Source organism: Pseudactinotalea sp. Z1739 (genome assembly GCF_049725055.1).
In the GTDB taxonomy this organism is placed as follows: Bacteria; Actinomycetota; Actinomycetes; order Actinomycetales; family Beutenbergiaceae; genus CALKWS01.
Genome location: NZ_JBMPQA010000003.1, coordinates 1 through 228,326 on the forward strand (window position 1 = coordinate 1; position 228,326 = coordinate 228,326).

General features: G+C 70.1%; 209 protein-coding genes, 5 tRNA genes, 1 other RNA gene and 4 pseudogenes (1 of these 219 running past the window's edge). 88 read left to right on the plus strand and 131 right to left on the minus strand.

Annotated elements, in window-relative coordinates; translation table 11 throughout:
* The first annotated feature begins 189 nt into the window (after positions 1-189).
* The 4 genes from istA to ACO0LV_RS04405 all read left to right on the plus strand — a co-directional run bounded on the left by istA (position 190) and on the right by ACO0LV_RS04405 (position 4,468).
* A complete protein-coding gene (gene istA, locus ACO0LV_RS04390; RefSeq protein WP_424786661.1) occupies positions 190-1,758 on the plus strand; it encodes an IS21 family transposase in 1,569 nt (522 codons plus the stop codon).
* On the plus strand, positions 1,755-2,564 hold the full coding sequence (istB, locus tag ACO0LV_RS04395) for an IS21-like element helper ATPase IstB (protein ID WP_424786662.1): 810 nt from the start codon (positions 1,755-1,757) through the stop codon (positions 2,562-2,564). Before istA ends, istB begins: the two co-directional genes overlap by 4 nt.
* Before the next feature lie 355 nt (positions 2,565-2,919).
* A complete protein-coding gene (locus tag ACO0LV_RS04400) occupies positions 2,920-3,336 on the plus strand; it encodes a CueP family metal-binding protein (RefSeq protein WP_424786663.1) in 417 nt (138 codons plus the stop codon).
* Positions 3,337-3,352: 16 nt separating this feature from the next.
* Positions 3,353-4,468, plus strand: a complete 1,116-nt coding sequence (locus ACO0LV_RS04405; protein WP_424786664.1) for a heparan-alpha-glucosaminide N-acetyltransferase domain-containing protein — start codon at positions 3,353-3,355, stop codon at positions 4,466-4,468.
* Between the two features lie 277 nt (positions 4,469-4,745).
* On the opposite strand, the pseudogene ACO0LV_RS04410 reads toward ACO0LV_RS04405, so the two are convergent.
* From ACO0LV_RS04410 to ACO0LV_RS04425, 4 genes and pseudogenes are all read right to left on the minus strand, one after another.
* A pseudogene (locus ACO0LV_RS04410) lies at positions 4,746-7,049 on the minus strand (heavy metal translocating P-type ATPase).
* 340 nt (positions 7,050-7,389) lie between these two features.
* Positions 7,390-8,868, minus strand: coding sequence for a multicopper oxidase family protein (locus ACO0LV_RS04415; protein ID WP_424786665.1), 1,479 nt, complete (start codon positions 8,866-8,868; stop codon positions 7,390-7,392).
* A 3-nt stretch (positions 8,869-8,871) separates the two neighbouring features.
* Positions 8,872-9,129 carry an SHOCT domain-containing protein gene (locus tag ACO0LV_RS04420; RefSeq protein ID WP_424786666.1) on the minus strand — a complete coding sequence of 86 codons (258 nt, stop codon included), beginning with the start codon at positions 9,127-9,129 and terminating at the stop codon, positions 8,872-8,874.
* A 77-nt stretch (positions 9,130-9,206) separates the two neighbouring features.
* Entirely contained in the window at positions 9,207-9,842 is a 636-nt protein-coding gene (locus tag ACO0LV_RS04425) for a DUF305 domain-containing protein (RefSeq protein ID WP_424786667.1), read from the minus strand.
* A 774-nt stretch (positions 9,843-10,616) separates the two neighbouring features.
* Between ACO0LV_RS04425 and ACO0LV_RS04430 the strand changes: the two genes are divergently transcribed.
* Positions 10,617-11,096 carry a hypothetical protein gene (locus ACO0LV_RS04430; protein WP_424786668.1) on the plus strand — a complete coding sequence of 160 codons (480 nt, stop codon included), beginning with the start codon at positions 10,617-10,619 and terminating at the stop codon, positions 11,094-11,096.
* On the opposite strand, the gene ACO0LV_RS04435 is transcribed toward ACO0LV_RS04430, so the two are convergent.
* From ACO0LV_RS04435 to ACO0LV_RS04480, 10 genes are all read right to left on the minus strand, one after another.
* Complete coding sequence (locus ACO0LV_RS04435; RefSeq protein WP_424786669.1) at positions 11,071-11,766, minus strand: SDR family NAD(P)-dependent oxidoreductase; 696 nt, start codon at positions 11,764-11,766, stop codon at positions 11,071-11,073. The genes ACO0LV_RS04430 and ACO0LV_RS04435 overlap by 26 nt on opposite strands.
* Positions 11,763-12,908, minus strand: coding sequence for a pyridoxal phosphate-dependent aminotransferase (locus ACO0LV_RS04440; protein WP_424786670.1), 1,146 nt, complete (start codon positions 12,906-12,908; stop codon positions 11,763-11,765). The genes ACO0LV_RS04435 and ACO0LV_RS04440 overlap by 4 nt, the downstream gene beginning before the upstream one ends.
* A gap of 46 nt (positions 12,909-12,954) precedes the next feature.
* On the minus strand, positions 12,955-13,827 hold the full coding sequence (locus ACO0LV_RS04445; RefSeq protein ID WP_424786671.1) for an amidohydrolase family protein: 873 nt from the start codon (positions 13,825-13,827) through the stop codon (positions 12,955-12,957).
* A gap of 3 nt (positions 13,828-13,830) precedes the next feature.
* Positions 13,831-14,811 carry an ABC transporter permease gene (locus tag ACO0LV_RS04450; RefSeq protein WP_424786672.1) on the minus strand — a complete coding sequence of 327 codons (981 nt, stop codon included), beginning with the start codon at positions 14,809-14,811 and terminating at the stop codon, positions 13,831-13,833.
* A complete protein-coding gene (locus ACO0LV_RS04455; protein WP_424786673.1) occupies positions 14,808-16,313 on the minus strand; it encodes a sugar ABC transporter ATP-binding protein in 1,506 nt (501 codons plus the stop codon). The genes ACO0LV_RS04450 and ACO0LV_RS04455 overlap by 4 nt, the downstream gene beginning before the upstream one ends.
* A 13-nt stretch (positions 16,314-16,326) precedes the next feature.
* Positions 16,327-17,550, minus strand: coding sequence for a substrate-binding domain-containing protein (locus ACO0LV_RS04460; protein ID WP_424786674.1), 1,224 nt, complete (start codon positions 17,548-17,550; stop codon positions 16,327-16,329).
* A gap of 10 nt (positions 17,551-17,560) precedes the next feature.
* A complete protein-coding gene (locus ACO0LV_RS04465) occupies positions 17,561-18,520 on the minus strand; it encodes an ABC transporter permease (RefSeq protein ID WP_424786675.1) in 960 nt (319 codons plus the stop codon).
* Positions 18,521-18,570: 50 nt separating this feature from the next.
* Positions 18,571-19,782, minus strand: coding sequence for a M20 family metallopeptidase (locus tag ACO0LV_RS04470; protein WP_424786676.1), 1,212 nt, complete (start codon positions 19,780-19,782; stop codon positions 18,571-18,573).
* Positions 19,783-19,832: 50 nt separating this feature from the next.
* Positions 19,833-20,315: a pyridoxamine 5'-phosphate oxidase family protein gene (locus ACO0LV_RS04475; protein ID WP_424786677.1), complete on the minus strand. Its 483-nt coding sequence runs from the start codon at positions 20,313-20,315 to the stop codon at positions 19,833-19,835.
* Between the two features lie 97 nt (positions 20,316-20,412).
* Positions 20,413-21,216 (minus strand): IclR family transcriptional regulator, encoded by an 804-nt coding sequence (locus ACO0LV_RS04480; protein ID WP_424786678.1) that lies wholly within the window; start codon positions 21,214-21,216, stop codon positions 20,413-20,415.
* A gap of 263 nt (positions 21,217-21,479) precedes the next feature.
* Here ACO0LV_RS04480 and ACO0LV_RS04485 point away from each other — a divergent pair.
* Positions 21,480-22,429, plus strand: a pseudogene (locus tag ACO0LV_RS04485) (IS481 family transposase).
* A gap of 612 nt (positions 22,430-23,041) precedes the next feature.
* Here the strand turns inward: ACO0LV_RS04485 and ACO0LV_RS04490 are convergent.
* The 4 genes from ACO0LV_RS04490 to ACO0LV_RS04505 all read right to left on the minus strand — a co-directional run bounded on the left by ACO0LV_RS04490 (position 23,042) and on the right by ACO0LV_RS04505 (position 26,328).
* Positions 23,042-23,212, minus strand: a complete 171-nt coding sequence (locus ACO0LV_RS04490) for a hypothetical protein (protein ID WP_424786679.1) — start codon at positions 23,210-23,212, stop codon at positions 23,042-23,044.
* A 294-nt stretch (positions 23,213-23,506) separates the two neighbouring features.
* A tRNA-Thr gene (locus tag ACO0LV_RS04495) sits at positions 23,507-23,579 on the minus strand.
* A 49-nt stretch (positions 23,580-23,628) separates the two neighbouring features.
* Positions 23,629-24,396: a DsbA family protein gene (locus ACO0LV_RS04500; RefSeq protein WP_424786680.1), complete on the minus strand. Its 768-nt coding sequence runs from the start codon at positions 24,394-24,396 to the stop codon at positions 23,629-23,631.
* 183 nt (positions 24,397-24,579) lie between these two features.
* Positions 24,580-26,328, minus strand: coding sequence for a protein kinase domain-containing protein (locus ACO0LV_RS04505; RefSeq protein WP_424786681.1), 1,749 nt, complete (start codon positions 26,326-26,328; stop codon positions 24,580-24,582).
* 214 nt (positions 26,329-26,542) lie between these two features.
* On the opposite strand from ACO0LV_RS04505, the gene ACO0LV_RS04510 reads away from it, so the two are divergent.
* The 5 genes from ACO0LV_RS04510 to cysK all read left to right on the plus strand — a co-directional run bounded on the left by ACO0LV_RS04510 (position 26,543) and on the right by cysK (position 32,637).
* A complete protein-coding gene (locus tag ACO0LV_RS04510; protein ID WP_424786682.1) occupies positions 26,543-28,015 on the plus strand; it encodes an alpha,alpha-trehalose-phosphate synthase (UDP-forming) in 1,473 nt (490 codons plus the stop codon).
* Complete coding sequence (gene otsB / locus ACO0LV_RS04515) at positions 28,015-28,881, plus strand: trehalose-phosphatase (protein ID WP_424786683.1); 867 nt, start codon at positions 28,015-28,017, stop codon at positions 28,879-28,881. Before ACO0LV_RS04510 ends, otsB begins: the two co-directional genes overlap by 1 nt.
* Positions 28,882-29,021: 140 nt before the next feature.
* The gene (locus ACO0LV_RS04520) at positions 29,022-30,146 is read left to right on the plus strand and encodes an ABC transporter ATP-binding protein (RefSeq protein ID WP_424786684.1); all 1,125 of its coding nucleotides are present in this window, start codon (positions 29,022-29,024) and stop codon (positions 30,144-30,146) included.
* A gap of 162 nt (positions 30,147-30,308) precedes the next feature.
* Complete coding sequence (locus tag ACO0LV_RS04525) at positions 30,309-31,559, plus strand: DUF4032 domain-containing protein (protein ID WP_424786685.1); 1,251 nt, start codon at positions 30,309-30,311, stop codon at positions 31,557-31,559.
* A gap of 136 nt (positions 31,560-31,695) precedes the next feature.
* On the plus strand, positions 31,696-32,637 hold the full coding sequence (cysK, locus tag ACO0LV_RS04530) for a cysteine synthase A (RefSeq protein ID WP_424786686.1): 942 nt from the start codon (positions 31,696-31,698) through the stop codon (positions 32,635-32,637).
* 75 nt (positions 32,638-32,712) lie between these two features.
* Here cysK and ACO0LV_RS04535 read toward each other — a convergent pair whose 3' ends face one another.
* The 6 genes from ACO0LV_RS04535 to ACO0LV_RS04560 form a co-directional block, all read right to left on the minus strand.
* Complete coding sequence (locus ACO0LV_RS04535) at positions 32,713-34,014, minus strand: hypothetical protein (RefSeq protein WP_424786687.1); 1,302 nt, start codon at positions 34,012-34,014, stop codon at positions 32,713-32,715.
* Positions 34,015-34,092: 78 nt separating this feature from the next.
* The gene (rlmB, locus tag ACO0LV_RS04540) at positions 34,093-35,040 is read right to left on the minus strand and encodes a 23S rRNA (guanosine(2251)-2'-O)-methyltransferase RlmB (protein WP_424786688.1); all 948 of its coding nucleotides are present in this window, start codon (positions 35,038-35,040) and stop codon (positions 34,093-34,095) included.
* Positions 35,040-36,479, minus strand: coding sequence for a cysteine--tRNA ligase (gene cysS / locus ACO0LV_RS04545; protein ID WP_424786689.1), 1,440 nt, complete (start codon positions 36,477-36,479; stop codon positions 35,040-35,042). The genes rlmB and cysS overlap by 1 nt, the downstream gene beginning before the upstream one ends.
* A 136-nt stretch (positions 36,480-36,615) precedes the next feature.
* Positions 36,616-37,116, minus strand: coding sequence for a 2-C-methyl-D-erythritol 2,4-cyclodiphosphate synthase (ispF, locus tag ACO0LV_RS04550; RefSeq protein ID WP_424786690.1), 501 nt, complete (start codon positions 37,114-37,116; stop codon positions 36,616-36,618).
* 4 nt (positions 37,117-37,120) lie between these two features.
* Positions 37,121-37,876: an IspD/TarI family cytidylyltransferase gene (locus tag ACO0LV_RS04555; protein ID WP_424786691.1), complete on the minus strand. Its 756-nt coding sequence runs from the start codon at positions 37,874-37,876 to the stop codon at positions 37,121-37,123.
* Between the two features lie 26 nt (positions 37,877-37,902).
* On the minus strand, positions 37,903-38,385 hold the full coding sequence (locus ACO0LV_RS04560) for a CarD family transcriptional regulator (RefSeq protein ID WP_424786692.1): 483 nt from the start codon (positions 38,383-38,385) through the stop codon (positions 37,903-37,905).
* Positions 38,386-38,676: 291 nt separating this feature from the next.
* On the opposite strand from ACO0LV_RS04560, the gene ACO0LV_RS04565 reads away from it, so the two are divergent.
* Positions 38,677-39,156 carry a hypothetical protein gene (locus ACO0LV_RS04565; RefSeq protein WP_424786693.1) on the plus strand — a complete coding sequence of 160 codons (480 nt, stop codon included), beginning with the start codon at positions 38,677-38,679 and terminating at the stop codon, positions 39,154-39,156.
* Between the two features lie 59 nt (positions 39,157-39,215).
* On the opposite strand, the gene ACO0LV_RS04570 is transcribed toward ACO0LV_RS04565, so the two are convergent.
* Positions 39,216-39,905 (minus strand): response regulator, encoded by a 690-nt coding sequence (locus tag ACO0LV_RS04570; protein ID WP_424786694.1) that lies wholly within the window; start codon positions 39,903-39,905, stop codon positions 39,216-39,218.
* Entirely contained in the window at positions 39,902-41,158 is a 1,257-nt protein-coding gene (locus ACO0LV_RS04575) for a sensor histidine kinase (protein WP_424786695.1), read from the minus strand. The genes ACO0LV_RS04570 and ACO0LV_RS04575 overlap by 4 nt, the downstream gene beginning before the upstream one ends.
* A gap of 71 nt (positions 41,159-41,229) precedes the next feature.
* Between ACO0LV_RS04575 and phoU the strand changes: the two genes are divergently transcribed.
* Positions 41,230-41,892 (plus strand): phosphate signaling complex protein PhoU, encoded by a 663-nt coding sequence (gene phoU, locus ACO0LV_RS04580; protein ID WP_424786696.1) that lies wholly within the window; start codon positions 41,230-41,232, stop codon positions 41,890-41,892.
* A gap of 54 nt (positions 41,893-41,946) precedes the next feature.
* On the opposite strand, the gene ACO0LV_RS04585 is transcribed toward phoU, so the two are convergent.
* The 5 genes from ACO0LV_RS04585 to lysS all read right to left on the minus strand — a co-directional run bounded on the left by ACO0LV_RS04585 (position 41,947) and on the right by lysS (position 45,945).
* Positions 41,947-42,684, minus strand: a complete 738-nt coding sequence (locus ACO0LV_RS04585; RefSeq protein ID WP_424786697.1) for a phosphoglyceromutase — start codon at positions 42,682-42,684, stop codon at positions 41,947-41,949.
* A 68-nt stretch (positions 42,685-42,752) separates the two neighbouring features.
* Positions 42,753-43,814 (minus strand): lactonase family protein, encoded by a 1,062-nt coding sequence (locus ACO0LV_RS04590; RefSeq protein ID WP_424786698.1) that lies wholly within the window; start codon positions 43,812-43,814, stop codon positions 42,753-42,755.
* A gap of 64 nt (positions 43,815-43,878) precedes the next feature.
* The gene (locus tag ACO0LV_RS04595) at positions 43,879-44,199 is read right to left on the minus strand and encodes a histone-like nucleoid-structuring protein Lsr2 (RefSeq protein WP_424786699.1); all 321 of its coding nucleotides are present in this window, start codon (positions 44,197-44,199) and stop codon (positions 43,879-43,881) included.
* A gap of 100 nt (positions 44,200-44,299) precedes the next feature.
* Complete coding sequence (locus tag ACO0LV_RS04600; protein WP_424786700.1) at positions 44,300-44,491, minus strand: hypothetical protein; 192 nt, start codon at positions 44,489-44,491, stop codon at positions 44,300-44,302.
* A complete protein-coding gene (gene lysS, locus ACO0LV_RS04605; RefSeq protein WP_424786990.1) occupies positions 44,488-45,945 on the minus strand; it encodes a lysine--tRNA ligase in 1,458 nt (485 codons plus the stop codon). The genes ACO0LV_RS04600 and lysS overlap by 4 nt, the downstream gene beginning before the upstream one ends.
* Before the next feature lie 350 nt (positions 45,946-46,295).
* Between lysS and ACO0LV_RS04610 the strand changes: the two genes are divergently transcribed.
* On the plus strand, positions 46,296-48,278 hold the full coding sequence (locus ACO0LV_RS04610) for a beta-galactosidase (protein WP_424786701.1): 1,983 nt from the start codon (positions 46,296-46,298) through the stop codon (positions 48,276-48,278).
* A 63-nt stretch (positions 48,279-48,341) separates the two neighbouring features.
* Here the strand turns inward: ACO0LV_RS04610 and panC are convergent, their stop codons facing one another.
* The 8 genes and pseudogenes from panC to folE all read right to left on the minus strand — a co-directional run bounded on the left by panC (position 48,342) and on the right by folE (position 57,267).
* A complete protein-coding gene (gene panC / locus ACO0LV_RS04615) occupies positions 48,342-49,304 on the minus strand; it encodes a pantoate--beta-alanine ligase (protein WP_424786991.1) in 963 nt (320 codons plus the stop codon).
* Positions 49,284-50,174: pseudogene (locus ACO0LV_RS04620) on the minus strand (Rossmann-like and DUF2520 domain-containing protein); the annotation flags it as partial. The pseudogene ACO0LV_RS04620 and the gene panC, both read right to left, overlap by 21 nt.
* Positions 50,171-51,853: a PH domain-containing protein gene (locus ACO0LV_RS04625; protein WP_424786702.1), complete on the minus strand. Its 1,683-nt coding sequence runs from the start codon at positions 51,851-51,853 to the stop codon at positions 50,171-50,173. The gene ACO0LV_RS04625 and the pseudogene ACO0LV_RS04620, both read right to left, overlap by 4 nt.
* A 572-nt stretch (positions 51,854-52,425) precedes the next feature.
* A complete protein-coding gene (locus tag ACO0LV_RS04630) occupies positions 52,426-52,920 on the minus strand; it encodes a PH domain-containing protein (protein ID WP_424786703.1) in 495 nt (164 codons plus the stop codon).
* A 26-nt stretch (positions 52,921-52,946) separates the two neighbouring features.
* A complete protein-coding gene (locus ACO0LV_RS04635) occupies positions 52,947-53,432 on the minus strand; it encodes a DUF3180 domain-containing protein (protein ID WP_424786704.1) in 486 nt (161 codons plus the stop codon).
* Between the two features lie 8 nt (positions 53,433-53,440).
* A complete protein-coding gene (gene folK / locus ACO0LV_RS04640; RefSeq protein WP_424786705.1) occupies positions 53,441-55,534 on the minus strand; it encodes a 2-amino-4-hydroxy-6-hydroxymethyldihydropteridine diphosphokinase in 2,094 nt (697 codons plus the stop codon).
* 29 nt (positions 55,535-55,563) lie between these two features.
* Positions 55,564-56,430: a dihydropteroate synthase gene (folP, locus tag ACO0LV_RS04645; RefSeq protein WP_424786706.1), complete on the minus strand. Its 867-nt coding sequence runs from the start codon at positions 56,428-56,430 to the stop codon at positions 55,564-55,566.
* 135 nt (positions 56,431-56,565) lie between these two features.
* Positions 56,566-57,267: a GTP cyclohydrolase I FolE gene (gene folE, locus ACO0LV_RS04650; RefSeq protein ID WP_424786707.1), complete on the minus strand. Its 702-nt coding sequence runs from the start codon at positions 57,265-57,267 to the stop codon at positions 56,566-56,568.
* Between the two features lie 238 nt (positions 57,268-57,505).
* Between folE and ACO0LV_RS04655 the strand changes: the two genes are divergently transcribed.
* The 4 genes from ACO0LV_RS04655 to ACO0LV_RS04670 are packed head-to-tail and all read left to right on the plus strand — an operon-like array spanning position 57,506 to position 61,632.
* A complete protein-coding gene (locus ACO0LV_RS04655) occupies positions 57,506-58,237 on the plus strand; it encodes a sugar phosphate isomerase/epimerase family protein (protein WP_424786708.1) in 732 nt (243 codons plus the stop codon).
* Positions 58,234-59,391: a Gfo/Idh/MocA family protein gene (locus ACO0LV_RS04660; protein ID WP_424786709.1), complete on the plus strand. Its 1,158-nt coding sequence runs from the start codon at positions 58,234-58,236 to the stop codon at positions 59,389-59,391. The genes ACO0LV_RS04655 and ACO0LV_RS04660 overlap by 4 nt, the downstream gene beginning before the upstream one ends.
* On the plus strand, positions 59,388-60,587 hold the full coding sequence (locus tag ACO0LV_RS04665; RefSeq protein WP_424786710.1) for a Gfo/Idh/MocA family protein: 1,200 nt from the start codon (positions 59,388-59,390) through the stop codon (positions 60,585-60,587). Before ACO0LV_RS04660 ends, ACO0LV_RS04665 begins: the two co-directional genes overlap by 4 nt.
* A 43-nt stretch (positions 60,588-60,630) precedes the next feature.
* On the plus strand, positions 60,631-61,632 hold the full coding sequence (locus ACO0LV_RS04670) for a sugar phosphate isomerase/epimerase family protein (RefSeq protein WP_424786711.1): 1,002 nt from the start codon (positions 60,631-60,633) through the stop codon (positions 61,630-61,632).
* Between the two features lie 41 nt (positions 61,633-61,673).
* Here ACO0LV_RS04670 and ftsH read toward each other — a convergent pair whose 3' ends face one another.
* The 5 genes from ftsH to dacB form a co-directional block, all read right to left on the minus strand.
* Entirely contained in the window at positions 61,674-63,713 is a 2,040-nt protein-coding gene (gene ftsH, locus ACO0LV_RS04675) for an ATP-dependent zinc metalloprotease FtsH (RefSeq protein ID WP_424786712.1), read from the minus strand.
* A 190-nt stretch (positions 63,714-63,903) separates the two neighbouring features.
* Entirely contained in the window at positions 63,904-64,443 is a 540-nt protein-coding gene (gene hpt / locus ACO0LV_RS04680; RefSeq protein WP_424786992.1) for a hypoxanthine phosphoribosyltransferase, read from the minus strand.
* Positions 64,436-65,644, minus strand: a complete 1,209-nt coding sequence (gene tilS / locus ACO0LV_RS04685; RefSeq protein WP_424786713.1) for a tRNA lysidine(34) synthetase TilS — start codon at positions 65,642-65,644, stop codon at positions 64,436-64,438. Before tilS ends, hpt begins: the two co-directional genes overlap by 8 nt.
* An 11-nt stretch (positions 65,645-65,655) precedes the next feature.
* Entirely contained in the window at positions 65,656-66,753 is a 1,098-nt protein-coding gene (locus ACO0LV_RS04690; protein ID WP_424786714.1) for a zinc-dependent metalloprotease, read from the minus strand.
* Between the two features lie 98 nt (positions 66,754-66,851).
* A complete protein-coding gene (gene dacB, locus ACO0LV_RS04695) occupies positions 66,852-68,207 on the minus strand; it encodes a D-alanyl-D-alanine carboxypeptidase/D-alanyl-D-alanine endopeptidase (protein ID WP_424786715.1) in 1,356 nt (451 codons plus the stop codon).
* Positions 68,208-68,638: 431 nt separating this feature from the next.
* Between dacB and ACO0LV_RS04700 the strand changes: the two genes are divergently transcribed.
* Positions 68,639-69,151, plus strand: a complete 513-nt coding sequence (locus ACO0LV_RS04700; RefSeq protein ID WP_424786716.1) for an inorganic diphosphatase — start codon at positions 68,639-68,641, stop codon at positions 69,149-69,151.
* A gap of 125 nt (positions 69,152-69,276) precedes the next feature.
* Here ACO0LV_RS04700 and ACO0LV_RS04705 read toward each other — a convergent pair whose 3' ends face one another.
* A complete protein-coding gene (locus tag ACO0LV_RS04705; protein ID WP_424786717.1) occupies positions 69,277-70,806 on the minus strand; it encodes an NlpC/P60 family protein in 1,530 nt (509 codons plus the stop codon).
* 279 nt (positions 70,807-71,085) lie between these two features.
* Here ACO0LV_RS04705 and ACO0LV_RS04710 point away from each other — a divergent pair, with 279 nt between their 5' ends.
* The 5 genes from ACO0LV_RS04710 to ACO0LV_RS04730 all read left to right on the plus strand — a co-directional run bounded on the left by ACO0LV_RS04710 (position 71,086) and on the right by ACO0LV_RS04730 (position 76,456).
* Positions 71,086-72,171 (plus strand): S-(hydroxymethyl)mycothiol dehydrogenase, encoded by a 1,086-nt coding sequence (locus ACO0LV_RS04710; protein WP_424786718.1) that lies wholly within the window; start codon positions 71,086-71,088, stop codon positions 72,169-72,171.
* Entirely contained in the window at positions 72,168-72,797 is a 630-nt protein-coding gene (locus tag ACO0LV_RS04715; protein WP_424786719.1) for an MBL fold metallo-hydrolase, read from the plus strand. Before ACO0LV_RS04710 ends, ACO0LV_RS04715 begins: the two co-directional genes overlap by 4 nt.
* A gap of 282 nt (positions 72,798-73,079) precedes the next feature.
* On the plus strand, positions 73,080-74,438 hold the full coding sequence (locus ACO0LV_RS04720; RefSeq protein WP_424786720.1) for a bifunctional o-acetylhomoserine/o-acetylserine sulfhydrylase: 1,359 nt from the start codon (positions 73,080-73,082) through the stop codon (positions 74,436-74,438).
* A complete protein-coding gene (gene metX / locus ACO0LV_RS04725) occupies positions 74,435-75,664 on the plus strand; it encodes a homoserine O-acetyltransferase MetX (RefSeq protein ID WP_424786721.1) in 1,230 nt (409 codons plus the stop codon). The genes ACO0LV_RS04720 and metX overlap by 4 nt, the downstream gene beginning before the upstream one ends.
* A 51-nt stretch (positions 75,665-75,715) precedes the next feature.
* Entirely contained in the window at positions 75,716-76,456 is a 741-nt protein-coding gene (locus tag ACO0LV_RS04730) for a maleylpyruvate isomerase family mycothiol-dependent enzyme (protein WP_424786722.1), read from the plus strand.
* Positions 76,457-76,525: 69 nt separating this feature from the next.
* On the opposite strand, the gene ACO0LV_RS04735 is transcribed toward ACO0LV_RS04730, so the two are convergent.
* The 6 genes from ACO0LV_RS04735 to ACO0LV_RS04760 all read right to left on the minus strand — a co-directional run bounded on the left by ACO0LV_RS04735 (position 76,526) and on the right by ACO0LV_RS04760 (position 85,254).
* Positions 76,526-77,602 carry a Gfo/Idh/MocA family protein gene (locus ACO0LV_RS04735; RefSeq protein ID WP_424786723.1) on the minus strand — a complete coding sequence of 359 codons (1,077 nt, stop codon included), beginning with the start codon at positions 77,600-77,602 and terminating at the stop codon, positions 76,526-76,528.
* Positions 77,599-78,600 (minus strand): Gfo/Idh/MocA family protein, encoded by a 1,002-nt coding sequence (locus ACO0LV_RS04740; protein ID WP_424786724.1) that lies wholly within the window; start codon positions 78,598-78,600, stop codon positions 77,599-77,601. Before ACO0LV_RS04740 ends, ACO0LV_RS04735 begins: the two co-directional genes overlap by 4 nt.
* 75 nt (positions 78,601-78,675) lie before the next feature.
* Positions 78,676-79,983 carry a hypothetical protein gene (locus tag ACO0LV_RS04745; RefSeq protein WP_424786725.1) on the minus strand — a complete coding sequence of 436 codons (1,308 nt, stop codon included), beginning with the start codon at positions 79,981-79,983 and terminating at the stop codon, positions 78,676-78,678.
* Between the two features lie 201 nt (positions 79,984-80,184).
* On the minus strand, positions 80,185-83,061 hold the full coding sequence (locus ACO0LV_RS04750; RefSeq protein WP_424786726.1) for an FAD-binding and (Fe-S)-binding domain-containing protein: 2,877 nt from the start codon (positions 83,059-83,061) through the stop codon (positions 80,185-80,187).
* A 90-nt stretch (positions 83,062-83,151) separates the two neighbouring features.
* Complete coding sequence (locus ACO0LV_RS04755) at positions 83,152-84,684, minus strand: hypothetical protein (protein ID WP_424786727.1); 1,533 nt, start codon at positions 84,682-84,684, stop codon at positions 83,152-83,154.
* Positions 84,685-84,747: 63 nt separating this feature from the next.
* A complete protein-coding gene (locus ACO0LV_RS04760; protein ID WP_424786728.1) occupies positions 84,748-85,254 on the minus strand; it encodes an RNA polymerase sigma factor in 507 nt (168 codons plus the stop codon).
* A gap of 731 nt (positions 85,255-85,985) precedes the next feature.
* Here ACO0LV_RS04760 and ACO0LV_RS04765 point away from each other — a divergent pair.
* A complete protein-coding gene (locus ACO0LV_RS04765) occupies positions 85,986-89,591 on the plus strand; it encodes a TM0106 family RecB-like putative nuclease (protein ID WP_424786729.1) in 3,606 nt (1,201 codons plus the stop codon).
* Positions 89,592-89,637: 46 nt separating this feature from the next.
* Here ACO0LV_RS04765 and ACO0LV_RS04770 read toward each other — a convergent pair whose 3' ends face one another.
* Both ACO0LV_RS04770 and ACO0LV_RS04775 read right to left on the minus strand, forming a co-directional pair.
* Positions 89,638-89,820, minus strand: a complete 183-nt coding sequence (locus tag ACO0LV_RS04770; protein WP_424786730.1) for a CsbD family protein — start codon at positions 89,818-89,820, stop codon at positions 89,638-89,640.
* Between the two features lie 100 nt (positions 89,821-89,920).
* Positions 89,921-90,877, minus strand: coding sequence for an SDR family oxidoreductase (locus tag ACO0LV_RS04775; protein WP_424786731.1), 957 nt, complete (start codon positions 90,875-90,877; stop codon positions 89,921-89,923).
* An 86-nt stretch (positions 90,878-90,963) separates the two neighbouring features.
* Between ACO0LV_RS04775 and ACO0LV_RS04780 the strand changes: the two genes are divergently transcribed.
* A complete protein-coding gene (locus ACO0LV_RS04780) occupies positions 90,964-91,956 on the plus strand; it encodes a helix-turn-helix transcriptional regulator (RefSeq protein WP_424786732.1) in 993 nt (330 codons plus the stop codon).
* Between the two features lie 16 nt (positions 91,957-91,972).
* On the opposite strand, the gene ACO0LV_RS04785 is transcribed toward ACO0LV_RS04780, so the two are convergent.
* The 11 genes from ACO0LV_RS04785 to ACO0LV_RS04835 form a co-directional block, all read right to left on the minus strand.
* Positions 91,973-92,719, minus strand: coding sequence for a hypothetical protein (locus ACO0LV_RS04785; protein WP_424786733.1), 747 nt, complete (start codon positions 92,717-92,719; stop codon positions 91,973-91,975).
* 150 nt (positions 92,720-92,869) lie between these two features.
* Positions 92,870-92,942: transfer RNA gene (locus tag ACO0LV_RS04790), tRNA-Thr, on the minus strand.
* A 133-nt stretch (positions 92,943-93,075) separates the two neighbouring features.
* Entirely contained in the window at positions 93,076-94,605 is a 1,530-nt protein-coding gene (locus ACO0LV_RS04795; RefSeq protein ID WP_424786734.1) for an alpha/beta hydrolase, read from the minus strand.
* A gap of 81 nt (positions 94,606-94,686) precedes the next feature.
* Positions 94,687-95,838, minus strand: a complete 1,152-nt coding sequence (locus ACO0LV_RS04800) for a DNA polymerase III subunit delta' (RefSeq protein WP_424786735.1) — start codon at positions 95,836-95,838, stop codon at positions 94,687-94,689.
* Positions 95,835-96,506: a dTMP kinase gene (gene tmk, locus ACO0LV_RS04805; protein ID WP_424786993.1), complete on the minus strand. Its 672-nt coding sequence runs from the start codon at positions 96,504-96,506 to the stop codon at positions 95,835-95,837. Before tmk ends, ACO0LV_RS04800 begins: the two co-directional genes overlap by 4 nt.
* 93 nt (positions 96,507-96,599) lie before the next feature.
* Complete coding sequence (locus ACO0LV_RS04810; RefSeq protein WP_424786736.1) at positions 96,600-97,616, minus strand: Gfo/Idh/MocA family protein; 1,017 nt, start codon at positions 97,614-97,616, stop codon at positions 96,600-96,602.
* Between the two features lie 15 nt (positions 97,617-97,631).
* On the minus strand, positions 97,632-100,439 hold the full coding sequence (gene topA, locus ACO0LV_RS04815) for a type I DNA topoisomerase (RefSeq protein ID WP_424786737.1): 2,808 nt from the start codon (positions 100,437-100,439) through the stop codon (positions 97,632-97,634).
* A gap of 247 nt (positions 100,440-100,686) precedes the next feature.
* A complete protein-coding gene (locus ACO0LV_RS04820; RefSeq protein ID WP_424786738.1) occupies positions 100,687-101,442 on the minus strand; it encodes a glycerophosphodiester phosphodiesterase in 756 nt (251 codons plus the stop codon).
* A 23-nt stretch (positions 101,443-101,465) separates the two neighbouring features.
* Positions 101,466-102,356, minus strand: coding sequence for a phosphatase PAP2 family protein (locus ACO0LV_RS04825; protein WP_424786739.1), 891 nt, complete (start codon positions 102,354-102,356; stop codon positions 101,466-101,468).
* Between the two features lie 111 nt (positions 102,357-102,467).
* Positions 102,468-103,334: an ABC transporter permease gene (locus tag ACO0LV_RS04830; RefSeq protein WP_424786740.1), complete on the minus strand. Its 867-nt coding sequence runs from the start codon at positions 103,332-103,334 to the stop codon at positions 102,468-102,470.
* Positions 103,331-104,302, minus strand: a complete 972-nt coding sequence (locus ACO0LV_RS04835; RefSeq protein WP_424786741.1) for an ATP-binding cassette domain-containing protein — start codon at positions 104,300-104,302, stop codon at positions 103,331-103,333. Before ACO0LV_RS04835 ends, ACO0LV_RS04830 begins: the two co-directional genes overlap by 4 nt.
* A 149-nt stretch (positions 104,303-104,451) precedes the next feature.
* On the opposite strand from ACO0LV_RS04835, the gene ACO0LV_RS04840 reads away from it, so the two are divergent.
* Positions 104,452-105,183, plus strand: coding sequence for a TetR/AcrR family transcriptional regulator (locus tag ACO0LV_RS04840; RefSeq protein ID WP_424786742.1), 732 nt, complete (start codon positions 104,452-104,454; stop codon positions 105,181-105,183).
* 74 nt (positions 105,184-105,257) lie between these two features.
* On the opposite strand, the gene ACO0LV_RS04845 is transcribed toward ACO0LV_RS04840, so the two are convergent.
* On the minus strand, positions 105,258-106,895 hold the full coding sequence (locus ACO0LV_RS04845; protein WP_424786743.1) for a DUF7059 domain-containing protein: 1,638 nt from the start codon (positions 106,893-106,895) through the stop codon (positions 105,258-105,260).
* Positions 106,896-106,950: 55 nt separating this feature from the next.
* Here ACO0LV_RS04845 and ACO0LV_RS04850 point away from each other — a divergent pair, with 55 nt between their 5' ends.
* Positions 106,951-108,453, plus strand: a complete 1,503-nt coding sequence (locus ACO0LV_RS04850) for an MFS transporter (protein ID WP_424786744.1) — start codon at positions 106,951-106,953, stop codon at positions 108,451-108,453.
* Positions 108,454-108,730: 277 nt separating this feature from the next.
* Here ACO0LV_RS04850 and ACO0LV_RS04855 read toward each other — a convergent pair whose 3' ends face one another.
* Entirely contained in the window at positions 108,731-111,037 is a 2,307-nt protein-coding gene (locus ACO0LV_RS04855) for a sodium-translocating pyrophosphatase (protein ID WP_424786745.1), read from the minus strand.
* 196 nt (positions 111,038-111,233) lie between these two features.
* On the opposite strand from ACO0LV_RS04855, the gene ACO0LV_RS04860 reads away from it, so the two are divergent.
* Positions 111,234-111,821, plus strand: coding sequence for a hypothetical protein (locus ACO0LV_RS04860; protein WP_424786746.1), 588 nt, complete (start codon positions 111,234-111,236; stop codon positions 111,819-111,821).
* Between the two features lie 30 nt (positions 111,822-111,851).
* Here ACO0LV_RS04860 and ACO0LV_RS04865 read toward each other — a convergent pair whose 3' ends face one another.
* The 9 genes from ACO0LV_RS04865 to ssd all read right to left on the minus strand — a co-directional run bounded on the left by ACO0LV_RS04865 (position 111,852) and on the right by ssd (position 120,024).
* Positions 111,852-114,209, minus strand: a complete 2,358-nt coding sequence (locus tag ACO0LV_RS04865; RefSeq protein ID WP_424786747.1) for a DEAD/DEAH box helicase — start codon at positions 114,207-114,209, stop codon at positions 111,852-111,854.
* A gap of 84 nt (positions 114,210-114,293) precedes the next feature.
* The gene (locus ACO0LV_RS04870) at positions 114,294-115,052 is read right to left on the minus strand and encodes a phosphatase PAP2 family protein (RefSeq protein WP_424786748.1); all 759 of its coding nucleotides are present in this window, start codon (positions 115,050-115,052) and stop codon (positions 114,294-114,296) included.
* Positions 115,053-115,076: 24 nt separating this feature from the next.
* Positions 115,077-115,610: an Rv3654c family TadE-like protein gene (locus ACO0LV_RS04875; protein ID WP_424786749.1), complete on the minus strand. Its 534-nt coding sequence runs from the start codon at positions 115,608-115,610 to the stop codon at positions 115,077-115,079.
* Positions 115,607-115,930 carry a TadE family type IV pilus minor pilin gene (locus ACO0LV_RS04880; RefSeq protein WP_424786750.1) on the minus strand — a complete coding sequence of 108 codons (324 nt, stop codon included), beginning with the start codon at positions 115,928-115,930 and terminating at the stop codon, positions 115,607-115,609. The genes ACO0LV_RS04875 and ACO0LV_RS04880 overlap by 4 nt, the downstream gene beginning before the upstream one ends.
* 39 nt (positions 115,931-115,969) lie before the next feature.
* On the minus strand, positions 115,970-116,179 hold the full coding sequence (locus ACO0LV_RS04885; RefSeq protein ID WP_424786751.1) for a DUF4244 domain-containing protein: 210 nt from the start codon (positions 116,177-116,179) through the stop codon (positions 115,970-115,972).
* A 164-nt stretch (positions 116,180-116,343) separates the two neighbouring features.
* On the minus strand, positions 116,344-116,898 hold the full coding sequence (locus ACO0LV_RS04890; RefSeq protein WP_424786752.1) for a type II secretion system F family protein: 555 nt from the start codon (positions 116,896-116,898) through the stop codon (positions 116,344-116,346).
* On the minus strand, positions 116,898-117,761 hold the full coding sequence (locus ACO0LV_RS04895) for a hypothetical protein (protein WP_424786753.1): 864 nt from the start codon (positions 117,759-117,761) through the stop codon (positions 116,898-116,900). The genes ACO0LV_RS04890 and ACO0LV_RS04895 overlap by 1 nt, the downstream gene beginning before the upstream one ends.
* Positions 117,758-118,951, minus strand: a complete 1,194-nt coding sequence (locus ACO0LV_RS04900; protein WP_424786754.1) for a TadA family conjugal transfer-associated ATPase — start codon at positions 118,949-118,951, stop codon at positions 117,758-117,760. The genes ACO0LV_RS04895 and ACO0LV_RS04900 overlap by 4 nt, the downstream gene beginning before the upstream one ends.
* Entirely contained in the window at positions 118,948-120,024 is a 1,077-nt protein-coding gene (gene ssd / locus ACO0LV_RS04905) for a septum site-determining protein Ssd (RefSeq protein WP_424786755.1), read from the minus strand. The genes ACO0LV_RS04900 and ssd overlap by 4 nt, the downstream gene beginning before the upstream one ends.
* Positions 120,025-120,543: 519 nt before the next feature.
* On the opposite strand from ssd, the gene ACO0LV_RS04910 reads away from it, so the two are divergent.
* From ACO0LV_RS04910 to ACO0LV_RS04925, 4 genes are all read left to right on the plus strand, one after another.
* Positions 120,544-121,629 (plus strand): hypothetical protein, encoded by a 1,086-nt coding sequence (locus ACO0LV_RS04910; RefSeq protein WP_424786756.1) that lies wholly within the window; start codon positions 120,544-120,546, stop codon positions 121,627-121,629.
* Between the two features lie 111 nt (positions 121,630-121,740).
* On the plus strand, positions 121,741-123,738 hold the full coding sequence (acs, locus tag ACO0LV_RS04915; RefSeq protein ID WP_424786757.1) for an acetate--CoA ligase: 1,998 nt from the start codon (positions 121,741-121,743) through the stop codon (positions 123,736-123,738).
* A 70-nt stretch (positions 123,739-123,808) separates the two neighbouring features.
* A complete protein-coding gene (locus tag ACO0LV_RS04920; RefSeq protein WP_424786758.1) occupies positions 123,809-124,723 on the plus strand; it encodes an alpha/beta fold hydrolase in 915 nt (304 codons plus the stop codon).
* A 95-nt stretch (positions 124,724-124,818) separates the two neighbouring features.
* On the plus strand, positions 124,819-125,496 hold the full coding sequence (locus ACO0LV_RS04925) for a Crp/Fnr family transcriptional regulator (RefSeq protein WP_424786759.1): 678 nt from the start codon (positions 124,819-124,821) through the stop codon (positions 125,494-125,496).
* Positions 125,497-125,526: 30 nt separating this feature from the next.
* Here the strand turns inward: ACO0LV_RS04925 and ACO0LV_RS04930 are convergent, their stop codons facing one another.
* The 3 genes from ACO0LV_RS04930 to ACO0LV_RS04940 form a co-directional block, all read right to left on the minus strand.
* Positions 125,527-125,985, minus strand: a complete 459-nt coding sequence (locus ACO0LV_RS04930; RefSeq protein ID WP_424786760.1) for a RidA family protein — start codon at positions 125,983-125,985, stop codon at positions 125,527-125,529.
* Positions 125,982-126,143, minus strand: a complete 162-nt coding sequence (locus ACO0LV_RS04935) for a DUF4177 domain-containing protein (RefSeq protein ID WP_424786761.1) — start codon at positions 126,141-126,143, stop codon at positions 125,982-125,984. The genes ACO0LV_RS04930 and ACO0LV_RS04935 overlap by 4 nt, the downstream gene beginning before the upstream one ends.
* Positions 126,144-126,217: 74 nt before the next feature.
* Positions 126,218-126,568 (minus strand): WhiB family transcriptional regulator, encoded by a 351-nt coding sequence (locus ACO0LV_RS04940; protein ID WP_424786762.1) that lies wholly within the window; start codon positions 126,566-126,568, stop codon positions 126,218-126,220.
* Between the two features lie 329 nt (positions 126,569-126,897).
* On the opposite strand from ACO0LV_RS04940, the gene ACO0LV_RS04945 reads away from it, so the two are divergent.
* From ACO0LV_RS04945 to ACO0LV_RS04965, 5 genes are all read left to right on the plus strand, one after another.
* Positions 126,898-129,429, plus strand: a complete 2,532-nt coding sequence (locus ACO0LV_RS04945; protein ID WP_424786763.1) for a transglycosylase domain-containing protein — start codon at positions 126,898-126,900, stop codon at positions 129,427-129,429.
* A 77-nt stretch (positions 129,430-129,506) separates the two neighbouring features.
* Positions 129,507-130,532, plus strand: a complete 1,026-nt coding sequence (locus ACO0LV_RS04950) for a metallophosphoesterase (protein ID WP_424786764.1) — start codon at positions 129,507-129,509, stop codon at positions 130,530-130,532.
* A 60-nt stretch (positions 130,533-130,592) separates the two neighbouring features.
* Positions 130,593-130,666 (plus strand) — tRNA-Pro (locus ACO0LV_RS04955).
* Positions 130,667-130,733: 67 nt separating this feature from the next.
* Positions 130,734-131,915 carry an ROK family protein gene (locus ACO0LV_RS04960; RefSeq protein WP_424786765.1) on the plus strand — a complete coding sequence of 394 codons (1,182 nt, stop codon included), beginning with the start codon at positions 130,734-130,736 and terminating at the stop codon, positions 131,913-131,915.
* A gap of 212 nt (positions 131,916-132,127) precedes the next feature.
* Positions 132,128-132,613: an NUDIX hydrolase gene (locus tag ACO0LV_RS04965; RefSeq protein WP_424786766.1), complete on the plus strand. Its 486-nt coding sequence runs from the start codon at positions 132,128-132,130 to the stop codon at positions 132,611-132,613.
* A gap of 75 nt (positions 132,614-132,688) precedes the next feature.
* Here ACO0LV_RS04965 and ACO0LV_RS04970 read toward each other — a convergent pair whose 3' ends face one another.
* Complete coding sequence (locus tag ACO0LV_RS04970) at positions 132,689-133,789, minus strand: 3-deoxy-7-phosphoheptulonate synthase (protein WP_424786767.1); 1,101 nt, start codon at positions 133,787-133,789, stop codon at positions 132,689-132,691.
* A gap of 217 nt (positions 133,790-134,006) precedes the next feature.
* Positions 134,007-134,765, minus strand: coding sequence for a TetR/AcrR family transcriptional regulator (locus ACO0LV_RS04975; RefSeq protein WP_424786768.1), 759 nt, complete (start codon positions 134,763-134,765; stop codon positions 134,007-134,009).
* A 116-nt stretch (positions 134,766-134,881) separates the two neighbouring features.
* On the opposite strand from ACO0LV_RS04975, the gene ACO0LV_RS04980 reads away from it, so the two are divergent.
* The 4 genes from ACO0LV_RS04980 to ACO0LV_RS04995 all read left to right on the plus strand — a co-directional run bounded on the left by ACO0LV_RS04980 (position 134,882) and on the right by ACO0LV_RS04995 (position 139,413).
* Positions 134,882-135,907 (plus strand): ATP-binding cassette domain-containing protein, encoded by a 1,026-nt coding sequence (locus ACO0LV_RS04980; protein ID WP_424786769.1) that lies wholly within the window; start codon positions 134,882-134,884, stop codon positions 135,905-135,907.
* Positions 135,904-136,698, plus strand: a complete 795-nt coding sequence (locus ACO0LV_RS04985; RefSeq protein WP_424786770.1) for an ABC transporter permease — start codon at positions 135,904-135,906, stop codon at positions 136,696-136,698. Before ACO0LV_RS04980 ends, ACO0LV_RS04985 begins: the two co-directional genes overlap by 4 nt.
* 86 nt (positions 136,699-136,784) lie before the next feature.
* Positions 136,785-137,558 (plus strand): copper resistance CopC family protein, encoded by a 774-nt coding sequence (locus ACO0LV_RS04990; RefSeq protein ID WP_424786771.1) that lies wholly within the window; start codon positions 136,785-136,787, stop codon positions 137,556-137,558.
* A complete protein-coding gene (locus ACO0LV_RS04995; RefSeq protein ID WP_424786772.1) occupies positions 137,479-139,413 on the plus strand; it encodes an alpha/beta hydrolase family protein in 1,935 nt (644 codons plus the stop codon). The genes ACO0LV_RS04990 and ACO0LV_RS04995 overlap by 80 nt, the downstream gene beginning before the upstream one ends.
* A 169-nt stretch (positions 139,414-139,582) precedes the next feature.
* Here the strand turns inward: ACO0LV_RS04995 and ACO0LV_RS05000 are convergent, their stop codons facing one another.
* Genes ACO0LV_RS05000 through ACO0LV_RS05010 form a run of 3 tightly spaced genes read right to left on the minus strand, consistent with a single transcriptional unit; the run spans position 139,583 to position 142,902 of the window.
* Positions 139,583-140,545 (minus strand): diacylglycerol/lipid kinase family protein, encoded by a 963-nt coding sequence (locus ACO0LV_RS05000; protein ID WP_424786773.1) that lies wholly within the window; start codon positions 140,543-140,545, stop codon positions 139,583-139,585.
* A 54-nt stretch (positions 140,546-140,599) separates the two neighbouring features.
* Positions 140,600-141,628 (minus strand): aspartate-semialdehyde dehydrogenase, encoded by a 1,029-nt coding sequence (locus ACO0LV_RS05005; RefSeq protein WP_424786774.1) that lies wholly within the window; start codon positions 141,626-141,628, stop codon positions 140,600-140,602.
* Complete coding sequence (locus ACO0LV_RS05010) at positions 141,628-142,902, minus strand: aspartate kinase (RefSeq protein ID WP_424786775.1); 1,275 nt, start codon at positions 142,900-142,902, stop codon at positions 141,628-141,630. Before ACO0LV_RS05010 ends, ACO0LV_RS05005 begins: the two co-directional genes overlap by 1 nt.
* 617 nt (positions 142,903-143,519) lie before the next feature.
* Here ACO0LV_RS05010 and ectA point away from each other — a divergent pair.
* From ectA to ACO0LV_RS05035, 5 genes and pseudogenes are all read left to right on the plus strand, one after another.
* Positions 143,520-143,999: pseudogene (gene ectA, locus ACO0LV_RS05015) on the plus strand (diaminobutyrate acetyltransferase); the annotation flags it as partial.
* A 45-nt stretch (positions 144,000-144,044) separates the two neighbouring features.
* Positions 144,045-145,331, plus strand: a complete 1,287-nt coding sequence (gene ectB / locus ACO0LV_RS05020; RefSeq protein ID WP_424786994.1) for a diaminobutyrate--2-oxoglutarate transaminase — start codon at positions 144,045-144,047, stop codon at positions 145,329-145,331.
* On the plus strand, positions 145,328-145,732 hold the full coding sequence (locus ACO0LV_RS05025) for an ectoine synthase (RefSeq protein ID WP_424786776.1): 405 nt from the start codon (positions 145,328-145,330) through the stop codon (positions 145,730-145,732). Before ectB ends, ACO0LV_RS05025 begins: the two co-directional genes overlap by 4 nt.
* A 134-nt stretch (positions 145,733-145,866) precedes the next feature.
* Entirely contained in the window at positions 145,867-146,838 is a 972-nt protein-coding gene (locus ACO0LV_RS05030) for an ABC transporter ATP-binding protein (protein WP_424786777.1), read from the plus strand.
* Positions 146,835-147,977: an ABC transporter permease gene (locus ACO0LV_RS05035; RefSeq protein WP_424786778.1), complete on the plus strand. Its 1,143-nt coding sequence runs from the start codon at positions 146,835-146,837 to the stop codon at positions 147,975-147,977. The genes ACO0LV_RS05030 and ACO0LV_RS05035 overlap by 4 nt, the downstream gene beginning before the upstream one ends.
* A gap of 99 nt (positions 147,978-148,076) precedes the next feature.
* Here ACO0LV_RS05035 and ACO0LV_RS05040 read toward each other — a convergent pair whose 3' ends face one another.
* The 5 genes from ACO0LV_RS05040 to ffs form a co-directional block, all read right to left on the minus strand.
* Positions 148,077-148,703: a DUF5063 domain-containing protein gene (locus ACO0LV_RS05040; RefSeq protein WP_424786779.1), complete on the minus strand. Its 627-nt coding sequence runs from the start codon at positions 148,701-148,703 to the stop codon at positions 148,077-148,079.
* Positions 148,704-148,821: 118 nt separating this feature from the next.
* The gene (locus ACO0LV_RS05045) at positions 148,822-149,385 is read right to left on the minus strand and encodes a phosphotransferase-like protein (RefSeq protein ID WP_424786780.1); all 564 of its coding nucleotides are present in this window, start codon (positions 149,383-149,385) and stop codon (positions 148,822-148,824) included.
* Entirely contained in the window at positions 149,382-149,987 is a 606-nt protein-coding gene (gene recR / locus ACO0LV_RS05050; protein ID WP_424786781.1) for a recombination mediator RecR, read from the minus strand. Before recR ends, ACO0LV_RS05045 begins: the two co-directional genes overlap by 4 nt.
* Positions 149,987-152,734 carry a DNA polymerase III subunit gamma and tau gene (locus ACO0LV_RS05055; RefSeq protein WP_424786782.1) on the minus strand — a complete coding sequence of 916 codons (2,748 nt, stop codon included), beginning with the start codon at positions 152,732-152,734 and terminating at the stop codon, positions 149,987-149,989. Before ACO0LV_RS05055 ends, recR begins: the two co-directional genes overlap by 1 nt.
* Positions 152,735-152,795: 61 nt before the next feature.
* An RNA gene (gene ffs / locus ACO0LV_RS05060) (signal recognition particle sRNA small type) lies at positions 152,796-152,892 on the minus strand.
* Between the two features lie 159 nt (positions 152,893-153,051).
* Here ffs and ACO0LV_RS05065 point away from each other — a divergent pair.
* Positions 153,052-153,139: transfer RNA gene (locus ACO0LV_RS05065), tRNA-Ser, on the plus strand.
* 417 nt (positions 153,140-153,556) lie between these two features.
* On the opposite strand, the gene ACO0LV_RS05070 is transcribed toward ACO0LV_RS05065, so the two are convergent.
* Positions 153,557-154,807 carry a uracil-xanthine permease family protein gene (locus ACO0LV_RS05070; RefSeq protein ID WP_424786783.1) on the minus strand — a complete coding sequence of 417 codons (1,251 nt, stop codon included), beginning with the start codon at positions 154,805-154,807 and terminating at the stop codon, positions 153,557-153,559.
* Between the two features lie 265 nt (positions 154,808-155,072).
* On the opposite strand from ACO0LV_RS05070, the gene ACO0LV_RS05075 reads away from it, so the two are divergent.
* From ACO0LV_RS05075 to ACO0LV_RS05110, 8 genes are all read left to right on the plus strand, one after another.
* Entirely contained in the window at positions 155,073-155,588 is a 516-nt protein-coding gene (locus ACO0LV_RS05075; RefSeq protein ID WP_424786784.1) for a DUF6328 family protein, read from the plus strand.
* Positions 155,589-155,790: 202 nt separating this feature from the next.
* Positions 155,791-156,084 carry a type II toxin-antitoxin system VapB family antitoxin gene (locus tag ACO0LV_RS05080; RefSeq protein WP_424786785.1) on the plus strand — a complete coding sequence of 98 codons (294 nt, stop codon included), beginning with the start codon at positions 155,791-155,793 and terminating at the stop codon, positions 156,082-156,084.
* Between the two features lie 76 nt (positions 156,085-156,160).
* Positions 156,161-156,814 carry a LytR C-terminal domain-containing protein gene (locus ACO0LV_RS05085; RefSeq protein WP_424786786.1) on the plus strand — a complete coding sequence of 218 codons (654 nt, stop codon included), beginning with the start codon at positions 156,161-156,163 and terminating at the stop codon, positions 156,812-156,814.
* Positions 156,807-157,277 carry a DUF4190 domain-containing protein gene (locus tag ACO0LV_RS05090; RefSeq protein ID WP_424786787.1) on the plus strand — a complete coding sequence of 157 codons (471 nt, stop codon included), beginning with the start codon at positions 156,807-156,809 and terminating at the stop codon, positions 157,275-157,277. Before ACO0LV_RS05085 ends, ACO0LV_RS05090 begins: the two co-directional genes overlap by 8 nt.
* Positions 157,274-158,008, plus strand: coding sequence for a glutamine amidotransferase (locus ACO0LV_RS05095; protein ID WP_424786788.1), 735 nt, complete (start codon positions 157,274-157,276; stop codon positions 158,006-158,008). Before ACO0LV_RS05090 ends, ACO0LV_RS05095 begins: the two co-directional genes overlap by 4 nt.
* Before the next feature lie 89 nt (positions 158,009-158,097).
* On the plus strand, positions 158,098-158,568 hold the full coding sequence (locus ACO0LV_RS05100) for a helix-turn-helix domain-containing protein (RefSeq protein ID WP_424786789.1): 471 nt from the start codon (positions 158,098-158,100) through the stop codon (positions 158,566-158,568).
* Positions 158,569-158,577: 9 nt separating this feature from the next.
* Entirely contained in the window at positions 158,578-159,030 is a 453-nt protein-coding gene (locus ACO0LV_RS05105; protein ID WP_424786790.1) for a VOC family protein, read from the plus strand.
* Between the two features lie 41 nt (positions 159,031-159,071).
* Complete coding sequence (locus tag ACO0LV_RS05110) at positions 159,072-160,160, plus strand: phosphotransferase (protein WP_424786791.1); 1,089 nt, start codon at positions 159,072-159,074, stop codon at positions 160,158-160,160.
* 1 nt (position 160,161) lies between these two features.
* On the opposite strand, the gene ACO0LV_RS05115 is transcribed toward ACO0LV_RS05110, so the two are convergent.
* The 3 genes from ACO0LV_RS05115 to ACO0LV_RS05125 all read right to left on the minus strand — a co-directional run bounded on the left by ACO0LV_RS05115 (position 160,162) and on the right by ACO0LV_RS05125 (position 163,284).
* On the minus strand, positions 160,162-160,944 hold the full coding sequence (locus tag ACO0LV_RS05115; protein WP_424786792.1) for an ABC transporter permease: 783 nt from the start codon (positions 160,942-160,944) through the stop codon (positions 160,162-160,164).
* Positions 160,941-161,702, minus strand: coding sequence for an ABC transporter ATP-binding protein (locus ACO0LV_RS05120; RefSeq protein ID WP_424786793.1), 762 nt, complete (start codon positions 161,700-161,702; stop codon positions 160,941-160,943). Before ACO0LV_RS05120 ends, ACO0LV_RS05115 begins: the two co-directional genes overlap by 4 nt.
* Before the next feature lie 112 nt (positions 161,703-161,814).
* Positions 161,815-163,284 (minus strand): S10 family peptidase, encoded by a 1,470-nt coding sequence (locus ACO0LV_RS05125; protein ID WP_424786794.1) that lies wholly within the window; start codon positions 163,282-163,284, stop codon positions 161,815-161,817.
* A 196-nt stretch (positions 163,285-163,480) separates the two neighbouring features.
* Between ACO0LV_RS05125 and ACO0LV_RS05130 the strand changes: the two genes are divergently transcribed.
* From ACO0LV_RS05130 to ACO0LV_RS05180, 11 genes are all read left to right on the plus strand, one after another.
* A complete protein-coding gene (locus ACO0LV_RS05130) occupies positions 163,481-163,690 on the plus strand; it encodes a DUF3040 domain-containing protein (RefSeq protein ID WP_424786995.1) in 210 nt (69 codons plus the stop codon).
* 212 nt (positions 163,691-163,902) lie between these two features.
* Positions 163,903-165,096: a fatty acid desaturase family protein gene (locus tag ACO0LV_RS05135; protein ID WP_424786795.1), complete on the plus strand. Its 1,194-nt coding sequence runs from the start codon at positions 163,903-163,905 to the stop codon at positions 165,094-165,096.
* A gap of 319 nt (positions 165,097-165,415) precedes the next feature.
* On the plus strand, positions 165,416-167,131 hold the full coding sequence (locus ACO0LV_RS05140; protein WP_424786796.1) for a carbon starvation CstA family protein: 1,716 nt from the start codon (positions 165,416-165,418) through the stop codon (positions 167,129-167,131).
* Positions 167,128-167,403: a cory-CC-star protein gene (locus ACO0LV_RS05145; protein WP_424786797.1), complete on the plus strand. Its 276-nt coding sequence runs from the start codon at positions 167,128-167,130 to the stop codon at positions 167,401-167,403. The genes ACO0LV_RS05140 and ACO0LV_RS05145 overlap by 4 nt, the downstream gene beginning before the upstream one ends.
* Complete coding sequence (locus tag ACO0LV_RS05150) at positions 167,394-168,392, plus strand: ArsA family ATPase (RefSeq protein WP_424786798.1); 999 nt, start codon at positions 167,394-167,396, stop codon at positions 168,390-168,392. The genes ACO0LV_RS05145 and ACO0LV_RS05150 overlap by 10 nt, the downstream gene beginning before the upstream one ends.
* A 277-nt stretch (positions 168,393-168,669) precedes the next feature.
* Positions 168,670-169,689: an amidohydrolase family protein gene (locus ACO0LV_RS05155; RefSeq protein WP_424786799.1), complete on the plus strand. Its 1,020-nt coding sequence runs from the start codon at positions 168,670-168,672 to the stop codon at positions 169,687-169,689.
* Between the two features lie 138 nt (positions 169,690-169,827).
* Positions 169,828-171,651, plus strand: coding sequence for a glutaminase A (gene glsA, locus ACO0LV_RS05160; protein ID WP_424786800.1), 1,824 nt, complete (start codon positions 169,828-169,830; stop codon positions 171,649-171,651).
* A gap of 126 nt (positions 171,652-171,777) precedes the next feature.
* A complete protein-coding gene (locus ACO0LV_RS05165; protein ID WP_424786801.1) occupies positions 171,778-172,422 on the plus strand; it encodes an ABC transporter permease in 645 nt (214 codons plus the stop codon).
* Positions 172,419-173,615: an ABC transporter ATP-binding protein gene (locus ACO0LV_RS05170; protein WP_424786802.1), complete on the plus strand. Its 1,197-nt coding sequence runs from the start codon at positions 172,419-172,421 to the stop codon at positions 173,613-173,615. Before ACO0LV_RS05165 ends, ACO0LV_RS05170 begins: the two co-directional genes overlap by 4 nt.
* Complete coding sequence (locus ACO0LV_RS05175; protein WP_424786803.1) at positions 173,612-174,391, plus strand: ABC transporter permease; 780 nt, start codon at positions 173,612-173,614, stop codon at positions 174,389-174,391. Before ACO0LV_RS05170 ends, ACO0LV_RS05175 begins: the two co-directional genes overlap by 4 nt.
* A 60-nt stretch (positions 174,392-174,451) precedes the next feature.
* Complete coding sequence (locus ACO0LV_RS05180; protein ID WP_424786804.1) at positions 174,452-175,381, plus strand: glycine betaine ABC transporter substrate-binding protein; 930 nt, start codon at positions 174,452-174,454, stop codon at positions 175,379-175,381.
* A 92-nt stretch (positions 175,382-175,473) separates the two neighbouring features.
* Here the strand turns inward: ACO0LV_RS05180 and ACO0LV_RS05185 are convergent, their stop codons facing one another.
* Positions 175,474-176,994 carry an asparagine synthase-related protein gene (locus ACO0LV_RS05185; protein WP_424786805.1) on the minus strand — a complete coding sequence of 507 codons (1,521 nt, stop codon included), beginning with the start codon at positions 176,992-176,994 and terminating at the stop codon, positions 175,474-175,476.
* 163 nt (positions 176,995-177,157) lie between these two features.
* On the opposite strand from ACO0LV_RS05185, the gene ACO0LV_RS05190 reads away from it, so the two are divergent.
* On the plus strand, positions 177,158-177,736 hold the full coding sequence (locus ACO0LV_RS05190; protein ID WP_424786806.1) for a DUF488 family protein: 579 nt from the start codon (positions 177,158-177,160) through the stop codon (positions 177,734-177,736).
* Entirely contained in the window at positions 177,733-178,194 is a 462-nt protein-coding gene (locus ACO0LV_RS05195) for a VOC family protein (protein WP_424786807.1), read from the plus strand. Before ACO0LV_RS05190 ends, ACO0LV_RS05195 begins: the two co-directional genes overlap by 4 nt.
* 52 nt (positions 178,195-178,246) lie before the next feature.
* Here the strand turns inward: ACO0LV_RS05195 and thpD are convergent, their stop codons facing one another.
* A complete protein-coding gene (thpD, locus tag ACO0LV_RS05200) occupies positions 178,247-179,146 on the minus strand; it encodes an ectoine hydroxylase (protein ID WP_424786808.1) in 900 nt (299 codons plus the stop codon).
* 358 nt (positions 179,147-179,504) lie between these two features.
* On the opposite strand from thpD, the gene ACO0LV_RS05205 reads away from it, so the two are divergent.
* The 4 genes from ACO0LV_RS05205 to ACO0LV_RS05220 all read left to right on the plus strand — a co-directional run bounded on the left by ACO0LV_RS05205 (position 179,505) and on the right by ACO0LV_RS05220 (position 180,928).
* A complete protein-coding gene (locus ACO0LV_RS05205) occupies positions 179,505-179,672 on the plus strand; it encodes a hypothetical protein (protein WP_424786809.1) in 168 nt (55 codons plus the stop codon).
* A 227-nt stretch (positions 179,673-179,899) separates the two neighbouring features.
* Entirely contained in the window at positions 179,900-180,214 is a 315-nt protein-coding gene (locus tag ACO0LV_RS05210) for a WhiB family transcriptional regulator (protein ID WP_424786996.1), read from the plus strand.
* Positions 180,190-180,405, plus strand: a complete 216-nt coding sequence (locus ACO0LV_RS05215) for a hypothetical protein (protein WP_424786810.1) — start codon at positions 180,190-180,192, stop codon at positions 180,403-180,405. Before ACO0LV_RS05210 ends, ACO0LV_RS05215 begins: the two co-directional genes overlap by 25 nt.
* 214 nt (positions 180,406-180,619) lie before the next feature.
* Complete coding sequence (locus ACO0LV_RS05220; protein WP_424786811.1) at positions 180,620-180,928, plus strand: hypothetical protein; 309 nt, start codon at positions 180,620-180,622, stop codon at positions 180,926-180,928.
* 51 nt (positions 180,929-180,979) lie between these two features.
* Here ACO0LV_RS05220 and ACO0LV_RS05225 read toward each other — a convergent pair whose 3' ends face one another.
* The 9 genes from ACO0LV_RS05225 to ACO0LV_RS05265 form a co-directional block, all read right to left on the minus strand.
* A complete protein-coding gene (locus tag ACO0LV_RS05225) occupies positions 180,980-181,612 on the minus strand; it encodes a prepilin peptidase (RefSeq protein ID WP_424786812.1) in 633 nt (210 codons plus the stop codon).
* 3 nt (positions 181,613-181,615) lie between these two features.
* On the minus strand, positions 181,616-182,515 hold the full coding sequence (locus tag ACO0LV_RS05230; RefSeq protein WP_424786813.1) for a type II secretion system F family protein: 900 nt from the start codon (positions 182,513-182,515) through the stop codon (positions 181,616-181,618).
* A gap of 1 nt (position 182,516) precedes the next feature.
* Positions 182,517-183,473, minus strand: coding sequence for a type II secretion system F family protein (locus tag ACO0LV_RS05235; RefSeq protein ID WP_424786814.1), 957 nt, complete (start codon positions 183,471-183,473; stop codon positions 182,517-182,519).
* A complete protein-coding gene (locus ACO0LV_RS05240; protein ID WP_424786815.1) occupies positions 183,470-184,993 on the minus strand; it encodes an ATPase, T2SS/T4P/T4SS family in 1,524 nt (507 codons plus the stop codon). The genes ACO0LV_RS05235 and ACO0LV_RS05240 overlap by 4 nt, the downstream gene beginning before the upstream one ends.
* Positions 184,990-186,195, minus strand: a complete 1,206-nt coding sequence (locus tag ACO0LV_RS05245; protein ID WP_424786816.1) for an AAA family ATPase — start codon at positions 186,193-186,195, stop codon at positions 184,990-184,992. The genes ACO0LV_RS05240 and ACO0LV_RS05245 overlap by 4 nt, the downstream gene beginning before the upstream one ends.
* The gene (gene cpaB / locus ACO0LV_RS05250; RefSeq protein ID WP_424786817.1) at positions 186,192-186,896 is read right to left on the minus strand and encodes a Flp pilus assembly protein CpaB; all 705 of its coding nucleotides are present in this window, start codon (positions 186,894-186,896) and stop codon (positions 186,192-186,194) included. Before cpaB ends, ACO0LV_RS05245 begins: the two co-directional genes overlap by 4 nt.
* Before the next feature lie 9 nt (positions 186,897-186,905).
* Complete coding sequence (locus ACO0LV_RS05255) at positions 186,906-187,877, minus strand: TadE/TadG family type IV pilus assembly protein (RefSeq protein ID WP_424786818.1); 972 nt, start codon at positions 187,875-187,877, stop codon at positions 186,906-186,908.
* The gene (locus tag ACO0LV_RS05260; protein WP_424786819.1) at positions 187,865-188,263 is read right to left on the minus strand and encodes a TadE family protein; all 399 of its coding nucleotides are present in this window, start codon (positions 188,261-188,263) and stop codon (positions 187,865-187,867) included. The genes ACO0LV_RS05255 and ACO0LV_RS05260 overlap by 13 nt, the downstream gene beginning before the upstream one ends.
* A gap of 119 nt (positions 188,264-188,382) precedes the next feature.
* Positions 188,383-188,607 carry a Flp family type IVb pilin gene (locus ACO0LV_RS05265; RefSeq protein ID WP_424786820.1) on the minus strand — a complete coding sequence of 75 codons (225 nt, stop codon included), beginning with the start codon at positions 188,605-188,607 and terminating at the stop codon, positions 188,383-188,385.
* Between the two features lie 375 nt (positions 188,608-188,982).
* Here ACO0LV_RS05265 and ACO0LV_RS05270 point away from each other — a divergent pair, with 375 nt between their 5' ends.
* Positions 188,983-189,720, plus strand: a complete 738-nt coding sequence (locus ACO0LV_RS05270) for a TetR/AcrR family transcriptional regulator (protein ID WP_424786821.1) — start codon at positions 188,983-188,985, stop codon at positions 189,718-189,720.
* Positions 189,721-189,811: 91 nt separating this feature from the next.
* On the opposite strand, the gene ACO0LV_RS05275 is transcribed toward ACO0LV_RS05270, so the two are convergent.
* Positions 189,812-190,483 (minus strand): helix-turn-helix transcriptional regulator, encoded by a 672-nt coding sequence (locus tag ACO0LV_RS05275; RefSeq protein ID WP_424786822.1) that lies wholly within the window; start codon positions 190,481-190,483, stop codon positions 189,812-189,814.
* A 95-nt stretch (positions 190,484-190,578) separates the two neighbouring features.
* On the opposite strand from ACO0LV_RS05275, the gene ACO0LV_RS05280 reads away from it, so the two are divergent.
* Positions 190,579-191,019, plus strand: a complete 441-nt coding sequence (locus tag ACO0LV_RS05280; RefSeq protein ID WP_424786823.1) for a hypothetical protein — start codon at positions 190,579-190,581, stop codon at positions 191,017-191,019.
* Positions 191,020-191,846: 827 nt separating this feature from the next.
* Positions 191,847-192,836 (plus strand): hypothetical protein, encoded by a 990-nt coding sequence (locus ACO0LV_RS05285; protein WP_424786824.1) that lies wholly within the window; start codon positions 191,847-191,849, stop codon positions 192,834-192,836.
* A 6-nt stretch (positions 192,837-192,842) separates the two neighbouring features.
* On the opposite strand, the gene ACO0LV_RS05290 is transcribed toward ACO0LV_RS05285, so the two are convergent.
* The gene (locus tag ACO0LV_RS05290; protein ID WP_424786825.1) at positions 192,843-193,397 is read right to left on the minus strand and encodes a hypothetical protein; all 555 of its coding nucleotides are present in this window, start codon (positions 193,395-193,397) and stop codon (positions 192,843-192,845) included.
* A gap of 124 nt (positions 193,398-193,521) precedes the next feature.
* On the opposite strand from ACO0LV_RS05290, the gene ACO0LV_RS05295 reads away from it, so the two are divergent.
* Entirely contained in the window at positions 193,522-194,139 is a 618-nt protein-coding gene (locus ACO0LV_RS05295) for a tyrosine-type recombinase/integrase (protein ID WP_424786826.1), read from the plus strand.
* A gap of 82 nt (positions 194,140-194,221) precedes the next feature.
* Here the strand turns inward: ACO0LV_RS05295 and ACO0LV_RS05300 are convergent.
* The 8 genes from ACO0LV_RS05300 to ACO0LV_RS05335 form a co-directional block, all read right to left on the minus strand.
* A tRNA-Ser gene (locus ACO0LV_RS05300) sits at positions 194,222-194,307 on the minus strand.
* Positions 194,308-194,451: 144 nt separating this feature from the next.
* Positions 194,452-195,831 (minus strand): alkylhydroperoxidase domain protein, encoded by a 1,380-nt coding sequence (locus ACO0LV_RS05305; RefSeq protein ID WP_424786827.1) that lies wholly within the window; start codon positions 195,829-195,831, stop codon positions 194,452-194,454.
* On the minus strand, positions 195,828-197,459 hold the full coding sequence (locus ACO0LV_RS05310) for a dipeptide ABC transporter ATP-binding protein (RefSeq protein WP_424786828.1): 1,632 nt from the start codon (positions 197,457-197,459) through the stop codon (positions 195,828-195,830). Before ACO0LV_RS05310 ends, ACO0LV_RS05305 begins: the two co-directional genes overlap by 4 nt.
* Entirely contained in the window at positions 197,456-198,373 is a 918-nt protein-coding gene (locus ACO0LV_RS05315) for an ABC transporter permease (protein ID WP_424786829.1), read from the minus strand. Before ACO0LV_RS05315 ends, ACO0LV_RS05310 begins: the two co-directional genes overlap by 4 nt.
* Positions 198,370-199,329 (minus strand): ABC transporter permease, encoded by a 960-nt coding sequence (locus ACO0LV_RS05320; RefSeq protein ID WP_424786830.1) that lies wholly within the window; start codon positions 199,327-199,329, stop codon positions 198,370-198,372. The genes ACO0LV_RS05315 and ACO0LV_RS05320 overlap by 4 nt, the downstream gene beginning before the upstream one ends.
* Complete coding sequence (locus ACO0LV_RS05325) at positions 199,322-200,962, minus strand: TIGR04028 family ABC transporter substrate-binding protein (protein WP_424786831.1); 1,641 nt, start codon at positions 200,960-200,962, stop codon at positions 199,322-199,324. Before ACO0LV_RS05325 ends, ACO0LV_RS05320 begins: the two co-directional genes overlap by 8 nt.
* A gap of 173 nt (positions 200,963-201,135) precedes the next feature.
* On the minus strand, positions 201,136-202,194 hold the full coding sequence (locus ACO0LV_RS05330) for a hypothetical protein (protein WP_424786832.1): 1,059 nt from the start codon (positions 202,192-202,194) through the stop codon (positions 201,136-201,138).
* Between the two features lie 220 nt (positions 202,195-202,414).
* Complete coding sequence (locus ACO0LV_RS05335; RefSeq protein ID WP_424786833.1) at positions 202,415-202,543, minus strand: hypothetical protein; 129 nt, start codon at positions 202,541-202,543, stop codon at positions 202,415-202,417.
* A 499-nt stretch (positions 202,544-203,042) separates the two neighbouring features.
* On the opposite strand from ACO0LV_RS05335, the gene ACO0LV_RS05340 reads away from it, so the two are divergent.
* The gene (locus ACO0LV_RS05340) at positions 203,043-204,176 is read left to right on the plus strand and encodes a type II CAAX prenyl endopeptidase Rce1 family protein (protein ID WP_424786834.1); all 1,134 of its coding nucleotides are present in this window, start codon (positions 203,043-203,045) and stop codon (positions 204,174-204,176) included.
* 99 nt (positions 204,177-204,275) lie between these two features.
* Here the strand turns inward: ACO0LV_RS05340 and nagB are convergent, their stop codons facing one another.
* Positions 204,276-205,058: a glucosamine-6-phosphate deaminase gene (gene nagB, locus ACO0LV_RS05345; protein WP_424786835.1), complete on the minus strand. Its 783-nt coding sequence runs from the start codon at positions 205,056-205,058 to the stop codon at positions 204,276-204,278.
* A gap of 246 nt (positions 205,059-205,304) precedes the next feature.
* Between nagB and ACO0LV_RS05350 the strand changes: the two genes are divergently transcribed.
* Genes ACO0LV_RS05350 through ACO0LV_RS05360 form a run of 3 tightly spaced genes read left to right on the plus strand, consistent with a single transcriptional unit; the run spans position 205,305 to position 208,446 of the window.
* On the plus strand, positions 205,305-205,568 hold the full coding sequence (locus ACO0LV_RS05350) for a hypothetical protein (RefSeq protein WP_424786836.1): 264 nt from the start codon (positions 205,305-205,307) through the stop codon (positions 205,566-205,568).
* Entirely contained in the window at positions 205,565-207,151 is a 1,587-nt protein-coding gene (locus tag ACO0LV_RS05355) for a sodium:solute symporter family protein (RefSeq protein ID WP_424786837.1), read from the plus strand. Before ACO0LV_RS05350 ends, ACO0LV_RS05355 begins: the two co-directional genes overlap by 4 nt.
* A complete protein-coding gene (locus ACO0LV_RS05360; RefSeq protein WP_424786838.1) occupies positions 207,148-208,446 on the plus strand; it encodes a M20 family metallo-hydrolase in 1,299 nt (432 codons plus the stop codon). Before ACO0LV_RS05355 ends, ACO0LV_RS05360 begins: the two co-directional genes overlap by 4 nt.
* Positions 208,447-208,537: 91 nt before the next feature.
* On the opposite strand, the gene ACO0LV_RS05365 is transcribed toward ACO0LV_RS05360, so the two are convergent.
* The 12 genes from ACO0LV_RS05365 to ACO0LV_RS05420 form a co-directional block, all read right to left on the minus strand.
* The gene (locus tag ACO0LV_RS05365; RefSeq protein ID WP_424786839.1) at positions 208,538-209,083 is read right to left on the minus strand and encodes a Na+/H+ antiporter subunit E; all 546 of its coding nucleotides are present in this window, start codon (positions 209,081-209,083) and stop codon (positions 208,538-208,540) included.
* Entirely contained in the window at positions 209,080-210,843 is a 1,764-nt protein-coding gene (locus ACO0LV_RS05370) for a complex I subunit 5 family protein (protein ID WP_424786840.1), read from the minus strand. Before ACO0LV_RS05370 ends, ACO0LV_RS05365 begins: the two co-directional genes overlap by 4 nt.
* The gene (locus tag ACO0LV_RS05375) at positions 210,840-212,363 is read right to left on the minus strand and encodes a complex I subunit 5 family protein (RefSeq protein ID WP_424786841.1); all 1,524 of its coding nucleotides are present in this window, start codon (positions 212,361-212,363) and stop codon (positions 210,840-210,842) included. The genes ACO0LV_RS05370 and ACO0LV_RS05375 overlap by 4 nt, the downstream gene beginning before the upstream one ends.
* On the minus strand, positions 212,360-213,844 hold the full coding sequence (locus ACO0LV_RS05380) for a complex I subunit 5 family protein (protein ID WP_424786842.1): 1,485 nt from the start codon (positions 213,842-213,844) through the stop codon (positions 212,360-212,362). Before ACO0LV_RS05380 ends, ACO0LV_RS05375 begins: the two co-directional genes overlap by 4 nt.
* Positions 213,844-214,221 carry an NADH-quinone oxidoreductase subunit K gene (locus ACO0LV_RS05385; protein ID WP_424786997.1) on the minus strand — a complete coding sequence of 126 codons (378 nt, stop codon included), beginning with the start codon at positions 214,219-214,221 and terminating at the stop codon, positions 213,844-213,846. Before ACO0LV_RS05385 ends, ACO0LV_RS05380 begins: the two co-directional genes overlap by 1 nt.
* Entirely contained in the window at positions 214,221-215,165 is a 945-nt protein-coding gene (locus ACO0LV_RS05390) for a hydrogenase subunit MbhD domain-containing protein (protein ID WP_424786843.1), read from the minus strand. The genes ACO0LV_RS05385 and ACO0LV_RS05390 overlap by 1 nt, the downstream gene beginning before the upstream one ends.
* On the minus strand, positions 215,165-215,557 hold the full coding sequence (locus ACO0LV_RS05395) for a monovalent cation/H(+) antiporter subunit G (protein ID WP_424786844.1): 393 nt from the start codon (positions 215,555-215,557) through the stop codon (positions 215,165-215,167). Before ACO0LV_RS05395 ends, ACO0LV_RS05390 begins: the two co-directional genes overlap by 1 nt.
* A complete protein-coding gene (locus tag ACO0LV_RS05400) occupies positions 215,554-215,814 on the minus strand; it encodes a hypothetical protein (RefSeq protein ID WP_424786845.1) in 261 nt (86 codons plus the stop codon). The genes ACO0LV_RS05395 and ACO0LV_RS05400 overlap by 4 nt, the downstream gene beginning before the upstream one ends.
* 99 nt (positions 215,815-215,913) lie before the next feature.
* Positions 215,914-216,891, minus strand: a complete 978-nt coding sequence (locus tag ACO0LV_RS05405; RefSeq protein WP_424786846.1) for an EamA family transporter — start codon at positions 216,889-216,891, stop codon at positions 215,914-215,916.
* A complete protein-coding gene (locus ACO0LV_RS05410) occupies positions 216,888-217,652 on the minus strand; it encodes an endonuclease/exonuclease/phosphatase family protein (RefSeq protein ID WP_424786847.1) in 765 nt (254 codons plus the stop codon). The genes ACO0LV_RS05405 and ACO0LV_RS05410 overlap by 4 nt, the downstream gene beginning before the upstream one ends.
* Positions 217,653-217,665: 13 nt before the next feature.
* Positions 217,666-218,088, minus strand: a complete 423-nt coding sequence (gene msrB, locus ACO0LV_RS05415) for a peptide-methionine (R)-S-oxide reductase MsrB (RefSeq protein WP_424786848.1) — start codon at positions 218,086-218,088, stop codon at positions 217,666-217,668.
* 87 nt (positions 218,089-218,175) lie between these two features.
* Entirely contained in the window at positions 218,176-219,696 is a 1,521-nt protein-coding gene (locus tag ACO0LV_RS05420) for a LuxR C-terminal-related transcriptional regulator (protein WP_424786849.1), read from the minus strand.
* A 52-nt stretch (positions 219,697-219,748) separates the two neighbouring features.
* Here ACO0LV_RS05420 and ACO0LV_RS05425 point away from each other — a divergent pair, with 52 nt between their 5' ends.
* From ACO0LV_RS05425 to ACO0LV_RS05435, 3 genes are read left to right on the plus strand one after another with little or no spacing between them, the layout of a single operon-like run.
* A complete protein-coding gene (locus tag ACO0LV_RS05425; RefSeq protein WP_424786850.1) occupies positions 219,749-220,756 on the plus strand; it encodes an ABC transporter ATP-binding protein in 1,008 nt (335 codons plus the stop codon).
* Entirely contained in the window at positions 220,753-221,523 is a 771-nt protein-coding gene (locus ACO0LV_RS05430; protein WP_424786851.1) for an ABC transporter permease, read from the plus strand. Before ACO0LV_RS05425 ends, ACO0LV_RS05430 begins: the two co-directional genes overlap by 4 nt.
* Positions 221,516-222,343 (plus strand): ABC transporter permease, encoded by an 828-nt coding sequence (locus tag ACO0LV_RS05435; RefSeq protein WP_424786852.1) that lies wholly within the window; start codon positions 221,516-221,518, stop codon positions 222,341-222,343. Before ACO0LV_RS05430 ends, ACO0LV_RS05435 begins: the two co-directional genes overlap by 8 nt.
* A gap of 78 nt (positions 222,344-222,421) precedes the next feature.
* Here the strand turns inward: ACO0LV_RS05435 and ACO0LV_RS05440 are convergent, their stop codons facing one another.
* From ACO0LV_RS05440 to ACO0LV_RS05450, 3 genes are read right to left on the minus strand one after another with little or no spacing between them, the layout of a single operon-like run.
* The gene (locus ACO0LV_RS05440; RefSeq protein WP_424786853.1) at positions 222,422-222,580 is read right to left on the minus strand and encodes a hypothetical protein; all 159 of its coding nucleotides are present in this window, start codon (positions 222,578-222,580) and stop codon (positions 222,422-222,424) included.
* A gap of 30 nt (positions 222,581-222,610) precedes the next feature.
* Positions 222,611-223,006: an antibiotic biosynthesis monooxygenase family protein gene (locus ACO0LV_RS05445; RefSeq protein ID WP_424786854.1), complete on the minus strand. Its 396-nt coding sequence runs from the start codon at positions 223,004-223,006 to the stop codon at positions 222,611-222,613.
* Positions 223,003-223,335, minus strand: a complete 333-nt coding sequence (locus ACO0LV_RS05450; protein WP_424786855.1) for an NIPSNAP family protein — start codon at positions 223,333-223,335, stop codon at positions 223,003-223,005. The genes ACO0LV_RS05445 and ACO0LV_RS05450 overlap by 4 nt, the downstream gene beginning before the upstream one ends.
* A 98-nt stretch (positions 223,336-223,433) precedes the next feature.
* Here ACO0LV_RS05450 and ACO0LV_RS05455 point away from each other — a divergent pair, with 98 nt between their 5' ends.
* From ACO0LV_RS05455 to galE, 4 genes are all read left to right on the plus strand, one after another.
* Entirely contained in the window at positions 223,434-224,114 is a 681-nt protein-coding gene (locus tag ACO0LV_RS05455; RefSeq protein WP_424786856.1) for an ArsR/SmtB family transcription factor, read from the plus strand.
* 23 nt (positions 224,115-224,137) lie between these two features.
* The gene (locus ACO0LV_RS05460; protein WP_424786857.1) at positions 224,138-224,569 is read left to right on the plus strand and encodes a pyrimidine dimer DNA glycosylase/endonuclease V; all 432 of its coding nucleotides are present in this window, start codon (positions 224,138-224,140) and stop codon (positions 224,567-224,569) included.
* Positions 224,570-224,660: 91 nt separating this feature from the next.
* Positions 224,661-225,503 (plus strand): 5'/3'-nucleotidase SurE, encoded by an 843-nt coding sequence (surE, locus tag ACO0LV_RS05465; protein WP_424786858.1) that lies wholly within the window; start codon positions 224,661-224,663, stop codon positions 225,501-225,503.
* Positions 225,500-226,462: a UDP-glucose 4-epimerase GalE gene (gene galE / locus ACO0LV_RS05470; RefSeq protein WP_424786859.1), complete on the plus strand. Its 963-nt coding sequence runs from the start codon at positions 225,500-225,502 to the stop codon at positions 226,460-226,462. Before surE ends, galE begins: the two co-directional genes overlap by 4 nt.
* A 13-nt stretch (positions 226,463-226,475) precedes the next feature.
* Here galE and ACO0LV_RS05475 read toward each other — a convergent pair whose 3' ends face one another.
* Complete coding sequence (locus ACO0LV_RS05475; protein ID WP_424786998.1) at positions 226,476-226,826, minus strand: metallopeptidase family protein; 351 nt, start codon at positions 226,824-226,826, stop codon at positions 226,476-226,478.
* 85 nt (positions 226,827-226,911) lie between these two features.
* Positions 226,912-228,326: the 3' portion of an AAA family ATPase gene (locus ACO0LV_RS05480; protein ID WP_424786860.1), read on the minus strand. Its footprint extends 328 nt past the window's final position; 1,415 of the gene's 1,743 nt are visible here — the last part of the coding sequence; its start codon lies off the right edge, out of view; it ends in the stop codon at positions 226,912-226,914.

Consider the following 228,326-nt stretch of genomic DNA (forward strand, 5'->3'; position numbering starts at 1 on the left):
TGTCAGCGGCCACGGCAGACTGCCCGGAGACGGCCAGATAGTTGCCCGGTGGCGGACGTGAGAACTGCCCGCTGACGGTCATGGGATCTGCCCGACACGACATTGCGCCCCGCGCTGCTTGCGGCGGTTGGGGCCCCTCCTGGGGTGCGATAGCGGTGCTGAAGCGCCTATCGCCCCCAGGAGGGTTACATGAAGTCTGCCGAGGAGATCATGGAAATTCTAGAAGCGTTCGACCTGACACAGTCCTATCGAGACGCCGGAGTGCTGGCCGGGGTTTCTCACCACACGGTGGCCCGGTACGTGCGGGCCCGCGATGCCGGGGCGTTGAGTGACCGGCCGGTGGCCCGGGCGCAGTTGATCGATGCGTTCCTGCCCAAGGTCGAGGAGTGGATGGAGCATAGCCGCGGCAAGGTCCGCGCTGACGTCGCCCACGACAAGCTCATTGCGATGGGCTATGAGGGCTCGGAGCGCACTACCCGACGCGCCGTGGCGGCGGTGCGCCGGTCCTACAAGTTGGGTAACGCCCGGGTGCACCGGCCCTGGGTCACCGAGCCGGGGCTGTGGTTACAGTACGACTTCGGCGATGGGCCGGTGATCGACGGCGCGAAGACGGTGTTGTTGTGCGCGTGGTTGGCTTGGTCACGGTTCCGGGTGGTGGTCCCGCTGCTGGACAAGACCTTCCCCAGCGTGTTCGCCGCGCTGGACACGGTCTTCCGCCGACTGGGCGGCGCCCCCACCTACGTGCTGACCGACAACGAGAAGACCGTCACCGTGGAGCACGTGGCCGGTATGGCGGTACGGAATCCGCAGATGGTGGCCTGGTCTCGTCACTACGGCGTCACCGTGCTGACTTGCCAGCCGGCAGACCCCGCGAGCAAGGGCGGCACGGAGAACGCGGTGAAGATCGCCAAGGCCGACCTGGTGCCCACCGAGGCGAACCTCTTGGGCGAGTATGGCTCATTCGCCGAGCTGGAGGCGGCATGCGAGCGGTTTGGTGAGCAGGTCAACGCCCGCGTTCATCGCACCACCCGCCGCGCCCCGGACCAGATGCTGGCCGAGGAACGCACCCGGCTGCACGCGCTACCGCCAGTTCCTCACACGGTGGCGTTCGGCACTACGAGGAAGGTCCCGGCCACCACCCCGATGGTGACCTACGACGGCGGGCAGTACTCCGTCCCGCACCAGTTGCTGGGACAGATGGTATGGGTGCGCTCCTACGGCACCGGCGCCGACCAGCAGGTCGTCATCGTCCACCTGCAGGAGTCCGGACCGCGGGAAGTCGCCCGTCACCTGCGCGCCGCGCCAGGGTCGCCGAAGATCAACGACGAGCACTTCCCACCCGCACCGCAAGGCGCGCTGGAGCGCCAACCACGCCCCCGAAACGCTGCCGAGAGGGAGTTCTTGGCGCTGGGACCCGGGGCCAGGTTGTGGCTGACCGAGGCCGCCGCTGCGGGCACCACGAAGATGCGCGTCAAGATGGCCGAGGCGGTAGCACTGGCCAAACTCTTCGAGGCCGGTCAGGTCGACTGGGCACTGGGCCACGCCGCCGTCCACGGCCGGTTCGCCGAGGCCGACCTGCCCTCCATCCTGAACCACCGCGCCACCGGCACCAGCAGCCAGCATCATCGCGCCAGCGAGGAACGGTCCCTGACCCAGGGCACCGCTGCCTGGGCGGCACTGGGCGGGCAAGTTGCCGCCACCGACGACGCTGCCGCCGGCGACGAGGCCATCGGCGAGGAAGAGGTGGTGCTCCGATGAGCGCCACGACGAGCCGCACCGGCGTCCCGTCGCTGGGAGTGCCACCGGCCCCACAGTTGCCCGATGACCTGGAGGCGATGCTGCGGCGGCTGCGCCTGCCCCATATCCGCGGCCACGCCCCACAGTTACTGGCCACCGCCACGGCCCAACGCTGGGAACCCGCCGAGGTACTACGGGCACTGCTGCGCGAGGAGGCCGCCGGCCGCGACCGCGCCGCCCTTGCCACCCGGCGCACCGCGGCAGGGTTCCCCACCGGCAAGACCTTCGAAGCCTGGGACACCGCAGCCTCCTCCATCCCCGCACCCACCCAGCAGGCGCTGCGAACCTTGGAGTGGGTCGGGCGCAAGGAGAACCTCGTCATCTACGGGCCCTCGGGCACCGGCAAGTCGTTCTTCCTCGAAGCCCTCGGCCAGCAGGCCATCGAGCAGGGCCTGCGGGTCTCCTGGTTCACCCTGGAGGACCTGGGCGCCCTGCTACGACGTCACCGCGCCGATGACACCATCACCAAGGCCATCGCCCGGGTGCTGCGAGCGGATCTGGTCGTGGTCGACGACATCGGACTCCTGCCGGTTGCCGAGGAAGCCGCCGAGGGCCTCTACCGCCTGGTCGATGCTGCCTATGAGAAACGCTCGGTGGCGATCAGTTCGAACCTGCACCCGGCTGGGTTTGACGAGCTGATGCCCAAGACCATCGCGACCGCGACGGTCGACAGGCTCCTGCACCACGCTCACGTCTGCCAGACCAGTGGCGAGTCCATCCGTCTGGCCCAGGCACTATCAGGAGCGGGGGTGAGCCCGTTGACCTGACACCCGGGGCCGGTGATGGCCAACCCTGGGCAGATCCCATGGCCATCACCGGGCAGATCTCGTGACCGTCAACGGGCAGGCATCACGACCGCCCCTGGGCAGTTCCCACTGTCCCTTGACATACATACCGCGAACCCTCAGATCACGGTTAGATCACGGCATTACCGAATGCTTCATCAAACCTTCATCGTCATCCCCCGCCTCGGCGACTGCACGCCCGCCGCTCCTGTCGTAGCGTCGGGGCGGCCGAGACCTTGCCGCCTGCGCTGCAGAAGGCACCTGATTCGAGACGAAAAGCCGAGAATCTCGGGCGCAGTGGTTGCCTGGATGACCCCCACTAGGACGGTGGAAGAACATGAAAAGAATGGCGGCGCTGGTGCTGATCCGCGCCGGCTGCTCCTCGTTGGATCCGGCCTCCGAGCCCACCGCCGGAGGTGGTGAAGCCGCGTTCCTCGCCACCCATGACTTGGCCGGCATGGAGGTCGCAGAGATGATCGACCACCTGGACCGGCTCGGTGGAAAGGAACGCCCCACCGACTACATCGCCTCCATCCGGCCCGATGAACTGGTGCTCTCCGACGGGCAGCAGGAACTGGCCGAAGTGCTCATCGATGAAGAATTGGCGACCTATGCGAACGGTTTCGCCGGCTTCTGGTTGCCACGCGATCTGCAGGGCACCATCAAGGTCAACCATGACGGCCTGACGGGTACAGCCGAGTTCTCCACCACCGACGAGGTCGCCACCTGCCTCACCACCCTCCAACTGATATAGGTCGCGGTCACAACCTGTGCCAATCTCGGAGCAGCAGGACGGCGCACCGGTGAGCGCGGCGCACGCGGCTAGCGACGCCGGGCAAGCCGCCGCACCCCATAGCCGCGTCATCGGACTGGACGCGGCGCGGGCGCTGGCCATCCTGGGCATGCTCGCGGTCAACGTCGGTCCGCTCTATGACGATGGCATCGCCGGGCTGGTCATGCGGCTGCCGCACGGGCGGGCTTCATTGTTGTTCGTGCTGCTGGCCGGGATCGGGTACTCGTTCCTGACCCGCCGGGCCCGCGACGGTGCCGCGCCACCCTGGGGGCAGGTGTTGTGGCGGACGGTTCTGCTGAGCCTGATCGGGCTGAGCACTCAGTTGGCGGGTCATGGCGCCAAGGTGATCTTGACCACCTATGCGGTGCTGTTTCTCGTGGGACTGGTGGTGGTGCGGGCCCCCTCATGGCTGCTGCTGACCGCCTCGATCGCGGCAACTGCCGCTGGACCACTGGTGTGGCTGGGTGTCCAACTCAGAACCGGTGAGGTCTTCGACCGGGAGCCCGCCACGCTACTGGATGCGCCCGGGCAGATCGTGGCCTCGACATTCCTGACCGGGCCGTACCCGGTGATCACCTGGCTCGGGCCGTTCCTGTTCGGGATGTGGCTGGGCAGGTTGCGCCTGCAAGACCGGTGCGTCCAGATACGGCTGACTGTGGCCGGAGTGGTGCTGACCCTGCTTGCCGAACTCGGCTCCCGGGCGTTGGAAGCGTTCCTGGGGCGGCCGGATGGGGAGCCCGGTGTGGACTGGTTCCTTTCGGCGGCCGCACATTCGCAGATGCCGTTGTGGCTGATCCGGGGCAGTGCCTCGGCCGTGGCGGTGCTGGGCCTGACACTTCTGGTTTTGCCGTACCTGGGCCGCTTCGGTTGGCCGCTGGTGGCCACGGGTCAGTTGGCGCTGACCGTGTATGTGGTGCACCTGTTCGGCATCGCGGAGGTAGTGCGTCCCGGCCCGGGGACCGCGCCGGCGGGTCTGGTCACCACGGCGGTGATGGCCCTGGTGCTGATAGGCGCAGCGGTGGGCTGGCGGCACTTCTTCTCCCGCGGGCCGCTGGAGGCATTGTTGCGGGTGCGGCTGCGCCGGCGGCGATGAACTCGCCACCAGGCCGACGGCGTTGAGCCGATAGGACAACCGCTGCAGGGTCGCCCCGGCGGGGAAGTCGTCCAGCAGCACGGACCAGCAGGTGGGCCGGGACGTCGCCTGCGGCTCTTCGGCGCCCAGGCCAAGCGAGATCACCTCACCAACCAGTGGCCGGCGCTGACGCGGATACGTGGATCACCAGCCAGTAGGACTACAGCGCAGGTTTCCACCCCCGTCGGCAGGCCGTAGGGCAGCAGGATCGCCCGGTGCATGGCACACCCTGGCCGCGTCAGTGACGATGCGCCCCAACCACGTCCTCGCGATCCCCAGTAGCCCGTGAGCCGTCGGCGGAAGGAACCCGAGGTGCGCCGTGCGCCGCGGCGGTGCTGGTCTCGGGGCTGAGGTCCAGGCGGCGCAACAGTTGGGCGTTGAGCGCCACGACAATGGTCGACAGGGACATGAGGAGCGCGCCGACCGACATGGGTAGGACGAACCCGACCGGGGCCAGCACACCTGCGGCCAGGGGCACGGCCGCGATGTTGTAGCCGGCAGCCCACCACAGGTTCTGCTTCATCTTCCGGTACCCGGCACGGGAGAGCTGGATGACCGACAGCACCGACCGGGGGTCGTCAGACGCCAGGATGACGCCGGCGGAGGCGATCGCCACGTCGGTGCCCGCTCCGATCGCGATCCCGACGTCTGCCTGAGCCAGCGCCGGGGCGTCGTTGACGCCGTCCCCGACCATGGCGACGATACGGCCCTCCTGCTGCAGCTGGGCGACCTTCTCGCTCTTGTCCTCCGGGCGCACCTGGGCGAAGACCTGGTCGACGCCCAGTTCGGCGCCCACAGCCCGGGCCACCGGCTCGGCGTCACCGGTGATCATGACGACCCGGATGCCCAACTGGTGCAGGGCATCGATCGCCTGCCGTGACTCCTCGCGGACCTCATCGGCCAGGGCGAGGGCACCGGCCACCTGGCCGTCGACGAGAACGTGCAGGACGGTGGCACCGGACTGTGCCCAGGACGCTGTCGCGGCCAGCGGCTCGGCGCCGTACTGGGAGAGCAGCGCAGGCCCGCCGACCTGGACCTCGCGGCCCTCGACGGTGGCGCGTACCCCCACGGCCGTCGCCGCCCTGAAGTTGGCGGCCGACGGAACCTGCAGCCCGCGGTCTCGGACCGCGGCGAGAACTGCGCGGGCAAGCGGGTGCTCACTCTCGGCCTCGGCGGCCGCCGCCAGGCGCAGCAGTTCCTCCACCTCATACGCTCCGGTGCTCGTGACGTCGGTGAGGGCCGGCTCGCCCTTGGTCAGGGTGCCGGTCTTGTCGAAGAGCACGGTGTCGACCACGCGCATCCGCTCCAGGGCGCCGCGGTCCTTGACCAGGACGCCGCCGCGGGCAGCGCGTTCGGTGGAGATGGACACGACGAGTGGGATCGCCAGGCCCAGAGCGTGGGGGCAGGCGATGACCAGGACGGTGATCGCCCGGACCAGTGCGCTGTCCGGAACCCCGAGGGACATCCACACCACGGCGGTGATTGCGGCGGCGATGAGCGCGTACCAGAACAGCCACCCGGCGGCCTTGTCCGCGAGGAGCTGGGCGCGGCTGGTGGAGGCTTGCGCCTCGGCCACGAGCCGCTGGATGCCGGCAAGGGCGGTGTCCTCCCCCACGGCCGACACTCGAACCCGTAAGGCGTTGTCGGTCGCGACGGTGCCAGCCACGACGTGGTCTCCCACGGTGCGCAGCAGCGGCCGCGACTCACCGGTGATCATCGACTCATCGACGTCCGCGCCGCCGTCCACGACCTCACCATCGGCCGGCACTCGTCCGCCCGGGCGGACGACTACCACGTCACCGAGTCGCAACTCGGCGGGGGAGACCGTGATGACCTAGTCCCCTTCCACCCGTTCGGCCTCGTCGGGCAGCAGCGCGGCCAGGGAGTCGAGGGCGGAGGACGTCTGCGCCAGGGAGCGCATCTCCAGCCAGTGTCCGAGCAGCATGATGACGACGAGCAGCGCCAACTCCCACCAGAAGTCCAGTTCGTGGGTGAACAGCCCCAGGCTGGCCCCCAGGGACGCGACGAAGGCGACGGTGATCGCCATCCCGATGAGCAGCATCATCCCCGGTCTGCGGGTGCGCAGCTCACCGATCGCGCCAGTGAGGAAGGGGCGCCCGCCCCACAGGTAGATCACGGTACCCAGCACCGGGGAGACCGCCTCCACACCCGGCAGGTCGGGCAGCGCGTAGCCGAGCAGGTCGGCGAACATCCCGTTGAGCAGCACCGTGGGCACCGCCAGGGCCAGCATGACCCAGAACAGGCGACGGAACATGGCCACGTGGTCGCCATGACCGCCGTGCCCTCCGTGGCCGGCGTGCGCGTCGTGCCCGCTGTCGTGCCCGTGGTCCGCGGCCGAGTCGTGCCCCGCAGCGGTCAGCGGGTCGGTGACACCCCCGCCCTCAGTGGGCAACGCCTGCCCGTGCGTGGCCTCATACCCGGCCGCGACACCGTAAGCCGAGTCGTGGTCGGCGTGCGCGGTGTGCTCCTGGCCGTCGCGTGGCCGGGGGCCTGCGTGGTCGTGACTTGATGGCGTACCCATGGCAACCCCTCATTCCATTGCTCCATATACCCCTAGAGGGTATCTCGTCAGCAGTAAGGCAGGCGAGAAGTTTTCCATTCCCGATCTGACCGCAGCGGGCAGGGATCTTCATTGGTTCTTCATGGTGGCGTGGACCCTCGAGCGCTGCTCGGCCGAGGGACGCGGGCTGGTTCTGCGGCACCGCCCGCCATGGTGCCGCTGGCTGCCGGTGCTCTCCGGGTCCGCCGCGGGCGCTCCTGGCGTTCACCTTCGCCGTCATGCGGATGTGGGCGGTCACGATTTCTGGGTGATGCTCGTCGGCTCCTCGGAATGGGGCCATGCGCTCGTGTGGCCGTCGGGTTCAGCGGGTGTCGACCACTGCCATCATCCCGGCATCCTCGTGGTCGAGGATGTGGCAGTGGTACACGCTGCGGCCCGGGTGGTGGGTGAAGTCCACCAGCGTCCGGACCCGGCCGTTGGCGGGGACGTTGACGACATCCCGCCAGGTCGGTTCTGACACCGGTTCGCCGTCGGTCTCGAGGAGCTGCATGGGCCACACATGCAGATGGAAGGGATGATCCATCGGCGTGGGATTGGTGATGGTCCACTCCTCCACCGACCCGGCGGCGACCTGCTGGTCGACCCGGTCGGCGTCGAAGGGGCGTCCGTCGAAGCCCAGGTCCATCATCCCCCTGCGGCCGGGACCCATCATCCCCCCGCTCATGTTCATGGTGAAGGCGATCTCCCGTCGCTCATCGAGCGGGCGGTTGCGCAGGTCAGGGTCCGCAGGTCGTTCGGGCACCGGCCCCACCGCGGCGGCCTCGTCCCCGGAGACCGCCAGGGTGGCTAGGACGGCGGGGCCTGACAGGTCCCCACCGCCCATCATCATGCCCATCGCGCCGCGGTCGTACCCGAGCGAGCGCAGCTCGCTGGTACCCCCGCGGGTGGTCACCAGCAGATCCGCGCGGTTGCCCGGAGCCAGCAGCACCTGCTCGACCTCCCGGGCTGCGGGTTCGTGGCCGCTGTCGATGCCCAGCAACGCAAGAACCTGCCCGGGCAGGGCCAGGTGCAGGTAGCGGGATGTGCACGCGTTGATCACTCGCCAGCGTTCCCGTTCTCCCGGACGGGCGGTGAGTTCTGGCCGGACCTGGCCGTTGATCAGGACAAGGTCCCCCTCCCGGCCCATCATCACCTGCGCTGTCGACGCCGACGCGAGTGCGCCGTCGCGATCCAGCGTAATGTCCGAGACGACGAGGACCCGCTCCCGGCTGACCGGCACCTCATCGCCCTCGACGATCAGGGCACCGTACAGACCGCCGAAGACCTGGTCGGCCACCGTGCCGTGGCGGTGAGGGTGGTACCAGAACACCCCGGTCGGGTGGTCCTCGCGCAGGTCGAAACGGTACTCGAAGCTCTGCCCCGGATCGACACTGACGAAGGGGTTATCCCCGTTGTCCCGTGGGGACACCACGAGGCCGTGGGTGTGCAGGTTGGTCGGCGTCTCGAGTTCGTTGCGCAGGAGCACCTCGATGCGGTCCCCGGGACGCACCCGCCAGGTCTGCCCCGGAACAGTGCCGTTGTAGGTCAGCACCCGGGCAGGCCTGCCGGCAATGGTTGTCTCCCGTGGGGTCGCGACAAGCTCCACGCGCAGGAGCCCGTCCCGGCTGCGCACCACCTCGGGCTCGGTCAACGTCTCGGATCCGCGCGTCGCTGTGCGCAGCGGGGCCGGCAGGGCGGCCCAGGGGAGGCCGGTGCGGGACAGCCCCACCCCGCCTACGACCACCCCCAGGGCCCCTAGCGCCCCCAGCCGGAGCGCCACCCGGCGGGTGATCGGTTCCACCGCTCAGTCCTCGGGGCCCTCGAGGCGCCGGCGCCGCTCGTCGTACTCCGTGGAGTCGATCTCTCCCCTGGCGTACCGCTCATCGAGGACCTCCAGCGCGCGGCCGCCCCGCATCGGCGGCGGGTTGCGCTGCTCACCCTGCCCACCCCCGGACAGGAGCCGGACCAGCACCACCGCCAGCACCGCGACACCGAGCACAAGCAGGACGAGGAACAGCCAGCCCCAGCCCATGCCCCACGAACCCATGTCATGCCAACCCATACCATCTCCTTGTAGCCGGTTCTGCCACCGGAGGGCCTATGGTGCCGGGCTCGACTCCCGGCCCTCCTGCGCACTCCTCAGAGCGTCTCCAACAACTGCTCCATCTCCGCGATCTCACGCTCCTGGTCATCGACGATCTTCTGGCCCAGGTCCAGCGCCTGTGGGTTCTCCCCGCCGTGGAGCTCCTCCTGTGCCATGTCCACCGCGCCGCGGTGGTGAGCGATCATCAGTTCCAGGAACCGCCGGTCGAACTCGGCGCCGGACAGCGATTCCAGCTCGGCCATGGCCTCCTCCTGGCTCATGCCCTCCATCTCCATGCCGCCGTGGTCCATGCCCTCCATGCCGCCCGTCGGGGAGGTCTCCTCCCCCCATGCCTCCAGCCAGGACGTCATCTCGTCGATCTCCGGGCCCTGCGCGGAGGAGATCCGCTCCGCCAGGGAGCGCACCTCCTCGCTGTCAGCCTTCTCCAGGGCCAGGTCAGCCATCTCGATGGCGCCCTCGTGGTGCACGATCATCATCTGCGCGAACATCGTGTCCGCGTCGTTGTGCACGCCCTCGACCTCAGTCGGCGATGCGCTGTCAGTCGTCTCCTCCACAGCGGAGCCCGGGGCCGGCTCATCGGGTGTGGTTCGTGCTCCGTCACCGCACGCGGCAAGGGCGAGGGCCATGGCAACCCCGCCGGCGACGACGGCGAGTCGCGTCCTGGGTATCACGAACGGTCTCCCTCTGCTGGAGTTGGCTAGCGGGCAAGAAGGTCCCAGGCGCAACTGGCCGGCTCATCGCGTGGGGCTAAGGGAGGATAATCACGCCCGTCCCGGCGGCAGCAAGCCCAGCAGCGGCGGCGCGGGATTCTTCATCGACTCTTCATCACCCGGTGCGGGGAGGCGGGGGGGGGCGGGGGGCGCGTGGGACAGCGGGCCTGCAAGCCAGAGCAGGGTCAGGTGCGAACCAGAAGGGCCCGGGGTCCCCCGGTTGCGAGCCGCTCGCCGTGGAGGGACGTGAGATGAGCGTGACGAGAGCCAATCAGGGCCGCACACCCAGACTGCATGGAACCCAACGAGTACAGCCCAAACCCCTGATGACCACGTCAGACTTGGCTGAATGTCTCAACGTCACCGCGCGCCGAATCCATGATTGGAGGAGCGAGGGTACCGTTGACCTGCCACCCGCATACCGACTCGGTGGCGAGCTGCGAAGCCGACCGAGGTACGTGCCTGGATAGGCCGGCATCGGGACGCGGCGTGAGCAGACGTGGACGACCCCGTCTCGCTATCGGAGAGACAAGCGACAAATGGAACGTCCAGCGCCTGCCAGACGGTCGCTGGGAGGCGACCGTCTACGTGAGGGACACCGACGGGCAGACCCGCCGTGTGCGCCGGTACGCAGAGACCGAGACGGCGGTACGACGGGCGATGCGGCGTCATCTACGCGTGCGGGTCGTGAGCACGGGCGGGGCTATCACAGGGGACACAAGGCTCGAAGATGCCGTGGCCGCCTGGTTCACATACGCCGAGACCCGCGGTAGGTGGCGTCAGCAGATCCTTCGCGTCTACGGCAGCGCATCGGGACGGCTCTCACCGGCTATCGGACCCCTCTCGCTCCACGAGGTGACGCCACGGGCCATCCCCGACGCCATCGACGCCCTCCACGAGGTCAGACCGGGGCAGGTGAAGAACGCCAGTGCGGTGCTGCGGCAGGCACTCTCCTACGTGGTGCGCGAGGGCGCCATCCAGGTCAATCCGGCGCGTGAACTGGAACCGCCGGCGGGGCGCTCCCGTGGCGAGGTGCGCGCACTCACCCCGGATGAGGAGGTCCTCCTGCTGCGTCTGGTGCGCGAGCACCGCACCGACCGCGACCCGCGACGGCCAATGGTGCGCGGACCCCGGCCCACGTCTCTGCGCCCCAATGGGCGGCTATGTTGCCGCAGTCAAAGCGACCGGTTCAGTAGGTGGCTCGCCCGCCGCTGATGTCGTAGACCCCGCCGGTGGAGAAACTCACCCGTGGGGAGGCGAGGAACTCGATTAGTTCAGCAACCTCCTCTGGGGTCCCGCTGCGCTGCATCGGGATGAGGCTCGTCATGTACTCCAGCACGTTGGGAGCGGTGTCCTCGTTCATCGGCGTCGCGATCACCGCAGGCGCCACGGTGTTCACCAGCACACCGGTCGTCGCCAGTTCCTTCCCGACGGACTTCCCGAGCGCGATCACGGCCGCCTTCGAGGCCGAGTACGCGGCCAGGTTCGGGTTCCCGTCCTTACCCGCGATACTCGCGATATTGACTACCCGGCCCCACCCGGCCTCCACCATTGCCGGCACGAATGCCCGCATGCACGCCACGGTGCCGAGTACGTTGACATCATAGGTGCGTCGCCACTCCTCGGCCGTGGTCTGCAGCAGTGGCTTGTTCGGCCCCACCGTCCCGGCGGAGTTGACGAGGATATCTACCGGCCCAAGTTGCGCGGCAGTTTCCTGGACGGCTGCCTCATCGGTGACGTCCACCACCAGGTCGGCCCCCGACTCGCGGTCGATACTGAACACCCGGTGCCCCTCGGCCCGGAGCCGGGTCACCGCAGCCGCACCGATCCCGCTGCCTCCTCCGGTGACCACTGCGGTGCGCGCTGCTGATTCCGTACGGCTCATTTCATGGCTCCGATCCGCTCGATGCCCACGCGGACGTCATCATCGGAAGCGGCAAGGGACAACCGGACCCACCCTTCGCCCATCGGGCCGAACGTGGTGCCCGGCGCCACCGCGACGTGCTGTTCGCGCAACAGCCGCAACGCCCAGTCAGCGACCGGCTCGTTCGCGACCTGCCGCACATCGCACCAGATGTAGAACGCGCCGTGCGGCTCCAGATAAGGCACCCCCTGCTCCTGCAGCCAGCCCATCGCCAGCGACCGCCGCCGGTCGTAGGCTGCGCGCATTCGCTCGGTGTGCTCCTGGGGTCCCTTCAGGGCGGCCAGGGCCGCCGTCTGGGCCGGAGCGTTGACGCAGGAGATGATCGTTTCCTGCAGTTTGGCGGCGGTCGTGGCCACCTCTGGGGGGCAGGCCAGGTAACCCACCCGGACCCCGGTCATGGCATAGGTCTTGGAGAAGCTGAACGCGCTGAGCACCACACCGGCCGTGTCGTACACCGCGGGGCTCACATGCGGCACGACGTAGGTCAGGCCGTCGTAGCACTCATCCGATATAAGCCAAAGATCGTGTGCCTCGGCGAACCGGACCAGTTCCTCCACCAGCGCCGCGGGCATCACCGTGCCGAGCGGATTGGACGGGGTATTGACCAGCAGTACTTTCGTGCGCTCCGTGACCAACTCGGCCAGTGCTTGGACCCGGGGGAGGAAACCGTCCTCGGGACGCAACTCGTAAGGCACCGGTGTGGCGCGGGACAGTTCTACGACCATCCGGAAGTTCGGCCATCCTGGTTCGGGAATCAGGACCTCATCCCCGGGGTCGACCGTCATGGCCGTCGCCACTTGGAGGGCCTGCATCCCCCCGGCGGTGATGACCACTTGGTCCGACTCGACCCGGATCTGGTTGTGCTGGTCCAGTTTCCTTGTGAGGGCCTCCCGCAGCGGCGTGATGCCGGCGTTCGGCACGTAGTGCGTCTGGCCGTCGGTGTAGGCGTCGCTGCCGGCTTGCAGCACGTGGGGTGCGGCGGTGAACTCCGGCTCACCGACGTGCAACCCGATGACGGGTTCTTCGATCTGCCAGGCGGCGTCCATGATCCGGCGGATTCCGGACCGGGGCATTTTGGCCGCGTGCGGGGAGACCTTGGGCATGGGGACCTCGGTGCTTTCTGTCGTGCGGATGGTGAAATAGCCCGCCTCAGGCGGAAAAGTCGAAGAGCCGTTGGGCGGTGCCGCCGCGGATCATGGCCCGCTCTCCGTGCGATAGATCCGGCAGGGCGAGGTTCACGATCTCGTAGGTGGCCGGGTAACCGGGCTCCTGATCGATCCAGGGCCAGTCGGAGCCCCACAGGGTCCGCTCCGGTCCGAATGCCGCCACCAGGGCGGCACCGGCCTCGTGGACCTCGGGGTACGGATGGGGCTGGTGGGACAGGGCGTAGTGACCGGAGAACATCAGGTGGACGGAGTCGAACCGGGCCAGCGCCTCAACCTCCGCTCGCCGCTGCGGGGTCAGCCCGGTGGCGAACCATGGGCGGGAGTGCCGGTCGACCTGCATATCGTGCGGGGTGAAGCCCATGTGGTTCAGCACAACCCGCAGGTCCGGGTACAACTCGCCCACCTCGGTGAGCAGCGGGGCCTGGTCCGGGGGCAGGTAACTCCACAGGATGAGCCCCTCGGTCTCCATGTAGGCCAGCATCGGGCGGATCGGGGAGTCGGCCAGGGGTGTGCCGGGCTCGCCCAACCACATGGTGCGGATCCCGGCGAAGGGGAAGGTCTCGCGCCGGGTGCGCAGGTGGTCGACCGGATCGTCCCCGGTGCGCCCGAGGTCAGCCGCGGAGGCGACGGCGATGGCACGGAACCGGTCCGGGTGGAGGGCCAGTTGGGCCGCGACGTACGCGTCGTGCTCATCCAGGGGGACCAGCACTGCTTTGTCCACCCCGGCGGCGTTCAACCGGTCCCGGTAATCCTCGATCGTGGCGTACCGGTCGGCGGGCACCAGTTCGTTGGTTTGCCGCGGGTCCTGGTCGCTGGCGGCGAAGACGTGGGCGTGTGCATCGACGATGAGGGCCATGGGCTACTTCCTGGTCTTGGCAACGAAGATGGCGGCGGCGGCGATGATGATCACCCCGCGGATGAGGTCGGTGATGGTGGAGGGGAATTGCAGGATCGTGATCGAGTTGGTGATCAGCGACAGCAGCGCCACTCCGCCCATGGTGCCGAGCAGCGCACCGCGACCGCCGAGCAGGGAGGCGCCACCGAGGACCACAACGGTGATCGCGCTCAGTTCCAGTCCTTCACCGGCGGTGGGGCTTCCCAGCCCGGACCGGGCGGCGAGGATAATCCCGGCCAGTGCCGCCAGCACACCGGCGAGCAGGAACGCCTTGATCCGGACCCGGTCGACGTCGATACCCACGGAGCGCGCGGCTTCCAGGTCTCCGCCGACGGCGGTGACGTGCCGTCCCCAGGCGGTGCGGTTCAGCAGCGCCCACACGAGCAGGACGGCGAACAGCAGCAGGAAAAAGATGTAGGGCAGCGGGCCGATCCGTCCGATCGCCATCCGGGACAGCACGGAGGTGACCTGGCCGGCCGGGGTGCTGGAGATGAGCAGGGCGATCCCGTTGAATAGGTACAGGGTGCCCAGGGTGACGATGAATGGCGGCATCCCGAGTCTGGCGACCAGTACTCCGTTGACCGCGCCCAGCAGGCCGCCCAGGATCAGCACCCCGATGATCACCGGTGCGGTGCGGATCGGGTAGCCGTTGATGAAGACTGCGGTACAGAGGGTGATGAGGGTGACCAGCGACCCGATGGACAGGTCGATGCCTCCGGACAGGATCACCACGTGCTGACCCAGGGCCACCAGGCCCAGCACGACGGCGCTGGTCAGTAGGGCGGCGAGGTTCCCGGTGGTCCACAGCGCGCCTCCGCGCATCACCGTCAAGGTCGCCGCGAACAGGGCGACGATGATCCAGACCGCTGCCCCGCGGCGGACCAGGTCGTTGACGAACCCGGTGCGGGCCCGGGGAGTGTCGCGGGTGGCGGTGGTGGTGGTCACTGCTGTGCTCCCGTGGCCAATTCCATGATCTCCTCGGCACGTTCCAGGTCGTGTGATCCGCCGGGCACCTCTCCGACGATGCTGCCGCGTCGACACACCAGAACTCGATGGGACAGGCCCATCACCTCGGGCAGGTCGCTGGAGGCGATGAGGATGCTCAGCCCGGCGGCTGCTAAGGAGTTGATGATCTCGTAGATCTCCGCCTTGGCACCTACGTCCACACCTCGGGTGGGCTCATCGAGCAGCAGCACCGTGGGTTCGACTCCGAGCCACTTGGCCAGCACCACCTTCTGCTGGTTGCCGCCGGACAATTGCTTGGTGATCTGCCCGGGGCCGGAGGCGCGGATCCCGAGTGTCTGCTGGGACTCCTGGTACAGGCGGCGTTCGGTGGCCGGCTGGACGAGGGTGAGTTTGCTGATGGCCCGCAACCGGGTCAGGGTGATGTTCCCGGCAACAGATAGGTCCAGGATCAACCCGTCGCGCTTGCGTTCCTCGGGTACCAGCACCACACCGGCACGCACGGCCCGCCGTAGCGAGTCCGGCAGGTCCCGGCCGCGGACCTGCACCGTTCCCGCCTGCCGGGCGCGCACTCCGGCGATCGTGCGAAGCAGGCGGCTGCGTCCGGCGCCGACCAACCCGGCGATGCCGACGATCTCGCCGCGGCGCACCTGTAGGTCGACCGGGGGTGCATCGGTGTGTCGGGGCACCAGGCCTTGGACGCTCAGGGCGATCTCCTTCTGGGCGGCCGGGGGTGTGGGGTGGATGGCATCGACCTCGCGGCCCACCATCTCCCGGATGATCCGGTCGGTGCTGTACTGCTCGGCGATCCCGGTGGAGACGATCCGGCCGTCGCGCAGTACGGTCACGTCGTGCGCCAGGCGCTCCACCTCATCCAGCAGGTGGGTGATGTACAGGACGGCCACACCGTCTGCGACGACGTCGTGCACCACCGTGTGCAGCGCTTCGAGTTTGTCCCCGGAGAGCACCGCGGAGGGCTCATCGAGGATGAGCACCCGGCTGCGCCGCACCAGTGCGCGGGCGATCTCCAGGAGTTGTTTGTTCGCCAGGGACAATCCACCGGCGATGGTCGACAGGCGCACGTCGTGCAGGGCGACGCGTTCCATCGCCCGGTTTGCGGCCCGCCGCTGCTCGGCGGGCCGCAGTACCCCGCGTCGTTGCTCCTCATGGCCCAGCATCACGTTGTCGAGTACCGTCATATCCGGAAGCACCGTCAGTTCCTGGTGCACGGCGGTCACGCCGCGGGCCAGGGCGTCCTGTGGTGCTTCGAAGGTGACCGGCGTCCCCTCGAGATGAAGGCGGCCGGTGTCCGGGCGTTGGGCGCCGGTGAGGATCTTCACGAGCGTGGATTTTCCGGCGCCGTTCTCCCCGAGCAGGGCGTGCACCCTGCCGGGGCGCAGACTCAGGTCGACGTCAGCGAGCGCCTGGACGCCCGGGAAGCGGACAGAGATCTCCCGGGCGTCCAGAGCATACGGAGCGGTCATAAAGGTGAGGTCCTCAGCCTTCGCAGAGCCCGAGGGACACCAGCAGGTCCTCGGGTACCTCGGTGGGTACCAGCAGGCTGCCGTCACAGTCCTCGCGGATGTATTCCGACGCGGTCTCGTGGGTGAAGCTCTCGGAGTCGATGTAGACCTTGTTCAGGACGTTCTCACCCTCGAGCAAGCTGAGCGCGGTCTCCAGGCACGTGGTGCTCATCTCCGGGGGGAAGGTGCTCAGCGCGAACGTGGTGTCGGTACCCTCGGCGGCCATCAGGAAGTCGTTGATTGCATCCCCGGTGATCGGTGGCACCGGCAGGTCTGCCTCCTGGTAGGCCTGGATGACGCCGATCGCCCCGTACCCGGAGTCGGACCAGATGGCGTCCAGGTCCGGGTGCGCCGAGATGAGGTTCTGCGCCACCGTCTTGGCCACGGTGGGGGACCACTCGGTGAACTGTTCAGTGACGATCTCGATATCGGGGTAGTTTTCGAAGGTCTCCTTGGCCGCGGCCACTTGGTACTCAGCCGTGGGAACCCCCGGCAGACCGGACAGGATCGCGACCTGGCCGGATCCGCCGATCTCCTCAGCGATCCATTCGGCGTAGGCCGACCCGAGCAGGTCGTACTGGCGGGTGACGGTGGAGACGGCCTGGGAGGTGTCCGGCAGGATGCCCGAGCACAGCACCACTGGGATGCCCGCATCGACTGCGGCATCGACCTGACCGGAGATCCCTTCACCCATCGGCACCACGACCATGGCGTCGGGGTCCTGGCTGGCCAACTGCTGAATGTTGTCGACCTGGTCGGTGGCGTCTCCGTGCGCTGATGCGTACAGCACGTCCACACCCAGTTCCTCTGCCCGGTACTGGAAGGCCTCCTCGCTGATCACGCCCCAGGAGTTGGTGGGTCCCTGCGCGGCCAGCGCAATCCGGTAGGTGTCTCCCTGCTTGGGTTCGGCCGCCCACTCGGAGGCATCCACCTCGCAGACTTCCTCATCGACCGGTTCGAAGTCCTCGAGTCCGAAGGCCTGCGCCGTGGAGTCCCAGACCGCGCGGTACTCCTCCTGGGCGCCCTCGGAATTGATGCAATCCTCTTGCGCCCCGGCGCCGTTATCGCCGCCGCCACCACCACCCTCCTGCTCGGTGGAACAGGATGCCAGCACGAGTGCGAGGGCGGATCCGAGGGCCAGCGCGGCGAATGACTTCCTGCTGTTCGACAGACGGGTAACACTCCGGTGTGTTCTCATGATGTTCCTTTCAGGTGTGCCCGGGGGCGGGCTGGGGATTGTGGCGGCGGTGCCGCCGCAGGTTCAGGGTGGGCTTCTGCAGCCAGACGGCGAGCAGGATGACGCTGCCGGAGACAACGAGTTGGGCACCACCGCCGGCGCCGAGTTGGATCAACCAGGTCAGCAGTGCCGCCAGCAGTATGGTGCCGAGCACGGTTTGATGGATGCGCCCCTTGCCCCCGGCGAGGGCGATGCCGCCGATCACCGCAGCGGCGATGGAGTTCAGGTCCAGGCTGCCGACCAGGGCGGAGTCGACGAAGCCGATGAAACTGGCGTTGATGAGTCCGGCGAGCACCCCGGTGAGGGAGGCAACGACGTACCCGACGCAGGTGACCAGCCCGACCCGGATCCCGGACATGCGAGCGGCATCGGGATTGAGCCCGGTGGCGTACAGCCGTCGCCCGCCGGTGGTGCGGCCGAGGATGAAGCCGGCGACGACGGCGATCGCGATGAACAGCAGTGCCGGCACCGGGATGCCAAGCACCCGGCCGGACCCGAGCCAGCCCAGCCCCGGCGGTATGCGGCCGGAGGGTGCCCCGCGGGTCCAGGCGATGATCACGCCTTGCAACAGCACGAAGGTGGCGAAGGTGGCCACGAAGGGTGGTACGGAGCGCACGACCACCAGACCGGCGTTCAGCAGCCCCACCGCCAGGCCGACCACCGCGCACAGCAGCACGCCCACCATGAGCCGCTCATCGCTGCCGCCGGTGTAGATGGCCAGCACCACCGAGGTCATCGAGACCACCGCGCTGAGGGACAGATCGATGCCGCCGAGCAGCAGCACCATGGTCTGACCGATCGCCATGATGCCGATTACGCCGATCTGGAACAGGACCAGCCGCAGCACGGACGTGCTGAAGAACGACGGCGTGGTCAGGGCTGCCAGCACCAGCACCAGCACGATCCCGGTCAGGGGGGCGAGCGCGCTCATCCCCGCCCGCGGAAATCTCCGGCGTTCGGTGTCCGGAGCCGTCGCTGTGGTCATCGACCGTCGCCGTTCGCCGGGTTGAGGTACTCGCGCACCAGCGCTTCGTAGAGGTCGACCGTGCGCCGTACCTCGCGCACGGACACCCACTCATCCGCACCGTGGGCGCGGCGCAGTAACCCGGGGCCGAACGCGGGAAGGGCGGGCAGGTCGGGGTGGTGCACAGCGAACCAACTGGTGTCGGTGGTACCCGGGAACACGGCCAGCGGCACGTCGCTGCCGAGCACGGTCGACGACGCGCGCTGAGCGGCCCGCACCACCGGATCGGCGGCCCTGGCCTGTGTGCCGGGCAACCAGTGGCGCGGCTCGTCATCGAACGTGACCGAGTACTGGGCCCCGGTCTGTTGCGATAACGCCGCGAGGCAGGTCTGCAACTCCGCGAGGGTCTGCGCTGCGTCCATTCTGGGCAGCGTGCGGATCTCCACGGTGACGCTCATCACCTCCGGTAGGACCCCGTAGCCGTAGCCGGTGGTGAACTCCATTCCGGGGTTGATGGTCGCTTCCCAGTCGCGCACCTCATCGGGGTTCGCCGGTGTGCTGGGGTTGAAGGCGTTCGCTAGGTGCGCCACCGCGCGGGCGATATCCACTCCGGCGTTGCGGAAGGCCAACTGCGAGGTGAGCGAGGAATGTCCCTGCCTGGCCTGGGCGGTGACCCGGAACCGGCCCAGGCCGCGGCTGACAACGTGTAGCCGGTCGTAGTCGGTGTGGATCCCGCCGGGCTCACCGATGACGAGCGCATCCAAGCCCAGATCCACCGTCTCGGCGAGGTGACGGGCACCGTAGACGGCGCCGTCTTCCTCATCGGCTGTGAGGATCAGGGACAGCCGGCCCGAGGTGATGTCACCGGCTGTGGTCAGGGACCGGACGGCCACGAGCATCGCCGCCACGGCGGCTTTCATGTCGCCCGATCCCAGACCGTAGAGCCGGTCGCCATCGATCTCGGCAGCGAACGGGTCGACCGTCCAGCGCGCGCCACCCACCGGTTTGGTGTCGATGTGACCACACAACCCCAGGTGGCGACCTCCGGATCCGAAATCCAGCGTGAGCACCAGGTTCGGGCGCGCCGGATCGGCGTCGATCACCTGCGCTCGGGGCAGCCCCTCCTGCTCGAGGACCCGCTGGATGAGCGCGGCGACTTCGGTCTCGTCGCCGTCGCGCACCGGGCTCGGTGTTCGGATCAGTTGCTGTGCCAGGTCGATTACGTCCACTCGATGCCTTCCTTGTCAACCCTATTGCGCCTGCACCGCTGAGCAGGTGCTCAGTGGTAGCGGGCTGCCCATTCGACGCCTTGCCAGGTCTGCATCGTGAACGGGTCCAGCCGGATCAACCAGCGCGGCTTGTCGATGGTGGGCTGCAGGTACTTCGGGCCGTTCTCGCCCAGGTACCGCAGTGACATGCGCTCGGCGACCGAGACCCACTGTCCGCCCAGGTTGGGCTCCTCCACGATGGTCGCCCGGCACTGGGCAACGACCTTGCGCTGGGTGCCGTCCTCATCCACGGTGATCGCTGCGCGCTCGTTGTCCGCGAGAAACTTGGCCCACTTGGACTTCTCCCGGGCGACGACCCAGAACACCGAACCGTCCCACTCGTGCCAGCAGGGCACGATGTAGGGCCAGCCGTCGCCGTCCAGGCAGGCGAGCCGGGCGATGGTGCCGGTGTGCAGGAAGGCGTCCAACTCCTCCTGGTCGAGTTTGCCGATCTTTCCGCGCCAGGACTCATCCTGCTCGGTCCGCTGTGACATAGAGCAACTACCTTTCTGTTGGGCCGCCGTGGCGGCTTCCGGGGTTCTTGACGATGGGGGCTGGGCCCCGCCCGGAATCTTCCCGGGCGGGGATCACTCAATCTGGTGCAGTGCTGTTCGAGTGTCCGATGCGCGCCGACAGTTCAACTGCGCTGGCTTGCACCACAGGTGCCAGGGCGGTGATGTCGTCGGTGCTGAAGCGGTAGGCCGGTGCCGAGACCGAGAGGGCCGCCGCGAGGTTCCCGGTATGGTCGTAGACTGGGGCGGCCACACAGCGCACCCCGGGCTCGTTCTCCGCCTCGTCGGTGGAGTATCCACGCTCGCGCACCATCGCCAGATGGCGCTCCAACTCCTGACGATCCGTGATGGTGTTCTCGGTCCGTGGCTCCAACTGCGTCTGATCGAGGAGTTCGTCGCGGTTCTCCGGCGTGGAGAACGCCAGCAGTGCTTTGCCGATGCCGGTGCAGTACAGCGGGTTGCGGTAACCGACGTTGGCGCGTGGAAGCACGGCTTGCGGACTGAGCGCGGCCGCGACGTAGAGCACCTGGGCACCATCGAGAACGCCCATGAAGCAGGTTTCCTGGGTCTTGTCCCGAAGGTCGTTCAGCAGGTCCTGGCCTAGTTGCACCGCATCGAGGGTGTCGATGAACAGTTGCCCCCACGAGGCCAACCTCGGGCCTAACGCATAGGCACCATGCCGGTCCGTGCGCAGCACGTTCATCTCGCACAGCACGTTCACAAGCCGGATCGTGGTGCTGCGGGGCAGCCCGGCGCGGGCCGCGAGTTCCTCTTGCCGTAGGGGTTCACCGCTCCGAGCGATCTGATCGATCAGCGCAATGCCCTTGACCAAAGTCTTCGCTGACCCCGAAATGGACGTCACGTCCACAATTGGATTGGGCATGTCGTCCATAATGGTGGATGCGACTTCGGATGGCAAGGAGTCCGGGTTGACTCATCGGAGACCTCCGCGTGTGCGGGGTCGTTGCCTCAGGGAAGAACCTCCGGCCGTAGATGTCGTTGCCGCAGGCCACGACCTTCGCGCGAGCATCATCGTGGATGGAACTGGCGTCGAGTCGGCGCAAGGCAGCGACCAAGAGGAAGGCGCGGGCCTACCGCTGCGTTGACCGAGCCGGGAAGAGCCGGATCTTGGATCGGGTTGACCAACTGGCACCGGGACTAGATGCACCCGGCCAGGAAGTTGGTAGCGGCGAGCCTGCCCACATCGCTGCGGCGATGGGAGTGTTCCGTATGTGCGTCAAGACGTGGATCGATCGCTTTGCTGCAGAAGGAGACGCTGGGCTGCTCACGCGGTCCTCGCGTCCCCACTCGATGCCCACCCGCACCAGCGTCGAGGTCGAGCAGAAAGTGCTCGCCGCCCGCTGCGAACTCGGTGAGGGCGCTGATGTGCTTGGACCCAAGGTCGGCGTCCCGCCGCGGACGGTCTCGCGGATCCTGCGCCGCCACAACGTGCCTTACCTGCGCGAGTGCGACCCGATCACCGGAGAGGTGATCCGCTCCTCCAACAGACCGCGGTCCGCTACGAACGCGACCGGCCCGGGGAGTTGGTCCACATGGACGTCAAGAAACTGGGCAAGATCCCCCACGGTGGTGGCTGGTGGGCACACGGCCGGGCCAATCGGAGCCGTGACCCCAAGGCCAAGGTCGGCTACGACTACGTGCACTCCATGGTCGATGACCACTCTCGCCTGGCCTACAGCGAGATCCTGCCCGACGAGAAGGGACCGACCTGCGCGGCATTCCTCCAACGCGCCATCGAGTACTTCGTCGCGCACGGAATCAGCCGGATCGAGCGACTAATGACCGACAACGCCTGGTCCTACCGCTGGTCCCTACGCGAGGTCTGCGCCGCCCACGACATCATGCAGAAGTTCATCAAGCCCCACTGTCCTTGGCAGAACGGCAAAGTCGAGCGCCTCAACCGCACCCTCACCACCGAATGGGCATACCGGCAGGCCTTCGCCACCAACGACGAGCGCGCAGCAGCACTTGCGCCATGGCTCGAGCACTACAACACTGAACGCCGCCACAGCGCACTCGCAGGACAACCTCCGATCAGCCGCCTGCTACCAAACCTGAAGGCCGGGTACACCTAACCCGTCGGTCTGGCCGACCACACGCGCCGGCGCAGTCCTCATCGAGCCCAGCGTGCCTTGGCCGAACAGGAGTAGGAGCAGAACTGCGTTTCAACTTCTTTCTCTGCAGCGGGCAGAACTGCGCGCCACACCATTCACAGGTGATTACCACCACGAGACGACGCGACTTGTTGAGGTCCACCCTCGTCTTTCGCATCGCCTCCAGACCGGCGGGTGAATGGGTCGCTTCCATCGCCGACCGTGCTTTGGTTGCCCGAGCCGGGTCCCGGTTCGCAGTGAAGACCTCCTTCCTGGAGAACAACTTCTGAGCGTTCGCGGTGATCGTCGCCCGTGTCGCGTCTACCACGAACCGGCGCCCTCCCAGTCCGTGCGCCTGACGGTATTCAGCGGCCGTCATCTCGTGCCCCTTGAAGGCGTGCAGACCGAGGTGCATGAAGCGACGACCGCACTCGTGGCAGAGCAGCCCCGCAGCGGTCTCGTCGAGCATGCCGTAGCGCCCGAAACCGTCCACATCGCCGACCCGCATGAGAAACATCGTGACCGGTGCGAGGGACTCATGCACCCGATATGCGGGGCCCATCTCGCATCACGCGCCAGGAAGCCAACGGTGGTCTAGGAGTCCCCCGACCGCTCGATCGCACTGGCCCACACCCATACGGCGCCCGTCCGGCCGTGCTCATCGACGTACGCCACGCGGCCTGCTCGCGGCGTGTAGGCCACCGCCTCGCCGTCGATCCTCTGCCAGCCGTCCCGGCGGTGCAGCACCCACGCACGCACAGGCACGTGAGGCTCCAGGGCCCGTACCGGCTCCCCCACGGCACGCGGTGGCACCGATGGGTACTGGGTGCGAAGGGGTACGCGATCGGGATACCTGCCTTCACCTGTCACACCTACCAGTCGAACAGACGTGCTGGCTTGGCTGTGGGATCGACACCGCGTCGACCACGCCGGATGAGGGCGACACACCCGGGGATGCGATCTGCGGCGTTTTCGTTCACTAAGCGTTCACTGCCCGCGATTCACGTTCACTCACTTACGAAGCGAGTCAGTATCACTGCAGGTCAGAGGGCTAGAGAGAGCCACCTGTCGGACTCGAACCGACGACCGTCCGCTTACAAGGCGGGTGCTCTACCAACTGAGCTAAGGTGGCGGGTTCCTGCGGCTCCGGACCGCAGGCGCACCAGTGAGTCTGCCAGGTGCTACGCCTGGGAGCGGATGAACTCCGGGAGCTCCCCGGGGTTCAGCCAGTTCTGGCCCTCCTGCTCGGCGTCGACCTCGGTGCCGTCGACGAAGATCGTGGGTGTGCCCATCGCACCGTCCCGTCGGCCTTGGTCGCTGGCCACCTGCACCCACTCGGTGAAGGTGCCGTCGGTGATCGTGTTCGCCACGTCCTCGGGCACGCCCACGCTGACGGCGACCTCGATGATCTGCTCGTCCGAGGCACCCGGCTCCAGGCTTGCGAACATCTGCTCGTTGAAGTCGACCAGGTGCTCCGGTGACCGATCGGCCACCGCGGCCATCGCCGCACCGGCACGCACGGAGTACTCATTCAGATAGGCCACCGGGTGGTAGATCGCGGTCACTTCACCCGCGTCGGTCATCTCGGCGATGTCGGCGCCGTTGACCTCCTCGAACCGCTCACACCACACGCAGGAGTAATCCAGGTAGATCTGCACCTCGACGGCGTCCTCGTTCGGACTGCCGACTCCCTCGGCACCGACCACGAAGCCACCGCGGTCGTTCGCACCGGCGGGGACCTCGCCCTCGAAGTCGCTGAACAGGGTGCGCTGGGAGGACTGCCAGATGATCAGCCCGGCCACCGCAATCAGCACGACGATCACCGCAGCGATCACACCGATGATGATGCGTTGCTTGCGGTCCTGCGCCTGGGCCTGGTTCCGCAGTATCTCCGCCTGGGCGCGCGCCGCCTCGCGGCGTGCGGTCTTGTCCATGCTCTTCGAAGCCAACGCGGGAGTTCCTTTCCGACAGCAGGCACTACAACGGGTAGCCCCTTGCGTTCAGGATACGTGCTGGCCCGACGTCGCTACAGGCACCGGTGCTGTGGCACTGGCCACTCGGCACCGGCCGCGGCGCTCACCGTGCTGGTGACGGCGGGCAGGTCAGCGTGCGGGTATTCGGAACGTGGATACTCAGAAGGTGGGCACCGCGGGCGCCGGTGCCGGGTCCCAGACGACCTCGGCCCCGAAGCCCGCCACCGCCAGCAACATCACCAATCCCACCAGGACGCCGGCCCCGGCCCAGATCCGGGCCACGCGCGCCGAGGGCGCCAGCACCGCCAGCACGTGCCGGGCACCGGTGCGGGCACTCGTGCTCGAGGGGATCCACCACAGCAGCAGGGTGAGCGCAGCCATCGCCAGGGCCACCACACCGGTGTGCGGGAGCCGGGAGGCGCCCAATCCCCAGATCACCACCGCCGCCAGGGCACCGACCATCAGGCCCGGGACCGTCAGCAGAGTCCCGGAGAGCAGGTACCAGGGGCTACCGGCGATCACCCGGGCGGAATCGGAGCGACGCCGCCCGTAGTGCAGCCGCCGTTCCCGCAGCGCTTCGGCGCCGACCCCGATCGCCCCGGTCAGGGCCATCACCACCGCCAGGCCGATCAGGGTCCAGGCGGGCCGGAGCGCGCCCAGACCCACGACCGCCAGGAACCAGGCCCCCAGCACCGCCGGGCGGGTCCGCGGGCGTCGCGCCCAGGCCGGCATCGGCGCCGGTGCCTGCTCCTGCGGGTGCTGCCAGCCCTCCGGCCCGGCAGGGGCGGGGTGCACCGGTTGCACCGGCCGGCGGGCGGGTGCCGGTGTGACCGGTGCCTGCTGCCATTGCTGCTCCCCGGGCGCGTGCTGAGCCGGTGGCTGTGCCTGGCTCTGGGGGGGATACCCCGCGGCCGGCGCTGGGCCCTGCACCCCAGCGGCGCCCGCACCCGCGGCGCCCGCACCCGCGCCGCCGGCACCCGCAGCGCCGGCCGGCCAGGCACTCCGGCGATGCGGAGGAAAGGCCGGCGGCGCCGGGGGTCGTTGCGGCGCAGCCACCGTGGGGGTCTCGGCGATCACCACGGTGGGGGTGTGGCCGAGTGCGAACTCCCCCAGCGCCTTGCGTACCTGCCGGGGGTCGAGGCGGTGCTGCGGATCGGGGTGCAACGCGGCCCGTAGCACCGGCGCCAGCGGCTCGGGTACACCGTCCAGGTCCGGACGCCCGGTCTCCACTCTGCCCAGCACCGCGGCCAGCGGCCCCTTGCCGAACGGGGCACGGCCGGTGAAGGCGAACAGCAGGATCGCGGCCCAGCCCCACCAGTCCCCGGTGATGCCCGGGGCGGACCCGCGCATCACGGCGGGGTCCACATACCCCGGGGTGCCGGTCACCAGTCCGGTCTGGGTCAGGCGCGAATCATCGGCCAACTGGGAGATACCGAAGTCGATCACCACAGGTCCGGCGTCGGTGAGCATCACGTTGCCGGGTTTGAGGTCCCGGTGTACCACCCCGGCACCATGGATGGCGGCCAGGGCATCGGCCAATCCGTCAGCCAGATCGGCCACCTCGACCTCATCGAGCGGACCGTGCTCACGCACCGAGTCGTCCAGGGACTGCCCCTCGACCAACTCGGTGACGATGAAGGCCTCGGCGGAGTCGGACTCGGCGTCCAGCACCCGCGCCACGTGCGGGCCGCGGACCCGGTGCAGGGTGGCGATCTCACGGCGCAGCCGCGCCCTGGCGGCCGGGTCCGCGCTGATGCCCGGATGCAGCAGTTTCAGCGCCACCACCCGGTTGTCCCCGTCCAGCGCCTCATACACGGTGCCCATCCCGCCCGAGCCGAGGACGCTGCGCAGCCGGTAACCGCCCACCTCCTTGGGCACCGGCTGCGTGGTATCAGGGCTCGACGACATACGCCTCAAGGTACCCGCAGCAACCCGATCGGACGGTGTCCGGCGCCCCGTCCCGCACCGAATACCGCGGCCGTCGGGCGCCCGGCCCGGTACGCCGTGTTCGCGATGACCGGCAACCGGCACTGAGGGCCGCGTGCACCCCGATCGGCACCTGGATAGGCTGAGCGGGGGCCGGTACTGGGCATCTCGAACAAGTGAAACTCGATGGAGTGGCATGGCGAAGAACAGGTCAGCAGGTTCAACCGGTCGGGGCCACGACTTCGTGGTGGTGGCCAACCGGCTCCCGGTCGATGCCACCGTCGACCAGGACGGGACCGTGCAGTGGACCCGCTCCCCCGGCGGGCTGGTGACGGCCTTAGCGCCACTGATGCGCTCCGGTGACGGCGCCTGGGTGGGCTGGCCGGGCCGTACCGAGGAGGACCTGGACCCGTTCGAGGCCGATGGCATCCACCTGCGGCCGGTGCCGCTGACGCAGCAGGAGGTCACCGACTACTACGAAGGCTTCTCCAACGCCACCCTGTGGCCGCTGTACCACGACGTGATCGTGCCCCCGGAGTACCACCGGCACTGGTGGAACACCTATCGCAAAGTCAACGAACGCTTCGCCACCGAGGCTGCCGACGCCGCCGACGAGGGTGCCGAGGTGTGGGTACAGGATTACCAGCTGCAACTGGTCCCGGCGATGCTGCGCCGGATGCGACCGGACCTGCGCATCGGCTTCTTCAACCACATCCCCTTCCCACCGGTGGAACTGTTCGGCCAACTGCCGTGGCGGTCGGCGGTGATCGAGGGCCTGCTCGGGGCGGACTTGGTGGGCTTCCAGCGCAGTGGGGACGCCGCGAACTTCCTGCGCGCGGTGCGCCGCTTCACCACCCACAGCACCCGGGGCAACGAGATCGCCATCGACCCGGGCACCCAGGCCGATGACGCCGACGACGCCCATAACACCGGGCGCCGACAGGTCCGCGCCGCCGCGTTCCCGATCTCCATCGATGCCGCCCACTTCGACGAGGTGGCGCGCAGTGAGCCGGTACTGGAGCGCGCCGCCCAGATCCGCAGGGAACTGGGCGATCCGAGGACGGTGCTGCTCGGCGTGGACCGCCTGGACTACACCAAGGGGATCCGGCACCGGTTCAAGGCCTTCGGGGAGTTGTTGGACGAAGGCAAGATCACCGCCCCCGGCACGGCGCTGGTGCAGGTGGCCAGTCCCAGCCGGGAGCGGGTGGAGCAGTACCAGGCACTGCGCCACCAGATCGAGGAATCCGTGGGGCATATCAACGGCCAGCACGGCTCCCTCGCGGGCGCCGCGATCTACTACATGCACCACTCCTACCCGATGGAGGAGATGGCGGCGCTGTACCTGGCCGCCGACGTGATGCTGGTGACGTCCCTGCGGGACGGGATGAACCTGGTGGCCAAGGAGTACGCCGCCGCCCGCCACGACCTGGGTGGAGTGCTGGTGCTCAGCGAGTTCGCCGGTGCGGCCGCCGACCTGCCGCAGGCGCTGCTGATCAACCCGCACGACATCGAGGGCACCAAGGCCGCGATCATGCGCGCCATCGACATGCCCGAGCGGGACCGACGACGACGGATGCGCGCCCTGCGCAGGCGGGTGATGGACAACGACGTGCGCCAGTGGGCGCAGGCGTTCCTGTCCACACTCCAGGCCCTCACCCAGGAGCGCTGATGACGTCCCCACACACCCCGGGCGCGGGCAGCGATTCCCCTGCGCCGGCGGCGGCACCCACCCCACCCGCCGAACTGGCCGAGCACCTGGCCACCTTCGTCCGGGCCGAGCACCTCCTGGTGGCCCTGGACTTCGACGGCGTGCTGGCACCGCTGGTCCCCGACCCCAACCGGTCCCGGCCGATCCCGCGGGCCGCCGAAGCGCTGGTGCGCCTGTCCGGGGCCGACGCCGTCCAACTCGCCCTGGTCTCCGGCCGGCCGGCAGCAGACCTGGCCGAGTTGGCCACGCCACCGGCGGGCACCTGGCTGGTCGGCAGCCACGGCGCCCAGACCGGGCAGGTCGAACCCGACGGCACCGTGCAGATGATGCCGTTCGATCTGGAGCCCGGGGCGCGCGAATTGCTGACCAGGGTCACCGACGCCCTGGAGCGCATCGCCGCCGAACCGGAGTTCGACGGCGCCTGGGTGGAGCACAAACCCGCCTCCGCCGCGCTGCACACCCGTCCCGTGGCCGACGCCGAGGCGGCCCAGCGGGCGCTGGCGTTCGCACTGGCCGGGCCGGGCAGTTGGCCGGGCACCTACACCCAGCCGGGCAACCAGGTGGTGGAGATCCCGGTGGTGCAGGCCACCAAGGGAGAGGCGGTGGCCACTCTGCGCCACCGGTTGCGCACCGAACGCGACGGCGCGGGCGTTGCCGTCCTGTTCGCCGGCGACGACGTCACCGATGAGACGGCCCTGGCCGTACTGGGCGAGGGCGACCTGGGCGTGAAAGTGGGCACCGCCGAGTCCGTGGCCACCGTGCGGGTGGCCGATGAGGAGGCCATGGCCGAACTCCTGCACGCACTGGCGGACCTGCGCGAGCAGTGAGATGCCTCACGCGGCGAAGAACGTGACGTGTGGCACAATGACTCTCGGCCGGTGTTCCTCACCGGCTGTGTCAGCGGAGACACTCTGACACTCTTCACAACGGATCGTCCGGCACGTACCTGCCGGTGGAGGGAATCATCATGGCAACGGTCACTTTCGACCACGCGACCCGGACCTACCCGGGCACTGAGCGTCCCGCTGTGGACGCACTCAACCTGGAGATCGCCGACGGCGAGTTCCTGGTCCTCGTAGGCCCCTCGGGTTGCGGTAAGTCCACCTCGCTGCGGATGCTCGCCGGCCTGGAGGACGTCAACTCCGGCCGCATCCTGATCGGTGACCGCGACGTCACCGACGTGCAGCCCAAGGACCGGGACATCGCGATGGTGTTCCAGAACTACGCGCTGTACCCGCACATGTCGGTGGCCGACAACATGGGCTTCGCCCTGAAGATCGCCGGTAACCCCAAGTCCGAGATCCGTGAGCGGGTGGAGAACGCCGCCAAGATCCTGGACCTGAGCGAGTACCTGGACCGTAAGCCGAAGGCCCTCTCCGGTGGTCAGCGTCAGCGTGTGGCGATGGGCCGCGCGATCGTGCGTAACCCGCAGGTGTTCCTCATGGATGAACCGCTGTCCAACCTGGATGCCAAACTGCGTGTGTCCACCCGCACCCAGATCGCTTCGCTGCAGCGCCGCCTGGGGGTCACCACCGTGTACGTGACCCACGACCAGACCGAGGCGCTGACCATGGGTGACCGCATCGCGGTGCTCGACCACGGCGTGCTCCAGCAGGTGGGCACCCCCCGGGAGATGTACGACACCCCGGCGAACGTGTTCGTGGCCGGCTTCATCGGCTCCCCGGCGATGAACCTGGGCTCCTTCGGTGTCTCCGAGGGCAAGGCCCACCTGGGTAACACCCACATCCCGCTGGCCCGCACCACGCAGGATGCCCTCACCGAGGCCGACAAGAACGAGATCACCCTCGGCTTCCGTCCCGAGTCGCTGGACCTGACCACCGAGGGCGACGAGGGCGCCTTCCCGGTCGACGTGAACGTGGTGGAGGAACTCGGTTCCGACGCCTTCGTCTACGGCCAACTGGGCGACAAGGAGGTGGCCGAGCACGTCACCTCCGGTGCCGGTGAGGCGCAGGTCATCGTGCGCACCGACCCGCGCAAGGTCCCGATGAAGGGCGACCGGATCTACGTCCGGATCCGCGAGGGTGAGTCGCACGTGTTCTCCTCCGCGACCGGTGAGCGTCTGCCGAACTGATCAGACCGGTGAACGCGCACTGAGACATGCGCAGGAACGGGGCGGGATCCAACCGGGATCCCGCCCCGTTCCGCATGTGCCGCCAGTGCCCGCAGTGCCGCCAGCGCCGGCTCCACCCCTTGAGTTTCCCGGCCACCGCGTGGGGCTGTCAGAATCATCTGCATGCCCACCTCGTTGCAGATCACCGCGGCCGCACCGGACCCAGCCCTGCTGGACCTGCCCTGGCACGTGCCGCTGGAGGACTGGCCGGCCGAGACGATCGCGGCGCTGCCCCGCGGTATCTCCCGGCACATCGTGCGGTTCGTGCGCCTGTCCGGCCGCGTCATCGCGATCAAGGAGATCGGGGAATCGGTCGCCTACCGCGAGTACCAGTTGCTGCGGGACCTGAACCGGCTCGACGTGCCCTCGGTGCGCCCGGTCGGGGTGATCACCGGCCGGCGCAGTCCCGATGGCGAGGCACTGAACTCCGCCCTGGTCACCGAGCACCTGCGGTTCTCCCTGCCCTACCGCGCCCTGTTCAGCCGGCACCTGGCCCCCGAGACGGCCACCCGGCTCATCGACGCCCTGGCCGTGCTGCTGGTGCGGCTGCACCTGACCGGCTTCTACTGGGGTGACGTGTCCCTGTCCAACACCCTGTTCCGGCGCGACGCGGGAGAGTTCGCCGCCTACCTCGTCGACGCCGAGACGGGGGAGCTGCACGGCGAACTCACCCGCGGCCAGCGTGAGTACGACCTGGAGATCGCCCGGGTGAACATCATCGGGGAACTGATGGACCTGGACGCCGGGGACCTGCTGATGGAGGAGGTGGACACCGTCGCCATCGGCGAGATGCTCGTGGAGCGCTACCAGGACCTGTGGTCGACGCTGACCGACCTCGAAGAGTTCGGCACCGCCGATCGCTGGCGGGTCGCGGACCGGATCCGGCGGCTGAACGCCCTGGGTTACGACGTGGGCGAACTGCAGATCACCACCGACATCGACGGCACCTCGGTACAGATCCAGCCCAAGGTGGTCGACGCCGGCCACCACCACCGGCGTCTGATGCGCCTGACCGGTCTGGACGTGCAGGAGAACCAGGCCCGCCGGTTGCTCAACGACATGGACACCTACCGGGCGGCCACCGACCGGCTCGGCGACGACGAGGAGTACGTGGCCCACGACTGGCTCACCGAGGTGTTCGAGCCGACCGTGCGGGCGGTGCCCCGAGATCTCAGCCGGAAGCTGGAGCCGGCCGAGATCTTCCACGAGATGCTCGAACACCGCTGGTTCATGGCCCAGGAGCGCGGGCGGGACGTGCCGCTGCCGGAGGTGGTCACCTCCTACATCGAGAGCGTGCTGCGCCACCGTCCCGATGAGGACGCGGTGCTCGGCGGACCGCCCACCGACACCATCGCCCGCGTCAGCGACGAGTGACACCGCAGACCGGCCGCGGACCGACCCGGCACACCGGCGCCGCCCAGGATCCGGACGGGGCGCCGTCGTCGGCCCTTCCGGGCCCGCCGGTACCGTACGCTCCGCAGGCACCCTGACACCTCTTCTTGGAGCATCGATGGCACGCATCTACGCCGACCTGACCGAACTGGTCGGACACACCCCGCTGGTGCGGGTGGGCGCCCTGAGCGCCGAGCACCTGCACGCCCGGGTCCTGGTCAAGCTGGAGTCCCAGAACCCCGGCTTCAGCGTCAAGGATCGCACCGCGCTGGCGATCGTGCGCGCCGCGGAGGCCGATGGGCGGCTCCGCCCGGGCGGCACGATCCTGGAGGCCACCAGCGGCAACACCGGGATCGCCTTCGCCTGGATCGGCGCCGTGCTCGGCTACCGGGTGGTCATCGTGATGCCCGACGACGTGTCCTCCGAACGTGCGGCGGTGCTTCGGGCGCTGGGTGCTGAGGTGATCTTCACCCCCGGCACCGAGGGGATGGCCGGGGCCAACCAGCACGCGAACGCCATGGTGGAGGCCGATCCGGACCTGTTCCTGTCCGGGCAGGGCGGGAACCCGGCGAACCCGCACGTGCATGAGACCACCACCGGGCCGGAGATCTGGGCCGACACCGACGGGCAGGTGGACGTGCTGGTGGCCACCACCGGGACCGGTGGGACGATCAGCGGGGCCGGGCGGTACCTGCGCACGAAGAACCCGCGGGTGCAGTTGTTCGGGGTGGAACCGGCCGAGGCGGCGGTGCTGAACGGCCAGGAGTGGCATCCGCACAAGATCCAGGGCATCACCGGCGGCAACGGCGTCCCGCCCGTGACCGACCTGGACTTGCTCGACGGCGTGCTGCAGGTCCCCCAGGATGAGGCGATCGAGGTGGCCCGCTCCGCGTTTCGCACCGAGGGCCTGATCGTGGGCGTCTCCTCCGGCGCCGCCCTGCACGCCGCGCTGCAACTGGCCCGGCGCGAGGAGTACGCCGGGCGCACGATCGTGGCGATTCTGCCCGACACCGGCGAGCGCTACATCTCCTCGGAACTGTTCGACCACGTGCGCCAGTAGCGCCGGGCCGGTGGCCGTGGGCTTCTGCGGCTGCCGCTGGTGATCCGCAGGTGCGCCTCTAGGGCGGGCGGGTCCTCAGGCGCGGGTGCGCCACCGCCTCAGCCACGGCAGCGCAGCCAAGCCAAGGTTCGCCGCAGCGGCGGTGCCCAGCACACCGGCCAACAGACCCCACCACTTACCCCCAGGGGCTCCGGCGTCGTTGCGGCTCAGGGCCGTGCGCAACGCGAACAGCGCACCGGCCAGTTGCACCAACCCGGCTACCGGGGTGGTCCAGGCCAGGGTGGGGTGCTCGTCGGGGTCGGCGATCCGGTAGGCGGCCTCGGAGGCCTCGGTGGCGTGGCGACGCATCTGCTCCACGTTCGCCCGGGCCTGTTCCCGGGCCTGCTCGCGGGCGTCGTCGGCCACCTCGCGCATGTGCTCCACGTGCGCCCTGGCCTCGTCCGCTGCCTCGTCCATGGCGCGGCGCACCGCATCTGCCACCGTCATCGGATCCAGTTCCACCGCGCCGGGCACCTCGGCCGCCGGGATCTGGTCGTGCAGGAACCGCGTCACCACCTCCGGCAGCCCCAGGCTGGGGACGATGCCCAGCAGGCCCCGCGCACCGTCGGCCACGAGCGCCTCGGTGAGCGCGTCGGTATCGGCCTCCGGCACGGCAGCGCGCAGGCTCCGCACCAGCGCATCGGGGCCGAGTTTGTCGCGCACGAACGGCTGCACCACCTCGGCGGCCTCGGTGGGCACCACCGTGACGGTGGCGTCCCAGGAGTGCAGGTGCGCTTCGCCGGGTTCGGACAGCACGCTGATCGAGGGGAACGAGGACCCCTTCTCCAGCACCACCACCGGCAGGTGCTCATCGCGCCACTGTAGCGAGGTCAGCGCCGGGCCGTCCGGAACGAAGACCACCTGGTACTCGCCCGACTCCAGCACCCACAGCACCGTGTTGGCCTTGGTGGCCAGATCGTGCAGGTCTCGCGTGGAGGCTCGGGTGACCACCACCGCACGTTCGGGCAGCCGGGTGGAGGCCAGGTCGATCTCGGAGCCGAACGGGTCGAAGTCCTCATCGTCCTCTGTCTTGGCGCCGACGCCCTCGACCACGATCTCCTCGAAGACCACCAGTGCCTGGCACTCGGTGGCCAGCGCCTCGGCCAGGTCCGACAGGTGCGGTCCGGGCACGATCTCAGTACGGCCGGCCGAGAGCACCGCCACCCGGCGCTCCTCATCCACGGCCACCGCCACCGCGACCGAGAACGGGGCGTCCGGGTCGGACTCGATCAGCCCGATCACCTGGGCACCGTCCAGGAATCCCTCGGCCCGTGCGGCGTGCGGCGTCGCGGTGCTGACCAGCCCGGCGCACCGCCGCCACCCTGTTGAACTGCTCATGGCACGAGCCTACCTACCCGACCTGTACCGGTCCTGCGCTCAGGCGGGTGCGCCGTCGATCCGGGGCCCCGCCTGGGGTCAGCCCTCGGCCCGCTGGCGGGCCACCTCGTACAGCGCGATGCCGATCGCCGTGCCGGCGTTGAGGGATTCCATCGAGGCCGAGATCGGGATGGAGACCAGAGCGTCGCAGGTTTCCCGGACCAACCTGCCCAGGCCTTTGCCCTCCGAGCCCAGCACCAACACCAACGGCTCGTGCACCACCGGCAACTCGGCCACCGGCGTCTGTGCTTCACCGTCCAGGCCCACCACGAAGCAGCCGGCCTTCTTGTACTCACCCAGGGCACGCACCAGGTTGGTTGCCCGGGCCACCGGCACCCGGGCTGCGGCCCCGGCGGACACCTTCCACGCCGAGGCGGTCAGGCCGGCCGAGCGCCGCTGCGGGATGAGCACCCCGTGCGCGCCGAAGGCACCGGCGCTGCGCAGGGTGGCTCCGAGGTTGCGCGGGTCGGTGACCGAGTCCAGCGCGACGATCAACGGGGCGCCCGGGGCGTCGGTGCTGAGCAGGTCCGCCGGCTCGGCATAGGTGTAGGTGGGCACCTGCAGCCCGACCCCCTGGTGCACCCCGCCATCGGTGAGACGGTCGAGTTCGGTCCGGGTCACCTCCAGCAGCGGGATGCCCCGATCGGCGATGATTCGGCGGATCTCGGCGGTGCGCTCATCCCCACCGACGCCGGTGGCCACGTACCCGGTGGAGGCCGGGATGTCCGCCCGCAGGGCTTCCAGCACCGAGTTGCGCCCCCCGATCACCTCATAGGGCCGGTCTCCCGCGGCTCGGGACCTGCGTGGCGCGGAGCGTTCGGCACTGGCCTTGCGCTTGGCTGCCGGGTGGTAAGGGCGGTCCTCGGCCTTGGGGGTGGGACCTTTACCGCGCAGCGACTTGCGACCCTGCCCGCCGGATCCGACCTGGGCGCCCTTCTTGGTCCCGGTCTTGCGGACGGCGCCGCGGCGCTTGGAGTTACCGGCCATCAGTGATCCCCTCGCAGGCTCCAGCGGGCACCGCCGGAGGAGTCCTCCACCACCACACCGGCGGCTTGGAGCTGGTCGCGCAGTTCGTCGGCTCGCGGCCAGTCCTTGTCCGCGCGGGCCCGCGCGCGAGCGGTGAGCACCTGGGAGATGAGCGCGTCGAGCACCGCGGAAGTCCCGTCGTCACCGGTTTCGGCCGCCCCGCGCCAGGGCTCGGCATACGGGTCCAGACCGAGTACGGCGAGCATGGCGCGCACCTGCAGGGCGATCTCGCCGGCCTCCCGGCCCGCGGCGAGGGCGCTGTTGCCGTGGCGCACGTGCTCGTGCACCGCGGCCAGGGCCGCCGAGACGTTCAGATCCTCGTCCATGGCTGCGCTGAAGGCCTCGGGCAACTCCACCCGGTCCAGTTCCTGGGCGGTGGCGGTGCTGATCCGCTCGGCCTGGGCCGAAGCAGCGGCGCCGGCCCGGTCCAGCAGTCCGGTGATGCGCTGCCAGGCGGCGGCGGCATCGGAGAGGGTGGAGTCGGAGAATTCCAGTGCGGACCGGTAGTGCACCGCTCCGAGGGCGTAGCGCAGCACCATCGGGGAGGTGCGCTGGAGCACGACCTCGGTGAGCAGGGAGTTGCCCAGCGACTTGCTCATCTTCTCCCCGCCGGTGGTGACCCAGGCGTTGTGCATCCACAGCCTGGCGAAGCCCCAGCCGGCGGCCCAGGACTGGGCCTGCTCGTTCTCGTGGTGCGGAAAACGCAGGTCGATCCCGCCGCCGTGGATGTCGAAGGAGGTGCCCAGGTACTTGCGCGCCATCGCCGAGCACTCCAGGTGCCACCCGGGCCGTCCGCGGCCGTAGGGCGTGGGCCAGGCCGCGGTAGCGGGCTCGCCCTCCTTGTGCGCCTTCCACAGCGCGAAGTCGTGCGGGTTGCGCTTGTCCGAGGCGGCCTCCTCCACGGTGGTCATGTTCTCCACCAGTTGGCGGGTCAACGCCCCGTAGCTGCCGAAGCTGTGCACATCGAAGTACACGTTCCCGGGATCCCCGGTGTAGGCATGGCCACGTTCGATGAGCAACTCGATGAGTTCGACCATCTCGGTGATGTGACCGGTGGCCCGGGGTTCATAGGTGGGCGGAGCGACCCCGAGCGCGTCGTAGGCGCGGGTGAACTCGCGCTCGTACCGGTAGGCCCAGGCCCACCAGGGCGCACCGGCCTCGGCGGACTTGGACAGGATCTTGTCGTCGATGTCGGTGACGTTGCGCACCAGCGTCACCTGGTAGCCGCTGCGGCGCAACCAGCGGGTGAGGATGTCGAAGGCGACGGCGGAGCGCATGTGCCCGATGTGCGGGGAGCCCTGCACGGTGGCACCGCACAGGTAGATGCCCACCTTGCCCGGGACCTCGGGCTCGAAGCGGCGCACCTCGCGGGTGGCGGAGTCATACAGATGCAGCGACATTCAGTCGAGTTTATCGGTGCCGGCCGCTCCCGGGCGCCGCACCCTGCCAGGGGCGGCGGGCTCCCGCCGACCGGCACACCCTGACCGACCTGCCAGCTGCTGCTCGCCGCGTAACCAGGGACCCTCCCGGGCACCCTCAACCGGGGCCGGCCACCACCAGCGCGGTGGCGATCGCGGCCAGCCCTTCGCCGCGGCCGGTCAGGCCCAGCCCGTCGGTGGTGGTGGCGCTCAGGGTCACGGGTGCACCGGCGGCCGCGGACAACAACTCCTGGGCACGGCCGCGGTGCGGGGCGAGCCTGGGCCGGTTCCCGATCACCTGCACCGCCACGTTCCCGACCACGAAGCCCGCGGCGCGGACCCGGCTCGCCGCCTCACCCAGGATCTCAGTGCCGGCGGCCCCGGCCCAGCGTGGGTCGCTGGTGCCGAACACCGAACCCAGGTCCCCCACCCCGGCGGCCACCAGCAAGGCGTCGGCGGCGGCGTGGGCGGCCACATCGCCGTCGGAGTGCCCGGTCAGGGCGATCTCATCGGGGAAGTAGATGCCGGCCAGGTACAGCCCGGACGTGCCATCGGTGGCGAAGGCGTGCACGTCCACACCGATACCGGTGCGCGGCACGGGCACTCGCGGGCTGCTCACCGGCTCACCAGCCCTCGTTCAGGTACATCTGGGCCACGGCCAGATCGTGCGGGTCGGTGATCTTCATCGCCGCGCGCTCCCCGGCCACCACGTGCACCTCGAGCGCGAGCGCCTCGACCAGGGCGGCGTCATCGGTGGCTGCGCTGTACTCGTGACGCCCGCGTGCGGCCCCGGAAGCGTGCGCCCGCCGCAGCACCTCGGCTCGGAAGCCCTGCGGGGTCTGCATGGCCCGGAGCCGGCCCCGCTCCACCACACCGCGGGCGCGGGCGGTGTCCTGCTCATCGACCATCCTGATCGTGTCGGTCACCGCCAGTCCGGGCACCACCGCGTCATGGCCGCCCTGGACGGCCCGGACCACCCGGGTGATCATCGACGACGGCGCGAGCGGGCGGGCGGCGTCGTGCACCAGGATCACCTCGTGGCCGGCACCGAGGCGCTCCAGTCCCGCGGCGACCGAGGCCTGCCGAGAGGGGTAGGTGCCCTCCACCACGTCAACCTCGACCCGGTCGGCGCCCGCTTGGCCCCCCGGCGACGCGTCGTGATCGGCAAAGGCCGCCAACGCGGCCCGGCGGACCTGCTCCCCGTAGCCGCGGGGCGCGGTCACCACGATGGTGCGCACCAGGCCGGTCGCCCGCAGACGGCTGACCGCGTGGGTGACCAGGGACCGGCCGCCCAGCATCACCAGGGCCTTGGGTTCCGGACTGCCGAGCCGGGTTCCGGCACCGGCCGCGACCAGTACCACCCCGGCGTTCGGTGCCAACGGCGGCTCCGGCGTCGGCCGCCGGTTCAGGAGGCCAGGACCTCGTCGAGCCGGGCCTCGGCCTGCTCTTCCTCGGTCTTCTCCGCAAGCGCGAGCTCGGAGACCAGGATCTGGCGGGCCCGGGCGAGCATCCGCTTCTCCCCGGCCGACAGTCCGCGGTCCGCGTCCCGTCGGGACAGGTCCCGGACCACCTCGGCCACCTTGATCACGTCTCCGGAGGCGATTTTCTCCACGTTCGCCTTGTACCGCCGCGACCAGTTGGTCGGCTCCTCGGTGTACGGGGCGCGCAGGACGTCGAACACCTCCTCCAGGCCTTCGGCGTCCACCACGTCGCGGACGCCGACCAGATCGACGTTGTCCGCCGGGACCTCGATCGTCAGATCACCCTGAGCGACCTTGAGCCGGAGATAGAGCTTCTCCTCACCGCGGATGATTCGTTTGGAGATTTCTTCGATCAGAGCCGCACCGTGGTGCGGGTAGACGACGGTTTCGCCGACTGTGAAGGACATGTGCAGGCACTCCCCTTTCGCGGAAGTCAAGTTTACCACGCCGTGACCTGGGCATTGGTCCCTGGGTCGGCTCCCCGAACCGGGCCGCGGACACTGCACAGACACCGGTCCGTCCCCACCCGCCGGACCCGCCCGTACCTCCGCCTGAGCACCGGTGTCCCGCTCGGAGGGTCCGGTGACTGCCCCTGGGCCGCACACAGTAGGCTGGTACCCGCGGCACGACAGGGCCGCGACCGATCTGTTGCACACGTTCGGTCCCACCACGCCGTCCCAGCCAGAAGGAGTGAGCCCGTGGCCCGCAGCGAGCACCACGCCCGCCTCCGCCGCCCTCTCATCGCCGTGGCCCTTGCGGTCATGATCGTCCTCGGTGCGTGCACGCCACCGATGACCATGAACCAGTACGCCGCCGGCGATGGTGCCCGGGCCAACCTGGGCAGCCAGGTCAAGGTGGAGAACCTGCTGGTGATCACGGAAGCAGAGGGTTCAGCCGGCACCCTGGTGGGCGGAGTGGTCAACCTGTGGGAGCAGGAGGCTGAGGTGAGCCTGTCCGTGCAGGACATGGGCGAAGCGGTCACGGTCACGGTGGACCCGGCGGCCACACTGCTGCTGCACCCCGAGCACGAGTCCGTGGTGCTGCCCGCGGTCCCGGTCGCGCCGGGGGCGACGCTGGAGGTACAGATCTCCACGGACAATTCAGGCTCGATCACCGTCCCGGTGCCGGTGCTGGACGGGACGCTCGATCCCTACCAGGACTACCTGCCCGAGGGGTAACGAGGGCGGTCCCTGAGTTCCTGGGCTCGTCGACCGGGCCCCTGGTCTCGTCGGGGGCCTCAGGTCTCGTCGACGAGTTTGTACCCCAGGCCACGCACCGTCAGCAGCACGGTGGGGCGGACCGGATCGGGCTCGATCTTGGCCCGGATCCGCTTCACGTGCACATCCAGGGTCTTGGTGTCGCCGACGTAGTCCGCGCCCCAGACCCGGTCGATCAGCTGACCGCGGGTCAGCACCCGGTCGGGGTTGCGCAGGAACAGCTCCAGTAGCTCGAACTCCCGCAGCGGCATCGAGATCTCGGCGCCGTCCACGGTGACCACGTGCCGGTCGGTGTCCATCACCACCCGGCCCACGCTCAGGACGTCGGGGGCCTCGGCATCCTGGGCCTCCCCGCCCCGGCGCAGGACGGCGCGGATGCGGGCCAGCAGCTCCCGGAAGGAGTAGGGCTTGGTGACGTAGTCGTCCGCCCCCAGTTCCAGGCCCACGACCTTGTCGATCTCGGAGTCCTTGGCGGTGAGCATGATCACCGGCACGGTGCTGCGGGTGCGAAGTTCCCGGCACACCTCGGTGCCGGACAGGCCCGGCAGCATCAGGTCCAGCAGCACCAGGTCGGCTGCCTGCCGGTCGAAGGCGTTCAGCCCCTCATCGCCGGAGGCGACCGCCTCCACTGCGAACCCTTCCCGGGTGAGCTGGTAGACCAGCGAGTCACGGTAGGACTCCTCGTCCTCCACAACCAGGATGCGCGTCACGATTCCTCTTCTCCTTCATCACCGGATCCGGCGACCGCCGGGTCCACCTCAGGGATGCGAAGCGTGAAGGTCGACCCGCGCCCCTTGGTGGACCACACGGTGACCTCGCCGCCGTGATTGGCCGCGACATGCTTCACGATACTCAGTCCCAGACCGGTGCCGCCGGTCTCGCGGGAGCGGGCCGGGTCGATCCGGTAGAACCGCTCGAAGACCCGCTGGGCGTCCTCGGACTTGATACCCGCGCCCTGGTCCACCACCGCGATCTCCACCACCCCGTCCACCGTGCGCACCCCCACGCGAACAGGTGAGCCGTACGGGGAGTACCGCACCGCGTTGTCCAGCAGATTGCGCACCGCGGTCACCAGCAGCCCGTGATCGCCAAGCACCTGGACACCGGCCTCACCGCCCACGGTCAGGCTCATCTCCCGGGCGTCGGCTTCCATCCGGGCCCGGTCGATCGCCTCCTCGATCACGTCGTCGATCGATACCGGGAGGAAGTCGACCACCTCCTCCGGTGCCTGCAGCCGGGAGAGTTCGATGATCTCCTGCACCAGCGCGGACAGCCGCACCGCTTCCCGCTGCATCCGGGACGCGAAGTGCCGCACCGCCTCGGGGTCGTCGGCGGCGTCGGCTGCGGTCTCGGCCAGCAGCGCGATCGCCCCGACCGGGGTCTTGAGTTCATGGGAGACGTTCGCCACGAAGTCGCGGCGGACCTCCTCCACCCGCCGCTCCGCGGTGCGATCGTCGGCGAGCAGGAGGACCCTGTCCCCGGGCAACGGGGCGACCCGCACGTCCACGGCCAGGGTGTCCGAGCCGGGAACCTTCGAACGGGGCAGCGTCAACTGGGCGTCGTGGACGTGCCCGTCCCGGCGCGCCCGGGCCACCAGATCGTCGAGGGAGGCCTGGGTCAGCGAGCCACCGCGCACCAGGCCCAGGGAGTAGGCCGGCGGGGTGGCGCGCAAGACCTCGTCGTCGGGCCCGAGCACCACCGAGACCGACCGCAGCACCGACAGGACGCTGGCGACGTCGTCGTCGACCTTACGCAGGGCGCCACCGGCGCCCTGCTCCTCGCCGGAGCTACTACGAGAGTTCCACAGTCCGAAGGCGCCAACGCCGAGGGCCACACCCACCAGGGCGGCCAGAAGGAGCCAGACACCGTCCACATCGGCCACCTTATGACCTGTGGGGCGCTCCGGGCGCATCCGGATGGCCCGCACGGTCAGGAGTTCATCACCCGCACACGTCGCGTTCACCTCCGGCGTGAGAGGGTAGTGAGGTGCAGTGGACACGAGCGGTGTTCACCCGTGAACCGAGGAGTTGTCCCGTGCGTGCGATCTTCGATCAGGAACTGAGCCAGATCGGCGAGGATCTGCTCCACATGGCCACCCTCGTGGCCACGGCGATCCGGGATGCGAGCCGGGCGCTGGCCACCGCAGATCTTCAACTCGCCGAGCAGGTCATCGAGGCCGACCTCGCGCTGGATGAACTGGAGCGCGAACTGGACGAACGCTGCGTCATCCTGCTGGCCCGCCAGCAACCGGTGGCCACCGACCTGCGCGTGGTGGTCTCCGGTCTCCGGATCAGTGCCTCGATCGAGCGCATGGGTGACCTGGCCCGGCACGTGGCCCAGGTGGCCCGGCTGCGTTACCCCGAGAAGGTGCTACCGGAGTCGATCCAGCCGTTGTTCGACGAGTTCGCCGTGGCCGCGGAGAAGGTGGCGGTGGACCTGGTCGAACTCCTGCAGAGCCACGATCTGGACAAGGCCGCCCAGGTGGAGAAGGACGACGACATCCTCGATGAGCTCCACCGGCAGTCGTTCACGTCCACGCTGGGGCCGGACTGGGACGGCAACGTCAGCCAGACCGTGGACGTGACGCTGCTGGGCCGCTTCTACGAGCGTTTCGGTGACCACGCGGTCTCGGTGGCGAGCCGGATCACCTACCTGGTGACCGGGGACCTGGGCGACGGCGAGCCGAACAACCTCTGAGGCGCCCGGCCATGAGGCCGCAGGTCCTCGCCCCGCCGGGCAGCGCGGAGTGGTTCAGCGCCCCTGGGCAGCGACCGCCGCGATGGCTTCCTTCGCCGCATCCGGGTCCAGGTAGGTGCCGCCGGCCTTGACCGGCGTGAGGGACTCGTCCAGTTCGTAGACCAGCGGGATTCCTGTGGGCACGTTCAGACCTGCGATGGTCTGGTCGTCCACCCCGTCCAGGTGCTTGATGATCGCCCGCAGGGAGTTGCCGTGCGCGGCCACCAGGACCACCTTGCCGGCCCTCAGGTCCGGCACCACGGCGTCGTTCCAGTACGGCAGCGCGCGCTCGAGGACGTCCTTGAGGCACTCCGTGGTCGGAATCGGCTCGCCGGCGTAGCGCGGGTCTCCGTCCTGGGAGTAGGTCGAGCCGAGTTCGATCTCCGGCGGCGGCACGTCGTAGGAACGGCGCCAGGTCATGAACTGGTCCTCGCCGAACTCCTCGCGGATCTGCTTCTTGTCCTTGCCCTGCAGCGCGCCGTAGTGACGCTCGTTCAGGCGCCAGTGGCGGTGCACCGGGATCCAGTGCCGGTCCGCAGCGTCCAGGGTCAGGTTCGCGGTGGTGATGGCCCGGCGCAGCAGCGAGGTGTGCAGCACCTCGGGCAGCACACCGGCCTCCACGAGCAGTTCCCCGCCCCGGACGGCTTCGGCCTCGCCCCGCTCCGACAGCGGCACGTCCACCCAACCGGTGAACAGGTTCTTCGCGTTCCACTCGCTCTCGCCGTGGCGGAGCAGCACCAGGGTGTAGGTCATGGCATCAGTCTGCCGCATCCGACCCGGACCGGTCACATCGGCGGCCTGGTGACAGCGGCCGACCGGCGTCACATGGGCAGGATGAACATCGGGCGCGGGATCTCGATCTCGTGCTGCACCGGCCCGACCGCACCCTGGTACCGGCCCTCGGGGTCGCCCCGAGGGGTGAACGGGTGGATCAGCACCCGATCCTCGCGTTCGCCGGCCACCAGCAGGTTCGGCCCGCTCAGCGCCATGTGCCGGGGCCACGCCCCGGTGTGCACTTCACCCGCGAGTTCCAGCCGGGCCCCGTCGTCATGCACGGTGAAGGTGGAGACCGAGTCGGAACCGCGCGAAGCCACCAGCACCACGCCGCTGGAGAACAGGATGTGGGAGAGATAATAGGCGTCCTCGGAGCGGCCCGGAAGCGTCGCGGCCCGGACTTGTTGGACAACCTCACCCCGGCCGGTGTTCTCGTCCCACTCCAGGACCAGGACCTCACCGGACAGTTCGCCGCTGATGTAGAGGTATCTCCCCGATCCGGCGACGTGTCGCGGTCCGCTGCCCGCCGGGAGCGAGGTGATCACCGGATCAGGATCGGGCCGACCGCTCTCGAGGGGGTAGGCGCGGATCTCATCGGTACCCAGGTCCGCTACCAGGAGGTAGCCCCCGCCCGGGGAGATCCGGGTCGAGTGCGCATGCGGGCCCTCCTGACGGTCCGGGTTCGGCCCGGTCCCGGCGTGGCCGAAGGTGAGCACGTGGTCGGAGACGTCTCCTGCCTCGGTCAACTCCACCGCGGAGAGCACCCCGTCGCCGTAGTTGGCCACGTACAACCAGCGTCCTTGTGGATGGACGCGCAGGTGGCACGGGCCCGACCCGCCGGTGGCCACCGACCGGACCTGGCCCAACGTGCAGTCCGCCCCGAACGCGTAGGAGATGACCCGGCCGCCGTCCTGCTCCGAGACGGCGTAGAGGCGGTCCGCGGACGGGTGCAGGGTGAGGTAGGTGGCACGGGACGCAGCGATCGTGCGCACCACATCGACGCCATCCCAATCCCCCGCCGGGCCGGGTCGCTGGATCCGCCAGATGCCCTCAGGGTCGGGACCCTCGTTGGCGTCCGTGCCTACCCAGATTTGCCGGTAAACAGTCATGGCACCCACGTTAACGTGAATGCCATGGCTGGTGGGCGCTACCCGCCCGGTGTCGGTGCGGGGTTCAGTGGGCCCGCTCGTACGCTTCCTTCACCTCGGCCGGAACGCGGCCACGGTCGGAGACCTCGAATCCGTTCTCCCGGGCCCAGTCCCGGATCTTGGAGGCATCACTGCTGCGGGACGACCCGGAACGACCGGTCTTCCGGCGCCCACCCGATCGACGGGCGTGACCGACCCAGGCGGCCAGATCATCCCGCAACCTGGCGGCGTTGGTTTCATTGAGGTCGATCTCGTACTGAACACCGTCCAGTCCGAAACTGATGGTTTCTGCTGCGTCGGTGCCGTCGATATCGTCGATCAGGAGGACTTTGACCTTCTGGGCCATGGGCTTTCCAATCTATTCTGGTACTGCACCGATACGAATTGAATGTGCCGGGCTCAAGCGTGACACTCCTGTGGTGCTGATGTCACAAGATACCAGTTCTCTAGGACTTGTCCTCACGCTCGATATCGATGGGGATTCGACTCACATGATCATGACCGGCCTCATCGCCACGCTCGATTGCTTCACGCTCTCTTCGGTCGCTGCTGACGATGGCACGCAACACGACGATGAACAACACCGCCAATACGATCGAGGGAACGATCGCCGCCGAGACGAGCCACCAGTCGGTCATCGCGGCTTCACCAACGGAAATGTAATAGTTTCGCGCATACCGCGGCCGGTCAGGGCCATCAGGAGACGGTCGATTCCCATGCCCATTCCACCTGCGGGTGGCATTCCGTGTTCCATCGCCTCCAGGAACTCCTCATCCAGGGGCATCGCCTCGGCATCGCCGCGCGCTGCCAGTTCTGCCTGCGCTTCCAGCCGCTCCCGCTGGATCACCGGGTCGACCAGTTCCGAGTAGGCGGTGGCCAGTTCCACCCCGCGCACGTACAGGTCCCACTTCTCCACCACACCTGGGATCTCCCGGTGCGCACGGGTCAGCGGCGAGGTGTCCACTGGGAAATCCCGCACGAACGTGGGCGCGTAAAGGTCATCGCCGACGAAATGCTCCCAGAGTTCCTCTGCAGCCTTACCGGGAGTGATGTGGCTCTCGTCCAGTTCCAGCCCGGCAGCACCGGCGATCCTCAATAACTCCGCCAATGGGGTTTGCGGGGTGATTTCCACTCCGGCTGCGGCAGCCAACGATGGATACAACTCAATGCTGTCCCATTCCCCACCGAGTTCGTACTCGGTACCGTCGGCCAGAGTGACCAGCGTGCTATCGAAGGTTTCCTTCGCGGCCCGTTGCACCAGCCGCCGGGTAAGGTCCGCCATCGTGTTGTAGTCGCCGTAGGACTCATAGGCCTCCAGCATCGAGAATTCCGGGGAGTGGGAAGAATCGGCCCCTTCATTGCGGAAGTTGCGATTGATCTCGAAGACTTTCTCGATTCCACCCACCACGGCGCGCTTGAGGAACAGTTCCGGGGCGATTCGCAGGTACAGATCGATATCGAACGCATTCATATGCGTCATGAAGGGTCGTGCGGTTGCTCCACCGTGCTGGGTCTGCAGCATCGGGGTCTCGATCTCCAGGTAGCCACGCTGGTGGAACTCATCGCGCAGCGAGCGCACCACCCGGGCGCGCTGTCGCACCATGTCCCGGGCTGCCGGGCGGGTGATCAGATCCACGTACCGCCGGCGTACCCGGGCCTCCTCGGAGGAGTCCTTGTGCAGGGTGGGCAGCGGGCGCAACGCCTTGCTGGCGATCTGGTAGGAGTCGGCGAAAACGGAGAGCTCGCCTCGCCGGGAGGCGATCACCCGGCCGCTGGCGAACAGGTGGTCCCCCAGATCCACCCGTGCCTTGAACTCCTCCAGGGCCGCCTTGCCGACCGCTCCCTCGGAGAGCATCACCTGCAGTCGCCGGCCCTGCCCGTCCTGCAGTTGGGCGAAGCACAGCCGGCCGGTGTTGCGCAGGTACATCACGCGACCGGCAACGCCCACCTCGTCGTCGGTCTCCTCCCCGGCCTCCAGGTGCTCGTAGGCGGCGCGGATCCGGGCGATGGTGGTGGTGACCGGCAAGGTCACCGGGTAGGGCTCGACGCCGTCGGCCAGCAGTTGCTCCCGCTTGGCCCGACGCACCTGCATCTGTTCGGGCAGGTCGGCCTCGCCGGCAGCCGCACCGGTGGTCTGGTCGGGGGTGGCCGAATCGCGGGCCCGGACAGGACTGACGCTCTCATTCACACCGTCGATCCTAGTCGCTGCGGGGCCGGATCACCCCCGGCCGCCGGGCGGCAGAGGCAGGGCTGGTACGGGGGCACAGTCGGCACGCCCCCGGGCACAGGCGCGCGGCCAGCGGCACGAGGCGCGCACGCCCCGGGCATAGGCAGGGCCACTCCCGGGGGCCGGGCAGCGGCATGGCCGCCCTGGCGGGAAGGACGCCGGGCACCGGCCGGTAGGCTCGCCGGATATCGTCTCAGTCGCGTCCAGGGAGGACCATGCTCAGCGAGATCCGTGCCGACGGCGGAGGTCATCTGACCCGGGACGGCGCACCGCACCAGATCATCTCCGGCGCCCTGCACTACGCACGAGTGCCGGCTGCCCTGTGGGCGGATCGATTGGCCCGGATCGCGGCGATGGGCTGCAACACGGTGGAGACCTACGTGCCGTGGAACTTCCACCAGCCCCGCGCCGGTGCTGAGGCGGACTTCTCCGGCAACCGGGACCTGGGCCGCTTCCTGGATCTCGCCGCGGACGCCGATCTCGACATCCTGGTACGCCCCGGGCCCTACATCTGCGCCGAGTGGGACATGGGCGGGCTGCCGTCCTGGCTGCTCACCGACGCGGCCACCCGGGCCAATCTGCGCACCGCGCACCCGGGGTTCCTGGCCGCGGTGGATGCCTGGTTCGACGCGCTGATACCGGTGGTGGCCACCCGGCAGGTCTCCCGTGGCGGCCGGGTGGTCGGGGTGCAGGTGGAGAACGAGTACGGCAGTTACGGCAACGACGGGACCTACCTGCAGCACCTGCGCGACGGACTCGCCCGTCGCGGCATCGACGTGCTGCTGTTCACCTCCGATGGCCCCAGCGCCCTGCACCTGGCCGGCGGCACGCTGGCGGACTGTTGGCCGACGGTCAACTTCGGGTCGCGGCAGGCACAGGCCTTCGCCGCCCTACAGCAGTTCCGGCCCGGTAGCGCGAACATGTGCATGGAGTTCTGGAACGGCTGGTTCGACCACTGGGGCGCGCCCCACCACGTGCGCGACGCCGCTCACGCTGCGGCCGAGTTGCGCGCGATGCTCACCGCCGGGGCCTCGGTGAACTTCTACATGGCCCACGGCGGCACCTCCTTCGGGGTGTGGGCCGGAGCGAACTCCTACCCCGATGAGAGCGGGCCGGACTACTCCCCCACGATCACCAGCTACGACTACGACGCCCCGATCGCTGAGGACGGCTCCCTCACCGAGAAGTTCGCCGCCTTCCGGGACGTCATCACCGCGCACACCGGTATCGCACCGCCACCGGCGCCACCGACGATTCCGGTCATGGTGCCCCCACCGGCGGCCGTCTCCCAGCGCCTTCCGCTGGAGGGGGTACTGGATGCCCAACCCCTGACGCACCGCGCCACGCCGGCATCGATGGAGGAACTGGGACTGCACCACGGGGTGGTGCGGTACCGCACCACCGCGGCATGGCCGAACTCGGCCGAGTACCTGCACGTGCCCGAGCTCGCGGACCTGGCCGCGGTGTCGATCGACGGCGAGCACGTGGCCCGGCTGCGCCGGGCGGGCCTGGCCGCCCCCGACCCGGCCTACCAGGCCGCACCCTTCGCCCTGGCTGCCGCCCCGGCGGAGGGCGACTCGCCCGGGATCGAGAGCGGGGCCGGCTCTGCGACCGGAACCGGTGCTGTGGCCGGAGCCGGTTCCCAGAGCGGTACCGGGTCCGCGGCGGAATCCGAGCCGGCCGCCCACACAGCGCCCCGGCAGCGGAGCCTGGAGGTGCTCGTGCACTCCCTGGGCCGGGTGAACTTCGGACGATTCCTACCCGACGCCAAGGGTCTGGGGCCGGTCCTGGTGGACTTCCAGCACCTGTTCGGCTGGGACCACAGTGCCCTGGACCTGACCGAACTGCCCGACCTGGACTGGACCGATGCGTCCGCCGACGGTTCATCCGCCACCGCCTCAAGCCCCGCGACAGAAGCGCAGCCGGCGTTCCACCGCGTGCCGGTCGAGGTGGACACCCCGGGCTGCGACGCCCATCTGGACATGTCCGGCTGGGGCCATGGCTACGTGTTCCTCAACGGGTTCAACCTGGGTCGGTACTGGAGCGCGGCCGGGCCGCAGCAGTCCTTGTACGCCCCGGCACCGTTGTGGCGCGAAGGCACCAATGAGGTGGTGGTCCTGGAGTTCACCAGGCCCGGGACTCATCTGCCCTTCGCCGACTCGATGATCCTGGGCGAGATCCTCGAGACGGCGAGCTGACCTCCGCCCCGGTCCCATCAGCCTCGGATGGGCCCGCGGGCGCTCCGGCCCGAGCCGTGTGGTTCAGGACCGCGGCCGCAGGACGATCTCGGTGTTGTCGATCAACCGGGTACGGCCCACCCTGGCCGCGACCACCAGCAGTGCGGCCCCGGCTCCCCTCCGGTGCGGACGCATCGTGACCGGGTCCACCAGTTCCAGGTAGTCCAGGTCCACCACGTCCGGGGCCGCCTCCGCCAGCACCTGCTCAGCGGCGCTGAGCACCTCCCCGGCCGGAGCGCCCTGCTCGGCGGCACGGTGCGCGGCCCGCAGGGCGCCGGACAGGCGGAGCGCCTCGGCCCGCTCGGCCGGGCTGAGGTTGACGTTGCGGCTGGACAACGCCAGCCCGTCGTTCTCGCGCACGGTGTCGCCGGCCACCACCTGCACGTCCAGGTCCAGGTCGCGGACCATCTGGCGCACCAGGGCCAGTTGCTGGGCGTCCTTGCGCCCGAACACCGTGACGTCGGCGCGGGTCAGCGACATCAGTTTGTGCACCACGGTGAGCATGCCGTCGAAGTGCCCGGGCCGGGAGGCGCCCTCGAGGCGCTCGCCCATCTCTCCGGCCTGCACCCGCACCTGCGGCACGCCGCCGGGATACATCTCCTCCACGGCCGGAGCGAACACCAGGTCCACCCCGCCCAGCTCGCGCAGTCGCTCCAGGTCCGCGTCCAGGGTGCTCGGGTACGTCGCCAGATCCTCGGCTCGGTCGAACTGCAGCGGGTTGATGAAGATGGTGACGGTGACGTGATCGGCCAGATCACGTGCGGTGCGGATCAGGGACAGGTGTCCGGCGTGCAGGGCACCCATGGTGAACACCGCCGCCCGGCGCGCATCCGGTCCCAGGGCGTCCAGGTGGGTGCGCAGGTCCGTCACCGAGTGCACCAGCAGCGGACCGGACGACGACGCAGCCGCCCGGGCCGTCGTCGTCGGCCCCGGGGCGGGCTCACCCGGGCCTGCCGCATTCGGGCTGGTGCCGGCCAGGACGTCCATGAGGGCCTGGGCCTGGTCGGTGCGGATCCGGCCGGCCGCAAGAGCGCGTTGGGTGGTCGCGCGGGCCAGGGTGCGGTAGGTGGGCAGCACGTCGGCCGAGGTGCCCTCGGCATCCAGGCGGGCCAGGGTCTCCAGGTGCTCAGCGACGGTGCCGCCATCACCACGCGCCACCGGGCCGGTCAGGGCGCCGTCCCCGGCCCGCAGCGCGCCATCCAGGGCCGCGGAGAGCAGGGGACGCAGCATCGCTCCGCCGTCCTCGATCCCGGCTGCTCCGAGCACCCGGATGGCTTGCGCGGTCAGGGTGACCAGATGGTTCGCCCCGTGCGCCAGCGCCGCGTGGTACAAGGCACGGGAGGTCTCGGGCAGCGCCACCGGTTCACCGCCCATCTCCACCACCAGAGCCTGCGCGATCGGCAGTACCGGCCCGGGGGCGGTCACCGCGAACGGGGCGCCCACCAGGCGGCTCAGGTCCATGGAGGTGCCGGTGAAGGTCATCGCCGGGTGGATTGCCAGCGGGATCGCGCCGCGCTGCATCGCCGGGGCCAGCACGTCTGTGCCGTAGCGCCCGGCGGTGTGCACGAGGAGTTGACCGGGCACGAACCGCTCCAGGGTGGCCAGGCCGGAGACCAGGTCGGCGAGCACATCATCGGGCACCGTCAGCAGCACCAGTTCGCTGCGCTCGACCACCTCCTCCACGCCCAGCACGGGCACGCCCGGCAGCATCGCCTCGGCCCGGTCGCGGCTGGCGGTGGAGGAGGCGCTCAGCCCCACCACGGCGTGCCCGGCCGCCCGGAGCGCGCTGCCCAGGACTGCCCCCACTCGACCGGCGCCGACGACTCCGACGCCGAGCCGGCCCGGCCGATCGTTCACGCCGGGTGGTCCCCACGTGCGTCGGGTCGGGTGGGAGCCAGCCCGGGTGGAGTCTGCTGCGAGGGTGGCTGTCCCATTGCCGGGGGGATCGGCCCCGGTGGCCCCGGCGGCGCCGAGGGTGGCGGGGCTGCCGCCCTCGGTTGGGCTGCCGTCCACGGCTGGGCCGGCGCCGGCGGCGGGGGCTGGGCTCCGGCCGGCTCATCGTGCGGCACCGAGGGTGGGCGGGGCCTGCTGGGCAGCACGCCGGCGTACGCCCCCCGGTTCACCTCCGCCGGAGCCGGTGCCGGTGCCTGTGCCGCAGCAGTTCCCGGCGTACTCATCCACCGCTCGGGCCCGGCCTCGCGGCGCGCGCGGCGGGACCGCTCGGCCTGGTTGACCAGAAGTTCCCGGGCCACCTGCAGGTCCAGATGGTGGACCTGGGGGGTGACCGGCCCCGGGGTGGAGTGCACCACGAAGGTGGCCAGGCCCATCTTCCGCTCGATCGGCCCCTGGGTCAGGCCGATGGACTGCGTGCGTTCATGTGGCACCACGCTGAGGTAGCGCCACCAACGGCCGGTCCGCATCAGGATCGCGGTCCCGGTGACGCGGAAGCCGGTTCGGCGCCAGGTCAGTGGATCCACCCACCGGGCACGCCGCGGACTGGTGGTGAACCCCTCGACGTCACCGATCCCGTCCATTCCGGCGTGCAGAACGGGCAGGGGACGCTCATCGCCCAGGTCGGGCAGCACCAGGGAGAGCATGTAGGCGACCTCGGCACGGGTGGCCGCCGGGTACAGCACGGTGCCGGTCACTTCCTCCGCGCCGTAGCCGGCGATGTTGACCTGCATCCGCCACCAGTCCTTGATCCGCCACAGCGGGGGCTGGGAGATCCGCACCGCCTGCACCCGGCCCGGCGGCACCGTGCGGGACTTGGTCTCCAGCAGCCCGTGCCGCAGCCGGATCCCGTCGGGTGACACCGCTGCCCGGAAGTTGAACTCCCCGGCGAAGCGGCCCCAGAAGTAGGTCGCCGCACCCAGCATCGGGGCCAGTGCACCGAGGACGATGCTGGCGTTGCCCACGGCGATGGAGGCGGCCACCAGGCCGAGGATCGCGAGCACGATCAGAGCGATCGAGAAACTGAGGGCCAACGAGCCGATCAGGCGCCCCGGGGTGATCTCGGCGATCTCCCGCTCCGGTGCCGCAGGGGCGACCGGTGACCCGTGCGCGCCCGCGGAACCGGTGGCATCGGCACTGCCGGAGCTGCCCAGTTTCACGCCGGCGGAGCGTGCCAGGAGTTCGTTGCGCAGATTCTGCGCATCGGGTTCGCTCAGGAACGCGATCATCAGGTTGGAACCGGCACCACCGGCTGATTCGACCTTGACCGAGGCGAACCCGAAGAGGCGGGCCAGCAGCGGCTGGGTGACCTCCACGGCCTGGACCCGGTCCAGGCGCACGTGCCGCTGCTGACGGAAGAGTACGCCCTTGTGCAGGAAGAGACTCTCCCTGCTCACCCCGTACTGGGTGCGGCGCCAGGCCAGGTACCCCAGACCCAAGCCGAGCACGAAACCGACCACCAGCAGGGCCACCAGGGCGCCGAGGATCGCCGCCGCCGCGAAGCGTTCACGAAGGTCGGACATGAACTCCTGGGAGTTGTACACGGCGATCGCGAAGATCACCACACCGACCTTCCACGCGTTCAACAGTGGGGTGATGCGGTGCAACCGGCGCCATTCGGCATCGGTGCCGTCAGCCTGGGCCCGCCCGGCGTCGGGGGGCGGGGCGACCGGCTGACCGGGTAGGCGCGATCCGGTGCCGGGTCCCTCCCCGGCACGCTGTTCCGTTGCCGCCGGTCCCGGGTCGGCGGGCCCGGGCTGAGCGGGTTGGCCGGGGTAGGAAGCCTGGGGTCCGGTCGGTCCCGGGTCGGCAGGTCCGGGCTGAGCAGGTTCGCCGGGGAAGGAAGCCTGCGGTCCGGCCAGGCCCGGTGGAGGGCCGTACCGGCCAGGCGCCGGCGGTACTGCCGGTGGCGCGGGGGGCGGTGACTTCGGACCGGCCTGCGAGGGGGGCGCACCCGGGGGCGCCGGCGAAGGTGGACCATAGGGTGCCTGCGGCGACGCACCCTGGGGGCCCCGGGGCGGCGGCTGACCCTGCGGCACCTGGGGCCCATACGGGCCGTCCGCAGCCTGGCCGGCCGGCTGATCGTCCTCGGAACTGCGTCGCCGGCGCGGCGGTGGCGCGAACGGGTTGTGCCCGCCCGGAGGGGGAGGCGAGGTGCTCACAGGCCGGCCAACCTCGCCTCACCGCGAGCGCTGAGCTGGTCACGCAAGCGCCCGGCCTCATCCTGCGGCAGCCCGGGGATCGAGGCGTCGGTGCCCGCGGAGGCGGTGTGCAACTGGACCTGGGCGATCTTCATCCGCCGTGCGATCGGGCCGGCGCTGACGTCCACGTACTGCATCCGGCCGTAGGGCACCATCGTCAGGGTCTTGAACATCACGCCCTTGCGGATCAACAGGTCCTCCTCCTGCTCGGCGTACCCGATCGCCTTGACCTGGCGGGGAATGAGCCAGAGCACCCACACGGTGAGCAGAGCCAGGACTGCCGGGACCAGCCACATCCAGCCGCCGACGTACCAGGCGGGCCCGACCGAAGCCACGGTCGGCAGGCCCAGGAACACCGCGGCGCTGATCATGCGCACCGGGATCAGGCGGGGTGAGACCCGGTGCCACTCCACGCCGGCGACGTCGAACGCCGGGGTCGACTCAATGCTCATGGTGGCCATTGTGTCGGATCATCGCCTCAGGACAAATGTGGCTCCACCGGGCCCGGTGGTCTCGGCTCGTCGGGGTCATCGTCGGGCGGCACGCGGCAACACCACTCGGCGATCAGCCCGGCCGCGATCATGACGCCCGAGGCGATCATCGCGCTTCCCGCCAGCAAGGCCTGCGCGCGCGGCTCCGGGGCCTGCAGCCGCGGTAGCGCCAGAACCAGTTGGCCGGTGAAGTAGCCCAGGTGGGCGGCTCCGGTGATCGCCGCGGCCTGGCCCAACACCAATGTACGGACCGCGTCGGTCGGGTCCAGCGGCTCGCCCGCACGGACGTGCCGGCGGATCCGCAGGCCGAGCAGGAGCACCACGGCCGCCAGCACCAGCACCAGGAGCACCTGCAGCAGCACGACCGGGACGGGATTGTTCCCGCGCGAGGTCCACCACCGCAGAACCATCATGCTCAGGGCCGCCGCCACCACGAAGACGGTGACCAGGGTCTGCCATCGAAGGCGCTGCATCGATGTGGTCAGGACTCCTCGTCACGGCGCTGGACGGGCTGCCAGCGCGGCGCGAACGGCTTGGGGGTCTGCTCGGGGGAGGGCGTCTCGGTGCCGCGCGGGGGCCACGGTGCAGGTGTGTCCGCAGCCGCCGGTGCGGGCTCGGCGGGATCTGGCTCAGCAGGTTGCGTCTCGGCCTGCGCGGGCTCGGGCTCAGCCGGCTCGGGCTCTGGCTCGGCCGGCTCGGGCTCTGGCTCGGCCGGCTCGGGCTCGGGCTCAGCCGGCTCGGGCTCCGGCTCCGGTGCGGTCGCCGCAGGCTCTTGCGCGGGATCGGTCGCCTCGGGCTCGGACTCGGGCTCAGCCGGCTCGGGCTCTGGCTCGGGTTCGGCCGGCCCCGGCTCGGCTGATTCGGACGGGACGCGATCCGGCGTCGGGACCGAGGCCGGCTCGACCTCCTCCTGGCCGACATTGGGCGACGAGGACTGCTCGCCGGAAGCCTGCGCCCAAACCTGGGGCTCGGGGTCCGGCACTCCTGCGGGCTCCCCCTCGACGCCGGACTCACGTGCCGGCGAAACCTCACCCCCGGGCCGGGCGCCGCCGGACTCCGCGACCGACGCGACACCGGCTGGCTGGCCGGCATCGGGCTGCGCGGGATCAGCCGGGGCCGGATCGGCCGTCGGCGCCGGGTCGAGGTCGTCGGCCCCGTCGGGCGCCTCGTCCGGTTGCCCGGCCACGGAGACCTCGGAGCCATCGGGAGCCACCGGGAGCGCACCGGACTCGGCGGCAGCGGGAGCCTGCCACACCCCGGGCGCCTCCGGGGGCACCACCGAGGGCGCTGCCTGCTCGGCCTGCTGCCCGGGTTCGGACTCCTGCGGCGCCGGCGCGTCGTCGTCCTGTTGTGGAGGCACACTCGGCGGTGCCTCCTCACCCCGCGCGGGGACACCCTGCTCCGAGCCACCCTGCTCCGAGCCACCCACCTCGCGGCCCACCGGTGCGGGGGCGGCACTCTCCGAGATCACGAAGCTGGCCGAATCGGTGCCGCTCCCGGTACGTTCGAGCCAGTCCAGCGCGAGCCATCGCACCCCACCGCGGTCCGGAGCGGTTTCGGCCAGCATCGCCACCGGCCCGCCACCGAGGCCGGGAAGGAACGCATCGGCATCGGCCTGCGCCCAGGGCACCAGCACGAAGGCCCGCTCGTTCGCACGCGGGTGCGGCAATTGCAGGTGTTCGGCGGTGGAGGACACACCCTGATAATCGATAATGTCGATATCCACGGTGCGCTGACCCCAACGGTGGGTGCGGACGCGACCGTAACTGTCCTCCAGCGACTGAGCCAGTTCCAGCAGCCCGTTCGGTGACATGGTGGTCGTGGCCAGCACGACGGCGTTGAGGTAGTCCGGCTGGGCGACCGCATCGGCGGCGGTCACCGCGGCAGTACGTGCCAGCGGAGAGACCTCCTGCACCGTCAGGCCGGGTGCGCCGCGCAGATCGTCGACCACCGCCCGCAGCGTCGACCGTACATCGCCGACGTTGCCGCCCAGGCCCAGGACCACCGCGACCTCATCATCGGGTTCGCGGTCCAGCGCGTCGCTGCCGTCCTCCTCCGCCTCGGCCGGGGAGGGAGCCGGCACTCCCTCGTTGGGCGTGTACGGAGACGCCTCGAGCACCGGGCCCGGCACCGCCGCGGCCCCGCTCGCGGCCGCGGATTCGGCACGGCTCGGTGCCGAACCGCCGGCACGGTCCGCCGCGCGGCTGATCCGCACCTGCACATCGGAGAACAACAGGCCCAGGGGCGCATCGGGCTTGTGCACGGTGACGTCCACCGCCAGCACCCGCGCGTGCGCCAGCACCGCATCGGCGATCCGGGCGGCCAGGGTCTCCAGCAGGTTCAACGGTTCGCCCTCGATGAGAGCGACCACCTCGGTTGCCACCGCGGCGTAGTCCACGGTCGCACCGAGGTCGTCACCTGCCGCAGCGTCTGAGGTATCGACGTGGATGTCCAGGTCCACCAGGAAGGTCTGGCCGTCCCGGCGCTCCTCCGGCAGGACCCCGTGCCGGCCCACTCCACCTAGTCCGACCAGCCGGATCACATCCGCCTCGGGTCGGTGCGCGTTCGCTGTCATAGCCGCCATTGTGGCCCGTCCTGTTCCGATTATCCCTGCGCGACATCCGGTGTCAGCGCCAGGGCCTGCTGGTCCAGACCCCGGGTCGCGGTCCGGAACTCCTGTGCCACGCGGACCGCATCGACCGAGATCGGCACGTCGTGCACCCGGACCGCCCAGGCGCCGGACCGGGCCACCAGGGCAGATATCGCCGCGCTGGCACGGTCCCGGAAGGTGGGCAGGGACTCGGCGCCGTGCCGGGCCAGCAACTCCCCGATGAAGCGTTTGCGCGAAGCCCCCACCAGCACCGGGAATCCGAGGTCCTGCAAGCGGTGCAGGTTCGCCAGCAGGATCCAGTTCGCCTCGGCGTCCTTGGCAAAACCCAAGCCGGGGTCGATGATGATCCGCTCCTCGGACACCCCGGCATCGACCACCGCCTGGACCTGGGCGGACAGTTCCGCCCGCACGTCCTCGACCACGTCGTCGTACTTCGTCAAGGAGGCCATCACGTCGGAGTGTCCGCGCCAGTGGGACAGGATGAACCGGGCGTCGCTCTCAGCGGCGACCGCGGCCATGTCCGGATCGGCGCGGCCCCCGGAGACGTCATTGATGATGCCGGCGCCCGCCTGCACGGCGACGCTGGCAACCTGTGCGCGCATCGTGTCCACACTGAGCACCGGAGCGTGCCCGAGCAGTCCCTCGATCACCGGGAGCACCCGGTCCAGTTCCTCTTGCACACCCACCCGGGAGGCTCCCGGGCGGGTGGACTCCCCACCGATGTCCAGGATGTCGGCGCCCTGGGCCAGCAGGTGGCGACCATGGGCGATCGCCACGTCACGTTCGAACCACTGGCCTCCGTCACTGAAGGAGTCAGGGGTGACGTTGACGATGCCCATCACCTGCGTGCGTGTGCTCACGACTCCAGGGTATGACGCCGGGCGCACTGTCGGCGCAGGATGGTGCGGCGGGATCTTCGACGGGAACAGTCGCCGGCTCGGCCTGTGGACCAGACCCGGTCCCGGTTCGTCAGGCGCAGTGCGGGTTGATCAGGCTCAGTGCCGGTTGATCAGGCTCATCGCCTCGGCCCGGGTGGGACCCTGGCGCATCATGCCCCGCACCGCGGAGGTGACGGTCCGCGAACCGGGCTTGCGCACTCCACGCATCGACATGCACAGGTGTTCGGCCTCGACCACCACGATCACCCCGCGGGCACCCAGCAGGTGCACCAACGCGTCGGCGACCTCGGTGGTCAGTCGCTCCTGCACCTGGGGGCGTTTGGCATAGACATCGACCAGACGGGCCAGTTTGCTCAACCCCGTGACCCGGCCGTGGGCGTCCGGGATGTAGCCCACGTGCGCCACCCCGTGGAAGGGCAGCAGGTGGTGCTCGCACATGGAGTACACCTCGATGTCGCGCACCAGCACCATCTCCTGGTGCTCGATGTCGAAGAAGGTCTGCACCACCTCGGCAGGGTCCTGGTGCAGACCCGAGAAGGACTCGGCCAGGGAACGGGCCACCCGCTCGGGCGTCTCCCGCAGGCCCTCGCGGTCGGGGTCCTCCCCGACGGCGAGGAGCAGGTCCCGCACGGCCCGAGCCACCCCGGCGGCGTCGTAGGGCCGCACTCTCCGGCGGTCCCCGACCACCCGCCCGGCATCCGCGCCCCGCGGGCGGTCGCCGTCGCCGTCGGCCCTGCCCGGGTGGGGGCTCCGCCCGGGCGCAGGGTCCTGCGCGGGCGCGGCGTCGTGGTCTGCCATGGCAGGCACCTCCTGTGCGGGAACCGGCGGTGAGGGAGTCCTCGCGCCAGCCTATTGCGGCGGCACCGCTACCTTAGTGCGCGCCGGCCGCCACCTTACGGCGCGCTTGCCGCCACCGGGCGCAGTGCGCGATCCGAACCGGCCGGATGCACCATCGCGTGCCTACTTTTGCTTGTTGGTAGACATAAGTGCCCATAGGGTGGTTGCGACCCTCCGCATCGACCTAGGAGCACTCCCCGTGTCCCACTCCCTCCAGCTCTACACCCTGCGCAACCACCTCGACGAAGACCTGGACGGCACCCTGAAGCGGGTGGCCGAGTTCGGGTACACCCAGGTGGAGCCGTACCGGATCGTGCCCGAGACCGAGGCACTGGGAGCAGCGCTGCGTACGCACGGGCTCAGCGCCCCCACCACGCACGCGCCGCTGCTCGGGGAGAACCAGGCCGGGATCTTCGCCGCCGCCACACAACTGGGCATCGGCACCGTGATCCTGCCGGCCACTCCGGAGTCGGAGTGGACCAGCGCCGCAGGCGTGGAGGCGATCGCCGCCGCCCTGAACCAGGCCGCGAGTGCCGCCGCCGAGCACGGTCTGAAGATCGGCTACCACAACCACTGGTGGGAGTTCGCGCAGATCGATGGCCGCACCGCGATCGAGTACTTCGCCGACCGACTCGACCCGGAGGTGGTCCTGGAGATCGACACCTACTGGGCCGCAGTTGCCGGGGTGGACCCGGTAGCCCTGATCGGCACCCTGGGATCGCGGGTGCAGTACCTGCACCTGAAGGACGGCCCGATCACCAGTGACGCCGCCGATCAGATGGCGCTGGGCGAGGGCTCGATGCCGGTACCGGACATTCTGGCGGCGGCCGAGCACCTGAAACTGGGCGTGGTGGAACTCGATGACCACCGCGGCGACATGTTCACCGCCGTGGAGCAGTCCCTGCGCTACCTGGAAGGGATCGCCAAGTGAGCGCTGCGACAGCCGGAGCAGCCGGGGCGGCACTGTCCGCGCAGGGTTCGGGACCGGTGGGGGTCGGGGTGATCGGGGCCGGGGTGATCTCCGGCGCCTACCTGCGGACCATGACCTCCTTCCCCGACCTGCAGGTGCACGCGATCGCCGACCAGAACGCCCGAGCCGCTGCGGACAGGGCCGAGGAGCACGCGATCCCCACCCACGGCGACGTCGAGGCGGTCCTGAACCACCCCGAGGTGGAGATCGTGGTGAACCTGACCACCCCGGCTGCGCACGTGGCGGTGGGCCAGGCCGCAATCGCCGCCGGCAAGCACGTGTGGAACGAGAAGCCGCTCGCCCTGGACGTGGACGCCGGGAAGTCACTGCTGGACCAGGCCGCCGCGGCCGGACTCCGGGTGGGCTGCGCACCCGACACCGTCCTGGGCACCGGCCTGCAGACCGCGCGCCGGATCATCGAGCGTGGCGACATCGGCACCCCGCTCACGGCGCTGGCGTTGATGCAGAACCCCGGCCCGGACCTGTGGCACCCCAACCCGGCGTTCCTGTTCGGGGAGGGCGCCGGCCCCTTGTTCGACATCGGGCCCTACTATCTGACCACCCTGATCCAGATCTTCGGCTCGGTGGCCACCGTGGCGGCACTGGCCTCCACCGCGCGCACCGAGCGCGTCATCGGGTCCGGCCCCAATGCCGGGCAGACCTTCGAGGTCACCGCCGACACCCATACCGGCGCGCTCATCGGATTCGCCTCCGGCGCCAGCGCCCAGGCGGTGTTCAGTTTCGACTCCCCGGCCCCGCGCACCGGGTTCGTCGAGATCGCCGGCAGCGAGGCCACCATCGCGCTACCGGACCCGAACCAGTTCGACGGGCAGATCCGGCTGTGGCGCACCGGCTCCGATGAGTGGGAGGCCATCGACTCCACCGGCCCCGCGCACGGACGGGGCCTGGGCGTGCTGGAGATGGCCCGGGCGATCCGCAGCGGCACCGGCCATCGGGCCAGCGGCGATCTGGCCCTGCACGTGCTGGAGGTGATGGCGTCGATCACCTCCTCGGCCCGCACCACCTCGTTCGTCTCGATAGGCTCCCGGGCACCGGACGTGCCGGTCCTGGACGACGGCTTCGATCCGGCCCGACCGACCCTGGGGGCAGCATGAGCGACGCAGCCACGGGCACCGGCAGCCCAGGCAGCACCGGCAGCCCAGGCACCGGGCCCCTGGGCGTGGCCTGCATCGGCTACGCGTTCATGGGCAAGGCCCACTCGGCCGCCTGGCGAGAGGTGAGCGCCCACTTCGACGTCCCGGCGACCTCGCGCCAGGTGCTGGTGGGACGCGATGCCGGCCAGGTGGCCGAGGCCGCCGCCACCTACGGGTGGGCCGAGTCCGCCACCGACTGGCGTGACGTGATCGCCCGGGATGACATCGACATCGTCGACATCTGCACACCGGGGGAGACGCACGCCGAGATCGCCCTGGCCGCCCTGGCCGCGGGCAAGCACGTCATGGTGGAAAAGCCCCTGGCCAACACCCTCACCGAGGCCGAGGCGATGGCCGCGGCCGCGACCGAGGCCACCGGGCGCGGGGCGTTCTCCATGGTCGGGTTCAACTACCGCCGGGTGCCGGCGCTGGCGCATGCCCGGAACCTGATCGCGCAGGGCGTCATCGGACAGGTCCGCCAGATCCGCGGGGCCTACCTGCAGGACTGGCTGGCCGACGCTCAGGCACCGATGACCTGGCGGCTGCGGGCCGAGACCGCCGGATCGGGCGCCCTCGGCGACATCGCCAGCCACACCGTGGACCTGGTCGGCTTCCTGACCGGTTCCACCGCCACCGACGTGTCGGCCCGGCTGCAGACGTTCGTACCGCAGCGCCCGGGGCCCGCCGGGCCCGAGGACGTGACGGTCGACGACGGCGCCTGGCTGACCCTGGGCCTGTCCGGTGGGGCCGTGGCCGAGCGGGCGGTAGCCGGCGTGGAGGTCTCCCGGGTGGCGCTGGGCCGCAAGAACGCCCTCACCCTGGAGATCTACGGCACCGAGGGTGCGATCTGTTTCGACCTGGAGCGGTTGAACGAATTGCAGGTGCTGCGCGGCACCGACGCCGCCTCGCACGGGTTCGCCCGCGTCCTGATCACCGAGGAGGACCACCCCTACCTGTCCGCGTGGTGGCCACCGGGGCACGTGATCGGGTGGCAGCACACCTTCGTGCACCAGGTGCGCGACTTCCTCTCCGCACTGGACTCGGGGACCCCGCCCACGCCGTCGTTCGCCGACGGCCTGGCCACCCAACGGGTGTTGGCCGCCGCCCAGGAGTCCGCCCGGAACGCCTCGGCCACCATCACACTGGGGTCGGCCTGACCCGTCGATCCTGACCTGTCCCACCACCCACGAAGGAGTCACCATGGCACGCCCGTTCACCCTGTTCACCGGCCAGTGGGCCGACCTGACCCTGGAGGAGGTGGCCGAACTCGCCGCCGGGTGGGGCTATGACGGCCTGGAGATCGCGGTGTCCGGGGAGCACCTGGATGCCTGGCGCTGGGACGACGACGACTACATCGCCGATCGGTTGGGCATCCTGGAGCGGCACGGGCTGAGACTGTGGACGATCTCGAACCACCTCAAGGGTCAGGCGGTGTGTGATGACCCGATCGACTTCCGGCACCAGGCCATCGTGGGTGCCAGGGTGTGGGGCGATGGCGACCCCGAGGGGGTGCGCCAGCGCGCGGCCGAGGAGATGAAGCACACCGCCCGCCTGGCTCGGCGGCTGGGAGTGGACACCGTGGTGGGCTTCACCGGATCCTCGATCTGGCAGTACGTGGCGATGTTCCCCCCGGTACCGGCCGAGAAGATCGAGGCGGGCTACGCCGACTTCGCCGAGCGATGGAACCCGATCCTGGACGTCTTCGACTCCGAGGGCGTGCGGTTCGCCCACGAGGTGCACCCCAGCGAGATCGCCTATGACTACCACTCCACGGTGAAGACCCTGGAGGCGATCGGGCACCGGGAGGCGTTCGGGCTGAACTGGGACCCCTCGCACATGATGTGGCAGGGCATCGACGTCGTCGACTTCATCTACGACTTCGCTGATCGCATCTACCACGTGGACTGCAAGGACACCAAGATGCGGATGGGCAACGGCCGGGCCGGGATCCTGTCCTCGCACCTGCCCTGGGGCGATGGGCGGCGCGGCTGGGACTTCGTCTCCGCCGGGCGGGGAGACGTGCCGTGGGAGCAGGCGTTCCGGGCGCTGACCGCGATCGGATACGACGGGCCGATCTCGGTGGAGTGGGAGGACGCGGGGATGGACCGGCTGGTGGGTGCCCCGGAGTCACTGGCAGCGCTGAAGAAGTTCGACTTCGAACCGTCCACCCAGTCCTTCGACGCCGCCTTCAGCCAGGACTGACCGGGCCGCGCCACCCGCCACGCGCCACCCCGACAGCGGGGCTACTGCCCGGGGGCCGGTGGCTCCGGGTCCGGTGCGGGCGCGGTGCCGGTGGGCGGGTTCGCCGTCTCGCCCCCGGCGGCGGCGGCCTGGTCCTGGGGCAGTTCCTGGCCCTCGCCTCCGGCGATCTCCCGGGAGGAGCGCACCGGCGGTTTGTCGCTGATGGTGCGCTGCTGACTGGACAGCCACACCGGGCGCGGGTCGCGCTTGGTCACGGCGGCGAAGATCTCCGCGAGTTCCTGCTGGTTCAGGGTCTCCCGCTCCAGCAGTTCCAGCGCGAGTTCGTCGAGCACGTGGCGGTACCCGGTCAGGATCTCCCAGGCCTCGTCATGGGCAGACTCGATCAGCCGGCGCACCTCGGCGTCGACCCGGCCGGCCACGTCCTCGGAGTACTCCCGCTCGTGGCCCATGTCCCGGCCGAGGAACACCTCGCCGGAGGCCGAGCCCAGTTTGATCGCCCCGACCCGTTCGCTCATCCCGAACTCCTTGACCATCCGCCGTGCGGTGGCGGTGGCCTTCTCGATGTCGTTGGAGGCGCCGGTGGTGGGGTCGTGGAAGACGATCTCCTCGGCCACCCTCCCACCCATGGCGTAGGCGAGTTGGTCGAGCAGTTCGTTGCGGGTGGTGGAGTACTTGTCCTCGGCGGGCATCACCATCGTGTACCCCAGGGCCCGCCCGCGCGGCAGGATGGTCACCTTGGTGACCGGGTCGGTGTAACGCAGCGCCGCTGCCACCAGCGCGTGTCCGCCCTCGTGGTAGGCGGTGAGTTTGCGCTCCTGCTCGTTCATCACCCGGCTGTGCTTCTGCGGGCCGGCGATCACCCGGTCGATGGCCTCGTCCAGGGCCTTGTTGGTGATCGTGGTGCCGTGGGTGCGGGCGGTCAGCAACGCGGCCTCGTTCAACACGTTCGCCAGGTCGGCGCCGGTGAATCCGGGGGTGCGCTTGGCCACCATGTGCAGGTCCACGTCCGGGGCCATCGGCTTGCCCTGGGAATGCACCGCCAGGATCGCCTCGCGACCCTTGAGGTCCGGTGCTTCCACGGTGATCTGCCGGTCGAACCGGCCCGGGCGCAGCAGGGCCGGGTCCAGGATGTCGGGCCGGTTGGTCGCGGCGATCATGATGACGTTGGCGTTGGCGTCGAAGCCGTCCATCTCCACCAGCATCTGGTTCAGGGTCTGCTCGCGCTCGTCGTGCCCGCCACCAAGGCCGGCGCCGCGCTGGCGACCCACGGCGTCGATCTCGTCCACGAAGATGATCGCCGGAGCGTTCGCCTTGGCCTGCTCGAACAGGTCCCGCACCCGCGAGGCTCCCACGCCCACGAACATCTCCACGAAGTCCGAGCCGGAGATGGTGTAGAAGGGCACTTCGGCCTCACCGGCCACCGCCCGGGCCAACAGTGTCTTACCCGTCCCGGGCGGCCCGTACAGCAGCACGCCCTTGGGGATCTTGGCGCCCACCGCCTGGAACTTGGCCGGGTCGGCGAGGAAGTCCTTGATCTCCTCCATCTCCTCCACGGCCTCATCGGCTCCGGCCACGTCGGAGAACCGCACCTTCGGGGTCTCCTTGGTGACCTGCTTGGCCTTGGACTTGCCGAAGTTCATCATCCGCGACCCGCCGCCCTGCATGCGGGAGAGGATGAACCAGAACACCCCGATCAGCAGCGCGATGGTCAGGAACGTCATGAGGAACGTGGTCCACCACGGGGTCTGCGGCACCACCGAGTTGTACCCGCCCTCGGGCTCGGCGGCCACGATCGCCTCGATCACGGCCTCGCCCTGGGGCTCGGTGTAGTAGAACTCCAGGTCGGTGCCCTTGCTCTCCCCGTCCACCTCGTAGTCCTCGGACAGGACCAGGTTCACCCGCTGTTGCCCGTCGGTGATCTGCACCTGTTCCACGGTGTCGCCGGCGAGCAGCTCCAGGCCGGTGGAGGTGTCGATCTCCTCCACGCCCGGAGCGGAGAAGATGCGGATACTGAGCCAGAGCATGGACAGGGCGATGAGGATCCAGATGAATGGACCTCGGAAGAGTTTCTTGACGTTCATCTCCGGGGGGTGCGCCCCGTCCCTCCTGCTCGCAGTGTTCGCAGCATGACGCTATCCGACGCACCGGGGCGAAGCGGCGCGTGTTCGCCCATGGCGTCGCAGCGGGGCCCCGATTGTGTCCGAGACCACACCGCGGTCGGAACCGGGTGCTCCGCTCGGTGGTCCGGACGCCAGCGACCGGTGGCGCGGCTCACGTGTCGTAGACGTGCGGGGCCAGGGTTCCCACGAAGGGCAGGTGCCGGTACCTCTCGGCGTAATCCAGGCCGTACCCGACCACGAACTCATCGGGCACGTCGAAGCCCACGTACCGCACGTCCACATCGACCTTGGACGCGGCCGGCTTGCGCAGCATCGCCGCCACCTCCACCGAGGCCGGCCCACGGGAGCGCAGGTTCGCCAGCATCCAGGACAGCGTGAGCCCGGAGTCGACGATGTCCTCGACCACCAGCACGTGCTTACCGTGCAGATCGGTGTCCAGGTCCTTCAGGATCCGCACCACTCCGGAGGACTTGGTGCCCGAGCCGTAGGAGGAGATGGCCATCCAGTCCATCCGGGCGTCGGCGTTCAGGCGCCGGGACAGGTCGGCCATCACCATCACGGCGCCCTTGAGCACCCCGACCAGCAACACCTCGCGGCCGGCGTAGTCGCGATCGATCTCGGCCGCCATCTCATCCAGACGGGTGTGCAACTGCTCCTCGGTGAGCAGGATCTTCTCCAGATCCTCACTCATCGTGCTGGCGTCCACGCGGTCCTCCTGATTCGTCGGCTCGGTCCGGCCGGGACCGCTCATGCCCATCGGCCCGCAGCGGTCCTGCTGGGCCCAACTCTAGGTTCCCACACCGGCGAACCGCACGGACGCCACCGGGTAGGTGGATCGGGCCCTGGCCGCGCCAGTGCGTCAGCAACGCATCCACGGCTTGCACATGCGCGGCGTTCAGCGATCCGGCGGGGCTGCCGGCTCGCACCGCGGCCGCGCGCAGCACCCGGGTGCGCAACGCCGTCGGGCCCTGCGCCAGCACGGCGACGGCGAGGACGACGACGCCCGCCCGGTCCGGACAGTGCTCGGCCTGCGTGGGGCTCACCCCGCCCGACCGGGCCGCCGAGCGGGGCGCGGACGTCGTGCTCACCTCGCCCGGTGCCTGCTCGGCCCGGGCACCGAGTTCCCGCGCGAGTTCATCGAGCAGGTCGGCATCGGCCCGGGCCAGGTCGGCGGTGCGGCCCAGGGCACCGATGACCTCCGGCCCGAGCACCCGGCTCAGGGCCGGCAGCACCTGCTCCCGCAGCGCCGCGCGTGGCAGCGGGGCGTCGTCGGCGGTGCGCCAGGGTCCCTCGGCGGTGTTGGCCGGATCGTGCCACGGCGTCAGGCCCGCCTCGGCACAGGCGGCCTCGGTCTGGGCCCGGCGCACCCCGAGCAGGGCTCGCAGGTACGGCCCGCGCACCGGGTCCATCCCGGCCAGGGAGCGGGTGCCCGAGCCGCGGGCCAGGGCCAGCAGCACCGTCTCGGCCTGGTCATCCAGGGTGTGGCCCAGCAAGATCGCCGCGGCGCCGGTGTCCCGGGCGGCGCGTTCCAGTGCCTCATAGCGCAGCGCGCGGGCGGTGGCCTCCGGACCCAGCCCGCCCGGGACGTCGGGCCGGGCGCGGTAGACCAGCGCCGGTTCCAGGCCCAGGCCGGCGCACGCCTCGATCGCGGTGGCACTGACCTGTGCCGAGCCGGGCTGCATGCCGTGGTCCACGCTCACCGCCCCCGCGCGCAGACCGAGGCGCGGGGCCACGAAGGCGGTCGCTGCGGCCAGCGCGAGGGAGTCCGCGCCACCGGAGCAGGCCACCATGACCAGGTCCCTGGGCACCAGCGCCGATTCCTCCAGCCGCCGGCGCAGCAGTGTGCGCACCGCACCGCGGACCGCGGCGGTGCCCGGCGGCATGGTGGGCATCGCCGGTGGTCTCAGCCGTGCACCCGGGCCAGCCAGGCGTCCGGGTCGGAGATCTCCTCGGAGGCCGGCAGGTTCGCCGCGTCGGTCCACACCGCGTTCAACCCCTCGTGGCCAACCGTGTCCACCACGGCCCGCACGAACGCGGCACCGTTGCGGTACTGGGCGAGTTTGGCGTCCATCCCCATCAACCGGCGCAGGATCGCCTCGGCCCACCCCGGGGAGTTGCGGCGCTTGTCGAAGGCGGCCCGGATCCGGCTGACCGTGGGCACCACCTGGGGGCCCACGGCGTCCATCACCACGTCGGCATGGCCCTCCAGCAGCGACATCACCGCCACCGTGCGGCCCATCATCTCGTGCTCGGACTCGGTCATCACCGAACCCAGCAGCGCCCCGGCCGGTTCGGTGCTGTCGGAACCGATCGCCCGCGGCAATGCCGAGATGAAGTCGCGCAGCCGGTCGGCGGCACTCTCCTGAGCCAGCATCGAGCCCATCAACTCACGCATCAGGCCGGCCAGGTGCTCGGGCAGCCAGGGGGCGGCGGCGAACTGCAGGGCGTGGGTCTGCTCGTGCAGGGCCACCCACAGGTGGAAGTCGCCCGGATCCAGTCGCAGCTCCCGCTGCACGTGCAGCACGTTCGGAGCCACCAGCATCAGCCGCCCGCCGGACCCCGATCCGCGTCCGCCATGAGCGCCACCGGCGGCGCCGGCGAACGGGTCGTACTGGCCCAGCACCCGGCTCGCCAGCAGCGGGAGCACCACACCCAGTTCCTCTCCGGCCAGGCGCGCCGAGGCACGGTTGGGCGCCTCGGGCAACAGCCCGTCGGTGAGGTGGGCGAACGTGGCGATATTCGCCCCGATCCAACGCCCCCGGTCCACCACGTACACCGGTTCCGCGGCGATCCGGGACGCCGGCTCGGTCAGGCCGGTGACCTCACCGACGAGTTCGGGTGCGCGCGCGCCGGCCGAGCGGAGCGACTCCACCAGCAGTGAGGCCTCGCCGCGCTCGGTGCGGGGGCCGGGGCGCACCAGGGCCCGGGCCCGGCGGGTGGCGGCCGACCAGTCCACGGACGAGACGGTCTCGGGCTGGGCGGTCGATGCAGGCGCGGTCATAACCCCAGCCTACGCTCGCCGGATGCCCCGGTACGCTCGGGACCACCGGCAACGAGAACTGTGCCCTGCCCCGGTGGGCGACGGGGACGAACGCGCACTCAACACCCGCAGTCGGCGATGCGGGAGGCCCAGTCGTCCACGGTCAGGCGCGCCAGGTAGGCCGCGCCGCGTTCGAAGTCACCGGTCAGCACGGTGAAGGCGAGCACCCGTCCGTCGGCGGTGTGCACCATCCCGGTCAGGGACACCACCTGCGGCAGCGTGCCGGTCTTGGCCGCGAGCGCCCCGGCCGCAGCCGTTCCGCCCAGGCGGTCCCGTAGCGTGCCCTCCAGCGCCCCCACCGGCATCCCGCGGATCGCGTCGGCCAGGTGCGGGTGCTCCGGGGACGCGGCCAGTTGCACCGCCTCGGTGAGGACCCGGGCGTTCACCCGGCTATCGGAGCTCAGGCCCGAGGTGTCCGCCAGGCTGACGCCCTCGACGTCCACCCCTAGCCCCTCCAGGACCTCCAGCACCGCCGCCCCGGAGCCGCTGAAACTGGTCTCCCCCTCGATCGCGTGTGCCGTCATCCGCCCGAGCACCTCGGCGAGCGGGTTGTCCGAGGCCTGCAGGGTGTAGGCCACCAGGTCCGCCAGGGGCGCCGAGGTGACCTCCCCCAGCACCGTCTCACCCAGGGAGGAGCCGCGTTCGATCTCGGTGACCTCCACGCCGCGCTCGTCCAGCCGCTCGGCGAACATCTCCGCAGCGGCCATCGCCGGGTCCTGCTGGCGGGCGTTGGTGCCCTGCTGGCGGCCCAGGTCCACCGCGATCGGTCGGATCGGCATCGCCCAGCCGCCGGTGCGGTCCCCGTCGGTCCAGTTCGGCCCCATCAGCGGTCCGGTGAACAGGGTGTCGTCCAGGCTCAGGGTCACCTGCGTGGTGCCGTCGGCCAGCAGGCTCTCGGCCACCTGCCCGGCCAGGTCGCCCAGCCCGCCGCGGCGCAGCGGCCCGCTCGCCGCCCCCTCGTCGGCGGCCAACGTGATGTCCCCACCACCCACCAGCACGATCTGGCCCACTCCGCCATCGACCACCCGGGTGGGGAAGGTGTGCTCGGGGCCCATGGTCTCCAGGGCCGCCACGGCGGCGAGCAACTTCAGCGCCGAGGCCGGCGCGCGCAGTTGCCCGGCGTTCTCATCGAGCAGCACCTCCCCGGTGAGCAGGTCGGTCACCATCACCGAGGGGTCGGGGCCGGCGCGCTCGTCATCGAGCAGGGCCGCAGTCAGCGACGTCAACGACTCCGTGCTCGGAACAGGAGCGGCATCGTCCGGGCCCGGGGCCACCGCGCCCAGGTCCGCCGCGGCCGGCACCTGGGCGGTCGGGAAGGGTTCGGCATCCGGCCAGGGTTCGTCGGTGGTGAGCAGTCCCGGGACGATGTCGCGGATGTCCAGGTAGACGTAGCCGCCCAGCAGCACCAGCACCACCAGCAGCGGGAAGAGCCGACGACGACGGCGTTGGCGCGCGCGGGCACGTGCGGCCGGGGAGGGCTTGCGTCCCCGCCCCGAACCACCCCGCGACGCACCTGAGCCGCTCGGGCGGGCACCGGCGCGACCGTCGTGGCCGGCTGGCGGGCGGGACCCGGGCCGGTGCTGCCCGGAGGAGCCCGCGCCCGCAGCAGCCGGGCTACGGCGCCCGGGCTGCGCCGTCGGCCTTCCCGTGGATGTGCCGGGGCGTTTACGGGCCGGTCCGCCACCACCGCGCCCCGGGGTGCACGCGGACCGGTTGGCCCCAGACTGGCGATCTACCACCCGCTTCTCCGCTCCTGACCGTGTTCGGCGGTGCCGACGTTAGGCACCCACCAGAAGGCTAGGCCACACTAGGCTCAGATCACGTCAACGATTCAGGAGAGCCGGCAGTGGAATTCGACGTCACGATTGAGATCCCCAAGGGGCACCGCAACAAGTACGAGGTGGACCACGAGACCGGCCGCATCCGCCTGGACCGGATGCTGTTCACCTCCACCCGGTACCCCGACGACTACGGCTACATCGACGGCACGCTCGGGGAGGACGGCGATCCGCTGGACGCCCTGGTACTGCTGGAGGAGCCGACGTTCCCGGGCTGCCTGATCCGCTGCCGGGCGCTGGGGATGTTCCGGATGCGCGATGAGGCCGGTGGGGACGACAAGGTGCTGTGCGTGCCCAAGGCGGACCAGCGGGCCAGTTGGCGCAGCGACATCGACGACGTCTCGGAGTTCCACCGCCTGGAGATCCAGCACTTCTTCGAGGTGTACAAGGACCTCGAGCCGGGCAAGTCGGTCGAGGGCGCGCACTGGGTGGGCCGCGAGGAGGCCGAGGCCGAGATCACCCGCTCCTTCCAGCGCGCCAAGGACGAGGGCTACACCCACCCCACGCCCTGGCAGACCTGAGCAGGCGCTAGCGGGCGCACGATCGTGGCCTGCGCGCGCCCCGTGACCGGCCCGCCCGGGTTCGCGCTCAGGGGCTCAGCGCAGTGCGCGCACGCCCCCGCCGGGAACCAGTGGCTCGTGCAGGGTCAGGGACGCCCGACCATCGGCAGCACGTTGGTCCACCAGACCGGTACCCGCTCCACGGTCTTGCCGGGCGCGGGGGCGTGTACCCGCATGCCGTTCCCGGCGTAGATGGCCACGTGGTAGATGCCGGAGGCCTGACCATTGCTGGAGTAGAAGATCAGGTCGCCCGGGCGCATGCTGTTGACCGGAACCTTCGCCACCGCGGCGTACTGGTCCCTGGTGGTGCGAGGCAGGGACCTGCCGGCGTTCTGGAAGGCCCGCTGCGTCAGACCGGAGCAGTCATAGGAGTTCGGTCCGGCCGCGCCGAAGACGTAGGGCTTACCGATCTGGGTCGATGCCCAGTTCAGGGCGGCCTGGCCCACCGAGGCTGAGGAGCCGCCACCGTTGCTGGGCGGTGGGGTGGGCGTCGGGGTGGGAGTTGGGGTCGGCGTCGGGGTCGGCGTCGGCGTCGGGGTCGGCGTCGGGGTTGGGGTCGGCGTCGGGGTTGGGGTCGGCGTCGGGGTTGGGGTCGGCGTCGGGGTTGGGGTTGGGGTTGGGGTCGGCGTCGGGTTCGACGGCGACGGGGCCGGATCCGGGTTCGACGGCGAGGGGGCCGGATCCGGGTTCGACGGCGACGGGGCCGGATTCGACGGCGACGGGGCCGGGGTCGACGGTTCCGGCGAGGAGTTCCCCGAGGATCCCGAGCCGGAGCCAGGCTCGGACTGGGACGCGGAGCCGGTGTCGGACTCCGGCTGAGCCGGCTCCACGTTCAGTGCCGCCGCCGCTGCACGGTTCTCGCGCTCGCGGCGCTGCTCCTCGAGGCCGTTCTGGCGCTGCTCCTCCAGTTCGTAACTGGTCTGACGCAGCGTGGCCAGCTGGCCGATCAGATCGGTGCGCTGGGCCGCGGTGCTCTGCTGGATCTGCAAGGCCTCCTGGTAGGCGGCCTCGGCCTCCTGGTGGCGCAGCTCCAACTCAGCGGCGGCGTCAGCCTTCTCCGCCACCGCCCGCTCGGCCCGGTCGTGCATGAGGGCGGCCACGATCTCGGCCGCATCCAGGCGCTGGAATGCCTCGTCGGCACCGCCCCCGAGCCGGTCGAACGTGGTGGCCCGGTGCATCGCGTCCTGGACCCCGCTGGCGCTGAGGAACACCTCAAGGTGCCCCAGCCCGCCGTTGTTGCGGTAGGCGGCGGTGGCCAGGCGTGCGACGTCCTCGCTGGCCTCGAGCAGTTCGGCGTCGGCTCGGGCGGCATCATCGGCGGCCGAGAGTTCCTCGGCCTCGGCCGTCTCGAGATCGATCGCGGCCTGGTTGTACAGGTCGGTGGCGATCGCGGCTTCCTGCTCGGCGACCTCGAGGCTGGCCGCGTTGGTGACCAGTTGCACTTCGAGCCGGGCGACCTGCCCGGCGGTGTCGTCAACCTGGGCCCAGGACTCCTCGATGTCGTCCTGACTGGGGATCTGCGGTGAGGCTGACGCCGCCGCGATCCCGGCCGAACCGGCCAAGAGGAAAGCGGAGAGGAAAGCGACGCCACGACGTGAATGTCGTGCAGAACCCATGACCTACTCCATCCCCGACGGCTTACTCACCTACTGCTACCGGCGTGTCGCGTTGACCAGCCGCCTCCCACACCGTAGTGCACAAGCGCCCACTTGTGAACACCAGCACCGATGTTCACAACTGTCACACTGTTCCCATTGAACGCGATCAACACATTTCCCGTGCCGGGATCGCCCACCTTGCTCCTTGGGTGTGAGGAAGATCATGACGCCGGAGCTGATTGCGCCTAGATTGGCCGGAGGCCACCAGTCGCGGTCGTCGAGGAGCAGGGGGAGCCCATGACCGGCACAGCCAGAGGTGTCATCGCCCGGAGCAGGAACGCACCGGTCGAACTCGTCGAGATCGTGGTGCCCGAACCCGGGCCCGGGGATGCGGTGGTGACCGTCGAGGCGTGCGGGGTGTGTCACACCGATCTGCACTACCGCGAGGGCGGCATCGACGACGACTTCCCCTTCCTGCTCGGCCACGAAGCCGCCGGAACGGTCGAAGCGGTCGGCGAAGGCGTCGCCGACGTGGCGCCGGGAGACTTCGTGATCCTGAACTGGCGTGCGGTCTGCGGGCAGTGCCGTGCCTGCTCCCGGGGCCGGCCCTGGTACTGCTTCGACACCCACAACGCCAGCCGTCCGATGACCCTGACCGATGGCACGCCGCTGAGCCCAGCCCTCGGCATCGGGGCATTCGCCACCAGAACCCTGGTCGCCGCCGGCCAGTGCACCAAGGTGGACCGCCACGCCTCCGCCGCGGCAGCCGGCCTGCTCGGTTGTGGCGTGATGGCCGGCTTCGGCGCCGCGGTCAACACCGGCGGCGTCACCCGGGGGGACTCGGTGGCCGTGATCGGCTGCGGCGGCGTGGGCAATGCCGCGATCGCCGGGGCACACCTGGCCGGGGCCACCACGATCGTTGCCGTGGATATCAGCGATCGGAAGCTGGAACTGGCCCGCACCTTCGGGGCCACGCACACCGTCAACTCCTCGGCCACGGACCCGGTCGAGGCTGTCCGGGAACTGACCGGTGGATTCGGCGCCGATGTGGTGATCGAGGCGGTCGGCCGGCCCGAGACCTACGAGCAGGCCTGCTACGCCCGTGACCTGGCCGGCACCGTCGTGCTGGTGGGTGTGCCCACGCCGGAGATGACCGTCGAGTTGCCACTCCTGGAGATCTTCGGCCGCGGCGGTGCGCTGAAGTCCAGTTGGTACGGCGACTGCCTACCAAGCCGGGACTTTCCTATGCTGATCGACCTGTACCGGCAGGGCCGCTTCGATCTCGATGCGTTCGTCACCGAGACGATCGGCCTGGACGAAGTGGAAGGAGCGTTCGAGAAGATGGCCCGCGGCGAGGTATTGCGTTCGGTGGTGATCCTGTGAGCACCGCACGGATCTCCCACACCACCACATCCGGCACCTTCTCCCTGGACGGGGGCACCTGGGAGGTGGACAACAACGTCTGGGTGCTCGGCAACGACGCCGAGTGCGTGGTGATCGACGCCCCGCACGAGGCCGGACCGATCCTGGAACTGATCGGCTCCCGCCGCCTGGTGGCGGTGCTGTGCACGCATGCCCACGATGACCACATCACCGCCGTCGGCGACCTCTACGACGCCACCGGTGCGCCGTCCTACCTGCACCCCCGGGACCGGATGCTGTGGGACCGCGTGTACGAGGTGGGCCCGGACCGCGAGCTGGCCGATGGCCAGGTGATCACGGTGGCCGGGGTCGAGATCCACGTGCTGCACACCCCGGGCCACTCCCCCGGCGCGTGCTGCTTCCACGTGCCCGAGTTGGACGTGGTGTTCACCGGGGACACCATGTTCGCCGGAGGGCCGGGCGCCACCGGACGCTCGTTCAGCAGCTTCGACACCATCATCGACTCGATCACCGACCAACTCCTCACGCTGCCAGGGCAGACGACCGTACACACCGGGCACGGGCCGTCCACCACCATTGCGGCCGAGGCCCCCCATCGGCAGGAGTGGATCGACCGCGGCCACTGAGCCGGGTTCGGCGCGGCCACTGAGCCGGGTTCGGCGCGGCCACCGCGTCCGCCATATGAGACAGGGTGTCCGCGGGCGAAGGTGACGCTTAGGGTGAGGATCATGTTCGGTCGAATGTGCAGCCCACTCGCGCATCCGGCCTGCCCGAAAATCGGCTGATGCGGAGTCGCGCAGATCCGCGCGCCCGCTGCCTGCCCGATGCGCCCCCGATCCAGGGATGATTGGTTCGGTAGCGCCGCCGCCGGGCCGCTCATCCCTCCACCTTCAGCGAGAGAGAACCCGATGAGCGACAACTGGAACTTCGAGACCCGTCAGATTCACGCCGGCCAGACGGCGGACTCCGCCACGGGCGCCCGCGCACTGCCGATCTACCAGACCACGTCCTTCGTCTTCAAGGACACCGATGAGGCCGCCAACCGGTTCGCCCTGTCCGACCTGGGCCCGATCTACACCCGGATCACCAACCCGACCCAGGCCGCGGTCGAAGACCGGATCGCCTCCCTCGAAGGCGGCGTGGGCGGGTTGCTGGTCGCATCCGGCCAGGCCGCGGAGACGCTGGCGATCCTGAACATCGCCGAGGCCGGTGACCACCTGGTGGCCAGTTCCAGCCTGTACGGGGGCACCTACAACCTGCTGCACCACACCCTGCCCAAGTTCGGCATCACCGTCACCTTCGTGGCGGACCCGGCCGACCCGCAGGCCTGGCGCGAGGCCGCACAGGAGAACACCAAACTGTTCTTCGGCGAGTCCATCCCCAACCCCAAGGGCGATGTGCTCGATGTCGAGGCGATCGCCGGCGTCGCCCATGACCTCGGCGTGCCGCTGGTGGTGGACAACACCGTGGCGACCCCGTACCTGCTGCGCCCGCTGGAGTGGGGCGCGGACGTGGTGGTGCACTCGGCCACCAAGTATCTGGGCGGGCACGGCACCACCATCGCCGGGGCGATCGTGGACGGCGGCACCTTCGACTACGCGAAGTACCCGGAGAAGTACCCCAACTTCAACACCCCCGACCCCAGCTACCACGGCCTGGTCTACGCCCGTGACCTCGGCGTGGGCTCCCCGTTCGGGGCGAACCTGTCCTTCATCCTCAAGGCCCGCGTGCAGCTGCTGCGCGACCTGGGACCGGCGGCCTCCCCGTTCAACGCCTTCCTGATCTCCCAGGGCGTGGAGACGCTGTCGCTGCGGATGGAGCGGCACGTGGCCAACACGCACAAGGTAGCGACGTACCTGCAGGGCCAGGACCAGGTCGAGAAGATCTACTGGGCCTCGCTGCCGGACAGCCCCTATTACGAGCTGGCAACCAAGTACACCCCCCAGGGTGCCGGTGCCGTGATCTCCTTCGACATCGCCGGCGGGCTGCAGGCAGGCAAGGCGTTCGTGGACGCACTGGAGTTGCACTCCCTGGTCGCCAACATCGGCGACGTGCGCTCGCTGGTGATCCACCCGGCCTCCACCACCCACTCCCAGCTCACCCCGGAGGAGCAGGCCGCCAGTGCGGTCAGCCCGGGCCTGGTGCGCCTGGCGGTGGGCCTGGAGCACATCGATGACATCCTGGCCGACCTGGACAAGGGGTTCGCGGCCGCCGCGGCCGTGAGCGGCACCGCCGGGACCCGGTCCACCACCCCCGAGACAGCATGAGGCCGACACCACCGGATGAGACCACACCGGGGTCCTACCGGCGGCCGGCCCCGGCCGGCGGTGAGCCCCCCACGGTGGCCCGCCCCCGCCGTCGGCCGTTGACCGGGCCGGTACCGGCGTCGGCGGCCTGGCGCCAGGGTGACCCGGTCGGCCGGCGGCACTTCGCCGACCTGGGGCCGTTGCACCTGGAGGCCGGTGGCCGGCTACCCCAGGTGACGTTGGCCTACCAGACCTGGGGCACGCTGAATGCGCGCGGGGACAACGCGATCCTGATCCTGCACGCCCTGACCGGGGACTCCCACGTGACCGGCGATGCCGAACCCGGCCACCCCACAGCCGGCTGGTGGTCGGGGCTGGTGGGTCCGGGCAAGGCGATCGACACCACTCGCTACTTCGTGGTGGCCCCGAACGTGCTCGGTGGGTGTCAGGGCAGCACCGGACCTTCCAGCAGCGCCCCGGACGGTACCCCGTGGGGTAGCCGGTTCCCGTACCTGACCGCCCGGGACCAGGTAGCGGCGGAGATCGAGTTGGCCGACCGGCTCGGGATCGGCACCTGGGCCGCGGTAGTGGGCGGGTCGATGGGTGGTCACCGCGTCCTGGAGTGGGCGGTGAGCACGCCGGGCCGGGTGGGCAAGGTGGTGGCGATCGCCACCTGCGCCCAGACATCCGGGGACCAGATCGCCTGGGCGCACGCCCAGTTGGGTGCGATCCGCTCCGACCCGCGCTACCGCGGCGGGGACTACTACCAGGCCGCCGACGACGACGGGCCGCACCACGGCCTGGGCGTGGCCCGCCAGATCGCGCACACCACCTATCGCAGCGCCAAGGAACTGGACCAGCGGTTCGGTCGCATCCCCCAGGGCGCCGAGGAGCCCCTGGGCGGGGGCGGACGGTTCGCCGTGCAGTCCTACCTGGACCACCACGCCGGCAAGCTCGCGCGACGCTTCGACGCCAACTCCTACGTGGTACTGACCGACGCGATGCTCACCCATGATCTGGGTCGGGACCGGGGCGGAGTCGACTCGGCGCTGGCGGAGATCACCGCCCCGACGCTGTCGGTCTCGGTGGACTCCGACCGGTTGTTCCTGCCCGAGCAGGGGCTCCGGATCGCCGACGGGGTGCGCGATGGCACCTTCCGGTTGCTGCGCTCGGACTACGGCCACGACGGTTTCCTGGTGGAGACCGACCAGCTCGGCGCGGTCGTGGGTGAGTTCCTGGCGCACTGAGGGGAACGTCCCCGCCCGGTCCGGCGCCTGTGCGGCAGCGAGGGTGCGTGGTTGACTACCACCACCGCGGACCACGGCCGGAGGAGCACGATGGATCTGACCCTGCAGCGCCTGAGCACCGAACTGCGCGACCAGTGGGACCTGTTGCGGACCCGGCTGGAGGAGTTGCCCCCGGACCGTTATGCCGACCCCTCCGGGCTACCCGGCTGGAGCGTAGCCGACCTGGTCGCCCACCTGGGGCTGGCGATGGGTGCCCTGGCCGCAGCCGAGACGGTTCCCGAAGCCGAGCCGCTATCGCTGAGTGAGTACGTGCAGGGCTACGCGCCCGCGGCCCCGACCATCCGGGACCGGTCGATCGAACTGGCCGAGCGGAACGCCGAGGACCCCTTGGGCGGCCTGGACCGCGCGGCGCAGGAGGCCTTCACCGGCTTGGAGCGGCTCAGCACCGGCGGTGGTGCCGCCGTGGTGCAGGGCCGGCGCGGGCCGCTGCGGCTGCGTGACCTGGTGCTGACCCGGCTGGTGGAACTGGTGGTGCACGGCTATGACCTGGCGCGGTTCCTGGGGCCACCGGTGCCGGTGACCGGGGCCGCCCGGAGGATCGTGGCGCAGGCGCTGCTGGAGATCCTGGAGCACCGCACCGGGTACGACCTGGCCGTGGCCGATGAGGCCGCCTGGATCCGCGCCGCTGCGGGCCGGATCACCTGGGCGCAGGCGATCAACGCCGGCGCGCTGCGCCCGGAGCACCTGGCCGATGGCACCCCGGACCTGACGCAGGCGCTGCCGCTGTTCTGAGGGAGGCGGCCGTCGTGCCGCGGCAGGGGGCCGAGGGACGTGCCGCACGAGCACCGAGGACGGCGGGGCCTACCCGGTGTGTACCGGCTGCGGCAGGCCCGACGCGGCCGAACGCTGTGCGGCGGTGACCACCGCGAGGGTGCGCAGACCCACGTCGCCGTCGGGGCGGGGCGGCCGGCTCGAGCGCACCGCGTCGAGGAACTCGGCGATCATCCGGGCGTCCAGGTCCGCACCGAAGGCGGTGTGCGCCGGGCCGTGCTCGGTGTAGCCAGTGAGGTGGCCGGCGAAGGGGTCGATCCGCATCGACCCGGCGGTGCCGTGGACCTCCAGGGTCAGCCCGCCCCAGTTGGGAGCGTGGTCGGGCACCGACCAGGAGCAGTCGATGGTGGCGATCACCCCGGAGGGGTATCGCACCGAGACCACTCCCCCGGTCTCCACATCGCGGCCGGCCTCACTGCGTAGGATCCGGTTGGTGACCGCGTAGACCTCCTCGGCGGCTTCCCCGAGCAGTTCGTCGATCAGGTCCGACACGTGCACCACGTGGTCCATCAGCGCACCACCACCGGAGCGTTCCGGATCGGTGAACCAGGTGCGCTGGGCCAGTGGCATCTTGCCGTTGTTGGTGCCGTGGATGGAGATGATCTGCCCGAGTTCACCGGCGCGGACCCGGGCCAACAGTGCGGCGAAGGCGCTGTGGAACCGCACCGGGTAGGCCGTCATCAGCCACACGCCGGCGTCCCGAGCGGCCTGCACCATCTCACGGGCTTGCGCGTCGTTGAGGGCCAGCGGCTTCTCGCAGAGCACGTGCGCCCCGGCCTGGATCGCGGCCAGGGTGAGTTCGTGGTGCTCGGCGTTCTCCGAAGCGATCACCACCGCGTCGGGACCCCAGTCCAGCACCTCGGCGACGCTGTCCAGGTACCGCACGCCCTGATCGCGGGCGAAGTCCGCGCCGCGGCGTGTGCCCTGGTCGTAGGTACCGGTGTCGGTGGTCACCAGGTCCACACTGGCGTCATCGCGCAACGCCCGGACATAGGCCAGTGCATGGGTATGGGCGAAGGACAGCAGCCCGACCCGCAGTGGTGCCGGTGCCGGCGCCGTAGGGGTCGGCGCGGGGTTCGCGGAGGCGTCGTTCGGGGCGGCGCTCATGAATGGCTCCGTTCGGCGATCGGTTCGGGTTGTCCACTGGCGATGGAGGCGATCGCCGCTTCGGCCAGCGCGACCGCCTCCACACCGTCGGCGCCGGTCACCGTGGGGGTGCCATCGCCCCGGATCGCGGCGAGGAAGTCGGCCAGCTGGGTGGTGTAGGGGCTCTCGGCCGGGTCAGCCGCCGGGACGTACCCGCCGGGTCCGGCGGGACCGGAGATGCTGACCCGGGTGGTGTCGTCACGGGCGTAGTCGTAACTGAGGTTGCCCGCGTCGCCGGCGATGTCGAAGGAGTAGGTGAACGGTAGGCCGGGGTGTCCCCAGACGCCGTAGCAGTAACTGATCGCCCCGCTGGTGTGGGTCAGGGTCACGGTCGCGCTGGCGGTGGTGCCCTGCTCGCCGGTGCGACTGGCGGACCGGGCGAACACCGAGGCCACCGGGCCGCCGATCAGCCTGGCCTGGTCCAGGTCATGGATCATCTGGTCCAGCACGAGCCCGCCCGAGGCCGCCTCGTCGAAGAACCATGGGGCGAGCGGGGCGGCGCTCATCCGGCGGAACCGGCTCACCGCCACCTCACCGACCGCACCGGCGGACACCGCCGCATACGCGGTGGCGTACTGCGGGAAGTAGCGCACCACATGCGCCGGGAACAGGTGCACCCCGGCGTCGTCGGCGGCGCGCACGATCTCCGCGGCGGTGCCGGAGTCCAGGGCGAGCGGCTTCTCACAGACCACGTGCTTACCCGCGGCGATCGCGGCCAGGGCGATCTCGGCATGGGTGTAGGTGGGGGTGACGATGTCGACCATGTCCACCTGGGGCCACAGATCCTCGAGGTCGGCCACGACCCTGCCGCCGTACCGCGCCGTCAACTCCTCGGCCCCGGAGTTGGAGAAGACGAGGACGTCGGCACCCAGTGCCAGCCATCCCTGGATGTGTACGCCGGCGATCGCTCCGGCCCCGATCAGTCCCACTCTGGGCGGGTGCGTAACTGGTGCGTTCACATGGCTCCTTCGTTTGATCGTTTGATGTACCCGGACGAGTGCGTCCGCCGTGATCCGATCCGGTGCGGCTCCGGCTCAGAGACGGGCCCGGCGGCCCGGTACGGGCGCATCCGGGGATTGCGCGGCGGGGCGCGCGGTGTGGTGTCGCTGCGCTTCGGCCCGGGCCTCGGCGAGCGGGAGGTTGGCGTCGGCGAACCGCCAGGCCTGCCAGGGGTCGGCAGGCGCGGCGCCGGCCAGGTGCATGCTGGCGCGCGCCAGGTCGGTGTGTACCGTGCCGTCGGCCAGCACCACCCGCCCGTCCGGGCGCAACGTAGCCTGGCGGCGGGTCTTGCCGTACTCCAACTCGATCTGGACCGGAGCCCGGACCAGGACGGCCAGCCGTTGCAGATCCGAGCACCCCTGCTGCACCGTTTCGGCGGACGTTCGTGCATCGGGTCCGGAGGGTGCATCCGGTCTGGGTGCTGCATCCGAGTTCGATGGTGACTCCGGACCGGGTGGCGCCTCGAGCCCGGAGGGCAGATCGGCCGTGGTACGCACATCCTCAGCGATGACGGGTCCGGGCGGGGCGCCGGCATCGTCCGGCGTGGGGGCGGTGATCGCGGTGATCGCGGTGGGTGCCTCTGGCTCGTTCCGGCGTGCCTGGCCGTTCGTCGGAGGCGCCGCGGCGCCGTTGGTCGAGTGCACCGCTGAGCCGGCGACCGAGGCCGTCACGGCGCCGTCGGTGCGGCTCGTCGCAGTGGTGTTGGCCGGGGTCACCGCGGCGCCGTTGCTGGTGGCCGTGGCCCCGTTCACGCTCAGGGCGACGTCGCCCTCCGCGGCCACCTCGACGGCTCCGGGCCCACTCCGATCTGCTCCGGTGCGGGAGAGGACGTCCAGATCCAGCAGGTCCCGGCCGCGATCATCCTGACGCACCTGGGCCCGGACCAGATGCACCCCGGTCAGCAGCGGGAGCGCCTGGCGAACCTGGGCCGAGATCGCCCCGGTCACCACGACCAGAGCGGGCGAGCGGGCCGGCGGGAATGAGCGTGCCTCCCGGAACGCGTTCCAGTCCCGTCGGAACGCCGCCAACCCGGCCCCGTAACGCCCTGCGGTCACGTGCCACGGTTGCGTGTGGACGTGGCCGGCGCGGGCGAGCAGTTCGGACAGCGTGACCAGGTCGAGCCGCGGCAGCACCGCTGCCGCCGCCGCCGCTCCGGTGGCGTCCATCGCCGTCAGCAGCGGTGGTGTGCCCCCGTCCCACGCCACCGCGAACGCATCCAGGCCGACCAGGTCGAGCACGTCCTGTCGCACCAGGTCGCACCATCCGGCGTTGAATCCATCGGGAACGATGCCCGCACGCGTCGCCGGAGCCAACCGACCGGAGTCGAGCACGAAGGTGGACATGAACCAGCCAGAGAGAGGAACGTGAACGCCCTCATCGTCTCACGTTCCAGGGCGGCTGTGGAGGGTTCACCCCCGGGCGTCTTGGGATGCGACTGCGCTGAGGTGGTGGTGCACATCGACCCGTCCGGATCGCTCGACGAATGCGGTGGTGGGGGCCTGCGGATCGCCCCGGACCGCGCCTGCCGCCAACGGCGGGTGCGTTCAGGGGCGCGCGAGTAACTGCGCCAGGTGCACCCCACCGATCCCGGCCAGGTCCTGCGCCTGGGTGCGGCAAGAGAAGCCATCGGCAAGGAACACCGCGTCCGGCCCGGCTTCCCCGAGCGCGGGCAGCAACTCGTGCTCGGCCACCTTCACCGAGACCTCGTAATGGCCCTCCTCCATCCCGAAGTTGCCGGCGAGCCCGCAGCAGGTGTTCATGGTGCGCACGCGCGCTCCCGCCCTGGTCAACAGCGCCCGGTCCGCCTCGTACCCCATCACGGCGTGCTGGTGACAGTGCGGCTGGGCGATGATCTCCCGGCCCGTCAACGACGGCGGCTCCCAGTCGGCCGGGCCCAGCGGCGCCTCGGCGGTGAGCAGTTCCGAGAGCGTGTACACGCCTTTGGCGATCGCGTGAGCACGCGGATCGTCGGCAAACAGGTCCGGCAGATCGGAGCGCAGTGCCGCGGTGCAGGAGGGCTCCACGCCCACCACCGGTACCCCGGAGGCCACGATCGGGCCGAGGACGTCCATGGTGCGGCGCAGCCGGGCTCGTGCGGCGTCGAGCTGTCCGGTGGAGATGTAGGTCAGTCCGCAGCACGCTCCCGGACCCACCGTCTCCACCCGGTACCCGGCCTGTTCCAGCACGGTCAGAGTGGCTCGGGCGCCGGCGCCGTCCATGTGCTCGGAGAAGGAGTCGACCCAGACCTTCACGGCGGGCCGGGCACCGGACCCCCCGGATCCACCGGCGCCGTTGGACCGACGGCGCCACCAGCGGGAGGTGCGCTGTGTGGTGAAGGAGGGCATCGACCGACGCGTGTCCATCCCCCCGCCGCGCTGCACCAACCACGCCAGCGGCCGCACCCTCAGCGCGGTGTTGACCAGGAACGTCAGCGGCGGGACGGCGGTGATGATGCGTGCCCACCGGGGGAGCCAACCCAGCGCGTAGTGGCTGATCGGGCGCCGCTTGCCTCGATATGTACGGTGCAATACCTCCGATTTGTACTGCGCCATGTCCACACCCACCGGGCAGTCCCGTGAGCACGCCTTGCAGGACAGACACAGGTCCAGGGCTTCGTGGACCTGCGGCGCGGAGAAGTCGCTGTACAACTCGCCCGTGGCCATCTCCTGCAGCACCCGGGCGCGCCCCCGGGTGGAGTCCTTCTCGTTGCGGGTAGCCAGATAGGAGGGGCACATGAACGACCCGGGCAGGTCCGCCCGGCACTTGGCCACTCCGACGCACCGGTGCACCGCGTTGGTGAAGTCCCCGCCGTCGTGGGCGAAGGAGAAGCCGGACCCGGGCAGCAGCGGCAGCGGACGCGCGGTCGGGCGGCGCAGATCGGCCTCCACCGCGGCGGGCTTGACGATGATGCCGGGGTTCAGGTGCTCCTCGGGATCGAACAGCGCCTTGATCCCTGCGAACATCCCGATCGCCTCGGCCGAGTACATCAGTGGCAACAACTCCCCGCGGGCCCGGCCGTCGCCGTGCTCGCCCGAGAAGGACCCGCCGTGGGAGGCCACCAGCGCGGCGGCGTCGAGCATGAAGGAACGGAAGATCGCCGGGCCCTGCGCGTCGGTCAGGGGCAGGTCGATGCGGGCGTGGATGCACCCGTCGCCGAAGTGCCCGTACGGCAGCGCGGAGGCGCCGTAGTCCTTCAGCAGCGCGTCGAACTCGCGCAAGTAGGTGCCCAGGCGCTCCGGGGGCACCGCGGCATCCTCCCACCCGGGCCAGGCCGGTTCGCCGACGGCGGTCCGGGTGGCCAGGCCCGCCCCGTCGGCCCGGATCCGCCACAGAGCCTGGGCCTCAGCACCGGCGGGAACCACCTGGGTGTGCTCGGTGCCGGCGTCGGCGGCGACGGCCCGCGCATTGGCCATCGCGGAGTCGGCGTCCTCCCCGCCCACCAGCACCATCAGCCAGCCACCACCCGGGGGGAGGTCGGGCACCGCGGCCGGGCCGTGGTGGTTGCGGACCACGTCCACCAGCGCCGCATCCAGCCCTTCCACCGCGAGGGGCTTGTGCGCCAGCATCGCCGGGACGGCATCGGCCGCCGAGGGCATGTCCGGATAGCCGAGTGCCAGCAGGACCGGGTCCCGGGGCACCTCGACCAGATCGACGGTGGCCTCCAGCACCGTGGCCAGGGTGCCTTCGGAGCCGACCAGGAACTTGGCCAGGTCCCGCCCGTTCTCCGGCAGCAGGTGCTCGGCGGAGTAACCCGAGACCTGGCGGGAGAATCGTCCGAACTCGGTGCGGATCAGCGCCATATACTGCGTCATCAGAGCCGCGAGCCCGGGTACCTGGTCCAGCGCCTCGGGACCGGCGCCGGCCTCGAAGACGCGACCGGTGCCGTCAGCCACGAGCAGCGAGCGGGTGTTGTCCGCGGTGCGCCCGAAGGACAGCGCGTGCGGGCCGCAGGCGTTGTTGCCGATCATCCCCCCGAACGTGGCCCGGGCCTGGCTGGAGGGGTCCGGGCCGAACCGCAGGCCGTGGGCGGCACCGGCCTGCTGCAACGAGGTCATGATCACCCCGGGCTGCACCCGGGCGGTGCGGGCGTGGGGGTCGAGGTCGAGGATCTTGTTCAGGTGCCGGGAGAAGTCGATCACCATTCCCGGACCCACCGAGTTCCCGGCGATCGAGGTCCCGCCCCCGCGCGCGGTGATCGGCACCCGGTGGGTGCGCGCCACCTGCAGCGCCGCCAGCACCTCGTCGGTGTGCCGGGGGAAGACCACCACCTGCGGCACCACCCGGTAGTTCGAGGCGTCGGTGGAGTACTCCGCGCGGGCTCGTGCCGAATCGTCCACGGGGGGCACGGCGCCGTGGGGCACGTCCTCCGCGCGGAGCGCGTTGCGCAGTTCTGCCGTGAAGTCCTGGACCTGTGTCACCACAGGAGGCAGTCTGGCATGCGCGCCCCGAACGTGGGCGTATACGCCCGCACCGCGGCTACCTGCCGGCGCGATGCGGAAGTGGAAGACCGCTCAGCGAGCGCCCATGTCGAGGAACTCCTCCTGCACCGCCGGCACCGGCCAGATGTTCCCGGTCTCATCGATCAGGTTCCACGTCGGCAGGATCAGCGTGCCCGCCTCCGGGTGGGTGTAGGCCCGCAACCCCTGATCGGCATCGACGATTCGGGTCTGGCTGATCGGCCACTGCAGCGGCGCCCCCGGTTCGGGCGTGAGGGGCGGTTCGGGGGTTCCGGACTGGTCCCAATGCCCGCGGGCATGCTCGTCGAAACGGGGCCACAGATGGGAGGTGAACCGTAGATCACTCAGTCGCTCCACTGCGTTGGCGGCCGAGATGGTGGTGTAGGTGCCCAACGAGACCGGTTCGGCCAGGCCGCCCTGGGCACTGACCACCCCGTGCTGGGAGACCACCACCGACCATGCGGCGCCCGGTGCCCCGGACATGCTCGCGGGCACCGCCCGCACGGTGACCATGGCCAGGCGCGGGTCCTCGGCCAGCAGGTCCAGGCGACCGGTGTCCACGCCGATGGTGTCGAGGAACTCCGCAGCGGTCCCCTCGGGGTCCTGCGGCGGGTCCGCCTCGGTCCCGGGACACTCGTGGTCCGCGGTGATGTCCTCGCTGATGCGCCCCTCACCCTGGGTGATCGCGCACGCCACCCGGGCCGACTCGTTCCAGTAGCGCAACGTGGCGGCACCATCGCTGCGCAGCGCGAGGCCGACGTCGGCATCGCGCAGGTGCCACTCGCCGTCGACCTGCTCGGGCGTGCCTGACAGAGCCAGCGCTTGCGCGGTGGCGGCAAGAGTCTCTTCGGGTTGCACCGCGGCGGCATCGAGCATCCACGCCTCTGCTTCGCCCGGCTCGGTGGGCAGGCCGCCCTCGATGAAGTCCAGCGGCACGGGAACCCGGGCGGGCCCGACTCCGGACTCGGGCTCGACGTCCTCGGTCGGCATCAGCCCGTCCTCCTCGGCCATCACGCCGGCGTCCTCCTCGGCATCGGCGGCCTCATCGCGCTGGACGGCAAACGGCTCCTCGGCGGCGGACTCGGCGTGATCGGCGCCCTCGGTCAGCACGATCGGGGTCTCGCTGCGCTGGCTACCGATGACGTAGCCGCCCACGCCCACCGCGAGCAGCGTGGCCACGGAGGCGGCCACCACCCACCCGCTACGACGGGCCGACGACGGCACGGCCGCTGTGTCGTCGTCGTCGGCCTCTGCCCGGGACGCGGCTGCGGCACGGTACGGGTCGGCACGGCCCGCCGGGGTGGACGCGGCCGATGCTGCGAGGGCAGGGCCGACGGCGGCGGTACGGTTCGCGTCCGGGGTCGCCTCGGCGGTCGCCCCACCGGGAGTCGCCTCGACAGGGCGCTGGTCGTCACCGGAGCGCTCGGAGGGAATCGCCTCCTGCGGGTTACCTGAGGCGATGCGGCGGTCCACGGCGGCACGCAGGGCGGTCAGATCCGGTGTGACCGAGCGCGCCGGGTCGGCGCGGCGGAGGCGGTCGAGGACAGCGTCGTCGTCCTCCTCCGGTGCACCCGGGCCGCTGCTCATCGCACTCTTCCTCTCACCTTTTCCCTACCAGGCTTCTATGTGCCCGAGACTGCCGATGTTGCATCAGGCCTGACGTTCCTGCCAGATCTGGTGCAGCCGGGCGCGCGCACGGCTCAATGCCGCAGCCGCCCCACCCCGACTCATCCCGAGCGCCTCGGCCAGTTCCTGCCCGTTCAACCCGTCCCACGCGTTGAGCATCAGCACCTCGCGCTCGCGCGGACGCAACTGGGCCAGCACCTCGCGCACCGTCACCGAGTCGGTGGCCTCCTGGGCCGGGTCCGCACCGGGGTGCTCCATCCGGTCCGCCGCTATCTCGACCGGTTCGGCGCGGTGTTTGCGGCGGTGGTTGGCCAGCACGTAGCCGGCGGTGCGGTACAGCCACGGCAGTTCATGACCCCTGGGCACGTCGTCCCGGCGGCGCCAGGCGGTGGCCAGCACGTCGGCGGCCAGATCCTCGGCCTCATCGGGGGCCGCCCGGCGCAGAAAGTAGCGCTGCACCGCACCCGCGTGCGCGGCGAAGAGCTCATCGAACCACTGCCGGTCGGCAGCATCGGTGGGTTCAGTGCTCATCGGGCGCTCTCGTCGAGGGGATCTGGTGGTGGGTGCGGGTGGTCCGCCGAGTCCTTCGGTGCGTCGGTGCGGGCGTCGGTGCAGTGGGTTTGGGCCGGACAGTGTGGCCGTCAGTATTCCGCTCCCGGCGCCGGCAGGCGCGCCCCCACGCCTGAACTCCCCCGATCCGCCGCCCCAACCCGCTCGCCCGCCCCAGGCCCCCAGGCCCCCAGGCCGCCAGGCCGCCAGGCCCCCAGGCCGCCAGGCCCCCAGGCCGCCAGGCCCCCAGGCCCCCACCCCGCTGCAACCATCCAATCGGTCGCTTCGAGCGCACCCGGGCACCACCCACCCCGCTGCAACCATCCAATCGGTCGCTTCGAGCGCACCCGGCACCACCCACCCCGCTGCAACCATCCAATCGGTCGCTTCGAGCGCACCCGGGCACCACCCACCCCGCTGCAACCATCCAATCGGTCGCTTCGAGCGCACCCGGGCACCACCCACCCCGCTGCAACCATCCAATCGGTCGCTTCGAGCGCACCCGGCGGGGCTGGTGCGTGGTCCACGTGCGGGCCGGCGCCGTTGGGGATCCGGCACCCGATGTGGGCAGGCACTGGTAGACAGAAGACCTCGAGCGGCACGGATGAGGGAGAGCGGACTTGTTCCTACTGGATGCACGGTCGCTGCACGGGCTCGCACACGGTGCGGCATCGCGGGCTGCGCCCGGTGCGGCTAGGCCGGGTACACAGGATGTGGCACCGGGTGCTGCGCACGCCACACCGCCACCGCACGCCGACCGGCAGGACAAGCATCTGATCATCACCGCCAGCGACGTCGTGATGGCGGCCCGCTGTGAGTACCAGTTGCTGCGCGTCCTGGACGAACGGTTGGGCCGGACCCCCAAGGCCCAGTTCGACGACGATGAGATGCTCACCCGCGCCGCCCGGCTCGGTGAGGAACACGAACGCCAAGTGTTGGCAGGACTCAAGGACACCTATCCCACCGTCGTCGAGATCCCGGACGTCGCGCGCCCCTACACCGCCCAGGCGCTCGCCGACGCTCAGGCCAGAACCCTGGAGGTCCTGGCCGACGGCGCCGACGTGGTGTTCCAGGCGTCCTTCTTCGACGGCTCCTTCCACGGCCGCGCCGACTTCCTGGTCCGCGCCGACGACGGCCGGTACGCGGTGTGGGACTCCAAGCTCGCCCGCCGGGCCAAGACCGAGGCGCTGCTGCAACTAGCGGCCTACGCCGATCAGTTGATCGCTGCCGGGGTGCCGGTGGCTCCGATGGCCACGCTCGTGCTCGGTGACCGCAGCCACGCGGAGTTCGACCTGGCCGAGATGCTGCCCGTCTACGCCGAACGCCGCCACCGGGTACTGGCCGTGACCGCCGCCCACCGGGCCCAGCCCGACCCGGTGGCCTGGGGTGATGACACGCTCCTGATCTGCGGAAAGTGCGACTACTGCGTCGAGCAGGTTCGCCTGCACGAGGACGTGCTCGGGGTGCACCGGGTCAACCTCCCCCGGCGGCGCAGGTTGCGCGCGGAGGGCATCCGCACCATCACCGACCTGGCCCACTCCGACGCCGAGCCGGGCACGGCAGCCCACCGGTTGCGGGACCAGGCCCGCATGCAAGCCGGCCTGATGCCCACCGACGGGCAGGTGCAGGTCACCGACGACGCCGGGGAACGCACCCTGGCCTACCGGGTCCTGGCCCAGCACACCCTCGCCACACTGCCCGAACCCAGCGAGGGCGACGTCTTCTTCGACTTCGAGGGGGACCCGTTGTGGCAGGACGAGCAGGGAATGTGGGGGCTGGAGTACCTGTTCGGGGTGCTGGAGGCCCCGGTCGGTACCGCCCGCCCGGCCTTCCGCCCGTTCTGGGCTCACACCCGGGCCCAGGAGGGTCAGGCGCTGGTGCAGTTCCTCGAGTACGTCGCCGAGCGCCGGGCGCGGTATCCGGACATGCACGTGTACCACTACGCCGATTACGAGAAGGCTGCGCTGCGCCGGTTGTCCCTGCAGCACGCCCTGGGTGAGGACGGAGTCGACGAACTCCTGCGCGCCGGTGTGCTGGTGGACCTGTACGACGTGGTGCAGACGTCCGTGCAGTTGTCCTCGAAGTCCTACGGCCTCAAGGCACTGGAACCGCTGTACATGGGCAGCGACCTGCGCACCGGGGACATCACCGCCGGTGGCGCCTCGGTGGTGGCCTACGCCAACTACTGCATGGCCCGGGACACCGGTCAATCCGATGAGGCCACCCGGATCCTCGCCTCGATCGAGGACTACAACCACTACGACTGCCGCTCCACCTGGAGACTCCGCGACTGGTTGCTGGCCCGGGCGGACGAACGCGGGGTACGCGTGGGGCAGCAGCCCGAGGCCGAACCGGAGGAACTGCGAGAGATCGAGCCGCTGCCGCAGGAGAAGGAGATCGACGACTTCGTCCGTGCCCGCATCGCCGAGTCGCTACGCACCGGCACCGAGCTCAGCCAGGAGCACCAGGCCCTGGCTATGGTCTCCGCCGCGGTGGGGTACCACCGCCGCGAGGACAAGCAGTACTGGTGGGCACACTACGACCGGTTGAACACCCCACCGGCGGACTGGGCCCAGACCCGGGATGTGCTGGTGGCAGAGTCCGGGCGGGTGGTGCAGCCGTGGGCGGCCGAGGGCCGCCAGGAGCCCCGACGGGTGGTGGAACTGACCGGCTCTCTCGCCGACGGCTCACTGGTGCGGCCCGGGGACAAGATGTTCCGGATGTACGACCGGCCATTGCCCGAGGGGATGTCCGACGACGGGCGGAACCGCCGCGGCGGCGTCTTCGGTGCCGAGGTACAGCAGGTGCACGTGGGAACCGAGAGCGCGCGGATCACCTTCGCCGAACCTCTACCACGAGGCATGAACGAGTTCACCGCGCTGCCGGTCGCCCTGACGCCGGGGGCTCCGGTCCCCACCGCCGCCATCCAGGAGGCACTGGCCGCCCTGGCCACGCAGGTCTCGACCGCGCTGCCCCGCCTTCCGGCGCACCCGGGGCTGGATCTGCTGGCACGCCGCCCGCCGCGGCTGGCCACCCTGGGGACGTTGCCGGCGGTGGCGCAGGGGGACTACGTCGGGGCGATCACCCGAGCAACGGCGGACCTGGACCACTCCTATCTCGCGGTGCAGGGGCCTCCCGGATCGGGCAAGACCCACGTGGGCGCCCGCGTGATCGCGCACCTGATCGCCCAAGGGTGGAAGGTCGGTGTGGTGGCCCAGTCCCACGCGGTGGTGGAGAACCTGCTCAACGCCGCCATCGACGCCGGGGTTCCCGCGGAGCGGGTCGCCAAACCCGTCGGCGGGCCGCGGCGGTCGGTGCGCTGGCGCGGTGGCACCTCCAACACGCACGTCACCGCCGCGCTGGCCGAGACCGGGGGGATGCTGGTGGGTGGGACGGCCTGGACGATGACGGGCCGTGCCGTGCCTCCCGGGGCGCTCGATCTGATCGTGATCGATGAGGCCGGGCAGTTCTCGCTGGCGAACACGCTCGCGGTGACCCGCGCCACCAACCGGTTGTTGCTGCTGGGCGACCCCCAGCAGTTGCCCCAGGTGAGCCAGGGCAGTCACCCCGAGCCGGTGGACACCTCCGCGCTCGGCTGGCTGTCCCAGCACGCCTCGGTGCTGCCGTCCCACCTGGGTTACTTCTTGGCCCGTACCTGGCGGATGCACCCGGACCTGTGCCGGGCGGTCTCGGGCCTGTCCTACGCCGGACAGTTGCGACCGGCACCGGTCACCGCCCAGCGTCACCTGGACGGGGCGGCCCCGGGCGTGGAGTGCCGGTACGTCCCGCATTCGGGCAACACCACCTCTTCGGTGGAGGAGGCACAGGAGGTTCTCGCCCAGGTTCGGGTGCACCTCGGCCTGGCCTGGCGGTACGGCCAGGATGCCGCCCCGCGCCTGCTCGGCGAGCAGGACATCCTGGTGGTGGCCCCGTACAACGCCCAGGTGCAACTGATCCGGGACACCTTGGACGGCGCGGGCCTGAGGCACGTGCGGGTGGGCACGGTGGATAAGTTCCAGGGCCAGCAGGCCCCGGTGGTGATCCTGTCCACCACGGTGTCGGCGGTACAGGAAGCACCCCGCGGGATGGAGTTCGTCCTGAACCGCAACCGGGTGAACGTGGCGGTCTCACGAGGGCTGTGGCGGGCGGTGATCGTGCGCTCCCCGGATCTGACCGACGTGCTGCCCCACCGGCCCGAGCAGTTGGCTGACCTGGGGGCGTTCATCCGGCTGTGCGGACCGGCCCCGGCACCGCAGGCGGCCAGGTGGCACGCCGACCTGCACCCCGCCAACCCGGGGACGGTCGGGGTCACCGCATGAGAAAGGCCGGCGATGAGTACGTACTCATCGCCGGCCCCACGCCAGGTCAGTCGGTGACGTCCCGAGTGGCGTCCTTGACGTTCTCACCGGCTTGCCTGACGTTCGCGCCGGCCTGATCCCTCTTGCCCTCGGACTCCAGGCGCTCGTTGTCGGTGGCATCGCCAGTGCCTTCCTTCACCTTGCCCTTGGCTTCCTGGGCCTTGTTCTTGAACTTGTCTCCGATACCCATTCGTCTTCCCTTCTCGCGGGGTTACTCCGTTCCTCACGGTAAGGGAATGCTTGTGATTCCGCTCGTTGAAAGCCGAACGGCGGGAGCAGGTCGACTGCGGTCAGCGGTACTCGTCGACGTTGAGATCGGTGACCGGCGTGGTCTCGATCGCGGTGATGAACGACCACGCATCAGGTCGTGATCCGTCCACATCCGTCAGGTCGTAGTGGGTGGCGAGGTCGAAGGAACTCACCGACTTGGTGTTCCACACCTGTCGTCGCGGATCGGCGGCCAGGGCGGTGACGCCGCGGGCCAGCATGGCCGGGGTCTCGGAGATGACGAACTCCTGCGGGGGGACGGCGCCGGCGACCCCGGCATTGTCCTCGGCGGCCCGGCGCCAGTTCTCCTCGGTGACGCCGAAGGCGTCCAGCATCATCTCCGAGCGCAGCCATCCCGGTGTGACCGACACGGCCGCGCCACCGTGCCGGGCGAGTTCGTGTCCCTGGGCGAAGGCCAGCCGGTCCACGGCGGTCTTCGTCAGGTCCAGGAACACGGTGTCCCGGTAGTGGGAGTTGTTGTAGGTGCGCGTGCCATCGGTGATCTCGATGACGAGACCGCCGGGCCGGCGGATCAACAGCCCGAGAGCGCTGTGGCTGGTGTTGAGGTGGGTGATGAAACCGGTGTCGAAGAGTTTCCTCCCGGCGTCCAGGTCGTATTCCCACACGGGCGTTCCGAATTCGACGTAGGCTTCGCCGCCGATGTCGTTGATGAGGATGTCGAGGCGGCCCTGTTCGCGGTCGATCCGGTCGACCAATGCGCGGACGGCCTCGACGTCCAGATGGTCGACGACGACGGGGTGAGCCGTGCCGCCGGCCTTGTTGATGAGGTCGGCCGTCTCCTCGATGGTCTCCGGGCGCCCGTAATCCGAGGCCCTGCCGGAGGTGGAGCGGCCGGTGCAGTAGACCACCGCTCCGGCCCGGCCGAGTTCGACGGCGATGGCGCGGCCCGCGCCCCGGGTACCGCCGGCGACCAGGGCGATCCTGCCGTTCAGATCGTGTTGTGGTGGTGATGAAGTCACGAGGACCCTCTCAGTAGAACTCTTGGGGGCATCAATCTGCCGCGGGTTCCCGACAACTCGTGTCGCAAATTGCGTACCGTTTCCCTGTGCGAACGACGCGGCTGCTGGCGGTCATGATGGACCTGGCCCGGCTGTCCACCACCACGGTGCACCACCTGGCCAGGCGCCACGAGGTGTCCGAGCGCACGATCCAGCGTGACGTGGCCGCCCTGATCAGCATGGGCGTACCGATCTGGACCCGCACCGGACCGGGCGGAGGCATCGGCCTGGTCGATGGCTGGAGGTCCCCGATCACCGGGATGACGGCCGGCGAACTCCAAGCCCTCATCATCGGCGTGGCCGGATCCCGTGATCTCGGACTGAGCGACGACTTCGAGACAGCGCGGTTGAAGATGCTCAGTTCATCCTCTGCCCAGGCCGCCGTGCTCGCACCGGCGCAGGAACGATTCCTCCTCGATCACGAACGCTGGTTCACCGAACCGGACCGACCTGCCGCGCTCACGGCTGTGGCCCGGGCGGTCTGGAACGGAACGCGGATCAGGATCGACTACGCACGATCGGGGCGTCCCGCGGTGCAGCGCCTCCTCGATCCGCTCGGGCTGGTGCTCAAGACCGACGTCTGGTACCTCATCGCCGCACACCGACGGCAGGTGCGGACCTACCGGCTCTCCCGGGTCACGTCCACCCACGTGCTCGACGACGTGGCGTGGCGCCCGCCGGATTTCTCCCTCGCCGAGTACTGGGGCCGGGCCCGGACTGCCTTCGAGTCCTCACTCAACACCCTGCCGGTCCGCCTCTCGATCCCGGTCGGTGCAGTCGACAGTCTGCGGGCGGCCGTGCCCGGGCCGGATACCGAGGGGAGCCTGCGGTCGGCGCGCACATCCGGGGATCGCCTCGTCGTCGATCTGGTGATGGAGAGTCTGGAGATAGCGGCCGCGCAACTCCTGGCAGTTCCAGGAGTGGAGGCGCACGAGCCGGTGGAGCTACGCAGCAGGCTGCACCGACTCGGCCAGGACCTCGCGGCCCGTCATCGGGTGCGGCCCGGACACCAGCAGGACTCCAGCGACATCAATCACTGAGCGACCGGACGCCCACCTACCCTGCCTCGTGGCCCTCATCCTCTTCCTTCGACCGTGGGCTGCGTACCAGGAAGTACATCGCCGTCATGGTGAGCACGCCGGCCGCCGCGGCGGCCACGGGAACACCGTCCTCACCCACGAAATCCTCAAGTGTGCTCCGGGCCTCGGACTCGGGAACCGCGAGGGCCAGGACGACGAACGCCCCCACGACGACGGTAGCCAGGACCTTGCCCAGCAGTTGGCGCCGCCGGGACTGTCCCTTCTTGGCCAGGGACTCACCGGCTTTGGCCACCTGCTTGCCTCGCATCACGCGCAAGGCGCCCACGCTGCGCCCTACCCGGAACAACTGCATGGGGCCGATGCTGAAGACCACCGCCAGGATCGCGGCAAATGTCAGGCCTATCAGCCACCAGTTCCGGCGCACCCAGGCGATCTTCTTCGGCGAGAGGAGGAAGAACACCACCGTTTCGACGACCAGGACCACTGTGGCCAGCCACAGCCCGACGTGGCCGATCATCTCGAAGGGCTCGTCCAACAGGGTAAGAAAGACCGCCGGCACCGAGGCAATGGCGGCGATCAGCACCGGCCAGCCCAGCCACTTCTCCCACCGTCCTTGAACTTCGTCGATCTCGGCTTCGGTGGCCTTGCCCAAGGTCACCGCCGCGATTTCCCTCGCTTCCTCAGGTGCGCGGTCGACAACGTCCTCGGCCCGGCGAGGCTTCGGGTCGTCGGCCGCCCGCTGCGGAGGCTCAGTGGAGGACACACTTCACGATATCCCGGTATCGGCCCCAACGGGTCACCCTCCACGGGCGCTCGGTACCGCAGCGAAACGTGCGGGTTCCGGACCTCTGGCGCGCCGGCTCGCGATGTTCGCGAGGATCGATCGCGCTTGCGCTGGCCGGGTGAATGTGGGAGCCGCCTGTGGGAATCGAACCCACGACCTATTCATTACGAGTGAATCGCTCTGCCGACTGAGCTAAGGCGGCCAGCACACCGGTGCCGCGTGGGCGCCGGGGCAGCGCGCCTACTGTACCTGGCGTGACTGGCACCGTTCAAAACGGCAGCCGGGTCCGCCGTCGTCGGCTCTCGTGCTTGCTCGGCGCGGACGCGCCGAGCAACTCAGCACTGCGTCCCGTCCTCGGGCACCTGCCCCTCGAGCAGGTAGGCATCCACGGCCTCGTGCACACAGGAGTTGTGCCCGCCGTAGGCGCCGTGACCATCGCCGTCATAACTCAGCAGTACCCCCGATTCCAGCTGCTCGGCGAGCGCCTCGGACCACTCATGCGGTGTCGCCGGATCGCGGGTGGTGCCGATCACCAGGATGGGTGGGGCGCCGGTTGCCGCAATCGGAGCGCGGGTGCCGGTAGCCTCGAACGGCATCGTGGAACACCCGACCTCGCCGTAGCCGAAGTAGGGGCCGAACACCTCGGAGATGTCCTCCAACGCCTCGGCCTCGGCGATGATCTCATCCCGGTCCAGTTCCACCGGGAAGTCCAGGCAGTTGATCGCCCGGAACGCCCCCTGGTCCTCGGGGTAGGTCCCGTCGTCCTCCCGCTCCAGGGCGAGGTCGGAGATGAACCGCACCTGGCTGGCGTCGGCCTGGTAGATCAGCATCGTCAATGCCTCACTGAGCACCGGCCAGGAGTCCACGTTGTACAGCGCCAGCACGATGGTGTTGATCAGGTCGGCGTCGGTGACCGGGCGGTCCGGGTCTGTGGCGGGCATCGGATCATCACGCAACGTGGTGAGCAGATCCACTGTCTCGGCGATCGCCTCGTCCACGCCGCCTTCGAAGGGGCAGTCCGGGCCGGCCTGACAGTCGGTGACGAAGGATCGGTAGGCGCGGTCGAATCCCAGCACCTGCCCGCCCGCGATCTCGGCGTAGTCCAACGCCGGGTTCATCGCCCCGTCGAGCACCAACCGGTGCACCCGGTCGGGGAAGTGCTCGGCATAGGTCGCGCCCAGGAAGGTGCCGTAGGAATACCCCAGGTAGGTCATGGAGTCCTCCCCCATCACGGCGCGAAGCACGTCCAGATCCTGCGCGGCGCTGACGGTGTCGACGAACCCGAGCAGGTCCCCGGTGTTCTCCAGGCACTCGTGCCCGTAGTCGGTCTCGGTGGCGACGAAGTCCTCCCAACCGGCGTCGGTGGTCACCTCGAAGAACGTGCCGTAGTACTCCTCGAGCCCCCCGGAGTCCAGGCAACGGACCGCATCGGACTCCCCCACCCCCCGGGGATCGAACCCGACGACGTCGAACCGCTGCAGGATGGGCCCGGAGAACATCGCGTCGACGCTGTCCAGGAACTCCAGGCCCGAACTGCCCGGCCCGCCCGGGTTGACGAAGAGTGCGCCCTCACTGGTGCCCAGCGCCTCAGCGACCTTCACGGCCAACTCGATGGTGTCCCCGTCCGGGTCGTCGTAGTCCATCGGTACCTGCACGCGGGTGCACCGGTGCCGGTCCCCGCAGTCGGTCCAGTCCAGGTCCTGGTCGTAGTACTCCTGCAGGCCATTCGCACCGCCTTCCGGGGGAGCCTCGGGCGTGGCGGCGTCCGGTGGTTGCAGCATCGGTGCCGGAGCGCACGCGGCCAGGAGCAGCGCCCCCGCCAGCAGCGAGATCAGGCCGATGCGACGGGAAGGGGGCGACAGCACCAACCGAGCCTACAAAGCTCCTGCGGTCCCGGCGCACCACCACGCCCACTCCGGCGCCGCGCACCTGGACACGCACAGGGTTCAGTGCGCGTGCGCCTCGGCTTGTGGACGCAGCGCCACGGCCATCGCCTCGATGGCCAGCAGGGGCGCGGCGTTGGCGCTGATGCGGGTGCGGGCCAGTCCGATCGCATCCATCCGGCGCAGCGTCACCTCCGGGGTGCTGGCCCGGGCGACCTGCTGCACCGCGTCACCCGAGGAGGCATTGACCAGGGCGACATCGGAGCCCACCTGCGCCACCAGCACATCGCGGTAGAAGGACAACAGGTCCACCAACGCCCGGTCGAGCACGTCCAGCAACGCTCTGCGTGCGCGCCGCTTCTGCTCCTCCTCCAGCTGCCGCAGTTGCGGCCGGAGCGCCGGCGGGACGGGGCCGCCGCCCTCGGCGCCCAGGCTGCGTAGCAGTTCGGCCTTCTCGCGTTCATCTCGCTCGGTGGTCGCCTCCTTGGACTGCTCGGTGGCCGAGTCCACAAGCCGGCCGGCGGCCAGCACGGCGTCACCCACCCCGCGGATCCCGGAGGCGATCTGCAACACGGTGCCTCGGAACTCCCGTGCCGGGGCGTGGGTGGCGAGGCGGCGCGCCACTCCGACGTGGCTCTGTGCCTCGTGGGCGCAGGCCAGCGCAAGGTCCGGGTCCACCCCGTCCCGGCGCACCAGCAGATCGGCCACCGCCTGGGGCGGTGGTACCCGCAGGTTCACCAGACGGCACCGCGATCGGATCGTCACCAGCACATCCTGCGGACTCGGCGCACACAGCACCCAGACGGTGCGGGGCGGCGGTTCCTCGATCGCCTTGAGCAGCACGTTGCCGGTCTGCTCGCCCATCCGGTCGGCGTCCTCGACGACAATCACCCGCCAGCGTCCCTGGGAGGGAGCCCGCTGAGCGAGTGAGACCAGTCCACGTGCCTCGGCCACGGTGATGACCACCTTCTCGGTGGCCAGCACGGTCACGTCCGGGTGCGTCCCGGCCAGAGCGGTGCGCGCCGAGTCCTCCTGCGCCGAGGCGTCGGCCCCGGCCTGCAGCGCGGCGGCGAAGGCACGCGCGGCCACCGACCGTCCTGAGCCAGGTGGTCCGGTGATCAGCCACGCATGCGTCATCGCCGCCGGCCGCTCGGCGGCCTCGCGCAGTACCTGGACGGCCTGCTCCTGGCCGACCAGGGACTCCCAGACGCTCACCGTCGGCCTCCCTGCGCACTCGGATGGGTGCCCCCTGCGGCGTCGTCGGACAGCAGTGGCTCCACCGCTGCACGCACCTGCTGGGCGATCTCCTCCCTGCTCCCGGCGGCATCGAGCACCAACCATCGCTGCGGCTCGGCTGCGGCCCGGTCCAGGAACGCCTGGCGGGTGCGGCGGTGGAACTCCATCCCCGCCCGTTCCATCCGGTCGGCGGCCTGTTCTCCCAGCCGCTGCACCAGTTGCTCGGTGGGGAGGTCCAGCAACACCGTCAGGGCCGGCATCAAGCCGTTGGTGCCCCACCGGGAGAGCCGTTCGACGTCCTCGGCGGCGAGTTCGCGCCCGGCCGCCTGGTAGGCGACGGAGGAGTCCAGGTACCGGTCGGTCAGCACCACCGCACCACGGGCCAGCGCCGGCCGGATCAGGGTGAGGGCGTGATGGGCCCGGTCGGCCGCGAAGAGCAGCGCCTCGGTCCGGGCATCGATGTCCTGGCCGTGCAACAGTTCGTTGCGCAGCGTCCGGCCCAGTTCGGTGCCGCCCGGTTCACGGGTGGTCACCACCTCGCGCCCGAACTCCTCGCGCAGCCATTGCGCCAGCAGGCGAACCTGGGTGCTCTTGCCGGCACCGTCGCCGCCTTCGAAGGAGATGAACAGTCCACTCACAGTGCTCAGGGTATCCGGCCCCGCCCACACGCCCGCCCGGCCTCGGTAACCCTCGACCAGCGTCCGCGGCCGGCCCACCACCGGGCGCCCTAGTGCGGTGGCTCAAGGGGCGGCACCCTCCCCGGGCAGCACCACGCCGAGTTGGCGGCGTACCTCGTCCATCGTGCGCATCACCGCCAGCGTCTCCTCCCACGGCAGTACCGGGGACTGGGTCAGTCCGGCCTCGAGGCACCGGGCCGTCTCGGCGGCCTGGTAAGCGAAACCGGCGCTCGCCGGCGGCTCGATCGTGCGGACCGCGCCGTCGGTGGAGTGGATGGTCAGCGTGCTGGATCCGAAGAACGTCGGGGCGATCTCGATGCGGCCGGCGGTGCCGGAGATCACCGCGTCGTTGCGGGTCCCGGCCAGCATCGTGGTAGTCAGCGACGCCACCACACCGGGGTAGGTGAGCACTACGGCCTCGGTGGCGTCCACCCCGGTCTCGGCCAGGTGACCGACTGCGGTCACGGTCTCGGGGCTGCCGAGTACCTGATGGGCGAAGGAGATCGGGTAGACGCCAAGGTCGAGCACGGCACCGCCGGCAAGGTCGGGGTTCTTCAGCCGGTGCGACGGTGCCACATCCAGCCACTGCCCGTGGTGCGCGGTGAGGGTGACCACCTGCCCGATCTCACCGGAGCGCAGTACCCGGTCCAGGGCGGCCATGTGCGGCAGGAACCGGGACCACATCGCCTCCATCGCGAACAACCCGGCCGCATCCGCCGCGGCGAACACCTCGCGGGCCTCCGCCGCGCTGCGGGTGAACGCCTTCTCCACCAGCACCGGTTTGCCCGCCGCCAGCGCCAGCAGTGCGTGGTCCCGGTGCTCCGAGTGCGGCGAGGCGATGTAGACCGCCTGCACACGCTCATCGGCCACCAGCGACTCGTAATCACCGTGGGCCACCGGGATGTCGAAGGTCGCGGCGAAGTCATCGGCCCGCTCCTGACTGCGCGAGCCCACCGCCACCACCGTTCCGGCGGTATGGGCGGGGATCTCGGTGGCGAACCGCCGCGCGATATTGCCGGCGCCGAGGATCCCCCACGCCAATGGCGGCGCCTGCGCCGGGTCGGGCACGTCATGGTCCACGTTGACCTCCTGGGATTACTTCGTGGTGCCGGCGCTCGACTTCTTCGCGGCCGGCTTCTTGGCAGTGGGCTTCTTCGCGGCCGGTTTCTTGGCAGTGGGCTTCTTCGCGGCCGGTTTCTTGGCAGCGGGCTTCTTCGCCGCCGGCTTGCGAGCCGGGCCCTTCGCCCGCTTCTCGGCGAGGAGTTCATAGCCGCGCTCGGCGGTGATCGACTCCACCTGATCGTCCTTGCGCAGCGTGGCATTGGTGCTGCCATCGGTCACGTACGGACCGAACCGGCCGTCCTTGACCACCACCGGCTTACCCGAGACCGGGTCCTCCCCCAGTTCCCGCAGCGGTGCCGCCGCGGCCCTGCCCCGCCGCTTCGGCTGGGCGTAGATCTCCAGCGCCTGGTCCAACGTCAGATCGAAGAGCTGGTACTCGTTCTCCAGGGAGCGGGAGTCGGTGCCCTTCTTCAGGTACGGCCCGTACCGGCCGTTCTGCGCCCAGATCTCCTCCTCCGACTCCGGGTCGGTGCCCACCAGCCGCGGTAGGGACAGCAGCCGCACCGCAGTGTCCAGGTCGATCGTGGACAGGTCCATGTCCTTGAACAACGACGCAGTCCGGGGCTTGACCTTCTTACCGCCCTTGGTCTTACCCGCTTCCTCCTCGGGCAGCACCTCGGTGACGTAGGGACCGAAGCGCCCGGATTTGGCCACGATCGACCGGCCCGTCTCGGGGTGGGTACCCAGTTCCCGGTCGCCGTCGGAGGCGGTTTCCAGCAGTTCCCGGGCCTTGGCCACGGTCAGTTCATCCGGAGCCACGTCGTCGGGCACGCTGGCCCGGGTCGGCTTGGCCTCATCGGCACCGACCGAGGTATCGCCGGCGCCGGCCGCACCGTTCGCGCCGGTGCCGCTGTACTCCAGGTAGGGCCCGTACCGGCCCACCCGCAGCGTGATCCCGTCACCGATGTCGATGGAGTTGATCTCCCGGGCGTCGATGTCGCCGAGGTCGGCCACCAGGGCCTGCAGTCCCTCGACGTCACCCCGGCCGAAGTAGAACCCGGTGAGCCAGTCCACCCGGTCCTCCTGCCCGGCGGCGATCCGGTCCAGGTCCGATTCCATCCCGGCGGTGAAGTCGTAGTCGATCAGGCGCCCGAAGTGGGTCTCCAACAGTCGCACCACCGAGAACGCCAGCCAACTGGGCACCAGCGCCTGCCCGCGCCGCAGCACGTAGCCGCGGTCGGTGATGACCGAGATGGTGGCGGCGTAGGTGGAGGGACGGCCGATGCCGCGCTCCTCCATCGCCTTCACCAGGCTCGCCTCGGTATACCGCGGTGGCGGGCTGGTGTCGTGCCCGTCGGCGAGCAGGTCGTGCACCTGCACCCCGTCCCCGCTCGCGACCTGGGGGAGGCGATCGGTGCCGGAGTCCCGGGACTCGTCGTAGCGCGCGGCGTCGCGCCCCTCCTCGTAAGCGGCCAGGAAGCCGCGGAAGGTGATCACGGTGCCGGATGCGGAGAACTCGGCGTCCTGACCGGTCGACGACGACGCGCCGAGCCGGATCGTCGCGGTGGAACCGGTGGCATCGGCCATCTGGGAGGCCACGGTGCGCTTCCAGATCAACTCGTAGAGCCGGAACTGCTCCCCGGAGAGTTCCCGGGCCACCTGGGCGGGGGTCCGGAAGGAGTCCCCGGCGGGGCGGATCGCCTCGTGCGCTTCCTGGGCCCCCTTGGACCCGGCGTAGACCCGTGGGGAATCCGGCACGTACTCGGCGCCGTAGAGTTCGGCGGCCTGGCGCCGGGCGGCGTTGATCGCCTGACCGGACAGCGCCGAGGAGTCGGTCCGCATGTAGGTGATGTAGCCGTTCTCGTACAGCGCCTGCGCGGTGCGCATGGCTGCCCGGGAGTTCATCCGCAACTTGCGCGAGGCCTCCTGCTGCAGCGTGGAGGTGGTGAACGGCGCGGCCGGCCGGCGCTTGTAGGGCTTCTCCTCGACGCGGCGGACGGCGAAACTCGCCGGGGCCAGGCCCTCCACCAGGGCGTGGGCGGCCTCGGCATCCAGGTGCACCGCCGAGGCGGTACGCAGTACCCCGTCGTCACCGAAGTCCTTGCCGGTAGCCACGCGCGAGCCGTCCAGGGCCACCAGGCGAGCCTTGAACACGGCGCCGGAGTCGCCGTCGACGTTCTTGGCCTGCACGCTCGGGGCGGCGGAGAACTCCCCGACCACGTCCCAGTAGTTGGCCGAGCGGAACGCCATCCGCTCCCGCTCGCGTTCGACCACCATCCGGGTGGCGACGGACTGCACGCGCCCGGCGCTCAGCCCCTGCCTCACCTTGCGCCACAGCACCGGCGAGATCTCGTAGCCGTACAGCCGGTCCAGGATCCGGCGCGTCTCCTGGGCGTCGACCAGGCGGGTGTCCAGTTCCCTGGTGGACTCCAGGGCGCGCTGGATGGCCTCGCGGGTGATCTCGTGGAACACCATCCGCTTGACCGGAACCTTGGGCTTGAGGACCTCCAGCAGGTGCCAGGCGATCGCCTCGCCCTCCCGGTCCTCATCGGTGGCCAGGTAGAGCTCGTCGGCCGCCTTGAGTGCCTTCTTGAGTTCGGTGACCTTCTTCTTCTTGTCCCCGTCCACCACGTAGTAGGGGTCAAAGCCGTCCTCGACGTTGATCGCGAACTTCTTGTACGGGCCCTTCTTCATCTCCGCGGGCAGCTCGGAGGGCTGGGGCAGGTCGCGGATGTGCCCCACGCTCGCTTCCACCTCGAAGTCCGAGCCCAGGTAGCCCGCGATGGTGCGAGCCTTGGCGGGGGACTCGACGATGACGAGTTTGCGTGCGGGGGTTGTCACGCGGTTGCTCCTGAAGGGTTCGAGTGCGGGCGTTTCGCCCTGGGCGGTGTCGGACGGACGGGGCTCAAAGGCCCGACCGGTTCGGCCTATTCGTTCGGCTGGTTCGGCCGGTGCGCTAAGCTGGTGATCGTGGCGGCTCCGGCCGGGACGACGACGACACAGCATCGTAGATCAGTCCCGCAGGGTACATCCACGTCTGGGCGCATACTAACCACACCTTGCGCTGCAACCGCACACGGCCGTCGTGTCACCGACGGGAATCGAGGGGCTGCCGTCCCTCCGCGAGCACCTGCTCGCGCCACGCGATCGCTCGAGCGGGATCGTCCGACGTCACCCCGTCCGCCCCGACGCCGATCGCTTCGCGGATGTCGTCCAAGGTCCGCACCGGCCACAGATGCACCTCGATGCCCGCCGCGCCGAGCTGTTCGACCAGTCGCGGTGTCACGCCCCCGAACCCGCATGCCAGACGTGTGGCCCTCGCGTGCTCGAGCACGCCCCACAGACCACCATCATGATGCTCGACACCGGCGATCGCCTCCGTGATGAGCTGCCGGCCGACACCCGGGATGAGGTCGGCGACCGCGCGGGTCACATCGGCGCAGAAGGACGCCACGATCGTTCTGCGCGCGTGCTGCGGACGCGAGGCGTAATACTCCGCCAGGTGCGGCGTGACGGCGGGGTCTTTGATCTCGAGCTGAATGCGCACCTGAGTCGCCTCGTACATCTCGTCCAGCGTGACCACGCCCCGCCCCGAATCGAGTGTGACGCTCTGCAACTGGGCGAGCGTCAGTGCCGACACCGGTCCGAGTCCGCGGCCGGCGCCATCGGCGGCAATGCGATCCAACGTCTCATCGTGGACCAGGACGAGTTCTCTGTCGCTGCTGAGCCGTACGTCCAGCTCGATCTCATCGGCCCCGACCGCTTCGGCGAGCGCGAACGACGCGAGACTGTTCTCCGGCTCATGGGCCATGGCACCGCGGTGACCAACGATCGCAAGACTCAACGGTCCAACACTTCCTCCAGTGCTCAGGGGCTGTCCAGGCGGTGATAGGGGCGCATCCCCAACATCGCCGCCATGCTGAGGGCAGCCACGCCCATCATGCCGGCCCCCGCAGTCAGGTAGGCCAGCACCTGGGCGGAGAAGTCGACCCCGGGGACCTGGGTGAACGTCAGGATACCGCCGGTGATCCCGACCAGTACCCCCGCTCCGGCAATGAACCACAACCACGCCGAGGCGTTGCCTGCAGGCGCTTCGCCGTATCCGCGGGGCAGGGGCCGCAACCGCAACCCCCGGGCTGCTTCGACGAGGAAGTACCAGACGGCGGCCACCGCGTAGGCGGCCACGATGTCCGAGGGACGGTGCCAGCCGAGCACCAGGGTGCCGACCCCGGTGGCCCCGGCGTAGGCGGCACCGGCCAGTGCGACGGGGCCACGCCATCGCGCCGGAGCGATCAGCAGTGCCGTGGCCGCCACCGTTGCTGCGGCGGTGGTATGCCCCGAGGGCAGAGTGTTCACCGGTCGTTCGGTGAGGCCGAAGTCCGGGCGCGTGAGCAGGTACTCCTTGAGCAGTCGGGTGGTGACGTTCGCTCCGCCGAGCATCACGGTGGCGGCGATCGCGATCGACCAGCGCCGCTGCATGGCGGCAACCCCGAATACCACCAGGGCCGCCAGCACCAGGAACGGTTCGGAGATGACTCGGACCACCGGCTCGACCAGGGCATCGAGGCGGTCCCGTCCGTACTGGCTGCCCTGCCAGGCGGCGTCGTCGACGAGTTGGCCCGTGGGCCACAGCACGAAGACGCGCCAGGTGGCCCACAGCCCCACCACCGTGACGGCGGCCAGGAGCAACGGCGGCAACAGGCCTCGGGCGATGCTCGCTGCGGACCGGCCCTGCCCGGGTGTGGTGGCGGTGGACACGGGCCCACGGTAGCTCGCGGGGACCGGGGATGGGGACATGGCGTGGAGCGATCATCTCGCGGCGGGCCGCGCCCCGAGGAGCATCCCTTCTCCGGGCGGTGGGCGCGGTGGCTATTTGCTCAGGTTCTTGAACTGCCGGATCGCCAACGGGATGAAGATCACCATCAGCAGGGCTGGCCAGCCGACCGCTCCGGCCAGGGCGTGGCCGTCGATCCAGTACTGGGCCTCCCCCTCCCCCGCCCCGGGGGTGGCGAAGAGTTCCCGGATCGCGTTGGCGGTGGAGGAGACCGGGTTCCATGCCGCGATCGCTCCGAGCCAACCGGGCATCATCTCCGGCGGGGCGAATACCGAGGAGATGAAACCGATCGGGAAGGCCACCGCGAACAGGCTCCCGGCCGCTTCGGAGTTCTTCAACCGCAGGCCCAGGAACACGCCCACGAAGATCAGGGCGAGCCGCAGCCACAGCAGCAGCCCGAAGGCCGCGAGGGTCGCGACGAGGCTGCCGCCGGAGCGCCACCCGATGATCAACGCCAGCGCGGCGATGATGGTCAGGTCGATCGCGGCATGGATGATGTCGGCGATCCCGCGCCCGGTGACCACCGCCGAGGAGGACATCGGCATCGAGCGGAACCGGTCCATGAACCCCTTCTCCTTCTTCAGGGTGACCTCGAAGGCGGTGTTCATGAACCCGAACGCCATCGTCATCGCGAACAGCCCGGGCATGGCGTAGTCGATGTACCCCTCCCCCGCGCCCTGGCCGGTGACGTCCATGGCCGAGCCGAACACGTACACGAACATCAGAACCATCATCACCGGCATGCCCAGCTGCCAGGCGAAGGTCGAGGGCTGGCGCACCAGGTGCATGAACTCCTGCAGCACGATGGTCCAGCAGTCCTTGAGCGCCCAGCGCAGGCGTCCGGCCGGCGAATCGTCGATCGCTACCGCCGCGTGGGCGGTTACGGGCGTGTGGGTGGTCATCGAACGGCCTCCTTCTGAGGTACGGGGCGGTCGCCGGTCAGGTGCAGGAACGCCTCGTCCAGCGTGGGTCGGCGCAGGGCGATGTCGGCGATCTCGATGTGGTGCGCGCGGACCTCGGCGGCAACCGCGGTCAGGGTCTGGACGCCGTCGGAGACCGCCACACTCACCGTCCCAGTGCTCTCGATCACGGCGGGTGACGCGCCGATCAGCGTGGAGACAACCTCGCTCAGGACGGGTAGGTCGGCCGGGTCGGCAACGGTGACCTCCAGGTGCTCGTCTCCGATCCGGCGTTTCAGCCCGGCGGGGGTGTCCTCGATGATGTTCCGGCCATGGTCGATCACGCTGATCCGGTCACAGAGTTGGTCTGCCTCGTCCAGGTAGTGGGTGGTCAACAGCACGGTGGTGCCCCGTACCGCCAGGTCGCGTACCACCTGCCACACCTCCCGGCGTCCGGCCGGGTCCAGTCCGGTGGTGGGTTCGTCCAGGAACAGCACCTGCGGCGCCAGGATCATGCTGGCCGCCAGGTCCAGCCGCCGGCGCATCCCTCCGGAGAAGGTCTTGGGCACCCGGGCGGCTGCCTCGGTGAGACTGAACATCTCCAACAGTTCATCGGCGCGACGGCGGGCGGCCCTCTTGTCCAGCCGGAACAGCCTGCCGAACATGGTGAGGTTCTGGCGGGCGGTGAGCAGGTCGTCGACGGCGGTCTGCTGACCGGTCAGGCCGATGCGCTGGCGCACCTGCCGGGCCTGGGTGCGGACATCCAGGCCTGCCACCTCCGCCTGCCCCTCATCCAGCCGTGTCAGGGTGGTGAGGATGCGTACCGCGGTGGTCTTCCCGGCACCGTTGGGCCCCAGCAGCCCGTGCACGGTGCCGGCGGGGACGGCCAGGTCCACCCCGTCGAGGGCGAGCGTGTTCTTGTACCGCTTGATCAGGCCGGTGGCCCGCACCGCGGTCTCGGGATGAGTCATAGGGGCGCCTCACATTCTGCGTACGGTGTCCGCAGGAGACTATAGCGTACGGTGTCCTCAGAAAGTCAAGGGAGTTGCCGCACGTACGGCAACGCGCGCGAACGGGGTGCATGATGAGCGAGGAGCAGGCGGCACGGAATCCTCTCGCGGTGAGCCAGCGGCTGCTGTGGGAAGGGCTCCCCGAGACCCGCAAAGGACCCAGGCCCAGCCTCACCCTGGACCAGATCGTCACCGCAGCGATCGACATCGCCGACGCCGGTGGGATCGACGCGCTCTCGATGCGCAAACTCGCCGCCGAACTGAATACGAGCCCGATGGCGCTGTACCGCTACGTTCCGGGCAAGACGGAACTGCTCCACCTGATGCTCGACGCCGTCGAGGTCCTCCCGGAGGACGCCGCCACCACGCCCGACGACGGGTGGCGCGAAGTCCTGGAGGCCTGGGCCTGGCGGGGACGCGCCTTGCACCTGCACCACCGGTGGCTGCTGCAGGTCAACTCCACGCGTACTCCGATCGGCCCGCACAGCCTGGCCGGCATGGAGCGGTTGATGTCCGGGCTGGCCGACATGCCGTTCAGTGACCAGGAGAAGGTCATGGTGATGTCCCTGCTGGATGGGTACGTTACCGGCACCGCGCGGCAGGAGATCCTCTACGAGCAGGCGGCTGAGGAGTCCGGGGTCAGCGATGGCGAGTTCTGGGAGTTCCAGTTGCCACTGCTGGTGCAGGCGGTGGAGTCGGGCCACTACCCCACGATGGCCGGGATGGCCGAGGACACCTTCGACGGCGGGTGGGAAGAGACCTTCGCCCTGGGCCTCCACGCCCTGCTGGACGGCCTCGAGCTGGAAGTGCAGCGGCGCCGCGCGGGCCGGACCCCCCACTGAGAACGGTCTGAGGCGAGATAGGGGGTGCCGGAGGGGGTGGCAGAGCGCGGCGGGAACAGGCGGCGGGACCGGGCTCAGGGTGAGACCGCGCGTAGGAAGCCGTCCAGGACCAACTCGCGCACCATCGGTGCCACCTCGGCGCGTACCGCCTCGACCGGCTCCTCGCTGAGCACCGCGAGGGCACCGATGATCTGCCCGACGGCCAGCTCCCCGTCACAGGCACCCACCAGTGCCGCGGTATGGCTCGAGACCCGCAGGCTGCGTCCCAGACCACCGCCCTGGTGCAGCACGATCACCTCCGGGTCCGGCTCGCCGGGCCGGTAGTGCCGCTCCTCGGTGACATCGGAGGCCACGAGATAGCGCCGGTCCAGGACGTCCCCGGCCAGGGCGGGCACGGCGTCCAGGGTGGCGCCGATGGCTACCCCGGCACCTGCTGGCAGCGGGGTGGTGAGTTCCTCGAAACGGCGCCACGGCCCGCCCGTTGGAGCGAACTCGCCACCGCGACCGCCGCCATCCGCGGTGCTCTCCACGGCACGCATGCCCCCGCCGGTCTCGCGGCGGCGCAGCAGCACGTACCCGAACCCGATGGCACCGACATCACGCGCGGCGAAGTCCCGCAGGTAGGTCCGGTATGCGTGCTCCCAGCCCTCCCGGTCCCGCTCGGGGGTGAGACCGCCGTCGCGCAACCAGGTCTCGGCGTACCGGGCCGGATCCACCTGCTCCCGCTGGATCACCCAGACGTCCACGTCCACGTCCAGGTCCCGCGTCCAGGCCTCGAGGCGCTCACTCCAACGACCGCCGGCCGGGATCTCCCAGTTGGCCAGGAACTGCGCGGTGCCCCCGGGCCCCAGGTGCTCGGGCAGGGCGCGCACCAGGTGGGCGATGAGGTCATCGCCGCCCCGACCCCCGTCGCGGTAGGTGATGGGGGCCGCTTCGGTGCGGGGGGTGATGACGAACGGCGGGTTGGACACGATCAGGTCGAACGTCTCCCCCGCCACCGGCGCGAGCATGTCCCCGGCGCGCAGGTCGAGGCCCACTCCATTGAGACCGGCATTGAAGGAGGCGAAGGCCAGCGCGCGCGCCGACAGGTCGCTGCCCACCACGTCCGGGCAGAATCCGGCCACGTGCAGGGCCTGGATGCCGCATCCGGTGCCCAGGTCCAACGCCCTGCGCACGGGAGTGGGGACCGTGATCTCGGCCAGGGTCCGCCCTGCCGCACCCACACCGAGCACGTGCTCGGTGTCCAGCACCGCTCCGGTGACGGCCTCCCCCTGGTCCGAGGCCAGCCACCACGAGTGCTCCCCGGTGCTGACCGGTCGCAGGTCGACCTGCGCGCGCACCGGATCGCCGGCGCCCTGCCCGGCCGCGCGGACCAGACCGAGGCGGGCTGCGCCGTCGGCCCCCACCGCGGGCAGGGCACGGTCGAGTTCGGTCCTGGTCAGTTCCTGCCCGAGCGTGAACAGGCGCATCAGCGCCGCGGCGGGTTCGGTGCTCGCCGCAGCGGCGTCCCGGGCCGGCAGTGGCTCCTCCCGGTCCAGCGCGGCGATGGCCACCTCACCCACGATCTCGCCGAGATGACCCACCTCATACCTGGTGGTGGCCAGGTCGCGGCGCAGCTCGGCGATGAGAACGGGATCTGCCGTGGGCGCCGGTGGATGCGGCTGATCGGCCACCAGCGCTCCCTTCTCCCCGTGGTTCATTCGTGAATTCACGGCCGGACCTCATTCTTCCACCGCAACGACCGCCGCGGACGATACCGTGCTTGATATGACAACCCACTCCGGGCCGGGCGGACAGGATGAGCGCCCGCACCACCGGGCCGGCACCGACGCCAGCAGTTCCGCCATCGCCGCCTCACCACGGCGCCGGTCGTTCACGCCCGGGGACCGGCGGCCGCTGCGCACCCTGTCCTGGCCGGTGCTTGCCTGGTCGCTGTGGGACTGGGGCTCGGCGGCGTTCAACGCGGTGATCACCACGTTCGTCTTCACCGTGTACATCACCTCCGATGCCTTCGGGGAGAACGCCGAGACGAACCTGGGTTTCGCGCTGGCCACCTCCGGGGTGCTCATCGCGGTGTTCGCCCCGATCAGCGGCCAGCGCGCCGACCGCACCGGCCGGCGCACGCTCTGGCTCGGGCTGAACACCACGTTGGTGGTGATCGCCTCCGCCGGGCTGTTCTTCGTGGCCCCGGCACCGGAGTACCTGTGGTTGGGCCTGTTGTTGCTGGCCGCGGGCAATGTGGCCTTCGAGTTCGCCTCGGTGAACTACTACGCGATGCTCAACGACCTGTCCACGCCGAAGAACATCGGCAGGGTCTCCGGGTTGGGCTGGGGACTGGGCTACATCGGCGGCATCGTGTTGCTGCTGATCATCTTCTTCGGGTTCATCGACCCCGAGGTGGGTCTGTTCGGCGTGACCAGCGAGAACGGGATGGACGTGCGCATCTCGATGCTGCTGGCCGCTGCGTGGTTCGGGGTCTTCATGCTCCCGGTGCTCTGGGTGATGCGTCGCACCGCTGGTGAGCCGCGCCCACCGAAGGAACGATTCGCCGTCATCGACTCCTACCGCCGGCTGTTCGGCACGATCGCCCACCTGTGGAAGACCGACCGCAACACGGTGTTCTTCCTCATCGCCTCGGCGGTGTTCCGGGACGGCATGGCCGGGGTGTTCACCTTCGGTGGCGTGGTCGCTGCCACGGTGTTCGGCTTCTCGCCGGGGGACGTGATCATCTTCGGGATCGTGGCCAATGTGGTGGCCGGAGTATTCACCATCGCCTTCGGGCCGCTCGATGACCGGTTCGGCCCGAAGAAGCTGATCGTGGTCTCCCTGGTCATGATGATCACCTCCGGGATCATCATCTTCATCTTCCACGACCACGGCCAGATCATCTACTGGGTGTTCGGGTTGTTGCTGGCGATCTGGGTGGGCCCGGTGCAGTCGGCCTCGCGCACATTCCTGTCCCGGCTCATCCCCAAGGGCAAGGAGGGGGAGTTCTTCGGCCTGTACGCCACCACCGGGCGGGCCGTCAGCTTCCTGGCCCCGACCGCCTACTCCAGCGCGATCCTGCTGGGGGTGTGGTTCACCGGCGCGGCCTCGCGCACCGAGACCTCGCACTGGGGGATCCTCGGCATCGCCACCGTTCTGCTGGCCGGGCTGGTGCTGGTGCTGCGGGTGCGCACCGGGGTGCGCATCGACAGTGCCCTGACGCAGGAACCGACGACGACGCAGGAGCCGGTGACCACCGAGTTGCCGCCGACCGGGCGTGCCTGAAGCCCCGGCTCACCCAAGTAGCCCCGGCTCACCCAAGTAGCCCCGACTCACCCAAGTAGCCCCGACTCACCCAAGTAGCCCCGACTCACCCAAGTAGCCCCGACTCACCCAAGTAGCCCCGACTCACCCAAGTAGCCCCGACTCACCCAAGTAGCCCCGGCTCACCCAAGTAGCCCCGGCTCACCCAATCAGGCTGTCCCGACGTAGTGGTCGACGTGCAGCCCCGGAGCCGGCCGCGCGCCTCGGGCGAGCCGCCGACGCGCGCGGCCGGGCCTGCTCAGCGCGGGCTGTGGACCGGTTCCCCGGACTGGGCTGCCATGTCCTTATCGGACTTGGCAGCCCGCAACCGGTTGATGATGATCGAGGCGAAGATGATCGCGGCCGCCACAACCGCGATCCCGATGCGCAACGTGTGGTTGGCATCCGCGGGCATGCTCATCGCCACCACGGCAGGGGCGATCAGCAGCGCCACCAGGTTCATCACCTTGATCAGCGGGTTGATCGCCGGACCGGCGGTGTCCTTGAACGGGTCACCGACGGTGTCACCGATCACCACCGCCTCGTGTGCGGGCGAACCCTTACCGCCGTGCGCGCCGTCCTCGACGATCTTCTTGGCGTTGTCCCACGCGCCACCGGAGTTGGCCAGGAAGACCGCCATCAGCACACCGGCCGCGATCGCACCTCCGAGGAACCCGGCCAGCGGCCCCACGCCCAGACCGAAGCCGACGGCGATCGGGGAGAAGGCGGCGAGCAGACCGGGGGTGATGAGTTCACGCAGGGAGTCGCGGGTGCAGATGTCCACGACCTTGCCGTACTCCGGGCGGGTCTGGCCGGTCATGATGCCGGGCATCTCACGGAACTGGCGGCGCACTTCGTAGACGATCGCCCCGGCGGCGCGGGTGACGGCGTCGATGGCCAGGCCGGAGAACAGGAACACGGTGCTCGCGCCGAGGATCACCCCGACCAGGGTGATCGGGGAGATGATGTCGTAGGAGATCATCGAGGCGACGATGTCGTGCATCGCACCGACGTCCACGCCCAGATCACGCATCGCGGCGCTGACCGAGTCGGCGTAGGACCCGAACAGTGCGGTGGCCGCCAGCACCGCAGTGGTGATCGCGATGCCCTTGGTGATGGCCTTGGTGGTGTTGCCCGCGGCGTCCAGGTCGGTGAGGATCTGGGCGCCGGCTTCATCGACGTCCCCGGACATCTCCGCAATGCCCTGGGCGTTGTCGGAGACGGGCCCGAAGGTATCCATCGCCACGATCACTCCCACGGTGGTGAGCAGTCCACAACCGGCCAGCGCGATCAGGAACAGCGACAGCCACACCGAACCGCCGGCGAGCAGGAACAACCCGCACAGTGCCGCGGCGATGATGCCGGCGGTGTACACGGCCGATTCGAACCCGACCCCGATACCGGCCAGCACCACGGTGGCCGGGCCGGTGCGGGAGGTCTCGGCCACGTGCACCGTGGGCTTGGACGTGGTGTTGGTGAAGTAACCGGTGACCCACAGGATCACACCGGCCAGCACCACGCCGATCAGCACAGCCAGAGCGGCGATCAGGCGGGGGTCTCCGGGGTGGGTGCTGAGGTCCACGCTGCCGGGGGTCAGGTCCGCGAAGGTCGAGGGCAGGTAGATGAACGCGGCCACCCCGCCCAGCACCGCACCGGCCAACGCGGATTGGTAGAAACCACGGTTGATGGCAGCGAGGGCCGATTCGGTGCCCCGCACCCGGGTGATGAACACACCCATGACGGCGACCAGCGCGCCGATGGCGGTGATGATCAGCGGGAAGATCAGGCCCTGTTCACCCATCGTGGCCCGGCCCAGAATCAGGGCGGCCACCAGCATCACCGCATAGGACTCGAACAGGTCCGCGGCCATTCCGGCGCAGTCCCCGACGTTGTCGCCGACGTTGTCGGCGATGGTGGCGGCATTGCGGGGGTCGTCCTCGGGAATGTTCTGCTCCACCTTGCCGACCAGGTCCGCTCCCACGTCGGCGGCCTTGGTGAAGATCCCGCCGCCCACGCGCATGAACATCGCCAGTAGCGCGGCGCCGAAGCCGAAGCCCTCGAGCACCAACGGTGCGTCGGAGCCGAAGATCAGCACCACCGCCCCGGCACCCAGCAGGCCCAGTCCGACCACGCTCATGCCCACCACGCCACCTGTGCGGATTCCGATCCGGGCGCCCTCGACGTTGCCACCGGGCCGGGTGGCAGCCGCGGCCACCCGCAGATTGGCGCGGGTGGCCAACCACATTCCCAGGTAGCCGATCGCGGCCGAGAAACCGGCTCCGAACAGGAAGGCGACGGCCCGGCCCACCTTGACCCCCAGGTCCCCGGGCAACAGGAACAGCAGGGCGAAAACGATCACGGCGAACAGGCCAAGCGTCTTGAACTGCCGATACAGGTAGGCCCGAGCACCCTCCTGGATCGCTTGGGCGATGGACTGCATGGCTGGGGTGCCGTCATGAGCAGCCAGAACCTGGCCGCGCAGCACCGCAGCGATCGCCAGCGCGGCGAGTGCGATCAGCACGATCACCGACACGATGACAATGCTCGTGGTGTCGAGCGTGGGCATGCATTCTCCTCTATGAGAGTGGCAACGAACTGTGTCCGGCTGCACGTCCAACCGGACATGGATCCGGCCGAGTCTATCTGCCCGGAGATGGTGCGTACGCCACTCCCGGCAGGGGCGCGCCCTGGCGGTTCACCATCCCATTGTCGAGGGCCCGAATCTTGTTGGCGTACACCGCGGCAGCGGCCACGATGGCGCCATGAGATTCCTGCTCCTGACCGGTCCCCCGGCCGTGGGGAAGATGACGATCGGCCGGCGGATCGCTGCCACCAGCGACTTCCGGTTGTTCCACAACCACCACACGATCGAACCGTTACTCGAGGTGTTCGGCTACGGCACCCCGCCGTTCACCACCCTGGACCTCGAGTTCCGCCGCCGGGTGATCGAAGAGGCCGCCGAGGCCGGGCTGGACCTGATCTTCACCGTGGTCTGGGACTTCGCCGATCCTGGCGATACGCGGTACGTGGAACACATCACCGAGCCGTACCGCGACGTGGGCGCGCCGGTGCGGGTGGCCGAGTTGCTGGCGCCGTTGTCGGTGCGGCTGGCACGCAACCACGGGCAGGACCGGCTGGACGCCAAGCCATCCAAGCGGGACCTGGAGTGGTCGGACCAGAATGTGCGCGATCTGGAGCACCACGTCCTGGACTCAGCCGACGACGGCGTCGCCCCCGGGGCGACCGCCCTGCTACAGCGACTGGGCCACCGGCGGTTCGAGACCACGGATCGGTCCGCTGCCGAGACGGCCGCCGAGGTACGTGCCTGGGTGGAGACCGAGACCGGATAGAACTCACCGGCCACCGGCCCGGCGCCGGGCTCACGACGAGGGGGCGACGTCACACAGCAGGCCGAGCACCCGCAGCGCCCCGGCCTTGTCGAGGGGGGAGTTGTTGTTTCCGCACTTGGGTGACTGCACGCACGATGGACAACCGGTGGCGCAGGGGCAGTGCGCGATCACGTCCCGGGTGGCGCTGATCCAGGTGCGGGCGGCCTCGAAACCGCGTTGGGCGAACCCGGCGCCACCAGGGAGGCCGTCGTAGACGAACACCGTGGGCGCGAACGTGTCGGCATGCAGAGCCGCGGACAGCCCCCCGATGTCCCAACGGTCACAGGTGGCGATCAACCCGAGCAGCCCGATCGCGGCGTGCTCGGCGGCGTGCAGCGCGCCGGGCACCTCGCCGGGACCAACACCCGCCTCGGTGAGCACGTCCTCGGGCACGGTCCACCAGCATCCGGTGGTGGCCAGGGTGCGTTCGGGCATCTCCAGCGGGTAGGAGCCGACGATCTCCATACCGGGCAGACGCCGCCGGTCATACCCCGTGACTCGGGAGGCCACCTCCAGGTCGCCGAACCCCCAGGTGACCGGCCCCCAGGTGCGTGAGGTCCGGGTGCTCACCACCCGCACCTCCTTGTCGGTGCGCGCGCGGGTGCGGTAGGGCACGTCCGCCTCGACCACCAGGGCCACGTCGTCGGCGAGAACCTCCACCCGGAAGGTGCGGCCCTGATGGATGTAGATCGCCCCGGTGTGCACGCTGGCATCGGCCCGGGTCTCATCCACCGTCCCCAGCACCCTGCCGGTGTCGGCCTCGACCACCTGCACCTGGGCCGAGCCCCCGCCGCGCAGGTCGGTCAGGTCCGCCGGTCGTTCGGGACGGTCGTAGTTCCAGTACCACCCGCCGGCCCGGCGGCGCAGCAGGCCCCGCGCGGTGAACGCATCGAGCACGGCCGTGTCGGTCAGGGAGAAACGGGGCAGGTCCTCGGCGGTCAGGGGCGCCTCGGCGGCGGCCGCGCACAGGTGCGGGCCGAGCACGTAGGGGTTGGTCGGGTCGAAGGTGGTGACCTCCACATCGGCCTCGAAGATCGCCTCGGGGTGGTGCACCAGGTAGTTGTCCAGCGGGTTGTTGCTGGCGACCAGCACCGCCAGCCCCTCGGCGCCGGCTCGTCCGGCCCGGCCCACCTGCTGCCACATCGAGACCCGGGTCCCGGGCCAGCTGGCGATCAGCACCGCGTCCAGCCCGGCGATGTCGACCCCCAGTTCCAGGGCGTTGGTGGTGGCCAGGGCCAGCAAGTCACCGGTGCGCAGGCGCTGTTCGAGGTCGCGCCGTTCCTCGGGCAGGTAGCCGCCGCGGTAGGCGGCCACGGCCCCCGGTCCTATGTCGGCGCCGACCAGGTGCAGGTGCTCCCGGGTGTGCTGGGCCACGACCTCGGTGGCGAGCCGGGAGCGCACGAATGCCAGGGTGCGGTGGCCCGCGCCGACCAGATCGGCCAGCAGTTCGGACACCTCGGCCAGGGCCGAGCGGCGGGGGCCCTCGTCGTCGTCCTTCTCCTGCTCCTCACTCCACGGCAACTGCGCCGGGGCCGGCTGCCACAGGGCGATCGTGCGCCGCCCGCTCGGCGCGCCGTCGTCGACCACGGCGTGGATCCGCCCGGCATCCACGCCCAGCATCCGCACCGCGGTGGCCGCTGGGTCCCCGGTGGTGGCCGAGGTCATGATCACCTGCGGCTCCGCGCCGTAGCGGGAGGCGATCCGCAACAACCGGCGCAGCACCAGCGACACGTGCGCCCCGAACACCCCGCGGTAGGCGTGGCACTCATCCACCACGATGAAGCGCAGGCCGCGCAACAACCGGTCCCAGCGGCGGTGCGCCCCGAGCATCGCGAAGTGCAGGAAGTCGGGGTTGGTCAGCACGATGTCGGCGTAGTCCCGGGCCCAGTCCCGCTCCGGCAGCGGGGTGTCCCCGTCGCAGGTGGACGCCCGGACATCGGTGATACCCCCGTCGGTGAGCAGCCCGCTCAGGGCGTGCAACTGGTCGGCCGCCAGGGCCTTGGTGGGGCTCAGGTACAGCGCCGTGGGCCGGCGGCGCAGCTGCGAGATCCGCCCGGTGCCGACGGGTGCGCGGATCGCCGAGACCGCCGGGAGCCAGGCGGCCAGGGACTTGCCCGAACCGGTCGTGGTGGCCAGCACCACGTGCTTGCCCTCCCAGGCAGCCTGGGCCGCCTCCACCTGGTGGGTCCAGGGGTCGTGCACGCCACGAGCCGCATAGGCGGCGACCATCTGGGGGTCGGACCAGGTGGGCCAGGTGCCGTGCCGGGCCGGCCGGGCCGGGATCTGGTGCAGGTGGACCAACCGGTCGGCCCGGCCGGCCAACACCACCTCGGCTGCTGCGGACGTCACCTGAGTGATTGTCTCAGGGACCCGACGGCGGTGGGTGGCGAGCGCCTCGCAATCCACTGGTCCGCAGCGCCGGAGCAGGCAGCCTCAGCCGGCTGCGGCTGGGTGCCGGCCGGCCCGGGGCGGGCCCGTGCAGGCCGGTCGTAGCACGAGGAGCACCACCGCGAACCAGGCCGCCCCGAGCATCCAGCCTCCGACCACATCGGTGGGCCAGTGCATCGCCAGGACCACTCGAGTGAGTCCGACCCCCACCGCCAGGGCCAGGACTCCCGCGGCGAGGAGGAACCGCCGCCAACTACGCCGCCACCGCACCAGCAACCAGGCCAGCAGCAACCCGAGCACCATCGCCCGGGTTGCGTGACCGGAAGGGAAAGCGGAGAACGTGGCGGTCTCTGCCGCCTCCCCCGGGCGGGGCCGGTCGACGAGGAGTTTGGTCACCGCCATCAGCACCGCCCCGCCCGCGAGCGCCAGCAGCGCGACCGCAGGCAGGTCGGGTCGCCGGGTCCGCCACCACAACACGCCCACCACGACCACGGTCAGCGCCACCGAGACCGACCGGTCCGCCAGGCCTGAGAGCACGCCGGCGGCGGTGATCGTGCCGGGACCGGACGAGGACCACCGCGACAGCAAGGTGAGGTCGAGACCGACGCCCGGGCCGGGAACGAACACGAGCCCGACCGTTGTTGTCGCGAGGACCAGCAGAACCGCGCCCACGGTCAGGCCGGCAGCAGCGCTCAGGCGCGAACGTGCGCCGGTCAGACGGACCTCACCCAGATCGCCATGCCGGATCTTCCTGTTGCCTTCCTGGTCGATGGCTGGCCTCCCGCCGTGGTCGAAACCATCCATTCTGCAGGAGCCGGCGAGGGCCTGTCACAAAGGGCGGACCTGTCGCAGAAGGCTCGCGGGCGCCGGGAGGTGGGGTGAACCGCGCGGGAGGCGGGAGGTAGCGCGTGCGCCGCCCGGGTCGATGCCGACCGGTCCCGCCCGCGCCCCGGCGTGAGCACTGGTTCGCCATCCCGGCAGCGGCTGGAGGGACACCACCACATGGACCTGTACGAGGGGTCCCACGGCCCGGCACTCGGTCAGTTGCACCTGGTGCCGAGCCGCCACACGGGCAGCCACCGGGCACCCGGGCACGCCACTGCGGGCGTACTCGTGCGCGGCGGCCAGCGCGGCCAGATCGGCAGCGCCCTGCGCCCGGGCCTGGGCGTTGGTGGACCGGGCCAGGGCGCCGAGGCCGAGGGCCAGGACCAGGGCCACGGAGATCACCCCGAGCATCAGCACGGTCACCGAGCCCCGGTCGCCTCGGCCCGGCCCTGCCCGAGCACGTTCCGCCCGGACCAGGCGGGCCCCCTCCGGTCCGGGGTGCGCCGCTGATCCCTGCCGGCCCTGCGCGGCGGTCACGGTTCGGCGCTGGGTTCGGGGACGGCGGAGAACTCCGCACTGATGCGCCAGGTTCCCCACCACTGGCTCACCAGGGGCCGGCTGACCTGCACCCGAACCCACTCCGGGCCGGCATCGATCCGCACCGCGGCGCCGTCACCTGCCCGGTCTGCCACGATCCGGTGCACCTCGGCCTGGCTGTGCCCGAGGGCTGCCGCCCGGGCCCCGGCGCGAGCGGCGTCCGTGCAACGCAACTGCGCCACGGACGCCGCCCCCAGGGTCACCACCAACAACAGCACCAGGAGCACTGCCGGCAGGCACAACGCGAGCTCGGCGGTCACCGAACCCCGCTGCGCTGCTCGTCGGTGGTGGGCCATGGGTCAGCCCGCCACCGAGAGCGCTTGCCGGATGATGCCCATCAGGAATCCGCGCACCTCATCGGAACGCAGGATCAGTAGCAGCACCCCGGCGAACGCAGCCGCCGCCAGGGTGGCGATGGCGTACTCAGCGGTGGCCATCCCGGCATCGGTGGTGCGTCGCACCGCCGACCACCGGCGCCGGAGCTCGGCCCCGACGTGGGTTTCGGCCATGGTTCTCTCCCTCCTGCACCCACACGGTCGGCGGGTGCGGTGCACCCACTGTGGGATGCCGTGCCCACCCCGTGCCGGGGCCGCCCGAGTGGTTGTGGACACCGGTCGCGGCGGCTGCGCTCTGTGGACCGGCGGCCATCCAGGGTCCGGGCGAACCACCGGGCTCAGGGCCAGAGCGAACCACCGGTGGACAACAGCACCGGGGCCAACCCCAGGAGCACGAACGCAGGCAGCCAGCACAGGCCCATCGGCAGGACCAGACGCACACCCAGGCGGGCCGCGGCCTCCCGCGCCTCCTCCGCCCGGCGCCTTCGGATCTGCGCCGCGGCGTGCCGCAACAGGCCGCCGGGCGCCACGCCGTCGGTCCAGGACGGCTGCAGTGCCCGGTTCAATGTCTGCAGGTCCTGGCCTGCCCGCGCCCACGCCGCCGGCCAGTCCCCACCCAGGCGAAGGGTCGCGGCCACCTGCTGCAGTTCCTGCCCCTGCTCGCCCGGCACCGCCCGGCCCAGCGCCGCCAGGGAAGCCGGGATCGAGGCACCGGCCTGGATCGCCGCGCCCAGGATGTCCGCCAGAACAGCGGCGTCCACCCGGGCGTCCTCCGCCGTCGGGCGTCCGTCCGCACCTCCCGCACTGCCGGTGGAGGGCGCCGGTGCTGGCCGTCGCAGCGCCCACGGCGCTGCCGCCAGCACCAGCAGCACCGGAACCCACCACGGGCTCATCACGACCCGACCCGTTCCGCAGCACGCACCAGTCGGGCCGACCAGAGGTGACCCGCCGCCATCAGCAGGACTCCCAGTACCAGGCAGGCGCTGCCCCAACCGCCGTCGAAGAGGACCTGGGCCGGAGAGGCACCCCACGCGCTGCCCAGCACCAGCCCGGCCAGGGGCAACCAACCCAGCAGCCGGGCGGTAGCACGCGGGGCCGCGAGCGCCGTGCGTCGTGCTGCCCGGGCACGGCCCGCCTCGACCACACCGTCCGCGCTGGCCTGGAGCACCCGGGCCAGCGGAGCCCCCACCGTGTGCGCCATCCGGCACGCCACCTCCGCCCCGGCGATCTGATGGATCAGTGCCACGTGGTCCTTGCCGGCCCGGCGCCGCCCGAACACGATGGGCCGGCCCGGGTGCGCCGGAACCGGCCGCAACGCCCCCAGCGCCGCCGGCACGCCGTCGTCGGCCATGCCCGCTCGCCCCATCGTCACGCGGCCCGGTAGCGCCAGTTGCCAGGCCCGCCCGGGCGCGGCCCCGGCACTGATGCGGGCAGCGACCTCGGTCAGCACTGCACCCAGATCCACCGGTGGTGGCCGCCGGCGCCGGTGCGCCAGTCGCTGCCGCCACCCCTGCGCTCGGCCGGCACCGCCAGATCGGGCAATCCCGCGCGTTCGGCCGGTGCCGCGGGTGTGATCGCCATCGCGATCGGGGTCCAGACCCTCACCCTCCAGGGCGCTCCGGCCACCCCGCGCGCACATGCCTGCGGCGCGGACGGTGCGGCCCACCGGCCGCCCCGGCAGGGTCCAGGCCGCCGCCGCCACCACCAGCAGCAGGGGTAGTGCGCCGGCGGTCAGCGTCGCCCAGACCGGGCTCATCGCGGTCCGGCATCCAAGCGCGCGGCGAGCGCGGGCCAGGCGGGGCCCGGGCTGAACGCCCCGTCGGAGCCGGCCGACATCGCCACCGGACAGGTCATGGCGCCCGCGGAGTCCAGGGTCATCACCGCGATCTGGTCGAGGTAACGGCGCCTGCCGTCACGGCGCAGGTGCACGATCGCATCCAGGGCGCTGGCCGCCTGCACCGCTACCGCTGCCGGATCCAGACCGGCCAGGGAACCCAGCGCCACCAGCCGGGCCGGCACGTCACCGGCGGCGTTGGCGTGCACGGTCGCCCAGCCGCCGTCGTGGCCGGTATTCAACGCGCCGAGCACCTCCCGGACCTCCGCACCCCGGCACTCCCCCAGCACCAGCCGGTCCGGCCGCATCCGCATCGCGGTACGGACCAACTGGTCCAGTCCCACCCCGCCGGCGCCCTGCACGTTCGAGCGTCGCACCTGCAGGTGCACCACGTGCGGATGATCGGGCATCAGTTCGGCAGCCTCCTCGATGCACAGGATCCGCTCGGTGCCCGGCACCAGGGACAGCATCGCCGCCAGCAGGGTGGTCTTGCCGGCGCCGGTGGCCCCGGAGACCATGACGTTGGCCCGCACCTGCACCAACTGGTCCAGGATCTGCGCGCCGATGCCATCGACGAACCCCTGCTCGCGTAGTTCGGCCAGGGACAGGGCCCGGCGCCGCATGCTGCGCAGCGAGATCACCGCATCGACGGTGGCCAGCGGCGCCAGCACCGCGTGGAGCCGGGTGCCGTCCGGCAACCTGCCCTCGGCCACCGGTGCGGCGTCATCGAGGCGCTGCCCCGCCGCACCCGCCAGCCGGGTGGCCAGCGCGCGCACCGGTCCCAGCCCCGGCACGTCCACCGGCCGCAGTCCGGCACCCCGGTCCAGCCAGACCTGACCGGGACCGTTGACCAGGACGTCGGTTACCTCCGGATCATCCAGGAGCGGCTGCAACACCCCTGCGCCGGCCACGTCCTGGTGAGCCGATCTGGCCAGGTGCCAGCGCTGGTGGTCCGAGCGCAACCCCGGCACCGACCGCACGGCCGTGGTCACCGACTGTGCGCCGGTTCCGGCGGCAGCCAGGTGCGTGCGGATTCGCGCCAGCGAGGACCGGGCTTCCGAGTCGTCCGCGTGCCCCACGGGCACCGGCTCGGGCAGCGCCCCCGCAGTCATGCGGCGCGTCTCCGGCCGGTCAGGTCGAGGGCGACGGCCAGCGCACGTCCGGTCCGCATCAGCGGCCCGTTGCCGTGATCACCCGGCGCGACTCCTCGTTCCAGGCCGGCGGCAAGTGCCCGTTCCGGGCGCATCTGTGCCGCCAGGGGCACATCGCAGGCTTGCGCGATCTCGGCAGCGGTCAGGCCGCCCGGGGAGGGCCCGCGCACCACCAGGTGCACCGCACCGGCCCCCAGCGCCCTCCGGGTGCTTTGCACCCCGGCCGCCGAGATCACGTCGCAACCGGCCAGCAGCACCACGGCATCGCACATCCGGGACCAGCGGTGCCAGCCGTCGTGGCGGGCGATGTCCAGCACCATCACATCCAGGTCCCCCCACAGGGCCTGCAGCACCGCATCGCCGGTGGGGGCCGGCACTCCCCCGCGCCAGTCCGCCGACAACACCCGGACCGAATGCCAGGTCGGCAGGGCGGCGGTCAACTGCTGGCTGTCATAGTCCCCCTCCGGGGCTGTCAGGTCGGCCCAACGCACGCCTGGCTCATCCTCGATACCGAGCAGCAGGTCCACTCCGGCGCCCACGGCATCCAGGTCGACCAGGGCGGTGCGGGCCCGGTCGGCGGCTGCGGCCCGAGCCAGTACCGCGGCCAGGCTGGAGGCACCCACACCACCCCGCGCACCCACCACCCCCACCACCACGGCCTGCCGAATCCGGGCAGCGGCACGGATCCGCCGCAGCAGCTCCTCCCCCTGCCGGGGCAGCCGCAGGATCCCGTGCCGACTACCGCCGTCGGGCCCTCCCCCGGACCGGCCACCACGATCGGGGGCCTCCCCATCCCCGGCCATCACCGGGAGCACGGAGGCACCCCAGGACGGGTGGGACGGAACCGCTTGTGTGGCGTCCTCCAACAGCAGCCGGGCACGGGGCGCGGGCGCACCGGGCGGACAGATGAGGATCGCCACCTGCAGCAACTCCCCGATCGCCCGGACCTGTTCGATCAGCGCCGGATCAGCCGACCGCAGCGCCACCGGCGGTGCGTCGGGGTCGCTCTCCTGCCGGTCGTGGTCCCGATCCATCCCGCTCCGCCTCCCTGCTCGGCCAACGCCCTTCGGGCCCTCTCAGCGTGCCGACCACGCCCTCCCGCAGCACGGCCGCCGGGGCACGCTGTGGACGCCGCCCCCGAAGCACAGTCGCTGTGGACAAGCGCCGCATCGGAGCACCCCTCTCGCGCACCCGCAGTTCGCCGGCGGTGTCCAGCGCAGTGCCCACAAGATGAGACCAGGACGCGGATAGATCCGCCGAACCACTCGCGCTCGGGCCGATAACGGGGTACAAAGGAAGGACAACTCCATCGGGCAGTGAGAACCCACGCGCGATCAGTCCACGCATAGGACCGGGCGAACGGGCAAGTCCCGTAGCGACCCATACGAGATGAGCACGCTTGATACCTCACCGGCACGATGAAGGCGACGACGGCGCCCCGCCCGGGCGTCGTCGTTGTGCGTAGGGCGGATTGGACACCTCCGGCGCGCCCGGGGGGCGCGGCCGGCATCGGATCGCTACGGTGAACGCATCCGGATCAACCTGGAGGCATTGTGAGCACTGACCCGCGCCATGACGAGGCACGCGACCAAGGTGATGACGCCGAGCCCGTCACCTCCGATGAGGCACCCGGCGCCGCGGCGGGCGAGGAAGTCTCCCCCGGGCCGCTGCCCGGCCCCGCCCCTGCCGAGGGCACCGGCAGCACCGGGAACTCCTGGAGCGAACCGGGCGACGCCGAACCCACGACGGCCATGAGTTCCTCGTCCGAGCGTCCTGACGTCGATCGGTCCGCCACCGACGCCGAGGCCGACCCGGGTGCCCACTCGACCGGTGACGCAGGAAGCGGGAACGGCGACTACACCGGCCGCTCAACCGAGGACGAGGCCACGATGGCCGTACCGGCCGCGTCCGCGACCCGCGACGACGACGCCGCCCTGCGCGAAGAGCGCGAGCGCCGGTTCGGTCGCTTCGGGCGCTCCCGTGACGCCGACAAGGAACCGGCCGAGGGCGAGGTGCGCACCACCGCCCTTCCCGCCCCGGGCGCCACCGCGCCCGCGCGGACCGGCCGGGCCCCCGCGGCCACCGACGACGCGCGCCACTCCCGGACCGAGATCAACGAGGAGGACCCGTTCCAGGACTGGGACGATCCGCCGCGCTCGCGCGCCCAGGCGCACTGGTGGGTCGTGCTGATCACGCTGGTGTTCACACCGCCGGCCTGGTACCTGATCGCCGACGGTGGGGAGCGCTGGACCAACGCACGCGAGGTGGCGCCCGATGCCATCCACTTCGGCGCCCTGGTGGAGATCGCCGGTGGGCTCCTCCTGCTGGCGGTCGTGCTGATCGGTGCCCGGTGGTCCTCGGTGGGCCCGATCATCATGGGCAGCATCGCGACCCTGATCGGCGGTGCGTTCCTGGCGATCCCCCAGATGGTCGAGGACTTCCTGGCCGAGTACTCCGACATCTTCACCCGGCTGGGCCAGTTCGGGCAGAACGTCTACGACCACCTGCTCACCGACGGCAACACCGGGCGGATCCTGGCCTACGGCGTCGTGCTGATCCTCGCCGGGGTGATCTCCCACGGCGCGCGCCGACAGGGCAGGCGCGAGGAACGTCGCCGCGCGGCTGTCGAGGCACTCTGAGCCACCGGATCGCTTCCGTCGCCGCCGATCCAGGGTCCCAGGTACCGCGGAGCCGTCCGATCGTCTTAGGGTATGGATGGATCTGCACCATTGAGGCTGCCTGGAGGATTGATGAACGACTCAACCAACTCGTCACCCGCACTGGAGAACCTGCTGCAGGAGAAGCGCGCGTTCCCACCCGATGAGGCACTGGCCGCCAGTTCCAACTCCTCACCGGAGCTCTACGAGCAGGCGAACGCCGACATGCCCGGGTTCTGGGCGGAGCAGGCGCGCTCGCTGCTGACCTGGGACACCCCGTTCACCCAGGATCTGGACTTCTCCGATGCACCGACGGCACGCTGGTTCGCCGACGGGCGCCTGAACGCCACGTACAACGCGGTGGACCGGCACGTGGAGAACGGCCTGGGTGACCGGGTGGCGATCTACTTCGAGGGTGAACCCGGGGACTCCGCCACGCTGACCTACGCCCAGCTCAAGGATGAGGTCTCCCGCGTGGCGAACGTGCTGGGAGACCTGGGGGTGCGAACCGGGGACCGGGTGGTGATCTACCTGCCGATGATCCCCGAGGCCGTCATCGCGATGCTGGCCTGTGCGCGGATCGGGGCGCCCCACTCGGTGGTCTTCGGGGGGTTCAGCGCCGATGCCCTGCGCACCCGGATCGAGGACGCCGAGGCCAAGGTGGTCATCACCGCCGACGGCGGCTTCCGCCGGGGCAAGCCCTCCGCCCTCAAACCCGCTGTGGACGAAGCGCTGGTCTCTGGGGGATCCTCCGTCACCAACGTGCTGGTGGTGCGCCGCACCGAGCAGGACGTGGACTGGACCGACGGCCGGGACCTCTGGTGGCACGAGCAGGTCGCCCGGGCCTCCACCGAGCACGCACCGGTGCCGGTGGACGCCGAGCACCCGCTGTTCATCCTGTACACCTCCGGAACCACCGGTAAGCCCAAGGGGATCCTGCACACCACCGGTGGGTACCTGACCCAGACCGCCTTCACCCACCACCACGTGTTCGACCTCAAGCCGCAGACGGACGTGTACTGGTGCACCGCCGACGTCGGCTGGGTCACCGGTCACTCCTACGTTACCTACGGCCCGCTGGTCAACGGCGCCACGCAGGTGCTGTACGAAGGCACCCCGGACACCCCGCACCGGGGCCGCTGGTGGGAGATCGTGGCCAAGTACAAGGTGTCGATCCTCTACACCGCACCCACCGCGATCCGCACCTTCATGAAGTGGGGCGAGTCCATCCCGGCCGAGTACGACCTGTCCTCCCTGCGCATCCTGGGCAGCGTGGGTGAGCCGATCAACCCCGAGGCGTGGATGTGGTACCGGCGCGTGATCGGTGGCGACCGCACCCCGGTGGTGGACACCTGGTGGCAGACCGAGACCGGGGCGATCATGATCTCCCCGCTGCCCGGTGTCACCACCCTCACCCCCGGCTCGGCCCAGGTCGCCATCCCCGGCGTGCAGGCCCAGGTCTGGGACGACGCCGGCACACACGTGGCCCCAGGCGGTGGTGGCTACCTGGTCATCACCGAGCCGTGGCCGGCGATGCTGCGCGGCATCTGGGGTGACGAGCAGCGCTTCCGCGACACCTACTGGTCCCGCTTCGAGGGCACCTACTTCGCCGGGGACGGCGCCAAGTACGACGACGACGGCGACATCTGGGTGCTCGGACGCGTGGACGACGTGATGAACGTATCCGGGCACCGCCTGTCCACCACCGAGATCGAGTCCGCCCTGGTCTCCCACGAGTGGGTCGCCGAGGCGGCCGTGGTGGGGGCCTCGGACGACACCACCGGGCAAGCGGTGGTGGCGTTCGTGATCCTGCGCGGTGAGGCCGTCGAACGAGCCGATGAGGTGGGTGAGGGCGACGATGTCGTCTCGGTCCTGCGCAACCACGTCGCCCGGGAGATCGGTGCGATCGCCAAGCCCCGTTCGATCCTGGTGGTGGCCGAGCTCCCCAAGACCCGATCGGGCAAGATCATGCGCCGGCTGCTGCGCGACGTGGCCGAGAAGCGCCCGGTCGGGGACGTCACCACCCTGGCTGACTCCTCGGTGATGGACCTGATCACCCAGGGGATGAACGCACCGACAGCCTCGAGTTGACCGCGGCGCGTTCTGCGCGCGCCGGCGGGCGGTGCCACCGGTCCCGCCCGCCGGCACTAGCCTGATCAGCGTGAACGACCCCAATCTGGTTCTGCGCGAAGGGCCGTGGCAGCACCGGATGATCCCGGCCAACGGCACCCGCATCCACGCCGCCCTGACCGGGCCGGATGATGGCACCACCCCGCTGGTGGTGCTGCTGCACGGCTTTCCGCAGAACTGGTTCGCCTGGCGCCACCAGCTCGTCGCCCTGGGTGAGCGGGGTTACCGGGTGTCCGCCCTGGACCTGCGCGGGTACGGCGCCTCGGACAAGCCACCGGGGCGGTACGACCTGCCGGTCCTGGCCGCCGACGTGGCCGCGGTGATCCGCTCCCTCGGCGCGGCGCGCGCCGTCGTCGTCGGTCATGGCCTGGGCGGGCAGGTCGCCTGGTCCATGCCCTCGCTGACACCCGGGGTGGTGCGCGCGGTCGCGCCGCTGGCGGCGCCGCACCCGGCGCGACTGGCTGCGGTCACCGCCCGGACGGCTCCGTTGCGCACGATCCGGTGGCTGGCGCGCGTGCAGGCGCCGTGGTTCCCCGAACGCGCCCTGACCCACGGAACCATGGCCTATCGGGTTCTCGAGGACTGGTCGGCCCCGGGGTGGCGCTGCGGGCAGGCGCGGATCTACGCCGACTCGATGCGGCTGTCCTTCTCCGCCCATTCCGCGATGGAGCAGGTGCGGTGGCTGGTGCGCTCCACTCCCCGCAGCGACGGACGCGCCTTCCGGCGCGCGGTCTCCGCCGCGGTCCGGGTGCCGGTGCTGGCCATCCACGGCGGAGCGGACCGATTCCTGCCGGTGGAGGCCGCGGACCGGGACCGGGACCTGGCCGCTTCCGGTTACCGGCGAGTGGTGATCGCCGACGCCGGACACTTCCTGCCCGAGGAAGCACCGGAGCGGACCACGGCGGCGCTCACCGCTTGGCTGGATCGTGTTCACCGGGACGACTGAGGACGCGGCGCGCCGTCCTGACCTGCGCGAGCGCCATCTCATGACACACTGTGGAATACCTCACAGACGGTGCACACGATGAAAGGGATCCTTCGATGAACGAGGCCGTGGTGCGCGCAGCGCCGCTCTTCGCCGAGCTGAACGACGAAAGCTTCGCCGCGGTGCGGGCCAAGATGACCGACCTGACCTTCCGGCGCGGGGAGGAGATCTTCCACGAGGGCTCCCCGGGCGACCGGCTGTTCATCGTGGCCTCGGGCAAGGTCAAACTCGGGCACACCGCGCCGGATGGCCGTGAGCACCTGCTGGCCATCCTTGGTCCCGGGGAGATCCTGGGTGAGGTCTCGCTCTACGATCCGGGCGCGCGCACCGCGACCGCCACGGCGCTGGCCACCACCGAGCTGGCCGAACTGAGCCACACCGAGTTGCTGCGTGTGCTCGATGAACGCCCCGAGATCTCCCAGCACCTGCTGCGTTCCCTGGCCCAGCGGTTGCGGCGCACGAACAACACGGTCTCCTCGCTGATCTTCTCCGACGTTCCCGGCCGGGTGGCCCGGGCGTTGCTGGACCTGGGCCGCCGGTTCGGCCAGCAGACCGATCACGGGGTGCGCGTGACCCACGACCTGACCCAGGAGGAACTGGCCCAACTGGTCGGCGCCACCCGGGAGACGGTGAACAAGGCGCTGGCGGAGTTCTCCTCCCGCGGCTGGTTGCAACTACACGGACGCAGCGTCACCCTCATCGACATCGAGCGGCTCCGCCGCCGCGCCCGCTAACCAGCACCCGGACGCTCTGGCGAGGGACGCTCAGGAGAGGGAGAAGACGAACTCCACCTCGACCGGGGCTCCCAGCGGCAACGCCGCCACACCGACGGCGGAGCGGGCGTGCACACCGGCGTCGCCGAAGATCTCCTGCAACGCCTCCGAGGCACCGTTGATGACGCCGGGCTGGCCGCTGAAGTCCGGGGCTGAGTTGACGAATCCGACCACCTTGACCACGCCACTGAGCTGATCCACGTCACCGGCGATGTGGGCGGCCGCCGCGACCCCGTTCAGGGCGCACAGCCGGGCGAGGTCATAGCCGTACTCGGGGCTGATCTCCCCCCCTACCTTGCCGGCGGCCTGCAGTTCGCCACCGACAACGGGGAGCTGCCCGGAGGTGAACACCAGGTCGCCATGGCGGATCGCCGGAGTGTAGGCGGCCAGCGGCGCGACCACCTCCGGCAGTTCGATGCCCAGTTCAGCCAGGCGCGCCGACACGCTCATTCGCTCTTCTCCCGCTTCAGGTAGGCAACCAGGTTGTTGGTCCCTTCCGGACCGGGCACGACCTGTACGAGTTCCCAGCCGTCGGCACCCCACTGGTCCAGGATCGCCTTGGTGTTGTGGATGATCAACGGAATCGTTGCGTACTCCCAAGTAGCCATGGGCCGATCCTACGGCAGCGCGCGCACCGGGCTCGCTCGGACCCGCCCCGCCCACCGACGAACGGTCAGGCGCACTAACTGCCGGCGGCCCGCGCTACGTTGCGCCGGTTCCGGCCAAGTCCCCAGCGCTGTCCGAGCAGCACGTCGAGGTCGTTGCCATCGAGCCCCTCCAGCAACTCCGACCAAGACCCCACCTCGGGACTGCGGCGCAGCAGTGCGCGGCGTTCCCGCTCGGTCATCCCGCCCCAGACCCCGAACTGGATTCGATTGTCCAGCGCATCCGCCAGACACTCGGTGCGGACCGTGCATGAGAAACAGATCTCTCGTGCCGAGCGCTGCGCGGCGCCCTGGACGAACAAATCATCCGGCGCTTCCTTGGCGCAGGCCGCACGGGCCGTCCAACTCTGATCGATATCCACACTCATCGCAAAAGCCTCCACGTTGAGGGATGAAAGCGGCCCCTATACCGCTTCGCACTTTACCTGTTCTTGAGAACATAAGGTACGGCGGCATGGTTTGCCAAACCGGACCTCTGGCCGCCCTCGCCCGGGCAGGCCATCGGGGGCCTGCGCTAAGGCTCTCCGGTGCGCTCGTGGGCCCCACGGGGAGGCGCCCGGGCGGGCGCATCGAACCACCTCCCGCCATGGCGGAGCGCCGTGAAGGAATCGTGAACCTTATCCGGATGTGTGGCACGCAATGGGCGATCCGGCCCCGCCGACGGCTCACATGGGCGTGCGCATCGTAGGCTAGTGGGATGGCCACGCCTCCTTCCCGTAGTTCGCGGGCGGTGAATCCCGCTCAGTTGCTGTCGCTTTTCCTGGCATTCGTGCTGGTGGCGGCAACCGGAGGTGTGCTCACCGCAGGGCTGGTGATGCCGATGGTCGCCGCTGTCGGGGCCACCGCCAACGCCTCCACCGAGCTCTTCGACGAACTCCCCGAGGACCTGGGCAGCGAACGGGTCTCCGAGCAGTCCCGGATGTATTCCGCGGACGGCACGCTCCTGACCACCTACTACGCCCAGAACCGCATTGTGGTGCCGCTGGAGGAGATCTCTCCGCACATGGCGGACGCGGTGATCGCCATCGAGGACCACCGCTTCTACGAACACGGCGGTGTGGACCCCGAGGGTCTGATGCGGGCGGCGGTGACGAACCTGACCAGCAACACCGTCCAGGGCGGTTCCACCCTGACCCAGCAGTACGTCAAGAACGTGCTGATCGAGGCCGGGCAGATCGCCAACGACCCCGAGGCCGTCGAGGCCGCCCGCGCGGCCACCCTGGGGCGCAAGTTGCGGGAGGCCAAGCTGGCCATCGCGCTGGAGCGGGTGCGCACGAAGGACGAGATCCTCGAGGGCTACCTCAATATCGCTCAGTTCGGACCCTCCCAGTACGGGGTGGAGGTCGCTGCCCGGTACTTCTTCAACAAGAGCGCCGCGGACCTGAACATCGTCGAGTCCGCGCTGCTGGCCGGCGTCACCCAGTCCCCCGCCCGGTGGAACCCACAGGCCCACCCGGAGAACTCCCAGGTGCGGCGGGACCGTGTGCTCAGCCGCATGTTCGAGGAAGACTTCATCACCCAGGAGGAGTACGACGAGGCCCTCGCCACCAACGTGGAGGACATGCTCGACATCACCCCCACCCCCACCGGGTGCGGCGCCGCGGGCCATGCGGCCTACTTCTGTGACTTCGTCACCAGCATCATCACCAATGACCCCGCGTTCGGGGAGACCGAGGCCGAACGGCGCCAGTTGCTCCTGCGCGGGGGCCTGGAGATCCACACCACGATCGACCTGGACATGCAGGAGCAGGCGCACCAGACCGCGATGGAGGCCATCCCTGCCGACGATCCCTCCGGGGTCTCCACGGCGATCTCCACCGTGGAGCCCGGGACCGGTGAGATCAAGGCGATGGCCCAGAACACCGACTACGGCAGGCCGGAGGAGGATGCCACCCGTAACACCGAGGTGAACTTCAACGTCGACCGCGCCTTCGGCGGCGGCGGCGGGTTCCAGACCGGCTCGACCTTCAAGGTGTACGTGCTGGCCGAGTGGCTGCGCCAGGGCAACACCCTGGCCGACCGCGTGGACGGCTCCCAGGGCCAGGAGTTCCCGCGCGAGTCGTGGAACTTCAGTTGCGCCCCGGACGTGGCCGACGACTACGAACCCCGCAACATCGAGGGCATCGGCACCGGGATGATGACCGTGCAGGAGGCCACCACCCGCTCGGTGAACACCGCGTTCGTGGACATGGCCAACCAGATGGACGTGTGCGGCGTCGACGAGATCGCCCGGGCCACCGGTGTGCACGTGGGCACCGGCACCGACCCGGTATCCGGCCGGCCGCTGCGGTTGTCCCCCTCGATGGTGCTCGGCGCGAATGAGATCGCCCCGCTGACCATGGCGGCCTCCTTCGCGACCTTCGCCTCCGGCGGCACCTACTGCCAGCCGGTGGCGATCACCTCCGTCACCGACGCCGATGGCGAGGAGTTCACCGTTCCCGAGGCGGGGTGTGAGGAGCGCCTGGACGCCGACGTGGTGAACGGTTTGAACCACTCCCTGCAGCAGGTGGTCAGCCAGTCCCAGGGCACCGGCTCGGCCGCCGCGCTGCCGGGACGGTCCGTCGCCGGCAAGACCGGGACCGCCAACGACAACACCGCCGCCTGGTTCGTCGGCTACGTGCCCCAACTCGCCACCGCGGTGTGGGTGGGTCACTCCGAGGAGCCGACGCCGATGATCGGCACCACGATCAACGGCCAGTACTATCCGCGGGTGTATTCCAGCGTGCTGCCGGTACCGATCTGGCAGCGTTACATGGCCCAGGCTGTGGACGGCATGTCCGTCGAGGACTTCCCCGAGGCCGAGGAACGTTACATCCACGGTGACCGGGTCCCGGTGCCGAACGTGGTCGGCTGGGGTATCGACGGCGCGACGCGTTACCTGGAGTCCGAGGGCTTCCGGGTGAACGTGGGCGATCCGGTGAGCAACAGTTGGGCCGCCGACGGCGACGTCGGTGCCACCGAACCGATCTCGGGAACCCAGGTGCAGCCCGGTTCGACCATCACCCTGCGCCCGAGCCAGAGGGCCTCGAACAATAGCGACGACGACTCCGGCGATGAGGACTCCGGCGGTGGTGACTCCGGCGGCGGTGACAACGACGCTCGCTCCCAAGGGGGCGGGAACGCCGACGCCTCCGGCCCGGGCAACAGCGGTTCCGACAGGGGCAACAACCGGGACGAATCCGACCCTGGTGAGCGCGGCAACCGCGGTGGCGGCAGGGGCGGAGACTGAGCACCACGGCGGCCGGGACGGCGCTCGGGCGAACTGCCCGCCCGGGCCGGCGCCTGGGTACCGCGGCCGCGGCGCTGGTGAGCGCCGGTTCCGGTGTGCTGGCGTGGTCGCTGATCGAGGCGCACTGGTATGCGCTGCGCCGGGTGCAGGTGCCGGTACTGCCTGTCGGCTCGGACCCGGTGCGGCTGTTGCACATCTCCGACCTGCATCTGCTGCCCGGGGATCGGCGCCGGATCGCGTGGGTGCGCGCGCTCGCGGGTCTGCGTCCTGACCTGGTCATCAACACCGGGGACAACATGGCCCACGCCCGCGCGCTGCCGGCGGTGCTGGAGGCCCTCGGGCCCCTCCTGGGTGCCCCCGGCGCCTTCGTGATGGGCTCCAACGACTACTACGCCCCGGTGCCGAAGAACCCGCTGCGGTACCTGCGGCCCCGCCGTGCGGGCACGCCTCCCTCCGCTCCGCGCCTGCCCGGGGAGGAACTCGGCGCCGCGCTGCGGGCGCACGGCTGGTCGGATCTGACCAACAGGCGCGACCGGCTCAGGCTCGGGGACCTGGATGTGGCCCTGGTAGGTGTGGACGACCCACACCTGCACCGAGACGAACTGCCGCCCCCGGACCCCACGCCGTCGACCGCCTTCACCCCGGCCGACCCCACGCCGTCGACCGCCTTCACCCCGGCCGACCCCACGCCGTCGACCGCCTTCACCCCGGCCGACCCCACGCCGTCGACCGCAGCCGGTGAGCCCGAGCACGCCCGCGCGGTGCTGCGGCTGGGCGTCACCCACGCCCCCTACGCCCGGGTACTCCGAGCCATGCGCGCCGACGGGACGGACATGGTCCTGGCCGGGCATACCCACGGCGGGCAGGTGTGCGTTCCCGGGTACGGGGCGCTGGTGACCAACTGCGACCTGCCGCCGGCCATGGCCAAGGGTCTGCACGCCTGGCCGGGTGACCAGCAGGACCAAGGTGCCGGCTCGATCTGGCTGCACGTCAGCGCCGGTCTGGGCACCTCGCCGTTCACCCCGGTGCGGCTGGCGTGCCGTCCCGAGGCCACCCTGCTGACTCTCGTCCCGCGAGCCGGATCGCCGTCCCCGGCGGGGTGATAAGTCCCACCCGGAGCCGATTTCACCTCGGGTGCCCACCTCGGCTATCCTGACCGGGCTCGGGGTGTGGCGCAGCTTGGTAGCGCGCCTCGTTCGGGACGAGGAGGTCGTGGGTTCAAATCCCGCCACCCCGACGATGGAGGGCCCTGATCTGCACCATGTGCAGGTCAGGGCCCTCGTGCTTCGTGATTCACTGAGACCATGAGCCAACCGGTGCGACTGGCCACCCGGACCACGGGTGCGGGTGAGTTGTTCCAGTTGTTCCGCGACGGGGCTGCCCGCACGCGCGGGGAGTTGGTCCGCATCACCGGACAGTCCCGCTCCACCATCGCCGCCCGGGTCGACTCCCTGCTGGCCGCCGGTCTGATCGCCCCGGCCGGTGAAGCAAGTTCGACCGGCGGACGTCCGCCCACGACCTTCGCCTTCCAGCCGGACGTCCGCGTGCTGCTCGCGGTGGACCTCGGCGCCACGCACGCCCGCCTCGCCCTGACCGACCTCGCCGCCAACGTGCTCGCCCAGACCTACGCCACCCAGCCGATCGCCGACGGACCCGAATCGGTCCTGGCCCATGTGGTGGCGGCCGGGCGGGACCTGGTGGCCGGCGCCGGCCGCACCCTGACCGACCTGGTGGCGGTCGGTGTGGGGCTGCCCGGCCCGGTGGAGCACTCCACCGGGCGCCCGATCAACCCACCGATCATGCCGGGCTGGGACGACACCGACGTCCCGGCGATCCTGGCTGCCGGACTGGGCACCACGGTGCTGGTGGACAACGACGTGAACATCATGGCCCTGGGTGAGCACCGCACCTGGTGGCCGGGCGTGGCCGACATGCTCTTCGTCAAACTCGGTACCGGGATCGGGGCGGGCATCATCTCCGAGGGAGTGCTGCACCGCGGGGCCCAGGGCTCGGCCGGGGACATCGGGCACGTGGCGGTGCCCAGTGGCGCACGGGTGCCGTGCCGGTGCGGCAACCTCGGCTGCCTGGAGGCGATCGCCGGGGGTGCTGCCATCGCCGAGACACTGGCGCGGGAGGGGCGGGCCGCCCGCACCAGTTCCGACGTGGTCGCCCTGGTGCGCTCCGGCGACCGCGCCGCCGCCCGGGCGGTGCACCAGGCGGGACGGGAGATCGGCTCCGTACTGGCCGCCGCGGTGAGCCTGCTGAACCCCTCGATCGTGGTGATCGGGGGGATCCTCGCCGAGGCCGGGGAGCAGCTGGTCGCGGGGATCCGCGAGGTGGTCTACCGGCGCTCACTGCCGCTGGCCACCCAGGACCTGCAGATCGTGCTCTCCAAGGGGCGGGAGAACGCCGGCGTGCTCGGAGCCAGCGCGATGGCGATCGACCACGTCCTCTCCCCCGCCGAGATCGACGCCCTCATCGCCTGAGCCGCCCACGGCTATGGGCTGGTTCATCACCCTGCAATGCCTTTGCGCCGGCCCGGTCACCGGGAGCCGAGGGCGAGCGTGACAGTCGAGGGCGAGTGCCAGCAGGCTCGCCCTCGACGGCCAGGCTCGCCCTCGACGGCCAAGCTCGCCATCGAGGCCCTTGGCGGCGATCCTGCGCCGCGGCCGCCGGCCATCATGGCAGGCTCACCAGCATGCCCATCCCGGAGTTCATCCGCACCCTGCGCACCCGGATCGGTCACGACCTGCTGTGGCTGCCCGGACTCAGCGCGGTCGTCCTGCGCGAGGACGGGTCGATCCTGCTCGGCAAACGCTCCGACAACGGGTTGTGGGCGGTCATCTCCGGCATCCCCGAGCCCGGGGAGGAACCGGTGCCGGCCCTCGAACGGGAGATCACCGAGGAGACCGGCGTGGTCGCCCGGGTGCGTGCCCTGGCCTCGATCCGCGCTACCCCGGTGATCACCCACGGCAACGGCGACATCGCCCAGTACCTGAACCTGAACTTCGTGGCCGACTACATCTCCGGCACCGCCCGCGTGGGCGACGACGAGTCCGAGGCCGTGGGCTGGTTCCGACCCCAGGACCTGCCCGAGCCGCTGGCCGAGTCCACCATCGAGCGGCTCGCCGACGCCCGCGCGTTCCTCGACCACCCCGACGACGGACCGCTGCTGGCCCGCTGAGGCCCGCGGAGGCCCGCTGAGGCCCGCGGAGGCCCGCGCGGACCCGGGCGGTGAGGCGGCCGGCCGGCGAGGCCGTCAGCCGGCGACCAGTGCCTCACCCGGCGCCGTCGCGGGCGCACCCACCCGGCGGGCCCGGACGGCCGCGGCCAACTGCTCCAGCACCTGCTCGGTGGTCTCCCAGGACATGCACGCATCGGTGACGGACTGTCCGTACACCAACCCGGTCGGCGCCGGCTGCTGGCGCCCCGCCACCAGGAAGCTCTCCAGCATCACCCCGGCGATGCCGTCCTGGCCCGTGGCCACCTGTGCGGCGATCTCCCCGGCCACCTGGGCCTGGCGCACGTGGTCCTTGCCCGAGTTGCCGTGCGAGGCGTCCACCACCAGCCGCCGACGGCGCCCACCCCGCTCCAGCAGGTCCAGGGCATCGGTCAGGGCCGGCGGGGCGTAGTTGGGGCCGCGGCGCCCACCCCGCAGGATCACGTGCGCGTCGGCGTTGCCGGTGGTGCGCACCACGGCGCTGCGCCCGCCGGCGTCCACGCCCAGGAAGGTCTGCTCGGCACCCGCGGCCACGGCGCCGTCGATGGCCACCTGCACGTCGCCGTCGGAGGAGTTCTTGAAGCCGATCGGCATCGACAGCCCCGAGGCGAGTTGGCGGTGCAACTGGGACTCCACGGTGCGGGCCCCGATCGCGCCGTAACTGACCGTATCGGCGATGTACTGCGGTGAGGTGGTCTCCAGGAACTCACACGCCACACCCACACCGGTGGCCAGCACGTCCAGCAGCACCTGTCGGGCCAGCCGCAACCCGCGCGGGATGTCGTAACTGCCGTCCATCCCGGGATCGTTGATCAGGCCCTTCCACCCCGTGGTGGTACGGGGCTTTTCGAAGTACACCCGCATCACCACGTGCAGGTCCTCATCGAACTCCTCGGTCAGCACCGTCAACCGGCGCGCGTAGTCCAGTGCGGCGGCGGGGTCGTGCACCGAGCAGGGACCGACGACGACGAGCAAGCGGTCATCGGAACCGTCCAGGATGCGCTGGGCTGCTCTGCGCGAGCGGGCGACCAGGTCGGCGCCCGCGGCGGGCAGCGGCAACTCGGTGAGCACCTGCGCCGGTGTGGGCAGTGCCTGCATACTGCGCACCCGCAGGTCGTTGGTGCGTTCAGCAGTGAGCATGGGGGTCCTCTCGGTTCGGGCGGACTGCCCTGACCGGAGCGACCGCCTCATGAATGGCGAAAGGCGCGGACCCTGGGGGTCCACGCCTTGTGTCGGCTCCGGTTGCGCGTCAGTTCGTCAACGCGCCGGCCGGGGCCGACACGCTAAACCAATACTGGGTCGCACAACGCATGTGCCCAGCCTACACCCGTACCGATGGGGCGGTGCGGGCCGGGGCCTACTCGGTGGCGGCGGCGTCCAAGCGCTCGATGCCGGCGATCATCCAGTCCAGGCCCATGGAGTACTCCACGTCGACGTCCTGCGACTCCCCCGAGTCGGGTCTGGCGACGTACTCCCCTGCCCGGGTCATCGGGCCCAGGGTGGGCAGGCGCTCATCGGTGATGACTTCGCTGAGCAGGGCCAGGCCCTCGGCATCCAGGGTGAGATCTTCTGCCGAGGTCAGTTCCTGCTCCAGCCGGACGAACCCAGCCACCATCAGGCTGAGGTTCAGCACCACGGCGATCTTCTGCTCCATCGTGATCCGCACCGTCGACAGCACCGCGAGCGCCCGGTCGGCGACCTCCATCGAGTTGGGCATCAGCAACGCGATCGCGTTACGCGGGATCTCCAGCAGCCAGGGCCGGGCCCGGTAGATGTCGCGCAGGTGTGCGGCCCACTGCCGCAGGCCCTCCTGCCAGCCCTCCGCGGGCGGCCACGTGCCGGACTTGGGCAGTTGCACGGCGGCATCCTGCATGAGCGTCAGCAGTTCGTCCTTGCTGGAGACGTACCGGTACAGCGACATCGTGGTGAACCCCAGCGACTGCGCCACCCGCTGCATCGTCACCGCAGCCAGTCCGTCGGTATCGGCGATCTCGATCGCCGCGCTCACAATCCGCTCATGGCTCAGCGCGCGACTCGGCCCGCGCTGGGGCGCCTCGAGCATCCCCCAGGCGATGGCCACCACTCGCGGGATGCCGTGCTCGGTCGTGTCCTTCATGCCACCTCACTGCGCTGGGTCCGATCGCCCAATGGTGGCACGTGCCGGCGGTGCCCGTGAGCCCGGCTCCGAAACTGACTGTGTACGTCATCCACTGCATGTGTCATACTCTGTGTATGTCACACGCAATGCAGACGCAAGTAACGTCATCCGCACCGGCCATCGATGTCACCGGACTGCGCAAGGCCTACGGCACCCACACCGTCCTGGACGGTCTGGACCTGCGGGTCGACGAGCGCATCCACGCCCTGCTCGGCCCCAACGGTGCCGGCAAGACCACGTTGATCAACATCCTGTCCACCCTCGTCCCGCCCGACGCCGGCGACGTCCGCATCCTGGGCCGGGTCCTGCCCCGGGACCGGCGGACGGTGCAGCGCATGATCAGCCTGACCGGTCAGTTCGCCGCCGTGGACGAACTCCTCTCCGGCACCGAGAACATGGTGATGATGGGCAGGCTCATGGGTCTGCCCCGCGCAGCCGCACGCGCCCGCGGAGCCGATCTGCTGCGCCAGTTCGACCTGACCGAGGCGGCGAGTAAGCCGGTGAGCACCTACTCCGGAGGGATGCGGCGTCGTCTCGACCTGGCCATCAGCATGATCTGCGCCCCGGCGGTGCTGTTCCTGGACGAACCCACAACCGGCCTGGACACGCGCAGCCGGCAGGGTCTGTGGGATCAGATCCGCGCCCTCGCCGAGGCGGGGACCACCGTGTTCCTCACCACGCAATACCTGGAGGAGGCCGACGTGCTCGCCGAGCGGATCTCGGTGCTGGACCGGGGCACGATCGTGGCCCAGGGAACCCCGGAGGAACTGAAGTCCGGAGTGGGTGGCACGGTTCTGCAACTGCGCGACGACGAGGGGCACCTGACCAGCGAGTTCCCCACCGACGGCTCGGCCGGCCACGTCGCCCACGTCCTGGCCGATCTGGCCAGGAGCCAGCCCGAGGCCAGGGTGTCCCTACGCCGCCCCACGATGGACGAGGCGTTCCTGCACCTGACCGGCACCCGGCCGGCACCCGCACCGGGTGTCGAGACGGACCCGGCCGACCCCGACGCCTCCGACCCGACGCCAGCCGATCCGGTCCCGGCAGGCCCCCACACGGCGGGCGATACCCCCACCCGACTCCAAGGAGCACAGCGATGACCACGTTTCCCCTGACCACCGGCTCCGGCGTCCTGCGCGCCTCCAGCATCTTCGTGGGGCGCAGCATGCGCCACAGCATGCGGGACGTGGAGTCCCTGCTGATGGCGGTGATCCTGCCGGTGATGATGCTGCTGCTGTTCACCTTCGTCTTCGGCGGTGCGATGGACGTCGGCGCAGGAGCACGCACCGATTACCTCACCTACGTGGTGCCCGGCATCATCCTGACCTGTGCGGGGTTCGGCGCCGCCGGAACCGGGGTCTCGGTGAGCCAGGACATGACCACCGGCACCATGAACCGGCTGCGTACCATGCCGATCCCCAGCGCCACCGTGCTGGCCGGCCACACCCTGGCCTCACTGGCACGGAACCTCGTCAGCACCGCGCTCGTGGTCGTGGTCGCGGTGGCGGTGGGCTTCCGCCCCGGAGCGGGCATCCTCGGCTGGGTCGTCGCCACCGGCAGCGTGGCGCTCTGGATCCTGGCTATCACCGCGCTGTTCGCCATGCTCGGGCTGATTGCCGAGTCCCCCCAGGCGGCGAGCGGGTACGGGTTCATCCTGCTGTTCCTGCCCTATGCCTCCAGCGCCTTCGCGCCGATCGAGACGATGCCGGCTTGGATGCAGCCCTTCGCCACCCACCAACCGGTGACCCCGGTCATCGAGACCATCCGCACGGCGCTGGCCGGCGGCTCGGTGGGCTCTGAGGCGCTCGTGGCCCTGGCCTGGAGCGTGGGCGTCATCGCGGTGGCGGTCGCACTGACCGCCTGGTTCTTCCCGCGCCGAGTCGCGCGCTGAGGCGCCCCCGCAGCGCCCCGGCGGCGGGGCCTGCCCACCGCGCGGGACCGGGGCAGGGCCGCCCGGGCCGAACTAGGCTGGGCGGCATGAGTAGTGCCTTCGTCCTCGCGCCCGCCCATCCACCGCACCCTGTCTCTGCACACGGGTGGGTGCGCCTGGTCCGCGGCCTCGGCATCGCGGTCGTCGGAGCCCTCGTCCTGGCCGCCGCCCTGGTCTGGTCGAGCCCGGCCCACGCCCATGCCGAACTGATCGGGTCAGACCCTGCCGACGGCGCCGAACTGAACGAGGCGCCCGATGAGATCGTGCTGACCTTCAACGAGCCCCTCGAGCAGATCGGAGCCGAGGTACTCATCACCGACGCCGACGGAAGCGAGGTCCAGGACGGTGACCCGCGCATCAACGGCCCGACGCTGACCCACGACCTCACCGAGGACCGGCCGGCCGGGGAGTACACCGCGCAGTGGCGGGTGGTCTCCGCCGATGGGCACCCGGTCTCCGGGGCGTTCACCTTCACCGCTGCCGAGGCCACCGGCCCCGAAGCCGGGAGCGAGCCCGATGCCGGCGACGCGGCGCAGGATGCCACCGAGGACGACGAGGCCCGAACCAGCGAGGGCGCGGGTGACACCGACACCGGGGATGAGGCTGCCGGCGCCGATGCTGCCGGCGCGGATGCCCAGAACCCCGCAGATGAGGTCGCCGAGACCGAAGCCCAGCCGCTGCTCCCCTGGGGGTTGATCTTCGCCCTGGCTGGTATCGGCATGGTGCTGGCCCTGGTGGTGCGTGCGCGCCGCCAGCTCCGGGACCGCGAGGAAGCCGGACCCCGGGCGATCGATCCGGCGGATTCCGATCCGCACACCTGATCCCGCCGGCCTGTACCCGCCCCCGCGCTGGGAGCAGCGCTTCCGGGCCGGGCGCGTCTTCCTGCCCGAGTGGGCCTCCCTGGCCCCGGAGCGGGCGGTACTGATCGCCAGTTCCGGGGGCGCATTGCAGGTGCACTCCTTCGAGTCCGACACCGGGCGGCTGGTCCGGGCCACCGACCGTCCCGGCGGCACCACCCGCGCCACGATCGACCCCACCGGGCAGTGGATCTGGTGGTTCGACGACACCGACGGCAACGAGTTCGGCACATGGCGGCGCCAACCCTTCGGCTCGACCCCGCCCCGCTACTCCTTCGGCTCCACCCTGCATCGCCACGAGAGCGCCATCGACCTCGCCCCCGCCTACGACGCCGGGCTCGTGCTGGGCGCCGACGGCACCGCGATCGTGGGACGCTCCGATCCGCGATACGGCACCCAGGTCCACCAGGTGCTGGTGGGCGCAGCCGGTTACGGGGCCACGGCGCCGGTGCCGCTGTACGCCCACGCCCAGGACGCCCGGGTGGCCGCACTGAGCCGGGACGGGAACCTGGTGGCGATCAGCCACTCCGAACGGGGGGACGCCCTGCACCCGGCGATCAGGGTGGTGCGCGGGGACACCGGCACCGTGGTGGCCGACCTCGACGACGGTGCGGGCCTGGGCCTGTGGGCGCAATCGTTCGCGCCGGTTGCCGGGGACCACCGGCTCCTGGTCCGCCACGAGCGCACCGGCAGCCCGGCGCTGCTCATCTGGGATGTGGTCAATTCGCTGCAGCGACCGGTGGACCTGGGCCTGCCGGGCGACGTGGCGGGCGCCTCGTGGGCCCCCGACGCCCGCTCGCTCCTGGTGAGTGTGGACCACCGTGCCCGCACCCTGCTGTACCGTTACCGGCTCTCCGACGGCCGCACCCACGCCGTCGGGCCCGGGTCGGGCACGGTCACCGCCGCCACGCCACGCCCGGACGAGGACGCCTGGGCACACTGGTCCTCAGCGGCCGAGCCCCCGGCGGTCACGGCGACCAGCACCGGTGCCGAACTTCTGCACGTGGGCACCCGGGCGCCGTCGTCGGTCCCGGTGACCGACGTCTGGGCGGAGGGACCGGGCGGGGCCGTGCACGCGCTGCTGCGCCGCCCGCCCGGGGTCAGCGAACCCCACCCGGTGGTCGTGCGCCTGCACGGGGGCCCGCACGCTCACGACACCGACGCCTTCGACGCGGAGGCCGCGGCGTGGGTCGATCACGGCCTGGCCGTGCTCAACGTGAACTTCCGCGGCTCCACCGGATACGGCAACACCTGGCGCGAGGGGCTGGGCGCCGACGCCGGGTTCGCCGAACTCGCCGACGTGGCTGCCGTGCACCAGACACTGATCGATGACGGCGTGCTGGACCCGGGAAGGTCGGTGCTGTCCGGCAAGGGCTGGGGCGGGTACCTGACCCTGCTGGGTCTGGGCACCCAGCCCGAACGATGGGCGGCCGCCATCGCCGTGGCGCCGGTGGCCGACACCGTCGAGGCTTACCGCAGCGAGTCCGCGGCGCGCCAGGCGTGGGACCGGTCCATGTTCGGCGGGACGCCGGAGCAAGTGCCGCAGGCCTACCGCAAGGCCTCCCCGATCACGTACGTGGACCAGGTGCGCGCGCCGGTGCTGATCGTGGCCTCCCGCAACGACACCCGCGGGCCGATCGGCCAGATCGAGGGATACGTCCAGGCGCTGCGCACCGCGGGCGGTCACGTCTCGACCAGCGTGGACAATCTCGGGCACGGCACCCATGTGGACACCGACCGGATCGCGCAGATGCGCATCCAACTGGCCTTCGTCCATGAGCATCTGAGCACGCCCGCCACCGCAGATTCCCAGCAATAATCACGCCTTCATCGGAATTGTGCTCTTCGTCGGCACATTGATCTTCGGCTTCATCCGGAACCACGCTCGGCGGACCAAAACCTGATCTCGCGGTGCCGCGCAGTCGCGGCGACACTATCAAGCATTGGCGCCTCGCCTAGGCGTGCTGCCCTCGCACCAGTGGTGGACGTCAACGACCGGTACAGATGCGCAGTGCCCCGGGTCGCACGCTGATCCGCACCCTCGTGACCAGCCCGAAACTGTCCCCGTCTAACTCGATGACGTGCGGGACCTCGAAGGACCCGGTGAACCCCTGACCCTGGGCATAGGCCAGCGCCCGCAGATCCGGGGCACGCAGCAGCATGCTGCGGCCGAACCGGGAGCGGTGCGCGACCCCCTGGATGGTCAGGCGAGCACCGATCCTGGCCCAGCCGAACCGACCCTTCGGTCGCAACATCACCACATCGAGGAGCCCGTCGTCGACCTTGGCGGCCGGAATCAGGAGCATATTGCCCGTCAGCGTGCCGCAATTGCCCACGATCACAGTATGCGCGCGGGCCGAGCGGGAGGGGCCATCATCAATGCGATACTCCAACCGGAACAGCCGGTGGGCGATCACCGACCGCGCAATCGGTCGCACATAGGCGAGCCACCCGAGCCGCTGCTTGGCCAGGACGGTGGTCTGCTGCGCCATCTGCGCGTCGAGTCCGATGCCCGCCATCACCAGGAACCTGTGCGTGCGACGAGCCTCCGACTGGTCCTGGAGTTCGGCGACGGCGACATCGACTTCCCGCGTCCGGCACGCGAACGCGATGGCCACGGACCTCTTGACGTCGTTCAGGGGCAGGCCGAGGTTGCGGGCGAGCAGATTCGCGGTCCCAAACGGCAGCAACGCTACTGGTGTCCCGCCGTCACCGACAACCTCGGCCACCGTGCGCACGGTGCCGTCGCCACCTGCCACGATCAGCACATCCGGGTTGTCCGCAAGCGCCTGCTCGGCTGCATGCCGTCCGGTGTCGGTCCCGCTCGTCTCGAACCAGTGGGAGGGATCCCATCCATGTTCGTGCTCCTGCGCGCTCACGGCGTGCCGGACCCGGTCGAGCGGGACCTTGACCGGGTGATACACCACCGCTGCGCGCCTGATCTGTACCACCCCGTGAGCCTAGCGACCCACAAGTGCGCGGCAGCAGCTCAGCGCCGCTCGTCGCTACGCGAGCAACTCCGCGATCTGGATGGTGTTCAGGGCCGCACCCTTGCGCAGGTTGTCACCGGACACGAAGAGCGCGAGCCCGCGCCCGTCCGGAACGCCCGGGTCGGTGCGGATCCGCCCGACGAGGCTGTCATCGCCCCCAGCCGCATCCAGCGGGGTGGGCACCTCCTGCAACCGGACGCCCGGGGCTCCGGAGAGCACCTGACGGGCACGCTCGGGGCTGATCGGGCGCTCGAACTCGGCGTTGATGGACAACGAGTGCCCGGTGAATACCGGCACCCGCACGCAGGTTCCGGACACCAGCAGATCCGGAAGGCCCAGGATCTTGCGGGACTCGTTGCGCAGTTTCTGGTCCTCATCGGTCTCACCGGAGCCGTCATCGACCAGGGAACCGGCCAGGGGCAGCACGTTGAACGCGATCGGCGCGGTGTAGGTGGCCGGCTCCGGCAGGTTCAACGCGTGCCCGTCATGGGTGAGGGCGGCCAGATCCTGCTCCGCCGCGGCCCGCGCCTGGGTCTGCAGTTCGTCCACGCCCGCGAGCCCGGATCCGGAGACCGCCTGGTAGGTCGAGACGATCAGGCGTTGCAGCCCCGCCTCGGAGTGCAGCACCTTGAGCACCGGCATCGCGGCCATGGTGGTGCAGTTGGGGTTGGCCACGATGCCCTTGGGGATGTGGCGCAGGGCCTCGGGGTTGACCTCGGAGACCACCAGGGGGACGTCGGGGTCGGACCGGAAGGCCGAGGAGTTGTCCACCACGACCGCGCCGGCCTCGGCGAACCGGGGAGCCAGGGTCCTGGAGGTACCCGAACCGGCCGAGAACAGCGCGATGTCCACGCCCTCGACGTCGGCTGTGGTGCTGTCCTCCACCACGATCTGCTCATCGCCCCACGGCAGGGTGGTGCCGGCCGAACGCGGAGAGGCCAGGAAGCGGACCCGATCAGCCGGGAAGTTGCGCTCCGCCAGCAGGGTGCGCATGACTTCACCGACCTGCCCGGTGGCTCCCACGATCGCCAGGTTGACACCCATCAGCGTCCCGTCCCTCCGTAGACCACGGCCTCGACCTCATCGGCGTCCAGGTCGAACGCCTCGTGCACAGCGCGGACCGCCTTGTCCAGGTCCCGCCGCCGGGTCACCACCGAGATCCGGATCTCCGAGGTGGAGATCATCTCGATGTTGATGCCGGCATCGCGGATGGCACCGAACAACTTCGCGGCCACCCCGGGGTGGGATCGCATCCCGGCGCCGACGAGTGAGAGTTTGCCCACGCCGTTGTCGAAGACCACGTCGTGGTAGCCGATCTCGTCCCGGCAGGCGCGCAACGCGTTCGCGGCGGATTCGGCGTGCTCGGTGGTGAGGGTGAAGGAGATGTCGGTGACGCCGCTGCCCTTGGTGGTGGGGACGTTCTGCACGATCATGTCCAGGTTGATGCCGGCCGCGGCGACCACCTCGAACACTCGGGCGGCCGAACCGGGGATGTCGGGTACGTCGATGACGGTCACCTTCGCCTGGGACCTGTCGTGTGCGACGCCGGAGATCAGGGGGTCTTCCATGCTTCCTTCTTCGGGTTCTTCATCGGTGACCAGGGTGCCGGAGTTCTCCGAGAACGAACTGCGGACGTGCAGGGTGACGCCGTAGCGGCGAGCGTACTCGACGGCTCGCAGGTGCAGGATCTTGGCGCCGTGGGCTGCCATCTCCAGTGTTTCCTCGGTGGAGATGCGTTCGATCCGCCGGGCCGTGGGCACGATCCGGGGATCGGCAGTGAACATGCCGTCGACGTCGGTGTAGATCTCGCACACCTCGGCCTGCAGCGCGGCTGCCAGTGCCACCGCGGTGGTGTCCGAACCGCCCCGGCCCAGCGTGGTGACGTCGTTGGTGGTCTGGGTGACGCCCTGGAACCCGGCCACGATCGCGACCGAGCCGCCGTCGACGCTGGCCTGGATCCGTTTCGGGGTGACCTCGGCGATCCGGGCGTTGCCGTGCGCGGTGTCGGTGATGACCCCGGCCTGTTGTCCGGTGAAGGCCTGGGCATTGACGCCCAGTTCGGAGATCGCCATCGCCAGCAGCGCCATCGAGATGCGTTCCCCGGCGGTCAGCAGGATGTCCATCTCCCGGGCCGGGGGGTTGGGACTGATCTGCCTGGCCAGGTCCAGCAGTTCATCGGTCGTGTCACCCATCGCGGAGACGACGACGACGACCTCGTGACCAGCACGTTTGGTGTCGACGACCCGTTTGGCGACACGGGCGATACTGGCGGCGTCGGACACCGACGATCCGCCGAACTTCTGGACGATGAGGGTCACAGGAACTCCGCTGGGGATCAATGTTTGGTGAACAGCGCTACGGGTGATGCGTACCGGGTGCGTATCAACTGAAGGGCATCGCGAGCGTGTGCTGCTCGGAACCGGCCGGCGGGGATGGACGCACGCGCCACGTACCCGTCCGGGCCCCCGGCCGGGACAACCCGCCCTCGACCGACGTGCCCGACCATGCTCGCATCACAAGCGCACCAGATACCCAATCACACTTTCAGTCCGGAGCTACCACTTGATAATACTCCCGCCGCACACTCGCCGGTTCCGCCGGCACACACCGGCATCCGGGCGGGAAGCGCGACGAAGCCGCGGATTCTCAACCCTTCCGGCGCAGGTTCAGCTGCGCCGCACCACCGAGGTCCCGGGTCGGAGACCTTGTGACGTGTCTAACGATCTCACCGCCGGGCCCCGGGGCCGACGTGATTCGTCTCACCATCCGGACGAGATTTCGATTGATTGACCCGCCATTGATCCACCCCGAGCTTCGGTTGCGCTATCAACGATTACCCCGAATCCGCTCGGCGGCGATCCGCCCCACCTGGGCCCGGATCAGCCCCGGGCACCGGTTTAGATCCGGGCGCAACCTCGCTACGGTGAATGGCGGTATGACTACTTCCACAACGACCTCGCCCACTACTGCCCAGATTACTTTTCGAAACCCAGCCGTTGAGGACGGCGCCACCATGTGGCGCCTGGCGCGCGATTCCGGATCCCTCGATCTGAACACCTCCTACGCCTACCTGTTGTTCGCCAGGGACTTCGCGCAGACCTGTCGCATCGTCGAGGTTGACGGTGAACCTGCCGGCTTCGTACTCGGCTACCGCCGTCAGTCCGAGCCCGGGACCCTGTTCGTATGGCAGATCGCCGTCGCCGCCGAGCACCGCGGTCGCCAACTGGGTCTGCGTCTGCTTGACGACGTGGCGACCGAGGCCACCTACGTCGAGGCGACCATCACGGCGGACAACACCGCCTCACAGCGGTTGTTCACCAGGTTCGCCCGCTCCCGCGGCACCGAACTGAACCGCCGCGAGATGTTCACCACCGAAGACTTCCCCGACGGCCACGAGGCCGAGGGGTTGGTGCGCATCGGCCCGATGCGCACGAACGCCAATGAAACGGAGACCCGTCCTATGAGCACTGTCGAACTGGAATCCCAGGTTCGCAGTTACTCCCGGTCCTGGCCCACCTCGTTCGATCGCGCCTCCGGCGCGACGATCCACGACGTCGACGGCCGGGCCTATCTTGACTTCTTCGCCGGCGCCGGGGCCCTGAACTACGGCCACAACCACCCGCACCTGAAGGAAACGCTGCTGGACTACTTCACCAGCGACCGGGTGGTGCACTCCCTGGACATGTTCACCCCGGCACGGGACGACTTCCTGGCCACCTTCCACAACGAGATCCTCAAGCCCCGCGATCTCGACTACAAGATGGTGTTCCCCGGACCGGGCGGTGCCAACGCCGTCGAGGCCGCACTGAAGTTGGCGCGCAAGGTCACCGGCCGGGAGTCGGTGGTGAACTTCACCAACGCCTTCCACGGCATGACGCTCGGGGCACTGTCGGTGACCGGAAACGCGATGAAGCGTGGCGGAGCGGGCCTGCCCCTGGTACATGCCACCCCGATGCCCTACGACGACTACTTCAACGGGGACGTCCCGGACTTCATCTACCTCGAGAAGTTGCTCGGCGATGGTGGCGGGGGCCTGAACGAGCCCGCCGCGGTGATCGTGGAGACCGTCCAGGGTGAGGGTGGGCTCAACACGGCCCGCGCCGAGTGGCTGCGCAACTTGTCCGAGTTGTGCAAGAAGCACGGCGTGCTGCTCATCGTCGATGACATCCAGATGGGGGTGGGACGCACCGGCTCGTTCTTCAGCTTCGAAGAGGCCGGCATCGTCCCGGACATCGTCACACTGTCCAAGTCCCTCTCCGGGTACGGCCTGCCGATGGCCGTCACCCTGATCCGTCCGGACCTGGACATCTGGTCACCGGGTGAGCACAACGGCACCTTCCGTGGCATCGGCCCGGCCTTCGCTACCGCTGCTGAGTCCATTCGTCACTTCTGGCGGGATGAGTCGTTGAAGCAGCAGACCGTCGCCCGCGGCCTGCAGGTCGAGTCCCGGTTCAACCGCATCGTGGCTCAGTACGAGGAGCACCAGTTGGTGGCCAAGGGCCGCGGCATGGCCCGGGGACTGCAGTTCGCCAACGGTGAGCTCGCCGACCAGGTCACCACGACAGCATTCGAGCGTGGCCTGCTCGCCGAGACCTCCGGCCCGGAGGGTGAGGTGCTGAAGTTGCTGCCGCCGCTGACCATGACCAAGGATGAGTTCGAGCGCGGCATGACCATCCTCGAGGAGTCCATCGACGACGTCCTCGCCGCCAACCCGGCCGACAAGATTGAGGAGCTCGCCACATCATGATCGTCCGCCACCTGGATGACATCTCCGACACCGACGCCGACATCACGACCGAGAACTGGCGCTCGCGCCGGATCGTGCTGGCCAAGGACCACGTCGGGTTCTCCCTCCACGAGACCGTCCTGAAGCCCGGAACGGTGAACGAGTTCTGGTACGCCAACCACATCGAGGCGGTCTTCATCACCGAGGGCGAGGGCGCCATCACCGACGTCGCCACCGGCGAGGTGCATGAACTGCGGCCCGGGTCGATGTACCTGCTCGACCAGCACGACAAGCACGTCCTGCGCCCGCGCACCCAGATGCGCACCGTGTGCGTGTTCAATCCGCCGGTGACCGGCCGGGAAGTGCACGACGAGAACGGCGTCTACCCGCTGATCAAGGAAGACCCGCTGCAGCCGGCCTGAGCGCTCTGCACATCCAGTGGCACGATCCCCGCGAGGCGGGGGTTGTGCCACTGTCGTTCCTGCGCACGAAACCTTCACTCATCCGGCGCCACCGGCTACTGCGAAGCGGGGCCGCACGGGCCTAGATTGTGCTCATGGCAACAACCGCCGATGCCGTGCCGCCCGTCACGCCGTCGGCGACCCCACCGGCGATCTGGGCCCGGGGCCTGTCCCGGGCCTTCGGTGACGTGCGAGCCGTGGACGGCGTGGACCTGGATGTGCGGCGGGGCAGCGTCACCGCGCTGATCGGCCCGAACGGGTCGGGCAAGACCACGTTGCTGCTCATGCTCGCCGGGCTGCTCGCCCCGGACACCGGTGAGGTGCTGGTGGCCGGCGCGGACCCGACGCGCTCGGCGCAGGCCCGGTCACGGATCGGGTGGATGCCCGATGCCTTCGGCACCTGGGAATCCCTGAGCGCCACCGAGATCCTCACCACGATGGGTGCTGCCTACCGGCTCAACCCTGCCCTGAGCCGCCGTCGTGCCGCCGAGTTGCTGGCGACCGTGCACCTGAGTGAGTTCGCCGATGCGCCTGCCCAGGTGCTCTCCAGGGGGCAGAAACAGCGCCTGGGGATGGCCCGGGCGCTGGTGAACCGGCCGCAGGTGCTGTTGCTGGACGAACCGGCCTCGGGTCTGGACCCGCGCTCACGGATCGACATGCGGACGCTGCTGCGCTCCCTGGCGCAGGCGGGCACCACCGTGCTGATCTCCTCCCACGTGTTGGCCGAACTGGACGAGATGGTCGACGACGCGGTGTTCCTGGCGCGCGGTGCCACGGTCTCCTCGGCCGGGTTGCTCGCCGCTACCAACGCACGACGGCGCTGGCGGCTGCACAGTCTGGATGCGACCGCACTCACCGTCTGGGCCGACCGTGCCCAGGTCAGGCTGATCCCGGACACCGACGCACCTGCAGGGGCCGCCACCGTCCTGGTGGAACTGCCCGATGAACGGGCTGCGGCACGGTTGCTCGCCGACGCGGTGGGCGCAGGAGTGCCGATCAGCACGCTGACGCCGGTGGGCGGGTTGCTGGAGCAGGCCTACCTCACGTTGGACGCGGACCGGCGATGACCACCGGGATCCCCACCTCCCAGCACCCGGGCGGCGCCGACCCGGGTGGCCCGGAGCACCCGTTCGGTCCCGCCCCGGTCGAACCTGCCGAGCAGCGGGCGCGCGCGGTGAGCTGGCAGGGTGTCCGCACCGTCCTGGTGCTGGAGTTGCGCCAGCGAGTGCGCTCGACCCGGTGGAAGGTGGCCCTGGTGGCCTTCTTCGTCCTGGTGGGGGTGGTCTCCATCCTGTTGCACCAGGCCCTGACCACCGTGGGCGGGGCGCCCGGGAGCCGTTTCGTCTACGAGTTGATCCTGATGTTCGTGCTCGGCCTGGGGCTGCTGGTCACGCCGACCTTGTCCTCCACCGCCATCAACGGGGACCGTCAGGCCGGCACGTTGGCGATCATGCAGATCACCAAACTGAGCCCGGTCGATCTGGCGCTGGGGAAGCTACTGGCCGGGTGGTTCGCCGCGCTGTCCTTCCTGGCGGTCTCGATGCCGTTCCTGATCTGGTCCTGGGTCCTGTCCCGCACCGGTATCGGACGCCTGGCCCTGGCCCTGGTGGTGCTGGCGTTGCTGCTGGTGGTGGTGTGCGCGGTCAGTCTGGGGTTCTCCGCACTGACGAACCGTCCGGCCGGGTCCACGGTGTTGTCCTATCTGACGGTGGGCACCCTGAGCATCCTCTGTCTGGTGCTGTTCGGGCTGACGTTCCCGTTGATCACCCAGGAGCGGGAGGTGCAGGTGTACACCGTGCCCTTCGCCCAGGCCGAGGATGCCCGGTGCCGCTGGGAGACCCACCTGCAATCAGTCTCCGACACCGACCGCACCTGGTGGCTGCTGGCGGTGAACCCGTTCGTGATCCTCGCTGACTCAGCCGCGCCGTCGATCGACCCCGCCGACAGGCACTCCTCCGAGGGGCCCCTGGGTGCGATCCGGGGCGCGGTGCAACTGGCCCGCGAGGGGCCGAGCGCGCAGGTGGATCAGTGCTGGAGCGGCAACTACGGTCCGGACGCACCCGAACCACCGGCGCTGTCCCAGACGCCCCACTGGCCCTGGGGGCTGGGTCTGCACCTGCTGCTGGGGGCCGGTGGCCTGACCCTCGCCATCCGCCGGCTCGCGGTGCCCTACCGGACCCTGTCCCGGGGAGCGCGAGTCGCCTGACCGCACGGTCCCATGGCGTGGCCGACGACGGCGCACGCGGGCTTCGCGCGACGGGTTCGGTGCCGGCGCGGGTCGCAGCGTGGGCGGGCAGGCGCCGGGTCAGTCACCCGATGCGGGGGTGCCCCGGGACGGCCGGCCGTCCGCGGGCACCTCGCCGGGCGTGGCGTGCAGGGCGCGGAACTCGGCGTCGGCGGCAACCTCGTCGTCAACGTCCAGGCGCAGGTGCGCGATCAGGCTGATCAGGACCCGGGTGGCGCTGGTGGCTCGTTCACCCCAGACCGAGAGGTAGGAGAACTGCCACCACCACAGCGCCTCGTCGGGGTGTCCGGCACGGTGGTGCTGCAGCCCGGTGGACAGCGCGGTGGCGATGTCGGCCAGGTCGTCGCTGAGCCGGGCGGTACCGGTGTCGGCGCTGATGAGCGGGTCGATCACCTCGGAGTAGGCATCCAACCCGTCGAGCACGTTCGCCAGGGAGACCCGCAGCGGCTCACTGTCGACCTCGGGGCCGTCGTCGGGCTCGAACCGGTGGGCCGGGACGACGTCGGTGATGGCGCCCAGCCGCGCGCCGGCGGTGACCAGATCCGAGACCGCGAGCAGCAGCAGCGGGATCGCCACGTCCGGGCTGGACCCGGAGGCCACCTCCTTGGTGGTGCTGAGGAACTGCTCGGCGACCGCTGCGGTCGCCGTACCCAGCACGCGCAGGTCCGCATCGAGGCTCGCTTCCATCGGTTACCCACCTCCGGTCTCGTTGGTGTGCCCCCACCGTAGGCAATCGACGTGGGTTGCGGCTATCTTCCCGGCTGCGGCACGCCGATCGGCCCGGCTTCCCGCGGGGCCGGCACGTTCAGTACCGCGAACCGGCCATCCCGTCGGCGAGGATCGCCTCAACGCTCTGCGAGGGGTCGAGGGCGCTGGTGTCCAGCCACAGCCCGCGCCGCGGGCCCTGCTCCAGGAACTCCTGCAGCGTGCGCACCCCCTCTGCTGGCGACCCGCTGCCGTGGTCCCAGTCCCGGTAGGAGTCCCCGCCCCTCCCCCGCTCGCGCGCCAGCACAACCTCCGGGCCGGGGTTCAGCACCACCAGGTGTCGTTCAGCGGAGGCGATCCGCTCCATCCAGGCGGTCACATCCTCCCCGAGGACCACGTCGGCGATGACGACGTGGAATCCGGACGCGGCATAGTGGTTGGCGACCAGGGCCGAAGCCTCGTACCGCAGCCGTAGTTGGCGCACGGCCTCCGGGTCGGGGTCGGGGCCCATCCGGGCGTGCCCGGCTCGAACCGCGGAGTAGAAGACATCACCATCCAGCGCCATCGACGGCGGGCCGAGGTGGTCGGCCAGCACCGGCGCGAGGGTGGACTTGCCGGCGGCCTGGACCCCGGTGATCAGGACCACCTTGGGGCGGCGGCTCATGCGTCGACGGCCCGGCGGCCCTCGAACGCCCGGCCCAGGGTGACCTCGTCGGCGTACTCCAGGTCCCCGCCCACCGGCAGGCCGGAGGCGAGCCGGGAGATGGTCAGGCCCATCGGTCGCAGCATCCGCACCAGGTAGGTCGCGGTGGCCTCCCCCTCCACGTTGGGGTCGGTGGCGATGATGATCTCGGTGATCTCATCATCGCCCAGCCGGGTCAGCAGTTCGCGGATGCGCAGATCGTCCGGACCCACCCCGTCGATCGGGTTGATGGCCCCACCGAGCACGTGGTAGCGCCCGCGGAACTCCCGGGTCCGTTCGATCGCCACGACGTCCTTGGCCTCCTCGACCACACACAGCAGCGCGCCGTCGCGACGTGGGTCACGGCAGATGCGGCACTGCTCCTCCTCGGCCACGTTGCCGCACACCTCACAGAACCGGACCCGCGCCTTGACCTCGGTCAGGGCGGTGGCCAGGCGCTGGACGTCCTCGGGATCGGCGCCGAGAACGTAGAAGGCGATCCGCTGGGCGCTCTTGGGCCCCACCCCGGGCAGTCGGCCCAGTTCATCGATCAGGTCCTGGACGGCGCCGTCATAGGCCACCATCACCGCACCTGCCCGGGATCGTCGATCTCCTCATCGATCACGGTTCCGCCCAACAGACGCGCCACCAACGGCGCGCCCACCACCTCGGTGGTCTCCAGGGCCGGATCGTCATCGGAGTGCTCATCGGCTTCGTCCCCGAGGCGCTGCACGGGTGCGGGCGCATCTGGGTTGCGCGGTGGCTCGGCTACCAGGGCGGCTTCCTGCGCCTGGGTGGCGATCGCCCGGTAGCCGGAGGTGCCGTGGTCCGGTGCGTCCGGGGCCGAGGAGGGGTGCGAGTGGTCGGGTGTGGCATCGGAACCAGGTGAGGCCGGCGCGACCGGACCGGCCGTCTCATCCGGGATCGCGCCCGCGCGGGGCGGCACGTCATGGTCCGGCGCACCCGTAGTGCCGGATTCGCTGCCGGAGCCGGTGGGGTCGCTCGCCGCTGCGGACCAGTTCTGCGGTGGCCTCCGTACCGGGACATCGGCCCAGCCATCGCCGTCGATTCCCGGCGTGGCATCGCTCGCCGGAGCCTCGCGCGGACCCTTGACCTCAGCGGAGGTCGTGCCCGCCGACCGGGCCGCGCCCGTGGCACTCGGTCCGGTCCGGCCGGCACCGTGCGGCCGGTCCGATGAGTGGCCGTCACCGGCTTCCGGGCCCGCAGGCTCCGCACCGCCACTGACCGCACCGAGACTGCGAGGCGCGGGCTGCTCGGCTCGCGCCGCCTGTTCCGGCTGCGCGGGTCGCTCCGGCTGCGGGGCCTGCCCCGGTCCCGCGGTCTGCCCCGGTCCCGCGGTCTGCCCCGGTCCCGCGGTCTGCCCCGGTCCCGCGGTCTGCCCCGGTCCCGCGGTCTGGGCCGCTGGCCCGGCTGCCGACTGACGACCCGATGCCGGCCGGGAGGTCTGCTCGCGCGGGGCACTCGGGGCGGACGCGGTGGGATCGGCGGCCGGGGTCCCGGGACCGGATTGCGTCGGCGCCGGCCGGTGCGCAGCGGCGCCACCACCGCCCGCGGAACCGTCGTTCAGGACCGGCTCGATCCGAACCTCCACCCCCAGGGTCTCCCGTAGCGCCTGCGCCACCATGTCGCCGTGCGGGCCGGACCGGAACGCGGTGGCCAGGCCCGAGGTGGAAAAGCCCAGCGACAACGTGGTCGGGGATAGATCCATCACCTGGGCATCCTGGGAGACCAGCGCCCACGAGGTCCGCTTGAGCCGGGCCAGGGTGTCCAGCACCTCGGGCCAACGACGACGAACCTGATCCGTCGTCATCGCGCCTCCGGCCTGCTCGCCTGCCTGGGTTTTCTCGTCTGGCGGGGTCTGCGCGGCTGCGGGTGCTGCCGGTTCCTCTGGCGCCGCCGGTGCCTCCCGACTCGTTCCCGGCCGGTGAGGTCCCACGTCCGGCGCCGGTCCGGAGTCCGGTTCGGGTGCGGGCTCGGCCGGCCGGCCGGCCGGTTCGGGCTGGGCCGCCCGGGCCGCCTCCTGGGCTCGTACCGGAGCCGCAGCGGGCCGCTCGGTCGTTCCTCCGCTCGCGGGCACTTTCCGGGCCTGCGGCTGGGGGGCCGGCTCCGTCGTCGGGCGGGCAGTTGTCGGGCTGCTCGGCGCGGGCGCACCTGCGATCGCTGCTTCCAACCGGTCCAATCGTGCGGCGAAGCCGTCCACGCCGTCATCGGCAGCGGGAAGCAGCAGGCGTGCGCACAGCAACTCCAGCTGCAGGCGCGGGGACGTGGCGCCGGTCATCTCGGTCAGGCCATCGTTGACCAGGTCCGCGGCGCGGGACAGGGCTCCGGCGCCCATGTGCTGGGCCTGGGAGCGCATGCGCTCGAGTTGGTCGGCAGGGACGCTGCGCAGCACCGAGGCCGCCTCCTCGCCGGCGGCGCGGACCACGATCAGGTCCCGCAGCCGCTCGAGCAGGTCCTCCACGAACCGTCGAGGGGCGTGCCCGGACTCGATCACCCGGTCCACCACCCGGAACACGCTCAGCCCGTCACGCGCGGCCAGGGCCTCCACGGCATCGTCCAGGAGGGCGGCGTGGGTGAACCCGAGCAGCGCCACCGCCCGCTCATAGGTGAGTTCGGCATCCTTGGCCCCGGCGATGAGCTGGTCCAGCACCGACAGGGAGTCGCGCACCGACCCACCGCCGGCCCGCACCACAAGCGGGAGCACGCCGCCGGCCACGCTGATCCCTTCGGCTTGGGCCAGGGACTGCAGGTAGTCGGTGAGTTTCTCCGGGGCCACCAGACGGAACGGGTAGTGGTGGGTGCGGGAACGGATGGTGCCGATCACCTTGTCCGGTTCGGTGGTGGCGAACACGAACTTGATGTGCGGCGGGGGTTCCTCGACGAGTTTGAGCAGGGCGTTGAATCCCTGCGTGGTGACCATGTGCGCCTCATCGAGGATGAAGATCTTGTACCGGTCCCGGGCGGGGGCGAACGCGGCCCGCTCGCGCAGTTCCCGCGCGTCGTCCACGCCGTTGTGACTGGCGGCGTCGATCTCCACCACGTCCAGGCTTCCCGACCCGCCCCGGGCCAGTTCCACGCAACTGTCGCACTGCCCGCAGGGCTGGGCGGTGGGGCCCTGGGCGCAGTTGAGGCAACGTGCCAGGATCCGCGCCGACGTCGTCTTCCCGCAGCCACGCGGACCGGAGAAGAGGTAGGCGTGGGTGACCCGGTCCGCGGCCAGCGCGGCCATCAACGGCTCGGTGACGTGCTCCTGCCCGATCACGTCGGTGAACGTCTCGGGCCGGTAGCGGCGGTACAGGGCGGTGCTCACGCGCCTCACTCTAGGTGAGTGGGCTGACATCGGGCGAGCTCGCTGTGGATGTATCCGGGCAGCGAAGGACCCCCCGCGCACCCGCCAGAGCTCACCTGCCCTTGCTGCCTTCCGGCCCTGGGGGAGTTCAGCAAGATGACGCCACGCGAGGGGTCGCCTCCCAGTGTAACCGGGAGTCGGCGGTGGGTCGACGAGGTCGAGGAGCGACTCGGGGTCGGGCCCCTCCCAGCCGGCGACGGGCAACGAGGGTCGGCGATCTCACAGCATGCGGATTCGGCCCGCGCGCGCAGTTCCGGTATCCTCATGGGGCAGTTCCAGGAGGATTCGCATAGTGGCCTAGTGCGCACGCTTGGAAAGCGTGTTGGGTTAACGCCCTCGGGGGTTCGAATCCCCCATCCTCCGCCATGTGATGTCACCGCACATCACCCACGGCCCGGACCACACCTGGATCCGGGCCTCCCGCGTTCCGGGCCCCCTGCGATCCGAGCCCCCTGCGATCCGAGCCCACCCGGGCGGGTCCGCTGCGATCCGAGCCCCCTGCGATCCGAGCCCACCCGGGCGGGTCCGCTGCGATCCGAGCCCCCTGCGATCCGAGCCCACCCGGGCGGGTCCGCGCCCCACCCGGATGAACCGCCAGAACCATCCAATTGGAGAGTTGCGGCGCCCCAGGCGTGCCGAACGGCGCCGGGAGCGCTCAATTGGATGGTTCCGGCGATGTGAGGTGCTCCGCGCTCGGGGTGGCGGCGGGCGGGGGCGGCGGCCAGCAGAGAGGAGGCGCCCGGCGGCGGGGCAGCGGCCAGCCGCGAGGTGCGCCCCGGGCGGTCAGTCCGAAGGAGTGGGGTTGTGCGGCACCGACGCCGGGGAGGCGGGCTCGGCCGAGGTCCCGCGCCAGCGGGAGACGCTGCGCATCAGGTGGTAGACCCCCAGCGCCGCAGCGGTCCCCAGCGCGATGCCCTCGAACCGCAGTTCGCCCACCACCCAGGTGTAGTTGGCGATGCCGATCACCAGCGCGATGCCGGCGGTGGTCAGGTTCACCGGGTCGGAGAAGTCGACCTTGTTCTGCACCCAGATCCGCGCACCGAGCACACCGATCATCCCGTACAGCACGGTGGCGGCACCCCCGAGCACACCGGCCGGAACCGTGGCGATCAGTTCACCGAACTTCGGCGACAGGCTCAGCAGCAACGCCGCCACCCCGGCCACCGCGTAGGCGGCGGTGGAGTACACCCGCGTGGCTGCCATCACGCCGATGTTCTCGGCGTAGGTCGTGGTGCCCGAACCGCCACCGGTCCCGGCCAGGGTGGTGGCCACACCGTCGGCGAAGAGCGCCCGGCCCATCGCATCGTCCAGGTTCTCCCCGGTCATCGTCGCCACCGATTTCACGTGGCCGACGTTCTCGGCAACCAGCACCAGCACCACGGGCACGAAGAGGCCGACGACGGCGATGTCGAACGTGGGGGCGGTGAACTGGGGCAGGCCCACCCAGGCGGCCTCGGCGACGCTGGTGAAGTCCACCTCGCCGCGCATCACCGCGACCGCGTAGCCGGCGAGCACGCCCACCAGGATCGCCAGGCGCCCGAGGATCCCCCGGAACAACACCGTGATCAGCACGATCCCGGCCAGGGTGACGATCGCCGTCACCGGTGATTCCTGCACGTTGCCCCAGGCCGCCGGGGCGAGGTTGAAGCCGATCAGAGCCACGATGGTGCCGGTCACCGCCGGTGGCATGACGATATCGATCCACCTCGCACCCGCGAAGTGGACCACGAGCCCCACCAGGGCGAGCAGGACCCCGGTGATGAGGATTCCGCCGACTGCGGTGGACATGCCCTGGGAGGCCGTGACCGCACCGATCGGGGCGATGAAGGCGAAACTCGATCCGAGGTAGCTGGGCACCCTGTTGCGGGTGATGACCAGGAAGAGGATGGTCCCGATCGCGGAGAAGAACAGCGTGGTGGCCGGCGGGAACCCGGTGAGCAGCGGCACCAGGAATGTGGCGCCGAACATGGCCACGACGTGCTGACTGCCCAGACCGATGGTGCGGGGCCACGTCAGTCGCTGCTTGGGACCCACCGCCTCCCCGGGAGTTACTGACTTACCGTCTCGGTACAACGTCCATATCGCCACAGCGCACCTCTGCGTTCCTATTCGGCCCTGATCCTGTCGTCCACCTCGGCGTGGCTCGCCCGGCATCGTATCGGTACGGATTGCACGTCGTGGGCGTTCCCACGAGCCGGTCCACTCACCCAGAACCCGCCCGGCTCCGGGCCGGCACCCAGGCACGCCACCCTCAGGGCTCGACCTGCCGCGCCCACCGCTACCGGGCACAATGACGAAGGTGAGTTCTCACCAGGAGGCGCCGAGCCGGAAGGCACCACGCGCCGAGCGCGCCGAGACCGAGACCGAGCGCTCGGACCGCAACTGGGATGAACTCATGCAGGAACTGCGCGTCACCCAGACCGGGATCCAGATCCTCACCGCGTTCCTCCTCACCCTGCCCTTCCAACCCCGGTTCACCGAACTCGACGACTTCCAGCGGACCCTGTACCTGGTGCTGGTGGCCCTGGCTGTGACCACCACCGCGCTCCTGGTGGCCCCGGTGAGCCTGCATCGGCGGCTGTTCCGGCGCCGCCGCAAACCGCAACTGGTCGAGACCGCGAACACACTGGCCCAGATCGGCCTGCTCACGTTCGGTCTGGTGGTCACCGGTACGGCCGCGTTCGTGTTCGAGATGGTGCTGGGCGCCCCCGCCACCTGGATCGCGGCCGGCGCGGCGGCGGTACTGCTGGTCGGCCTCTGGCTCGCGCTGCCGTGGCGCATGGGTCGACGGCCCCTCTCCTCGCGAGATTTCTAGAGTCCGCGCGGCTCTGATCCCCGCCCGGCCCCCGATCTGCACACGCCACCGGCGCACGAGCATCGGGCGGCACCTTCCCCCAACCCGCGCCCGGAGCACCGGAGCACCGGAGCACCGGACACACTCACACCGGCCCCGCCGGGCGAGCGAAGCGGCGCCGGTGTCCGTCACAGCACCTCCGGGCCGCAGGTACCATCGAGGGGTGATCTTCAAGGCCGTGGGCGAGGACCGCCCCTACCCCGAGCACGGTCACGACACCCCCAAGGACTGGGCCGAGATCCCGCCGCGGCAAGTCCGCCTCGATGAGTTGATCACCACCAAGGCCACCCTGGACCTGCGCAGCCTGCTGTCGGAGGACTCCACGTTCTACGGTGACCTCTTCGCCCACGTGGTGGCCTGGCGCGGACAGTTGTACCTCGAGGACGGGCTGCACCGGGCGTTGCGGGCGGCGTTGCAGCAGCGCAATGTGCTGCACGCCCGGGTGCTCGAACTCTGATGCCCTTACATTCACAGTTCGGACCACGGGCCGTGCCGGCCAGCGTCATCAGCCCGTTGTCGGATACGGTTCTGCCGTGAGTTCGATCGACGCCAAGCGCGCACACGAGGCGCGCGAGTCCCGCCGCCGGCACCTGCAGCAGCGCCAAACCGTCATCTTCGGTTCGCTGATCGCGGGTCTGCTGGTGATCGGCCTGGCCGCCGGAGCGATCTGGGTGGGCATCCTGCCGGCGCCGGTGAACATCCCGATCCATACCCCCGAACCCGAGGAAGCCGCACCCGCCGCCCCGTGCCCTCCTCCCGATGCGCTGCCGGTGCCGATGGATGAGATCGCCGCCGACGTACTCAACGGCACCAATCGCGCCGGCCTGGCCGCCGGAACCGCCGCCTCGCTCGCCGAGCGCGGAGTCGTCATCGGCGATGAGGGCAACGCCCCCGTCCGCTTCGACGGAATCGTGCGGATCGTCTCCGGCCCCAGTGCGGTGGCCAACGCCTACACCGTGGCCGCCCACTTCCCCGAGGCCCTCATCGAACTCGACGGGCGCACCGAGGACACCTTGACCATCACCGTCGGTGGCGAATTCGACGGGTTACTGCCGCTGGAGTCGGTGACCCTGGAGGACGAGGTCCCCCTGGACCCGCTGCCAGGCTGCGAGCCCGTGGTGCTCGATGAGGCCGAGGAGGACGACGGCGAGGGCGGCGAGGGGGACGACGGCGACGCCGATGAGTGACACCGGCACGGCTACCCGCGCCGGCACCACACGCTCAGCCGGCTTCGCTCCGTTGCGCACTCCCGCCACCCCGATGCCGGCCGCACCGGTGCAGGTCACCTCGGGACCCTACGCCCGGAGCCCAGCCGGCACCGCCCGGCTGCTGCCGGACTCGTCGGCGTTCGTCAACGAGTTCACCCGGCCGCTGCCGGACCCGGCGACCGTCTTCGCCGGGCCGGGCTACTACTCTCCCCGCACCCCGGCCTGCGGGTTCGCCGCGGCCTCCCTCGTGCTGGCCCTGGCCGGGGTGGTGGTCGCCGTACCCGCGCTGCTGGCGATCGTGTTCGGGCACCTGGGGGTGTACCGGACCCGGAACTACCAGCGCACCGGACGGGGAATGGCGCTGGGCGGGATGGTCCTGGGCTACGCGGTGACCCTGTTCTGGAGCGTGCTGATCGGCACCACCTGGCTCACGAACCTGTGAAGCCGTTCCTGCTCATCGCCACCCGGGCCGAGGACGACGCAGCGGACAGCGAGTACGCGGCGTTCCTGAACTACGGGCAACTGCGCCCGGAGGAGTTGCACCGGGTGCGGGCCGAGGCCGGTCCGCTGCCGCGGATCGAACTGGACGCCTACTCCGGCGTGCTGGTGGGCGGTAGCCCGTTCAACTCCTCCGACCAGCCGGAGGTGAAGTCGGCGGTGCAGCACCGGGTGGAGGCCGACCTGTCGACTCTGCTCGATGAGGTCGTGGCCCGGGACTTCCCGTTCCTGGGTGCCTGCTACGGCGTCGCCACCCTGGGCGTGCACCAGGGTGCGGTGGTGGACACCACCTACGGCGAGGCAGTCGGAGCGGTGCCGATCACGCTCACGCCCGACGGGCGGGCCGACCCGCTGCTGGAGGGACTGCCCGACACCTTCGATGCCTACGTGGGCCACAAGGAGGCGTGCTCCCGGCTACCACCCGGTGCGGTGCTGCTCGCCTCCTCCGCCGGCTGCCCGGTGCAGATGTTCCGGATCAAACAGAACCTGTACGCCACGCAGTTCCACCCCGAACTTGATCTGCCCGGGCTGCTGGGGCGCCTGGCCACCTACGACCGGCACGGGTACTACCCACCGGAGGAACAGGCCGCGTTGTTCGCCGCGCTGGAGCACACCTCCGTGCAGCACCCCCCGGCCATCTTGCGCAACTTCACCGCCCGCTACGCTCAGTACTGACACGACCCACTGCGGGAGTCATCGACGGCACGCCCGTGCTCGGCGGGCACATGCCCGCGGCACCGGGGACGTCCGGCCACAGGAGCGCTATGCACCCGAACGAGGACCAGAACCGCCGGTTGCTGCGCGCCCGGGACGCGATGGACCGTGACTTCGCCGAGCCGCTGGACGTGCCCGGCCTGGCCCGGGTGGCGATGATGTCTCCGGCCCACTTCTCCCGGCAGTTCCGCGCCACCTTCGCAGAGACCCCGCACCGGTACCTGCAACGACGCCGCATCGAACGGGCCTGCGCGCTGCTGCGTGACACCGAGCTGAGCGTCACCGACATCTCCTTCGCGGTCGGGTTCGAGAGCCTGGGCACCTTCAGCCGTACGTTCACCGCGATCATCGGGCGCTCGCCGAGCGCCTACCGGGCACAGGCGACACCACTGACGGCACCGGTGTGCTTCGTGAAGGGGTGGACCAGGCCGAGCAGCGCGGACAAAGCAGGCGTACCGGATCGAGCAGGCAGCGCGGACCGAGCAGTTTCGGATAAGCACCCGGTCCTGCCCACCTCCTAGCGTGGGACCATGCTCACCACCATCGGAATACACGGAATCTACGTACTCGACCAGGAGGAGGCGCTGGACTTCTACGTCGGCAAACTCGGCCTGGAGATCACCAGCGACGTGGACATGGGCTTCATGCGCTGGCTCACCGTCGCACCACCCTCGGACCCGGCCCGACAGATCCTGCTGGAGGTGCCCGGGCCACCGGCGATCTCCGACGACGACGCCGCGCGGATCCGCGATCTGGTCACCAAGGGCGCCATGGGGGCGGTGGCGATGTTCAACACCGACGACTGCCACGCCACCTACGCCGCCCTCCGGGACAAGGGGGTGGAGTTCACCCAGGAGCCGGTGCACCAGCCCTACGGAATCGACTGCGCGTTGCGGGACCCGTTCGGGAACCATATTCGCATCACCCAGCCCACCGAGATGTCGCAGATCACCGACGACGACCTGGCGCGCTGGCAGGCCTGAGCAGCGCCGGGGTTCCCGGCGGGGCTGCTAACGTCGGGCGGGTGTTCGCCCCCGGCCTGTCGATGCTGTGGGAGCGCGTCGACGCTGCCCGGGCGCTCACCGAACGATTCGGATTCGCGGACCTGTCCGCGATGTCCCGTTGGCTCACCGACGTGCTGCGGTGGCACTGGTCGCTGCGCGTGCGACAGGTGGAGCGCATCGTGCTCAGCGACCACAACGCGATCGCCTGGACGCACACCGACCAGGGCATCGTCGTGGTCAAAGCGTGCGCCGATGCCACCAGGTTCGACCGGTTAGCCCTGATCGCCGACGTCGTGGCCCACCTGGGGGAGGTGGGCCTTCCGGTCGCGGCTCCCACGCCGGCGAACGATGGCTCCACCCGGGTGGTGCTGCAAGGACCAGCAGCCGGAGTCGAACGCCGCGATGGGCTGCACAGCGGAGGTCGTTGCCTCGCGCAGCACGACGGCGACGACCCGGCGGCGCAGGCGGGCGCGGCACCCGCAGCGCCCGGCCCGCGCGATCGGCGGTTGTCGGTCATCGTGCAGCCGCTGGTACCGGGCACTCTGTTGGATGCCGGGGACCTGGCCGGGGTCCGCGCGGCCGGTGCCGTACTCGCCCGGCTGCACAGCGCCGTCGTCGACCTGCCCCAAGCCGGGCACCGGGTGGGCGAGCCCGACCTGCACCGCCGTCTGCACGGCGCCGTCGCGGGCCCCGCCCGTCCCTGCGTGCCACACGCTGCGGACCGCCTGGATGCCCTCCTTGCTGACCTACCCGCCCTGGGCACCCCGGCCCAACTGGTGCACCGCGATTTCCGGGGCCCGAACGTGCTCATGAACGGCCCCGAGGTCAGCGCGGTACTCGACTTCGACGAGATGACCCTCGATCACGCGGTGCTGGACCTGGCCCTCGCTTGCACCCTGCTCGCTACCCGTTACACCACCTGGGACCCGGCACCCCCGGCGGCCCGGGAGTCCCTGATGGACGGATACCGATCGGTGCGGCCGTTGAGCGATCTGGAGGAGCGCTGGCTGGGAGCGCTCGTGCTGGGGCTGACCATCGCCCAGGTCCCCGACGGGCGGAATCCGGACGGGTGGCGACAGGCAGTTCAACACCTGAGCGCCGGCCTGTGACTCAGTGATCCATCTGGAGCCTGGACCAGGACCGCCAGAGCAGCAGGGCGAAGAACACGGAGGTCATGACGACGATCAGCAAGTGCACGCCCGTGACCGACGTCCCCGGGGCGATACCCACGGCCGCCGTCCCGGAGCCGGACATCGCCCACAGCGCCGGCGCGGCGAGCGGGAACCAGCCCCCGGCCCCGGCCAGGACCCCCACCTGCGCGAGCGCGACGAGGCCGATGGTGGCCCCTACTCCGGCCAGGACCGAGCGCGTCAGGGTCGCGACCCAGGCCACCGGCATCGCGATCGCGCCGGTGAGCAGTCCCAGCACGAACAGCCTCAGGAGCCCCGCCCACCCTCCGGCGTCCGGGACGCCGTACCCGAGCAACAGACCCAGCGCGAGCAGCCCGGCGGCGAGCGTCAGGTGCACCGCCACCACCCACAGGCCATAGACGGCGATCTTCCCCAGCGCGATGCGGCCTACCGACACCGGGAGGGCAAAGAGGGCACTGATCGTGCCGTCACTGAACTCTCGGCCCACCAGCCAGGTGAGCACCACCCCGCAACCCAGCAACGCGCCGGCCGCAGTGACCTGCATCGACATGGCCAACATGCCCGCCCAGTCCAGTTGCGCGCCGGGGCCGGCTTGGGCGATCACCTGAGCGTTCCCGGCGCGCACCGCCGTGGTGAGCCCGGCAACCAGGGCGAGCACACCCCCGACGAGTGCGATCGTGCCCAGCACTCCCACCGCGGACCGGAAGAGTTTGAGCGCTTCGGTTCTGATCGCCGCCGTCATCGCGGCTCCTCGCCCGAAGCGCCGTCATCAGGTCGATTGCTGGCGGGGGCCTGGGACCCCCGGCGTTGTTCGTCGTCGCGGCGGATGCTTTCGAAGAAGACTCGCTCCAAGTCCGTGGCGGCCGGATCCAGGTCGGTGATGAGGCGACCGGCGTTCATCACCACGATGCGGTCGGCGATCCTGGCCACCTCATCGAGGTGATGGCTGCTGACCAGCACACCCGCGCCGGCCCCGGCACGGCGCCGCAGCGTCTCTCGCAGCACGATCACGCCCGCAGGATCCAAGGCGGCGCTGGGTTCGTCGAGCACGATCAGTTCCGGATCATGGCCCAGGGCCGCGGCCAGACCCACCCGCTGTCGGTTCCCCGCGGACAACCGGCGGTAACGGCGGGCGGCCAGCTCGGTCAGTTCCCAGTGCTCCAGCGTCTGCGCGATCCGGTGGGATCCGGTGCCCCGCAGCAGCGCCACCAGATTCAGGTTCTGGAGTACGGTCAACTCCGGATAGGCCAACGGCGCCTCTACCAGCGCGCCGAGGCGAGCCAGTTGGGAGGCGGGCAACCCGCGAAACGGCCTGCCGAAGAGGTGCGCGGTGCCGCGATCGGGGCGGAGCATGCCCAACGCCAGGCGCATCAACGTCGTCTTGCCTGCCCCATTGAGGCCGACGAGCGCCACGATCTGACCGGCTCTGACACGTAGGTCGAGGTGGTGCACCCCGGGCCCGTTGCGATAGGTGCGACACACGTCCTCCAGGATGAGCATGGCTATGACCCTCCCAGGACGTCGAGGGCGACGTCGAGCGCGATGTAGATGTTAGATCACTAACACAGGTCGATGGGCCTGCCGCATCACCCAGGGCGCGAGACTGTGGAGATCAGCCCCGGCCGGTGGCCCGCCGGACGAAGTCAGCCAGGTCGGCGCACTGGTTCACCCGACTCGGCTCGTGCACGTACATCATGTGGCCGGCCTCGTAGTACCTGCGCTCGATATTGGCCTGCAAGGACTCCGGGATGTCCAGGTGGGCCAGATCCTCCTCCGCACTGGTGAACGGGGTGGCGCCGTCGAAGTAGCCGAAAGCCGCGTGTACCTGCAGGTGCGGGTTCTGCCGCATCGCACGGGAGAGCCGGTCCAACACGTACACCGGGGCGTTCTCGAACTCCTTGTAACTCCACTCCCCGATCACGTTCGGTCCGAACACATGGAAGGGGCTGGGGTCCTTCACCTCCAACTCGGCCCGCATGTAGTGCTGGTAGGCGGTGGCGTACGGGCCCAGGATCACATCCATCGACGGGTCGGCGTCCATCCGCTCGGCGATACCGGAGGCGGCCGGCCCGGTGAACCGGGAGTCCAGCCGGCCCACCGTGAGGCCCTCATCGCGGCGCAACTCGGTGAAGTAGCGCAGATGCTCCAGGCGCAGGTTCGCCCGGTCCACGTACTCCTCGCTCACCCCGGCCAGGCGGGCGATGCTGGTCACGGCCTCAGCACGCTCCTCAGCGGTGAGCCGGCTGCCCCGGCTGAGCACATACGGATAGTCACGCGCCGCGTAAGCCTCGGCCTCGGCTATCACCTCATCCAGCTCCCGGCCCGGGTGCTTGCCGTGATAGTGCGCCGTCGCGGCATAGAAGGGCAGGAACATCGCATACGCGGCGTCGTTGCCCGGCTGGAACCGGTTCGTGGCGAAGTTCAGTACCGCCGAGATGAGCATCAGCCCGTTGAGGTACATCCCGCTGGACTGCAGGTGCTGGGCCAGCGCGGCGGCACGGGTGGTGCCGTAGGACTCCCCAGCCAGCAGTTTCGGGGACATCCAACGTCCCTCTGCGGTGACCCACTGGCGGATCACCTCGCCCACCGACTCGATGTCGCCGGTGAACCCGTGGAAGTCGGCGGCCTTCTGCCCCTCCACCACCCGGGAGTGCCCGGTGGAGACCGGATCGATGAACACCAGGTCGGAGACGGTGAGCAGGCTCTCGGGGTTGTCGGCCAGGGCATAGGGCGGTGGGAGGAGGTCGCCGACGTCACCCATCACCACCCGCCGCGGACCGAGCACTCCCAGGTGCAGCCAGACGCTGGCCGAGCCGGGACCGCCGTTGAAGGCGAAGGTGACCGGCCGCTCGGCCGGGTCGGCGTCGTCCAGGGTGTAGGCCGTGACACCCACCTGGGCGCGGGCCTTACGGCCCTGCCACACGCCGTCGTCGACCTTGTCCTCATACAGCACCACCCGGCCGGCCTTGGCGGTGTAGTGCAGGGGTCCGGCAGAGGTGGTCAGGGTGTGGCTGGTGGTGACCAGTTCGTCCTCGACACTGGGCTCCGGAGTGGGTTCGCTGGTTTCAGTTTTCTCAGACATCACCGGCGAGCCTACCGAGTCCGGCGCACCGCACTGAACCCGGGACAGGCGCAGACGCCGCCCTGCGCACCGACCGGGTCGCCGCGAGCGATAGAGCCTGGAACGGCGCGGACTTCGTGGCGTGACGCAGCGGTTGCCACCACCCCTTCCGGCCGCGACCACACCGTTCAAGATGCCGAACCGCACGATTGCCGCCATGCTCAGATGCACAACTGAGCGTCGGAAGGCGCATCGAACGAAGGAGCAGAGTATGGCCCTGTGGTTGATCCTCATTATCGTTGGCGTGATCATGCTGGTGATCGGAGTCGCGGTCGAAGCGGCCCAGATCCTGATTTGGATCGGGATCATCATCCTGGTCGCCTCGATCATCATGTCCTTGGTCACGAGGGGCCGGGGTCGCGTGTAGCCCTACATACTGCCCATGATCTCCGTGCACCGGGCTGCCCCACGTGGGGCAGCCCGGTGCATGCATGTCCGGGCCCGGGCGACACAGGTGTCACGGGCGCACTTCTCGGGCCCAGCGCGCCCCGAGTGCCCCGAGCCCCTACCGCAGTAGGGGGTGGAGGTTCGCTCTGGCGGGTGATGTGCCGGTGCCGATCGGCAACATAGATTCCAGGTATGACCACTACTGCTCCGGCACCCCAGTCCGTCCGGCCCGGGGACGACGCGCTGATCGGTGGCGCGTCCTCGCCCGCCGGTCCTGCGCAGGCCGGTGCCACACCTTCTGCTCGGGCCGGTGCCGCGCCGCGAACTCCTGGGCGCGGGAGTGCCGTGCAGGCCGCGCAGCGCGACTTCCTGGAACTGAAGCGCAAGGTGAAGGCCGCCGGGCTGCTGGGTCGCCGTCCGGGCTGGTACATCGCCCGTGGAGTGGTGTTGCTGGTCGCCTTCGGCGGAGCGTTCACCCTGCTGTTCACCTTGGGCCGCACGCCGTGGCAGTTGGCGGTGGCCGTGCTGTTCGGGGTGTTGTTCACCCAGGCCGCGTTCCTGGGCCACGACGCCGCACACCAGCAGGTGTTCTCCTCCGGCAAGCGCAACGAGTGGCTCTCCATCCTGGTCGCCAACCTGGTGGTGGGGTTGAGCAATGGCTGGTGGGCTCGCAAACACGGCAAACACCACGCCGACCCGAACACCATCGGCAAGGACGGGGACATCAAGACCGGCGCGCTGGTCTTCAACCCCGAGGACGCCCCCGGCCGCAGCGGCGTGCTCGGTTGGGTCACCCGCCGGCAGGGATGGCTGTTCTTCGCCATGATCACCCTGGAAGGGTTCAACCTGCACTTCCGGGCGATCCAGACGATCGTCACCAGCAAGGACCTGCGCTACCGCGCGTTGGAGTCGGTGCTCGTGGCCGTGCGGCTGATCGGCTTCCCGGTCCTGCTCGTGTTCGCGCTCGGACCGTGGCTGGGTCTGGCGTTCCTGGTCGTGGAACTGATGGTCTTCGGCTTCTACATGGGCGCGAGTTTCGCACCCAACCACAAAGGCATGCCGCTGATCGGCAAGAACGACACCGTCAACTTCCTGCACCGTCAGGTGATGACCTCCCGGAACATTCGCGGCGGGGCGGCGATGACCTGGGCGATGGGGGGGCTCAACCTCCAGATCGAGCACCACCTGTTCCCGAGGATGCCCAGTGTGAACCTGCGCCAGGTGCGCCCGATGGTGCGCGAACTGTGCGAAGCCCGGGATATCCCCTACACCGAGACAGGTCTGCTGGAGTCCTACCGGATCGTGGTGGAGTACCTCAACCGCGTCGGGCTGGGTCACGCCGATCCGTTCGAGTGCCCGATGGTGATGAACAACCGCCCCTTCTGAACGCCGGCCGCCGGCAGCGGCTAACAGCAGCGCAGCGGCACCCGGCGCCACGACCCTCCCACACAGCGAAGTGTCTCCAAGGGTGTGGCGCCCGCTATCGCACTGGACGCACCTGAAACGTCCGGATGTGGCGCGGCCGATCTCCGCCGCACCGAGCTCCGCCCCGCCCCGTTCCGGACCGGAATATGGACGCTGCCCCGAAACCTGGTTGTGGCCGGGGTGAGAGCGCTAGAGTGTGGCGCACTTCACCGAACCAGTCCGGGCCGGGTGGTTCCTCCGGGAAATCGACCGGTCGTCATCGACGAAGATCGGAGACGGTGTGAACTCCCTCATCCTCGCCCTCGTCGGCGTCAGCATGATGATCCTGGGTTACCTGCTCTACTCCAAGTTCCTCGGCCGGCGTATCTACCGGCTCAGCGCCTCGTTCCGGACCCCCTCCCATGAACTCCGCGACGGGGTGGACTACGTCCCGACCAACAAGTACGTGCTCTGGGGACACCACTTCACCTCCGTGGCCGGCGCCGCACCGATCGTCGGCCCCGCAGTCGCCGTCATCTGGGGCTGGCTGCCGGCCTTCCTGTGGGTCACCCTGGGCACCGTCTTCTTCGCCGGTATGCACGACCTGGGCGCGCTGTGGGCCTCGGTGCGCAACAAGGGTCAGTCGATCGGCACCCTGTCCGGCCGGTACATCGGCCCCCGGGGACGGAACCTGTTCCTCGTCGTCATCTTCCTGTTGCTGCTGATGGTCAACACCGCCTTCGCCGTGGTCATCGGTGGGCTGCTGGTCGCCAACCCCAGCGCGGTGATCCCCGCCTGGGGAGCGCTGGTGGTGGCCGTGCTCATCGGGCAGGCGATCTACCGGTGGAATCTCAACCTGATCTGGGTCTCCATCATCGGGCTGGTTGCGCTGTACGCCCTGATCATCCTGGGCGACAACTTCCCGATAGTGCTGCCCGAGACCGTCCTGGGCTTGTCCGCCGAAGCGTTCTGGGTGCTGGTGCTGTTCCTCTATGCCGGCCTGGCCTCGATGTTGCCGGTGTGGGTGCTGCTGCAGCCACGCGACTACATCAACGGGCTGCAACTGTTCCTCGCCCTGGGCATCCTGTACGTGTCGGTGGCCATCGCCTCACCGACGATCGTGGCCCCGGCGTTCAACGACGCCGTACCGGCGGGCACCCCGAGCCTGGTGCCACTGCTGTTCGTCACCATCGCCTGCGGGGCGATATCGGGCTTCCACGGAATCGTCTCCTCGGGCACCAGTTCCAAACAGCTCGACAAGGAGTCCGATGCCCGGTTCGTCGGGTACTTCGGTGCCGTGGGGGAAGGTCTGCTGGCGCTGGGGTCGATCATCGCGGTCACCGCGGGCTTTGCCACCCTGGCCGACTGGGAGAGCGTGTACACGGCCTTCAGCGAAGGCGGGGCCCCCGCTTTCGTCCAAGGCGGCGCCAACATCGTCAACTCCGGGCTGGGCCTGCCCGTCTCGCTCAGCACCACCATCCTGGCGACGACGGCGGTGCTGTTCGCGGCCACCACCATGGACACCGGTGTGCGTCTGCAACGCTACGTGGTCCAGGAGGCCTTCAGCATCGTCAACAAGAAGATCGGCACGATCCTGGCGACCGTCATCGTGCTGATCTTCGGCATGGGCCTGGCGTTCTCCATCAGCGCCGAGGGCGCCGGGGGCATGATCATCTGGCCCCTGTTCGGGACCACGAACCAACTGCTGGCCGGGCTGACCCTGTCGATCATCACGGTGATGCTGCTGCGCAAGGGCCGCAACCCCCTCCCGGCGCTGATCCCGCTGGTGTTCGTGTTCGTGATGTCGCTGTATGCCGCGCTGGTGCAGGTGGGCCAGTTCTTCTCCGACGCCAACTGGTTGCTCTTCATCCTCGATGTCATCATCATCGTCGCCGCTCTGTGGGTGATCGTGGAGGCGGTGAACGCCATGCTCAAGGCCCGCAAGGAACCACTCGAGGTCGACGACGAGCCGGTGGTCGCCGAGGGTAGGACGGTTGAGGAGGGGCGGGAGCGTTGACGAACGGGGGCGAGAACCTCTCGGCCCCACGCCGCTTCGCGGCCGGGCTGCGGGAGTTCTACGTCGCCCCCTACCGGCGCACCTTCGCCCGCGCCCAGCGTGACGAGGACGACCTGTTCATGATGATCGTGCTCGCCGAGATGCTGGGCGTGCCCAACCCGGCCAGCTACTACACGGTGGAACTGCTGCCGGTGATGTACGACCGCTTTCACGACTGGCACCGCCGGATGGGGATGGACCACTCGCCCCTGGATCACTTCTCGTGCTGCTAGGACTCGCCGGGTCCCGCCGAGTGTTGTTCGTCGGCGGCAAGGGCGGAGTGGGCAAGACCGTGGTCGCCTCCGCGGTCGGATGTCACCAGGCAAGGGCCGGACGGCGGGTGCTGGTGGTCTCCACCGACCCCGCCCACAACCTGGGTCACCTGTGGCGCCGGGAGGTGGGTGATGAGGTCGTGCCCCTGGCCGGGGACGTGGAGAACCTGGAGGGTCTGGAGATCGATCCGGCCCGGACCACCGACGAGCACCTGGCCGCGGTGGGCCACCAGGTGCGGCGACTGATGCCCGAGCACCTCTCCGGTGAGGTGGACAAGCACCTGGCGCTGGCCCGCGACGCCCCCGGCACCCACGAGGCGGCCGTCCTGGAGCGGGTGGCTCAGGTGCTGGAGGACGCCTCGCACGATCTGGTGATCTTCGATACCGCACCCTCGGGGCACACCTCGCGACTGATGAGCCTGCCCGAGACGATGTTCGCCTGGACCGAGGGCCTGCTGCGCCGGCAGGACCGCTCGGCCAGGTTCGGGGCCGCGTTGCGCGGGCTCGATCCGGACGCGGGTGCCGCCGGAATCGTGGGGACCGGGCGGCGGGTGGACCAACGGGCCGAGCGTGATCACGAGATCAGACGGATCCTGCTGCGTCGACGCACCCGGTTCGAACGGTTGCGGGATCTGATCACCGACGCCGAGCGCACCGCGTTCGTGATCGTGCTGGCCGCCGAGCGGCTTCCCGCGATGGAGACGATCGAGCTCTACGGCCAGTTGCTGCGCTCGGGGGTGCACGTGGGCGCCCTGGTGGTGAACAAGCGCTCTCCCGCCGACGCCGGAGGCCTGCTTGCCGACCGCCGTGCCCAGGAGGACGTCCATCTGGACACCGTGCGCGAGGCGCTGGGGCACGTCCCGATGATCGAGTTGCCGCTGCTGGCAGGTGACATCGTCGGTGAGGCAGCGGTGCAACGCTTCGCCGATCTCATCGCCGCCGCATCCTGAGCCCGCCGCACCCCGCACGATCCGGTGCCCCACGGGTGACATCTGGCACTTCTTGGCCGGCACCTGCCTTGCCAGGGTCTGAGAGTCCCCGGATCGCGGGACGACGACCGGCGAGACAGAGGAAGAGCATCCGTGTGCAGCAGCCACCCGGCCCGAGCGAGCAGCAACACCGAGGCCGACGGTCCCGGTCAGCCGGCGAACCCTGAAAGCCTCGGACGTCGCGCGGAGTGACCCGCCGCCGGCTCCTGTGGGCCGGGGGATCCTTGCCGGTGGCGCGGTGGCAGTGGCCGCTGGTGGTGCGACGGCGATCGACCCCGACGGGGCACTCGGCCTGTCCGACCTGCCCGGTTACTACTGGGACATGGCTCGTTATCTGCCCGGGGGTCGCCGCGACTTCCTCGCCCACGGGGTGACCGCGGTGCGCAGCCTCGGCGACGAACTCACGTGGGTCCATGAACTGCGTCAGCAGGTCGGGAACGGCACCCTGGAGGGTCCCCGGGTGTTCTTCGCCGGCCCGACGCTGACCACCCCCGGTGGCCACCCGATCAGCACGTTCGACGTTCCTGCCGACTCCGAAGGGATCCGACTTCCGGGCAACCCGGCGCAGGCTCAGGCGCAGGCTCAGGCTCAGGCTCAGGCTCAGGCTCAGGCTCAGGCTCAGGCTCAGGCTCAGGCGATCGTGGCGGAGTTGTGCGAGGGCGAGGACCGGGTCGAAGTGATCAAGGTGATCCAGGAGAGCAGAACCGCCGACCGCCCGCTCACCCCGCACGAACCCGAGGTGCTGGCCGCAGTCGCCGCCGCCGCCCATGACCTGGGTGTGCCGGTCACGGCCCACTGCGGCACCGTCACGGACCTGACCCAGGCGGTAGGGGCCGGCTTCGACGGCATCGAGCACCTGTCCCCGCGCGACCCCACGGCCCCCTGGGATGAGGTCCCCCGGACCGCGACGATGGGCTGGCCGGAGGGCCTGCTGGATCAGATGGCCGCCGCCGGCGTGGCGTTGGACCGGACGCTGATGGTCGAACTCCGCGACCCGGCCGACCAGCCGCCGGAGCTCGCACAACTCGGGGAGCCGGTGTACTCCCGGCTCCTCGAAACCCATCGGGCCGGCGTCGCCATCATCGCCGGCAGCGACGCGGCGGTGCCGGGGATGGGTTTCGGCGGCGGCCTGCTCCGGGACGTGCGGGCCCTGGTGGTCCTCGACGGCGATCCGCTCGCTGACCTCGGGGCCATGCAGCACGTGATGGCGGTGCTACGCGAGGGACGCGTGGTCTCCGGGGAGATCGCGGCCGCCTGAGTGGTTCCGGGCACGCCCTCGAGGACGACGCTAGTGGCCGTAGTCGAGTGTCCCGCCCGTCGTCGTCGACCACATGCGTCGCTTTCGGCGCCGTGCCCCAGGGCGGGGGGCTGGTGATCGCCGTTAGGCTCCGTTCCCATGGAGTCCCCGATCGATGTCTACCTGCGCAGGGTGCACGCGGAGATCTCCGAGGTGCGCGAGGGCACGCCCTACACGGTGGGCCCACGGGGCACCACGATCAACCCCGACGACTTCGGCATCTGCCTGGCGACGGTGGACGGGTACATCTACGAGGTGGGGGTGACATCCAAGGCGTTCTCGATGCAGTCGCTGTCCAAACCGTTCAGTTACGGGCTGGCGCTGAGCGACCTGGGCCCGGAGGTCGTGGACGAGAAGGTGGATGTGGAACCCTCCGGGGAATCCTTCACCGAGATCTCCCTCGCCCCGGGGTCCGGGCGTCCCGCCAACGCCATGATCAACGCCGGCGCCCTCGCGGTGAGTTCGTTGCTCAAGGGGGCCGGCGGCAAGTCGGCGATCACCCGGATCGAGGAGCACTACTCCGCCTTCGCCGGCCGTGAACTGCGCAGCAACGCCCGGATCTACGGCGCCGAGCGTCGCAACAGCGACCGCAACCACGCCCTGGCCTACCTGCTCAGTTCCGTCGACATCATCGAGGGCTCCCCGACCGCCGCGCTGGAGACCTATCTGCGCCAGTGCGCGGTCCAGATCACCTGCCGCGACCTGGCCATGATGGCGGCCACCCTCGCCAACGGCGGTACCAACCCCCGCACCGAGGAGGAGGTGCTGGGCATCGGCGCCGTGGAGCGGGTGCTGTCGGTGATGATGACCTCCGGGATGTATGACAGTGCCGGCGACTGGGTGGTCAACGTCGGTATGCCGGCCAAGTCGGGGGTGGGGGGAGGCACGCTCGCCGTCCTGCCGGGCCAGGCCGGGCTCGCGGTCTTCTCCCCGCCGCTGGACGAGCACGGCAACAGCATCCGCGGCGTGGCCACCTGTCAGCGGCTGTCCAGAGACACCGACATGCACTTCGTGCGCTCCGCCCGGGCGGGCCGGTCCGCGATCCGGGCGACCTACCCGATCACCGAGGTTCCCTCCGACGTGCGCCGCACCGAGGACGCCGAGGTGGGGCTGCGCGAGACGGGCGAGCGGGCGATGATCATCGAACTGGCCGGGGACCTGCTGTTCTCCGGCACCGAGTCGATGATCCGGGAGATCGCCGACCTGCCCGGGGACGTGGAGTTCGTCGTGCTCGATGCGCGCCGGGTCGATGAGGTCAGTCGCATGTCCGTGAACCTGCTGGGAGAGGTGATCGACCTCTTCGAGGCGGCCGGACGGCGACTGGTGCTGATCGACCCCGACGCCAACCTCACCTCCGTACTGCCCGTTGATCACCTACCCGGCGGCCAGGTGCCGGTCTTCAGCACCCGCAGCACCGCCGTCGCCCACTGCGAGGGGCAACTGCTGCGGCGCCACTTCCCCGACCTCGCGGTGCCCGCGCGCGTACCGGTGCGCGACTCCCCGGCGATGGCCCAGTTGAGCCCGCAGGACGCCGAGGCCCTGGTGACGCGGATGGAGTCGCGAACCTACGACGACGGTGCGGTGCTGCGTCGCATCGGCCAGCGATTCGGTGGGGTGTACTTCATCGTCTCCGGGACGGTCACCACCACCGCACGCGACCCGGAGGGCAACCAGGTGCGCCTGACCACCCTCAGTGCGGGCATGACCTTCGGCGAACTCTCCCTGGGCCGCCAGGACCGCCAGCGGACCACCCAGCGTGCCGTCGGGCCCGTGGAGGTCATGGTCCTCACCGACGAAGCGATCGCTGATCTCGAACACAGCGACCCCCGCCTGGCGGTCGAACTCTGGCGGTCCCTGACCCGGGAGGCCTACACCCGGGTGGACCAGTACATGCGCGAGGTCACCGCCCTCGTTCGCGACTGAGGCGATCCTCAGTAGACTGGGAAGCCCGGACCGGGGATCCATGACACGAACCGACGACGCCGTCAGCACGAAACCATCAAGGAGCCATAGCCCGCACCGGGACCCTGCGAGGGAAGGAGCACAACGGTGAACTTCTTCGAGTTCCTCGCCAACCGCAGCAGCGACTTCATCGAACTCGGGATCGAACACGCCGCCGTCGTCGGCGCGTCCGTCGTGATGGCGACCATCATCGGCGTCAGCGTCGGCATCCTCACCTACAAGAGCGAACGCTCCCGTGAACTGGTGCTGGCCACCGCCGGGGTCATCCTGACCATTCCCTCCTTCGCCCTGTTCGTGCTGTTGCTCGGTCCGCTCGGGCTGGGTTGGCAGCCGGTGCTGGTGGCGCTCACGGGATACGGCCTGCTGCCGATCCTGAGGAACACGATCACCGGGTTGCGCGGCGTCGACCCCGCCGTCATCGAGTCGGCCAAGGGCATGGGCATGAACCGGCGCCAGCAGCTGCTGCGGATCGAGTTGCCGCTCGCCTGGCCGGTCATCATCACCGGCATCCGGGTCACCACCCTGGTGCTGCTCGGGATCGCCGCCATCGGCGCCATCGTCAACGGCCCCGGCTATGGCGACTTCATCTTCGAGGGTCTGCGCAGGGTCGGGACCCCGGTGGCGGTGAACCTGGTCCTGGCCGGCATCGTCGGCGTGATGGTCCTTGCCGTGTTGTTCGACCTGGTGTTCTACTCCGCTCGCCGCCTGACCACCTCCAAGGGGATCCGATGACGACTTCCGAACCGACCGCCAGTGCCGACCGCGAGGTGATGATCCGCCTGGAGGGTCTGACCAAGCGCTACCCGGGCCAGTCCCAGAACGCCGTGGATGCGCTGGACCTGGAGATCTACCGGGGTGAGATCGTCGTGCTGGTCGGACCGTCCGGGTGCGGCAAGACCACCACGATGAAGATGATCAACCGCATCATCGAGCCCACCGACGGGCGCATCATCATGGCCGGGGAGGACGTCACCAAGGGCAACCCGGATGAGTTGCGGCGCAAGATCGGCTACGTGATCCAGCAGGTCGGGTTGTTCCCGCACATGACCATCGGGGAGAACATCGCCACCGTCCCGCACCTGCTGGGCTGGGACAACGCCCGCACGGCCGAGCGGGTGGACGAACTGCTGAACCTGGTCAACATGCCGGCCGAGACCTACCGCGACCGGTACCCCAAGGAACTCTCCGGCGGCCAGCAGCAACGGGTGGGGGTGGCCCGCGCACTCGGCGGTGACCCCGCGGTGCTGCTCATGGATGAACCGTTCGGCGCGATCGACCCGATCACCCGGGACCGGCTGCAGAACGAGTTCCTGCGCCTGCAGGCCGAGGTGCGCAAGACCATCGTCTTCGTCACCCACGACATCGACGAGGCGATCAAGATGGGCGACCGGATCGCGATCCTGCGGGAGGGCTCGCACGTGGCCCAGTACGACACCCCCGAGCAGATCCTCACCGCCCCGGCCGACGACTTCGTCTCGGAGTTCATCGGCCGCGGCGCCTCGCTGAAGCGGCTGAATCTGTCCAGGGTCGCCGACATCGAGTTGCGGCCATGGCCCACGGTGAGCCTCGACACCCCGCCGGCCGAGGCGTTGCAGACCCTGCGAGGCGTAGCGGAAGCCTCACTGCTCGTGCTGGACGAGGCCGGCCGGCCCCGGCGCTGGGTCAATGCCGAGGACCTCGGTCGCGCCGACGGGCGCCGGCTGGACCAGGTCGGGCTGGCTCCGCGGGCGGTCGTGGAGCCCCGCGCCACCCTCAGCGACGCCCTCAACGAACTCATCACCGCTCGTTACGCCATCACGCTGGTCGTCGACGACACCGGCGCCTACCAGGGCGTGGTGGACATCGATCAGATCAACGAGGCGATCCGCACGATGCGTGCCTCGGCGGTCGACCAATCACGGGCCGGGCTGCAGGAGCAGACATGAGCGTGGCACCTGCGGCACAGGCCAGATCCAGCACCGGGACGGCGGCGGGTGGGCGCAGCCTCGGCAGCTACCTGCTCATGCCGCTGCTGCTGGCGGGGGTGCTCCTGGCGCTGTACCTGTACGTGTCGAACCAGGAACTCGACTCGATCGAGGCCCGCACCCTGACCTTCCCGAGAATCCTCGATGCCGCCCGCGACCACGTCCTGCTCACCGCGGCCTCCACCGTCATCACGTTGCTGATCGCCATCCCGCTGGGGATCATGCTCACCCGCCCCTTCGCCCGCCGGATCAGGGCGTACGTGATCGGCGTACTCACTGTGCTGCAGGCGGTTCCCACGATCGCGGTCCTGGTGCTGCTGGCCGTGGTGTTCCTGATCCTGGGGTTCTGGATAGCGATCATCGGGCTGGTGCTGTACGCCATCGTCCCGGTGCTGCTGAACACCATGGTCGGGATCGAACAGGTCGACGACAACGTCCTGGAAGCCGGCCGCGGCATGGGGATGTCCAAAGCCACCGTGCTGCGCAAGATCGAACTCCCCCTGTCCATCCCGGTGATGCTGGCCGGGATCCGCACCGCACTGGTGATCAACGTCGGCACCGCCACGCTGGCCACCTACATCAATGCCGGCGGTCTCGGCGACATCATCTCCGCGGGCCTGGCCACGAACCGGTTCACCATCCAACTGGTCGGTGCGGTCCTGACCTCGGTGCTGGCCCTGTTGATCGACTACCTGGCCGGGGTCGTGGAGGAGGTGCTCCGGCCACGAGGGCTGTAAGCCCGCCCCGGACCGCGGCGGTGACGCCCGGCAGAACCACCCACACAAGGAGACGAAACCATGATTCGGAAGCGAACCACCGCAACGATCGCGGGCGGGGCCACCGCGCTGCTCATGCTCGCCGCATGCAACGGTGACGGCAATGGCGGCACCGGTGACGGCGAGTTGGAGGGGGCCACCATCATCGTCGGCTCCAAGGAGTTCACCGAGCAGCGCCTGCTCGGGCAGATGACCGCGGCGCTGCTGGAGGACGCCGGTGCCTCGGTCACCGACCAGACCGGCCTGGAGGGCACCGCCACCGTCCGCTCGGCCCTGGAGAACGGTGAGATCGACATCTACTGGGAGTACACCGGAACCGGCTGGGTGAACATCCTCGGCAACAGTCCCGACGACGTGCCCGAGGACCTGTGGACCGCTGTGTCCGAGGCCGACACGGAGAACGGGATCGCGTGGCTGGAGGCGGCGCCGTTCGAGAACACCTATCGGATCGCCGCCACGGAGGAGTTCGCCGCGGAGAACGGGCTGGCCACCAGCACCGACATGGCCGAGTTCGTCCAGGCCAACCCCGACCAGGGCCGGATCTGCGCCGCCGCGGAGTTCATCGCCCGTGACGACGGGCTCCCCGGTCTGCAGGAGACCTACGGGTTCGAGTACTCCGAGGTGGTCGAGATGGCCCTGGACCTCATCTACACCCAGGTGGGCCAGGGTTGTGAGTTCGGTGAGGTGTTCTCCACCGACGGACGCATCGTCGCCAACGATCTGATGGTGCTGGAGGATGACCAGAGCTTCTTCGTCGAGTACGCCGGGGCGGTGACCCTGCGCCAGGAGACCCTGGATGAGTACCCCTACATCGGCGAGGTCATGGAAGCGGTCAGCGCCGAACTGACCAACGAGACCATGCTCGAACTCAACGCACGCATCGACGTCGACGGAGAGGGCGAGCGGAACGTCGCCGAGGACTGGCTGACGGAGAACGGCTTCCTCGACTGACACCGGCCGACTCAGGCCACCGCCCAAGCACGACGACGACGGGGCGTCCGGGACACCGGGCGCCCCGTTCTCGTGTGGCCGGCCCGGCGATGCTACGCCTCGACGAACCGTCCGATCGTGCGGCCCACGTCGAATCCGGGCAGCGCCTCGGTGAACATCCGGTAGTAGGCCAGTTCCTCCCGGGTGCGCAACGGGGGGGTGAGCACGCCGGCGTTCGCGTGCAGATCCTCCTCGGTGACGGTGGCCTCATAGTGCTCGCGCAGCACGTCGTTCATCCCGGTGCCCTCACCGAACTGCTCCTTGCGGCGCCACAGCACCTCATCGGGCAGCCACCCGTCGAACGCCCGCCGCAGCATCCACTTGGCCGGCCGGTCCGGCCCGATCAACTTCCACTCCGGGGGCAGTGCGAGAGCCAGCTCGACCACATCCAGGTCCAGGAAGGGCAGCCTCGGCTCGATCCCATGGGCGCCGGCCATCCGGTCCACCCGCTGCAACCCCCCGATGTGCATCCCCTCGAGGGTCTCGATCAACTCCTCGTGCAGTTCCGCACCGGAGGTGTGCCGCCCGTAGTGGGCATACCCGGCGAACAACTCATCGGCACCCTCGCCGGCCAGCACCACCTTCACATGCTGCCCGGCCAGACCACAGACCAGGAAGTGGGGCACCGCGGAGTGCACCAGGGTGGGGTCGAAGGACTCCAGTTCGGCGATGATCCGCGGCACCAGTTCGATGGCGTCCACCGCGGTGTAGGTGAGTTCGTGGTGCTCGGTTCCGCAGTGTTGCGCCACCAGTCGCGCGGCGAGCAGGTCGGGACTGCCCTCGAGTCCGACGGCGAACGTCGGCAGGGTCCGCCCCTGCCGGCCGGCTAGGTGGGCGGCCACAGCCACCACGATGGAGGAGTCGACGCCGCCGGAGAGCAGCACCCCCACCGGCACTTGCGCGTCCAGGCCCTGCTGCACCGACCGGACGATCGTGTCCCGGAGCGCGGCGAACACCCAGGGCGGGGGCTCCTCGTGCGGCGCCCTGCTGTTCAGCAGCACCGGGGAGGCACCGGGGAAGGTCGGCCCGGCGATCAGCCCCTCCTCCGGGGTCCAGGAGTGCCCGGGCGGGAATGGTTCGACGTCGGCTCGCCAGTCGGGATCGAACGCGGTCAGTTCGGAGGCGAACAGCACCGTGTCCCCGCGACGTGCCCAGTACAACGGTGCGATACCGAGCACGTCCCGGGCCACCGTGAAGCGGCCGTCCGCTGCCGTGATGACCAGGGCGAACGTGCCCCACAACTGCTCGAAGGCGCGCCGGCCCTGGTCCTCGTACAGGTGCAGTGCCACCTCCAGATCGGACTGGGTGCGGAACCGGTCGCTGCCCAGCTGGTCACGCAGGCGCCGGTCGTTGTAGATCTTCCCGTCCCCCACCAGCCAGATCGCCTGCCGGGTTCCGGCCAGCGGCTGCGCGCCGGTGTCGGGATCGGTGATCGACAAGTAGCGCGAGCCCACCCATCCCTCGCCCGCCCGGCGGAAGCCCACGCCGTCGGGCCCGCGGTGTGCCATTCGTTCCAGCATGCGCCTGCCCAGGTCGTCCTCGAAGGGCCCGTGGGCGGCAACGATCGCTGACATCTGCTCCTCGTTCCTCTCGGCGGTGCCGATGGTATGTCCCGGCAGCACTTCCATCATCGGATGCTGTCGGCGATGGGCAACTCGGCGCACGGCAGTCCGGCGCAGGAGCCTCGTGGGCCACGTCCACGCTGCACGCCGGCGAGGAGCGGCACACAATGGTGCGATGCCCCTGCTCACCGTTGGTCACGGCGCGCTGTCTCGAGCGGAACTTCGGGACCTGCTGATCGGCGCGGAGGTGGAATCCGTGGTGGATGTGCGGCGCTTTCCCGGTAGTCGGCGTAACCCCGATGTGGGCCGGGACGCGTTGGCGTCCTGGTTGCCCGAGGCCGGCATCGGCTACCGGTGGGAGGAGCATCTGGGCGGCCGCCGGCACCTGACCAGGGCCGCGCAGGCACGCTCACCCGACACGTGGTGGCAGGTGGCGGCCTTCCGCGCCTATGCCGGTTACACCCGCACCGAAGAGTTCCGTGCCGCGCTGACGCGGGTCGTTCAGGAGGCACGCGCCGCACGGGTGGCGGTGATGTGCTCGGAGTCGGTGTGGTGGCGCTGCCACCGCCGGATCATCGCGGACGTGACGGCGATGACGACGGACGTCCCGGTCCTCCACCTGATGCACGACGGGGCCGTGCGAGCGCACCCGCCCTCCGAGGGTGCACGTGCGGGGGAGGATGGCCTCGTGTGGGACGTGCCCGGTAGCGTGGGCGCCCCCAGTCACGACGACGAGGATGGAGCACAGCGATGAGCGCCACGATTCAGGTCACCTTCGATGCCCGTGATCCACGAGCCCTCTCGATCTTCTGGCGCGACGTCCTGGGGTACACCCACCCCGCGCCACCGGGGGTGGACCTGCCGCCGGGAGGCGATCCACTGGCGGCCTGGGATCAGTTCCTGGAGGATTCGGGATTGCCGAAGGAACTGCACAACAGTGCCTCGGCCCTGGAGGACCCCGATGGCTCGGGTCCGCGGATCTTCTTCCAGCGGGTGCCCGAGGACAAGGTCGCCAAGAACCGTGTGCATCTCGATGTGCGGACCGCCTCGGACCTTCGGGGCGAGGCACGCATGGAGGCACTGGAGTCAGAGTGCCGGCGCCTGGTGGCCCTCGGCGGCACTCGATTGGAGCGGCACGAGCCGGAGGAACCGACCAGTATCGGCTTCATTGTAATGGCCGACCCCGAGGGCAACGAGTTCTGCCTCGACTGAAGGGCCCCCGGCCCAGCGCGACGAGACCGTCCCGCCGGGCCGGGGTGGATGCTCACGCCAACGGTGTGAAGTCCCGGCTGGCGATGTGCTCGGGCCGTGGCCGGCTCGCGCCGAATGGCTCGACCAGCGCGTTCTCCACGCTGTTGAACACCAGGAAGATGTTCGAGCGCGGGAAGGGCGTGATGTTGTTGCCCGATCCGTGCATGATGTTCGAATCGAACCACAGGGCCGAACCGGCCGGTCCGGTGAACTGCTCGATGCCGTAGCGGTGGGCCATGTCGGTGATGGCCCCGGTGCTGGGCACGCCGATCTTCTGCTCCTTCAGGGAGGACGCGTGGTTGTTCTCCGGCGTGGCACCCACGCTGGGGACGAACTCCCTGTGGGAGCCGGGCATGACCATCAGGCCGCCGTTGTAGGGGAAGTTGGGGGTGAGTGCGATCGAGCAACTCACCGCCCGCGGTGCCGGCATCCCGTCCTCGGCGTGCCACGTCTCGAAGTCGGAGTGCCAGTAGAAGCCGGCGCCCTTGAATCCGGGCATGTAGTTGACCCGGCTCTGGTGCAGGTACACCTCCGATCCCAGGAGTTGCCGGGCGCGGTCAAGTAGCCGCGGGTCGCGGGACAACGCGTCGATCATCGGGCTGAGGCTGGTCACCTCGAAGATCGAACGCACCTCACCGGAGGCCTTCTCGGTCACCACGCGCTCATCGCCGGTGATCGACTGATCGCTCACCAGGCGGTCCAGCTCGGCGCGGTAGCCCTTGACCTCATCGGCGGTGATGAAATCCTGCAAGATCGAGAAGCCACGCTCCTCGTGGGCTTGCAGGGCAGTGTCATCGAACGGGCCGCCCTCGGCCGACCCCCAGACTGTGGGGTGATTCCGCTGGACCGGCGCTCCGGCCTCGGTCAAGCGGGTTGGGTACAGGTCGTGGGCGCGTTGGGCCACGGCTGTCACGGATCTCTCCTCTCATCGGGTTCAGGGATCGAGCCCTGCCCCTGCAAGAAGCGTCCGGTCCGGTGGCACCGAACCGGTCGATACCTGAGGGAACTAGGACCCGTATTCGACCGTACGCCACATCGGCGGGTGGTGCGCGCAGACAGTCGTGACCGGCGCGCAGTGGCCGTGCCACAGCCCGGGTGCAGGAAAGAGGTTTCCGGGCGATACACCAGGCGAAACCGGGCCATGGAAGGACGAGAAGAACTTCTTCGAAAAAGACTTGGCTCGCCTGGGCCGGCGCTCTAGTCTCGATCTGTTCCTGATCCCCTGGACCGTTGCCTAGCCAGCACGACGCGGTTCCACGACGCTGAAGGAGGTGAGCACCCTGATGAACATCATGAAGATCATGACCGGTCTCGACACCGGCGCATGCATTGCCCGTACCGACGCAGATCTGCGTCCTCGTGGCGACCGCGCCCCGGGTGCCGCCTATGGCGCATTCGGCACCGGCGTCACCACCATCGGCTTCGCGGCCGGCAGCTAGCCACCAGCACTGCACTCATCCGCCGCGGAGCCCTCCCTTCAGGGTCCGCGGCCTTCCTGCTTCATGGCAGGAGGAACCCTCCGGGCTCGGTAGACATCACCACCGCTCAGGAGCATCTCGTGCAGTACACATCGATTCTCGATCAGCCGTCGGGGTCGTCGACCACGTGGCCGCTGGACGCGGGCCCGCTGGTTACCGTGGTCCAGGTAGACCTGCCCTGTCAGGACGTGGCCACCAGCGACCTGTGGTTCGCCGAGCACACCCAGCAGATCGAGCAAGCCAAGGCTATGTGCCAGGCGTGCCCCCTCAAGGCCGAGTGCCTCGATGGCGCGCTGGCACGTCGGGAGCCCTGGGGCGTCTGGGGCGGTGAGGTCCTCGTGGACGGGGCCATCGTGGCCCGCAAGCGTGGCCGCGGCCGACCCCGCAAGGACGATCCGAGCGCCCCCTCCAATCAACCGCACCACCTCCGCCGCGTGAGGTGTGCAGCGGAACCAAGCACTAGCAATGAGGAGTACCCATGGCTATCAGCCAGTTGCACCTGATCCCCCGTCGGGTCGCGTACTCGGCAGGGCATTCGCTCATTCACTGGGCGAGCGGTCCGGCCGCTGAGACCGACCGCGCCAGGACCATCGCGCGGGAGGCCGCGCTCCGGCGGCACCGCGCCCGGCGCGACGTCGAACTGGAGCAGCAGCGGGCCCTGAACGTGAATTCCTTCGCGTGGCTGCGGCTCTGAGGAACGACCCCGGACGGGACGGCGCCCCGCGCAACGCCTCGGGCCCCTGGTCAAGCAATCATGCTGATCGGGGGCCCGAAGTCGTTTCCAGGGGCGGCGACGACGGATCCAGGACCCCGTCGCGACCTACGGGCGCGGAGTTGACCCGATCGGTATAGGTTTCGTGTGGAGCAGCGGGAGCGGTGGCACGTTGGTCGAATGACGGTCACCCTGCGTGACGGTGGTGGAGGTCTGGACCATGCCGAACGATTCGTCGGTAGCTCCCGGGCCACGCAATGGCATCGGCCGGTTCGCCCTGCAGTTGGGTGTGGTTGCCGTCGTCACCGCCTTGATCCCGGTCGCGGGGGATTTCATCGCCGCGCCGGCCGCCCTCACCTCGCTGGTGTTGGGGACGGTGGGATATCTGCGCGTCGAGAAGGGGGCGGCGACCAACCCCATCCAGGCGATCGCCGGCGCGATCCTGGGTCTGTCGGCCGGGCTCCTCATCTTCATCACCTACGTCATCACCGCGGCCGCACCTTGATCGGTCGCACCAGGAAGGACTCGGACCCCAGTCGCAGTTCGGTCGGCCGTCTCAACCGGCCAGGAGCACCGCGGCGACCGCCCCGGCCATCATGGCCGGCCCGAACGGGATCTGCGAACGTCGCGACCCCCGCCGGCTGACCAGCACCACGGTCGCCACGAGAGCGTTGATGAGGAACGCCAGCAGCGTGCCCGCGCCGACCTGCCACCACCCGAACCAGCCCAGGAAGGCACCGATCACCGCAGCGAACTTCACATCCCCCAACCCCAGCCCCGAGGGCGCGATGAAGGCCAGCACGAAGTACCCGGCCACCAGGGCCAGGGCGCCCAGGCCGGCTCGGCCCAGATCGGCCCACGCACCGCTGATCCCCGCTTCCAGGACCAGGGGCAGCACCAGGCCGAGCAGGGTCGCCCCCACAACCCGGTCCGGCAGCCGGCGCACCGCCAGGTCGATGACGGACAGCAGCGAACAGCCCACCGCCGCCGCTGCGAACCCCACCAGTTCGGCCCACCCATCGGCAAGCAGTGCGGCCCCCGCTCCCCCGGCGGCGGCCAACGGGACGTGTGCCCGGGAGCGCAACCACCCGGACTCCCTGGGTGTCACCGCCGCGACCTGGCTGGTGAGCAGCCACGCCACCGCTGCAGCCACTACGGCGGTCAGGCCCGCCAGCATCGGTCCTGTCATGTCTCACATGCCGCTGAAAGCCGCGACCATGCTCATCACGGCCGGCCCCATCACCACGATGAACAACACCGGCAGGATGCACAGCATCAGCGGAGCGAGCACCTTCACCGGGAGCTTCTGGGCCTTCTCCTCGGCCCGCTGGCGTCGCTTCAGCCGCATCTCGTCGGCTTGGGTGCGAAGCACGTCGGCGATCGAGATTCCATAGGCGTCGGCCTGGACGACGGCACGGACGAACCGGCGCAGGTCCACCACGGTGGTGCGGGTGGTCAGCGCCTCGAAGGCCTGCCGCCGCGAACGGCCCACCTGGATGTCCTGCAGCGTCCGGGCGAGTTCGGCGGCAAGTGGTCCGTTGCCGTTCTGGGCGGCACGGGCCATCGCCGAGTCGAACCCGAGACCGGCTTCCACCGCGATCGTCATCTGGTCGAGGGTATCGGCCAGTTCCAGTTGGATCTTCTCGTTCCGCTTCTGGCCCTGGCTGTTCAGCAGCAACTCGGGCAGGAAGTAGACCACCACGGTCGCGAACACCCACATCAGCCCGAAGAACGGGGGTGCATCGGCCAGCAGGATCAGGACACTGAGTGCCGTGCCCAGCGGCACCCAGAGCAACTTCAACGTGAGCAGCCTGTCCATCGGCCAGGCCGGGGGCCGGCCACCCAGGGCGTGCTGTCGCTCCAGCACATCGACGATCAGACCCGGGGTGAGCCGGCGCGCGAGTCTGGGGAGCACGCTGTCGCTGCGCTCGTCTGCCTCCGGGTCCTCCGCGGGCTGCACGAGTGCGGCACCGGGCCGGTTCAGGTTGGCCTGCACCCGGCGGCGGTCGGGGTCCAGTGCGCTCCAGGCGGTCCAGGCGCCGATAGCCACGGCAAGGGCGGCGAGGACGGCTGCGATCATGATCGGGGCCATCTCAGAACTCGATCTCCACGACCTTCTTCAGCCACAACCCGCCGACCGTCAGCATGATCGCGCCGACCGCCAGCAACCCGTAGCCGAGCAGACTCTCGATGAACGGCGCCAGATACGCGGGGTTGGTCATAAGCAGAAAACCCCCCACCCCGAACGGCAGCACCATCAGCACCACCGCGGACAACCGGCCCTCAGCGCTCAGGGTGGCCACCTGACGACGGATCTCATTGCGCTGGCGGATGGTGTCGGCCACACCGTCGAGGACCTCGGCAAGGTTGCCTCCCACCTCCCGGTTGATGGCGATGGCCTGGGTGACCCAGGTGAAGTCATCGCTGGCCATCCGGGCGGCGGTCAACCCCAGCGCATCGCCCAGGTCGCGGCCGACCCGCGTCTCGTTGACCACCCGGGCGAACTCCTCCGAGGTGGGGCTGTCCGCCTCCCCGGCCACCGAGGCCAGCGCCTGCGGCAGGCTGTGCCCGGCCCGCAGGTTCGAGGCCATCAGCTGCAGCGAGTCATCGAGTTGGGCGGCGAACATCTTCTGCCGCTTGGCGATCCGCCTGCTGACGCCGAGTTTGGCGCCGATGGGCGCCACACCGGCGAGGAGGACGACGACGAGGGGGTGTGCTCCCAGCACGGCTCCTGCCGCGATGCCGACCAAGGATCCGACCAGAACGAGGAAGAAGAAGTCCTGCGGGCGCATCTTGATCGCGGCCAGTTCGAGCGGGGAGGCCCCGGCGGGGGTGCCCCGGCGGCGCATCACCCGATCGACCGTCGCCGTGGCCACCGCCGCGGCACGCTGTAACGCGCTCGGTTCGGGTCCCCGGTCGGGTCGGCGCCGCTCCACCGGGATCCGCACGGGCCGGGGACCGAGGAGCAGGTAGCCGGCGATACCGGCGGCGGCTGCGGTAGCGATCACGGCTGCGCTCAGCGCCGGGTCGGCAGCGAGGACCGCCATCATCGGGCGAACCCACCCTCGGGCTTGGCGAAGACTCGCGGTGACAGGGAGATGCCCTGTTCGGCGAGCTTGTCGGTGAACCGCGGCCGGATCCCGGTCGGGATCGGTTTACCGAGGAAGCGGCCGTTGGCATCCACCCCGGCGGCGTAGTCGAACGTGAAGACGTCCTGGAGCGTCACGGTCTGGCCCTCCATCCCGTGCACCTCGGTGACGCCCGTGATCCGCCGGGTGCCGTCGCGCAGGCGGGTCAGCTGGATGAACAGGTCCACCGCGGAGGAGACCTGTTCCCGGATCGCGCGCAGCGGCAGGTCCATCCCGGCCATCAGCACCAGGGTCTCGAGTCGGGAGATCGCATCGCGAGGGGAGTTGGCGTGCACGGTGGACAAGGATCCGTCGTGCCCGGTGTTCATCGCCTGGAGCATGTCGAGGCTCTCACCGCCGCGGACCTCACCGACCACGATGCGGTCGGGCCGCATCCGCAGTGAGTTGCGGACCAGGTCGCGGATGGTGACCTCGCCCTTGCCCTCGATGTTGGGCGGGCGCGCTTCCAGGCGGACCAGGTGCTCCTGTTGCAGTTGCAGTTCGACGGCGTCCTCGATGGTGACGATGCGTTCGCCGTCGGGGATGAAGGAGGACAGCACGTTCAGCAGGGTGGTCTTGCCGGTGCCGGTACCCCCGGAGATGATCACGTTCAGCCGGGCCTGCACGCAGGCTTGCAGCAGTTCGGCCATCTCCGGGGTGAGGGTGCCGAACCGGATCAGGTCGTGGACCTTGAACGGATCCTTGCTGAACTTGCGGATCGTCAGCGACGAGCCGTTGAAGGCCAGCGGCGGGATGACGGCGTTGACGCGGGAACCGTCGGGAAGGCGGGCGTCGACCATCGGTGCGGACTCGTCGATCCGTCGTCCCACCCTCGAGACGATCCGTTCGATCACGCGCCGCAGGTGCTGCTCGGACGCGAACCGGCCGTTCGCTCGCTGCAGGCGCCCGCTCTTCTCGGTGTAGATCATGTCCGGGCCGTTGACCATCACCTCGGTGACCTCGGGATCATCGAGAAGACGCTGCAGCGGGCCGTAGCCGAGCACGTCGTCCCGGACCTCGGTGGTCAGCCGGGCACGTTCCGTGCTGGACAGCGGAATGGCGGATTCCTCGATGACCTCATGCAGTTCAGCGCGCACCAGGGCGTGCAACTGGCTCTCGTCGAGGGAGGGGTCGTTCAGCCGGGCACCGATCCGCTTGAACAGGGTGTCCGCCGCCCGGTCCTTGAGGCGGCGGACCGCGTCGTCGGCGGGTCCGCTCCCGGCCGGCGCGATGGCCGCACTCCGGTTCGGGTCCGAACGTGAGATTGCGGCACCGCGCGTCCCCCCCTGCGCCGGCGGCGCCGTGACCGTGGCCGATACACGTGCGGTCTCCCCGGCCGGTGCCGGTGTGTCGTTCACGGCAGTGGCCGGCTCTGCCGGTGCGACGTCCGGCCCGGTCGCGGGGTGGCCCTGGGCGGCGCGCAGCCGTTCGGACAGTCTCATCGGACACCTCGACGCGCGTCCCGGTGCTTGCCGCGCCCGTCCAGCGTGATGCCGTCGGGCAGGAGGCTGTCCACCACCGGCGTCAGCGCCTTGACCAGGGGGTCACGGATCCGGGACTGCATCAGCGGTACACCGAGGTTGAGGGAGGCCGGGGCGGCCTTCGACGTGGGCAACGACGTGCCCACCGGTGCTCCGAGGGTGGCCTCGACGTCAGCGGCGGACATCCCGTGCCCGGCGTCGGCGAAATTGACCAGAACGCGATGGCCCGGGGAGAGCATCCGCAGCTGGGACAGCGTGTCGATCACTTTTCGCATCCCGCGGGCCGAGGGCACGCTCAGGGCGGTGAGCAACAGCGGGTCGGTGGTCCGCTCCAGCGCTGCGAGGGTGTAGTCGGACAGACCCGGGGAGGTGTCCACCACCACGTGGGCGAACTCGGTGGCCAGCATCTGCAGCAACTGGCTGATCTGGGCGCTGGTGACGGCGTCGGCGGCGGCCGGGTGTTCCGGTGCCGGGAGCACGTACAGTCCGGTGTCGGCGTGCAGGGTCAGGTACGTCTTCAGTGCGATGGTGTCGCCGTTGGCGACGCTGGGCAGCGCATCGGGAAGGGCGTAGTCCGGGGTCAGGCCCAACGCGGTGGCCACGTCCCCGAACTGCAGGTCCAGGTCCACCAGCACCGTCGAGTGCGGCATCGTGCGCGCCAGCGCGACAGCGAGGTTGGTCGCGACCGTGGTCTTGCCCACCCCGCCCTTGGAGGAGACGACTGTGACGAGGCGGGCCTTGCGGCCGGCCGCGCCCTCCCCCGGCTGAGCGCTCACCGCGCTGGTCGAGAGCCGGTTCGCGGTGGTCACCGCGGCGTCCAGGGCGTGCCGGATCTCGGTGGCGTCGGCCGTGGTCGGGATGATGTCGCGCACCCCGGCACGCATCGCGCGCAGCCCGACCTCGTCTGACCGGTCACTGGCCAGCAGTACCACCGTCCCTGGGCGCTGCACGGTGAACCGGTCCGCGAGGGTGAGCGCGGCGTCCGGATCGGCCCGGGAGTCCAGCACGAGCACCTCCGGGTACCCGGCGCCATTGACGTGGGTGAGCAACGAATCGGGATCGGTGGTGAATGGTCCGGGCACGGACAGGTAGGCGCCGCCGGTGGCCTCGGCGAAGGTGTGCTCGAAGTCGGGGCCGGCACCTGCGAGTGCGACGTAGGTCATGGCAGCAGGTCCTCTCTGTCCACCACTCGGGTGTCGCCCTCGGGAGCATCCGCCGGCTCCAGGGAGAGCCAGATGCCTCGGAACTCGGCGGCGTTGACCAGGATCTCGGCATCCGGTGCGGAGACCGCGAAGGTGACCATGAGCGAACTGGACGCTTCCTGGGTCTGCTCCTCGCCGTCGTCGCTCTCGTTGATCGTGGCCCCGCCGTGGACGCGGGTGACGAGCACCTTGTGCAACCTGAGGTGCGTCTCGTCCTCGTCGCTGATGAAGATGCCCACTGTGTCGCCGGCCACCAGGTGCCCGCCGATGACCCGGTTGGCGGGCAGTTGCACGCTGACCTGGTGGAACCCCTCGGGAACCTGGAACGCCTCCGCCTCCTCCTCCGGTGGGGCGAACCGGGCGGCCAGGAGCTGTTCCCCGGCCTGCAGTGCCGCGGTGGTGACTTGCCCGGCGACCTCATCCAGGTCCTGCACCCCGCCGGGAACGACGGCGGCGGTGGGCACCTCGGCCACGGTCAGGTACTCGGTCAGGTCCTCCGACGGGGTGCCTTCCGGCACCGGCTCACTCACGACGAACACTGACGTCGGTGACATACCGGCCATGGCCCGTTCATCGGCACCGGAGACGTAGTTGATCACGACGGCGGCGGCGCCGGCGGCGAGCACGAGGGCCACGACGGCGGCGATGGGTCGACGGGACATGATGGTGCCTTACTCGGTCAGGGCCACGACGGCGACACCGAACCGGGGGCCGTCGGGGCTGTAGTCGAAGTCGTCGCTCAGGTCGACGAAGCGGCCGAAGGTGCCGCGGATACAGTTGTCGCCCCCGGTGCACTGTGACGCGTTGTGAGACATGCCGGGGAAGCGGTACCCGGTGAGGGTGAAGGCGGCGTAGCCGATGATGCGGTACTGGGCACCGCTGCCGTTGTCCCTGGCGTCGTCGAACAGGGGCACCAGCACGGGTTCGCCGAGCCAGTCCTGGAAGGTCGCCTGTTCACAGGGCGAGTTGTTGCCCGTGTCGGTTCTGACCCAGTCGCCGGTCGCGGTGGAGATGCTGCCGCACCCGCTGGTACCGGGACGCAGCCACCCGAAGCCGCCGGGCACCACGTTCCCGGAGTTGGGGGTGCAGTCGGTGTTGGAGGCCTTGGTGAACTGGATCGTCTGCTCCTGGGTGGCCTCGGGCAGGTCGATCCCGACCAGCTCACCGTCCTCGCGGATCTCGGTGCTGCCGGTCTGCACGGTGAGTTCGCACACGTAGATCGCCAGCGGCAGGATCGTCGAGCCGCCGGTGGGATAGCCCCAGCGGGCGCTGGCCCGCGCCTGCAGCGAAGTCTGGTCGATGCCGATGATGGGGGCGAACCAGTGCTCGCGGACGGCGTCGGTGCGGACCGTCACCCTTCCGGCGGCCGGGTCCAGCTCGGCCACGTCGCCGGTGGCTTCGCCGTCGTTCTTGTTCGCCGCGGCCATGGTCTGGGCGGTGGTGCCCGAGGGTTCGCAGTCGCCGCCGGCGCAGTCCTGGGCGATCGCGAGGGCGGCAGCGTCGGCGCCGGTCTGCAGTTGCTGGCGGTCGGTGTGCATGGCCGCCACGTCGATGGTGAGGGCGGCGAAAACGAGCAGGGGGACCATCAGCAGCGCCACGACGACCGTGGTGGCCCCGCGGTCGTCGTTCCTCAGCCGTTGCATCGCATGGTCCCCTTTCCGGTGAGGGTGATGGGTCCGCCGATGTCGCCGAACAGCAGAAGGTTCATCTGGTACCGAATGGTCACCGTGGCGGTGCGGCCCGAGCTCCCGGCGCCCTCGCAGGATGGATCGATGGTGATGTGGCTGGGATCCAGGGCGACAGAGGGGGACGCCGAGGCGATCGCGGCCGCCCGGGCGTTCGCCGGGGCGTCGCCCTGATCGAGCGCCACGATGCGGACCGCGTCCCGGGCGGCGCCGGACAGCGCCGACTGCACGTGGTAGGCCTGCCCGAAGGCCATGATCCCCAGCACGAGGGCGAACAGCAGCGGGACGACGAGCGCGAACTCGACCGCGGACGCACCGCGATCACGTTGTCCCCCGACGTCCACCTTCGCGTCCCTTCGTGTGGCTCAGATGCCGGCCGGCTGGTAGCCGGCGGTGTTTGACGAAGGTGCTGCCGGTGGGACGGTCAGGCCCCACCGGCAGCACCCGGTGTCAGTGGATGTCGTCAGGCGCCTTCGCCGGTGCCAACGCCCGGCAGCTCGTCGCTCACGCCTTGGAACAGTGCAGCGAGTTGTTCGCCGAGGGTCACGACAACCGCGATGATCACGACGGCGATGAGGCCGACGAGCAGGCCGTACTCCACGGCGGTGGCGCCCCGGTCCTTACGGTCGGTGAAGCGGTCGCCCACGACGGCGACCATGGTTGCAACGTATGCAGCGAGTTGGCTCATGAAACTTTCCCTTTTCTAGCATCTTTGGCCGCTCTGGCCTTGGTCAAGCCCCCGGTACCTGCTGGAAGCGGGTGCCGATAGTCACTCTCACAGATAGTTGCTGACTACGCAAGTCTACGTGTCCAGTAATTTTCGTGAGATGGCGCACATCCTTCTGTCCGCTATGCTTGCCACGTTCTCGCGCCCAATTCGGCAGTTTGTGAGCCGAGACACAATGCCTAGGACTTAGGTCCTATCCTGCGCAGCGGCGTCGTCAGGTAAGATTGCGCTCCACGCATAACGACGTGGTGCGCATACATCCGGTCAGGCGTTTGAGTGCCGGGCGATCTGGGTTACCATGACGTTCACACCGGGGGCGTTCATGGGAGGGGCACGATGGAAGAAGAGTTGAGTCTGCGCGAGATCAAGAAGCGCATGACGCGCGAGGCGATCGCTGCGGCCGCGCTGAAGTTGACGGTGGAGAAGGGGCTCGCCAATGTGACCCTCGACGAGATCGCCCGGGAGGCCTTCGTCTCGCCCCGGACGGTCTCCAACTACTTCTCCTCCAAGGAGGAGGCGGTCCTGGCCGCCGGCAACCACGGCCTGAGCGAACTGATCGAGGAGCTCGACAGCGAGGACTCCCAGACCCCTCCGCTGGCGGCGTTGTGGGACATCGTCAGCGCCTACGCCCGAGAGCACCCGGAGAACCTGCAGAAGGCAGCCCAGACGGCGGATCTCGAGCGGGACAACCCCTCGCTCCGGCCCTTCCGGGTGGCCGAGCAGGCCGAGTTGGAGGACGTGCTTCGGTCAAGGATCGCCGCCCGCACCGGGACCGACGCGACCACGGACCTCTATCCGTGGCTGGTCTCATCCGCTGCCGGCGCCGCCCTCTCGGCCTCCCTGGCGATCTGGTCGCGCCGAGGGTTCCCCGACGGAGAGCTCCCACGCCTCCTCGATGAGGCGTTCGCGATCGTCACCACCGGCTACCCGGCCGTCGCGGTCGCCGAACCGCACGCAGCGGCAGATGGCGCCACGTCCGCCTCCGGCGGGCCGACCGACCACAGCACGGGCATCGAGGACTCCACACCGATCGAGAACGGCACACCGACCACGGTCGGCAGTCCTGCGCACTAGGCCGGCAGCACGACCGACCGCCGGCGTCCGCACTCCCGTCACCCTGTGCCGGGATCATCGATGTCGACGCCCGCGGCGGTGGCTGTTCGGCTCAGCCGCGCACCCGGACGCAACAGAATCCGGGTCGGGGTGCGAGTTCGGGGGTGAGGTGGGCACCGAGCCCGCCGACCACTCCGCCGATCAGGTCGAGGTTCATCCCGCAGACCAGTTCGGCGTGCTGGGTGGCGAGGCGGTCGAAGGGGCAGTTGGCCAGGCAGATCTCACGCGTGGACGCGCGCGGCTCGTAGCCGTGCCGGGCGAGGACGCGCGATGCCCGCTCGAGGTCGTCACCGCCCGTGGCGACCTCGCCGGCCATCTGCCGCCCGGTCTCCCGGGCCACCTCACGCACCGCCTCCGCCACCGGCGTCCCGTCGCGCATCGACCGGTGCACCGCGGCGGCGAGGATCTCACCGGCGAGGTCATACCGCCGTGCGGGCAGCGAGACCGAGAACTCCCGGTCCGAGCGCCGGTAGAGCTTGGCCGGCCGTCCCGCACCCGGCCCGCTCCGCCCGGTCAGGCGGCGGTACTCGACGTCGAGCAAGCCCTCGTGCACCAGCCGGTCGAGGTGGAACTTCGCGGTGTGCGCCGGAACCCCGACGCTGTCGGCGGCCTGCTCCCGCCCAACGGCATCGGGCTGGGCCGCCACGTACAGGTACAGCGCTCGCCGCGTGGGCTCGGCGAGCGCACCCACCCCGGCGGCCTGCTCGGCCAACTCCTCACCCATGCGGCGCACCTCTCTCTAAAATAGAACTCTATTGACTAAAGAGACCGTGAGGTTCTATCGTAGAACCTACTTGCTTCTAGAACGTGGAGGTTCTCATGAGCGGTACACCGGCACGGCCGGGTCGGGCGCTCTCGGGTACCACGACCGGTGCACAGCAGGCCTTCCTCCTGCTCCGCGCAGGCTTCACCCTCGCCCCGATCCTGTTCGGCCTGGACAAGTTCGCGAACCTCATGGTCGATTGGGAGCGCTACCTGGCGCCGTGGGTCGACCGGATCGTCCCGGGCACCGCGAGCCAGACGATGATGGTCGTCGGCGTCGTGGAGATCGTGGCCGGCATCCTCGTGGCGGTCCGTCCCGCCATCGGCGGTTACGTCGTCGCCGCGTGGCTGCTCGGGATCATCGTCAACCTCGTCAGCACGGGGGACTTCTACGACATCGCACTGCGGGACGTCGGGCTCCTGCTCGGCGCACTCGCCCTGGCCAGGTTGGCCTCCGCGGCCGGCGGCCGGCGACCTGCGCCCGAACACCTGCGGTAGGGGTCGCGGCGAACGAGCCGAGGTCCGTCGTCGTCCTCGGTGGTGGGCCGGCGGTGCTCGAGGCCATCGAGGGACCGGGCGAGTCCCGGCTCCCAGACTTGCGCTTCCGCAGGTCCGGGAGCCGGGGCTCCATCGGCGGTAGCGGTGGGCTATGAACCCCGTGTTGCAGGCACATGCGTTCTAATGCGCGAAGTGCGCCTGACCTGCATGAACGCGCCCCGGCATGCCTGTTGAGGTGCCCCAAGATGCACCAAGTATTCGAAGTTTCTGGAGGATTTCTGGAGGGTCACCGGCCCCGCCGAAGGCTGAACTTCGACGCGCACGAGTGGCTGCAAAACCGCCTCTTGCGGGCTGCCCGCAGCGGACAGAACTGCGCGCCGCACCATTCACACGTCACCACGGTGCCCAGCCGCCGGGCCCGGTTGCGCTCCACGAGCGCCTGGCGCATCGCCTCCAGACCGGCGGCCGAATGAACCCGCCCACCCGTCAGCCGCACCTCAGTTGCACGCGCAGGGTCACGGCGCGCCACGAAGGCCGGCTTCCCAACGAAGTTCGCCGCTAGTGCGGCAAGCGTCGGCGAGGTTACCGAGCGTAGAGCCGAAATGGTGCACGTCGGGAACCAGTTCGTCGTAATCTTCTGCACTCAGCCACATAGGCTTAGTTTGCCGAGTTCTCTCGCACCACAGGCTGGCCCCACTGCTCGTCGCTGAGGCACCCACACGCTGGCTTTCGGGCGGGTCGAACATGCTCGTCATGGTTACCGGTTCGACTGACGGCTGGGAAGACGGCGACGTCACCCGGGAGGCCCGTGCGTCCGAAGGTGGTCGGTGGATCACAGCAGCAGGTGGACCCCGGCAGGTTTCACACCGGAACGGAGCGGCCTCTGGACCGCGCACGCCAAGATGCTCCCCGATGATCTTGGCGGCTACGAAGGCGTCGACGCGGGATGGTTGTGGGCGCCGACTTGGACCGCGAGACTTGAACGCCCCGCCACTGCCGCCGTCTGGCACACTCGGGAGATGGTCAACGACGGTGCTGTTCAGTATCGACTCGTCGCTACGCACCCGAAGGAGCCCACTTACGCTTGGGCGGCCTGGCGGGTAGTAGACGCGGGAGAGCGGCTGAACCGTCTGGAGCAATTGTTCGACGAGGGCGCAGAGCGCTGGCAAGCCCATGTACACGTACGGGTGCACCGTGATGACCCGACTGAGAGCCCGCGACTGGACTTTCCGGAGGTAGTCGACGAACTCGGTGAGTTGGGCCGTCGCGTCACGGTGCTCGCGAGCGAAGTCATTCACCACAGTCGCGCTGCACTGGACTATTGCGCCCATAACGCCGCCTGGGTCGATAGCGGCGTGAGGAACTTGGAGACTCAGTTTCCGTTCGAATCGACCCCAGAGAAGTGGAACCGTCGGCGAAAGAGCCCCTGGCTCCGTGGGGTTAGCGACGAGCATGTGGCATGGATCGATGCGGTTCAGCCGTATCGCGGTGTCGAGTGGTCCAAGAATCTGCAGAGACTGAGCAACCACGACAAGCACAGAGTCTCGATCCACGTGCTCCCGGCCTATCGGGTGACGCTCGACCCGCATCGCCGCGAGCCCGATCCACTCGGGGAACCCGAGTATGAGGGGCTCGAAGTAACCGACCGGGTAATCGAACTCCTGATCGGGGACGCCTTCGCCGACGAAGAGGAGGACCTAGTCGAGGCGTCGGCGACCCTCTGGCAAATCGTCAAGGGTGTCGCTGGTGTCGTCAATCGGTTCCTGGAGTCGGAAGGGTCCGATCCCCTGACCTTCGAACAGGCTCCACGATCGTGATTGCACCTAGACCCGCTCAACTCCGAGGAGGCGAGCCACCTGGTCTTCCATATCTTCGCTGAGCCCCGCCGCATCTAGTTCCTTACGCACCCGCGTGCGTCCTGCCTGAAAACCGACACCTGACACGTCAACGTCTGCGGCCACATCCTCCGCGCCCCTGCCAAGTTCGACCAGTTCAGCGTGCAGTTCACTCGACCCGTCGAACCTCGGGATCGGCAATTGCCACACATACATGTCGTAGTGCCGGGCGCCTTGCTGCCCCCGAGACTGGTACGGCTCAACCTCCGCCTGCGTGACCGCTGCGTTCAGCACCGTCTGCAGGTAACGGGCCTCATCCATCCCAGCCACAGGGGCCCAGTACAGCGCGTGGTCGATTACCGCCGAGCCGTCCAGGACCACACCGGCGGTGAGCCGCGTCCCGGACTTGGTGTAGACAACCCGGATCGGTGCCGCAGGGAACTGGGCGCTCAGGGTGTGCTGGTAGTCGACCCGCTCCGAGAGCGTCATACTGCTTGTTCGGTGCTTGCCCCACAGTGCGGTGGACTCGTTCCACCACTCCATCGTCCTCGGGTACCCATCAAAGTCCGGGTCGCCCGCTTCCATCAACTTCCCGCTTGCCGGGTCAATGGGCCCTGAGGATCGCATCGGTCACGTATGTGCCAGTGCTCACCAGGCATTCGGGGTCATGCGCCACCGCCTGCAGCAGCACATCAGCATCGGCACGCACTCCTGCGTCACGAGCGGCACGGATCAGCGGGGTGACCCACTGCCTGTAAGACTCCGGCATCACTGGGCCGCACGCCTGCGCATCGGCGAAACCCTGGCCCTGACCGAGAACGACATCGACCTCGACGCCGAAGTGCCCGTCGTGCACGTGCGCGCCACCGTGGTCCCAGCCAGCGGCAAGGGGCTCATCCGACAGGTTGAACCGAAGTCTTCCGCGTCGCGGCGCACAGTGCCAGCCACCACAGACGCCATCACTGCCATCCGCAAGGCCCTGAGCCTCGGCATGGATGGCGGACCGCTGCACCTGCTCTTCCCGAACTTGAGCGGCGGACTGCGCCAGCCCGGAAATGTGCGCACCGACCTCGGCCGCATTGTCGAAGGTACCGACCTCGAATGGGTCACCACGCACACGATGCGCAAGACCGTCGTCACCCGGGTAGCCCACGCACATGGCTCAACCGTGGCCGCGGCCATCCTCGGCCAATCCGGGACCGCCACTGCCGAACGGCACTACATCGCTCGGCTCGCGCAGGCGCCGGATGTGCGCGCAACCCTCGAAACCGGGACATCGGAGTGAAGAGTTTCTGGAGGGTTTCTGGAGGGCCTTGGCTCTCAAATCTGCGTTTGTGCAGGTCAGAGAGCCAAGGCACCTCCATCTGCGGTAGCGGTGGGATTTGAACCCACGGTGGCTGTGAACCACACGGCATTTCGAGTGCCGCACCTTCGGCCGCTCGGACACGCTACCTCGGCGGTTCAGCGTACCCGGATCGGCGGGTGTGCCTCAAACTCGCGTGCTCAGTATCACGGCCCGGTCACCACCACCACCCATCGCTGCCTGCGCCGGTACGTCCGGCGTGCAATTGGCACAAGGGCCGGACGTACCGCCGGTTCAGGCCGGCAGTGCCGGCTGGCCCAGCGACAGCATCAACCGGTTCGCCCAGTTGAAGAACGCCGTGGCGGAGACCAGATCGACGATCTCGGCATCGATCAGACCAACGGCGCGCAGCGACTCCAGGTGCACGCCGCCGAAGTCCGCCGGGGTTCGGGTCAGGGCGGCGGCTGCCGCGGTGAGCACATTCCAGCGTGGCCCCAGGTCGGCGTCGGTCCCCTCGTCCAGCAGCCGCTGCACCGCGTCGACGTCCTTGCCGTAGTGGGCGGCGAACCGGGCGTGCACGGACGCGCAGAAGACGCACCCGTTCACCCGGGAGGCGACGGTGGCGGCCAGTTCCCGCTCGGCGCGGGGCAGTCCGCCGTCGGTGTTGTGGAAGATGTCCTTGTCCGTGCGGGTTCGTGCGCCCAGGGCCTCGGGGTCGCGGGCCAGCAGCATGAAGTACTCCGACCTGGCACGTGCGGCGTCGACCAGGCCGTGGTGGTGCCGCTCGGTGAGGTCATCGGCAGCCAGCGGCGCCAACCAGGGCAGCCAGCCGAGTTGGTCCCGGGTGAACGCGGTCGGTCCGGTGCCGCCGGGATGGGTGCGAACACGATCGCCGCCGCTGTGCCCGGCTGTGTCCGCAGCGTCCACCTTCGCCCCCTTCGTCGCACCGGAAGCGCCCTGCGGGGCCGTGATGCCGTCCAACCCGCCACCGTGGTCGGGCGCACCGGACCCGCCGGGGCCACCGAGGTAGGACAAGCCATGAACCAACCGAACCTGGTAGGCCAGGAACGAGATCAGTTGGGACAGGGTGACGATCCCGTCGGTGGACCATCCGGCATCGAGCAGCCGCTGCAGATCAGCCGGACCGGCCTCACGCGGACGGAAGGTGAGCAGGTGGGCGTGCTCCAGTCCCGCCCGGACCCGGGCGGAGGTGTCCGCGGCCGGATCGGCCTCGATCGGGTACACCGGCCCCGTGGTCGACTCCTGCGCCAGGCCCGGCTCGGCGTAGGCGCCGTAGGGCCCGCGGGCGCGGGCGGCTTCCGCGCGGGTGATCACCGCCCCGGCCAGGCCGGGATCGAGGTGCTGCAACGATCCGGTGTAGTGAGCCGCGAGCGCCCGCACCGCCCCCGGCGCACCGGTCCGCAGGTGCAACGTGACCGTGAAGGCCGCCACCGCGAACCGCTCGACAACACTGACGGCCGTGACATCGACCGGCTCGAACAGCACCTGGTAACTGCGCTGCGTGTGCTCGCGAGCCTGCGCCCGGGCGGCCCGCAGGCGGTCCAACTCATCGCCGGGTGTGATCCCGAGTACACGATCCACCAGGTCCGCTGCCCCGCTGCCGGCCGGTGGTCCCGCGGGCTCGGCCTGCTCCGCTGCGTGCGTCCGGGTCATGGTGCCGTCCTAACCGTCTCGTCATGGTGCGGCGCGACCGGTCTATGCCCGGGGATCGCCGCGATCAACTCTTGGGTGTAGGCCTGGCGCGGACTGGTGAACACCTCGCGCACCGGCCCGGACTCCACCACCTTTCCGTGCTGGAGCACGCTGACTGTGTGGGCCAGCCGGCGCACCACCGCCAGGTCGTGGGAAATGAACACATACGTCACGCCGAGTTCGCGTTGGAGGTCGGCCAGCAGCCGGAGGATCTGGGCCTGCACCGTCACGTCCAGCGCCGAGACCGGCTCGTCCAGCACCACCACCTCGGGGTCGAGCACCAGGGCTCGGGCGATCGCCACCCGCTGGCGCTGCCCTCCGGAGAGCTCCCCGGGACGGCGGGCCAGCATGGACCCGGCCAGTGCCACCTGGTCCAGTTGCGCGCGCACCCGTGCCCGGCGCTGTTGGGGATCGCCGATCCCGAAGTTGCGCAGGGGCTCGGTCAGGATCGTCTCGATGTCCTGGCGTGGGTCCAGGGAGGAGAACGGGTTCTGGTACACCATCTGGGTGGTGGCGCGCATCTGCCGCCACGCCTTCCCGCGCAGCCCGTCCACCCGCTGCCCGGCCACGCTGATGGAGCCGGACGTGGGCTGTGCGAAGCCCGACAGCAGCCGCGCCGTGGTGGTCTTGCCGGACCCGGACTCCCCCACCAGCGCATGGGTGCTGCCTTTGGTGACGGTGAAGGAGATCTGGTCGACCGCGCGAAAGGGTGGGCGGCGCCGGCCGAGCGTGTACTCCTTGACCAGGTCCTGCACCTGCACCACCTCCTGCCCGCCGGGTGGCTCGGGGGCGTCCTCGCCGGCGAAGGCCGGGGCATCACGCAGCAGTTGCCGGGTGTAGGGGTGCTCGGGGTGGCTCAGCACCGAGGCGGTGGGCCCGGACTCCTGGACCGCACCCTCGGAGAGCACGACGACGTCGTCGGCCCGGTCCGCAGCGACCGCCAGGTCATGGGTCACCAGCAGGATCGCCGTGCCGGACTCCGCGCGCAGGTCATCGAGCAGGTCCAGCACCCGGTGTTGCACCGTCACGTCCAGGGCGCTGGTGGCCTCATCGGCCACGATCAGTTCCGGGTCCAGCGCGATCGCGCTGGCGATCAGCACGCGTTGCTTCATCCCTCCGGAGAGTTCGTGCGGGTACTGGCGGGCCCGCAGATCCGGCTCGGGGATACCCACCCGGTCCAGCAGTTCCACCACCCGGGCCCGGATCGCCCTCCGGTCGCCCCACTTGTGAATGCGCAGCACCTCGGCCAGGTTGTCGCCCACCCGGCGGACCGGGTTCAGGGAGTTGTTCGGGTCCTGGGGCACGTACCCGATCCGGGTGCCCAGCGCCGCCCGCAGCTGCTTGGGTGACCAGCCGGTGATGTCGGCCCCGGCGAAGTCCACCCGGCCGCCGGTGCGTTCCCCGGCCGGGGGCAGCAGGCCCAGCAGGGTCTGGATCGTGGTGGTCTTGCCGGAACCGGATTCGCCCACCAGCGCTACTGCGGTGCCCGGGGCGACGTCGAAGGAGACCTCCCGCACGGCCGGTACCTGCCCGGCGCTGCCGTGGTAGACCACGGACAGGTCACGCACGCTCAGCAGCGGGCTACTCACTGGTGCCGTCCGATCAGGGCCGAGATGCGGTTGGCCGACAGCACCACCGCCACCACCACCAGACCCGGCAGCGTGGTCAGCCACCAGGCGGTGGCCAGGTAGTCACGGCCCTCAGCCACCATCAGGCCCCACTCCGGGGTGGGGGGCGGGGCACCGTAGCCGAGGAAGCCCAGAGTGGAGATGGCCAGGATCGCGGTGCCGAACTGCAGCGCGGCCAGGGCCAGCACCGCGGTGGTGGAGTTGGGGAGCACGTGCCGCAACAGCACCGAGGAGAACGTGGCGCCCGAGCCGAAGGCCGCCTCGACGTAGTCGCTGCGGCGCACCCGCACCACTTCGGAGCGGGCCAGCCGGGCAAACGCGGCGATGGAGGCCACCCCGACCGCAAGGGCGGCCTGCAGGGTGCCGAATCCGAGCAGGATGATCACGCTCAGGGACAGCAGCAGGGAGGGGATGGCCAGCAGCACATCCACCACGCGCATGATCACGTCGTCGAGCACCCGTGGGGCCGACCCGGCCACGATGCCCAGCGTCGACCCGACGATCAGCCCCACGGTCACCGCCAGCAGCGCTCCGGACAGGGAGTGGATCGCCCCGTGCACCACGCGGCTGAACACGTCCCGTCCGGTGGCGTCGGTGCCGAAGAGGTGCTCGGCGCTGGGCGGGGACAACGCCACCGCCGCGTTTCCGGCGATCGGGTCCGCCGGGGCGAACAGACCGGGGAACGCCGCCCAGGCCACCACCAGCACGATCACCGCCCCGGGCAGGATGTACGCGCGCTTGCTGCCTCGTCGTCGTCGGTCCCTGCCGGGCCGTTTCGGCCCGCGCGGGCCGGTGGTGGTGAGTGGCTCGGGCTGCGCGCCCGCGCCCCGGGGTTCGGCCGGCGCGGGTGAGTCGAGGACCTGCAGATTGCTCATCGTGCCGCGGCCACCTTTCCTCGCAGGCGTGGGTCGACGCGTGGGTAGAGCAGGTCCACGCCCAGGTTGATCACCACGAACACCACCGCGGCCAGCAGCACCACGCCCTGCAGCACCGGGATGTCCTGGTTACGCACCGCCTGTTCGGTGACCCGGCCCAGCCCGGCCCGGGCGAAGACCGTCTCGGTGACCACGGCGCCGGCGATCAACTCACCGAAGAGCACCCCGGCCATGGTCATCGTGGGCAGCACCGCGTTGCGCAGCACGGCGTGCCACTGGGTCCACAGTTCGGTGGCGCCCTTGGCGCGGGTGACGGTCACGAACGGTTGCAGGCTGACGGCGTCCATGGAGCGGATCAGGATCTGGGCCAGCGGCGCCGAGATCGGCACCGCCAGGGTCAGCACCGGCAGCACCAGGCCCGCCACCGGGCCCGGGTTGATGATCGGCACCCAGCCGAGCCGGAAGGAGAAGATCTGGATGAGCAGGATGCCCAGCCAGAACACCGGCACCGACACGAACAGGCTCGGTGCGGCCCGCAGCAGGGAGCGCAGCCAGGCGAACCTGCTCAGGCCGGCGGCGAAGGCGATCGAGAAGGCCAGGCTCGCGGCGACCACGAAACCCAACCCGGCCAGCATCAGGGTGCGGGGCACCACGTCGGCCAGGATGGCGCTGACGGCGGTGCCCGACTCGATGGAGTAGCCCAGATCTCCCCGGAACACCCCGGACAGGGAGTGCCAGAACTGCAGGTGCAACGGGGTGTCGGCGCCGTAGGCGGTGCGCAGGTCGGCGATCTGGGCCGGGGACAACCCGAGTTCGGGGTTCTCGAACCGGATCATCAACGCGTCCCCGGGCATCGCCTGCAGCAGCAGGAACGCGGCGGTGAAGGCCACCAGCAGCACGGTGGCTGCCTGGCCGAGACGGGCGGCGAAGTACGGCACCTGGGTCCCTCTACTCATCCAGCCAGGTCTGGTACCAGCTGGGCCGTGCCACCGACTCCCAGCCGAAGTCGCGCACGTGGGTGCCGGCGCCGTAGACCTGGGGCTCCTCGAACAGCGGGATCACGTAGGCGTTCTCGGCCAGGTAGGTCTGGACGGCCTCGGTGTTGGCGATGCGCTGGTCCGGGTCCGCCTCCGAGGCGACAGCCTCGAGCAGGTCCTCGAGTTCGGCGTCGGCCACCGGCTCGTCGCCCACCCGGTTCAGCAGCGTGTTCCGGTTCTCGCTGTGGTACTGGGACTTGATCACGTCCAGGTCCGCCCGGCCCACCATGGAGTGAAACAGGTGCACCTGGTCGGGGTCCAGGATCGCCTCGGCGTAGGTGCCGGCGTCGGCCCGCAGGATCTGCAGATCAACCCCGATCTGCTGCCACTGCTGGCTGATCAGGGTCAGCGCCTCGAAGGAGCGCGGCTGCGGGGCGGCCTCGTTGACCACCAGACGCAGCGGCTCACCATCCTTGACGCGGATGCCGTCCGGGCCCTCGCTCCATCCGGCCTCCTCGAGGAGTTCGACGGCCCGCTGGGGGTCGTAGGCCAGGTGCTCGGAGGTGTCCAGGTATCCCGAGGCCCCGGAACTGAGGGTGGAGGTGGCCAGGGGGTAGTGGTCGGTGTAGATCGTCTCGACCACCTCGGCCCGGTTCGTGCCGGCGATGAGGGCCTGGCGCACCCGGATATCGGACAGGGTCTCCTGGGTGAAGCGGATGGAGAGGGAGTTGTTCACCCCGTTGGTCTGCGGGGCGTGGAGCTCCACGCCGGCCGCCTCCACCTGTGCCTCGTCCTGGGCCTGGACGTAGCGCACCACATCGGCCTGCCCGGACAACAGCGACCCCACCCGCACGCTGTCCTCGGGGGTGACCTCGATCTGCACCGCGTCCAGCAGGGCTCGGCCCTGATGGAGTAGCGAGGGTGGCGCCCAGTCGTAGTCCTCCCGGGCACTCAGTGTCAGCGAGGTGCCCAGCGACTCATCGGTGATGACGAATGGCCCGGTGCCGATCACGTCGGCGGAGTTGCCGGGGGCGAAGTCCTCGAAGGCCCCTTCGAGGGTCTCGGCCGAGACCAGCCCGGAGTTGATCGTGGAGGTGGCCTGGAGGAAACCCGGCGCCGGGGCGTCGAAGTGGAACCGCACGGTGGTCTCGTCGATCACCTCGCTGCGCTCGTAGTTGTTCACCGCCTCCGAGACGATCAGCGCCCGTTCGGGGTCACCGTGGCCGTACAGGTCGAAGTTGGCCGCCACCACCTCGGCGGTCAGCGGGGTGCCGTCGGAGAAGGTGACGTCGTCACGGATGGTGAAGGTGTACTCGGTGGCGTCGTCGTTGATCTCCCAGTCGGTGGCGATCCACGGCTCGAACTCCAGCGTCTCGGGGTTCTGGTAGACCAGCCGGTCGGTGATGTTGTTGACGATGCCACCGTTGGGATAGAAGCCGGCCGACGGCGGGTACAGGGTGTCATGCGGCTGGTGCTCCAGGTACACCAGGGTGCCGCCGTCGCGTTCCCCGTCCTCGCCCGCACCACTCGCCGTGGTCCCACATGCGGACAGCACCAGGGCGGACGTGAGGACCAGGGCTGCGCCGGCGGCGCGGGAACGGATCAGTGACATCATCTACCTCTCTGCGCGGACCGGGTGGTCCGCCGTGGTGACGAGCGTGCGCCAGCGAGGGCAGGGGTATCCACAGCACCCCGCCTGGTATCAGCATGTGGACACCGCGCCGGAGGTGGTCGGCGTTCGGTGCCGGCTCACCGGCGTGCGCAGGCACCCGGCGACCCGGACGCTCAGGCCCGGTCGATGGTGTCGCGCTCCAGGGTGGCCTCGGCCAACTCGGCGATGGTGCGCTGCCATCCACCCAGCACCACATGCTGGTGGGCGGCGAAGTGCTGAGCGACCTCCGGGGCCACGTCGGTGTCCATGTCCGTCAGGATCCGGGCCAGCTCCCCGCGCCGGTCCTCCACCTCATCGTTCCAGGCCTGCAGAGCGTCGTTGTAGCCGGGCAGCGCCTCCGATCCGGTGCCGAGGGATCCGCGCAGCAGGTCCATCGCGGTCTCGGCGCCCTCCAGCTGCGCGCCCGTCAGTGCCCGGTCGGCCTCGCACGCGGCTTCGTAGCCATCGAAGCAGTGGTCGGTGGCCAGGGCCGTGCGGACCTGATGCATCCGGGTGTAGAAGTCCACCGTGGCATCGGCGTACTCCTCCCGGTCCGCGCGCACCACCGGCAGGCATCCGTCCGGGTCGGAGCACTCCACGGTCCAGCCGGCCTCGCGCTGGGTCTGCCCCTGGGGCACCAGGACCGCCTCCATGCGCTGGTGGTAATCGGACTGCTCCGCGGTCATAGCGGTCACCGCCTCCGACCACGCCATGCAGTAGAGGAGCAGCTGTTCGGACAGGTCCCGCCCTGTGGTCAGATACTCCTGCTCCGCCTCGGCCAGTCGCGCGGAACTGCGCGCCGCCGATGTCGCGCTGCGGTAGGAGGGGCTCGATCCGGGCACCTGCGCCAGGGTGGGCCTGGTGGATCCGTCCAGTCCGGAGAAGGCAGTGAATGCCTCCTCCTGGTCGGTGCAGGCCCGGGCCAGATCCGCGGCCGGCTCGGCCAGTTCGGCCGCGTCGAGGTTGAGGCGGAAGAACGCATCGGCCACCTCCACCCCGTAGGTGGCCTGCACCGCCTCGGCGCTCCAGTGTTGCTCGTGTCCCTCGACCGCGGCGAAGAAGTCCCGGGCGGCCTGATCGGCCTCCTCGGTCTGCTCCCGCTCCAGCTCCTCGGCGTCGCGCCGCTCCCGCTCCGCGGCGAGGTAGTTCAAGGTCGCCGCGATCCCGCCCAGGACCAGGGCGATGATGGCCACCGCCGCCACGATCGGGACCCACCGGGGCCGTCGGCGCCGTGGCTCGTCCGGTGCCAGGTGCGGGTCAACGCCGTGCCCGCGTCCGTCGTCGGGCGGGGGCGAGGGTGGAAACGGATCCGGCGGCACAGACATGATGGGGCCAGCCTAAAATATCCGGCGCCCACCCGGGATCCGTCACGGCCGGCCGATGGCGGCGCACCAGGACGGCGGTAGTCCCGCGTCAACGCAGCATGAAGAACAAGAACGCAAGCGCCAGCACCAGCATCGGGACGAACCACGCGATCACCGAGCGGATAAGCACCCGGCGGCGCACGGCTTCACGGGCCGCGGCATCCTCGTCCTGAACCATCAATCCACCCTCTGTACTCGCTGCCGCACACCGGCGCGATCCGATGGCGACCGGGCCCGGTGGTGCTGGATCCCACCTTATCCTGGCTCGCGCAGCGCGAGCGGGCCGAGGCCGAACTCGTACCGGAGCCGAGTTCGCGCCGGAACCGTACCCTGAGGCCTGGACCGTACCGAACCTGACGGATGTCACGACCGGACCGGGCCGGACGCACATGAGCCGATGGCAGCCCACATGGCCCGCCGGGCCCGCGATAGGACAAAGTGGAGTCATGAACAACGCCAGCGACACCCCGACCGAGGAGAACCCGGGACACGGGCAACCGTGGGCACGCCCGGACGGCGCCCCGCGCTCTGTGGCACCACCCGGCCCGACGGGGGGAGCGCAGGTCGAACCGCAGGGAGCGGGGCCCACCGCTGCCCCCGGTGCCGATCCGTACGCACCACCGACGACCCCGCGTCCCGGCCCGCAGGGGACCGGCACCGATCCGTACGCCGCGCCCGTGGCTGAGCCCTACGGTGCCGCACCGGGGCACGCCCCGATGCCGACCCAGCAACAAACGCCCCCCGGCCACCCCGGCTACCAACCCGCACCCGGCCACCCCGGCTACCAGCCCGCACCCGGCTACCCGGGGTACCAACAGGCACCCGGCCACTCCGGCTACCAACCCGCACCCGGCTACCCGGGGTACCAGCAGGCGCCGCAGCCACCGCGCGCCTACCACCACGCGCTGCGCCGGGACCAGGGCGGCAACGTCTGGCGCGGCATCCTCGCGCTCGTCATGTTCGGCGTCGGGTTCGTGCTGCTGCAGATCCCCGCCACCGTGGTGATCCTGCTCCAGAGCGACGTCAACCTGCTCGGTGAGGACCTGATGTCAGGGCTGCGGATCACGCCGCTGGGCATGCTCGTGACCAACCTGTCCCTGGCCGCGCTGTGGCCGTTGTCGCTGGGGATCCAGCGCCTGTTGTACGGGGTGCGCCCCGGGTCGCTGCACTCGGTGGCCGGGAAGATCCGGTGGCGGCTGTTCCTCATGCTGGCCGCCGTCCTGCTGCCGGCCTACCTGCTCTACACGGCGCTGAACCCGTTGGTCTTCCCCACCGAGACCGGGGTCTTCACCGCCACCCACGCTGCCTTCATCGTCATTGCCATCCTCACCACACCGCTGCAGTCCGCCGGTGAGGAGGTGGGTTTCCGCGGCCTGGTGCAACGCGCCGTCGGGGGCTGGTTCGTCTCACCGAGGGTGGCGCTGGTGATCGGCACGTTGATCTCCGCGGTGCTGTTCGCGATCGCCCACGGCGCCGGGGACATGTGGCTGAACGTCTACTACGTCGTCTTCGCGGTGGCGCTGACCGTCATGACCTGGCGAACCCAGGGGTTGGAGGCGGCCATCATCGTGCACGCCGCCAACAACACCTTCATCATGATCCTCAACTCCGCGCTCGGGATGGACTTCGACGGGATGTTCGATCGCGAGGCGGGCGTGGGCGGTCCGTTCATGCTCGTCGGGATGGCCATGTGCGTCCTGGCCACCGCGCTGGTGTGGTGGCGCACCCGCACCCCCAAGGCACGCGAGGCGATGCGGTTGCCCGAGCCCGTCACGCCCAATCCCTGGGAGGGTAGGAACCCGGGTTCATAGCCTGGCCCGATGGTGCCACGGCCCGGTCCACCGCGCTGCGCCGCACGCCTCGACCTGCCGGGATGGCGCCGCCGAGCGGTCCGGGGCGCCCGGGACCGGCTACAGGCCCTGCCACTCCGGTTTGGCCTGGAACGCCCGGCGGTAGTAGTCACCCAGTTGCAGCCGGGCGGCGGCGCCCTCATCCAGGAGCACGCTCACGTGTGGATGGTGCTGCAGGATGCTGGCCGGCCACATCGCACTGACCGGCCCCTCGACCATCTGGTGCACAGCCTCGGCCTTGCCGCCACCCTGGGCGAGCAACACGATGTGCCGGGCCGCGCTGATGGTCGCCAGGCCCTGGGTGAGGCAGTGGTGCGGAACCCGGTCCACGTCGTCGTCGAAGAACCGGGCGTTGTCGACGCGGGTCTGCCCGGTCAGGGTCTTGATCCTGGTACGCGAGGCCAGGGAGGAGCCCGGTTCGTTGAACCCGATGTGGCCGTCGGTGCCGATGCCCAGCAGTTGCAGGTCCACCCCGCCTGCGTCGACGATCGCCTGCTCGTAGCGCGCGCAGGCCGACGGGATGTCCTGGGCCAGGCCATCCGGCCCATGGACCCGTGCCGGGTCCAGATCGATCCTGTCCACCAGTTCGGCCAGGATCACGTTGCGGTAGCGCTGCGGGTGATCCTGCGCCAGGCCCACGTACTCATCGAGCAGGAACGCACTGACCCCGGCGAAACTGACCTCCCCCGCGCGGTGTCGCTTCGCGAGCTCGTCGTAGACCCCCAACGGGGAGGATCCGGTGGCCAACCCGAGCACGGCGTCGGGTTTGGCGTCGATGAGGGCCACGATGGCATCGGCCGCCAGACGGGCCGTCTCCTGGGGCGGCTTGATCACAACTTCCATGCCGGAATTCTGGCAGGTCCCACGCGGCCCCACCTAACTCGTCGCCGCCGGGCTCCCCCGAGAGCAGCGGCATCGCGGTCGCGGCACCTTGCAGCGGGCCGCGCCTGCGCGAGCGCTCCGCTTCCCAGGGCGCTATCCTCGGCCGACGCGATCGAAGACGCTCCAGAACGTCCTTGCGCTCTCCGTATCGCCTGAGGTCCACCGACACACTCAGAATCCGTTCCGTGACAACGCAAAGGATGCTCGATGTCGAAACGTAGATCCTCCCCGACCACGATCGCCATCTGGTCGTTGGTCATTGCCGGGCTGGCCGTGCTGCAGTTCCCCGGGATTCTCCTGTATCACGACGTGGCCGAGCCGCGGATCCTAGGAATGCCATTCATCTATGGCTTCAACCTCGTTGTCTGGGCGATCCTGTGCGTGGTGCTGTTCTGGGCCTACAAGGTGCACTGGGGCCGCCCCCGCCCGCACACGTCGGATGAGCGGTTCGAGGCGGAGGTGGACCAGTGAGCAACGCAGAGATTCTCGGACTCGGCGCGATCGCCGCCTTCCTCATGGTGCCGCTGATCATCGGAGCGTACTCGGCGACCAAGTCCGCGGGCACCGCCAGTGACTACTTCGTCCAGGGTCGGTCCATGGGGTCGATCGCGGTCTTCTTCACCGTCACCGCCACCTGGTGGAGCGCGTTCGCGTTCCTGGGTTCCAACGCCAGCTTCTATCTGGACGGCCCGCTGTACTGGACCGCCCTGGTCTGGAACATCTTCTTCGGGGTGATGTACTACTGGATCGGCAAGCGGGTCTGGTTCCACGGCAAGCGCGGCAACTACGTCACCGCCCGGGACTTCTTCGCCGACCTGTTCGGCTCCTCCCGTCTGGCCACCCTGGTCGCGGTGATCCTGGTGATCTTCACCCTGCCGCACTTGCAGATCCAACTCACCGGGGGCGCCTACCTGATGGAGGTCGCCTCCGGTGGCGCGCTGCCCTTCTGGCTCGGCGCGTTGCTGTTCTACCTGGTCATCATCATCTACGTGTGGGCCGGGGGCGTGCGGGCCATCGCCTGGACGGACATCTTCTACGGGGTGACCATCTTCGTGGGGCTGATCGCCGCCGGCATCTTCGTGGTCGGCGAGGTCGGCGGAATGGGCACCATGTTCGATGAGATCCAGCAGGTCCAGCCCGAGCACCTGATCCTTGCCGACGGACAGTGGATGACGTGGGTCGCGATGTTCCTCATCACCCCACTGGGTGCGCTGATGGGCCCGCAGATGTGGACCCGGATGTATGCCACGAGGAGTTCCCGGCTGTTCGACCTGATGCCGTTCCTGGTGGGGTTGATGGCGATCGCCTACATCGGTTCGATGCTGATCGGCAACACTGCGGCCGTGGTCCAGCCCGACGTCGACGAACCCGACCAGGTGTTGGCGGTGATGCTGCTCGACTACGCGCCCCTGGTGCTCGCCGTCGTGGTGATCGCCGCCGGGGCAGGGGCGGCGATGTCCACTGCGAACTCCCAGGTACATGCCCTCGGCGCCAGTTACACCATCGACTTCCACGAGAGGTACTTCCAGAAGAACCTGCCCGAACACAAGCGTGTGTGGGTAGGGCGTTGGGCGATCCTGGGCTTCTCCGCGATGGCCTACATCATGGCCCTGTACGTCCCCGGCCTCCTGGTCACGATCGGGCTGGTCGCCTTCGCCGGCCTGGCCCAGGTCGTGGTCCCCACCGTCGGGGCGTTGTTCTGGCGGCGGGCGAGCGTGGCCGGCGCCACCGCGGGCCTGCTGGTGGGCGTGATCAGCCTGGTCGTCTTCACCGCGCTCCCGGCCACGATCCCCGGACCCTTCTCCGTCGGTGGTGGCGGTCTGCTGTCGTTGCTGCTGAACATCGTCGTCTTCGTCGGGGTGAGTTTGTTCACCAAGCCCCGCGATTCGCGCCTCCTGCTCAAACTGAGCCGGCGCAGGGATGACTTCGACCGGGAGCGGTTCAACGAGCCGGACCCGGAGGAGTTCGCCGACACCCTCCCGGATGACTCCCGTCGGTGGCCCTTCACCGAGCCGGGCGGCGGATCCGCCGGCCGGCCCGGAAGCGGACGATGACCATCGACCAGGTACAGAACGCCACGCACCAGCTCGACGTGCCCGCCTTCCTCGCCGATTTCCGTCACACCACCACCTTCGGCGCGACCGTGGCCGGCGGGATCGACCGGCAGGCGGGCACGAGCGAGCACGGTGCGGTCCGGGACTGGTTCTCCTCCCGGGCCACAGACCTGGGGTTCGAGATCCGGGTCGACCAGATCGGCAACGTCTTCGCGTTGTGGTCCTGGGACCCGGGCGCGCCGTACGTGCTGGTCGGGTCCCACCTGGACAGCCAACCCCTGGGTGGGCGCTTCGACGGCACCTATGGAGTGATCGCGGCGTTGCACGCCGCTCACGCGGTGGCCCGGGCAGCCACACGCGACGGGATCAGCCCCGGCCTGAACCTCGCCGTGGTGGACTGGTTCAACGAGGAGGGGGCCCGGTTCGCACCCTCCATCATGGGCAGTTCGGTCTTCGCCGGTCTGTTGGATCTGGATCGGGCGCTGGCCACCACCGACCCCCAGGGCGTCACCGTCGCCGAAGCGATCGGCGCAATCGGCTACCGAGGTGAAGCGGTGACGATCCCGACGGGCGCCTACGCCGAGATACACATCGAGCAGGGACGGCGCCTGGAACAGTCCGGCATCCCCATCGGTGTGGTGCAGGAGAGCTGGTACACCCAGAAGCTCCTGGTCCGGGTGCTCGGCGAGCAGTCCCACACCGGCGCCACCGCGATGTCCGACCGGCGCGACGCCCTGGTGGCGGCCGCGCACGTGGTGCTGGAGGCGGAGCAGGTCACCGGCGAGTTCCCCTCGGGATCCATCGTGACGTCGGTGGGCAAGTTCGACGTGCAACCCAACTCCCCGATCGTGGTGCCCCGCCAGGTGGACCTGGTGCTGGACGTCCGCGCCGACGACCCCGCCCACGTGGCGCGAGCCCGGGCGTTGTTGCTCGAGCGGATGGCTGACCTGGCCCGGCGCCGGAATGTGGAGATCAGCGCCGAGGACTTCGACATCCGCCCGGTGCAGCGCTTCCCGGCCGAAGGCGTGGACCTGGGCGCCAAGTCCGCGAGCGACGAGGGTGTGGAGTCGATGCTGCTGGCCACCATGGCCGGACACGATTCGGTCGCGATGAACAGGATCACCCCCTCGGTCATGCTGTTCGTGCCCTCGGTGGACGGGGTGTCCCACTGTGAGCGGGAATTCACCTCCGATGCGGACCTGGTGGTCGGGTTGAGGGTGCTCACCCAGGTGGTGCAGCGCCTGGTGAACCGGGAGATGGCCGAGGTGGCCCCGGGAGAAGGGGGCCCGCGATGAGCCCCGCCCGGTCGGCGTCAACGCCTTCACCCCCCGGCGCAGCGCTGGACGTGGTGCTCCCGGGGCCGGCGCTCGGCCCGGGGTCCGGACCCTAACGGCGGTCCGGAGGCGCCAACGGCAGCGCCGCGACCAGGGCGATCCGCTCCTCCAGGTCCGCCACCGTGGCCGGCACCGGTAGGTCCACGTCCAGCACGTGCACCACCAACTCCTCACTGCCGAGATGCACCGACAACGACCCGGGCATCAGGTTCATCAGGTTCGCCACCGCAACACGGCCCGCCCCCGGTGGCAGTCGCATCGGGTATCGGACATAGCCCGGGTCCAGGTCCGGCCGCGGCGTCAGCGACCTGCGGGCCACGTCCAGCCCACCGTGCAGGGAGCGGCGCAGGAACCAGCCGGTCAGCCGCACCAGCGCCCAGGTGCGCCGCAGCCGGCCGGCGCCGGGCCGGGGACCCCGGTAGGGCGCCAGCGCCAGGCTGGTCGCGACCGCGATCGGGACGACGACGGCGCCGTAGGCCCAGGTGGTCATGTCGCCTTCGGTCAGGGCCCACCACAACAGGGCGAAGACCGCCATCCTGCGCACCAGTGAGGCGGCACGATGCCACCAGCGGAACGGGGGTACTCGGTTGCCCATCATGCCCCCCACCAGGCCAGGATGACGAAGACCCCGGCCATGCCCAGGAACGTCAGTCCCGAGGCCCGCCACGTGGCCAGGCGCTGTTCCCCCAGGTTGAACCAGCGAGCCGGTGCGGGCACCCGCCGGATGCCCACGGCGATGACGTCGCGACCCCGAGCGATCGACCGGCTGAGGGCCTGCACACCCTGACGGATCATGCTCGCCAGCCACTCCTCGGCGACCACCAGGTCCCCCGGTGGCACCGCCCGGCCATCGGGGTGGGCGAGCCAGTCCGGCAGCGCCCGCGTCCCGGACAGGCGCAGTGCCAGCGCCGCAGCACCCACACCGGCCAGCACCGGCCAGCCCTGGGCCCACCAGGTGCCCAGGTCCCACCATCCCGGCACCGACACCTCGGCCCCGCCCGCTGCGGTCCACAGCACCAACGGGATCGAGGCGCCGATGAGTCCCACCCAGCCCAGCAGCATGATGTCCACCCCACGCGAGCCGGCCCGGCTGTGCCCCAGCAGCCACACCGCCCGGGCCAGCAGCACCGTGGACCCCATGCCCACCAGCACCAGTGCCGAGGCGACGTCGAGGCCGGCCACCAGCACGCCGTCGGCGGCTTCCTTGGCCGAGTACTTGGCCAGGTAGCCGCTGGTCCAGGGCAACCCGGCCAGGGAGAGTCCGGCCACCGCGAATCCGGCGATCACCACCACCCGGCCCGAACCGGCGCCGTGGGCTCCCCACAGGCCCACCCCGAAGAACAGGGCGGCCTTGATGATCCCGTGGTGCAGGGCGTAGAGCACGGCCGCGGCCACGAGCACCGGGGCGCCGTCCGGGTCGATCAGCGCGGCCCCCACCAGCGCCGAGAGCATCCCCATCTGACTGATCGAGGAGTAGGCCAGCACCGCCTTGGTCTTGGCCTGCATCACGCCCAGCAGCACCGCCAGGTAGGCCCCGGCCAGGCCGCCCACCACGAACACCAGGCCCCAGGTGGGCATCGCAGCCTCGCCCAGGGGAAGCATCCGCAACCACCCGGCGAGCCCGCCGGTGATCATCGCCCCGGACAGCACCGCGCTGGCCGGTGTGGGTGCCGCCGGGTGCGCCAGCGGCAGCCACACGTGCAGGGGCACCACACCGACCTTGATGCCGAACCCGAGCCAGAGCAGCGCCACGATCAGACCGGTGTGCCCCGATGCGGCCACCCGTTCGGCCGTCACCGCCAGTTCCAGACCACCGGCGCGCACCACCAGCATCGCGGCCACCAGCACCGCCGCTTCCCCGAGGACGGCCAGGAACAGGTAGATCCGGCCGGAGCGCCGCGCATCGGCGGTGCGGTCGTGGATCACCAGGGCATATCCCACCAGGCTCATCACGGTGAAACACAGATACAGGGTGACCACGTCCGCGGCGACGAACACCCCGGCGTTGGCCACGAAGCACAGCAGCAGCAAGCCACTCAGCGCCGAGGGCCTGGGCAGATCGGAACGGGCCACCATGACCAGGGCCAGCCCGTACAACACCGCCGCCAGCACCAGTAGGGGCCGGCCCACGTCGTCGATCCGGAACGTGGTGCCCAGCAGGAGCCAGTCCATCGCCACCTCGACCCCGTCCGGGGCGGCCGACCCCAGCCATGCTGCCGGGAGCACGGTGACCGGCGCCAGGGAGGTCAGCAACAGGCGAGACCTCTCGGCCAGGTGGTCCGGGAGCAGCCCGGCCATCGCGAGTCCCAGCGCCACCAGTAGCGGCAGCGCTGCGGTGCCGATCCAGAGCGCGGTCATGAGTAGCTCCTGACCGCGACGAGTTCCGCCAGCGACAGCGGCGAGTAGCCGAGACCGGCCAGCACCCCCACGGCAATGGCGAAGACGGCCGTCAGCAGCGCCGGAACCAGGAGCGGCAGCGGGGCCTCCACCCCGTGGCGCTGGTGGGTATCCGCACCCTGCCAGGCGGCGCCCTCGTCCGGGTCCTTGAACCACAGGACGTAGATGATGGGCAGGAAGTAGGCGGCGTTGAGCAGGGTGGAGGCGGCCAGCACGCCCAGCACCCACGGCTGCCCGGCCTCCAGGGCGCCCACTCCGAGGTACCACTTGGACACGAACCCGGCCATCGGCGGGATACCGATCATGCCCAGCGCGGCCACGGTGAAGGACGCCGAGGCCACCGGCATCCGGCGGCCCACCCCGGCCAGTTGGCTCACTCTCGTCAGCCCCAGCACCTCGGCGAACAGGCCGGCGCAGAAGAACAGGCTGACCTTCATCAGTCCCTGGTGCACCAGGTGAGCGATGCCCCCGGTGGTGGCGGTGACCGCGAGCAGGGTCGCGCCCAGGGTGATGTAGGAGACCTGGCTGACGGTGGAATAGGCCAGCCGGGCCTTCAGCTCGTCCTGGGCGAGCGCACGCACCGAGCCGTACACGATGGTGACCCCGGCCAGTACCGCCAGCGGCGTCAGCACGCCCAGGTCGGAGGCCAGGTGCACCCCGAACACGTCGTGGACCACCCGGATGATCCCGAACACGCCCGCCTTGACCACGGCCACCGCGTGCAGCAGCGCACTGACCGGCGCCGGGGCGACCATCGCGATCGGTAGCCAGCCGTGCACCGGCACCAGCGCCGCCTTGACCGCCAGCCCGGCGATCAGCACCGCGAAGATCCCCACCGCCGTGCCGGGATCGGCGGCTGCGAGTTCGATGACCTCCTCGGCACCCCGGGAGCGGAACTCCACCGGCCCGGCCACCGCCGTCAGCCAGGCCACCCCGCCCAGCAGCACGATCCCGCCGGTGACGGTGTAGGCCAGGTAGGTGCGCGCTCCGCGCAGGGCCGCCTTGGTGCCCCGATGGGCCACCAGGGGGTAGGTGACCAGGGTGAGGACCTCGAAGAAGAGCAGGAAGGTGACCAGGTTCCCCGAGAGCGCGATCCCCACCGTGGCGGTCACGCACAGGCTGAAGAAACCGAAGAACCGGGACCGGTTCGCGGAAGTCTCCAGATAGCCGATCGCATAGATCGTGGTGAGCAGCCACAGGAGGGTGGACAGGCCCACGAACAGCAGCGCCAGCGGATCGGTGATCAGCACCAGGTCCACCCCGGGCAGCAGTTGCTGCCGGTACTCCAGGCGCAGCCCGGAGGTCACCGGGGGCACCAGCACGATCACCAACCCGACCTTGATGATCGCACCGGCCAGGTTCAGTGTGGTGCGCCAGCGCACCTGGTGCTCGCGCAGCCCGAAGATCACCAACCCCGGCAGCAGCGAGGTGAGCAGGATCGCCAGCGGAATCCAGCTGGCCTGGGTGACGGTCTCGTTCACGGGATCCCCCCGATGGGCAGCGCCGGAGCGAGAAACTCCGCCAGCGGCACCGCCAGCAGCCCGGTCCCCACCGCCACGACCGCGAGGAGCAGCGCGATCGCCGGCATCCGGGCCGGCACCGCCACCGGCTGGCGGCGGCCGGCCGACCCGGGTTCATCGAAGGTGGCTCGCACCACCCGGGCGGTGTAGGCGAAGGTGAGCAGCCCGCCCCCGAGCAGCGCCGCCAGCCACCACCACTGCCCTCCCTGGAGTGAGGCCTGGAGCAGTTGCCACTTGCCGGCGAACCCCAGCGTGGGGGGCATCCCGGCCAGGACCACCCCGGAGACGGCGAAGGCCAGCACCGTCCCGGGCATCCGGTTGACCGCACCGACCAGACCGTCCAGGTCATCCCCGCGGTGGGCCAGGGAGAGCACCCCGGCGGCCATGAACATCGCCGCCTTGGCCAGTGCGTGGGACAGCACCATCAGCAGCACCCCCACCCAGGCCGCCTGAGCGGCAAGTGCTGCCGGGCTGCCCGCCGGCGCGCCTGCGGACGGGGCGAGGTAGGCGAACAACAGGAAGAAGTACCCGACCTGGGCCACGGTGGAGTAGGCCACCACCGACTTCAGCCGGTCCTTTCGCAAGGCCACCACGTTGCCCCACACCACCGCGACACAGCCCAGCACGCCGAGCACGGTCGGCAAGCCCGCCAACGGCGGGGCGGCGGCGTCGAACACCACGTACCAGACCCGGATGAGCAGGTACAGCGAGGCCTTGATGACCAGTGCAGACAACAGCGGACTCACCGCTGACGGGGCTGCTGCGTGGGCCGAGGGTAACCAGGTGTGCGCCGGGAACAGCGCGGTCTTCAGCGCCATCCCCGCGGTGATCAGCACCAGGGCCACCGAGGCGGTGGCGCCGGCGGTCAGCACCTGCCCGGCCCCGGCCATGTCCAGGGTGCCGGTCTGTGCGTAGACCAGCGCCACACCGAACAGGTAGGCCAGCGACCCCAGCACCGCCACGAACAGGTACCGAAGGCCGGGGCGCCACGCCGAACGCCCACCGAGTACCACCAGTGCCACCGCGGCCAGGCCCATCAGTTCCAGCGCCACGTAGGCGTTGAACAGGTCCGCGGTGACGTACACGGCATTCAGCCCGGACCACAGCATCGCCACCAGGGGCCAGAACGCCTCGCTGCCGCGCACCCGCGATGTCCCGGTGGCGTACAGCAGCACCAGCACGCTCACGAGGGCCGTCATGGCCAGCATCAGGGCGCTGAGCGCGTCCACCCGCAGCTCGATCCCCAACGGCGCACGCCACCCGGCCATCCGGTACTGCACCTGCGACCCGGAGGCGACGTCGAGGACCACCGCCACCGCCATCGCGGTGATGCCCAGCCCGAGCGTCACGGTGAGCCAGGGCCGCCACCGCGGCGGCACCAGCGCCAGAACCACCGCACCGGCGAGCGGGGCCAGCACCAGAGCGGGCAGCACGCCGCCCATCAGCGATCACCCCCGCCCGCCTCGGAGCGACCGGACCCTGAGGGCCGTTCCCGAGATGCCCCGGGCGCCTCGTCCGGCTCGGCCGCGCCGTCCGGCCCCTGGCCGGATGCGCCCGCCGAAGCCTCGATCCGGCGGATGAGCACCAGCGCCAGTCCGGTCACCGAGACGGTGATGACGATGCCGGTCAGTACCAGGGCGTGCGGAACCGTGTCGGGCGGGTCGGTGCGTGCGGCGAGCGCCACCAACACCATCAGCACACCACCACTGGCGATGTTCAGGGCGATCACCCGGCGAACCAGGTCGGTGGTGGTGAGCAGTCGCACGATGCCCAGCACAGCCAGGGCGACCGCCAGGATCACGAACACATCGGAGCGCATCACACCCGATCACCAGCCGCGGCGTTGATCCGGTCCATCAGCACCAGCAGCACCGCCAGGGTGGCCCCGATACTGAGCATCAAGACCGCCTCCAGGCCGAGGATCACCCCGCCGGCCCAGCCCTCCCCCAGCACCAGCCAGCCACCGGCCAGCGCCGCGCTCACGGCCGCCAGCAGCAGAAACGCCGCCAGGCCGGCCAGGAGCACGGGGCGCACCCACCGCTCCATCGAGCGGCGCGGACCGAGGCCGGCCAGGTAGATCATCAGCACCGCGCCGGTGAGCAGTGCGCCGGCCTGGAAGGCTCCTCCGGGACGGGTGGACCCCGCCACCAGCAGCCAACCGAGGAGCAGGACCAGGACCGGCACCACGACCCGCACCATCGCCCCCATCGGTCCGGTGTCCGGCGCGGGCTCGGGCAACAGCCGCCCGCCCGGCGCCAGGGCCAGGGCGCCCAGCGCGGCCGCGGCCAGCACCCCGATCTCCAGCAGGGTGTCGTAACTGCGGAAGTCCAACAGCACCGCCGTCACCGGATGCGACACCCCGGTTGCCGCCATCTCCCCCCGGGCCACCGCGCCCGCGCCGGTGACGGTCTGCCACTGCCACACCGCACCGAGCAGTGCCATCGCCAGCACCGCGGCAAGTGCCCCGCTGAGCAGGCCGTACCAGGGGCCCGGGCGGTTGCCGGCACCGGCCAGGGCTCGCGGCGGTTCGGGGGTGGCGGTCACCGCGTTCATGACCAGCACGCCCGTCACCCCGGCACCGAGCACCGCCTCGGCGATCGCCACGTCCGGTGCGTGCAGCCAGGCCCACGAGACCGCCAGGAGCACACCGAACACCAGGAACATCGCCGCGGCATGCACCCGCGAACGGCCGAACAGCGCGTAGCCGGCAACCGCGAACAGGCCCACGGCCAGCACGACGTCGAAGACTCCCACCGCTTCCATCAGCGCGTCCGCGGCCCGCGGCCGCTGCTGCCGGCCTCCTCATCACGACCGGCCCGGTCATCATTCGACGCAGCGCCGTCGTCGTCGTCGGCCTTGGATGCCTCGGTCATCGCCGATACCGCGGCGACCTCGGACCGGTCGGCGAGCAGGTAGGAACTGGTGGCCGCGGCAAGGAGGGCGAGCAGCCAGATCAGCACGAGCTTCACCGCGACCGCGACACTCGACTGCAGCGCCAGGGCCGCCAGCACCAGCCCGAGGCCCAGGTTGTCGGCCTTGACCAGGGCGTGCAGCCGGTTGTTCAGGTCCGGGAAGCGCAGCAGACCCACCGTGCCGGCCCCGAAGAAGGCGCACCCGACCACAGCCAGCACCACCGAGACCACGTCCAGGATCATCGGCGCGCCCGCAGGGTTCGGACCCGGGCCAACACCACCAGGGCGGCCAGTGCCACCAGGGCCAGCGCAGCATCGCGCAGTGCCGCCACCACCATCACGTGGGCCAGCACCGCCAGCACGGCGGTGGCGGTGGTGCCCATCAACAGCAGGGCCAGCAGCCGGTCGTGGTCGGCCGGCCCGCGCACCACCCGGACCAGTGAGACGAGCACGTTGATCACCAGGAAGACGACAGCCCCGTACAGGACGGCATCGATCACAGGGGTCTCCATGGTGGGGGGTGGAAGATGACGTAGGCGACCATCCGGCCGAGCCCTACCACCCTATTCGCCACCACTCGGCGTGCCACCGGTGGGGACTCAGCCCGATGGACCGGGCGGTCCGCCCTCGGCCTCTCCCGCGGCAGCCACGCCGGGTCGGACGGATGATCGGTCACGGTCACCGGAATCGCGTGGACGCAACCGGCCGGCCCCGGAACGGGTGCGACGACCGGCCAGGGCCAACGCGACACTGATCGCCCCGAGCCCGACCAACTCCCACGAGGTGGGCCGTTGACCGAGCACCAGCAGCGCGATCACGGTCGCCGAAGCGGGCAACAGCGCGTTCAGCAGCGCGAAGGTCGCCATCCGCAGCCGTTTCAGGGTGACCTGGTCCAGCATGTAGGGGATCACCGAGGTGAGCACCCCCACGGCGACCACCACCACGAACACGTCCATCGACAGCGCCGGCCCCGCCCACGGCGCAGCGATCGGGGCGAACAGTACCGAGGCCACGGCGGTGCCCACCGCCAGGGAGGAGATCCCGTCCCGTTCGGTCACGATCCGGCCACCCAGCAGCATGTACACCGCCCACGCGGAGCCCGCCGCCAGCGCGCAGGCGATCCCGAGCAGGAGGTACCAGCCCGATTCGGCACCGGCCCAGTCCAGCCCGAGCACCGAGATCGCCACCACGCCGAACGCGGCCAGCACGATCGCCACCCGCTGCCGCAGCGTGCGCCCGCCCCAGGCGGCCACGGCGACCGGCCCGGCGAACTCGATCGCCACGGCTGCACCGAGCGGCAGGTACTCGATGGAGATGTAGAACAGCATGTTCATCGCCATCAGCACCACGCCGAAGACCGCGCTCTGGGCGAACGTGCGGCGGGTCCAGTGCTGGCGCCGCCAGGGTTGCACCAGCACCAGCAGGATCAGTGCGCACACCACCGAACGAAGCCACGCCACCGTGTGCGCGGGCATCAGCGGGTACAGGCCGACGGCGATCGCCGCGCCCAGGTACTGGGAGGCACCGGCGATCAGGAACAGCAGCGGCGCCGGGACCCGGTCCAGAGGGTTCCTCATGCCCATTCCACCTCGGTAGCCAGGACCCGGTGATCGGAGACGGCCAGCCGGTGCGATGCGGTATTCGCGGTGGTCCCGCCCCGGACCAGGATGTGATCGATCTGTCGGAGCGGGGTGCCGGCGGGGAAGGTCAGCGCCTCGGGCAGGTGCCAGTCCGGGGCGATCTTGCGCACCGTGCGGGTGGGCAGGTTGAAGTCTCCGGCCACGATCGCGCGCCGGGCCAGCCCGTCCACGCCGGTGAGCAGGGTCTGCAACTGTCGCCAGGCCACCGGCGGCAACAGGGACAGGTGGGTACATGCCACCGCGAAAGGGCCGTCTGGGCCCTGCAGCACCGCGGCCAGCCCCACCCGGGGTTCGTGCACCCACCAGCCCGGCCGCAGTCCCTTCAGGGTGGGCAGGCGCTGCACCCCCTGGGGCAGCCGCGTGGCGAACCAGGCGGTGATCGGGAACCGGCTGGCCAACGCCACCCCGTATGCCGGGCCGGGATACTCTCCGATCGGATCGGCCATCCAGCGCAGCCCGCGCACGTTTCCGGCCAGCGCGGCTGCATACCGGTGGTGCGGCAGACCGAGGGCCTCGGCGATGACCGCCACCTGGTCGATTCGGTTGCTGCGGTTCTGGTACCTGTCCACCTCCTGCAGCACCACCACGTCCGTCTGGATCCCGGTGAAGGCGGCCGCCAGTTCGGGGCCGGTGGTGGGCACACCACCGGCCGATAGGCCCGACTGGATGTTCGCAGACAGCACGCGCAGGGGGGTCATCAGGTGGCCTTCATCAGTCGGTGGCCTCCGGGGCGAATCTCATTGCGACCGAGTTCATGCAATACCGGTCACCGGTCGGAGTCTGGGGGGCGTCGTCGAACAGGTGCCCCAGGTGGGAGCCGCACGAGGCGCAGCGCACCTCGGTGCGGACCATGCCCAGGGACCGGTCCTCGAGCAGTTCCACCGCGTCACCGGCGCTCGGTTGGTAGAAACTGGGCCAGCCGCAGTGGGCGTCGAACTTGGTCTCGGAGCGGAACAGCTCCGCCCCGCAGGCCCGGCAGGAGTAGATCCCCACCCGGTCCTCATACAGCAGTTCCCCGGTGCCGGGCCGTTCGGTGCCGGCCTGCCGGAGCACCTGGTACTCAGCCGGGTCGAGTTCGGCTCGCCACTGCTCCTCGGTCTTGGACACCTCGTAGTCGTTCTTCACCTCACGCATGCCTCTATCCTCGCCCATGATGGCGCAGGTGTCCCAGCGGACTGTCACGGCGTCGCAGCACATCGGCATCGCCGGGCCGGGCGCCCGCTATTCGTAGCCGCTGCCAAGCAGACGACGACGCAACTCCTGCCCGGCGAGTTCGGTGCGCGAGGTGGTGCCCGAGGCCGCCAGCAGCGCCGAGACGTGTACCGCGACCGTGCGCTGGGAGCAGCCCAGTCGCCCAGCGATGTCCCGGTTGCTCCAGCCCTCGACGAGCAGGTCGAGCACCCGGCGTTGGGCGGGGGTGCCCGGCACCGAGGGAGTCACCTGCTCCACCGCTGCTTCGACTCGCTGCAGTACTCGTCCGGGCCAGTGCCGCACGATGGTGCGGGCCTGTGCGAGATCCTGGGCGGCAGCGGTGTGCAGCCCGGTCCGGCTGCGTTCGGCAGCACGCACCAGCAGGATCCGCGCCCGTTCCGGGGCCAGTTGCCGGGGGATGTCCGCGGCCTCGAACAGGTCGGGATCGACCGGCCTGCCCTCCCGGTGGCGAAGTTGCACCTCGGCTGCCGCATGCAGCGCCGGATGCTCCAGTCCACCGGGCAGGGTCCGGTCCAGGAACGTCCGCACCTTCGCTGCCGGAAGACCGTCCTCCAGGGCCACCTGGGCGGCCAGCCACGCGCGGTTCGGCCGGGTGGCGTGCCCGGCGCGGGTAGTGCACCGGGTGTAGGCGCGCAGGGCGGCCTCCACTGAGCCCGCCCCCGCGGCCGCGGCGATCACCCCACCCAGGTAGGCGTACACGCGCACCCATGGCAGATCCACCCCCACGCTGGCCGTGAGGGCCTGCTGGCCGTAGCGCCGAGCGTGGTCCTCCCAACCACGCTCCCAGGCCAGTTGGGCCGCCTTGGTCAGCAGCGCCACCTGTTCGTTGCGGTGTTTCTCCCGGTCGATGTCGCTGAGGGCGTGGTCCCAGGCGCGCGCCCACTGCCCGGTGTGGAAGCCCAGATCCACTGCCTGGCGCACGACCGTTCCGGGGTCGCGCAACTGCTCGCTGAGCACGCGGGCGCGGGAGACCCAGATCCAGGCCTGCGCCTCCCCGTGCCCACTGCCCAGGTCCGCCTCGATACCGGCCAGCCGCAGCACCAGTGCTCCGGTGATGGCGCGGATGCGCGCTCCCACCAGCGCCGGATCACCGCTGGCGGCCACGGCGTCGAGGTCGGCCACGGCGTCGGCGATGGCCTCCTCGTTCCGGCGCCCGGCGGAGATCGCCCCGCCGCGGGCAAGGGCGTGGCTGACCCGCGCATCGGCCACCGCTGCACGTACCGCGTCGTCCCGCGCGGTCGGTCCTGCCTCGCCGAGCGTGCGGTCCCGTTCCGCCGCGCCGGGCTGCCCGGCCGACTCGGCCGCCAGCGCCAGGCACTGCGATGCGGCAGCGAGTGCCTCGGTGGCGCGTTCGGCGCGCACGCACGCCACCGACCGCTCGGCCAGCACCAGGATCTGGAGGCGGCGGTCGGCTCCGGCCAGTTCCTCGGCCTGCGCCAGCGCCGCCCAGGTCCCGGCAGCATCACCCAGGAGCCACCTGGCCCGGGCGTCCTGGAGCAACCGTGCGCACCGGGCATCGACCGACGTCATCTACGCATTATTGACTAGGTTCACATCACAGCGTCGCACCATCCTGGATGGCGTGAACGAGTGGGCACTGGACCTGCAGTCGCTACGGCGCACCTTCCGTCGCCGCGGCCAGGGAGAACGCATCGCCCTGGACAGCGTGGACCTACGCCTGCCCGCCCGCGCCTCGAGCGGGCTGGTGCACGGGCTGCTGGGTCCCAACGGAGCGGGCAAGACCACGATCTGCAAGATCGTCGCCACGGTGCTGCTGCCGACCTCCGGCCGCGCCCGCGTGCTCGGTCACGATGTGGTCACCGAGGCTGCCGCCGTGCGTCGCCTGATCGGGATCGTCTTCGGAGGTGAGCGGGGCCTGTACGAACGGCTCAGCGCGATGGAGAACCTGCAGTTCTGGTGCGCCATGCACGGCCTGGGCGCCCGGGCCGGGCGGCGGCGCTCGACCGAACTGCTGGAGCGGCTCGGCCTCGGCGAACGGGCATCGGAGAAGGTGGAGACCTTCAGCCGGGGTATGAAGCAGCGCCTGCACCTGGCCCGCGGCCTGGTCGCCGAACCGAGGGTGCTGTTGCTGGACGAGCCGACCGTCGGCATGGACCCGGTCTCCGCCCGCGACTTCCGAACCCTGGTCACCGAACTGCGTGGCGAGGGCCGCACGGTGCTGCTCACCACCCACGACATGGCCGAGGCCCAGGCTCTGTGCGACTCGGTCACGTTCATCGATCAGGGCCGGGTCCTGGGCACCGGCCCACCGGCGCAGGTCCGGGCCATGGTGGCCGGCTCTCAGCAGATCACGGTGGACGACGTCGACCCCGCTTCTGCGGAAGCGCTCACCGGCGCACTGGGTACCCTGCCCGACGCGGTCGAGCGGATCCACGCCGTGCACGACGCGCGCTCGGGCGTGCTGCAGATCACCGTCACCGGCGGCACCGAGGCCCTCTCGACCGCCCTACGTACCGTGCTGGCCGCCGGACACACCCAGATCACCTCCGCTCCGCCGTCGCTGGAGGATGTCTACCTGGACCTGCTCGGGACCGATGCCGCCGGGCAGCGCCGCGGGATGGACGTGTGATCGGCCCGGCCCGGGCGGGTTTCGCCCACCAGGTGCGCATGATGCGGGGCACCCCGGACTGGTTCCTGGCGCTGTTCACCGCACCGCTGCTGACCGCGGTGTTCGTCTCGATCTTCACCCACGCCGGGCGAGGTGACCTGAGCAGTTACGGCGTGCTGGCTCCGGCGCTGATGGCGTTGTGGGCGATGTCGTTGCAGACCGCCGGGGAACTGATCTCCCAGGAACGGGAGAACGGCTCTCTGGAGGCGTTGCTTGCCGCACCGGCCCCGTTCGCCGCGGTGCTGTTCGGGCGGATCAGCGCGGTCACGAGCATCTCCATGGTGGCCTTCGCCGAGTCCTGGCTGGTGGGCTGGGCACTGACCGGGGACCCGGTGACGATCATCCATCCGGGCCTGTTCGTGATCACCGTCGCGCTGACCGTGGTAGCGATGACCGGGTGGGCCGGGGTGATGGCGTGCGTGTTCGTGCTGGCCCGCTCGGCGCGCACGTTCCAGAACTCGCTGAGTTACCCGTTCTTCGTGCTCGGTGGGGTGATCGTGCCGGTGGCGCTGCTCCCGGACTGGCTGACGTGGCCGGCCCGGGCGGTGTTCCTGTCCTGGTCAGCGGACCTGCTGCGCGATTCCCTCGCCACCGGTCCGGTCGACGCCGCGGCCCTGCGGCTGCTGATCGTGGCCCTGCTCGGAGCGGTCGGGTTCGTGCTCAGCCACGTGCTGCTCGACCGGACGCTGCGCCGGGTGCGGATGACGGGGAGGCTGGCTCATGCCTGAGCGCGTGCTACCCGGCCACCGGGTCCCCGGGCCGTGGGCGATCGTCCGGGCCGCCACCCGCACCGCATTCGCCGACATGCGCGCCACCTACACGCCGCTGACCTGGAGCGTCGGCTGGCTCGGCCGGATCCTGATGCAGGTGACGTTCTTCGCCCTGATCGGGCTGCTGCTCGATGACCCCGGGGCGGTGCTCTACCTGTTCATCGGCCAGGCAGTGATGGCGTGTGTGGTGGAGGTGTTCATGTCGGTGCCCTCCACCACCTGGGAACGGTTCGCCGGGACCATGGGGTTGCTGGTGGCCGCACCAGGGCCGCTGTGGCCGGTGTTCGTGGGCCGTTCGGTGCAGTGGCTGCCCAGCGGGATCGCCACCGCCGGTATTGCGCTTTTCGCCCTCGGGCCACTGTTCGGGGTGGGCTGGAGCCTGGCCGGTGCCCTGGGAGCCTTCGCGATGCTGGTGCTCACCGCGACCACGATGTACGCGGTGGCGCTGTTCGTGGCTGCGCTGGTGCTGCGCGGGCCCCGGTGGCGCAACGTGGCCAGCAACGTCAGCCACACCCTGGTCATGCTGATCACCGGCGTGACCGTGCCGACGCTCATCTGGCCGGCGTGGCTTCAGGTCGCCGGGCAGGGCCTGCCGATCACCCACGGGCTGGGCGCGATCCGTGATCTGCAGGCCGGCACCGCCGACGCCGGTTCGCTCGCGGTGGCCGCCGGCGCCGCACTGGGCGCTGGCCTGGTGTGGTTCGCGCTCGCCGCCGTGGCGTTCACCGCCTTCGCCGGGTCCGGCCGGCGCGACGGCAGCATCGATCTGCAGGAGTGATCAGGCCGGCGTCACCAGCCGCGACCGACGCGGTGCGGTGGCCCGGACCGCGGAACGCGGACCCGGTGATCCTGGCGGTCAGCGCTCGCGTTCCTCGTCGGGCAACTCCGGGTCGGCTCCCGGGCCCCCACTATGGGTCGGTTGCTGCTCGTCCTGGGGTGTGTCCCCATGCTGGGAGCCGGGCACGTTGTCCTGGTCCGCCTCTGGCTTCGGGCGGGAGGTCCCCTCCGATGTCATCACAGTCCTCCTCATTCGGGTGGCGCCATCTCAGGCTAGGTGGCCCGACCCGCCGCCGCGACTCGGGCCCGGAGAGTCCCTACCGGGCCAGACCGCAGCACTGTCGGTGGGCACCTGCGCCCGGTCGGACATCCCGTAGTCACGGCTGACCCCGGCGACGCGCAGCCGATAGTGGGCGAACACCTCGGTGATCCCGGCCCGTTGCGCGTCCCGGTGTGCGGCGTTCGTGCGCCACGTGCGCACCGCGTCCTCATCGCGCCAGAACGACAGCGACAGCACTTTGCCCGGGTCGGTCAGGCTCTCGAATCGTTCGATGGAGATGAACCCGTCCACGTCCTCCAGCTCGGCGCGCAACTGCCCCGCCAGGTCGAAGTACCGCTCTCGCTGAGCCGGTTCGGGCCATACCTCGAAGATGACCGCGATCATCCCAGAGCTCCCGGGGCGTGCGGACCGGAGACCGGCCGGGTGAAGAGGCGCTCCTCCGACCGGATGAACTGTCGTTGCCTGGCGAACTCGTAGTTGCGCCGTCCCAGCGGATCCTGCCCCAGTCGTTGCCGGTACGTCTCATAGGAGGCCAGGTCGGGGAGGGTGTAGATCCCGTAGGCAGTGGTTAGCGAACCTTCATGGGGAGCGAAATAGCCCAGCAGGTCGGCGCCCGAGCGGGGGATCGCCTCCCCCCAGGTCCGGGCATAGTGCTCGAAGTCCCCCTGCCGGTAGGGATCGATCTCGTAGCGAATGATGCACGTGATGGCCATGTGCCTCTCCTGGGTGGCTCGATGGGTATCGGTCCCTGCCGAGTCAACCCTGCGATGTTTCGGGCTGCGCCGAAGTGGTCATCGGTACCGTAAGAACCGTGACGTCCGAACGGCTGGTCCTCGTCGGCGCGATGCTGGCCGACCGCAGCCGGGTCGCCCTGCTCACCGCCCTGTTCGACGGCCGCGCGTACACGGTGACCGAGCTCGCCCGGCACGTGGGCGTGGCCACCGCCACCGCCAGTGAACATCTGGCCAGGCTGCGCGATGCCGCCCTGGTGACCGTGGAGCCCTCCGGGCGGCACCGTTACTACCGGCTCGCCGGACCCGAGGTCGCCGAGATGCTGGAGTCGCTCGGTGCCGACCCCGCCGCGGCACCACCCCGACCGCATCCCGCCGGCCTGGACCTGGCCCGCAGTTGCTACGACCACCTCGCCGGAGCGGTCGCCGTGGCCGTGTACGAGGACTGCGTCCGCGCCGGCTATCTGACGCAGGAAGAAGGGTCGGCGCTCCGGCTGACCACCATCGGGCGCACGTTCTTCGACGATCTGGGCGTAACGGCTGCCGTTGCCCGTACGGACCGGCCGCTGGCCCGGCGGTGCCTGGACTGGACCGAACGGCGTCCCCACCTGGGCGGACTTCTGGGTGCCGGCCTGCTCGCGTGGCTGTTGGCCCACGGCTGGGTGGTCCGCGGCGACAGACCCCGCACGATCCGGTTGACCAGGGCCGGCCAGCACCATCTGCCGAGCCACTTTCCCGGCGTCTTCAATGGCAGGCCCTGACGTCCGCGTGCCAGCATGAGCCCATGCGCCTGTGGTCACTGCACCCGCGATACCTGGATCGGCAGGGACTGCTGGCGTGCTGGCGGGAGGCCCTGCTGGCCCAAGCCGTGCTGACCGGACGTACCGTCGGCTACCGCGGCCATCCTCAGTTGGACCGGTTCCGGACCACCCCGGACCCTGCCGGCTCGGTCCGGTGCTACCTGCGGCACGTCGCCGACGAGGCCGACGCCCGAGGCTACCGGTTCGACCGCACGCGCATCGACAACGCACCTCCCGCGGAAGCCCCCGTCGCAGTCACCTCGGGGCAGGTGGAGTTCGAACGAGCCCACCTGCGGGCCAAACTCGTGCACCGCAGCCCGGCGACGGTAGCGACCCTGGACGCCGATGACCCACCGGACCCGCATCCGCTGTTCATGGTGGTCCCCGGTCCCGTGGAGCCCTGGGAGCGGGGCTGAACCGGTTCGCCGCTCCGCTCGGGCACCGGGCACAATGGTGCGCGGACCAACCAGGCGGGCCAGCCCCCTGCCACGAAGGAGAACTTGTGCGATGCGCGTCCTGATCACCAACGACGACGGGGTCTCCTCCCCCGGACTGACCGTCCTGGCCAACGTGGCCCATGAAGCGGGGCACGAGGTGATCATCGCCGCGCCGAACCGCCAGTACTCCGGATACAGCGCCGCACTCAGCGCGGAGAACGGCGACAACACCGCCGGCTACCCGTCCGGGCCCAGCAGGCCCCAGCACGGCTTGCGGATCTCGACCGCGCGCCCCCCGGGAATCTCCGATGACGTCGAGTCCATCGCCGTGCACGCCAGCCCGGCCGCGATCGCCTACGCCGCCGGGATGGGCGCGTTCGGGCCGCGTCCGGACCTGGTGCTGTCCGGGATCAACCTGGGACCCAACGTCGGTCCCGCGGTGGTGCACTCCGGCACGGTCGGTGCCGCCCTGTCCGCGGCGGCCCAAGGCATCCCGGCCCTGGCTGCCTCCAGCGCCTCGTTCGACCCCGAGCACTGGGACACCGCCTACCCGGTGATCGCCGAGGCCCTGCACTGGTTGAAGACCCACCCCCAGGACGGCCGGGTGCTCAACATCAACATTCCCGACGTTCCCCTGGAGCGGCTCCGCGGCCTGCGCCCGGCCGAACTCGCGACCTTCGGGACGCTGCCGGACACCGTGGACCGATCGGTGCGGCAGATCCTGTTCGCGCACATGGACGATAGCGGCGAGGCGCCCGCGACCTTCCCCGAGGGCACCGACGTGCACGAACTGATGCAGGGCTGGGCCACCTTGTCACTGATCCGGGCGCCCCGTCACGACGTGCACGATGCCGCACTGCCCGCCTTCGACGATCTCTCCTTCGCTCGGGGCCGCGCGGGGGTGGCGCGATGACGTGGTTGGTCACCGGGGGCGCCGGGTATATCGGTGCGCACGTCGTGCGAGCTTTCGCCGGGCAGGGCATCGGCACCGTCGTGATCGATGACCTCTCCAGCGGGCACGCCGCGTTCGTGCCGGAGGGAGTCCCGTTCGTCCGCGCCTCGATCCTGGACACCGAGGCGGTCCGCAGTGCCCTGGTGGAGCACCGGATCTCCGGGGTGGTGCACGTGGCCGCGTTCAAGTACGCCGGCGTCTCGGTGCAACGGCCGCTGCACACCTATGCCCAGAACGTGACCGGCACGATCTCGGTGCTGGAGGCGATGGCGCAGGCTCAGGTCAACTCGATCGTGTTCTCCTCCTCCGCCGCGGTCTACGGGACCCCGGAGGCCGAGCAGGTCACCGAGTCCACGCCCACAGCGCCGGAGTCGCCCTATGGGGAGTCCAAACTGATCGGCGAGTGGCTACTTGCCGACCAGGCCAGGGCCGTGGGGCTGAGGCACACGTCGCTGCGGTACTTCAATGTGGTGGGCTCCGGATATCCCGACCTTCCCGACACCTCCCCGCACAACCTGTTCCCGCTGGTCCTGGACGCCCTGGCCGCCGGCCGCACCCCGCAGATCAACGGCACCGACTACCCGACTCCGGATGGCACCTGCGTGCGGGACTACATCCACGTCGCGGACCTGGCCGCGGCCCACGTGGAGGCGGCAAAGGCGTTGGCGCAGGGGACCGCCCTGGAGCCGGTGTACAACCTGGGCAGCGGCACCGGCGTGTCGGTCCGGGAGATCATGGACGCGATGGCCGCCGGCACCGGGATCGACTTCGACCCCATCGAAGCGGAGCGCCGCCCGGGCGACCCGGCCCGGATCGTGGCCGATGGTGAACTGGCTGCCCGCGACCTGGGCTGGACGATGCGCCACAGCCTGGAGCAGATGGTCACCAGCGCCTGGCGGGCCCGCCAGCACCAGCCGTGACCCTACCCCGCTATCAGCCCCAGCCGAGGTCGTGCAGGCGCTCATCGTCGATGCCGAAGTGATGTGCGATCTCGTGCACCACCGTGATCGCAACCTCCTCGACCACCTCCGCCTCGTTGTCGCACAGGCGCAGCGTGGGGTTACGAAAGATCGTGATCCGGTCCGGTAGCGAACCGGCCGCCCACCACTCGCCGCGCTCGGTCAGCGGGACGCCCTCGTACAGCCCGAGCAGATCGGGTTCGCCGGCATCGGCCGGGGGTTCGTCCTCGACCAGCACCACCACGTTGTCCATCAGGTCGGCCAACTCGTCCGGGATCAGATCCAGCCCGTCGGCCACCGCATCCTCGAACTGCTCCAACGACATCTCGATCACGGCGCTGTGCACCCGCTCGCGCCGGTGGCAGCCTCCGTCGCAGCAGGTCCGCGGCTGGGACCGTTCGGCACCCCGGTCACAGGCCGCCGGCCACCGCGGCACCGGCGCGCAGCCAGGCGCGCTGGGTCTCCGCCCCCAGCGATTCGAACCGCAGCACCGATTCCACCATCGCCCGGTCATAGGGAATGGTGACCACCTCGCGCACCCAGCCGGCGAACCCGTCGGCGATCTGCTGCACCGAGGGATTCACGTCCTTCTCCCGGGCCTGGGAGACCACCACCACGGCGCCGTGGGCCAACCGGGCGCTGTGCTCATCACGCTGGCCCAGGGCCTCCAGCAACAGCGCACCTGCCTCGGCGTGCTCGGGCTTGGCGATCGTGGCCACGACCAACTGGTCGGCCTTGTCGATCATCCGCAACCAGTGATCGGCGGACTCATCGTTGCCGGAGTCGATGAAGATGAGCCGGTAGTAGCGCCCGGCCACGTCATGCACCAGATCCACGTCCTCCCCGGTGATGCGCTGCTCGGCGGAGAGCACATTCGGGTTGGACCGCAGTACGTCGTACTTGTCCGCGGCCTGGTGATGCACGAAGTGGGAGATGTCCCCGGCCTTGGCCGCCGGATCCAGCAGCGCGTGACCCCGGGGCAACAACTCCTGCACGGTGGCCTCGTGCTTGCCCTGCTCGGTGCGCCAGCCCAGCGTCCCACGCGTCTCGTTGTTGTCCCACGCCAGGGTCGCCGCACCGGAGTTGCGCGCGAAGACCGCCGCCAGCAGCGCCGTCGTCGGGGTCTTGTTCGCCCCACCCTTACCGTTGACCACCGCGATCGTGCGCACCCCGGGCCAGTGCTGGGAGACGGCGTTGACGTCGGCCCGCTCGGCCCGCTCGGCAGCGCTGGGACTGGTCCGGATACCGACCTTGGTCAGGGCACCGCGCACCCCCTGCGTCGCCGGGGCCTCGGCCTGCTCGGTGCGCAGGAACGACTCCCGCAGTTCCCGGCGCCGGGGGGAGGACTGGGCGTCGTCGCCGGATTGTGCGCTGCCGGTGTGGCGCATGGGGGACTCACGGTCCTGCACCGTCGAGCCCCCGGCGCTCCCGGGCACCTGCGCCGGCGGAGCGTAGGCTCCACCGGCGGGGGCGGGGACGGCCGGGACCTCCGGCAGTACCTCGGTCTCCTGTGCCCGAGCGGTGCTGCCCAACACATCGCGCAACCCGCCCACCTGTTCCGGCGCCGCCGGCGCCGCGGGTGCTCCGGGCTGGTCCCGGAAGGCGTGCGATACCGAGCCGGGCGAGAACGCGGGACGCACGGAACGACGTTCGGGGGCGGCTGGGGGCGCGAACGCCTCCGGTCCCGGCTCGACGCCGAGGCCCAGGTCGGGCCGGGCAGCCGGGTCCGCCGCAGTGGGCGCGGCCAGAATCGCCGGGTCCGCCGTCTCGGGATCCAGGGTGCCGGATCCGACGGCGGAGGCGGTGGCCGGCGAGGCCTCCTCGG

Coding starts and splice junctions, on each gene's coding strand:
- ACO0LV_RS04940 (WP_424786762.1), bottom strand. CDS start 126,568: ATGAGTGTGGATATCGATCAGAGTTGGACGGCCCGTGCGGCCTGCGCC.
- ACO0LV_RS04965 (WP_424786766.1), top strand. CDS start 132,128: ATGCCCATCCCGGAGTTCATCCGCACCCTGCGCACCCGGATCGGTCAC.
- ACO0LV_RS04930 (WP_424786760.1), bottom strand. CDS start 125,985: ATGAGCGTGTCGGCGCGCCTGGCTGAACTGGGCATCGAACTGCCGGAG.
- ACO0LV_RS04990 (WP_424786771.1), top strand. CDS start 136,785: ATGAGTAGTGCCTTCGTCCTCGCGCCCGCCCATCCACCGCACCCTGTC.
- ACO0LV_RS05180 (WP_424786804.1), top strand. CDS start 174,452: ATGATTCGGAAGCGAACCACCGCAACGATCGCGGGCGGGGCCACCGCG.
- cysK (WP_424786686.1), top strand. CDS start 31,696: ATGGCACGCATCTACGCCGACCTGACCGAACTGGTCGGACACACCCCG.
- ACO0LV_RS05125 (WP_424786794.1), bottom strand. CDS start 163,284: ATGTCTGAGAAAACTGAAACCAGCGAACCCACTCCGGAGCCCAGTGTC.
- ftsH (WP_424786712.1), bottom strand. CDS start 63,713: ATGAACGTCAAGAAACTCTTCCGAGGTCCATTCATCTGGATCCTCATC.
- ACO0LV_RS05195 (WP_424786807.1), top strand. CDS start 177,733: ATGAGCGCCACGATTCAGGTCACCTTCGATGCCCGTGATCCACGAGCC.
- ACO0LV_RS05325 (WP_424786831.1), bottom strand. CDS start 200,962: ATGTCACTGATCCGTTCCCGCGCCGCCGGCGCAGCCCTGGTCCTCACG.
- ACO0LV_RS04505 (WP_424786681.1), bottom strand. CDS start 26,328: ATGTCGTCGAGCCCTGATACCACGCAGCCGGTGCCCAAGGAGGTGGGC.
- ACO0LV_RS05100 (WP_424786789.1), top strand. CDS start 158,098: ATGCACCCGAACGAGGACCAGAACCGCCGGTTGCTGCGCGCCCGGGAC.
- ACO0LV_RS04885 (WP_424786751.1), bottom strand. CDS start 116,179: ATGGCCGAAACCCACGTCGGGGCCGAGCTCCGGCGCCGGTGGTCGGCG.
- istB (WP_424786662.1), top strand. CDS start 1,755: ATGAGCGCCACGACGAGCCGCACCGGCGTCCCGTCGCTGGGAGTGCCA.
- ACO0LV_RS05225 (WP_424786812.1), bottom strand. CDS start 181,612: ATGACAGGACCGATGCTGGCGGGCCTGACCGCCGTAGTGGCTGCAGCG.
- ACO0LV_RS04600 (WP_424786700.1), bottom strand. CDS start 44,491: ATGACCGACTGGTGGCTCGTCTCGGCGGCGATCGTTCCCTCGATCGTA.
- ACO0LV_RS05030 (WP_424786777.1), top strand. CDS start 145,867: ATGGCAACAACCGCCGATGCCGTGCCGCCCGTCACGCCGTCGGCGACC.
- ACO0LV_RS05005 (WP_424786774.1), bottom strand. CDS start 141,628: ATGGGTGTCAACCTGGCGATCGTGGGAGCCACCGGGCAGGTCGGTGAA.
- ACO0LV_RS05045 (WP_424786780.1), bottom strand. CDS start 149,385: ATGAGCCGCCGCCCCAAGGTGGTCCTGATCACCGGGGTCCAGGCCGCC.
- ACO0LV_RS05040 (WP_424786779.1), bottom strand. CDS start 148,703: ATGGAAGCGAGCCTCGATGCGGACCTGCGCGTGCTGGGTACGGCGACC.
- ACO0LV_RS04520 (WP_424786684.1), top strand. CDS start 29,022: ATGGCAACGGTCACTTTCGACCACGCGACCCGGACCTACCCGGGCACT.
- ACO0LV_RS05270 (WP_424786821.1), top strand. CDS start 188,983: ATGGAAGAAGAGTTGAGTCTGCGCGAGATCAAGAAGCGCATGACGCGC.
- ACO0LV_RS04435 (WP_424786669.1), bottom strand. CDS start 11,766: ATGAGCCGTACGGAATCAGCAGCGCGCACCGCAGTGGTCACCGGAGGA.
- ACO0LV_RS04560 (WP_424786692.1), bottom strand. CDS start 38,385: ATGTCCTTCACAGTCGGCGAAACCGTCGTCTACCCGCACCACGGTGCG.
- ACO0LV_RS04705 (WP_424786717.1), bottom strand. CDS start 70,806: ATGGGTTCTGCACGACATTCACGTCGTGGCGTCGCTTTCCTCTCCGCT.
- ACO0LV_RS05280 (WP_424786823.1), top strand. CDS start 190,579: ATGAGCGGTACACCGGCACGGCCGGGTCGGGCGCTCTCGGGTACCACG.
- nagB (WP_424786835.1), bottom strand. CDS start 205,058: ATGGAAGTTGTGATCAAGCCGCCCCAGGAGACGGCCCGTCTGGCGGCC.
- ACO0LV_RS04455 (WP_424786673.1), bottom strand. CDS start 16,313: ATGACCGCTCCGTATGCTCTGGACGCCCGGGAGATCTCTGTCCGCTTC.
- ssd (WP_424786755.1), bottom strand. CDS start 120,024: ATGGATCGGGACCACGACCGGCAGGAGAGCGACCCCGACGCACCGCCG.
- surE (WP_424786858.1), top strand. CDS start 224,661: ATGCGCGTCCTGATCACCAACGACGACGGGGTCTCCTCCCCCGGACTG.
- ACO0LV_RS05315 (WP_424786829.1), bottom strand. CDS start 198,373: ATGAGCAATCTGCAGGTCCTCGACTCACCCGCGCCGGCCGAACCCCGG.
- ACO0LV_RS05190 (WP_424786806.1), top strand. CDS start 177,158: ATGCCCCTGCTCACCGTTGGTCACGGCGCGCTGTCTCGAGCGGAACTT.
- ACO0LV_RS05170 (WP_424786802.1), top strand. CDS start 172,419: ATGACGACTTCCGAACCGACCGCCAGTGCCGACCGCGAGGTGATGATC.
- ACO0LV_RS04830 (WP_424786740.1), bottom strand. CDS start 103,334: ATGACCACCCACACGCCCGTAACCGCCCACGCGGCGGTAGCGATCGAC.
- ACO0LV_RS04895 (WP_424786753.1), bottom strand. CDS start 117,761: ATGAGCCCGGTCTGGGCGACGCTGACCGCCGGCGCACTACCCCTGCTG.
- ectB (WP_424786994.1), top strand. CDS start 144,045: ATGAGCACTGTCGAACTGGAATCCCAGGTTCGCAGTTACTCCCGGTCC.
- ACO0LV_RS04970 (WP_424786767.1), bottom strand. CDS start 133,789: ATGCTCACTGCTGAACGCACCAACGACCTGCGGGTGCGCAGTATGCAG.
- ACO0LV_RS05305 (WP_424786827.1), bottom strand. CDS start 195,831: ATGACCCGGACGCACGCAGCGGAGCAGGCCGAGCCCGCGGGACCACCG.
- ACO0LV_RS05105 (WP_424786790.1), top strand. CDS start 158,578: ATGCTCACCACCATCGGAATACACGGAATCTACGTACTCGACCAGGAG.
- ACO0LV_RS05445 (WP_424786854.1), bottom strand. CDS start 223,006: ATGATCGCGGTCATCTTCGAGGTATGGCCCGAACCGGCTCAGCGAGAG.
- ACO0LV_RS05410 (WP_424786847.1), bottom strand. CDS start 217,652: ATGACCCCCCTGCGCGTGCTGTCTGCGAACATCCAGTCGGGCCTATCG.
- ACO0LV_RS04670 (WP_424786711.1), top strand. CDS start 60,631: ATGGCACGCCCGTTCACCCTGTTCACCGGCCAGTGGGCCGACCTGACC.
- ACO0LV_RS04460 (WP_424786674.1), bottom strand. CDS start 17,550: ATGAGAACACACCGGAGTGTTACCCGTCTGTCGAACAGCAGGAAGTCA.
- ACO0LV_RS04900 (WP_424786754.1), bottom strand. CDS start 118,951: ATGACTGCGGGGGCGCTGCCCGAGCCGGTGCCCGTGGGGCACGCGGAC.
- ACO0LV_RS04710 (WP_424786718.1), top strand. CDS start 71,086: ATGACCGGCACAGCCAGAGGTGTCATCGCCCGGAGCAGGAACGCACCG.
- otsB (WP_424786683.1), top strand. CDS start 28,015: ATGACGTCCCCACACACCCCGGGCGCGGGCAGCGATTCCCCTGCGCCG.
- ACO0LV_RS05335 (WP_424786833.1), bottom strand. CDS start 202,543: ATGGTTCAGGACGAGGATGCCGCGGCCCGTGAAGCCGTGCGCCGCCGG.
- ACO0LV_RS05435 (WP_424786852.1), top strand. CDS start 221,516: ATGCCTGAGCGCGTGCTACCCGGCCACCGGGTCCCCGGGCCGTGGGCG.
- rlmB (WP_424786688.1), bottom strand. CDS start 35,040: ATGGCCGGTAACTCCAAGCGCCGCGGCGCCGTCCGCAAGACCGGGACC.
- ACO0LV_RS05230 (WP_424786813.1), bottom strand. CDS start 182,515: ATGGCCCCGATCATGATCGCAGCCGTCCTCGCCGCCCTTGCCGTGGCT.
- lysS (WP_424786990.1), bottom strand. CDS start 45,945: ATGCAGGTGCGTCGGGCCAAGCGGGAGCAACTGCTGGCCGACGGCGTC.
- ACO0LV_RS05450 (WP_424786855.1), bottom strand. CDS start 223,335: ATGGCCATCACGTGCATCATTCGCTACGAGATCGATCCCTACCGGCAG.
- ACO0LV_RS04890 (WP_424786752.1), bottom strand. CDS start 116,898: ATGAGCCCGTGGTGGGTTCCGGTGCTGCTGGTGCTGGCGGCAGCGCCG.
- ACO0LV_RS04980 (WP_424786769.1), top strand. CDS start 134,882: ATGTCACACGCAATGCAGACGCAAGTAACGTCATCCGCACCGGCCATC.
- ACO0LV_RS04835 (WP_424786741.1), bottom strand. CDS start 104,302: ATGACTCATCCCGAGACCGCGGTGCGGGCCACCGGCCTGATCAAGCGG.
- ACO0LV_RS04595 (WP_424786699.1), bottom strand. CDS start 44,199: ATGGCCCAGAAGGTCAAAGTCCTCCTGATCGACGATATCGACGGCACC.
- ACO0LV_RS05215 (WP_424786810.1), top strand. CDS start 180,190: ATGGCTATCAGCCAGTTGCACCTGATCCCCCGTCGGGTCGCGTACTCG.
- ACO0LV_RS04720 (WP_424786720.1), top strand. CDS start 73,080: ATGAGCGACAACTGGAACTTCGAGACCCGTCAGATTCACGCCGGCCAG.
- ACO0LV_RS04665 (WP_424786710.1), top strand. CDS start 59,388: ATGAGCGACGCAGCCACGGGCACCGGCAGCCCAGGCAGCACCGGCAGC.
- folK (WP_424786705.1), bottom strand. CDS start 55,534: ATGACAGCGAACGCGCACCGACCCGAGGCGGATGTGATCCGGCTGGTC.
- msrB (WP_424786848.1), bottom strand. CDS start 218,088: ATGCGTGAGGTGAAGAACGACTACGAGGTGTCCAAGACCGAGGAGCAG.
- ACO0LV_RS05185 (WP_424786805.1), bottom strand. CDS start 176,994: ATGTCAGCGATCGTTGCCGCCCACGGGCCCTTCGAGGACGACCTGGGC.
- ACO0LV_RS05035 (WP_424786778.1), top strand. CDS start 146,835: ATGACCACCGGGATCCCCACCTCCCAGCACCCGGGCGGCGCCGACCCG.
- ACO0LV_RS05115 (WP_424786792.1), bottom strand. CDS start 160,944: ATGACGGCGGCGATCAGAACCGAAGCGCTCAAACTCTTCCGGTCCGCG.
- ACO0LV_RS04585 (WP_424786697.1), bottom strand. CDS start 42,684: ATGACCTACACCCTGGTGCTGCTCCGCCACGGCGAGAGCGAGTGGAAC.
- ACO0LV_RS04935 (WP_424786761.1), bottom strand. CDS start 126,143: ATGGCTACTTGGGAGTACGCAACGATTCCGTTGATCATCCACAACACC.
- panC (WP_424786991.1), bottom strand. CDS start 49,304: ATGGACGTCCTGGCCGGCACCAGCCCGAATGCGGCAGGCCCGGGTGAG.
- ACO0LV_RS04440 (WP_424786670.1), bottom strand. CDS start 12,908: ATGCCCAAGGTCTCCCCGCACGCGGCCAAAATGCCCCGGTCCGGAATC.
- ACO0LV_RS04480 (WP_424786678.1), bottom strand. CDS start 21,216: ATGCCCAATCCAATTGTGGACGTGACGTCCATTTCGGGGTCAGCGAAG.
- ACO0LV_RS04735 (WP_424786723.1), bottom strand. CDS start 77,602: ATGAGCGCCGCCCCGAACGACGCCTCCGCGAACCCCGCGCCGACCCCT.
- ACO0LV_RS05320 (WP_424786830.1), bottom strand. CDS start 199,329: ATGAGTAGAGGGACCCAGGTGCCGTACTTCGCCGCCCGTCTCGGCCAG.
- ACO0LV_RS05390 (WP_424786843.1), bottom strand. CDS start 215,165: ATGGAAGCGGTGGGAGTCTTCGACGTCGTGCTGGCCGTGGGCCTGTTC.
- ACO0LV_RS05090 (WP_424786787.1), top strand. CDS start 156,807: ATGAGTGACACCGGCACGGCTACCCGCGCCGGCACCACACGCTCAGCC.
- ACO0LV_RS04745 (WP_424786725.1), bottom strand. CDS start 79,983: ATGTCCACCTTCGTGCTCGACTCCGGTCGGTTGGCTCCGGCGACGCGT.
- ACO0LV_RS04925 (WP_424786759.1), top strand. CDS start 124,819: ATGAACGAGGCCGTGGTGCGCGCAGCGCCGCTCTTCGCCGAGCTGAAC.
- ACO0LV_RS04525 (WP_424786685.1), top strand. CDS start 30,309: ATGCCCACCTCGTTGCAGATCACCGCGGCCGCACCGGACCCAGCCCTG.
- ACO0LV_RS04475 (WP_424786677.1), bottom strand. CDS start 20,315: ATGTCACAGCGGACCGAGCAGGATGAGTCCTGGCGCGGAAAGATCGGC.
- ACO0LV_RS04860 (WP_424786746.1), top strand. CDS start 111,234: ATGAGATTCCTGCTCCTGACCGGTCCCCCGGCCGTGGGGAAGATGACG.
- ACO0LV_RS04630 (WP_424786703.1), bottom strand. CDS start 52,920: ATGAGCATTGAGTCGACCCCGGCGTTCGACGTCGCCGGCGTGGAGTGG.
- galE (WP_424786859.1), top strand. CDS start 225,500: ATGACGTGGTTGGTCACCGGGGGCGCCGGGTATATCGGTGCGCACGTC.
- recR (WP_424786781.1), bottom strand. CDS start 149,987: ATGGTGGCCTATGACGGCGCCGTCCAGGACCTGATCGATGAACTGGGC.
- ACO0LV_RS05245 (WP_424786816.1), bottom strand. CDS start 186,195: ATGACCTACGTCGCACTCGCAGGTGCCGGCCCCGACTTCGAGCACACC.
- folE (WP_424786707.1), bottom strand. CDS start 57,267: ATGGCAGACCACGACGCCGCGCCCGCGCAGGACCCTGCGCCCGGGCGG.
- ACO0LV_RS04535 (WP_424786687.1), bottom strand. CDS start 34,014: ATGAGCAGTTCAACAGGGTGGCGGCGGTGCGCCGGGCTGGTCAGCACC.
- ACO0LV_RS04985 (WP_424786770.1), top strand. CDS start 135,904: ATGACCACGTTTCCCCTGACCACCGGCTCCGGCGTCCTGCGCGCCTCC.
- hpt (WP_424786992.1), bottom strand. CDS start 64,443: ATGAGTGAGGATCTGGAGAAGATCCTGCTCACCGAGGAGCAGTTGCAC.
- tilS (WP_424786713.1), bottom strand. CDS start 65,644: ATGCCCACCATGCCGCCGGGCACCGCCGCGGTCCGCGGTGCGGTGCGC.
- ACO0LV_RS04590 (WP_424786698.1), bottom strand. CDS start 43,814: ATGACTGTTTACCGGCAAATCTGGGTAGGCACGGACGCCAACGAGGGT.
- ACO0LV_RS04755 (WP_424786727.1), bottom strand. CDS start 84,684: ATGAGCAGCGGCCCGGGTGCACCGGAGGAGGACGACGACGCTGTCCTC.
- ACO0LV_RS05405 (WP_424786846.1), bottom strand. CDS start 216,891: ATGAGGAACCCTCTGGACCGGGTCCCGGCGCCGCTGCTGTTCCTGATC.
- ACO0LV_RS04510 (WP_424786682.1), top strand. CDS start 26,543: ATGGCGAAGAACAGGTCAGCAGGTTCAACCGGTCGGGGCCACGACTTC.
- ACO0LV_RS05395 (WP_424786844.1), bottom strand. CDS start 215,557: ATGATCCTGGACGTGGTCTCGGTGGTGCTGGCTGTGGTCGGGTGCGCC.
- ACO0LV_RS04975 (WP_424786768.1), bottom strand. CDS start 134,765: ATGAAGGACACGACCGAGCACGGCATCCCGCGAGTGGTGGCCATCGCC.
- ACO0LV_RS05175 (WP_424786803.1), top strand. CDS start 173,612: ATGAGCGTGGCACCTGCGGCACAGGCCAGATCCAGCACCGGGACGGCG.
- ACO0LV_RS05475 (WP_424786998.1), bottom strand. CDS start 226,826: ATGTCGTTGGAGCAGTTCGAGGATGCGGTGGCCGACGGGCTGGATCTG.
- istA (WP_424786661.1), top strand. CDS start 190: ATGAAGTCTGCCGAGGAGATCATGGAAATTCTAGAAGCGTTCGACCTG.
- ACO0LV_RS04400 (WP_424786663.1), top strand. CDS start 2,920: ATGAAAAGAATGGCGGCGCTGGTGCTGATCCGCGCCGGCTGCTCCTCG.
- ACO0LV_RS04945 (WP_424786763.1), top strand. CDS start 126,898: ATGGCCACGCCTCCTTCCCGTAGTTCGCGGGCGGTGAATCCCGCTCAG.
- ACO0LV_RS04960 (WP_424786765.1), top strand. CDS start 130,734: ATGAGCCAACCGGTGCGACTGGCCACCCGGACCACGGGTGCGGGTGAG.
- ACO0LV_RS04770 (WP_424786730.1), bottom strand. CDS start 89,820: ATGGGTATCGGAGACAAGTTCAAGAACAAGGCCCAGGAAGCCAAGGGC.
- ACO0LV_RS05370 (WP_424786840.1), bottom strand. CDS start 210,843: ATGACCGCGCTCTGGATCGGCACCGCAGCGCTGCCGCTACTGGTGGCG.
- ACO0LV_RS04610 (WP_424786701.1), top strand. CDS start 46,296: ATGCTCAGCGAGATCCGTGCCGACGGCGGAGGTCATCTGACCCGGGAC.
- ACO0LV_RS04445 (WP_424786671.1), bottom strand. CDS start 13,827: ATGGCCCTCATCGTCGATGCACACGCCCACGTCTTCGCCGCCAGCGAC.
- ACO0LV_RS04870 (WP_424786748.1), bottom strand. CDS start 115,052: ATGGATGGTTTCGACCACGGCGGGAGGCCAGCCATCGACCAGGAAGGC.
- ACO0LV_RS05025 (WP_424786776.1), top strand. CDS start 145,328: ATGATCGTCCGCCACCTGGATGACATCTCCGACACCGACGCCGACATC.
- ACO0LV_RS05360 (WP_424786838.1), top strand. CDS start 207,148: ATGACCATCGACCAGGTACAGAACGCCACGCACCAGCTCGACGTGCCC.
- ACO0LV_RS05275 (WP_424786822.1), bottom strand. CDS start 190,483: ATGGGTGAGGAGTTGGCCGAGCAGGCCGCCGGGGTGGGTGCGCTCGCC.
- ACO0LV_RS04420 (WP_424786666.1), bottom strand. CDS start 9,129: ATGGGTTGGCATGACATGGGTTCGTGGGGCATGGGCTGGGGCTGGCTG.
- acs (WP_424786757.1), top strand. CDS start 121,741: ATGAACGACTCAACCAACTCGTCACCCGCACTGGAGAACCTGCTGCAG.
- ACO0LV_RS05120 (WP_424786793.1), bottom strand. CDS start 161,702: ATGCTCATCCTGGAGGACGTGTGTCGCACCTATCGCAACGGGCCCGGG.
- metX (WP_424786721.1), top strand. CDS start 74,435: ATGAGGCCGACACCACCGGATGAGACCACACCGGGGTCCTACCGGCGG.
- ACO0LV_RS04465 (WP_424786675.1), bottom strand. CDS start 18,520: ATGAGCGCGCTCGCCCCCCTGACCGGGATCGTGCTGGTGCTGGTGCTG.
- ACO0LV_RS05135 (WP_424786795.1), top strand. CDS start 163,903: ATGACCACTACTGCTCCGGCACCCCAGTCCGTCCGGCCCGGGGACGAC.
- ACO0LV_RS04855 (WP_424786745.1), bottom strand. CDS start 111,037: ATGCCCACGCTCGACACCACGAGCATTGTCATCGTGTCGGTGATCGTG.
- ACO0LV_RS05265 (WP_424786820.1), bottom strand. CDS start 188,607: ATGAGCCAACTCGCTGCATACGTTGCAACCATGGTCGCCGTCGTGGGC.
- ACO0LV_RS05240 (WP_424786815.1), bottom strand. CDS start 184,993: ATGAGACTGTCCGAACGGCTGCGCGCCGCCCAGGGCCACCCCGCGACC.
- ACO0LV_RS05350 (WP_424786836.1), top strand. CDS start 205,305: ATGTCGAAACGTAGATCCTCCCCGACCACGATCGCCATCTGGTCGTTG.
- glsA (WP_424786800.1), top strand. CDS start 169,828: ATGGAGTCCCCGATCGATGTCTACCTGCGCAGGGTGCACGCGGAGATC.
- ACO0LV_RS04850 (WP_424786744.1), top strand. CDS start 106,951: ATGACAACCCACTCCGGGCCGGGCGGACAGGATGAGCGCCCGCACCAC.
- ACO0LV_RS05255 (WP_424786818.1), bottom strand. CDS start 187,877: ATGCAACGGCTGAGGAACGACGACCGCGGGGCCACCACGGTCGTCGTG.
- ACO0LV_RS04760 (WP_424786728.1), bottom strand. CDS start 85,254: ATGAGCACTGAACCCACCGATGCTGCCGACCGGCAGTGGTTCGATGAG.
- ACO0LV_RS05235 (WP_424786814.1), bottom strand. CDS start 183,473: ATGATGGCGGTCCTCGCTGCCGACCCGGCGCTGAGCGCAGCCGTGATC.
- ACO0LV_RS05290 (WP_424786825.1), bottom strand. CDS start 193,397: ATGGAGTGGTGGAACGAGTCCACCGCACTGTGGGGCAAGCACCGAACA.
- ACO0LV_RS05130 (WP_424786995.1), top strand. CDS start 163,481: ATGCTCAGATGCACAACTGAGCGTCGGAAGGCGCATCGAACGAAGGAG.
- cysS (WP_424786689.1), bottom strand. CDS start 36,479: ATGTCGCTGCATCTGTATGACTCCGCCACCCGCGAGGTGCGCCGCTTC.
- cpaB (WP_424786817.1), bottom strand. CDS start 186,896: ATGTCCCGTCGACCCATCGCCGCCGTCGTGGCCCTCGTGCTCGCCGCC.
- ACO0LV_RS05460 (WP_424786857.1), top strand. CDS start 224,138: ATGCGCCTGTGGTCACTGCACCCGCGATACCTGGATCGGCAGGGACTG.
- ACO0LV_RS05295 (WP_424786826.1), top strand. CDS start 193,522: ATGCGCCACCGCCTGCAGCAGCACATCAGCATCGGCACGCACTCCTGC.
- ACO0LV_RS05440 (WP_424786853.1), bottom strand. CDS start 222,580: ATGACATCGGAGGGGACCTCCCGCCCGAAGCCAGAGGCGGACCAGGAC.
- ACO0LV_RS05365 (WP_424786839.1), bottom strand. CDS start 209,083: ATGATGGGCAACCGAGTACCCCCGTTCCGCTGGTGGCATCGTGCCGCC.
- ACO0LV_RS05380 (WP_424786842.1), bottom strand. CDS start 213,844: ATGGGCGGCGTGCTGCCCGCTCTGGTGCTGGCCCCGCTCGCCGGTGCG.
- ACO0LV_RS04635 (WP_424786704.1), bottom strand. CDS start 53,432: ATGCAGCGCCTTCGATGGCAGACCCTGGTCACCGTCTTCGTGGTGGCG.
- ACO0LV_RS05385 (WP_424786997.1), bottom strand. CDS start 214,221: ATGCGCTCCGATGTGTTCGTGATCCTGGCGGTCGCCCTGGCTGTGCTG.
- ACO0LV_RS04690 (WP_424786714.1), bottom strand. CDS start 66,753: ATGACCGCGCCTGCATCGACCGCCCAGCCCGAGACCGTCTCGTCCGTG.
- ACO0LV_RS05420 (WP_424786849.1), bottom strand. CDS start 219,696: ATGACGTCGGTCGATGCCCGGTGCGCACGGTTGCTCCAGGACGCCCGG.